The sequence below is a fragment of the Naasia sp. SYSU D00948 genome, from assembly GCF_017916515.1.
Classification (GTDB): Bacteria; Actinomycetota; Actinomycetes; order Actinomycetales; family Microbacteriaceae; genus Naasia.
Window position 1 is genome coordinate 1635234 of sequence record NZ_JAFMTA010000001.1, and the last position, 227545, is coordinate 1862778.

The 227545-nt window shown below is 71.9% G+C and carries 201 protein-coding genes, 1 pseudogene and 1 riboswitch (2 of these 203 only partly in view); of the genes and pseudogenes, 111 read left to right on the forward strand and 91 right to left on the reverse strand.

Annotated elements, in window-relative coordinates; translation table 11 throughout:
• A protein-coding gene (locus J3P30_RS07765) for a ThuA domain-containing protein (RefSeq protein ID WP_210480449.1) crosses the window boundary here: on the forward strand, positions 1 to 36 show its 3' end. It extends 666 nt beyond the left edge of the window; the window shows 36 of its 702 coding nt (coding positions 667–702); its start codon lies beyond the left edge, outside the window; it ends in the stop codon at positions 34 to 36.
• Here the strand turns inward: J3P30_RS07765 and J3P30_RS15575 are convergent.
• Positions 17 to 718 carry a CPBP family intramembrane glutamic endopeptidase gene (locus J3P30_RS15575; protein WP_210480451.1) on the reverse strand — a complete coding sequence of 234 codons (702 nt, stop codon included), beginning with the start codon at positions 716 to 718 and terminating at the stop codon, positions 17 to 19. The genes J3P30_RS07765 and J3P30_RS15575 overlap by 20 nt on opposite strands.
• A 140-nt stretch (positions 719 to 858) precedes the next feature.
• Between J3P30_RS15575 and J3P30_RS07775 the strand changes: the two genes are divergently transcribed.
• The 3 genes from J3P30_RS07775 (at position 859) to J3P30_RS07785 (ending at position 3152) form a co-directional block, all read left to right on the forward strand.
• Positions 859 to 1731, forward strand: a complete 873-nt coding sequence (locus J3P30_RS07775; protein WP_210480453.1) for a hydrolase — start codon at positions 859 to 861, stop codon at positions 1729 to 1731.
• A gap of 252 nt (positions 1732 to 1983) precedes the next feature.
• Complete coding sequence (locus J3P30_RS07780; RefSeq protein WP_210480455.1) at positions 1984 to 2394, forward strand: arsenate reductase ArsC; 411 nt, start codon at positions 1984 to 1986, stop codon at positions 2392 to 2394.
• Entirely contained in the window at positions 2391 to 3152 is a 762-nt protein-coding gene (locus tag J3P30_RS07785) for an SDR family NAD(P)-dependent oxidoreductase (protein WP_210480457.1), read from the forward strand. Before J3P30_RS07780 ends, J3P30_RS07785 begins: the two co-directional genes overlap by 4 nt.
• 21 nt (positions 3153 to 3173) lie before the next feature.
• On the opposite strand, the gene J3P30_RS07790 is transcribed toward J3P30_RS07785, so the two are convergent.
• The gene (locus tag J3P30_RS07790; RefSeq protein WP_210480459.1) at positions 3174 to 3857 is read right to left on the reverse strand and encodes a DUF6766 family protein; all 684 of its coding nucleotides are present in this window, start codon (positions 3855 to 3857) and stop codon (positions 3174 to 3176) included.
• An 81-nt stretch (positions 3858 to 3938) separates the two neighbouring features.
• Entirely contained in the window at positions 3939 to 4349 is a 411-nt protein-coding gene (locus tag J3P30_RS07795) for a hypothetical protein (RefSeq protein WP_210480461.1), read from the reverse strand.
• Between the two features lie 262 nt (positions 4350 to 4611).
• On the opposite strand from J3P30_RS07795, the gene J3P30_RS07800 reads away from it, so the two are divergent.
• Complete coding sequence (locus tag J3P30_RS07800; RefSeq protein WP_210480463.1) at positions 4612 to 5511, forward strand: NAD(P)-dependent oxidoreductase; 900 nt, start codon at positions 4612 to 4614, stop codon at positions 5509 to 5511.
• Positions 5512 to 5646: 135 nt separating this feature from the next.
• Here the strand turns inward: J3P30_RS07800 and J3P30_RS07805 are convergent, their stop codons facing one another.
• Both J3P30_RS07805 and J3P30_RS07810 read right to left on the reverse strand, forming a co-directional pair.
• A complete protein-coding gene (locus J3P30_RS07805) occupies positions 5647 to 6780 on the reverse strand; it encodes a serine hydrolase domain-containing protein (protein ID WP_210480465.1) in 1134 nt (377 codons plus the stop codon).
• Entirely contained in the window at positions 6777 to 7823 is a 1047-nt protein-coding gene (locus J3P30_RS07810) for an AraC family transcriptional regulator (protein ID WP_210480467.1), read from the reverse strand. Before J3P30_RS07810 ends, J3P30_RS07805 begins: the two co-directional genes overlap by 4 nt.
• 187 nt (positions 7824 to 8010) lie before the next feature.
• On the opposite strand from J3P30_RS07810, the gene J3P30_RS07815 reads away from it, so the two are divergent.
• The 8 genes from J3P30_RS07815 to J3P30_RS07850 are packed head-to-tail and all read left to right on the forward strand — an operon-like array spanning position 8011 to position 16256.
• Complete coding sequence (locus J3P30_RS07815; RefSeq protein WP_210480469.1) at positions 8011 to 8862, forward strand: sugar phosphate isomerase/epimerase; 852 nt, start codon at positions 8011 to 8013, stop codon at positions 8860 to 8862.
• Positions 8859 to 9986: a Gfo/Idh/MocA family protein gene (locus J3P30_RS07820; RefSeq protein WP_210480471.1), complete on the forward strand. Its 1128-nt coding sequence runs from the start codon at positions 8859 to 8861 to the stop codon at positions 9984 to 9986. Before J3P30_RS07815 ends, J3P30_RS07820 begins: the two co-directional genes overlap by 4 nt.
• On the forward strand, positions 9983 to 10906 hold the full coding sequence (locus J3P30_RS07825) for a DUF6807 family protein (RefSeq protein ID WP_210480473.1): 924 nt from the start codon (positions 9983 to 9985) through the stop codon (positions 10904 to 10906). Before J3P30_RS07820 ends, J3P30_RS07825 begins: the two co-directional genes overlap by 4 nt.
• A gap of 27 nt (positions 10907 to 10933) precedes the next feature.
• On the forward strand, positions 10934 to 12196 hold the full coding sequence (locus tag J3P30_RS07830) for an extracellular solute-binding protein (protein ID WP_210480475.1): 1263 nt from the start codon (positions 10934 to 10936) through the stop codon (positions 12194 to 12196).
• 10 nt (positions 12197 to 12206) lie between these two features.
• Positions 12207 to 13208 (forward strand): carbohydrate ABC transporter permease, encoded by a 1002-nt coding sequence (locus J3P30_RS07835; RefSeq protein ID WP_246852734.1) that lies wholly within the window; start codon positions 12207 to 12209, stop codon positions 13206 to 13208.
• Positions 13205 to 14032 carry a carbohydrate ABC transporter permease gene (locus tag J3P30_RS07840; RefSeq protein ID WP_210480480.1) on the forward strand — a complete coding sequence of 276 codons (828 nt, stop codon included), beginning with the start codon at positions 13205 to 13207 and terminating at the stop codon, positions 14030 to 14032. The genes J3P30_RS07835 and J3P30_RS07840 overlap by 4 nt, the downstream gene beginning before the upstream one ends.
• Before the next feature lie 20 nt (positions 14033 to 14052).
• On the forward strand, positions 14053 to 15228 hold the full coding sequence (locus tag J3P30_RS07845) for a Gfo/Idh/MocA family protein (RefSeq protein ID WP_210481919.1): 1176 nt from the start codon (positions 14053 to 14055) through the stop codon (positions 15226 to 15228).
• Entirely contained in the window at positions 15225 to 16256 is a 1032-nt protein-coding gene (locus J3P30_RS07850) for a sugar phosphate isomerase/epimerase (protein WP_210480482.1), read from the forward strand. The genes J3P30_RS07845 and J3P30_RS07850 overlap by 4 nt, the downstream gene beginning before the upstream one ends.
• Positions 16257 to 16408: 152 nt before the next feature.
• Here the strand turns inward: J3P30_RS07850 and J3P30_RS07855 are convergent, their stop codons facing one another.
• Complete coding sequence (locus tag J3P30_RS07855) at positions 16409 to 16555, reverse strand: hypothetical protein (protein ID WP_210480483.1); 147 nt, start codon at positions 16553 to 16555, stop codon at positions 16409 to 16411.
• A gap of 299 nt (positions 16556 to 16854) precedes the next feature.
• On the opposite strand from J3P30_RS07855, the gene J3P30_RS07860 reads away from it, so the two are divergent.
• The 4 genes from J3P30_RS07860 to J3P30_RS07875 all read left to right on the forward strand — a co-directional run bounded on the left by J3P30_RS07860 (position 16855) and on the right by J3P30_RS07875 (position 21398).
• Positions 16855 to 17865, forward strand: coding sequence for an aldo/keto reductase family protein (locus J3P30_RS07860; protein ID WP_210480485.1), 1011 nt, complete (start codon positions 16855 to 16857; stop codon positions 17863 to 17865).
• A 311-nt stretch (positions 17866 to 18176) separates the two neighbouring features.
• Positions 18177 to 18884 carry a ThuA domain-containing protein gene (locus J3P30_RS07865; RefSeq protein WP_210480487.1) on the forward strand — a complete coding sequence of 236 codons (708 nt, stop codon included), beginning with the start codon at positions 18177 to 18179 and terminating at the stop codon, positions 18882 to 18884.
• A 105-nt stretch (positions 18885 to 18989) separates the two neighbouring features.
• Positions 18990 to 19982 carry a Gfo/Idh/MocA family protein gene (locus tag J3P30_RS07870; protein WP_210480488.1) on the forward strand — a complete coding sequence of 331 codons (993 nt, stop codon included), beginning with the start codon at positions 18990 to 18992 and terminating at the stop codon, positions 19980 to 19982.
• Between the two features lie 9 nt (positions 19983 to 19991).
• Positions 19992 to 21398 carry a D-alanyl-D-alanine carboxypeptidase gene (locus tag J3P30_RS07875; RefSeq protein WP_307807439.1) on the forward strand — a complete coding sequence of 469 codons (1407 nt, stop codon included), beginning with the start codon at positions 19992 to 19994 and terminating at the stop codon, positions 21396 to 21398.
• Positions 21399 to 21415: 17 nt separating this feature from the next.
• Here the strand turns inward: J3P30_RS07875 and J3P30_RS07880 are convergent, their stop codons facing one another.
• Entirely contained in the window at positions 21416 to 22252 is an 837-nt protein-coding gene (locus tag J3P30_RS07880; RefSeq protein ID WP_210480490.1) for a PhzF family phenazine biosynthesis protein, read from the reverse strand.
• Between the two features lie 128 nt (positions 22253 to 22380).
• On the opposite strand from J3P30_RS07880, the gene J3P30_RS07885 reads away from it, so the two are divergent.
• Positions 22381 to 22959 (forward strand): isochorismatase family protein, encoded by a 579-nt coding sequence (locus tag J3P30_RS07885; RefSeq protein ID WP_210480492.1) that lies wholly within the window; start codon positions 22381 to 22383, stop codon positions 22957 to 22959.
• Between the two features lie 206 nt (positions 22960 to 23165).
• On the opposite strand, the gene J3P30_RS07890 is transcribed toward J3P30_RS07885, so the two are convergent.
• From J3P30_RS07890 to J3P30_RS07905, 4 genes are all read right to left on the reverse strand, one after another.
• Entirely contained in the window at positions 23166 to 24035 is an 870-nt protein-coding gene (locus J3P30_RS07890; RefSeq protein ID WP_210480494.1) for a DUF559 domain-containing protein, read from the reverse strand.
• Positions 24036 to 24313: 278 nt separating this feature from the next.
• Entirely contained in the window at positions 24314 to 26167 is a 1854-nt protein-coding gene (locus J3P30_RS07895; RefSeq protein WP_210480495.1) for an ABC transporter ATP-binding protein, read from the reverse strand.
• A 7-nt stretch (positions 26168 to 26174) separates the two neighbouring features.
• Positions 26175 to 26390, reverse strand: coding sequence for a hypothetical protein (locus tag J3P30_RS07900; RefSeq protein ID WP_246852736.1), 216 nt, complete (start codon positions 26388 to 26390; stop codon positions 26175 to 26177).
• A 94-nt stretch (positions 26391 to 26484) separates the two neighbouring features.
• Positions 26485 to 27873 carry an MFS transporter gene (locus J3P30_RS07905; protein WP_210480498.1) on the reverse strand — a complete coding sequence of 463 codons (1389 nt, stop codon included), beginning with the start codon at positions 27871 to 27873 and terminating at the stop codon, positions 26485 to 26487.
• 101 nt (positions 27874 to 27974) lie between these two features.
• Between J3P30_RS07905 and J3P30_RS07910 the strand changes: the two genes are divergently transcribed.
• Positions 27975 to 28790 carry a PfkB family carbohydrate kinase gene (locus J3P30_RS07910; RefSeq protein WP_210480499.1) on the forward strand — a complete coding sequence of 272 codons (816 nt, stop codon included), beginning with the start codon at positions 27975 to 27977 and terminating at the stop codon, positions 28788 to 28790.
• 112 nt (positions 28791 to 28902) lie between these two features.
• Here J3P30_RS07910 and ribH read toward each other — a convergent pair whose 3' ends face one another.
• From ribH to ribD, 4 genes are read right to left on the reverse strand one after another with little or no spacing between them, the layout of a single operon-like run.
• Positions 28903 to 29385 (reverse strand): 6,7-dimethyl-8-ribityllumazine synthase, encoded by a 483-nt coding sequence (gene ribH / locus J3P30_RS07915; RefSeq protein ID WP_210480501.1) that lies wholly within the window; start codon positions 29383 to 29385, stop codon positions 28903 to 28905.
• Positions 29382 to 30665 carry a GTP cyclohydrolase II gene (ribA, locus tag J3P30_RS07920; RefSeq protein ID WP_210480503.1) on the reverse strand — a complete coding sequence of 428 codons (1284 nt, stop codon included), beginning with the start codon at positions 30663 to 30665 and terminating at the stop codon, positions 29382 to 29384. The genes ribH and ribA overlap by 4 nt, the downstream gene beginning before the upstream one ends.
• Positions 30662 to 31306: a riboflavin synthase gene (locus tag J3P30_RS07925; RefSeq protein ID WP_210480505.1), complete on the reverse strand. Its 645-nt coding sequence runs from the start codon at positions 31304 to 31306 to the stop codon at positions 30662 to 30664. The genes ribA and J3P30_RS07925 overlap by 4 nt, the downstream gene beginning before the upstream one ends.
• Before the next feature lies 1 nt (position 31307).
• Positions 31308 to 32351 (reverse strand): bifunctional diaminohydroxyphosphoribosylaminopyrimidine deaminase/5-amino-6-(5-phosphoribosylamino)uracil reductase RibD, encoded by a 1044-nt coding sequence (ribD, locus tag J3P30_RS07930; RefSeq protein WP_246852737.1) that lies wholly within the window; start codon positions 32349 to 32351, stop codon positions 31308 to 31310.
• A gap of 61 nt (positions 32352 to 32412) precedes the next feature.
• Positions 32413 to 32550, reverse strand: a riboswitch (FMN riboswitch).
• A 444-nt stretch (positions 32551 to 32994) separates the two neighbouring features.
• Between ribD and J3P30_RS07935 the strand changes: the two genes are divergently transcribed.
• A complete protein-coding gene (locus J3P30_RS07935; protein ID WP_210480506.1) occupies positions 32995 to 33897 on the forward strand; it encodes a hypothetical protein in 903 nt (300 codons plus the stop codon).
• A 549-nt stretch (positions 33898 to 34446) separates the two neighbouring features.
• Here the strand turns inward: J3P30_RS07935 and J3P30_RS07940 are convergent.
• From J3P30_RS07940 to sdhC, 10 genes are all read right to left on the reverse strand, one after another.
• Positions 34447 to 35184 carry an HAD family hydrolase gene (locus J3P30_RS07940; protein ID WP_210480508.1) on the reverse strand — a complete coding sequence of 246 codons (738 nt, stop codon included), beginning with the start codon at positions 35182 to 35184 and terminating at the stop codon, positions 34447 to 34449.
• Entirely contained in the window at positions 35181 to 35729 is a 549-nt protein-coding gene (locus J3P30_RS07945; protein ID WP_210480510.1) for a GNAT family N-acetyltransferase, read from the reverse strand. Before J3P30_RS07945 ends, J3P30_RS07940 begins: the two co-directional genes overlap by 4 nt.
• A 2-nt stretch (positions 35730 to 35731) precedes the next feature.
• Positions 35732 to 36766, reverse strand: a complete 1035-nt coding sequence (gene trpS, locus J3P30_RS07950) for a tryptophan--tRNA ligase (protein ID WP_210480512.1) — start codon at positions 36764 to 36766, stop codon at positions 35732 to 35734.
• A 12-nt stretch (positions 36767 to 36778) separates the two neighbouring features.
• Positions 36779 to 37621, reverse strand: coding sequence for an exodeoxyribonuclease III (locus tag J3P30_RS07955; RefSeq protein ID WP_210480518.1), 843 nt, complete (start codon positions 37619 to 37621; stop codon positions 36779 to 36781).
• A 116-nt stretch (positions 37622 to 37737) separates the two neighbouring features.
• On the reverse strand, positions 37738 to 38955 hold the full coding sequence (locus J3P30_RS07960; RefSeq protein WP_210480519.1) for a YihY/virulence factor BrkB family protein: 1218 nt from the start codon (positions 38953 to 38955) through the stop codon (positions 37738 to 37740).
• A 175-nt stretch (positions 38956 to 39130) separates the two neighbouring features.
• The gene (locus tag J3P30_RS07965; protein WP_210480520.1) at positions 39131 to 39958 is read right to left on the reverse strand and encodes a hypothetical protein; all 828 of its coding nucleotides are present in this window, start codon (positions 39956 to 39958) and stop codon (positions 39131 to 39133) included.
• A gap of 224 nt (positions 39959 to 40182) precedes the next feature.
• Positions 40183 to 40980 (reverse strand): succinate dehydrogenase iron-sulfur subunit, encoded by a 798-nt coding sequence (locus J3P30_RS07970; protein ID WP_210480521.1) that lies wholly within the window; start codon positions 40978 to 40980, stop codon positions 40183 to 40185.
• Positions 40981 to 41032: 52 nt separating this feature from the next.
• On the reverse strand, positions 41033 to 42940 hold the full coding sequence (gene sdhA, locus J3P30_RS07975; protein WP_307807440.1) for a succinate dehydrogenase flavoprotein subunit: 1908 nt from the start codon (positions 42938 to 42940) through the stop codon (positions 41033 to 41035).
• Positions 42937 to 43389 carry a succinate dehydrogenase hydrophobic membrane anchor subunit gene (locus J3P30_RS07980; RefSeq protein WP_210480522.1) on the reverse strand — a complete coding sequence of 151 codons (453 nt, stop codon included), beginning with the start codon at positions 43387 to 43389 and terminating at the stop codon, positions 42937 to 42939. The genes sdhA and J3P30_RS07980 overlap by 4 nt, the downstream gene beginning before the upstream one ends.
• Entirely contained in the window at positions 43389 to 43769 is a 381-nt protein-coding gene (sdhC, locus tag J3P30_RS07985; protein WP_210481924.1) for a succinate dehydrogenase, cytochrome b556 subunit, read from the reverse strand. The genes J3P30_RS07980 and sdhC overlap by 1 nt, the downstream gene beginning before the upstream one ends.
• 262 nt (positions 43770 to 44031) lie before the next feature.
• Between sdhC and J3P30_RS07990 the strand changes: the two genes are divergently transcribed.
• From J3P30_RS07990 to J3P30_RS08030, 9 genes are all read left to right on the forward strand, one after another.
• A complete protein-coding gene (locus tag J3P30_RS07990) occupies positions 44032 to 45183 on the forward strand; it encodes a mannose-1-phosphate guanylyltransferase (RefSeq protein WP_307807441.1) in 1152 nt (383 codons plus the stop codon).
• Positions 45184 to 45413: 230 nt separating this feature from the next.
• A complete protein-coding gene (locus tag J3P30_RS07995) occupies positions 45414 to 46487 on the forward strand; it encodes a BMP family protein (RefSeq protein ID WP_210480523.1) in 1074 nt (357 codons plus the stop codon).
• Positions 46488 to 46755: 268 nt separating this feature from the next.
• Complete coding sequence (locus J3P30_RS08000) at positions 46756 to 47865, forward strand: BMP family protein (protein WP_210480524.1); 1110 nt, start codon at positions 46756 to 46758, stop codon at positions 47863 to 47865.
• A gap of 92 nt (positions 47866 to 47957) precedes the next feature.
• The gene (locus J3P30_RS08005; RefSeq protein WP_210480525.1) at positions 47958 to 49472 is read left to right on the forward strand and encodes an ABC transporter ATP-binding protein; all 1515 of its coding nucleotides are present in this window, start codon (positions 47958 to 47960) and stop codon (positions 49470 to 49472) included.
• Positions 49469 to 50737, forward strand: a complete 1269-nt coding sequence (locus J3P30_RS08010; protein WP_210480526.1) for an ABC transporter permease — start codon at positions 49469 to 49471, stop codon at positions 50735 to 50737. Before J3P30_RS08005 ends, J3P30_RS08010 begins: the two co-directional genes overlap by 4 nt.
• A complete protein-coding gene (locus tag J3P30_RS08015) occupies positions 50734 to 52011 on the forward strand; it encodes an ABC transporter permease (protein ID WP_210480527.1) in 1278 nt (425 codons plus the stop codon). The genes J3P30_RS08010 and J3P30_RS08015 overlap by 4 nt, the downstream gene beginning before the upstream one ends.
• Before the next feature lie 14 nt (positions 52012 to 52025).
• Positions 52026 to 52442, forward strand: coding sequence for a cytidine deaminase (locus J3P30_RS08020; protein WP_374058545.1), 417 nt, complete (start codon positions 52026 to 52028; stop codon positions 52440 to 52442).
• Positions 52443 to 52543: 101 nt separating this feature from the next.
• Positions 52544 to 53149, forward strand: coding sequence for a DUF4232 domain-containing protein (locus J3P30_RS08025; RefSeq protein WP_210480529.1), 606 nt, complete (start codon positions 52544 to 52546; stop codon positions 53147 to 53149).
• Between the two features lie 33 nt (positions 53150 to 53182).
• The gene (locus J3P30_RS08030; protein ID WP_210480530.1) at positions 53183 to 54466 is read left to right on the forward strand and encodes a thymidine phosphorylase; all 1284 of its coding nucleotides are present in this window, start codon (positions 53183 to 53185) and stop codon (positions 54464 to 54466) included.
• Positions 54467 to 54538: 72 nt separating this feature from the next.
• Here J3P30_RS08030 and J3P30_RS08035 read toward each other — a convergent pair whose 3' ends face one another.
• Positions 54539 to 55486 carry a nucleoside hydrolase gene (locus tag J3P30_RS08035; protein ID WP_210480531.1) on the reverse strand — a complete coding sequence of 316 codons (948 nt, stop codon included), beginning with the start codon at positions 55484 to 55486 and terminating at the stop codon, positions 54539 to 54541.
• Positions 55487 to 55548: 62 nt separating this feature from the next.
• Here J3P30_RS08035 and J3P30_RS08040 point away from each other — a divergent pair, with 62 nt between their 5' ends.
• From J3P30_RS08040 to J3P30_RS08055, 4 genes are read left to right on the forward strand one after another with little or no spacing between them, the layout of a single operon-like run.
• Positions 55549 to 56727, forward strand: a complete 1179-nt coding sequence (locus J3P30_RS08040; RefSeq protein ID WP_210480532.1) for an adenosylhomocysteinase — start codon at positions 55549 to 55551, stop codon at positions 56725 to 56727.
• On the forward strand, positions 56724 to 57473 hold the full coding sequence (locus tag J3P30_RS08045; RefSeq protein WP_210480533.1) for an IclR family transcriptional regulator: 750 nt from the start codon (positions 56724 to 56726) through the stop codon (positions 57471 to 57473). The genes J3P30_RS08040 and J3P30_RS08045 overlap by 4 nt, the downstream gene beginning before the upstream one ends.
• 4 nt (positions 57474 to 57477) lie before the next feature.
• Complete coding sequence (locus tag J3P30_RS08050; RefSeq protein ID WP_210480534.1) at positions 57478 to 58602, forward strand: adenosine deaminase; 1125 nt, start codon at positions 57478 to 57480, stop codon at positions 58600 to 58602.
• 13 nt (positions 58603 to 58615) lie between these two features.
• Positions 58616 to 58888: a PTS sugar transporter subunit IIB gene (locus tag J3P30_RS08055; RefSeq protein WP_210480535.1), complete on the forward strand. Its 273-nt coding sequence runs from the start codon at positions 58616 to 58618 to the stop codon at positions 58886 to 58888.
• A 2-nt stretch (positions 58889 to 58890) separates the two neighbouring features.
• On the opposite strand, the gene J3P30_RS08060 is transcribed toward J3P30_RS08055, so the two are convergent.
• Together J3P30_RS08060 and J3P30_RS08065 are read right to left on the reverse strand one after the other, a co-directional pair.
• Entirely contained in the window at positions 58891 to 60549 is a 1659-nt protein-coding gene (locus tag J3P30_RS08060) for a phospho-sugar mutase (RefSeq protein WP_210480536.1), read from the reverse strand.
• Positions 60546 to 61379 (reverse strand): purine-nucleoside phosphorylase, encoded by an 834-nt coding sequence (locus J3P30_RS08065; RefSeq protein WP_210480537.1) that lies wholly within the window; start codon positions 61377 to 61379, stop codon positions 60546 to 60548. Before J3P30_RS08065 ends, J3P30_RS08060 begins: the two co-directional genes overlap by 4 nt.
• A 146-nt stretch (positions 61380 to 61525) precedes the next feature.
• On the opposite strand from J3P30_RS08065, the gene J3P30_RS08070 reads away from it, so the two are divergent.
• Positions 61526 to 62956, forward strand: a complete 1431-nt coding sequence (locus J3P30_RS08070; RefSeq protein WP_210480538.1) for an NAD(P)H-quinone dehydrogenase — start codon at positions 61526 to 61528, stop codon at positions 62954 to 62956.
• A gap of 160 nt (positions 62957 to 63116) precedes the next feature.
• A complete protein-coding gene (locus tag J3P30_RS08075; protein WP_210480539.1) occupies positions 63117 to 63611 on the forward strand; it encodes a hypothetical protein in 495 nt (164 codons plus the stop codon).
• 82 nt (positions 63612 to 63693) lie between these two features.
• Here J3P30_RS08075 and J3P30_RS08080 read toward each other — a convergent pair whose 3' ends face one another.
• Together J3P30_RS08080 and J3P30_RS08085 are read right to left on the reverse strand one after the other, a co-directional pair.
• On the reverse strand, positions 63694 to 65481 hold the full coding sequence (locus tag J3P30_RS08080; RefSeq protein WP_210480540.1) for a biotin carboxylase N-terminal domain-containing protein: 1788 nt from the start codon (positions 65479 to 65481) through the stop codon (positions 63694 to 63696).
• Between the two features lie 122 nt (positions 65482 to 65603).
• Entirely contained in the window at positions 65604 to 66929 is a 1326-nt protein-coding gene (locus tag J3P30_RS08085; RefSeq protein ID WP_210480541.1) for a glycosyltransferase, read from the reverse strand.
• Positions 66930 to 67052: 123 nt separating this feature from the next.
• Between J3P30_RS08085 and J3P30_RS08090 the strand changes: the two genes are divergently transcribed.
• From J3P30_RS08090 to J3P30_RS08105, 4 genes are read left to right on the forward strand one after another with little or no spacing between them, the layout of a single operon-like run.
• Positions 67053 to 68282: a sensor histidine kinase gene (locus tag J3P30_RS08090; RefSeq protein WP_210480542.1), complete on the forward strand. Its 1230-nt coding sequence runs from the start codon at positions 67053 to 67055 to the stop codon at positions 68280 to 68282.
• Positions 68272 to 70407, forward strand: a complete 2136-nt coding sequence (locus J3P30_RS15580; RefSeq protein ID WP_210480543.1) for a histidine kinase — start codon at positions 68272 to 68274, stop codon at positions 70405 to 70407. The genes J3P30_RS08090 and J3P30_RS15580 overlap by 11 nt, the downstream gene beginning before the upstream one ends.
• Entirely contained in the window at positions 70397 to 71059 is a 663-nt protein-coding gene (locus J3P30_RS08100; RefSeq protein ID WP_210480544.1) for a response regulator transcription factor, read from the forward strand. Before J3P30_RS15580 ends, J3P30_RS08100 begins: the two co-directional genes overlap by 11 nt.
• Positions 71060 to 71108: 49 nt before the next feature.
• Complete coding sequence (locus J3P30_RS08105) at positions 71109 to 71432, forward strand: putative quinol monooxygenase (RefSeq protein ID WP_210480545.1); 324 nt, start codon at positions 71109 to 71111, stop codon at positions 71430 to 71432.
• Between the two features lie 14 nt (positions 71433 to 71446).
• Here the strand turns inward: J3P30_RS08105 and J3P30_RS08110 are convergent, their stop codons facing one another.
• The gene (locus tag J3P30_RS08110; protein ID WP_210481926.1) at positions 71447 to 72091 is read right to left on the reverse strand and encodes a nucleoside triphosphate pyrophosphatase; all 645 of its coding nucleotides are present in this window, start codon (positions 72089 to 72091) and stop codon (positions 71447 to 71449) included.
• Positions 72092 to 72136: 45 nt separating this feature from the next.
• On the opposite strand from J3P30_RS08110, the gene J3P30_RS08115 reads away from it, so the two are divergent.
• The 4 genes from J3P30_RS08115 (at position 72137) to J3P30_RS08130 (ending at position 76590) form a co-directional block, all read left to right on the forward strand.
• Entirely contained in the window at positions 72137 to 73366 is a 1230-nt protein-coding gene (locus J3P30_RS08115) for a class I SAM-dependent RNA methyltransferase (protein ID WP_210480546.1), read from the forward strand.
• Positions 73367 to 73581: 215 nt separating this feature from the next.
• The gene (locus tag J3P30_RS08120) at positions 73582 to 74295 is read left to right on the forward strand and encodes a response regulator transcription factor (RefSeq protein ID WP_210480547.1); all 714 of its coding nucleotides are present in this window, start codon (positions 73582 to 73584) and stop codon (positions 74293 to 74295) included.
• On the forward strand, positions 74285 to 75547 hold the full coding sequence (locus J3P30_RS08125; protein ID WP_210480548.1) for a sensor histidine kinase: 1263 nt from the start codon (positions 74285 to 74287) through the stop codon (positions 75545 to 75547). Before J3P30_RS08120 ends, J3P30_RS08125 begins: the two co-directional genes overlap by 11 nt.
• Entirely contained in the window at positions 75544 to 76590 is a 1047-nt protein-coding gene (locus J3P30_RS08130) for a hypothetical protein (RefSeq protein ID WP_210480549.1), read from the forward strand. Before J3P30_RS08125 ends, J3P30_RS08130 begins: the two co-directional genes overlap by 4 nt.
• A gap of 531 nt (positions 76591 to 77121) precedes the next feature.
• Here J3P30_RS08130 and J3P30_RS15155 read toward each other — a convergent pair.
• From J3P30_RS15155 to J3P30_RS08145, 3 genes are all read right to left on the reverse strand, one after another.
• Positions 77122 to 77352: an acyl-CoA carboxylase subunit epsilon gene (locus J3P30_RS15155; RefSeq protein ID WP_210480550.1), complete on the reverse strand. Its 231-nt coding sequence runs from the start codon at positions 77350 to 77352 to the stop codon at positions 77122 to 77124.
• Positions 77349 to 78965 (reverse strand): acyl-CoA carboxylase subunit beta, encoded by a 1617-nt coding sequence (locus tag J3P30_RS08140; protein ID WP_210481927.1) that lies wholly within the window; start codon positions 78963 to 78965, stop codon positions 77349 to 77351. The genes J3P30_RS15155 and J3P30_RS08140 overlap by 4 nt, the downstream gene beginning before the upstream one ends.
• A gap of 102 nt (positions 78966 to 79067) precedes the next feature.
• Entirely contained in the window at positions 79068 to 79838 is a 771-nt protein-coding gene (locus tag J3P30_RS08145; protein WP_210480551.1) for a polyprenol monophosphomannose synthase, read from the reverse strand.
• An 85-nt stretch (positions 79839 to 79923) separates the two neighbouring features.
• Between J3P30_RS08145 and J3P30_RS08150 the strand changes: the two genes are divergently transcribed.
• Together J3P30_RS08150 and J3P30_RS08155 are read left to right on the forward strand one after the other, a co-directional pair.
• Positions 79924 to 80697 carry a biotin--[acetyl-CoA-carboxylase] ligase gene (locus J3P30_RS08150; protein ID WP_210480552.1) on the forward strand — a complete coding sequence of 258 codons (774 nt, stop codon included), beginning with the start codon at positions 79924 to 79926 and terminating at the stop codon, positions 80695 to 80697.
• Between the two features lie 7 nt (positions 80698 to 80704).
• The gene (locus J3P30_RS08155; protein ID WP_210480553.1) at positions 80705 to 81313 is read left to right on the forward strand and encodes a PH domain-containing protein; all 609 of its coding nucleotides are present in this window, start codon (positions 80705 to 80707) and stop codon (positions 81311 to 81313) included.
• A 51-nt stretch (positions 81314 to 81364) separates the two neighbouring features.
• Here J3P30_RS08155 and J3P30_RS08160 read toward each other — a convergent pair whose 3' ends face one another.
• A complete protein-coding gene (locus J3P30_RS08160) occupies positions 81365 to 81943 on the reverse strand; it encodes a GtrA family protein (protein ID WP_210480554.1) in 579 nt (192 codons plus the stop codon).
• 60 nt (positions 81944 to 82003) lie between these two features.
• Here J3P30_RS08160 and J3P30_RS08165 point away from each other — a divergent pair, with 60 nt between their 5' ends.
• The 4 genes from J3P30_RS08165 to J3P30_RS08180 all read left to right on the forward strand — a co-directional run bounded on the left by J3P30_RS08165 (position 82004) and on the right by J3P30_RS08180 (position 85876).
• The gene (locus J3P30_RS08165) at positions 82004 to 83116 is read left to right on the forward strand and encodes a 5-(carboxyamino)imidazole ribonucleotide synthase (RefSeq protein WP_210480555.1); all 1113 of its coding nucleotides are present in this window, start codon (positions 82004 to 82006) and stop codon (positions 83114 to 83116) included.
• A 66-nt stretch (positions 83117 to 83182) separates the two neighbouring features.
• Positions 83183 to 83740: a 5-(carboxyamino)imidazole ribonucleotide mutase gene (gene purE / locus J3P30_RS08170; RefSeq protein ID WP_210480556.1), complete on the forward strand. Its 558-nt coding sequence runs from the start codon at positions 83183 to 83185 to the stop codon at positions 83738 to 83740.
• Positions 83737 to 85152 (forward strand): LCP family protein, encoded by a 1416-nt coding sequence (locus J3P30_RS08175; RefSeq protein ID WP_307807442.1) that lies wholly within the window; start codon positions 83737 to 83739, stop codon positions 85150 to 85152. The genes purE and J3P30_RS08175 overlap by 4 nt, the downstream gene beginning before the upstream one ends.
• Positions 85153 to 85225: 73 nt before the next feature.
• A complete protein-coding gene (locus J3P30_RS08180; RefSeq protein ID WP_210480557.1) occupies positions 85226 to 85876 on the forward strand; it encodes a GDSL-type esterase/lipase family protein in 651 nt (216 codons plus the stop codon).
• 4 nt (positions 85877 to 85880) lie between these two features.
• Here J3P30_RS08180 and J3P30_RS08185 read toward each other — a convergent pair whose 3' ends face one another.
• The 5 genes from J3P30_RS08185 to J3P30_RS08205 form a co-directional block, all read right to left on the reverse strand.
• Positions 85881 to 87005 carry a glycosyltransferase family 1 protein gene (locus tag J3P30_RS08185; RefSeq protein WP_210480558.1) on the reverse strand — a complete coding sequence of 375 codons (1125 nt, stop codon included), beginning with the start codon at positions 87003 to 87005 and terminating at the stop codon, positions 85881 to 85883.
• 31 nt (positions 87006 to 87036) lie between these two features.
• The gene (locus J3P30_RS08190; RefSeq protein WP_210480559.1) at positions 87037 to 87789 is read right to left on the reverse strand and encodes an ABC transporter ATP-binding protein; all 753 of its coding nucleotides are present in this window, start codon (positions 87787 to 87789) and stop codon (positions 87037 to 87039) included.
• Positions 87773 to 88645: an ABC transporter permease gene (locus tag J3P30_RS08195; RefSeq protein WP_210480560.1), complete on the reverse strand. Its 873-nt coding sequence runs from the start codon at positions 88643 to 88645 to the stop codon at positions 87773 to 87775. The genes J3P30_RS08190 and J3P30_RS08195 overlap by 17 nt, the downstream gene beginning before the upstream one ends.
• Positions 88646 to 88717: 72 nt before the next feature.
• A complete protein-coding gene (locus J3P30_RS08200; protein WP_210480561.1) occupies positions 88718 to 90697 on the reverse strand; it encodes a DUF6541 family protein in 1980 nt (659 codons plus the stop codon).
• Positions 90690 to 91166 carry a GtrA family protein gene (locus J3P30_RS08205; protein WP_210480562.1) on the reverse strand — a complete coding sequence of 159 codons (477 nt, stop codon included), beginning with the start codon at positions 91164 to 91166 and terminating at the stop codon, positions 90690 to 90692. The genes J3P30_RS08200 and J3P30_RS08205 overlap by 8 nt, the downstream gene beginning before the upstream one ends.
• Positions 91167 to 91248: 82 nt before the next feature.
• On the opposite strand from J3P30_RS08205, the gene J3P30_RS08210 reads away from it, so the two are divergent.
• The 3 genes from J3P30_RS08210 to J3P30_RS08220 all read left to right on the forward strand — a co-directional run bounded on the left by J3P30_RS08210 (position 91249) and on the right by J3P30_RS08220 (position 95707).
• Positions 91249 to 92028 (forward strand): glycosyltransferase, encoded by a 780-nt coding sequence (locus J3P30_RS08210; protein WP_210480563.1) that lies wholly within the window; start codon positions 91249 to 91251, stop codon positions 92026 to 92028.
• A 5-nt stretch (positions 92029 to 92033) separates the two neighbouring features.
• Entirely contained in the window at positions 92034 to 93524 is a 1491-nt protein-coding gene (locus J3P30_RS08215; protein ID WP_210480564.1) for a hypothetical protein, read from the forward strand.
• An 86-nt stretch (positions 93525 to 93610) separates the two neighbouring features.
• The gene (locus J3P30_RS08220; protein ID WP_210480565.1) at positions 93611 to 95707 is read left to right on the forward strand and encodes a hypothetical protein; all 2097 of its coding nucleotides are present in this window, start codon (positions 93611 to 93613) and stop codon (positions 95705 to 95707) included.
• 340 nt (positions 95708 to 96047) lie between these two features.
• Here the strand turns inward: J3P30_RS08220 and J3P30_RS08225 are convergent, their stop codons facing one another.
• From J3P30_RS08225 to J3P30_RS08240, 4 genes are all read right to left on the reverse strand, one after another.
• Positions 96048 to 97907, reverse strand: a complete 1860-nt coding sequence (locus J3P30_RS08225) for a glycosyltransferase (RefSeq protein WP_210480566.1) — start codon at positions 97905 to 97907, stop codon at positions 96048 to 96050.
• Positions 97904 to 99064, reverse strand: a complete 1161-nt coding sequence (glf, locus tag J3P30_RS08230) for a UDP-galactopyranose mutase (RefSeq protein ID WP_210480567.1) — start codon at positions 99062 to 99064, stop codon at positions 97904 to 97906. The genes J3P30_RS08225 and glf overlap by 4 nt, the downstream gene beginning before the upstream one ends.
• A gap of 82 nt (positions 99065 to 99146) precedes the next feature.
• Complete coding sequence (locus J3P30_RS08235) at positions 99147 to 99986, reverse strand: glycosyltransferase (protein WP_210480568.1); 840 nt, start codon at positions 99984 to 99986, stop codon at positions 99147 to 99149.
• Positions 99986 to 100930 carry a glycosyltransferase gene (locus J3P30_RS08240; RefSeq protein ID WP_210480569.1) on the reverse strand — a complete coding sequence of 315 codons (945 nt, stop codon included), beginning with the start codon at positions 100928 to 100930 and terminating at the stop codon, positions 99986 to 99988. Before J3P30_RS08240 ends, J3P30_RS08235 begins: the two co-directional genes overlap by 1 nt.
• 167 nt (positions 100931 to 101097) lie before the next feature.
• Here J3P30_RS08240 and J3P30_RS08245 point away from each other — a divergent pair, with 167 nt between their 5' ends.
• The gene (locus tag J3P30_RS08245) at positions 101098 to 102945 is read left to right on the forward strand and encodes a glycosyltransferase (RefSeq protein ID WP_210480570.1); all 1848 of its coding nucleotides are present in this window, start codon (positions 101098 to 101100) and stop codon (positions 102943 to 102945) included.
• A 137-nt stretch (positions 102946 to 103082) separates the two neighbouring features.
• On the opposite strand, the gene J3P30_RS08250 is transcribed toward J3P30_RS08245, so the two are convergent.
• Positions 103083 to 105338 (reverse strand): hypothetical protein, encoded by a 2256-nt coding sequence (locus J3P30_RS08250; protein ID WP_210480571.1) that lies wholly within the window; start codon positions 105336 to 105338, stop codon positions 103083 to 103085.
• 194 nt (positions 105339 to 105532) lie between these two features.
• Between J3P30_RS08250 and J3P30_RS08255 the strand changes: the two genes are divergently transcribed.
• Genes J3P30_RS08255 through J3P30_RS15405 form a run of 4 tightly spaced genes read left to right on the forward strand, consistent with a single transcriptional unit; the run spans position 105533 to position 109036 of the window.
• Positions 105533 to 106462 (forward strand): glycosyltransferase family 2 protein, encoded by a 930-nt coding sequence (locus J3P30_RS08255; protein ID WP_246852738.1) that lies wholly within the window; start codon positions 105533 to 105535, stop codon positions 106460 to 106462.
• A gap of 44 nt (positions 106463 to 106506) precedes the next feature.
• Positions 106507 to 107646 carry a DegT/DnrJ/EryC1/StrS aminotransferase family protein gene (locus J3P30_RS08260; RefSeq protein ID WP_210480573.1) on the forward strand — a complete coding sequence of 380 codons (1140 nt, stop codon included), beginning with the start codon at positions 106507 to 106509 and terminating at the stop codon, positions 107644 to 107646.
• Positions 107647 to 107675: 29 nt separating this feature from the next.
• Entirely contained in the window at positions 107676 to 108605 is a 930-nt protein-coding gene (locus J3P30_RS08265; protein ID WP_210480574.1) for an NAD-dependent epimerase/dehydratase family protein, read from the forward strand.
• A gap of 5 nt (positions 108606 to 108610) precedes the next feature.
• On the forward strand, positions 108611 to 109036 hold the full coding sequence (locus J3P30_RS15405) for a DapH/DapD/GlmU-related protein (RefSeq protein ID WP_210480575.1): 426 nt from the start codon (positions 108611 to 108613) through the stop codon (positions 109034 to 109036).
• A gap of 193 nt (positions 109037 to 109229) precedes the next feature.
• Here J3P30_RS15405 and J3P30_RS08275 read toward each other — a convergent pair whose 3' ends face one another.
• The gene (locus J3P30_RS08275) at positions 109230 to 110210 is read right to left on the reverse strand and encodes a Gfo/Idh/MocA family protein (protein ID WP_210480576.1); all 981 of its coding nucleotides are present in this window, start codon (positions 110208 to 110210) and stop codon (positions 109230 to 109232) included.
• Positions 110207 to 111298 (reverse strand): DegT/DnrJ/EryC1/StrS aminotransferase family protein, encoded by a 1092-nt coding sequence (locus J3P30_RS08280; protein ID WP_210480577.1) that lies wholly within the window; start codon positions 111296 to 111298, stop codon positions 110207 to 110209. The genes J3P30_RS08275 and J3P30_RS08280 overlap by 4 nt, the downstream gene beginning before the upstream one ends.
• 131 nt (positions 111299 to 111429) lie before the next feature.
• On the opposite strand from J3P30_RS08280, the gene J3P30_RS15585 reads away from it, so the two are divergent.
• From J3P30_RS15585 to lhgO, 3 genes are read left to right on the forward strand one after another with little or no spacing between them, the layout of a single operon-like run.
• Entirely contained in the window at positions 111430 to 112182 is a 753-nt protein-coding gene (locus tag J3P30_RS15585) for an acyl-ACP--UDP-N- acetylglucosamine O-acyltransferase (RefSeq protein ID WP_210480578.1), read from the forward strand.
• Complete coding sequence (locus J3P30_RS08290) at positions 112179 to 113180, forward strand: lysylphosphatidylglycerol synthase domain-containing protein (protein ID WP_307807443.1); 1002 nt, start codon at positions 112179 to 112181, stop codon at positions 113178 to 113180. Before J3P30_RS15585 ends, J3P30_RS08290 begins: the two co-directional genes overlap by 4 nt.
• Positions 113181 to 113228: 48 nt before the next feature.
• Positions 113229 to 114413: an L-2-hydroxyglutarate oxidase gene (gene lhgO / locus J3P30_RS08295; RefSeq protein ID WP_210480580.1), complete on the forward strand. Its 1185-nt coding sequence runs from the start codon at positions 113229 to 113231 to the stop codon at positions 114411 to 114413.
• Between the two features lie 21 nt (positions 114414 to 114434).
• Here lhgO and J3P30_RS08300 read toward each other — a convergent pair whose 3' ends face one another.
• Entirely contained in the window at positions 114435 to 115712 is a 1278-nt protein-coding gene (locus J3P30_RS08300; protein WP_210480581.1) for an exopolysaccharide production protein, read from the reverse strand.
• Between the two features lie 93 nt (positions 115713 to 115805).
• Here J3P30_RS08300 and J3P30_RS15590 point away from each other — a divergent pair, with 93 nt between their 5' ends.
• The 5 genes from J3P30_RS15590 (at position 115806) to J3P30_RS08325 (ending at position 122605) form a co-directional block, all read left to right on the forward strand.
• Complete coding sequence (locus J3P30_RS15590) at positions 115806 to 117623, forward strand: DUF4012 domain-containing protein (protein ID WP_210480582.1); 1818 nt, start codon at positions 115806 to 115808, stop codon at positions 117621 to 117623.
• A gap of 55 nt (positions 117624 to 117678) precedes the next feature.
• Positions 117679 to 118554 (forward strand): glucose-1-phosphate thymidylyltransferase RfbA, encoded by an 876-nt coding sequence (gene rfbA, locus J3P30_RS08310; RefSeq protein WP_210480583.1) that lies wholly within the window; start codon positions 117679 to 117681, stop codon positions 118552 to 118554.
• A complete protein-coding gene (gene rfbB / locus J3P30_RS08315) occupies positions 118554 to 119552 on the forward strand; it encodes a dTDP-glucose 4,6-dehydratase (RefSeq protein ID WP_210480584.1) in 999 nt (332 codons plus the stop codon). The genes rfbA and rfbB overlap by 1 nt, the downstream gene beginning before the upstream one ends.
• On the forward strand, positions 119552 to 120946 hold the full coding sequence (locus tag J3P30_RS08320) for a bifunctional dTDP-4-dehydrorhamnose 3,5-epimerase family protein/NAD(P)-dependent oxidoreductase (RefSeq protein ID WP_210480585.1): 1395 nt from the start codon (positions 119552 to 119554) through the stop codon (positions 120944 to 120946). Before rfbB ends, J3P30_RS08320 begins: the two co-directional genes overlap by 1 nt.
• A gap of 111 nt (positions 120947 to 121057) precedes the next feature.
• Positions 121058 to 122605 (forward strand): LicD family protein, encoded by a 1548-nt coding sequence (locus tag J3P30_RS08325; RefSeq protein WP_210480586.1) that lies wholly within the window; start codon positions 121058 to 121060, stop codon positions 122603 to 122605.
• A 36-nt stretch (positions 122606 to 122641) separates the two neighbouring features.
• Here the strand turns inward: J3P30_RS08325 and J3P30_RS08330 are convergent, their stop codons facing one another.
• The 3 genes from J3P30_RS08330 to J3P30_RS08340 are packed head-to-tail and all read right to left on the reverse strand — an operon-like array spanning position 122642 to position 124441.
• Positions 122642 to 123352, reverse strand: coding sequence for a 2-C-methyl-D-erythritol 4-phosphate cytidylyltransferase (locus J3P30_RS08330; protein ID WP_210480587.1), 711 nt, complete (start codon positions 123350 to 123352; stop codon positions 122642 to 122644).
• A complete protein-coding gene (locus J3P30_RS08335; RefSeq protein WP_210480588.1) occupies positions 123345 to 124139 on the reverse strand; it encodes an NAD-dependent epimerase/dehydratase family protein in 795 nt (264 codons plus the stop codon). Before J3P30_RS08335 ends, J3P30_RS08330 begins: the two co-directional genes overlap by 8 nt.
• Positions 124136 to 124441 (reverse strand): hypothetical protein, encoded by a 306-nt coding sequence (locus tag J3P30_RS08340; protein WP_210480589.1) that lies wholly within the window; start codon positions 124439 to 124441, stop codon positions 124136 to 124138. The genes J3P30_RS08335 and J3P30_RS08340 overlap by 4 nt, the downstream gene beginning before the upstream one ends.
• 242 nt (positions 124442 to 124683) lie before the next feature.
• On the opposite strand from J3P30_RS08340, the gene J3P30_RS08345 reads away from it, so the two are divergent.
• From J3P30_RS08345 to J3P30_RS08380, 8 genes are all read left to right on the forward strand, one after another.
• Positions 124684 to 126246, forward strand: coding sequence for a sugar transferase (locus J3P30_RS08345; RefSeq protein WP_210480590.1), 1563 nt, complete (start codon positions 124684 to 124686; stop codon positions 126244 to 126246).
• A 161-nt stretch (positions 126247 to 126407) separates the two neighbouring features.
• A complete protein-coding gene (locus J3P30_RS08350) occupies positions 126408 to 127808 on the forward strand; it encodes a polysaccharide biosynthesis tyrosine autokinase (RefSeq protein ID WP_210480591.1) in 1401 nt (466 codons plus the stop codon).
• Positions 127809 to 127862: 54 nt separating this feature from the next.
• Positions 127863 to 128816 (forward strand): hypothetical protein, encoded by a 954-nt coding sequence (locus tag J3P30_RS08355; RefSeq protein WP_210480592.1) that lies wholly within the window; start codon positions 127863 to 127865, stop codon positions 128814 to 128816.
• Complete coding sequence (locus tag J3P30_RS08360; protein WP_210480593.1) at positions 128813 to 129937, forward strand: glycosyltransferase; 1125 nt, start codon at positions 128813 to 128815, stop codon at positions 129935 to 129937. The genes J3P30_RS08355 and J3P30_RS08360 overlap by 4 nt, the downstream gene beginning before the upstream one ends.
• Positions 129934 to 131067, forward strand: a complete 1134-nt coding sequence (locus J3P30_RS15595) for a glycosyltransferase family 1 protein (RefSeq protein ID WP_210480594.1) — start codon at positions 129934 to 129936, stop codon at positions 131065 to 131067. The genes J3P30_RS08360 and J3P30_RS15595 overlap by 4 nt, the downstream gene beginning before the upstream one ends.
• Positions 131064 to 132410 carry a hypothetical protein gene (locus tag J3P30_RS08370; RefSeq protein ID WP_210480595.1) on the forward strand — a complete coding sequence of 449 codons (1347 nt, stop codon included), beginning with the start codon at positions 131064 to 131066 and terminating at the stop codon, positions 132408 to 132410. Before J3P30_RS15595 ends, J3P30_RS08370 begins: the two co-directional genes overlap by 4 nt.
• Positions 132407 to 133531 (forward strand): hypothetical protein, encoded by a 1125-nt coding sequence (locus J3P30_RS08375; protein WP_210480596.1) that lies wholly within the window; start codon positions 132407 to 132409, stop codon positions 133529 to 133531. The genes J3P30_RS08370 and J3P30_RS08375 overlap by 4 nt, the downstream gene beginning before the upstream one ends.
• Positions 133528 to 134061 carry a DapH/DapD/GlmU-related protein gene (locus J3P30_RS08380; RefSeq protein ID WP_210480597.1) on the forward strand — a complete coding sequence of 178 codons (534 nt, stop codon included), beginning with the start codon at positions 133528 to 133530 and terminating at the stop codon, positions 134059 to 134061. The genes J3P30_RS08375 and J3P30_RS08380 overlap by 4 nt, the downstream gene beginning before the upstream one ends.
• A 13-nt stretch (positions 134062 to 134074) precedes the next feature.
• Here J3P30_RS08380 and J3P30_RS08385 read toward each other — a convergent pair whose 3' ends face one another.
• Genes J3P30_RS08385 through J3P30_RS08395 form a run of 3 tightly spaced genes read right to left on the reverse strand, consistent with a single transcriptional unit; the run spans position 134075 to position 137383 of the window.
• The gene (locus J3P30_RS08385; protein ID WP_210480598.1) at positions 134075 to 135127 is read right to left on the reverse strand and encodes a glycosyltransferase family 4 protein; all 1053 of its coding nucleotides are present in this window, start codon (positions 135125 to 135127) and stop codon (positions 134075 to 134077) included.
• Positions 135102 to 136355 carry a lipopolysaccharide biosynthesis protein gene (locus J3P30_RS08390; RefSeq protein WP_210480599.1) on the reverse strand — a complete coding sequence of 418 codons (1254 nt, stop codon included), beginning with the start codon at positions 136353 to 136355 and terminating at the stop codon, positions 135102 to 135104. The genes J3P30_RS08385 and J3P30_RS08390 overlap by 26 nt, the downstream gene beginning before the upstream one ends.
• Positions 136352 to 137383, reverse strand: coding sequence for a hypothetical protein (locus J3P30_RS08395; protein ID WP_210480600.1), 1032 nt, complete (start codon positions 137381 to 137383; stop codon positions 136352 to 136354). The genes J3P30_RS08390 and J3P30_RS08395 overlap by 4 nt, the downstream gene beginning before the upstream one ends.
• Before the next feature lie 118 nt (positions 137384 to 137501).
• Between J3P30_RS08395 and J3P30_RS08400 the strand changes: the two genes are divergently transcribed.
• Entirely contained in the window at positions 137502 to 138128 is a 627-nt protein-coding gene (locus tag J3P30_RS08400) for a low molecular weight phosphatase family protein (protein WP_210481929.1), read from the forward strand.
• A 92-nt stretch (positions 138129 to 138220) separates the two neighbouring features.
• A complete protein-coding gene (locus J3P30_RS08405; protein WP_210480601.1) occupies positions 138221 to 139237 on the forward strand; it encodes a DUF6492 family protein in 1017 nt (338 codons plus the stop codon).
• A gap of 59 nt (positions 139238 to 139296) precedes the next feature.
• Here the strand turns inward: J3P30_RS08405 and J3P30_RS08410 are convergent, their stop codons facing one another.
• Positions 139297 to 140409 (reverse strand): acyltransferase, encoded by a 1113-nt coding sequence (locus tag J3P30_RS08410; protein ID WP_210480602.1) that lies wholly within the window; start codon positions 140407 to 140409, stop codon positions 139297 to 139299.
• A gap of 191 nt (positions 140410 to 140600) precedes the next feature.
• Here J3P30_RS08410 and J3P30_RS08415 point away from each other — a divergent pair, with 191 nt between their 5' ends.
• Together J3P30_RS08415 and J3P30_RS08420 are read left to right on the forward strand one after the other, a co-directional pair.
• Positions 140601 to 141443 (forward strand): CDP-alcohol phosphatidyltransferase family protein, encoded by an 843-nt coding sequence (locus tag J3P30_RS08415; protein ID WP_246852739.1) that lies wholly within the window; start codon positions 140601 to 140603, stop codon positions 141441 to 141443.
• Positions 141350 to 142999 (forward strand): lipopolysaccharide biosynthesis protein, encoded by a 1650-nt coding sequence (locus J3P30_RS08420; RefSeq protein WP_307807444.1) that lies wholly within the window; start codon positions 141350 to 141352, stop codon positions 142997 to 142999. Before J3P30_RS08415 ends, J3P30_RS08420 begins: the two co-directional genes overlap by 94 nt.
• On the opposite strand, the gene J3P30_RS08425 is transcribed toward J3P30_RS08420, so the two are convergent.
• The gene (locus tag J3P30_RS08425; protein WP_210480604.1) at positions 142896 to 144026 is read right to left on the reverse strand and encodes a polysaccharide pyruvyl transferase family protein; all 1131 of its coding nucleotides are present in this window, start codon (positions 144024 to 144026) and stop codon (positions 142896 to 142898) included. The genes J3P30_RS08420 and J3P30_RS08425 overlap by 104 nt on opposite strands.
• A gap of 71 nt (positions 144027 to 144097) precedes the next feature.
• On the opposite strand from J3P30_RS08425, the gene J3P30_RS08430 reads away from it, so the two are divergent.
• The 3 genes from J3P30_RS08430 (at position 144098) to J3P30_RS08440 (ending at position 148906) form a co-directional block, all read left to right on the forward strand.
• Positions 144098 to 145984: a glycosyltransferase gene (locus tag J3P30_RS08430; protein WP_210480605.1), complete on the forward strand. Its 1887-nt coding sequence runs from the start codon at positions 144098 to 144100 to the stop codon at positions 145982 to 145984.
• Positions 145981 to 147321 carry an O-antigen ligase family protein gene (locus tag J3P30_RS08435; protein ID WP_210480606.1) on the forward strand — a complete coding sequence of 447 codons (1341 nt, stop codon included), beginning with the start codon at positions 145981 to 145983 and terminating at the stop codon, positions 147319 to 147321. Before J3P30_RS08430 ends, J3P30_RS08435 begins: the two co-directional genes overlap by 4 nt.
• Before the next feature lie 103 nt (positions 147322 to 147424).
• Positions 147425 to 148906: a polysaccharide biosynthesis tyrosine autokinase gene (locus tag J3P30_RS08440; protein ID WP_210480607.1), complete on the forward strand. Its 1482-nt coding sequence runs from the start codon at positions 147425 to 147427 to the stop codon at positions 148904 to 148906.
• A 384-nt stretch (positions 148907 to 149290) separates the two neighbouring features.
• Here J3P30_RS08440 and J3P30_RS08445 read toward each other — a convergent pair whose 3' ends face one another.
• The 3 genes from J3P30_RS08445 to J3P30_RS08455 form a co-directional block, all read right to left on the reverse strand.
• Positions 149291 to 150919 carry a hypothetical protein gene (locus tag J3P30_RS08445; RefSeq protein ID WP_210480608.1) on the reverse strand — a complete coding sequence of 543 codons (1629 nt, stop codon included), beginning with the start codon at positions 150917 to 150919 and terminating at the stop codon, positions 149291 to 149293.
• A gap of 510 nt (positions 150920 to 151429) precedes the next feature.
• On the reverse strand, positions 151430 to 157732 hold the full coding sequence (locus tag J3P30_RS08450) for a PKD domain-containing protein (protein ID WP_210480609.1): 6303 nt from the start codon (positions 157730 to 157732) through the stop codon (positions 151430 to 151432).
• Positions 157733 to 157856: 124 nt separating this feature from the next.
• A complete protein-coding gene (locus tag J3P30_RS08455) occupies positions 157857 to 158525 on the reverse strand; it encodes a hypothetical protein (RefSeq protein ID WP_210480610.1) in 669 nt (222 codons plus the stop codon).
• Positions 158526 to 158663: 138 nt separating this feature from the next.
• Here J3P30_RS08455 and J3P30_RS15600 point away from each other — a divergent pair, with 138 nt between their 5' ends.
• A complete protein-coding gene (locus J3P30_RS15600; RefSeq protein ID WP_210480611.1) occupies positions 158664 to 160766 on the forward strand; it encodes an acyltransferase family protein in 2103 nt (700 codons plus the stop codon).
• Between the two features lie 258 nt (positions 160767 to 161024).
• Here J3P30_RS15600 and J3P30_RS08465 read toward each other — a convergent pair whose 3' ends face one another.
• The 6 genes from J3P30_RS08465 to J3P30_RS08490 form a co-directional block, all read right to left on the reverse strand.
• Positions 161025 to 164264, reverse strand: coding sequence for a LamG-like jellyroll fold domain-containing protein (locus tag J3P30_RS08465; protein WP_210480612.1), 3240 nt, complete (start codon positions 164262 to 164264; stop codon positions 161025 to 161027).
• Positions 164265 to 164351: 87 nt separating this feature from the next.
• A complete protein-coding gene (locus tag J3P30_RS08470) occupies positions 164352 to 165560 on the reverse strand; it encodes a glycosyltransferase (protein ID WP_210481931.1) in 1209 nt (402 codons plus the stop codon).
• Between the two features lie 255 nt (positions 165561 to 165815).
• Entirely contained in the window at positions 165816 to 166280 is a 465-nt protein-coding gene (locus tag J3P30_RS08475; RefSeq protein WP_210480613.1) for an adenylyltransferase/cytidyltransferase family protein, read from the reverse strand.
• A gap of 172 nt (positions 166281 to 166452) precedes the next feature.
• Positions 166453 to 167811, reverse strand: coding sequence for an O-antigen ligase (locus J3P30_RS08480; protein WP_210480614.1), 1359 nt, complete (start codon positions 167809 to 167811; stop codon positions 166453 to 166455).
• Between the two features lie 61 nt (positions 167812 to 167872).
• A complete protein-coding gene (locus J3P30_RS08485; RefSeq protein WP_210480615.1) occupies positions 167873 to 169186 on the reverse strand; it encodes a Coenzyme F420 hydrogenase/dehydrogenase, beta subunit C-terminal domain in 1314 nt (437 codons plus the stop codon).
• Entirely contained in the window at positions 169183 to 170178 is a 996-nt protein-coding gene (locus J3P30_RS08490) for a glycosyltransferase family 2 protein (protein ID WP_210480616.1), read from the reverse strand. The genes J3P30_RS08485 and J3P30_RS08490 overlap by 4 nt, the downstream gene beginning before the upstream one ends.
• A 278-nt stretch (positions 170179 to 170456) precedes the next feature.
• Between J3P30_RS08490 and J3P30_RS08495 the strand changes: the two genes are divergently transcribed.
• The 8 genes from J3P30_RS08495 to J3P30_RS08530 all read left to right on the forward strand — a co-directional run bounded on the left by J3P30_RS08495 (position 170457) and on the right by J3P30_RS08530 (position 178436).
• The gene (locus J3P30_RS08495; protein ID WP_210480617.1) at positions 170457 to 171620 is read left to right on the forward strand and encodes a glycosyltransferase; all 1164 of its coding nucleotides are present in this window, start codon (positions 170457 to 170459) and stop codon (positions 171618 to 171620) included.
• 416 nt (positions 171621 to 172036) lie between these two features.
• Positions 172037 to 172705 carry a response regulator transcription factor gene (locus J3P30_RS08500; RefSeq protein ID WP_210480618.1) on the forward strand — a complete coding sequence of 223 codons (669 nt, stop codon included), beginning with the start codon at positions 172037 to 172039 and terminating at the stop codon, positions 172703 to 172705.
• A 617-nt stretch (positions 172706 to 173322) separates the two neighbouring features.
• Positions 173323 to 174558, forward strand: coding sequence for a glycosyltransferase (locus J3P30_RS08505; RefSeq protein WP_210480619.1), 1236 nt, complete (start codon positions 173323 to 173325; stop codon positions 174556 to 174558).
• A 133-nt stretch (positions 174559 to 174691) separates the two neighbouring features.
• Positions 174692 to 175501 carry an HAD-IIB family hydrolase gene (locus J3P30_RS08510; protein WP_210480620.1) on the forward strand — a complete coding sequence of 270 codons (810 nt, stop codon included), beginning with the start codon at positions 174692 to 174694 and terminating at the stop codon, positions 175499 to 175501.
• The gene (locus J3P30_RS08515; RefSeq protein ID WP_210480621.1) at positions 175498 to 176025 is read left to right on the forward strand and encodes a VanZ family protein; all 528 of its coding nucleotides are present in this window, start codon (positions 175498 to 175500) and stop codon (positions 176023 to 176025) included. Before J3P30_RS08510 ends, J3P30_RS08515 begins: the two co-directional genes overlap by 4 nt.
• A gap of 83 nt (positions 176026 to 176108) precedes the next feature.
• Entirely contained in the window at positions 176109 to 176264 is a 156-nt protein-coding gene (locus tag J3P30_RS08520) for a hypothetical protein (RefSeq protein WP_210480622.1), read from the forward strand.
• Between the two features lie 287 nt (positions 176265 to 176551).
• Positions 176552 to 177544 carry an LLM class F420-dependent oxidoreductase gene (locus J3P30_RS08525; protein ID WP_210480623.1) on the forward strand — a complete coding sequence of 331 codons (993 nt, stop codon included), beginning with the start codon at positions 176552 to 176554 and terminating at the stop codon, positions 177542 to 177544.
• 154 nt (positions 177545 to 177698) lie between these two features.
• On the forward strand, positions 177699 to 178436 hold the full coding sequence (locus J3P30_RS08530; RefSeq protein WP_210480624.1) for a CYTH domain-containing protein: 738 nt from the start codon (positions 177699 to 177701) through the stop codon (positions 178434 to 178436).
• 36 nt (positions 178437 to 178472) lie between these two features.
• On the opposite strand, the gene J3P30_RS08535 is transcribed toward J3P30_RS08530, so the two are convergent.
• From J3P30_RS08535 to J3P30_RS08545, 3 genes are all read right to left on the reverse strand, one after another.
• Complete coding sequence (locus J3P30_RS08535; RefSeq protein ID WP_210480625.1) at positions 178473 to 179246, reverse strand: hypothetical protein; 774 nt, start codon at positions 179244 to 179246, stop codon at positions 178473 to 178475.
• A gap of 137 nt (positions 179247 to 179383) precedes the next feature.
• The gene (locus tag J3P30_RS08540; RefSeq protein WP_210480626.1) at positions 179384 to 180421 is read right to left on the reverse strand and encodes an SDR family oxidoreductase; all 1038 of its coding nucleotides are present in this window, start codon (positions 180419 to 180421) and stop codon (positions 179384 to 179386) included.
• A 109-nt stretch (positions 180422 to 180530) separates the two neighbouring features.
• Positions 180531 to 180917, reverse strand: coding sequence for a VOC family protein (locus tag J3P30_RS08545; protein ID WP_210480627.1), 387 nt, complete (start codon positions 180915 to 180917; stop codon positions 180531 to 180533).
• A gap of 70 nt (positions 180918 to 180987) precedes the next feature.
• Between J3P30_RS08545 and J3P30_RS08550 the strand changes: the two genes are divergently transcribed.
• Both J3P30_RS08550 and J3P30_RS08555 read left to right on the forward strand, forming a co-directional pair.
• Positions 180988 to 181257, forward strand: coding sequence for a hypothetical protein (locus tag J3P30_RS08550; RefSeq protein WP_210480628.1), 270 nt, complete (start codon positions 180988 to 180990; stop codon positions 181255 to 181257).
• Between the two features lie 222 nt (positions 181258 to 181479).
• Positions 181480 to 181896: an SRPBCC family protein gene (locus tag J3P30_RS08555; protein ID WP_210480629.1), complete on the forward strand. Its 417-nt coding sequence runs from the start codon at positions 181480 to 181482 to the stop codon at positions 181894 to 181896.
• Positions 181897 to 181954: 58 nt separating this feature from the next.
• On the opposite strand, the gene J3P30_RS08560 is transcribed toward J3P30_RS08555, so the two are convergent.
• The 10 genes from J3P30_RS08560 to J3P30_RS08605 form a co-directional block, all read right to left on the reverse strand.
• Positions 181955 to 183469, reverse strand: coding sequence for an alpha-N-arabinofuranosidase (locus J3P30_RS08560; RefSeq protein ID WP_210480630.1), 1515 nt, complete (start codon positions 183467 to 183469; stop codon positions 181955 to 181957).
• A 100-nt stretch (positions 183470 to 183569) separates the two neighbouring features.
• Entirely contained in the window at positions 183570 to 184430 is an 861-nt protein-coding gene (locus tag J3P30_RS08565) for a type II secretion system F family protein (protein ID WP_210480631.1), read from the reverse strand.
• An 8-nt stretch (positions 184431 to 184438) separates the two neighbouring features.
• The gene (locus J3P30_RS08570) at positions 184439 to 185395 is read right to left on the reverse strand and encodes a type II secretion system F family protein (RefSeq protein ID WP_210480632.1); all 957 of its coding nucleotides are present in this window, start codon (positions 185393 to 185395) and stop codon (positions 184439 to 184441) included.
• A complete protein-coding gene (locus J3P30_RS08575; protein ID WP_210480633.1) occupies positions 185392 to 186867 on the reverse strand; it encodes a CpaF family protein in 1476 nt (491 codons plus the stop codon). Before J3P30_RS08575 ends, J3P30_RS08570 begins: the two co-directional genes overlap by 4 nt.
• Positions 186864 to 188429 carry an AAA family ATPase gene (locus tag J3P30_RS08580; RefSeq protein ID WP_210480634.1) on the reverse strand — a complete coding sequence of 522 codons (1566 nt, stop codon included), beginning with the start codon at positions 188427 to 188429 and terminating at the stop codon, positions 186864 to 186866. The genes J3P30_RS08575 and J3P30_RS08580 overlap by 4 nt, the downstream gene beginning before the upstream one ends.
• Positions 188426 to 189145, reverse strand: a complete 720-nt coding sequence (locus J3P30_RS08585) for a Flp pilus assembly protein CpaB (RefSeq protein WP_210480635.1) — start codon at positions 189143 to 189145, stop codon at positions 188426 to 188428. Before J3P30_RS08585 ends, J3P30_RS08580 begins: the two co-directional genes overlap by 4 nt.
• Positions 189146 to 189163: 18 nt before the next feature.
• A complete protein-coding gene (locus J3P30_RS08590; protein WP_210480636.1) occupies positions 189164 to 190141 on the reverse strand; it encodes a pilus assembly protein TadG-related protein in 978 nt (325 codons plus the stop codon).
• Positions 190129 to 190521, reverse strand: coding sequence for a TadE/TadG family type IV pilus assembly protein (locus tag J3P30_RS08595; protein WP_210480637.1), 393 nt, complete (start codon positions 190519 to 190521; stop codon positions 190129 to 190131). The genes J3P30_RS08590 and J3P30_RS08595 overlap by 13 nt, the downstream gene beginning before the upstream one ends.
• 76 nt (positions 190522 to 190597) lie before the next feature.
• Positions 190598 to 190777, reverse strand: coding sequence for a Flp family type IVb pilin (locus J3P30_RS08600; RefSeq protein ID WP_210480638.1), 180 nt, complete (start codon positions 190775 to 190777; stop codon positions 190598 to 190600).
• Positions 190778 to 190959: 182 nt separating this feature from the next.
• Complete coding sequence (locus J3P30_RS08605; protein ID WP_210480639.1) at positions 190960 to 191601, reverse strand: A24 family peptidase; 642 nt, start codon at positions 191599 to 191601, stop codon at positions 190960 to 190962.
• Between the two features lie 151 nt (positions 191602 to 191752).
• On the opposite strand from J3P30_RS08605, the gene J3P30_RS08610 reads away from it, so the two are divergent.
• Complete coding sequence (locus J3P30_RS08610; protein ID WP_210480640.1) at positions 191753 to 192061, forward strand: hypothetical protein; 309 nt, start codon at positions 191753 to 191755, stop codon at positions 192059 to 192061.
• Here the strand turns inward: J3P30_RS08610 and J3P30_RS15605 are convergent.
• Together J3P30_RS15605 and J3P30_RS08620 are read right to left on the reverse strand one after the other, a co-directional pair.
• Positions 192024 to 192686, reverse strand: coding sequence for a response regulator transcription factor (locus J3P30_RS15605; RefSeq protein ID WP_210480641.1), 663 nt, complete (start codon positions 192684 to 192686; stop codon positions 192024 to 192026). The genes J3P30_RS08610 and J3P30_RS15605 overlap by 38 nt on opposite strands.
• The gene (locus J3P30_RS08620; RefSeq protein ID WP_210480642.1) at positions 192680 to 194110 is read right to left on the reverse strand and encodes an ATP-binding protein; all 1431 of its coding nucleotides are present in this window, start codon (positions 194108 to 194110) and stop codon (positions 192680 to 192682) included. Before J3P30_RS08620 ends, J3P30_RS15605 begins: the two co-directional genes overlap by 7 nt.
• 213 nt (positions 194111 to 194323) lie before the next feature.
• On the opposite strand from J3P30_RS08620, the gene manA reads away from it, so the two are divergent.
• Positions 194324 to 195571, forward strand: a complete 1248-nt coding sequence (gene manA / locus J3P30_RS08625) for a mannose-6-phosphate isomerase, class I (protein WP_210480643.1) — start codon at positions 194324 to 194326, stop codon at positions 195569 to 195571.
• A gap of 259 nt (positions 195572 to 195830) precedes the next feature.
• On the opposite strand, the gene J3P30_RS08630 is transcribed toward manA, so the two are convergent.
• Entirely contained in the window at positions 195831 to 196802 is a 972-nt protein-coding gene (locus J3P30_RS08630) for a GlxA family transcriptional regulator (RefSeq protein ID WP_210480644.1), read from the reverse strand.
• Positions 196803 to 196901: 99 nt separating this feature from the next.
• Between J3P30_RS08630 and J3P30_RS08635 the strand changes: the two genes are divergently transcribed.
• The 5 genes from J3P30_RS08635 to J3P30_RS08655 all read left to right on the forward strand — a co-directional run bounded on the left by J3P30_RS08635 (position 196902) and on the right by J3P30_RS08655 (position 203262).
• Positions 196902 to 197045, forward strand: a complete 144-nt coding sequence (locus J3P30_RS08635) for a hypothetical protein (RefSeq protein ID WP_210480645.1) — start codon at positions 196902 to 196904, stop codon at positions 197043 to 197045.
• A 44-nt stretch (positions 197046 to 197089) separates the two neighbouring features.
• Positions 197090 to 198055: a UDP-glucose 4-epimerase GalE gene (gene galE / locus J3P30_RS08640; RefSeq protein WP_210480646.1), complete on the forward strand. Its 966-nt coding sequence runs from the start codon at positions 197090 to 197092 to the stop codon at positions 198053 to 198055.
• 261 nt (positions 198056 to 198316) lie between these two features.
• The gene (locus J3P30_RS08645; RefSeq protein WP_210480647.1) at positions 198317 to 198646 is read left to right on the forward strand and encodes a WhiB family transcriptional regulator; all 330 of its coding nucleotides are present in this window, start codon (positions 198317 to 198319) and stop codon (positions 198644 to 198646) included.
• Positions 198647 to 198806: 160 nt separating this feature from the next.
• Positions 198807 to 201752 carry a glycosyltransferase family 2 protein gene (locus J3P30_RS08650; protein WP_210480648.1) on the forward strand — a complete coding sequence of 982 codons (2946 nt, stop codon included), beginning with the start codon at positions 198807 to 198809 and terminating at the stop codon, positions 201750 to 201752.
• Complete coding sequence (locus J3P30_RS08655; protein ID WP_210480649.1) at positions 201742 to 203262, forward strand: DUF5719 family protein; 1521 nt, start codon at positions 201742 to 201744, stop codon at positions 203260 to 203262. The genes J3P30_RS08650 and J3P30_RS08655 overlap by 11 nt, the downstream gene beginning before the upstream one ends.
• A gap of 59 nt (positions 203263 to 203321) precedes the next feature.
• On the opposite strand, the gene J3P30_RS08660 is transcribed toward J3P30_RS08655, so the two are convergent.
• A complete protein-coding gene (locus J3P30_RS08660) occupies positions 203322 to 203762 on the reverse strand; it encodes a metallopeptidase family protein (RefSeq protein ID WP_210480650.1) in 441 nt (146 codons plus the stop codon).
• Between the two features lie 46 nt (positions 203763 to 203808).
• On the opposite strand from J3P30_RS08660, the gene J3P30_RS08665 reads away from it, so the two are divergent.
• On the forward strand, positions 203809 to 204027 hold the full coding sequence (locus tag J3P30_RS08665; RefSeq protein WP_210480651.1) for a DUF3499 domain-containing protein: 219 nt from the start codon (positions 203809 to 203811) through the stop codon (positions 204025 to 204027).
• A 171-nt stretch (positions 204028 to 204198) separates the two neighbouring features.
• Positions 204199 to 205692, forward strand: a complete 1494-nt coding sequence (ahcY, locus tag J3P30_RS08670; protein ID WP_374058566.1) for an adenosylhomocysteinase — start codon at positions 204199 to 204201, stop codon at positions 205690 to 205692.
• A 96-nt stretch (positions 205693 to 205788) separates the two neighbouring features.
• Here ahcY and J3P30_RS08675 read toward each other — a convergent pair whose 3' ends face one another.
• Both J3P30_RS08675 and J3P30_RS08680 read right to left on the reverse strand, forming a co-directional pair.
• Positions 205789 to 207126 carry an MFS transporter gene (locus tag J3P30_RS08675; protein ID WP_210480653.1) on the reverse strand — a complete coding sequence of 446 codons (1338 nt, stop codon included), beginning with the start codon at positions 207124 to 207126 and terminating at the stop codon, positions 205789 to 205791.
• A 96-nt stretch (positions 207127 to 207222) separates the two neighbouring features.
• Positions 207223 to 208053, reverse strand: coding sequence for an RDD family protein (locus tag J3P30_RS08680; RefSeq protein WP_210480654.1), 831 nt, complete (start codon positions 208051 to 208053; stop codon positions 207223 to 207225).
• A 15-nt stretch (positions 208054 to 208068) separates the two neighbouring features.
• Here J3P30_RS08680 and J3P30_RS08685 point away from each other — a divergent pair, with 15 nt between their 5' ends.
• Entirely contained in the window at positions 208069 to 209064 is a 996-nt protein-coding gene (locus tag J3P30_RS08685) for a stage II sporulation protein M (RefSeq protein ID WP_210480655.1), read from the forward strand.
• 30 nt (positions 209065 to 209094) lie between these two features.
• On the opposite strand, the gene J3P30_RS08690 is transcribed toward J3P30_RS08685, so the two are convergent.
• The 5 genes from J3P30_RS08690 to J3P30_RS08710 are packed head-to-tail and all read right to left on the reverse strand — an operon-like array spanning position 209095 to position 214370.
• Positions 209095 to 210420: a DUF58 domain-containing protein gene (locus J3P30_RS08690; RefSeq protein ID WP_210480656.1), complete on the reverse strand. Its 1326-nt coding sequence runs from the start codon at positions 210418 to 210420 to the stop codon at positions 209095 to 209097.
• The gene (locus J3P30_RS08695) at positions 210420 to 211367 is read right to left on the reverse strand and encodes a MoxR family ATPase (protein ID WP_210480657.1); all 948 of its coding nucleotides are present in this window, start codon (positions 211365 to 211367) and stop codon (positions 210420 to 210422) included. Before J3P30_RS08695 ends, J3P30_RS08690 begins: the two co-directional genes overlap by 1 nt.
• Positions 211364 to 212590, reverse strand: coding sequence for a DUF4350 domain-containing protein (locus tag J3P30_RS08700; RefSeq protein ID WP_210480658.1), 1227 nt, complete (start codon positions 212588 to 212590; stop codon positions 211364 to 211366). The genes J3P30_RS08695 and J3P30_RS08700 overlap by 4 nt, the downstream gene beginning before the upstream one ends.
• The gene (locus J3P30_RS08705) at positions 212587 to 213240 is read right to left on the reverse strand and encodes a DUF4129 domain-containing protein (RefSeq protein WP_210480659.1); all 654 of its coding nucleotides are present in this window, start codon (positions 213238 to 213240) and stop codon (positions 212587 to 212589) included. Before J3P30_RS08705 ends, J3P30_RS08700 begins: the two co-directional genes overlap by 4 nt.
• Complete coding sequence (locus J3P30_RS08710) at positions 213237 to 214370, reverse strand: hypothetical protein (RefSeq protein ID WP_210480660.1); 1134 nt, start codon at positions 214368 to 214370, stop codon at positions 213237 to 213239. Before J3P30_RS08710 ends, J3P30_RS08705 begins: the two co-directional genes overlap by 4 nt.
• A gap of 82 nt (positions 214371 to 214452) precedes the next feature.
• Between J3P30_RS08710 and mtrA the strand changes: the two genes are divergently transcribed.
• The 7 genes and pseudogenes from mtrA to J3P30_RS08745 all read left to right on the forward strand — a co-directional run bounded on the left by mtrA (position 214453) and on the right by J3P30_RS08745 (position 224055).
• Entirely contained in the window at positions 214453 to 215148 is a 696-nt protein-coding gene (mtrA, locus tag J3P30_RS08715) for an MtrAB system response regulator MtrA (RefSeq protein WP_210480661.1), read from the forward strand.
• Positions 215149 to 215158: 10 nt separating this feature from the next.
• Positions 215159 to 216790 (forward strand): MtrAB system histidine kinase MtrB, encoded by a 1632-nt coding sequence (gene mtrB, locus J3P30_RS08720; protein WP_307807445.1) that lies wholly within the window; start codon positions 215159 to 215161, stop codon positions 216788 to 216790.
• On the forward strand, positions 216787 to 218472 hold the full coding sequence (locus J3P30_RS08725) for an LpqB family beta-propeller domain-containing protein (protein ID WP_210480662.1): 1686 nt from the start codon (positions 216787 to 216789) through the stop codon (positions 218470 to 218472). The genes mtrB and J3P30_RS08725 overlap by 4 nt, the downstream gene beginning before the upstream one ends.
• A gap of 90 nt (positions 218473 to 218562) precedes the next feature.
• Positions 218563 to 219207: pseudogene (locus J3P30_RS08730) on the forward strand (ComF family protein); the annotation flags it as partial.
• A 197-nt stretch (positions 219208 to 219404) separates the two neighbouring features.
• Positions 219405 to 220127: a ribosome hibernation-promoting factor, HPF/YfiA family gene (hpf, locus tag J3P30_RS08735; RefSeq protein WP_210480663.1), complete on the forward strand. Its 723-nt coding sequence runs from the start codon at positions 219405 to 219407 to the stop codon at positions 220125 to 220127.
• Between the two features lie 117 nt (positions 220128 to 220244).
• Positions 220245 to 223127, forward strand: a complete 2883-nt coding sequence (secA, locus tag J3P30_RS08740; protein WP_210480664.1) for a preprotein translocase subunit SecA — start codon at positions 220245 to 220247, stop codon at positions 223125 to 223127.
• Positions 223128 to 223230: 103 nt separating this feature from the next.
• Positions 223231 to 224055, forward strand: coding sequence for a polyphosphate kinase 2 family protein (locus J3P30_RS08745; RefSeq protein ID WP_210480665.1), 825 nt, complete (start codon positions 223231 to 223233; stop codon positions 224053 to 224055).
• A 9-nt stretch (positions 224056 to 224064) separates the two neighbouring features.
• Here the strand turns inward: J3P30_RS08745 and J3P30_RS08750 are convergent, their stop codons facing one another.
• Entirely contained in the window at positions 224065 to 224502 is a 438-nt protein-coding gene (locus J3P30_RS08750; RefSeq protein WP_210480666.1) for an Rv3235 family protein, read from the reverse strand.
• 217 nt (positions 224503 to 224719) lie between these two features.
• Between J3P30_RS08750 and J3P30_RS08755 the strand changes: the two genes are divergently transcribed.
• Together J3P30_RS08755 and J3P30_RS08760 are read left to right on the forward strand one after the other, a co-directional pair.
• Positions 224720 to 225307, forward strand: coding sequence for a hypothetical protein (locus J3P30_RS08755; RefSeq protein WP_210480667.1), 588 nt, complete (start codon positions 224720 to 224722; stop codon positions 225305 to 225307).
• Positions 225308 to 225356: 49 nt separating this feature from the next.
• On the forward strand, positions 225357 to 226538 hold the full coding sequence (locus J3P30_RS08760; protein WP_210480668.1) for an acyl-CoA dehydrogenase family protein: 1182 nt from the start codon (positions 225357 to 225359) through the stop codon (positions 226536 to 226538).
• Positions 226539 to 226727: 189 nt separating this feature from the next.
• Here J3P30_RS08760 and J3P30_RS08765 read toward each other — a convergent pair whose 3' ends face one another.
• Complete coding sequence (locus J3P30_RS08765; protein WP_210480669.1) at positions 226728 to 227318, reverse strand: acireductone dioxygenase; 591 nt, start codon at positions 227316 to 227318, stop codon at positions 226728 to 226730.
• 199 nt (positions 227319 to 227517) lie between these two features.
• On the opposite strand from J3P30_RS08765, the gene J3P30_RS08770 reads away from it, so the two are divergent.
• Positions 227518 to 227545, forward strand: the 5' portion of a protein-coding gene (locus J3P30_RS08770; protein ID WP_210480670.1) for a substrate-binding domain-containing protein. It continues 1064 nt past the right edge of the window; only the first 28 of its 1092 coding nucleotides appear in the window; the start codon lies at positions 227518 to 227520; its stop codon lies beyond the right edge, outside the window.

Here is a 227545-nt window from a genome sequence, read left to right on the forward strand (position 1 = left end):
CGCATCGTGCGCTGGCTCACGCGGTCATCGCACTGATCACGACCAGTGGCAGGTCGACCAGGAAGTGGGCCACGACCACCACGACGAGATTCCGCCGCCACAGGTAGAGCAGCGTGAGAGCTGCGCCGAGAGGGATCACCACGCCGACGACGTGCGCGAGTGACCAGCCGGCCGCGTGGGTCAGGGTGAACGCCGCCAGCGAGACCCCGCCGGCGACCCATCTCGAGCCGGAGAGCTCGAGAAGACGCTCGATCGCGTAGCCGCGGAAGAGCACCTCCTCGGTCACCGCCGCGGTGAGGACGGCGATCAGGAGCACGAGCCAGTGGTGCCCCGTCGCCACAGAGCCGACCGTCCCCTCGCCCTGGCGTGGAAGGACGGCCGAGGCCACCGCCGCGAGCAGGGGCACGAGCAGCGACAGCGCGATCCCGAGAACGACCGCGAGAGCCAGCCACTTCAGTCCCGGGGACCGCATCCCCAGGGAGGCCCAGGGACGGCGCTCGCCGAGGCGCACGAGTGCGAGCACCGCGATGCACAGCGCCCACATGACGGCGAGGCCGACGCCCGTGGCCAGTGGAGTCGTGCCCTCGCCGAACAGTGCCGGCCCGGCCACCAGCGCGTAGAGAGGCGGCCCGCCGAGAGCGAGGAGGAGGCCGATGATCGTGACCGCGACCGGTCGCTCCTCGACGCGGGCGTCCGCTCGATCCGTGCTCGTCGCCACTCCATCGTCCTTCCGCCGGCAGCCGTCGGTACAGCGATATACGGAGAACCTGCCGGACGGCAAGCGGCACCGGAGTCTTGCGTCCTCCGAGAGCCGGGGTGGAAGGTGGGGCGGGACGGCGTCGGATCGGAGGGCGAACGGTGAGCAGCGAGGCCCCATCCAGCGCCTGGATCTGCCGCACGTGCGCCAACCAGTATCCGCCGACGCCGGAGCCGCCGCCCGAGTGCCGGATCTGCGTCGACGACCGGCAGTACGTCCCCGCCGGCGGACAGGAGTGGACGAGCCTCGAGGAGCTCGCGGCCGAGGGGCACCGCACCGGGTGGACCGAGCTCGAGCCCGGGCTCCATCAGCTGACGGTGACGCCGTCGATCGGGATCGGGCATCGCGGGCTCCTCGTCACCACTCCGGAGGGCGGCGTCCTCTGGGATCCGCCCGGGTACCTCGACGCGGAGGCCGAGTCCCTCGTGCGGGAGACCGGCGGCCTCCTCGCCATCGCCCGCAGCCATCCGCACCTCTGCGGAGTCCTCGCCGAGTGGAGCGAGCGCTTCCCGGGAGCCGACGGACGGGGAGCGCCGATGTGGCTGCCGCGCCGCGATGCGGCCTGGGTCCTCCGCCCCGGTGAAGCCGTGCGCTGGTGGGAGGACCGCGCCGAGATCGCTCCGGGCGTCACGCTGATCCGCTGCGGCGGCCACTTCGCCGGGAGCGCCGTGCTCCACCTCGCGGACGCCGCGGAGGGGCGCGGAGCGCTGCTGGTCGGCGACACGATGATGGTGCTCCAGGGCAACCGCCGCGTCTCGTTCATGCGCAGCTACCCGATGCTGCTCCCGCTGCCCGAGCGCTACCTCGACGCGCTCCTGGCGTCCCTGGACGGCGTCCGATACGACCGGCTGTACGGCGCGTGGCCGGGACTGGTGGTGGAGGAGGGCGGCCCTCAGGTGGTCGCCCGGAGCGCCGAGCTCTACCGGGCGTGGCTCACCGGGACCGCCCGCGATCCGGACCAGGACGACGCGTGACGGTGCCGCGCGGCAGCCGCGGCTAGGGCGCCGGCAGGCCCCCTCCCGCGGGCCGGCCTGGCCATGGGTCACGACACGCTGCGCGAGATTCGACTGATTCGTCCAATGCGCGGAGAACGTCGCGCTCGTGCTGGCGGCGACCGCGGGCTCGACGGCGGCGGCCTCCGCAGCCCGCTGCTGACCGCGCCCGGCCGCCTTCCCGCGTTCCCGGCCCGTCCCTATGCTTCCGAAAGAGCCGAGAAGGAGCCGCCCGTGAGCAGCAAGCCCACCGTCCTGTTCGTCTGCGTGCACAACGCGGGCCGATCCCAGATGGCCGCCGGCTACCTGCGCGAGCTGTCGCAGGGCCGCGTCGAGGTGCTGTCCGCCGGTTCCGAGCCGAAGGACCGCATCAACCCCGTCGCGGTGCAGGCGATGGCGGAGGAGGGGATCGACATCGCCGGCAACGTGCCCAAGGTCCTCAGCACCGAGGCCGTCCAGGACGCTGATGTCGTGATCACCATGGGCTGCGGCGACGCCTGCCCGTTCTTCCCCGGCAAGCGGTACGAGGACTGGGAGCTCGTGGACCCGGCCGGCAAGGACCTGCCGATCGTGCGCGAGGTCCGGGACGACATCCGGCGCCGTGTCGAGCAGCTCCTGTCGGAGATCCTGCCGGTGCAGGCGTGACCTCCCAGGACTTCGACGGTCTCGTCGCCGTGGTGACGGGCGGGGCGTCCGGGATCGGGCTCGCGACGGCGGCCCTGCTCGCCGACCGCGGCGCGCGCGTCGCCGTGCTCGACAGGGCCATCGACCACCTCGACGAGCGCCTCCTCGGGCTGCCCGCGGACGTGTCCGACCGCGGCTCCGTCTCGGCGGGGATCGAGAGGGTCGCTGCGACGCTCGGCGGCATCGACGTGGTGATCAACAACGCGGGGATCGGCGCGATCGGCACGGTCGCCGACAACGACGACGCGGAGTGGGCGCGAGTCCTCGACGTCAACGTCACGGGGATGGCCCGCGTCAGTGCGGCGGCGCTGCCCTGGCTTCGCGCGTCCCGTGCGGCGGCGATCGTCAACACCTGCTCGGTCGCCGCCACGAACGGCCTTCCCCAGCGCGCCCTGTACTCGGCGTCCAAGGGCGCCGTGCTCGCGCTCACGCTCGCCATGGCCGCGGACCACGTGCGCGAGGGGATCCGTGTCAACTGCGTCTGTCCCGGCACGGTGTCCACCCCGTGGATCGGGCGTCTCCTCGATCAGGCGGAGGATGCGGAGGCGGAGCTCGCCGCGCTCAACGCGCGCCAGCCGATCGGCAGGCTCGTCACTCCGGAGGAGGTCGCGAATGCCATCGCGTACCTCGCGAGCCCACTGTCGGGCTCGACGACGGGCACGGCCCTCGACGTGGACGGCGGGGTGTCGAGCCTCCGGCTGCGGCCGCCCCAGCGCTGACCCGGCCGGAGACCCGCGTCCTCAGCCTTCGACGGAGGTCGCCGAGTGCGGTGCGCCGACCGGCTTCGACTGCGCGGAACCGCGCTCGCGGAGGTACACCGACAGGACGACCATGCTGCCGACCGCCAGGAACTCCGACTGCCAGTTCTGCAGCGTCCGGTTCCAGAAGTCGGACGACATGAGGTACTCGCCCAGGGAGAGCGGGTCCTGGTAGTCCGTCAGCTGCTGCTCGTTGTACGCGGCGCGCCCCGCCACCCACTGGACCGCCCAGGAGGCGAAGAAGATCAAGCCCATCACCCAGAGGAGCGAGTGGGAGTAGAGCGCGTGCCGCCAGCCGCCCGCCTTCGCCCAGGCCGGGGAGTCCTCGCGCGCGTACCGGCCCACCATCTGGTCCTCGTCGGACTCCCGGCCGACCTGATCGAGCTCCTTCGACTCGGTCGAGCCGCGGTGCACGAGCCAGACGGTGGCGGTGATGAAGAGCAGGAACTGGAGGTACTCCGACTGCCAGTTCTCGGTCACGTCGGTCGCGAAGCTCGCCGAGGTCACGTAGTCCAGCCAGCCGATCGGAACGAGGTGGGAGGCCGTCTGCTGCTCGTTGAACTCCAGCCACCCGGTGACGGACTGACCGATCACGGAGAGCAGGAAGATCACGCCGAAGAAGACGCCGAGCCCGACGGGGCGGATGCGGTCGAGGAGAGCATTCATCGTCCCAGCACCCCCACCACGCCGAAGTACACGAGTCCTGCCGCGATCGCGGCGACGTAGACCACGAAGGTCGCCTTCACGTCAGCCTCCCGTCACGATGCAGTCGTAGGGCGCCTCTGGAACAGGGGTGCATCCCGCCGCCCGCACCGCCCAAGTCTCCCCGGTCCTGGCGAGGAACAGGGTGTCCTGCTCCATCTCCGCGATCGCCGCCCGGCCCCACGCCTCGACGTGGACCACTGCGCCGCCGGCGGGCACGCCGAGGGACTCGAGCGCGCTCTCGCAGTCCTCCCCGCTGCCGGTCTCGACCTCCTGCACCGCCGCCGGCGTGAGCAGCGAGCAGGCCGTCGAGAAGTCCCCGCTGCTGATGGCGCGGTCGAAATCGCCCGCCACCACGGCCGGCGACGCGAGGCCCATCGTGCAGCCGGACAGGGCCGCGGCCAGGACGCCGGCCGCCGCACAGGGAGCGAGGCCCCGAAGAAGAGGAACCTTCATGTCTCCCATGACAGTACGTCGAGGGGGCGCGGACAACCCCCTTCCCGGGGGCGCCTCGCGCGCGCTAGGAGCGTGATTCGCCCCTTCGCTCAACAGGCGCCTTGGGCCTTCAGCAGGAAGGAAAGCGGTTCCTCGTGCTGCTGAGCGCCTCATCCGCCTGCTGACGCTTCGCGGGATGAGAACGGGGGCGAGGAGAGTGCTAGGAGGCCATGCGCCGAGCCCGAGTCGAAGCCGCCGAGGTGTCCGACGCTAGGGTGAGCCCATGGAGCGCGCAGCGAAGCGGGTCGTGATCACCGGAGGCAGCGGGAAGCTCGGGCGGGCGGTGGTCCAGCACTTCGCGGAGCACGGATACGCCGTGACGAACGTGGACCGGGTGCCGCCGCGGGAACTCCCGGCCGGCGTCCGCTTCCTTCAGGCCGACCTCAGCGACTACGGGCAGGCCGTCCAGGTGCTGACGCACGTCGACGAGCACTATGGGACCCTCCCCGTCGGCTCGGGACCGGGCGTCGACGCCCTGGTCCACCTCGCCGCGATCCCCGCGCCGGGGATGCTGCCCGACTCGGTCACGTTCGCCAACAACACGGCGATCACCTACAACATGTTCTCCGCCGCCCGGCTGGCGGGCGTGCGCCGGGTCGTCTACGCCTCGAGCGAGACGCTGCTCGGCCTGTCGTTCGACGACACCCCTCCGCCCTACTTCCCGGTGGACGAGGAGTATCCGGTCCGCCCGCAGTCGTCGTACTCCCTCGGCAAGGCCGCCGACGAGGAGCTCGCCCGGCACTTCGCCCGCTGGTGCCCGGACACCGGCTTCCTCGGCATCCGCTTCTCCAACGTGATGCACCCCTCCGACTACGCCGCGTTCCCGGACTTCGACGCGGACGCCCGCGTGCGCTCCTGGAACGCCTGGGGCTACATCGACGCCCGCGACGGGGGTCTCGCGTGCCGCCTGGCTGTCGAGAGCGACCTCGTGGGCGCGGAGAACTTCATCATCGCGGCGGCGGACACCGTGATGTCGCGTCCCTCGGCCGAGCTCGCCGCGGAGGTGTTCCCCGAGATCCCATTCCGCCGCGAGGTGCAGGGAACCGAGACGCTCCTCTCCATCGACAAGGCCCGCCGCCTCCTCGGCTACGAGCCACGGCACTCCTGGCGCGCCTCCGCCTGACTCCCGCTCTCCTCGCGCTCAACAGGCGGAATCTCGTCCAACAGGACGACATGCCGGCGGCGAGCCTGTCCGCGGCGATTCCGCCTGTTGAGCGCCAGGTGGCAGGCAGGGGGGACGGACGCGCCGGAAGCGGACTCAGACCCGCGACAGGGCGATGCGCCGCACCGCCTCCGCGAACGCGAGCGCCCGGGGATCCGCGCCGCCCGGCGAGGGGACGGTGTCGGTGACGTACCCGAAGGCGATCCCCGTCACCGGGTCCGCGAAGCCGAGCGCGCCGCCTGCGCCGTCGTGGCCGAACGCCCTCGCCGTGCCGAAGTCGAGGCCGGGCCACGGCTTCTCGAAGAGCAGGGCGAACCGCGTGTGCTTCGCCAGCACGAGGTCGTCGCCGGCCGAGTGCAGCTGCGAGATCCGCGCCACCGTCCGGTCCGAGAGCAGCGCGTCGGATCCGTCTGCGCCGATCGCGGCAGCGTAGGCGTCCGCGATCCCGCGGGCGGTGCCCACGCCGGACACCGACGAGACGCCCGCATCCAGCACCTTCGCCGAGTTGAGCCAGACCTCCTCGTCGTCCAGCCACTCGAACGGGGCCGTCGCGAGGTCGCTGAGGCTTCTCGTGAGGACGGCGTCGCCGGAGGCCCCCGAGGGGCGGATGCGGCGGAGCCGTCCGCGCTGCGCGTCGGGGATGCGCAGCCAGAAGTCGATGCCGCGCTCCCGCCGGAGTTCAGCGTCGAAGAGCTCCGCGGTGCGGGATCCGGTGATCCGCCGCACGAGCTCGTCCACGAGCGTCCCGATCGTCCAGGCGTGGTAGCCGTGCCCGGCGCCGCGCGCCCACACCGGCGTCTGCGCGGCCAGATCCGCGGGCCCCGCCTCCCCGATCGCCTCCGCCCAGGACAGCGACGGCGAGAAGCCGAGCAGCCCCGCCCGGTGCGAGAGCAGCTCGGCGATCGTCATGCCGCCCTTGCCGCCCTCGGCGAACTCGGGCCAGTACTCGGCCACCGGCAGTGCCGGGTCGAGCTGCCCCCGCTCCACGAGCAGGCCGACGACGATCCCCGCCATCCCCTTGGAGACCGAGGCGACCGGCTGGAGGAGGGTGCGGAACTCGTCGTTCGAGGCGAGGTCCGCCACCGTGCCCCGCCGATCGTGGACGACGAGGTGGAATCCCCGCTCGGGATCCGCGACCCGGATCCGCTCGGCGAGCGTCCGCAGCTCCTCGTAGCCGGAGGCGAGCGCGCCGACGGACGGCGCGGCGGCCCGCGCGGGCGAGGAGCTCACGCGCTCAGTCGCTCACGGCGCAGCTGCGCCGGCTGCATCCCGGTGGCCCGGCGGAAGCTGGTCGAGAAGTACTGGCTCGACTGGAAGCCGCAGAGCTGGGCGATGTCCGAGACGAGCAGGTCGGTGGTCGTCAGCAGGTGCTTCGCCTGCTCGAGCCGCAGCAGGCTGAGGTACTCGAGGGGCGTGAGGTTGACCATCTTCTTGCAGTAGTGAACGAACCGGGTGCGGCCGAGCCCGCACTCCTCGGCCATGCGGTCCACCGACCACTGCTCCTGCGTGCGCTCCCGCAGCCGCTCGAGGAACAGGTGGACGGTGCGCTCCGTCGAGGAGAGGTACGGATCGAGCACGGGCTCATGCTGCTCCAGCAGGTCCCGCAGCTCGATGAAGATCTCCGCGACGCTCGTCGCGATGCGCGCCATCGGCTGGCTCACCTGCCCGCGCAGCGTCCGCTCGAGGGTGTCGACCGCGGCGAGGAGGGTCTTGCTCGCCCGCCACACCGGCCGCTCGTTGAGACTCAGCAGCTCCGTGAGCCGGGCGAGGTCCGGCGCCGGCATCGGCAGCCAGGCCGGCCAGATCCATTCCTGGTTGGGACGCCGCACGTCGACGTCGAGGATGAACCAGGTCAGCGTCGACGACGAGATGTTCGGGCGCCCGACCCGGTGCAGCTGCCAGGGGCGGGTGACGGTGATGTGTCCCGCCGAGAGGTCAAAGTCCTCCCGCTCGCAGGAGAACGGCACCGACCCGGCGGACACGCAGGTGAACTCGATGCCCTCGTTGCGGTGCCAGTCGAGGCCCCACTCCTGGTCGCTCGTGATCTCCCAGGTGCCCACGCTCTTCAGCTGCGGAAGCACGTCGGCCGGCATGGGCGCCCCGGGATAGGTGCCCCGCCCGTAGGCCCACAGGTCGATCTCGCCCGCCTGTCCCGCCTCCCGCAGCGGCGCGCACGTGTCGGCGACGAAGGTCCCGAACGGCGACACGAACTCCGCCGGGTGCGGCGCAGGACGCGCGGATGCGGCGTCGAAGGCGAGCTTGTCGTCGGGCACTGGACCTCCACATCGAGTCGTTCCCGTCCCTCAGAACCCTAGGTTCGGGGTCCGGCAGCGGCAATGGCGGACGTGTGCAATATTCGTCAGTGACGAATGTTGAACGACAGGACATATGGCGTCGTCTAGCTTCGGAAAGCAGAACAAGCGGGCGCTCGGCCCCGCCTCGATGAAGAGGAGATTCTCCGTGGCTATCAAAATCGGTTGCTTCGCCCTCGTGGACCCGTTCTCGACACTGGACCACCAGCTCGACCGGATCCGCGACTGGGGATTCCAGTACGCCGACGTCACCGACACGGGTGACGGCGCCGTTCTCGGCAACCACTTCGGGTTCAGCGCCGTCGCGAGCCTCGACGCCAACCCCTTCGAGGTCAAGCGCCTCTTCGAGTCCCGCGGACTCCAGATCACCTCCTACTGCGCCCACTCCGACCTGCTCGACCCCGCTGCGCCGTGGCGATACGGCACCGTCGAGATCATCAAGGCCGTCCGCTCCGCCGGCGCCATCGGCGTCAAGCACGTCATCACCACCGAAGGCGAGCCGGTCACGCCCTTCGGGCACGGGCTGAGCCGTGAGGAGGCGATCTTCACGATCGCCGAGAAGCTGTACGAGCCGCTCCAGGTCGCGCAGGACTACGGCGTGACCATCCTGCTCGAGCCGCACGGCCCGATCACGGGCACGATCGACGGCACGTCCGCCCTCCTCGAGCGGATCGACTCCCCGGCCCTCGCGCTCAACTTCGACACCGGCAACAGCTGGCTCGCGGGCACCGACCCGGTCGAGTACGTGCGCACCTTCGGCGAGAAGATCCAGCACGTCCACTGGAAGGACCTCGGCGCGGAGTGGGAGGAGAAGCGCGGCACCATCTACGGCTGCGGCATGTCGACCATCCCGCTCGGCACCGGCGTCATCGACATCGAGGGCTCCTTCCGCGCTCTCGAGAAGGCCGGGTTCGACGGCTACTCGACCCTCGAGGTCGGCGGAGACGACGCCGTGCTCGGATCGGCGGAGTACCTGCAGACCCTGGGCGCGGTGCGATGACGCCGGACTCGGAGCTCGGCATCGGTCAGGTCGGCCTCGGCTCGATCACCGGCGCCCACCGTCAGGGGTACCGGCTGTACGGCCAGCCGGTCGTCGCGGGCTACGACCCGAACCCGGCCGCGCGCGCTCGCTTCGCCGAGGAGGAGCCGGACGCGACCGTCCACGAGACCCTCGAGAGCCTGCTGGCCGACCCCCGCGTGGGACTCGTCGACATCGCGACCCCGCACCACAGGCCGACCCGCCTCCCCGTCGTGCAGCAGATCGCCGACGCCGGCGTGCCGATGCTCATCCAGAAGCCCCTCGCCTACAGCTACGAGGACGCGCTCGAGATGGTGCAGGCGATCGAGCGCAACGGCGTGACCGCGATGGTCAACCAGAACATGTGCTTCACGCCCGGCTCGCTGCGACTCGTCGACGCCCTCATGAAGGACCGGGTCGTGGGGCGTCCCGACTTCGCGCAGGTCACGGTGCAGTACGTGTTCGATCTGCCCGACCACCCCTGGTTCGGCAAGGACGACCGCTGGTGGACGGGCGCGCTGACGGTGCACCACTTCGGTCTGCTGCAGCTCCTGTTCGGTCCCCCTGAGACGGTGTACGCCGTCACCGGGCGGGACGAGACGCAGCCGGGCGTGACCATCGACGGCTACGGGCACCTGCTCCTGCGCTACCCGAGCGGGATGTCGGTCGCGATCACGTCGACGGGCACGTACTACGGCACAGATCCCGTCCCGCACGGCAACGAGAAGCTGTGGATCCAGGGGCCGGAGGGGATCGTCGACTGGCGCCCCGAGGGCGGGCTCGCGGTGTCTCGGCGCAGCGGAGCGGAGTTCGAGGTCACCCGCGTCGACTGGGACCGCGAGCGCCGCTGGTTCCCCGACGCGTTCGGTCTCACGATGGCCCACTTCCGGCAGGCCCTGGCCGCCGGTCGGGAGCCGCTGTGCTCCGCTCAGGACAACCTGCACGTCATGGCGCTCATCGAGGCGGCCTACCGCTCCAGTGCGGAGAACCGGGTCGTTCCGCTCGCGGAGATCATGGGGGACCGCTGGAACCCCGGGTACGGGACGGGGTGGTCCCACGGCTTCGGCGAGTGGGTGGCCCCGGAGGTGCTCGAGGTGACTGCGTGACCCGTCTCTCCTGGCAGGAGACCGGTCCCGAGACCGCCGCAGTAGTGACGGAGGAGGGCCGGCGCCTCGCCGACTACTCCTGGTCGGCGGCGAAGAACCACCCCTACTTCTCGGCGGTGCGCCCGCTCCAGCACGACGGGATCCTCACGAACACCGCGCCGTGGGATCACCGGTGGCACCACGGCCTGTGGTGGTCGTGGAAGTTCCTCAACGGCGTCCTCTACTGGGAGGACCACCCGGGCTACGGCAACGGCAGCGGAGCGATGGGACGCTCGTACGTCACGGGCCACACGGTGGCGGCCGAGGACGGCGCGGTCGACATCCGGGAGGAGCTCGAGTGGCGCCCGGACGGGTCGTCCGAGCCCGTGCTCCGCGAGCGGCGGTCGGTCCGGCTGCACGCCGACCTCGACGGTGTGGAGGCCTGGGCCCTCGACTGGGACTCCACGTGGACGGCCGCGACGCCCGTGGAGCTCAGCGTCACCTCCTACCCCGAGCACTGGTGGGGCGGCTACGCCGGGCTCAACTACCGCGCGGCGCGGTCGATGGCGGCGGGCGAGACGATCCTCGCCTCCGGGGACCGGACGGGGCGCGAGGCCGTGCACTCGCACCCCGGCACGTGGGGCGCGCTCCTGGGGAACGTGGACGGGGCGGGGACCGACGAGCCGAACGAGCCGGCCTTCGGCGGGGTGGCGCTGCTCGCGCACCCGGCGAACGCGCCGCTGCCGCTGTACGTCTTCTCCGCGGCGGACGAGTTCGGCTTCCTCGCCACCGCGCCCCTCATGCACTCGACCAAGCGGCTCGCGGAGGGGGAGACCCTCCGCCTGCGGCACCGGGCGGTGGTCCTCGGCTCGGCCGTCGATCACGCAGCCCTCGACAGGCTTTCCCGCCACTACGGCGGGGAGGAACCCAGCACCAGCTGAGAAACCCGCACCGAGAAAGGTATGTCAATGTCGACTCACCGAAGGAAGAAGCTGTCGGCGCTCGCCGTCGCGGTACTCCCGATCGCGCTCCTGGCCGCCTGCGCCAGCGGCGGCGGAGGAGGAGGCGCCGGAGGGGACGCCGGAGGGGCGTCGGAGGACGAGGAGCTCACCCTCAGCGCGTTCGACTACTACACGGACGAGCCCAGCCACACGAACATGGGCAACCGCCTCAACGAGTGCGCCGCCGAGGTCAACGCCACGGTCGAGCACCGGAGCGTGCCGTCGAACCAGTACAACCAGCAGGTCCTGCAGGCGATCCAGAGCCGGGACATGCCGGACATCCTCATGGTCAACAACCCCGACCTGCCGCAGTTCGCGGAGACCGGGGCGCTCCGGCCGCTGACCGAGCTGGACATCGACACGAGCGCGTACTACGAGTCGGTGCTCAACGTCGGCACCTTCGAGGACGAGCTCTACGGCCTGGCGCCGAACGTGAACAGCCTCGTGCTCTTCTACAACGAGGCCATGCTGGCCGAGGCCGGCGTGCAGCCGCCGACCACGTGGGCCGAGCTCGAGGCCGCTGCGGCGGCGCTCACCACGCCGGACCGGTACGGCTTCGTCTACGCCGGCCAGGCCGGCACCGAGGGCACCTGGACGTTCATCCCGTTCCTCTGGTCGAACGGCGGCTCGCAGCTCGAGCTCGACGCACCGGAGGCCGTGGAGGCGCTGGAGTTCTACACCGGCCTTGCGCTCAAGGGATACGTCACCAAGGACGTCGTGAACTACACCCAGGCGGACGCCAAGGACCAGTTCGCGGCCGGACGCGCGGCGATGATGATCAACGGTCCGTGGCAGATCCCGAGCCTCAACGAGACCGAGGGTCTCGAGTGGGCGAGCGTGCCGATCCCCGTGCCCAACGCCGGTGACGACGTCGTGGCCCCGCTCGGCGGCGAGCTGTGGACCGTCCCGGTCACCGACGACGAGCGCGAGCGCCGCGCGGCCCACATCGTGGAGTGCCTCAACGCTCCCGAGACTCAGCTCGAGACCGCGCTGCAGAACAACACGGTCCCGAGCAACGAGGAGGTCGCGCAGCAGCTGATCGAGGAGATGCCCGAGATGGCGTCGATCGTCGAGACCGTCGCGACGGCCTACCCGCTCACCGGCGACTCGGGCACCAAGTGGCCGATCGTCAACGAGCAGATCTCCGTCGCGATCCAGTCCGTGATCACCGGCCAGGCCGACCCGCAGACCGCGATGGAATCGGCGCAGGCGATCGTGAGCGCGGAGTGATCCTCCGGCCATGACCAACTCGTCACTCATGGGTGACCGCACGAGCGTTCCCCGCCGCGCCGGAGGCGCGGCGGGGGACGCCCCGCGTCCGCCCGCCGACAGCGGCGCCCGGCGGCGCACGCTGCGGCCGAGAACCCGTTCCGCGCTCGTGACCTGGGCGTTCATCCTGCCCGCGGCGATCTATCTCGTCGTCTACTTCGGGTATCCCGTCGTCAGCAACCTGACGATGAGCTTCCAGGACTTCACGACGGCGACCTTCTTCACCGGCGAGGCCCCGTGGGTCGGCTTCGACAACTACACAGCGGTCATCGCCTCCGGACTGTTCGGGAAGCTCACCGCCAACACCGCGATCTTCACGATCGTCTCCCTGACCGTGACCTTCCTCATCGGGCTCGGGCTCGCGCTGTTCTTCAACAAGTACTTCCCGCTGAACGGCGTGCTCCGCTCGATGCTGCTGCTGCCGTGGCTGCTGCCGCTCATCATCTCCTCGGCCGTCTGGCGGCGGATGATGGAGGGCGAGACCGGCATCCTCAACGTCGTGCTCGAGGGGCTCGGCCTCTCCGGCGTCTCCTGGCTGACCGATCCGAACATCGCGCTGTACTCGATCATCATCGTGAACATCTGGGTCGGCATCCCGTTCGTGATGGTGATCCTCTACGGCGGCCTGCAGGAGATCCCGAAGGACTACTACGAGGCGGCCGCGCTCGACGGCGCGACCGGCTGGCGCTCGTTCTTCAGCATCACGTGGCCGCTGCTGCGTCCCGTCGTGGTCGTCGTGCTCATGCTCGGGTTCATCTACACGATCCGCGTGCTCGACATCATCCTGGCCCTCACGGGCGGCGGGCCGGCCAACGCCACGGAGACGTACGCGTCCCGGGCGTACCACCTGTCGTTCGTCAACTTCGAGTTCGGCCGCGGGGCCGCGCTCAGCAACATTCTGATCGTCGTCTCGCTGATCGTCGCGGCCTTCCAGCTGCGCGCGAACAAGCGGGCGAGCGACCTGGCGGGATGAGGAACATGCCACGCGCACTCGAGAGCTACTCGCGCACGGCGATCGGCATCGTGATCGTCGCCCTTCTGCTGTTCCCCGTCTACTGGATGCTCAACACGTCGCTGCAGGGGAGTGAGAACCTCCTCGAGACGGAGTGGTTCCCGTTCGAGCTCAGCTTCCAGGGCTACCAGCGGGCCATCGAGACGCAGCTCGGCAACCTGGGGACCAGCCTGCTCATCTCGATCGGGTCGGTGATCGTGTGCCTCGCGATCGCTGCTCCCGCCGCATACGGGCTGTCGCGCACCAACATCAGCACGCGGAGCATCGCGGTCTTCGTCATCCTGCTGCTGATCACGCAGATGATCCCCGGCATCGTCATCGCGAACGGCCTCTACCCGCTCTACAACACCCTGGGCCTCCTCAACACGGTGCCCGGGCTGATCCTCGCGGACGCCTCTCACGGCATCCCGTTCTGCATCCTGCTCATCCGCGCGTTCATGCAGAACATCCCGCACTCGCTGCTCGAGGCGGCCAGGATCGACGGGGCGAGCGAGATCCGCCTCTTCCTCTCGGTCGTGCTGCCGCTCAGCCGCAACGCGCTCGTGACGGCCGCGGTGTTCTCGTTCCTGTTCGCGTGGAGCGACTTCCTGTTCGCCCTCACGCTCACGAACGGGTCGAGCGTCGTCCCGATCACGCTCAGCATGTACGTCTTCGTCGGCGCGCACACCCAGAGCTGGGCGGCGCTCATGGCGACGGCGACACTCGCGAGCATCCCGGCCGCGGTGCTGCTCGTGGTCGCGCAGAAGTACATCGCATCCGGAGTCACGGGAGGAGCGGTCAAGTGACCGATTCGTACAACGTCGCCATGATCGGCGCGGGTTTCATGGGCGCCGTCCACTCGCAGGCCTGGTCCTCGGTCGCCCGGTTCTTCCCGGGCCCGAGGCCGGTTCTGGCGGTCCTCGGCGCCCGCAACCCCGAGTCGACGCGCGCCGCGGCGGACCGGCTGGGCTGGCGGGAGGCGTCGACGGACTGGCGCGAGATCGTCGCCCGCGACGACATCGACGTCGTGGACATCGCCACCCCGGGCGACAGCCACGCGGAGATCGCGATCGCGGCCCTCGAGGCGGGCAAGCACGTGATCTGCGAGAAGCCGCTCGCCAACACCGTCGAGGAGGCCGAAGCGATGACGGCGGCGGCGGTGGCGGCCCGGGAGCGGGGTGTCCGCTCCATGGTCGCGTTCAACTACCGTCGCGTCCCCGCCGTCGCGCTCGCCCGGCAGTACCTCGAGGAGGGCCGGCTCGGCGAGATCCGCCACGTCCGCGCCGACTACCTCCAGGACTGGATCGCGGATCCCGATTTCCCCCTCGTCTGGCGGCTGCAGAAGGAGCGGTCAGGATCCGGAGCGCTCGGCGACATCGGCGCCCACGTGCTCGACCTCGCCGAGCACCTCTCGGGTCAATCGATCGCCGAGGTCTCCGGCACCGTCAGGACCTTCGTGGAGCGCCGCCCGCTCGCCGGCGCATCCGAGGGGCTCTCCGCCACGGCCGCGGAGGAGTACGGGGAGGTGACCGTCGACGACGCGGCCGCGGTGCACGCCCGCCTGAACGGCGGTGCCATGGGCACGGTTGAGGCCACCCGGTTCGCGACCGGGCGCAAGAACGCCATGCGGATCGAGGTGAACGGCTCGCTCGGCAGCATCGCCTTCGACTTCGAGTCGATGAACGAGCTGCTCTACTACGACGGCCGGATCCCCGCTGCGGACGCGGGCTTCCGGCGCATCCTCGTGACCGAGCCCGACCACCCGTACGCCGGCGCCTGGTGGCCCCCCGGGCACGGCCTCGGCTACGAGCACGCCTTCGTGCACGAGTTCGCGGACTTCCTCGCGGCCGTCGCCGACGGGCGCGACCCGGAGCCGTCGTTCGAGCACGGCCTGCACATCCAGCGCATCCTCGACGCCGTCATCCGATCGGCGGAGGATGAGTCCCGTTGGACGTCCGTTGGCGCACCCGTCCTCACCACGATCGAAGGAGATGCACGATGACCCGTCCCATCACCCTGTTCACCGGCCAGTGGGCCGACCTGCCGTTCGAGGAGGTGGCGCGGCTCGCGGGGGAGTGGGGCTACGACGGCCTCGAGATCGCATGCTGGGGCGACCACCTGGACGTCGTCCGGGCCGCCGAGGACCCCGACTACGTGGCCGACCGCAAGGAGATCCTCGAGCGCAACGGCCTGCGCGTCTGGACGATCTCCAACCACCTGACCGGCCAGGCCGTGTGCGACGACCCGATCGACGAGCGGCACAAGGACATCCTGCGCCCCCGCGTGTGGGGTGACGGGGACCCCGAGGGCGTCCGGCAGCGCGCGGCCGAGGAGATGAAGGCGACGGCGCGTGCGGCCAAGGCGCTGGGTGTCTCCACCGTGGCCGGCTTCACGGGGTCGAGCATCTGGAAGGCCGTCGCGATGTTCCCGCCGGCGAGCGCGGAGTTCATCGCGCGGGGCTACCAGGACTTCGCCGACCGGTGGAACCCGATCCTCGACGTGTTCGACGAGGTCGGCGTCCGCTTCGCGCTCGAGGTGCACCCGTCGGAGATCGCGTACGACTACTGGACCGCGAAGGCCGCCCTCGACGCGCTCGACGGGCGGGCCGCGTTCGGGTTCAACTTCGACCCGAGCCACTTCATGTGGCAGGACCTCGACCCGCTGGTCTTCCTGCAGGACTTCGCGGACCGGATCTACCACGTCCACTGCAAGGAGTCGATCCGCCAGCTCAACGGCCGGAACGGTCGGCTCGGCTCGCACCTGCCCTGGGCGGACCCGCGCCGCGGCTGGGACTTCGTGTCGACGGGCCACGGCCACGTGCCGTGGGAGCCGATCTTCCGCAACCTGAACGCGATCGGGTACTCCGGTCCGACGAGCGTCGAGTGGGAGGACGCCGGCATGGACCGCATGATCGGCGCACCGGAGGCGCTCGAGTTCATCCGGAGGCTGGCGCAGATCCAGCCGCCCGCGGCCGCCTTCGATGCAGCCTTCTCCTCGTCTCGGGGGGAGGAGGTCCAGGCGCAAGCCTGAGTGCCTCCAGAAGGGGGTGACGCGGCAGCGGCCGCGTCACCCCCTTCTCCGTATGTCGGACCGGTCCTGACGCCACCGCTGTGCGGATCCGAGCGCAGCGGCGCGGGCGAACCGGCGAGGCGGCGCGGACCGGATCAGGCGACGAAGGACGGTCAGGCGAGGAAGATGAGGTTGCAGGACCCGCAGGACCAGTAGCCGAGCGGAGACTCGCCCTCGCTCTTCAGCGGCCCCTCGCAGGTGGGGCAGGTCGGAGCCGCGGCGTGCGCGCCGGTGGTGTCGACGGGGAGCGTGGTGGACATGGTGCCTTCCGGTGCGTTCGGGAGAACCCGACGTCGGCCGGGGTCCGGGACACGCTACGCGGCGCTTGTTCGAAGATCAAGTCGCTTGGACTGTGAGCTACTTCGGGAAGCGCGACGGCCGATCTCGTCCGGCACTCCCATCGCTCGCTTCTCGGAGCCGTCGCAGCCGCCACCACCGAGGGGGGCACACCTATGTCGCCCGGCGGCCGGTGTCAAGGTGCCCCCGGCGAGAGCTGGTCCGGGCGGGCGAGGCGGGAGCATGGGAGGGGCGCCGGGGCTCGGCGCCGGGAGGGCAGGCGATGAAGTACCGATACCTGGGCAACAGCGGCATGAGAGTGTCCGAGATCACCTACGGGAACTGGCTGACGCACGGCTCGCAGGTGGAGAACGATGCGGCCGTCGCGTGCGTCCAGGCGTCGCTGGACGCCGGGATCAGCACGTTCGACACCGCGGACGTCTACGCGAACACGGTCGCCGAGGAGGTGCTCGGCGTCGCGCTGCAGGGACAGCGCCGCGAGTCGCTGGAGATCTGCACGAAGGTGTTCGGGCCGATCGGGCCGAAGGGGCACAACGACCTGGGTCTGTCGCGGAAGCACATCTTCGAGGCGATCAACGGGTCGCTGCGCCGCCTGCAGACCGACTATGTGGACCTGTATCAGGCGCACCGGTACGACGTGGAGACTCCGCTCGAGGAGACGATGCAGGCCTTCGCGGACATCGTCCGCCAGGGCAAGGTGCTGTACATCGGGGTCAGCGAGTGGACCGCCGAGCAGATCCGGGCGGGCCACGAGCTCGCGACGCAGCTCGGCGTGCAGCTGATCTCGAACCAGCCCCAGTACTCGCTGCTGTGGCGGGTCATCGAGGGCGAGGTGGTACCGACGTCCCAGGAGCTCGGGATCTCGCAGATCGTGTGGTCGCCGCTCGCGCAGGGCGTGCTCACCGGCAAGTACCAGCCGGGTGCCGAGCCGCCGGCCGGCAGCCGGGCCACGGACGACAAGGGCGGGGCCGACATGATCGCCCGCTGGATGAAGGACGACATCCTCGAGGGCGTGCAGCGCCTCCGTCCGATCGCGGACGACCTCGGCATCTCGATGGGGCAGCTCGCCCTCGCCTGGGTGCTGAAGAACGACAACGTCGCGTCCGCGATCGTCGGCGCCTCGCGTCCGGAGCAGATCGCCGAGAACGCGGCGGCGATCGACGTCGAACTGGACGACGAGACGATGCGGCGGATCGACGAAGCGGTCGGCGACCTCGCGGAGCGCGACCCGGCCCTGACGGCCAAGTCCTCCCCGGCGAAGCGCGAGGCATAGCGGAAGCGCCGCCGACGGCGCCTCCCGCCGCCTCCGGACGCCGAGCGCGCCTCCCCACGCCGAGCGCGCCGCCCCCAGCGTGCCTCTGGCCGCCGCCGAGCGCGCCGCGGTTCGCCGAGTGCTGCTTGGCGCACCGAGCGCACCCCGTGCCTAGGGTGCGCTCGGTGTTTCGCGGCGCAGTCGGCGTGCTCGACTGCGCCGCGGCGATGGGACGGTAGCAGAGAGGGCGGTCGCCGGCTCGCGACCGCTCCTCGGCTTGCCCCCGGACCGTTCCCGATGGTGGGGTGGAGGGAGTCGACGGAAGGAGTCGCATGAGCGACGGCACGACCAAGTCCGCCCTCGTTGTCCGCGGTGGCTGGGAGGGGCACTCTCCCAAGGAGGCGACGGACCTCTTCGTGCCGTTCCTCGAGAGCAGCGGGTACGACGTCCGGATCGAGGAGGGACCGGGCGTGTACGCCGACTCCGAGTTCATGGGCGGCGTCGACCTCATCGTCCAGTGCGTCACCATGTCCTCGATCACGGCCGAGCAGTTCCAGGGGCTCGAGTCCGCCGTGCAGTCCGGCGTCGGCCTCGCGGGCTGGCACGGCGGCATCGCGGACTCGTACCGGGCGACCTCGGATTACCTGCACCTCGTCGGCGGTCAGTTCGCCACGCACCCGAGCAAGGACGACCTCGGACCCGAGGACGTGGGCGACCGGCGGAACTTCCGCCCCTACCGCGTCGAGCTGACGGACGCCGGACGGCAGCACCCGATCACGGCCGACGTGGGCGACTTCGACGTGAACTCCGAGCAGTACTGGGTGCTCTCCGACGACTACAACGACGTCCTCGCGACCACGACGCATCCGACCCGCCCCGACCGGCCGTGGTCGCGTCCCGTCACCTGCCCGGCGATCTGGACCCGCACCTGGGGGAAGGGCCGCATCTTCGTCGCCACTCCCGGGCACGATCTCGCGACCCTGCAGGTGCCGGCGGTGCGCACCGTCATCGAGCGCGGGATGCTCTGGGCGAGCCGATAGGGGAGTCGCGCGACCCCCTGTCCTCGCCGCGCAACCGGGGCGAGCGGGGCCTCCGCGCTCATCGCTAGCATGGACCGGCTGACGTCGGGGTCGAGAGGGCGGTAGATGACGGACGAGATCGGCTGGGGAATCCTGGCAGCAGGCGGCATCGCGAACGCCTTCGTGAAGGACCTCAAGGTGGCGGGTCTCCGCGTGGTCGCGGTCGGCAGCCGCTCCCAGGAGAAGGCGGACGCGTTCGGGGAGAAGCACGGGATTCCGAACCGCCACGGCAGCTACGAGGACCTCGTCGCCGACCCGGACGTCGACATCGTCTACATCGCGACCCCGCACACCGGGCACGCGGACGCCGCGCTGCTGGCCCTCGAGGCGGGCAAGCACGTGCTCGTGGAGAAGCCGTTCACGATCAACGCGCACGAGGCCCGGCAGGTCACGACGCTCGCGGCGCAGAAGAACCTCCTCGTGCTCGAGGCGATGTGGACGCGGTGGCTGCCGCACATGGTCCGCCTGCACGAGATCATCGAGGCCGGCACCCTCGGCGACGTCCGGACGGTCATCGCGGACCACGACCAGGACGTCCCGAAGGACTTCGAGGGCCGGATGTACAACCCCGAGCTCGGCGGCGGAGCGCTCCTCGACCTCGGGATCTACCCGGTGTCCTTCGCCGTCGACATCCTCGGCGCACCGACGAACGTCGCGGCCTTCGCCGCCTTCACCGAGACGGGCGTCGACCGGCAGACCGCGATCCTGCTCGAGCACGAGGACGGCCGCCAGTCGCTGCTGCACACCGCGCTCGACAGCCGGGGCGCCGGCGGCGCGAGCGTGCGCGGCACCCTCGGCCGGATCGACATCGACCCGGTCTGGTACTCGCCCACCTCGTTCACAGTGCTCGACAACACGGGCGAGGTCGTCGAGCGCTACGAGTCGTCCATCGAGGGACGCGGGATGCAGTACCAGGCCCTCGAGGCGGAGCGCCTCCTGCGCGCCGGCGAGACGGCGAGCCCGCGGCTCTCCCCGGCGGAGACCGTCCGCATCATGGAGGTCATGGACGACATCCGGGAGCGCATCGGACTGACCTACCCGGGCGAGGCGTCTGCCTAGACTGTCCCGGTGCCGCTGACCCGCCGCGCGCGGATCGCCGCCCTGGGCGGCGCCGTCGTCCTGTACGCGGCCGCCCTCGGCGGGGCGGTCGCGGCGGGGGCTGCGGTCGGAGGCCCGGAAGCCATGCCGGCGCCGCTGCCCACCGTCGCATCGACGCCGGCCCCCACCCCGCCTCCCGAGGTGCGGGCGGTTCCCGCGGCCCCGGTGGCGCCCGCTCGCGTACGCACCTGCTCCGTGGCCGCGGAGGCGTCGGATCCCCGGCTCGCCTCGTTCCAGGGCCGGGTCGTGAACGCGTCGACCGGCCAGGTGCTCTTCGACCGCGGCGGCGACGTGCCGTCCCGGACCGCGAGCGTGCTCAAGGTGCTGACGAGTGCCGCCGCCCTCGCCGTCCTCGGGCCCGACCACCGGCTCTCCACCACGGTGGTCCGCGGTGCGGAGCCGGGCACGGTCGTCCTCGTCGGCGGCGGCGACCCGACTCTGTCGCGCACGCCGTCCGGGCAGGAGACCGTGTATCCCGGGGCGCCGCACCTCGACGACCTCGCGGCGCAGGTGCGCGCCGCGTGGAACGCCGACCCCGCGACCGCCGGTACGCCGATCACCACGGTCGTGCTCGACTCCTCCTACTTCGGGGGCGAGGACTGGCACGCCAGCTGGAAGCGGTCCGAGCTGACCATGGGCTACATGCCCGAGATCACCGCGCTCATGGTCGACGGCGACCGGGACGACCCCTTCGCGACGACGTCGAGAAGGAGCGAGGACCCCGTGCAGCGTGCCGGTGACGCCTTCGCGGCCGCGCTCGGAGCGGCCGCCACGGTCCGGGGGACGGCGCCGGCGGGCGCACCGGTGCTCGGCCGGGTCGAGTCCCAGCCGGTGTCGACCCTCGTTCAGCAGACCCTGATCGTCTCGGACAACGCGATCGCGGAGGCGCTCGCGCGCGAGACCGCGATCCGCGCCGGAGCGGGCAACACGTTCGCCTCGCACCAGGCGGGCATCACGGCGGGACTGGCGGCGTACGGGCTCGACACGTCGGCCCTGCGCATCGTGGACGGCTCCGGGCTCAGCGGCGAGAACGCGGTCCCGCCCGCGTTCCTGACCTCGCTCTTCGCCAAGGTGCTGAACCGGGAGGCCTCGCTCTGGGCCGTGTACGACGGGCTCCCCGTGTCCGGGCAGAGCGGGTCCCTGCGCTACGACGACCGGTTCGCGGGCGCGAGCTCTCGGGCCGACGGGGCGGTGCGCGCCAAGACTGGATGGATCGACGACGGCTACACGCTGTCGGGACTGATCCAGGCCTCCGACGGGACCTGGCTCACCTTCGCGATCTACGCCCTCGGCGACGTGCGGGACAACGCCAAGCAGGCGATCGACGCCTTGGCCGCGGCGTTCTGGGACTGCGGCGACAATCTCTCGAACTACTAGAGCGTCACGGTCCCCTACTAGAGCGTCACGGTCCCGCTGATCACGGTCGTGCTGGGGCCGCCCACCCAGATGCGCTCGCCCTCCGGCCTCACCGTGATGCGACCGTCCCGCCCCAGCGCCGTGCCCTGCCGGACCGTGTACGGCGCGTGCACGATGTCGGCGTCGAAGAACCAGCGGGCCAGGCCGGCGTTGAGGCTGCCCGTGACCGGGTCCTCGCGGATGCCGAGCGAGGGCACGAAGGCGCGCACCTCCCAGTCGGCGGGGCCATCGCCGTCGTGGCGACCGGCGACGCCGATCTTCGCGTCGCCCATGGCGGTGAAGTCCGGCTCCAGCTTCAGGACCGTGTCCGCGCTGTCGAGGAGGACGCCGAGCCAGCCCGGCCCGTTGTCGACCCAGTGCACGCCGTGCACCTTCGACGGCTCGACCCCGAGGGCCTTGATCGCGTGCTCGGTCTCCTCCTCGGTCGCGTCGCCCGCGCGCCGCAGGTGCGGCGCGTCGAAGGCGATGCTGTCGCCCTCGACGCGGAGGTGGACCAGCCCGATGCCGCACTCCTGCACGACATCTCGGCGGTTGAGCGGCTCATTGCCGGAGCGGAGCCAGGCGTGGCAGCTGCCGAGGGTGGGATGACCGGCGAACGGCAGCTCGCCGCCCGGGGTGAAGATGCGGAGGAGGTAATCGGCCTCGGGGGCGGTCGGAGCGAGGAGGAACGTGGTCTCGGAGAGGTTCGTCCACCGTGCGAAGGCCTGCATGTCCTCGTCGGAGATGTCCTCCCCGTCGAGGACGACCGCCACGGGATTGCCGCGGAGCGGGGCGGAGGAGAAGACATCGACCTGGGCGAACTTCCGCGTGCGCATGCCCCGATCATCCCGCAGCTTGCGTCCGGCCGCACCGCCGATGTCCGGTCCCGGTCCCGCTCGGGTGGATCAGGAGGCCGAGCGGTCCCCGGCCCGGCAGCTCTGCGGGCCGCGGATAGGATTCCGGCATGAGCTCGGCGCTGTTCATCATCGACGTGCAGAACGACTTCACCGAGGGCGGCGCCCTGGGCGTCGACGGGGGAGCGGCCGTCGCGGCGGGCATCTCCCGCTACCTGGACGAGCACCCGGACCGGTACGACGTGGTCTTCGCCTCGCGCGACTGGCATGACGGCGCGAACGACAACGGCGGCCACTTCGCCACCGCGGAGGACCCCGACTACGTGACGACCTGGCCCGTCCACTGCGTCGCCGGCACCCCCGGCGCGGAGTACCACCCGGACCTCGACACCTCCGACGTCGACGTGCACATCCGGAAGGGCCAGGGGAAGCCGGCGTACTCGATCTTCGAGGGCGAGACGCCGGAGGGGGTGCCCCTGCGCGACGTCCTGGCCGAGAGGGACGTCACCGAGGTCGACGTCGTCGGGATCGCCACCGACTACTGCGTCCGCGCCTCCGCCCTCGACGCCCTGCACGAGGGCAAGCGCGTGCGCGTGCTCACGGACCTGGTCGCCGGCGTCGCGCCGACGACGAGCACGGCGGCGCTCGACGAGCTGCGCGAGGCCGGCGTGGAGATCGCCCACACCTAGCCGCGGGCTACGCGGACGCCCCGTCCCGGAGGCCCTGCACGGATCCGGCGGGCCTGCACCGATCCGGAGAGTCTGCACGGATCCGGAGAGTCTGCACGGTTCCGGCGGAGCCTGCACGGATCCGGAGGATGTGGGGACACGCCGGGGACGCGACCCTCCTCGGCGGCGTGCCGCTCAGACCTCCGGATCCGTGCAGGGCAGTGCGCTCAGGTGAGCACGTCCTCCGGCCTTCCCTGACGGTGCACGCTTCGGATGGTGTGCAGGGTGGCAGCCCACTCGTCGACCACCTGCCGGTAGGTGAACCGCAGCACCCGGTAGCCCGTTGCGTTGAGGTAGGCGTCACGACGCCGGTCCCAGGCGAACTGCTCCTCGGTCCCGTGGAACGCGCCGTCGCACTCGACGACGAGCCAGCCGTCGATCAGGAAGTCCACCCGGTACGGGCCGATCTCCACTTGCAGGTCGGGATGGATGCCGGCCGCCCGAAGCCGGACGCGCAGGACGGACTCCAGGATGCTCTCGGAGCGTCCGTCCGCCTCGGCAGCGGTGCTGGCGAGTGCGGCATCCTTCTCCAGAGCCTCGCTCCGAATCAGGCGCTTGGACAGTGCGGAGTCCAGCACTCCGACCGCCCACTCGGTGCCGAAGCAGGCGAGGACCTCCCGGACACAGGTCGGAAGCGCGACGCGGAATCGCTCGTGTGCTGTCCGAGGCGCTTGATCGCTGCGATGCCACACGACGCCGCGCTCCTCCCCGGCATGGACGCGGTGGAACGGGTCCGAGCTCGATCTGAGGCGGGTGGCGTGCGGGTCCAGGGTCACATGCAGCCGGTGGTCGACGGGCACGGCGAGCCCGAATGAGCGGGCAGCGGAGATGCACCCGAGCCGGCCGCCGACACGGACGGCGCGCATCGCCTCGGGCTCGAGCGTCGGCAGGACATACCAGCCGATCCGCACCCGGACCAGGTCGCCGGCATGGGCCATCGCGGCTACCCGGTGACGGCTGTAGCCGAGTCGGAGGAGATCCTGGATATGGGCCACACCGCCCAGCGGAACGAGGGCGGCAGCCAGCGACAGGTTCACCGGTCCAACGTGGCGCGCCCAGGGTAGCCGGACCCAGTGACCGGCTGGCTAGGGGGAAAGTGTGCGCCGCCGTGAGGTGGGGAGGGAAGCCGAGCATCTGCACGGATCCGGGGATTCCGGCGACACGCCGCCCCTGGCCCGCCCCGCGACGGCGTGTCGTCGATCCCTCCGGATCCGTGGAGGTCCTCCGGATCCGTGGAGGTCCTCCGGATCCGTGCAGGTTCTCCGGATCCGTGCAAGCGCAAACGCGGACGCGCTCCCGGACCCCGGGGGCGGGGTCAGACGAGGAGCTGGTGCTTCGCGAGCTCGCGGTAGACGGGGACCGTGCGCACGAGGTCGCTGTGCGTGCCCGCGCCGACGACGCGGCCGTGATCCAGGACGACGATCTGGTCGGAGTCCACGACCGTCGAGAGGCGGTGGGCGATCACGATCAGTGTCCGGTTCTCCGCGACGGCGTCGATCGCCTCGCGCATCCGCTGCTCGTTCACGCCGTCGAGGCTTGAGGTCGACTCGTCGAGCAGGAGGATCGGCGGCGCCGCCAGCAGCGTCCGGGCGATCGCGAGACGCTGGCGCTCGCCGCCGGAGAGCATGATGCCGTCCTCGCCGACCTGGGCGTCGAGCCCGGCCGGGTCGCGCTCGAGCACCTCGGCCAGGTTGACCCGGCGGAGGACGTCGACGCACTGCTCCTCGGTCGCCTCCGGGGCGGCGAGCAGCAGGTTGTCGCGGAGGCTGCCCGCGAGCACGGGGGCGTCCTGCTCGACGTAGCCGATCTGCGCACGCAGCGCCTCCCGGCGCAGGCCGCGGATGTCCACGCCGCCGAGGCGGATGACGCCGGAGTCGGGGTCGTAGAAGCGCTCGATGAGGGACAGGATCGTGCTCTTGCCGGCGCCGGACGGTCCGACGATCGCCGTCCGCGACCCGCGCGGCACGGCGAAGCTCACCCCGTGCAGCACCGGCTGGCGGACGATCTCCGGCCCGCCCTGGGGCGCGTCCACGCGCTCCTGATCGGCGAGGGTCACGTAGCCGAAGCGGACGTCGGCGAGCTCGATGGCGGGAGCGCCGGGATGCACCGCCTCGTTCGCCGCGCCGACGATCACGGCGATCGGGGCGATCTCCCGGTCCCGCTCGGTCTCGGTGGGGAGGGACAGCACCTCCTGGATCCGGCCGAGCGCGCCGAGCGCCTGGTTCACCGCGTTGACGGCGCCGAAGAACTGGCCGAGCGGCATGATCATCATGAACAGGAACAGGATGAACGCCACGAGGTTCGCGACACTGAGCGCTCCGCTCGCCACGCGGTAGCCGCCGACGCCCAGGACCACGAGGAACGCGACCTGCATGGCGACGCTCGCGATGGGCACGATGAGCGCCGAGATCCGCGCGACCCTGATGCCCTGGCGCCAGGCGCCCTCGGCCTCGGCGGTGATCGCGGCGACCTCGCGCTCGGTCGCGCCCGCCGCCCGTACCGTGCGGATCGCGCTGATCGCGCGCTCGACGGCGGCGGCGAGGTCGCCCACCTTCTTCTGGCCCTCCAGAACGGCGGGGCGGATGCGTGCCGAGAGCGTCACGACCGTGACGATCGCGACGGCGACGACGAGCAGGGTCAGCAGCAGGAGGACCGGGTCCAGGATCGCCATCGCGATGAGAGCGCCGACGAACGTGATGGTGCCGCCGACGGACTCGACGACGCCCTGCGTGAGGACGGCGCGCAGCAGGGTGGTGTCCGACCCCACCCGGGAGACCAGGTCGCCGACCCGCCGGGTGTCGAACTCGCCGATCGGGAGCCGGAGCAGGCGCGCGATCAGCCGCTTCCGGGAGCTGAGGACGACGCCCTCCCCGGTGCGCTGCAGCAGGTAGTGCTGGTAGCCGCCGAGGAGCCCGGAGAGGACGACGAGGACCACGAGCAGCCACACCAGGCCGCCGAGCGGCTCGCCGGCCTGGACGACGGAGATCACGCTGCTGACGAGGACGGGCTGTGCGAGGGCCGCGGCCGAGCCCAGGACGCCGAGGATCAGCACCACGACCAGCACCGTCCGGTGCTCGAAGACGTACGGGAGGAGCTCGCGCAGCGAGGCGCGAGGTCCGGACTCCGCCGATCGGCGGCCGAAGGACCGGGTGCGGGAGGGGGAGCTCATCGGGTCCTCATCTTCGTCCGTACTTCTTGTGCACTGCCTGACGGGTCACGCCGAGCGCGAGCGCGATCAGCTGCCAGGACATCCCGGCGTTCCGCGCCCGGCGCACCGTGACCGTCTCCACCCGGTCGAGTTCCCGCCGCAGCTCGGCGATCGCCTTCAGCGCCGTGTAGGGGTCGTCGGCGCCGGCGTCCCCGGTGAGGGTGCGGAGCGCGTCGATGCTCATGCTGTCAATTCTGGTTGACAACATCCCGCCATGTCAACTGCAGTTGACAGCCGCAGGCGCGCCGAAGGAGTCGGCGTCCCCGGCCGTGCCGCCGTCAGCTGACGTTGGACTCGTACTCGACGTCCCGCGTCTCCCGAGTGATCAGGAGCGCGACGAGCGTGATGACGGCCATCGCGCTGAGGTACAGCCCGACGAGCCAGGTGCTGCCCTCCGCCGCCTGCCAGAGCGCGACCGCGATGAACGGCGCCACGGCCGCCCCGAGGATGCTCGACAGGTTGTAGCTGACCGCGGAGCCGGTGTACCGGACGTTCGTGGGGAAGAGCTCCGGAAGGATCGCGGCCATCGGGCCGAAGGTCAGGCCCATGAGCGAGAAGCCGACGATCAGCAGTGCCATCACGCCGACGAACCCGCCGCCGAACAGCGGCACGAACAGCAGCCCGAACGCGATGATGCCGACGGTCGTCCAGATGAGGTGCTTGCGGCGTCCGTACCGCTCCGCGAGGGGACCCGACACCAGGGTCAGGATGCCGAAGAACACGACGCCGACGATGAGCATGATGAGGAACGCGTTGCGGGTGTAGCCGAGGCCCGGCACGAAGGCCTCCGCGGCGAACGGCCGGCCGGCCGCCTCCGCCGCGGCCTGGGCGGCCTCGACGGTGGCGGGGGTGGTGCCGTAGGTCAGCGTGAAGGTCGTCATCAGGTAGAAGAGGACGTACGTCGCGAGCATGACGAACGTCCCGAGGATGAGCGGCCGCCAGCTGGTCTTGAACGCGCGCAGCACCGGCACCTTCGCGACCTCGCCCTGCTCGAGGACCCGCTGGAAGGCGGGCGTCTCGATGAGCTTGAACCGGACGTACAGGCCCACGATCACGAGGACGGCGCTCGCGAGGAACGGGATGCGCCAGCCCCACGAGGCGAAGGCGTTGGCGGGCAGCGTCGTGGCGAGGATCAGGAAGACGCCGTTGGCGAGGATGAAGCCGATCGGCGCGCCCAGCTGCGGGAAGGTGCCGTAGATCGCGCGCTTCCCGGCCGGCGCGTTCTCGGTCGCGAGCAGCGCCGCTCCGCTCCACTCGCCGCCGAGCCCGAGGCCCTGTGCGAAGCGCATGAGCACGAGCAGGAGCGGGGCGAGGAGCTCCCAGCCCGGCGTGAGCGCCGTCGGGAGCATGCCGATCACGACGGTCGCGATGCCCATGGTGAGGAGGGTCGCGACGAGCGCACCCTTGCGGCCGATCTTGTCGCCGAAGTGGCCGAAGAGGACCGAGCCGAGCGGACGGGCGACGAACGCCGCGCCGAACGCGGCGAACGACGACAGCAGCGACGTGGTCGGGTCGGCGTTCGGGAAGAAGAGGGCCGGGAAGACCAGCACCGCGGCGGTCGCGTAGACGTAGAAGTCGTAGAACTCGATCGACGTGCCGACCAGGCTCGCGATGATCACGCGGGAGCGGGGGTTCGCCTGCGGTCGTGTCTCGGTGTTCGTCGTCATAGGTCCTGTCCGGGGTGTTCCTCTGCTGCTGACCGCCGGGCCTCCTCGACCGACCGATCTACGATACGCCTCCGCATGCGCCGCCCTGACAGGATGGGGGCGTGGGACGCGTGGTCGTGGTCGGGTCGCTCAACGTCGACTCGGTCGTGACCGTCGAGCGTCATCCGAAGCCGGGCGAGACGGTGCTCGGCGGCGACCTCCGGACCCTGTGGGGCGGCAAGGGCGCGAACCAGGCGGTCGCGGCGGCACGGGCGGGCGCCGCCGTGACCATGGTCGGGCGCGTGGGCGACGACGCGTTCGGCGGCCGTTACGTCGACCGCCTGCGGGAGCTCGGCATCGACGTCACCGGCGTCCGGGTCGACCCGGACGGCGTGACCGGCCATGCCGCGATTGCCGTGGCGGCGGACGGCGAGAACACGATCATCGTGTCGCCCGGCGCGAACGGCCGGGTGACCGTCCAGGATCTGGCGCCGGTCGACGCGCTCGGCGACGGCGACGTGCTGCTCGCGCAGCTCGAGCTCGACCTCGGCGTAGTCGCCGACGCGGCTCGCCGCGCAGCACGCGCCGGGGCTCGGGTCGTGCTCAACCTCGCCCCCTACGCGGACCTCCCGGCGGACGTCCTGGCTCTCGCGGACCCGGTCGTCGTCAACGAGCACGAGGGCGAGCTGCTCGAGCGCGCGGGACTCCGTCCCCCGTCGCTGCTGACGACGCTCGGCGGCGACGGCGCCCGCTGGGGAGACCTCTCGGTGCCCGCGGCACCCGTGGAACGCGTGGTCGACACGACGGGCGCGGGCGACGCGTTCTGCGGCGCCCTGGCTGCGGCGCTCGCCGCGGGCGCGGACCGTGAGGAGGCGCTCCGCGCGGCGGCAGCGGCGGGCGCGGAGGCGGTCGGCTGGGTCGGCGCTCAGCCCGCCTGACGTCCGCTGCGCACTCCTGCGCAACGGGAAACGGCAACGCCGGCGACGACCGGCAGCCGTGCACGGTTGCCGATCGTCGCTGCGGTTGCCGTTCTCCGCCGGCCGCTGCGCGTCAGCCGAAGCGGAGGCGGCGCAGCGCCAGGGCGGCGCGCACCGCGGCCTCCGCGGCCTCGGCGCCCTTGTCCTCCTTGGAACCCGGCAGGCCGGCACGGTCGAGGCCCTGCTGCTCGTCGTCCAGGGTCAGCACGCCGAACCCGACCGGCTTGCCCGTGAGCAGCGCGACCTGGGTGAGGCCACTCGTGGCGGCGTCGGCGACGTAGTCGAAGTGCGGGGTGCCGCCGCGGATGATCACCCCGAGGGCGACCACCGCATCCGCTCCCGCATCCAGTGCCGCCTTGCTCAGCACGGGCAGCTCGAAGCTGCCGGGGGCGTCGATCTCGGTGACGACCGCTCCGACCTTCTCGAGCGCGCGCCGGGCGCCGGCGCGGAGGCCTTCCGAGATCTCCTCGTGCCACCTCCCGGCGACGATCGTCACGCGCAGGCCGTGCGCATCGAGGTCCTCGAGGGAGACGCTGGGGGCGCCGTGTCCGCTCACTGCTGCTGTCCTTCCAGGGTGGGGAGAGTGCCGGACATCAGGGCGCCCGCGTCGATCGCGTGCCCCATCCGGTCGCGCTTGGTCTCCAGGTAGCTCTCGTTCTGCGGCGTCACGCCGACGACGAGCGGGACGCGCCCGATCACGTCCACGCCGTACTGCTCCAGCTGCCGCACCTTCTCGGGATTGTTGGTGAGCAGCCGGACCTCGGTGAGGCCGAGATCCGCGAGGATGGCGCTCGCCGCGCCGTAGTCGCGCGCGTCCGCGGGCAGCCCGAGCGCGAGGTTGGCGTCGAGCGTGTCGAGCCCCTCCTCCTGCAGCCGGTAGGCGCGCAGCTTGTTGATCAGGCCGATGCCGCGGCCCTCCTGCCCGCGCAGGTAGACCACGACGCCGCCGTCGCGCTGGATCACCTCGAGCGCGGCGTCGAGCTGCGGACCGCACTCGCATTTCAGGGATCCGAACGCCTCGCCCGTGAGGCACTCGGAGTGCACCCGGACGAGGGCGCCCGGCTCCGGGGTGCCCGAGACGATGGCGACGTGATCCGCTCCGGTCAGCCCGTCGCGGTAGGCGCGCATCCGGAACGGGCCGTGCACGGTCGGCACCGTGGTCTCGACCTCGAACCGGACCCGCGGCGAGTCGGTGACGACCGGGGCGTCGCACAGGCGCGCCTCCTCCGGACGGTCCCGCAGGTACTCGAGGAGGATCGCGATCGTCGTGACGAGGACGTCCTCCTGCTCGCCGAAGCGGATGAGCTCCGGCAGGCGCATCATCTCGCCGTCCTCGCCGACCACCTCGCCGATCGCGGCGACCGGCTGCAGCCCGGCGAGGCGCATGAGGTCGACGGCCGCCTCGGTGTGCCCCGCACGCTCGCGCACCCCGCCCTCGACCGCACGCAGCGGGAGGATGTGACCCGGCCGCAGCAGCCGCGAGGGCGTGGCGGTCGGGTCGGCGAGGGTACGCAGCGTGTGCGCGCGGTCGGCCGCGCTGATCCCGGTCGAGAGCCGGTCGGCCGCGTCGACGGTCACCGTGTAGTTCGTGCCGCGGGCGTCCTCGTTCACGGCGACCATGACCGGCAGCTCGAGGCGGTCCGCGATCTCGTCGGGCATGGGCGCGCAGATGAAGCCGGACGTGTGCCGGATGGTCCACGCCATGGTCTCCTGGGTGACGAGCTCCGCCGCCAGGATGACGTCGCCCTCGTTCTCCCGTCCCTCGTCATCGGCCACCATGACGGGCCGGCCCGCCCGCAGCGCCTCGAGGACCTCCGGGATGCTCGCGAGACTCATCTCGCGCCTCCTTCCGCGGCGCTCGGAACCCGGTCGCCGAAGGCTGCCAGGCGGCGGACATGGCGCGCGAGCACGTCCGTCTCGACGTTGACCAGGGCGCCCGGCTCGAGCGAGCCGAGCGTGGTGGCCGTCAGGGTCTCGGGGATCAGGCTGACCTCGAACCACGAGGGGTCCTCGCCAGGCTCGCTGACCGCGGACACGGTGAGGGAGACGCCGGCGACCGCGATCGACCCCTTGTCGACGACGAGCGGCGCGAGCGACGGGTCGACCGCGAAGCGCAGCACGCGCCAGTGCTCGAGGTCCGTGCGTGCGAGCAGCGTCCCCACGCCGTCGACGTGTCCCTGCACGATGTGACCGCCGAGGCGGTCGCCGACGCGCGCGGCGCGCTCGAGGTTGACCTCGTCGCCGACCCGGACCCCGGCCAGAGCGGACACGGCGAGCGTCTGCCCCATGACGTCCGCGGCGAACCAGTCCGCGCCCTGGTCGATGACGGTCAGGCACACCCCGCTGACGGCGATGGAGTCTCCGTGGCGGGCGTCGGACACCGCGAGGGGCGCGTGCACGGTGAGGCGGGCGCTGCCGTCCGGCAGCTCGTCGAACGCGGTGATGCGGCCGCGCTCCTCGATGATCCCGGTGAACATGTCAGTCCTCCTTCGGTGCGCGCCTCGGGCGAGCGATGATGCGGACGTCCTCGCCGAGGCGGTCGGCGGAGACGAGGTCGAGACGGCGCGCGTGCGCGATGTCAGGGATGCCGAGGTCGGCGATCGCGAGGCGCGTGCCTCCCAGCAGGACCGGGGCGAGGTAGACGAGGACCTCGTCGACGAGGCCTTCGCGGAGGAGTGCGGTCTCGAGCGTCGGACCGCCCTCGACGAAGACGGTGCGGACGCCCTCGTCCCAGAGCGAGTCGAGGACGGCGCGCAGGTCGGCGAGCTCGAACGACCGGAAGCCTCCGGGGTGGCGGCGGACGGCGGCGTCGTCGGGCAGCGGCCGGGAGCCGACCACGACCGCCAGCGGCTGGTGCGGCAGGAGCTCTCCGTCCTCGCTCCGGGCGGTGAGGGCGGGATCGTCGGCGAGCACGGTGCCGGTGCCGACGAGGATCGCGCCGGAGTCGGCGCGGCGCCGGTGGACGTCGGCGCGGGCGGCGGGTCCGGTGATCCACCTGCTGGAGCCGTCGGTCGCGGCGATGCGCCCGTCGAGGCTCGAGGCCCACTTGGCGATGACGTAGGGCCGGCCCTCGCGCGCGGCGGTCAGCCAGGGCAGGATCGCGGCCTCGACCTCGTCGCGGAGCACGTCCTCGACGACCTCGATGCCCGCCTCGGCGAGGCGCTGGGCCCCGCCGTCGGCGTCCGGCGTCGGGTCCGGGACGGCGAAGACGACGCGGGCGATCCCCGCCGCGATGAGCGCCTCGCTGCAGGGTCCGGTCAGGCCGGTGTGGTTGCACGGCTCGAGCGTGACGACCGCGGTGGCGCCGCGGGCGGCACCCTGGGGGAGCTTCGACAGAGCGTCGACCTCGGCGTGCGCGGTTCCGGCGCCGCGGTGCCAGCCCTCGGCGAGGACGGAGCCGTCAGGGGCGATCAGCACGCACCCGACCTGCGGGTTGCGGGTCCAGGCGGGGCCGCGGCGGGCGAGCTCGACGGCGCGCCGCATCGCCTGCTCCAGAGGAGCTCTGCCGCCCGCGTCGCCCATTCCGCCTCGTCCTGTCGGGACTCCGGGGTATGCAGGCGCTGTCGTCGCCGCGCGCGCGACGACCCGTGCTGCCTCCCATCCAGACTGTGACTGTCGGTTCCGGAGTTCCACCGGATCGGCCGGCGCTCGCCCGAGGGCGCTCGCCGGTTCGCGGACTTTGACCGCCGGTTCAGACTTCCACCGACCCCGGAGCACGTGTTTCTTGGTTCAGTTATACGGCAACGCCCCACTTCCCCGCTTATTCCCCGAGTGCCGGCCCCCCGATCGGGGGACGGGGCGCAGCAGGCAGCAGCACGGCGGGGACTGATGAGTTCGCGGCGCTCGCGATCGTGACCACCGTTTGATCACGTAGGTCCCAAGACCCGACTCCGACGGGGCCGCTCGGATTGGCGACCCCTGGGTCGCCTACCGGCTTCGACGGGCCGCTCCAGGTATCGCGAAACTGGTGGCGAGATCCAGGCATTGATCGGCCCTTGGCCAGACCAGACGACCGGCGGAGCCGAATCGACCAACTGAATGCCGTATCGCGATCTCAGAATGCCGTCTGAGCGAGATCAAGCTATCTCATATTGTGTCGCCAAGCCTGAACGTGAGTGCCGCGGGAACGGTAGCGAAGCTCAAGCAGGCGTGTACGGTATCCCGCATGAAGCCGACAACCCTTTCCGCCGAAACCGGCGAGGTACCTCACGACGATTCTCGCGACGACGATGACCCAATCACTCCGGCGGAAACCCGACAGGAGTTCCTGAAGTTGAGCCGTAGCGGGTACACGAAGGTCCGACACCGGTTCGTGCAGAAGCCGGGAACGGCCACCCGAAGCAGCCGCCCCGGCACGCTGGCGAAGCTGACGCGCAATCGCCGAGCCATCATCCTGTACCTGGCTCTGCTCACCAACTGGCCGTGGCTCAACCGGGAGGATGACCCACTCCCCGCCGCAGTGTGGGTCCGCTTCCTGAGCAGCGATCAGCCCGGCGCCCTCACGTGGACGAAGCAGTCCGTTTCGGACGCGTGGCGTCAGCTCGAAGACCTCGGTCTGATCGCTCGCACGAAGGGACGCACCCCGGCTGTCCGCCCTCGCCGCGAGGACGGCCAGACCGACTACAAGCCCCCTACGGGCGACAATGGCGACTCCTACTTCACGCTCCCCCACGCGTTCTGGCTCGAGGGGCACTTTGCCACCCTCGAACTGCCCGCCTTGATCGTTCTGCTCATTCTGCTCAAGGAGAGCGGCAAGACTCCCGAGGCCGAGCTCGCCATCGACCGCGCTCAGACGTGGTACGGCATCTCCCGAACTACTGCAGAGGAAGGGCTGACCAAGCTCCGCAAGGCGGGTCTCGTCCACTCGCGCGAGCGCAAGGTGCGGGACGCCCGCTCCGGTGAAGGACGCCGCCGAACTTCGCTCCACACGCTACTCACGCCCTACTCCACGACGGAGCGAGCAGCGCTTCGCAGCGCGGCCAAGCTCCGCGTCGATGAGCGAGCCTCCACCAAGTTCGCCGACGACGAGGAGGCGGACGGTGCCAAGCCCGAAGAAGCCGCCCTCTGAAACGAAGATCACCATGTGGTCGGTAATCGACTCGGCGGTTGGGGGCGGGTGGAGCAGCACATTCCGCGTCCTCTCCGTGCTCGCGTTGCTTTGCGTCACACTCGTCGCGCTCGCCTGGCTCTGTGGCGCTCCAGCGTTGGACGCGATCCGCGCTGCCGTCGCTTTGATACCGGGCTGACCCCGCACCGGTCCGCGCGGTGAGTCGAGCCACTCCTAAACGTGTGACGGAGAGCAAGGTCCACGACGCGTCACGCGCCTCGTCCTGGGCGCAGAACTCATTGCGGCGCACTCCCCGCGCAGAATCCCGCGGAACTCAAGCGTGCGCAAAGGTGCTGTCGGCACGGCCGCGGTTCAGATCCGAAGCGGACCAGGAACGCATCAAAGCAGTCCAGCGCCGTGGAGCGCGCCCGAGATTCCAGGCATCACAGGTGAAGACGTTCTCCCGAGAGCGAAGCAAGGTCGACGGGTCCGGTGAGCAAGCCGCTCCGAACGGACAAATGTCGGCGCACGCCGCAACGAGATTCATGATGTTTCGGTGAGGGTCCCTGCTTAGCAGCGGGTGTTCTTCAGGAGCGGCGGAAGCTCGTCCAGTCCGGAGATACGGACGACGCCCAGCGCCTCGGCCTCGGTGAGCAGCTGGGGGTCCGGAGCCTCGTGTCCGCGGTCGAGCCAGACTCCGAGAAGGCCTGCATCGGCGGCGCCGATCGCATCCGTGCGGAGCCGATCGCCGACGTACGCCGCCTCGCCGGGTGTGACCCCGAGGCGCTCGCACGCGATTTCGAAGATGCGCGGGTCGGGCTTCGTCACGCCGACGTCCGCCGAGGCGACGACCACGTCCATCCGCTCCGAGAGCCGCATCGCGTCGAGCTTGGTCGTCTGGAAGTCGAGCTCCCCGTTCGTGATGATGCCGAAGCGGATGCCGGGAACGGCAGCCGCGAGGGCGTCGAGGCAGGGGAGGGCGTCCTCGTGCAGCCGCCAGGCGTTCCGGTACTCCTGGAGGTAGGCGGTCCACCAGGCGTCCGCGGCCTCGTCGGTGAGGATCCGCCCGCCGTGCTCGGCGAGGAAGTCGCCGGCCCGCGCGCGGCGCTGCCCCAGGTAGTCGAGCTCGCCGTGCAGGTAGCGGTGGTAGTGGTGCTCCTCGAGCGCGCGCCACCGGACCAGCACGGCGGCAGGATCGGCGGCCGCGACTCCCGACGCCGCGAGGTGGGCGAGGATCGCCGCGTCGACCGCCGACCGGTGCGCGAAGAGGGTGTCGTCGAGGTCGAACAGGACCGCGCGAAGGGTCACGGCCCGGGCCACGGGCGCGGTTCGCCGTCGGGCGCGGGGAGGACGCCGTGCCAGGAGTGCGGATGGCTGCCGTCGCGGAAGGTGAGCACGCTCGGGCCCTCGCCGGTGTACCCGAAGCCCGCGCCACGGGCGACCGCGGCCGAGGCGAGGTTGCCGGCGACGCACTCCCACTCCACGCGCTCGTACCCGGAGCGGAACGCCCACCCCGTCACGGCGCGCACCGCCTCCGTCATGTAGCCGTGTCCGCGGTGGGGTGCCCCGAGCCAGTAGCCGAGGTCGGGGCGGGCGGTGCGCAGGGCGATCATGCCCACCACGTCCTGGGAGCCCGCCACGCGCAGGGCCCACGTGTACTCCGTCCCCGACGCCCAGCCGTCGGGGACGTGCCGGCTCACGAAGTACTCGGCGTCGCGGCGGGAGTACGGGACGGGCACCGTCATGAACCGCTCGAAGAGCGGGTCCTGGCAGTAGCGGGTGATGTCGTCCACGTCCGCCGCGACCGGCTGGTCGAGCAGCAGCCGCTCGGTGCGGAGCTCGAACGGGGCCACGGTCAGCGCCGGGGGAGAAGGCCGATGCGGTCGTAGACGGTCGCGAGGGTGCGGTCGGCGATCTCCTCGGCCCGGCCGGCGGCGCCCGCGAGGAGGCGGTCGAGCTCGGCGGGATCCGCGAGCAGCTCGAGGGTGCGGGAGCGGATGGGCTCGAAGACCGCGACCACGGCGTCCGCGACGTCCTTCTTCAGGTCCCCGTAACCGCGTCCGCCGTACTGCTCCTCGAGGGTGGGGATCGGCGTGCCGGTGAAGGCGGCGAGCAGGGTCAGGAGGTTGGAGACGCCCGGCTTGTTCTCCCGGTCGTACACGATCTCGCGGCCCGTGTCCGTCACCGCGGAGCGGATCTTCTTCGCGGTTCGCGACGGCTCGTCGAGGAGCCGGATCAGGCCGGCGTCGCTCTCCGCCGACTTGCTCATCTTCGCCGTCGGGTTCTGCAGGTCGTAGATCCGGGCGCCCTCCTCGAGCGTGAGCGTCTCCGGGATGGGGAAGGTGTCGCCGAAGCGCGAGTTGAAGCGCTGCGCGAGGTCGCGGGTCAGCTCGACGTGCTGCCGCTGGTCGTCGCCGACCGGGACCACCGCCGTCCCGTAGAGCAGGATGTCGGCCGCCATGAGCATCGGGTAGGTGAAGAGCCCGACGGACGCCGACTCCGTCCCCTGCTTCGCGGACTTGTCCTTGAACTGGGTCATGCGGCTCGCCTCGCCGAACCCGGCGAGCGTGTTGAGCACCCACGCGAGCTCGGTGTGAGCCGGGACGTGGGACTGCACGAAGAGCACCGACTGCTCCGGATCGATGCCCGCCGCGATGTACTGGGCTGCCGTCCGGCGGGTCTGCTCGCGCAGCGCCGCCGGGTCCTGGGGCACCGTGAGGGCGTGCAGGTCGACGACGCAGAAGATGGCGTCGTGCGTCGCCTGCAGCTCCTTCCACTGCAGGAGCGCCCCCACGTAGTTGCCGGCGTGGAGGGAGTCGGCGCTCGGCTGCATGCCCGAGAAGAGGCGGGGCTTGCCGGACGTGCGCTGGGCGGGGGTGGAGTCGGTCATCGGGGTCCTGGCTCAGATGTCGTAGTCGGCGACCACGGGCGTGTGGTCGGAGAAGCGGGTGTCGTACGAGGGGGCGCGGTCGACGGTGCAGGCGGCGAGGCGATCGGCGAGCGGCTTGGTCGCAAGCTGGTAGTCGATGCGCCAGCCGGCGTCGTTGTCGAACGCCTTCCCGCGCCAGGACCACCAGGTGTAGGGCCCGGCGACCTCGCCGGCGGCCTTCCTGCCGATGTCGACCCAGCCGAGGCCCGCGCCGTCGTTGTAGCGGTCGTCGTCCTCGGCGCCGACGATGCGGTCGAAGTACGCCCGCTCGTCGGGCAGGAACCCGGCCCGCTTCACGTTGCCCTTCCAGTTCTTGATGTCGAGGGTGCGGTGCCCGACGTTGAGGTCGCCCATGACGACCGCGAGCTCGCTGTGCCGGGCGAGCTCGGGCAGGCGCGCCTCCATCGCGTCCAGGAAGCGGTACTTCTCCACCTGCTTGTCGGTGTCCGCCTCGCCCGAGTGCACGTAGGCGCTCACGACGGTGAGGATCGTGCCCTCGAACTCGTAGTCGGCCTCGAGCCAGCGTCCGGCGGTGTCGAAGTCCTCCTCGCCGATCGCGACGCGGTGGATGTGCGCCTTGTCGCGGCTCGCGATGGCTACGCCCGCCCGGCCCTTCGCCTGGGCGGCGTCGTGCAGGATGCTCCACTCGGGTCCGAGCAGCTCCTCGATGTCCTCGGTGGAGGCGCGGACCTCCTGCATGGCGAGGATGTCCACGTCTCGGCCGGCGAGCCAGTCGCCCATGCCGCGGCGGAAGGCCGCGCGGATGCCGTTGACGTTGACCGTGGCGACGCGGAGAGGCTTGCTGCGGACGGCCATCGCTCCATCCTAGGAGCGGCATCCGACGCTCCTCGCCGGGGCGCTGCGCCCTCTCCGGGTCGGGAGACGGACGCCTCAGCCGCCGATCCCCGACGCGGTGCAGCTGCGGCGATCGGTCAGGGACGCTTCGTGGTCGCCCTCTCCGCGATCTCCTTGCCGAAGAGCTCCTCGGTGGTCGGCACCGACGCGCGGCGGCGCGCCTCCGTCCGGACGTCCCGGCGGATCCGGCGGGCGAGCAGCAGCTTGCGGAGGCCCCGCGCGCTCCGGTACTCCTCCTCCGCCTTCCTGTGGTTCGCGTCGGCGACCAGCCGGCGGGCCTCCTCGAGGCGCAGCGCCTCCTCGGCCTCCGCCTGCTGGGGGCTGAGCGAGCGCGCCTCGATGCCGGCCTCCTCCATCCCGACCTGGATCCACGACGCCGCGATCAGGAGGACCTGGCAGAAGAAGTTGAAGAAGATCAGCAGACCGATGAAGACCGCGAAGCCCGCCAGGAGCGGGTTGTTGCCGGCGCCCCCGATGAGGCCGAGACCGAACGCCGCCTTGAGGATGTCGATCGCGACCGCGCCGATCGCGGCGCCGACGAGGAGGCGGCGCAGCGGGATCTTCACGGCCGAGAGGATCCGGAACGCGGCCGCGACAGTGACGAAGTCGACGAGGAAGACCAGCGCGTTGCCGAGCACGGTGGCGACGACGACCGCGAAGAGCGAGCGGTTGTCGATGCCGAGGACGTTGAACACCGCGTCGAGGGCCGCGTTGGTGAAGATCTGGAGCCCTGCCGACACGATGATCAGCACGCCGAAGCAGAGCGCGAGCCCGAAGTCCCGCAGCTTCTGCAGCACAGGGTTGGTGGTGTCGGCGGGAAGGTCGAAGATCCGGCGGATGGCGTCGCGCATGGAGGCGAGGAAGCCGAGCGCGGTGAAGAGCAGGGCGACGACGGCGACGGCGCTCGTCCAGCTCAGGGCGCCGACGCTGCCGAGCAGGTCCTCGGGATCGATGACGCCGTCCTCGGCGACGAGTCCCGGGACGACGCCGTTGATCGCGTTGAACAGCGCCGTCTGCAGCTCGGGCGATCCGGCGACGATGAACCCGGCGACCGAGAAGGAGAGCCACAGCGAGGCGAACGTCGCGAACACGGCGTTGTACGTCATGCCGGCCGCGAGGAGGGGGCCGCCCGCCTCGTTGTAGTGGATGACGGTGCGGACCGGGCGCGACTTCACGACCTTGTCGATGACCGCCGCGATCCCGGTCTTCGGCTTGTCCGGCGTGGGCTTCGCGCTCGGCGCGGTCGCGACGGTCTCGCCGTCCCTGACGGCCAGGGTCTCGGCGTCACTGGCCATGCCGGAAGCCTAGAGCGCCGCCCCCGCCCCCATCCCGCCGTTGCCCTGGCGCTCAACAGGCACTATTGCGGCGAACAGGCTGGGCCGCGGCGTGTCTTGCTGTTGCAGCCGGTGTGTGCCTGTTGAGGGCGGGTCGCTGTCGGTACAAGGGTCGCGAGGTGCACCGAGAGCGCCGTCAGTGATGGCGGAGGACCGCCCGCACGGTGTCGAGGACGAGGGGCCAGTCGTAGACGACGTGCGGGTAGCTGAAGTGGAGAACGGTCAGGCCGGCCTGATGCAGCAGTGCCGTTCGGCGCCGGTCCCGGGAGAAGGCGGCCTCCTGGGCGTGGGTCTCGCGCCCATCCAGCTCCAGGGCAAGCCATCCGTCGATCAGGAGGTCCACTCGGCCGACCCCCGCAACGACGACCTGCGGCAAGGCCGAGATCCCCGCTTCGGCCAAGCGATAGCGGGTTATCGACTCGATCCCCTCCTCGCTCCTGCCGTCGAGGAAGCGGCTCAACTGCTGGAAGGACGACGGCATGGCCCCAAGCATCGCCAGCACGCTGCGCGCGGACGCGAGCCGGCGGTGGAGGAGCGAGTCGAGCACTGCAACCGTGATGTGCGGAGGCTGGCACTGCACAGCGTGAGCGGCTGCGGTGAGAACAGGGCTCATCCCAGCGGTCCACTCCTGCCGATCGACCTTCGAGCGCCAGTGCACCACCACGCGATCGGCGGTCTCGCGCTTCAGTCGGCGCCCGTCGGCGGAGTAGGGCATGGCGACGTGAAGACCTGCATCAGGCGGGCACCACGCGCCGTGCACCCGGAGCGCCGAGACACATCCGAGCCGCGCGCCCAGCCGCAGTGCCCTGATGACCTCCGGGTCGGTGCCCGGTGCGGCGTACCAGCCGCGCACGACGCGCCACAGCGATCCCGCCTCGACCGCGCGCTCGATGGCGGCGGCCGTCCACCCGTGCTCTCGCAGCGTGGCGGTGCGTACGAGGGGAGCTGGGGACGGGAGAGTCATGCCCAGAGCGTCCGGCGCTGCGCGCGGCGAAAGGGGTGCCCAGCCTCAACCGGTGGTCAACCAGCGCGCCGCAACGCCTGTGCAGGATCGAGGTGCACGCCTGCGCGCCCGGCCTCCAACAGGCAGAATCAGCGTCAACAGCACCGGGGCCGGCATGTCCTGCTGTTGACGGAGATTCCGCCTGTTGAGCGCAAGGAAGAGAGAGAGGAGAGGACGGGGAGGGGTCAGGGCTTCCCTGTGAGGATCGCCTGCTTCACTTCCTTGATCGCCTTCGTGATCTCGATGCCGCGCGGGCACGCCTCCGAGCAGTTGAAGGTCGTGCGGCAGCGCCACACGCCCTCCTTGTCGTTGAGGATGTCGAGGCGGACCTGGGCGCCCTCGTCGCGGTCGTCGAAGATGAACCGGTGCGCGTTCACGATCGCGGCCGGACCGAAGTACTGGCCGTCGGTCCAGAAGACGGGGCACGACGAGGTGCATGCCGCGCAGAGGATGCACTTGGTCGTGTCGTCGAACCGCTCGCGCGCGACCGGGTTCTGCACGCGCTCCCGGCCCGCCGGCGGCGTGCTGTTCGCAATGAGGAACGGCTGGATCTGCTTGTACGACTCGTAGAAGGGCTCCATGTCGACGACGAGGTCCTTCTCGAGCGGAAGGCCCTTGATCGCCTCGACGTAGATCGGCTGCGACGGGTCCAGGTCCTTGATCAGCGTCTTGCAGGCCAGCCGGTTGCGGCCGTTGATCCGCATCGCGTCCGACCCGCAGATGCCGTGCGCGCACGAGCGGCGGAACGTGAGCGACCCGTCCTGCTCCCACTTGATCTTGTGCAGCGCGTCGAGGACGCGGTCCGTGGGGAGGACGCGCACGTCGAAGTCCTGCCAGCGCGGCTCGTCGTCGATCTCGGGGATGTACCGCCGGATGATGAGCGTGACGACGAACGACCCGGGAGGCGCGTCCTCGACGCTCGTCGGCTCGGTGGTCCGCTCCGGGATGCGGGTCTGGGCGGCTTCGATGGTGACCGTCGACATGGTCAGGCCCTCCGTTCGGTCCGGTCGCTGGATGCTGCGGTTGGCGCGGACATCAGTACTTCCGCTCCATCGGCTGGTAGTTGGTGATGACGACGGGCTTCCAGTCGAGCTCGATGTGCTCGTCCGCGTGCGACTCGAGGTCGCCCGTGAGGTACGCCATCGTGTGCTGCATGTAGTTCGCGTCGTCGCGCGCCGGGAAGTCGTCGCGCATGTGGCCGCCGCGGCTCTCCTTGCGGTTGCGGGCCGAGTAGACGACCACCTCCGCGAGGTCGAGGAGGAAGCCGAGCTCGATCGCCTCGAGCAGGTCGGTGTTGAACCGCTTGCCCTTGTCCTGCACGGCGATGTTCCGGTACCGCTCGCGCAGGCGCTGGATGATGACCATCATCTCGCCCAGAGACTCCTCGGTGCGGAACACCTGCGCCTTGCGGTCCATCTCGTCCTGGAGCTCCTTGCGGATCGCGTGGATCCGCTCGGTGCCCGTGGAGGACTGCAGCTGCTCGATCATGTTCCGCACCGCACGTGCGGGGTCGTGGGGGAGCGGGACGAACTCCGCGGTCCGCGCGTACTCGACCGCGTTGTTGCCGGCCCTCTTGCCGAACACGTTGATGTCGAGGAGGGAGTTCGTGCCGAGCCGGTTGGACCCGTGCACGGACACGCACGCGCACTCCCCGGCGGCGTAGAGCCCCGGGACCACGGTGTCGTTGTCGGCGAGCACCTCGGCCTTGACGTTGGTCGGGATGCCGCCCATCGCGTAGTGCGCGGTCGGCATGACCGGCACCGGCTCCACGACCGGGTCGACACCGAGGTAGGTGCGGGCGAACTCGGTGATGTCCGGCAGCTTCGTCTCGAGCACCTCGGCACCCAGGTGGGTGCAGTCGAGGAGCACGTAGTCCTTCAGCGGACCGGCGCCGCGCCCCTCGGCGACCTCCTGGACCATGCACCGCGACACGATGTCGCGCGGAGCGAGGTCCTTGATCGTGGGCGCATAGCGCTCCATGAAGCGCTCGCCGTCCGCGTTGCGGAGGATGGCCCCCTCGCCTCGCGCGCCCTCGGTGAGGAGGATGCCGAGACCGGCGAGCCCCGTCGGGTGGAACTGGAAGAACTCCATGTCCTCGAGGGGCAGGCCCTTGCGCCAGATGATGCCGACGCCGTCACCGGTGAGGGTGTGCGCGTTCGAGGTCGTCTTGTAGATCTTGCCGAAGCCGCCCGTGGCGAAGACGACCGACTTCGCGTGGAAGACGTGCAGCTCGCCCGTGGCGAGCTCGTAGGCCACGACCCCCGCGGGGCGCCGGTCCTTGTTCTTGCCCTTGCCGACGTCCGTCATGATCAGGTCGAGCACGTAGAACTCGTTGAAGAAGTTGATGCCGAGCTTCACGCAGTTCTGGTACAGCGTCTGCAGGATCATGTGGCCCGTGCGGTCGGCCGCGTAGCAGGCGCGGCGCACCGGGCTCTTCCCGTGCTCGGCCGTGTGCCCGCCGAAGCGCCGCTGGTCGATCTTGCCGTCCGGCGTGCGGTTGAACGGCAGGCCCATGTTCTCGAGGTCGATGACGGCGTCGATCGCCTCCCGAGCGAGGATCTCGGCCGCGTCCTGGTCGACGAGGTAGTCGCCGCCCTTGACCGTGTCGAAGGTGTGCCATTCCCAGCTGTCCTCCTCCACGTTCGCGAGCGCGGCGGCCATGCCGCCCTGCGCGGCGCCCGTGTGGGAGCGGGTCGGGTACAGCTTCGAGATGACGGCCGTCTTCGCCTTCGGGCCCGCCTCGATCGCGGCGCGCATCCCGGCGCCGCCGGCGCCGACGATGACGACGTCGAACTGGTGGTAGTGGACCCCGTCGTAGACGGGACCCTCGCCCTCGGGGGTGTAGGAGAACCGGTTCTCCGGGTCGCGCTCGTGACCCTTCTCCGGGTCGTTGCGGTTGTGCAGGATCCGCCGGATGAGGCCGGGCTGGTCGCCGACGCTCACGAGACGGCTGCGCAGAAGCTCGGCAGGAGCTCCGGGTCGGAGGCGGCGGGGCAGGGGTCGAAGGTGAAGATCACGAGGGTCCCGAGGAGGAGGAGCGCGACGGTGGCACCGCCGAGAGACAGCTTGAGGATCCGGTTCATGTACCGGCCGGTCGAGTAGTCGTTGATGAGAGTGCGCATGCCGTTCGCGCCATGGATCAGGGAGAGCCACAGCAGCAGGAGGTCGTACCACTGCCAGAACGGGTTCGCCCACTTGCCGGCGACGAAGCCGAAGTCGAGGGCGGACACGCCCTCGCCGGCGTAGAGGTTCACGAAGAGGTGGCCGAACAGCAGCACGACGAGCACGAGGCCCGAGGCGCGCATGAAGATCCAGCCCCACTTCTCGAGGTTCTTGCCCCGGCGGCTGCGGACGACGGGAGCGCTGCGCGGGGTGTCGATCGTCGTGGCCATCACGCACCTCCGAACACGTGCATCAGGTGCCGCGGCGCGAACCCGAGCATGAGGACGCCCCAGAGGACCATCGCGATCCAGAACATCAGGCGGTGGTACCGGGCCCCGACGCTCCAGAAGTCGATGAGGATGATCCGCAGTCCGTTGAGCGCGTGGAAGCCGATCGCGGCGACGAGCGCCAGCTCGCCGAGCCCCATGATCGGGTTCTTGTAGGTCGCGACGACCGCGTTGTAGGCCTCGGGACTCACCCGCACGAGCGCGGTGTCGAGGATGTGCACGAGGAGGAAGAAGAAGATCGCCACCCCGGTGATTCTGTGCAGGACCCACGACCACATGCCCTCGCGACCGCGGTACACCGTCCCCGCCGGCCTCTTCGGCAGCGAGAACCGGCCGGCCAGGAGACTGGTCGGCCCGAGTGTGCGGGACTTCGAGGGTGTGGGCGTGGGGAGCTGCGTGCTCTTCAGCGACACGACGTCTTCCCACCTTCCCGGGGCTGGGCTCGGATGCGTCTCCCAGTCTACGCGGGGCTCCGACCCCTCCAGCCCGGTTCCGGGCCGGACTGCCGGGGTACGCCCACGGCGTACTCGGGGCCGCGCCCGAAGGTGCAGGTCTGCTGCGGGGGACACGTCCTAGTCTGTCGGCGTGAGCGACAGCGGAATCGTCTGGAAGGGCCGCGGCACCGAGCCCGAGGCGGTCGACCGTTTCTACAGCGTCATCCCCGCGGGCGGGATCGGCTCCCGGCTGTGGCCGCTGTCCCGCGCGGCCGCCCCGAAGTTCCTGCACGACCTGACCGGGTCGGGCCAGACGCTGCTGCGGGACACCTGGAACCGGCTCGCTCCCATCTCCGGTCCGCAGCGGATCATGGTCGTCACGGGACGCGCGCACCGGGCCGCCGTCGAGGAGCAGCTCCCCGAGCTGCGCGACGAGAACGTCGTCCTCGAGAGCGAGGGCAAGGACTCCTCCGCGGCGATCGGGCTCGCGGCGGCGATCCTCGAGCACCGGGAGCCGGGCGTCATCATCGGCTCGTTCGCCGCGGACCACGTCATCAGCGACAACCGCCGCTTCCGCCAGTCCGTCGTCGAGGCGATCGCCGTCGCGGACGCGGGCTGGATCGCCACCATCGGCATCCAGCCGACGGAGCCCGCGATCGGCTTCGGCTACATCCGGGCCGGTGACCCGATCGAGGTGCCGGGCGCGCCGAACGCCCTGGCGGCCCAGGGCTTCGTCGAGAAGCCGGACCTCGCCACCGCCCGGGAGTACGTGAGCTCCGGCCGCTACCTCTGGAACGCCGGCATGTTCATCTCCCGCGCGGACCGCCTCCTCGAGCAGCTGGGCAAGACCCAGCCCGAGCTCCTCGCCGGACTGCTCGAGCTCGCCGAGGGCTGGGACACCCCGCGCCGCGGCGCCGTCGTCGACAAGGTGTGGCCGACGCTCACCAAGATCGCGATCGACTACTCGGTGGCGGAGCCGGCCGCCCAGGAGGGCGTGCTCGCCGTCGTCCCGGGGGACTTCGCGTGGGACGACGTCGGAGACTTCGGCTCGCTGGCGAAGCTGCAGTCGGGCGGCCGCAAGTCCGATCTCGCGATCCTCGGCGAGAACGCCCGCGTGCTCTCCGACTCCTCGAGCGGCATCGTCGTGAGCGAGACCGGACGGCTCATCAGCCTGATCGGCGTCGACAACATCGTCGTCGTCGACACCCCGGACGCGCTGCTCGTGACGACGAGCGAGCACGCCCAGCGGGTGAAGGCCGTCGTCGACGCGCTCAAGGTGTCGGGCCGCACCGAGGTCCTCTGACCCTCGGCCTCCCTCGCCCTCGAGAGGCGGGACGCGGCCCACAGCATCGGCGGCGGTGCGTCGCCCTGTCGGCGGGGGAACCGCCTGTCGAGCGCGAGCCGGACGCCGCCGACCGGCGGCGTGAGGATTCGTCACGAGTCCGTAACTAAGGGTCGTGCGGACGTCTCGGGCGGTGCCCGGGGCGGCACTATGGGACCGAAGATCCTCCCGCCTCCCAGAGGAAGCACCCCATGCGCCGCAGCTTCGCCCTCCGCCTCGTCCCCGTGCTCGGGGTCGCGTCCCTCCTCCTCGCGGCCTGCGCGCCCGCTCCCGAGCAGGGCGGCGCGGCCGGCGGCGGCGAGGAGAACGCGGACTACTGCGCCCGGATGGTGACCAACTCGGGCGGACTCGAGGACAGGTCGTTCAACCAGGCCAGCTGGGCCGGGCTCGAGCAGGCGGCCGAGGAGTTCGGCATCGAGGCCGACGTCCTCGTCTCGACCAGCGAGACCGACCTCGAGCCGAACGTCGACCAGGCGGTGGGCTCCGGCTGCCAGTTCGTGCTCACCGTCGGCTTCGAGCTCGCGGACGCCACGCTCGCCGCCGCCGAGGCGAACCCCGAGATCCACTTCTCGATCGTCGACGAGGTCGTCGACGCGGAGAACGTCAAGCCGATCGTCTTCGACACCGCCCAGGCGTCCTACCTCGCCGGGTACCTCGCCGCCGGCGTCTCCAAGACCGGGGTGGTCGGGACCTTCGGCGGCGGCAATCAGCCGCCCGTGACCCTGTTCATGGACGGCTTCGTCGACGGCGTCGCCCGCTACAACGAGATGCACGGCGCCGCGGTGCGCGTGCTCGGCTGGGACAAGGCGGCCCAGGACGGCGTCTTCACCGGCGACTTCGAGAACGTGAACCTCGGCAAGACGACCGCACAGGGGCTCATCGACCAGGGCGCCGACGTGATCCTCCCGGTCGCCGGGCAGGTCGGGGAGGGCGCCGCGGCCGCCGCCCTCGAGGCGGGCGACGTGTCGCTCATCTGGGTCGACAGCGACGGCTACGAGACGCTCCCGGAGGAGTACCGGCCGATCCTGCTGACCAGCGTGATCAAGAACACCACCGACGCGGTCGTCGAGATCGTCGGCGACGACATCGACGGGACGTTCTCGAGCGACCCGTTCATCGGCACGCTCGAGAACGGCGGGGTCGGCATCGCGCCGTTCCACGACCTCGAGTCTCTGGTTCCCGCGGAGCTCGCGGACGAGCTCACGCAGCTGCAGGAGGACATCATCAGCGGCGCCATCACGGTGGAGTCCCCGTCCGCGCCGTGACCGGGCGACGCCGCGCCTGAGATCCCGCGCGGACGGCCCTCGCGGGCGGATCGAACGGGACGGTCGCCGAGACGCCGCGTGCCCGCGAACGTCTCGGTTGGGTCACGGCAGAGTCGCATCTTCATAACGTCTCGCCCCGCCGTGTGCGCGCGCCAGAACGGGGGCGCCAACGCTGTGTAACGTGGGGCCGTCCGGGCCCTGCGCACCCGCGGGACGGGCACTTCTGCACCAGACGCGGCCGACCGCCGCGGAAGAACCTGGAGGACACGTGACCACCATTCCCCGCAGAGGCTTCGCCGCGATCGCATCGCTCGGCGCCGCAGCTCTGCTCCTCGCCGGCTGTGCCCCGGCTCCCGAAGAGGGCGGCGCGACGAGCGGTGGCGGCGACGCCGCCGGCACCGACGTCGTCCCCTGCATGGTCTCCGACACCGGAGGCTTCGACGACAAGTCGTTCAACCAGCTCGGCTCCGAGGGTCTCGAGGAGGGCGCCGAGCAGATCGGCGTCGAGGCGCGGAAGGTGCAGTCCGACACCGACGCCGACTACCAGCCGAACATCGACGGGCTCATCAACGAGGGCTGCACGCTGATCTTCACGGTCGGCTTCGCGCTCTCGCAGGCGACCGTCGAGGCGGCGACCGCCAACCCGGACATCGACTTCGCGATCATCGACGACGCCGCGGACAACGACTTCGACGGCGAGACCGACGCCGAGAACATCAAGCCGATCCTGTTCGACACCGCCCAGGCGGCGTTCCTCGCCGGCTACGCGGCGGCCGCGACCTCGAAGACGGGCATCGTCGGCACCTACGGCGGCATGAACTTCCCGACGGTCTCGATCTTCATGGACGGCTTCGCCCAGGGCGTCGAGTACTACAACAGCGAGAAGGGCGCCACGGTCCAGGTCCTCGGCTGGGACCGCGCCGCTCAGGACGGCACGTTCATCGGCGGCTTCGAGGCGGGCACCGACTCGCTCAACGCCGCGCAGAACCTGATCGACCAGGGCGCCGACGTGCTCCTGCCGGTCGGCGGCCCGATCTACCAGAGCGCGGCTCAGGCGATCCGCGACTCGGGCAAGGACATCGCGCTGATCGGCTGCGACGCCGACCTGTTCGAGACCGACCCGCAGTACGCCGACATCTACCTGACCTCCATCCTCAAGGGCATGAAGGTCGCGACGACGGACGTCATCGTGGAGGCCGCCGAGAGCGGCTTCGACACGACCCCGTACCTCGGCACGCTCGAGAACGAGGGTGTCGGCATCGCGCCGTTCCACGAGTACGAGGACAAGGTGCCGGCCGAGCTGCAGGGCGAGATCGACGCGATCCGCGAGCAGATCGTGAGCGGCGAGCTGGCGGTCGAGTCGTACCTGGCCGCCTAGGCGGAGCGGACACAGGGCCGGGGGAGCGCGATGCTTCCCCGGCCTTCCGCATTCTCGGAACCGGCGGGCCTCGCGCCCGTAGATTGGATCCCATGAAGCTCGAACTCCGCGGCATCACGAAGCGCTTCGGAGCGCTGACCGCGAACGATGCGATCTCCCTCACCGTGGAGCCGGGCGAGATCCACGCCCTCCTGGGCGAGAACGGCGCCGGCAAGTCCACGCTGATGAACGTCCTGTACGGCCTGTACCAGGCCGACGAGGGCTCGATCCTCCTCGACGGCGTGGAGCAGCACTTCTCCGGACCCGGTGACGCGATGCGTGCCGGCATCGGCATGGTGCACCAGCACTTCATGCTGGTCCCCGTATTCACGGTCGCCGAGAACGTGATGCTGGGCCACGAGGAGACGAAGGCGGGCGGCCGGCTCGACATCGCCGCCGCCCGTGCCCGGGTCCAGGAGATCTCCGACCGCTTCGGGTTCAACGTCGACCCCGATGCCGTCGTCGAGGACCTCCCCGTCGGCGTCCAGCAGCGCGTCGAGATCATCAAGGCGCTGTCCCGGGACGCGCGGGTCCTCGTCCTCGACGAGCCCACCGCGGTCCTCACCCCTCAGGAGACCGACGAGCTCATCGGGATCATGCGCCAGCTGAAGGCCGCAGGCACGTCCATCGTCTTCATCACCCACAAGCTCCGCGAGGTGCGCGAGGTGGCCGATCGGGTGACCGTGATCCGGCTCGGCAAGGTCGTGGGGGAGGCGTCCCCGCAGTCCACCAATGCCGAGCTCGCCTCGCTCATGGTCGGGCGGGCGGTCGAGCTCACCGTGCAGAAGGCGCCCGCGAAGCCCGGGGAGCCGGCGCTCGTGCTGCGGAACGTGTCCGTGCTGGACCCGCTCGGGCACCGCGTCGTCAACAGCGTGAGCTTCGAGGTGCGCCGGGGCGAGATCCTCGCGATCGCCGGCGTGCAGGGCAACGGGCAGACGGAGCTCACCGAGGCGCTGCTCGGGCTGCAGCCGCACGTGACCGGCGAGATCCTCCTCGACGGGAAGCCGCTGACAGGGCTGCCTCCCCGGAAGGTGCTCGACGCCGGCGTCGGCTTCGTGCCCGAGGACCGCAAGGAGGACGGGCTCGTCGCCGAGTTCACGATCGCCGAGAACCTGATGCTCGACCGCAGCACGAGCCAGCCGTTCGTCAAGGGCGGGACGCTGCAGCTCGGCTATCTGAACGAGTTCGCGGAGCAGAAGCGGCGCGAGTTCGACATCCGCACGCAGAGCATCCAGACCCACGTCGGCCGCCTCTCCGGCGGCAACCAGCAGAAGGTGGTGCTCGCCCGCGAGCTCAGCCGCGACCTCCGGCTGTTCGTCGCCGCGCAGCCCACGCGGGGTCTCGACGTCGGGTCCATCGAGTTCGTCCACACCCGCATCGTCGAGACGCGCGACGCCGGCGTCCCGGTCATCGTCGTCTCCACCGAGCTCGACGAGGTCGTCGCCCTCGCCGACCGCATCGCGGTCATGTACCGCGGCGGGATCGTCGGCATCGTCCCCGGCGACACCCCGCGCGACGTGCTCGGGCTCATGATGGCGGGCGAGCACCCGGAGGAGGTCGCCGCGTGACCGATCAGCAGCTCCCATCGCCGACCGACGCGGCGCCGATCGTCCCGGACGTCCCCGAGAAGGAGCCGGGCGAGTCCCGCTGGCACCTCTTCGTCCGCGAGCTGACCACCGGCAGCGTGGCCATCTCGATCCTCGCGGTCGTGCTCGCGCTGCTCGCGGGCGGCGTCCTCATCGCGGTCACCAACGAGGAGGTGCAGGCGGCCGCGGGCTACTTCTTCTCCCGGCCGACCGACACGCTGCGCGCGATCTGGGATTCCGTCGCGGGCGCCTACTCGGCGCTGTTCCAGGGCTCGGTCTACAACTTCCGCAGGCCGGGCTTCGCGGCCGGGATCCGGCCGCTCACCGAGACGCTCACCTTCGCGACTCCGCTCATCGCGGCGGGACTCGGGGTCGCCCTCGCCTTCCGGGTCGGCATGTTCAACATCGGCGGCCGGGGCCAGATGCTCGTCGCCGCGGCCGCGGCGGGCTGGGTCGGCTTCTCCCTCGACCTGCCGTGGGGCATCCACCTCCTCGTCGCGGTGGCGGCCGGCATCGTCGTCGGCGGTCTCTGGGGAGGCCTCGCCGGGCTCCTCAAGGCGCGGACGGGCGCCCACGAGGTCATCACGACGATCATGCTGAACTACGTCGCGTTCTACCTCCTCGCGTTCCTGCTGCGGACGCCCGTGCTCCAGGCGCCCGGCAGCAACAACCCGAAGACGCCGCCCATGAAGGAGACCGCGGTGTTCCCGGATCTGTTCGGTCCCGGCTACAACCTGCACGCGGGCTTCCTGTTCGCGATCGCCGCGACGGTGCTCGTCTGGTGGCTGCTCAACCGCTCCAGCCTCGGCTTCCAGTTCCGCGCGGTCGGCGAGAACCCCCACGCGGCCCGCGTCGCCGGCATCAACGTCAAGAACGTCTACGTGTGGGCGATGCTCATCTCGGGCGGCCTCGTCGGCCTGGCCGGCACCGCCCAGGCGCTCGGCACCATCAAGACCGGGTTCGGGTCCGGCATCGACGCGGGCATCGGCTTCGACGCCATCACGGTCGCCCTCCTCGGCCGGTCGCGGCCCTGGGGCGTGTTCGCGGCCGGGATCCTGTTCGGCGCATTCAAGGCCGGCGGCTTCTCGATGCAGGCGGCCGAGGGCATCCCGGTCGACATCGTGCTCGTCGTCCAGTCGCTCATCGTGCTCTTCATCGCCGCGCCTCCCCTCGTGCGCAGCATCTTCCGTCTCCCGACCCCCGGCGTCGGCAGACCCTCCCGTCGGCGAGAGGCGGTGGCCAAGTGACGGTCGCAGCGGTTCCGGCCCCCGAGGCCGTGCTCGAGCGCGAAGCGGTGCGCAGCTGGAAGGTCCCCATCGCGCTCGGGATCTTCACGGCGGTCGCGCTGATCCTGTTCGTCCTCCTCGGGAGGGACGGGGAGTCGACGTTCCGGCTCTCGACGGAGACGGACGCCTTCCGGCTCCCGGATCTCACCATCCCGACCCGTCCGGGCGGCATCCTGGTCACGGTCCTCCTGGCGGCCATCACCGCGTTCAGCGTGCTGCGGGCGCGCAGCGCGCAGCGCACTCCGCTCTGGCTCGTGGCCCTGTTCGGCGTGCTCTTCGTGCTCGGCTTCCTCACCTGGGCCTCGGCCGGGGCCGCGGTTCCCATGTCGGGCCTCCTCGCGGGCACGCTCGGACTCAGCGTGCCGCTCATCTTCGGCGCCCTCGGCGGCGTGATCGGCGAGCGCGTGGGCGTGGTGAACGTCGCGATCGAGGGGCAGCTGCTCGCCGGCGCATTCGCCTCCGCCGTCGTCGCGTCCATCACGCAGCAGCCGCTGGTCGGCCTCCTCGGCGCGATGGTCGCGGGCGTCCTGGTCTCGTTCGTGCTCGCCGCGTTCTCGATCAAGTACATCGTCGACCAGGTCATCGTCGGCGTCGTCCTCAACGTGCTCGTGACCGGCCTCACGAGCTTCTTCTTCTCCATCGTGCTCACCCCCAACGCGGCGCTCCTCAACTCGCCGCCGAAGTTCGAGCGCATCCGGATCCCGTTCCTCGCCGACATCCCGGTGCTCGGGCCCGCCCTGTTCCGGCAGACGATCATCGTCTACGTCATGTACCTGGCCGTCCCGCTCGTCTGGTACTGCCTGTTCAAGACGCGCTGGGGCCTCCGGCTGCGCGCCGTCGGAGAGCACCCGCAGGCCGCGGACACCGTGGGCATCAACGTGGCGCGCACCCGCTTCTGGAACGTCTCGCTCGCGGGCGCCATCGCGGGGTTCGGCGGCGCCTACCTGACGCTCGGCGCGGTCGGCGCGTTCAACAAGGAGATGACCGCGGGCGCCGGATTCATCGCGCTGGCGGCCGTCATCTTCGGCCGATGGGATCCGATACGGGCGACGCTCGCGGCACTGCTGTTCGGGTTCGCCCAGAACCTGCAGAACGTCCTCAGCATCATCGGGGCGCCGGTGCCGAGCGAGTTCATGCTGATGCTGCCCTACGTCGTCACGATCGTCGCGGTCGCGGGACTCGTGGGTCAGGTGCGGGCTCCCGCGGCCTCCGGCAAGCCGTACATCAAGTCATGACCGGGGGAGAGCGCGTGGGGGATATCGACTGGGACGGGCTCCGCGAGGTCGCCGTGGAGGCGATGCGGAAGGCGTACGTGCCCTACTCCCGGTTCCCGGTAGGGGTGGCGGCGATCGTCGACGACGGCCGCGTCATCAGCGGCTGCAACGTCGAGAACGCGTCCTACGGGCTCACGCTCTGCGCCGAGTGCACGCTCGTGTCGACGCTCGTCATGACGGGTGGCGGCAAGCTGGTCGCCTTCACCTGTGTGGACGGCGACGGCGGCGCGCTCATGCCGTGCGGCCGGTGCCGGCAGCTGCTGTACGAGCACTCCGCCGAGGGGATGCTGCTCGAGACGGTGAGCGGCATCCGGACGATCGACGAGGTGATCCCGGACGCGTTCGGCCCCCGCACGCTCGCGGTCTACCACGAGGAGCGCGAGCCGGCCTGAGCCGGGCGCCGTGACGGACGCCGTCCGGGGCCGCTCCAGCGTCTCCACAGGGGACGGATTACCTCCCGCGCGCACCCGCCCGAGGGCGTACGGTCACGGGTATGCGCGGGAGCAGGGGTGCGGCGGCGGTTCTCGGCCTGGCGGGAGCGCTCCTCCTCGCCGGATGCGCGGCGGGCGGCGGCGGAACGCCCACCACGAGCCCGACGACCTCGCCGACGAGTCCGCCGACCTCCGCTCCGCCCAGCACCCCGACCCCGAGCCCGACCGAGACGGGACCGGCCGACCAGTGCCCCGACGACGCGCTCCAGATCACGGTCGGTGAGGGAGACCCGGGCGCCGGCAACATCGGCTACGACATCACCTTCACGAACACGGGGTCCGCGCCCTGCACGCTTCGCGGCTTCCCCGGTGTCTCCGTGGTCGGGGACGGCAACGGCACGCAGCTCGGCCAGCCCGCCGACCGCACGGATGCCCGGGTGGAGGATGTGCGCATCGCCCCCGGCGGCACCGCTGTCGCGCCGCTGCAGGCGGTCGACATCGGGTCCGACGGGGGGCCGCTCGGCGACGAGTGCCCGACGACCACCGGCGACGGCTGGCGGATCTACCCGCCGCACTCGTTCCGGGCCTTCTTCGTCGAGTCGCCCGGCATCGCCGCGTGCACCGGCTCGAGGCCGTGGCTCACGGTGGGGCCGGTCCGCGCCGGCTGACAGTGCTCGTGCTCCGGCCGCTAGCGTGGAGCCGTGACTGAGGCCTTCGACGCCGTCGACCTGATCCGGGCCAAGCGGGACGGGCGCGAGCTCAGCACCGCCGAGATCGGCTGGCTCGTCGACGCGTTCACCCGCGGCTACGTCGCCGACGAGCAGATGTCGGCGTGGGCCATGGCGGTGCTGCTGAACGGGATGACCCGCCGGGAGATCCGCGACCTCACGCTCGCGATGATCGCGAGCGGCGAGCGGATGAGCTTCGCGGACCTCGGCAAGGCGACGGTCGACAAGCACTCGACCGGCGGCGTCGGCGACAAGATCACGCTGCCGCTCGCGCCGCTCGTCGCGTCGTTCGGCGTCGCGGTGCCGCAGCTCTCGGGCCGCGGCCTCGGCCACACGGGCGGCACGCTCGACAAGCTCGAGGCGGTCCGCGGCTGGCAGGCGTACCTCTCGCCCGAGGCGATGCTCGCTCAGCTGCGGGACGTGGGCGCGGTGATCTGCGCGGCAGGACCGGGCCTCGCCCCCGCCGACAAGAAGCTCTACGCGCTCCGGGACACGACGGGCGCCGTCGAGGCGATTCCGCTCATCGCCTCCTCGATCATGTCCAAGAAGATCGCGGAGGGGACCGGCGCCCTCGTGCTCGACGTGAAGTTCGGCGAGGGCGCGTTTATGAAGGACCTCGACCTCGCTCGTGAGCTCGCGCGCACGATGGTCGACCTCGGCACGGACGCGGGCGTCGCGACGAGCGCGCTGCTCACCGACATGTCGGTGCCGCTCGGACTCACGATCGGCAACGCCCTCGAGGTGCGCGAGTCGGTCGAGGTGCTGTCCGGCGGCGGTCCCGACGACGTGGTGGAGCTCACGGTCGAGCTCGCCCGCGCCATGCTCGCCGCGGTCGGGCTTCCCGACGCGGACCCGGCGGCGGCCCTCGCGGACGGGCGTGCGATGGACGTCTGGCGGCGGATGATCGCCGCCCAGGGGGGCGACCCCGACGCCCCCCTGCCGACCGGCCGCGAGACGGAGACGGTGACCGCGCCGACCTCCGGCGTGCTCGCCGAGCAGCACGCGCTGCCCTTCGGCATCGCGGCGTGGCGCCTGGGGGCCGGGCGGGCACGGCAGCAGGACCCCGTGTCCGCAGGGGCGGGCATCGAGCTGCACGCCAAGCCCGGCGACCGGGTCGAGGCCGGGCAGCCGCTGTTCACGCTGCACGCCGACGAGGCCGCCCGCATCCCGCGTGCCCTGGATGCCCTGAACGGGGCCTGGTCGATCGGCGACACGCCCCCGGAGCCGCGCCCGCTCATCGTCGACCGCATCGGCTGACCCTCGAGATGCCACCTGGTGCGCTCAAACCGGGGTTTTGGGAGCACCAAGTGGCATCTCGAGAGGCAGGCGTCAGCGCGGGGGCTCCCCGATGCGGCGCAGGGCGTCGACGACGAGGCCCCAGAACCGTTCGGTGTCGAGATCGACGGCCACCTGCGTCGTCACCCCCGGCCCGGGAGCGGCCCGGAAGTCCGCGACCGTCATGCCGAGCGTGTGGGTGCCCGTCAGCTCGACGGTCAGCGGCGCGCGCCGGGTCGTCATCACGTCGGGGTCGATGACGTACGCGACCGCGCAGGGGTCGTGGACCGGAGGGTGCTCGAAGCCCTGCGCGTGCCGGTAGCTCTCCCGGAAGAAGTCCATCAGCTCGACCACGAAGCGGGCGGGGGAGGTGCCGACCTCGGCGATCGCCCGCTCGACCTCGGGGGTCGCGAGGGCCTGGTGCGTGAGGTCGAGTCCGACCATCGTGACGGGCCACTTCTCGCTGAAGACGATGTGCGCGGCCTCCGGATCGATCACGATGTTGAACTCGGCGACGGCGCTCCAGTTGCCGACCGAGTACCCGCCGCCCATCAGGACCACCTCGCGCACGCGCTCGACGACGCGCGGCTCCTTGCGCGCCGCCAGCGCGATGTTGGTGAGGGCACCCGTCGGGACCAGGGTGATCTCACCCGGCTCGGCCGCCATCACGGTGTCGATGATGAGGTCGACCGCGTGCCGGGGGTCGAGCTCGAACGCCGGCTCCGGGAGGACGGGACCGTCGAGCCCTGAGTCGCCGTGGATGTCCGGCGCCGTCTCGACGTCGCGTACGAGGGGGCGCGCGCATCCCGCCGCGAAGGGCACCCCGATGATGCCCGCCACCGTGGCCACGGCGAGGGCGTTCCGTGTGACCTTCTCGAGCGTCTGGTTGCCGGCGACGGTCGTGACGCCGACGAGCTCGATCTCCGGGCTGCCCCAGGCGAGGAGGAGGGCGACCGCGTCGTCGTGGCCGGGATCGCAGTCGAGGAGGATCTTGCGGGGCATGAGGCGACTCTAACAACACCGCCACATACGCAACGTCGTTTCATATATGCAAGACTCGGCGCATGAGCCCCGATTCGGCCGCGACCGGAGGGGCGCGCATCGCCTGGATCCGGTCCCGGATGCCGCTCCTCGCCGAGACCCGCCGCCGCTTCGCCGAGAAGCGGCCCTTCGCCGGCCTCCGCATCGGCATGTCCCTGCACCTCGAGCCCAAGACCGCCGTCCTGCTCGAGACGCTCGCCGCGGGCGGCGCCGAGATCGTGGGCACGGGCAACCACGGCTCGACCCAGGACGACGTGGTGGCCGCCCTGCGCGCGCGGGGCCTCACTCTGCACGGGCGGCGCGACGACACCCTCGAGCAGCACGCGGCGAACCTCGAGGCGGTCCTGGATGCGCGGCCGGACATCCTGCTCGACAACGGAGCGGACCTCGCCGCCGGCGTCGTGCGCCGGGGGATGGCGGGGCGGATCCGCGGCGGGACCGAGGAGACGACCTCGGGCGCCTTCCGCCTCCGGGACGAGCTCGCGGGGTCGGTCCCCTTCCCGGTGCTCGTCATCAACGACAGCCCCCTCAAGGCGATCGGCGAGAACCTGCATGCCGTTGGCCAGTCCGCAGTCGAGAGCTTCCAGCGGATCACGAACCTGATGATCCCCGGCCGGCGCTTCGTGGTGATCGGCTACGGCTGGTGCGGCCGCGGCGTCGCCCGGTACCTGCGGGCCCTCGGCGGGCAGGTCGCGGTCGCCGAGGTCGACGAGATCAAGGCGTTCGAGGCCGCCCTCGACGGCTACCTCGTGGACGACCTGCCCGAGCTGCTCCCGTGGGCCCAGGCCGTGATCACCGCGACGGGCGCCCCCGGCGTGCTTCCGGGCTCGCTCCTCCCGCTGCTGCGCACCGGGACGGTCCTCGGGAACATCGGGCACTTCCCCTTCGAGATCGACACCGCGGCGCTCGCGGAGCAGGCGGTGTCGCGCCAGCAGCTCGACGAGGGGCTCGAGAGCTTCACGATGCCCGACGGGCGCGAGCTCGTGCTCATCGCCGAGGGCCGGATGTTCAACCTCGCGGGACGGGCGCCCAAGGGCAACTCGATCGCCTCGATGGACCTCGGCTTCCTGCTCCAGGCGCGCTCGCTCGAGCGGGTCGCCCTCGCTCCCGAGAGCCTGCCGGCCGGGGCGCAGCCGGTTCCCGACGACATCAACCGGCAGATCGCCCGGCGGATGGTCGAGGTCCTCCGGACCGGGGAATGAGCCCCGGCGGCTCGCCGCCGCCGGGGTACTCGGCCCCGGCGCTGGAGAAGGGGCTCGACGTCCTGGAGCTGCTCGCGGACGCCGCAGGCCCCCTCGCCCAGCGGGAGGTCGCCGCGGCGCTCGGGCGCAGCGTCGGCGAGCTGTTCCGGGTGCTCCTCACCCTCGAGCGCCGCGGCTTCGCCGTCCGGACGGAGGAGGGCGGGTACCTCCTGTCGCACCGGCTGTTCGAGCTGGCGCACCGCCACGCCCCGCGCCGGGGCCTGCTGGCGGCAGCGGCGCCGCCGATGCGGCGGCTGGCGGAGGCCGTCGGCCAGTCCTGCAACCTGGGCGTGCCCGAGGGGGACGTGGTCCGCGTCATCGCGCAGGCCGAGAGCCCCTCCCCGTTCGGCTTCTCGGTGCGGGTGGGTGCGGCCTTCCCCCTCGCCGGGACGCTGACCGGCGACGTGCTCCGCGCGTGGGCCGCGGAGGCGGAGCCGGCCGACCCGGAGCTCCGCGAACTACGTCGCAGGGGTCACGGAGAGCGGGCCGACAGTCTGCACGCCGGCGTCACCGACGTCGCCTACCCGGTGCTCGGCGCGGGCGGCGCCGCGGTCGCCGCGATCACCGTGCCCTACGTGTCCACGTCGTACAGCTCGGCCGGCATCCGGGCGGTCCGCTCCGCGGTCTCCGGCGCCGCGGCCGAGATCGGCGAGGCGCTGGGGCGCCGCACCGATCCTGAGCCGGAGCGGGCCCCGGGGCTAGATTGAGTGCATGACCGACGGCCCCGAGTACCTGATGGAGAGCGGGGTGGACATCGCCTCGCTGCCCAAGGTGAGCCTGCACGACCACCTCGACGGGGGCCTCCGCCCCCAGACGATCGTCGAGCTCGCCGACGAGGTGGGGCTCGCCCTCCCCGAGACGGACGCCGACCTGCTGGGCGAGTGGTTCCGCGCCCAGTCGGACTCCGGATCGCTGCCCCGGTACCTGGAGACGTTCGCGATCACGACGGGCGTCATGCAGACCGCGCCCGCCCTGACACGCGTCGCGCGCGAGTTCGTGCAGGACCTCGGGGCGGACGGCGTGCTCTACGGCGAGGTGCGCTGGGCGCCGGAGCAGCACCTCGAGCGCGACCTCACGCTCGACGAGGCGGTGGAGGCCGTGCAGGCCGGCATCGAGGCCGGCATCGAGGACGTGCGGCGCACGATCGGCCTCGACCTGCGGGTCGGGCAGCTCGTCACCGCGATGCGGCAGAACGATCGCGGCCTCGAGCTCGCCGAGCTGGCGCTGCGCCACCGCGCCCGTGGTGTGGTCGGGTTCGACCTGGCCGGGCCCGAGGCCGGCTTCCCGCCCAGCCGCTTCGCCGAGGCCTTCGACCTGCTCGCCGAGAACTGGTTCCCCGTCACCGTGCACGCCGGGGAGGCCGCCGATCTCGACAGCATCACGAGCGCGCTCCTCGACGGCCGCGCGCTGCGGCTCGGACATGGCGTCCGGCTCGCGCTCGACATCGAGATCGAGGGCGAGGACGACAGCAGCACCTGGGTGAGCCTCGGCCACCTCGCGCACTGGGTCAAGGACCGCGAGATCCCGCTCGAGCTGTGCCCGACGTCGAACCTGCAGACGGGCGCGATCGAGGAGTGGGGCGACGAGCTCGCCGATCACCCGTTCGACCTCCTCTACCAGCTAGGGTTCCGGGTCACGGTGAACACCGACAACCGGCTCATGAGCGGCACGTCCCTGACCCGGGAACTCGCGCTGCTCGTGGAGACGTTCGGCTACGACCTCGCCGACCTCGAGGTCCTCCAGCTCAACGCAGCCGCTGGAGCGTTCCTCTCGGTCGAGGACCGCGAGGAGCTCGCGGACCGGATCTCCGCGGGATTCGACGAGGCGGGCGCGTGATGAGGGGGCGGCGATGAAGATCGTGGCGATCTGCGGTGCCGGCATCGGCACGTCGGCGATCCTCAAGGTGAGCGCCGAGCGCGCCCTGCAGAAGCTCGGGCTCGAGGCGGACGTGACGGCGACGGATGTGGCGAGCCTCGCGCAGGACAGCGAGGAGGCGCAGATCATCCTCACGACCCGCGACCACGTGAAGGACATCGGCCGGACGTTCGCCGACGTGATCGTCGTGGAGAACATCCTCGACCAGGAGGAGCTCACGACGAAGCTGGAGCAGGCGCTGGGCTGAGCTCAGCCGACGAGGCTGCGTGCGCCCTCGGTGAGCCGCTCCAGGACGGCCGCCGCCCTGCTCCGGCGCTCGTCGGCGTCGCCGCTCGTCGCCGCGACGTCGAGGTAGAGCTTCAGCTTGGGCTCGGTGCCGCTCGGCCGGGCGATGAGGCGCGCCCCCTCGGCGAGCCGGAAGCGCAGCACGTCGCTCGGCGGGAGCTCGCCGCCTCGGCTCAGGTCGTCCACCTGCTCGACCGCCAGGTCGCCGATGGTGACCGGCGGCCGGGACCGGAGGCGGGACATCGCCTCCGCGATCTCCTCGAGTCTGCTGACCCGAAGCGAGATCTGCCGGGACGCGTACGCGCCGAAGGTCTCGTCGAACTCGCGCAGGTGCTCGTCCAGGGTGCGGCCGTCCGCCTTGAGGTCCAGCAGCTGTCCCAGGAAGGCGACAGCGGCGGAGATGCCGTCCTTGTCCCGCACCTTCTCCGGGTCGACGAGGAAGCCGAGGGCCTCCTCGAAGCCGTAGATCAGCCCGGGCACCCGCGAGATCCACTTGAACCCGGTCAGCGTCTCCCGGTACCCGAGGCCGTAGCGCTCGGCCACGGCGCGGAGCCCCGGCGTCGACACCAGTGAGCACGCGAGCGTGCCGGAGGCGCCCTCCCGGGCCGCGCGCTCGGCGATGCGCCAGCCGAGCAGCAGCCCGAGGTCGTTCCCGGAGAGGGTGCGCCAGCCCCCGGACGGGTCCCGCACCGCCGCCGCCATGCGGTCGGCGTCCGGGTCATTCGCGACGACGGCCTCGGCGCCGGTCTCCTCCGCCGCGGCGAGGGCGAGATCGAGCGCGCCCTCCTCCTCCGGGTTGGGGAAGGCGACCGTGGGGAAGGTGGGGTCGGGGTCGCGCTGGGCCTCCACGACGGAGGGGGCGGGGATGCCGGCGTGCTCGAACACCCGCTCGGCGGTCGCCCAGCCGACGCCGTGCATCGGCGTGTAGACCCAGCGCAGGTCGGCGGACGGGGCGGGCAGGGCGGTCGCGACGACGTACGCGTCGACGACGCTCTCGTCGGCCGTCTGGTAGTCGCGCGAGCGCGGCAGCCGGTCGGCGGGTCCCTCGGCGACGACCCGGCCGATCAGCTCCAGCACCTCGCGATCCGCCGGGGGCACGATCTGCGATCCTTCGCTGTCCCCGCCGAGGTAGAGCTTGTACCCGTTGTCCTGGGCGGGGTTGTGCGACGCGGTCACCATCACGCCCGCGGAGGCGCGCAGGTGCCGCACGGCGAAGGCGAGCACCGGGGTCGGCAGCATCCGGGGGAGCAGCACCGCGCGGACGTCCGCGCCGGACAGGATCTCCGCCACGTCGCGTGCGAAGACGGCCGAGTTCTTCCGCCCGTCGTACCCGATGACGACCGACGGACGCTGCTCCCGGGCGAGCAGGAACCGGGCCAGAGCCGCCGAGGTCTGCGCGACGACGACGCGGTTCATCCGGTTGGGGCCGGCCCCCAGGCGGCCGCGGAGGCCGGCGGTGCCGAACACGAGGCGCATGCCGAACCGGTCCTGCAGCTCGGCCGCCGCGTGCCCGTCTCCCCGCCGCACGCCCTCGAGCAGCTCGGCGAGCTCCGCGCGGGTCTCCTCGTCCGGGTCCTGGGCAAGCCACTCCTCCGCGGCCGCGACGAGCTCCGCCTGGCTCACAGCCGGCCCACGATCTCGGACAGCAGGCCTGCCAGCCTCTCCTCCGCCGCCCGGCCCGCCGCGAGGACCTCCTCGTGGCTGAGGGGCTCCGGGGAGATCCCGGCGGCGAGGTTGGTGATCAGCGACATCCCGAGCACCTCCATCCCGGCGTGACGGGCCGCGATGGCCTCGAGCGCCGTCGACATGCCGACGATGTGGCCGCCGAGGGTCTCCGCCATGCGGACCTCCGCGGGCGTCTCGTAGTGGGGTCCGCGGAACTGGACGTAGACGCCCTCGTCGAGGCCCGGATCCACCTCGCGGGCGACCGCCCGGAGCCGCGTCGAGTAGAGATCGGTGAGATCGACGAAGGTGGCGCCCTCGAGGGGCGAGGCGGCGGTGAGGTTGATGTGGTCGCTGATGAGGACGGGGGTGCCGGCCGTCCACGAGCGCTTGATCCCTCCGGCGCCGTTCGTCAGCACCATGATCGAGGCGCCCGCCGCGGCGGCCGTCCGGACGCTGTGGACCACCCGCCGAACGCCGCGGCCCTCGTAGAAGTGGGTGCGCGCTCCGATGACGAGGGCGTGCCGGCCGTCGGGAAGGCGGAAGGAGCGCAGCGTGCCGCTGTGCCCGACGACACCGGATGCGGTGAAGCCCTCGATGGCCTCCGCCGGGACCGAGGCGACCTCCTCGCCGAGGAGGTCGGCCGCCTTGCCCCAGCCGCTGCCCAGGGTCAGGGCCACGTCGTGCCGGGGCACGCCCGTGGCCTCGGCGAGCTGCCGGGCCGCGCGCGCGGCGACGTCGAAGGGATCGGCGCCCGGGTCGTCGAGCGGGGAGGTCGCGGATGCTGCCATGCGCCTCAGCCTAGAACGGCAGGCGCGGGCCGCCGCGGCCCTTCCACCGGCTGTCTCAGAGCCCTCCTGCCGGAGCCCGTCGAGCGCCAGGAGAGGCTCGGCCCGTGCATCGGATCCGCTCAGCCCGCATACGGAAGAATGGCGGGATGGTCTATGAGTTCGAGCGCAAGCACCGGATCGGCGTGCTGGGCGGCGGTCCCGGCGGGTACGAGGCGGCGATCGCGGGCGCCCAGCTCGGCGCCGAGGTGACGCTGATCGAGCGGGCGGGAGTGGGCGGCTCCGCGGTCCTCACCGACGTGGTGCCCTCGAAGACGCTCATCGCCACGGCCGAGGCCACGACGTCGATCGACGAGTCGACCGACCTCGGCGTGCAGTTCTTCGCCCGCGGCGAGACCGGGCGCCCCAGCCGCCCGGAGATCGCGATCAACCTGAGCGCGATCAACAAGCGCCTCACCGGTCTCGCCCGCCAGCAGTCCGAGGACATGCGCGGCAACCTGAAGCGCGCCGGCGTTCGCGTGATCAGCGGCGAGGGCCGGCTCGAGGGGCCGAACAAGCTCGTCGCGTCGACGGGGCGGGGCGGCCGCGACTTCGACGAGGTCGAGGTGGACACCATCGTCGTGTCCGTGGGTGCCAGCCCCCGCGTCCTGCCCTCGGCCGTGCCCGACGGCGAGCGGATCCTCACCTGGAAGGAGCTGTACAACCTCGAGGAGGTGCCCGAGCACCTCATCGTCGTCGGCTCCGGGGTGACGGGCGCCGAGTTCGCCTCCGCGTACAACGCCCTCGGGGCGAAGGTCACGCTCATCTCCAGTCGCGACCAGGTGCTCCCCGGTGAGGATGCGGACGCCGCCGGCGTGATCGAGGACGTCTTCACCCGCAACGGCATGACCGTCCTGTCCCGCAGCCGCGCCCAGAGCGTCGAGCGCACGGCGGACGGCGTCGTCGCGACGCTCGCGGACGGCCGGACCGTCGAGGGCAGTCACTGCCTCGTCGCCGTCGGTGCCATCCCGAACACCGCGGGCATCGGCCTGGAGGAGGCGGGCGTCCAGCTGACCGACTCCGGTCACATCCGGGTCAACCGCGTCGCGCGGACCAGCATGCCGTCCATCTACGCCGCCGGGGACTGCAGCACGTCGCTGCCGCTCGCCTCGGTCGCCTCGATGCAGGGCCGCACCGCCGTGTTCCACGCGATGGGGGACGCCGTGACGCCAGTCGAGCTGCGCAACGTGGCGAGCAACATCTTCACCCAGCCCGAGATCGCGACGGTCGGGTGGTCGCAGAAGCAGATCGAGGAGGGCATCGCGCAGGGCGAGATCTACAAGCTGCCGCTCTCCAGCAACCCGCGGGCCAAGATGCAGGGCGTGAAGGACGGATTCGTGAAGCTGTTCGCGCGGACCGGATCCGGGACGGTGATCGGCGGGGTCATCGTCGCACCGCGCGCGTCGGAGCTGGTCCTGCCGATCGCGCTCGCCGTGGAGCACCGCCTGACCGTCGATCAGCTGGCCCGCGCGTTCAGCGTCTACCCGTCGCTCTCGGGCGCGATCACCGACGCGGCCCGGGCGATGCACATCGTCCAGTAGCGGAGCCGCCGGGACCTGGCCTGCGGGTCGTCGGGCAGCGGAAGTCTGACCCTCCGGGTGAGAGTGGTGCGCCGATAGTTCGCCGCTGTCTAGCATCGGCAGTGCCGGGGAACCCGATCCCCCGGCTCGTCATCGTCGACGTTCGAAGGAGCATCAACCCGTGAGAATCAGAACCCGCCTCGCCGCAGCAGTCCTCGTCGCGTCCGCCGGCGTGCTCGCCGCAGGGGCCCCGGCCCTCGCCGCGCCGCAGAAGACCACGACCGCCGAGCTGGTCGGCGTGGTCAAGCAGACCGGCCCGACGACTGCGGAGGTCACGGCGCGGTACACGTGTACCTGGCCGAGCACGGCCGAGACCCCCGTCCACCTCTGGGCCTCGGTGAAGCAGAGCGCCGACCGCACCGCCGACCCGGACCTCACCCAGCCCGAGTCCGGCTTCGAGCAGGTGGCCGCCGCGTGGAGCCAGACCCACGCCGGCGAGATCGTCTGCGACGGCCGGACCCACGTGATCACCGTGACGGTCGACCAGACCGAGGTCATCCCGGGAGTCGGGCCGATCGGCTACGGCACCCTCGGCAAGGGCGAGGCCTACGTGCAGTTCTGCATCACCTTCGGTGAGGACATCGTCTGGGACATGGAGTTCCTCCACGTCCGGTAGTCCTGCAGGTCCGGCGAAGCCCCGCTCCGGCTCCGCCGGGCGGGGCTTCCGCTGTCCTGGGCCCTCCTGGAACGGACCCGGCTCAGTCGGCGATCTCGACGAGGACCGTGCCCGAGGAGACCGTCTCGCCGACGGAGGCGCCCAGCCGGGCGATCGTGCCGTCGCGGTGCGCCGTGAGCGGCTGCTCCATCTTCATCGCCTCGAGGACCACGACCAGGTCGCCCTTGACGACCCGGTCTCCCGCGCCGACCGCGAGCTTCACGACCGTGGCCTGCATCGGCGCCTTGATGGCGTCCCCCGTCGTGGTGACCACGCCGCCCGACGCGCGACCGCGTCGCTTCGGGGCGGCGGGGCGCGGGGCCGGCGCAGCGGAGCCCGCCAGGAGCCGTCCCGGGAGGCTCACCTCGATGCGCTTGCCGCCCACCTCGACGACCACGTTCTGCCGCGGCGGCTCCACCGGAGAGTCGGCCGGGTCGGAGAGCGAGCCCGTCCACGGCTCCAGGTCGTTCGCGAACTCGGTCTCGATCCAGCGGGTGTAGACGGAGAAGGGCTGACCGTTCGTCGGCGCGAAGGCCTCGTCCCGCACGATCGCGCGGTGGAACGGGAGCACGGTCGGCAAGCCGGCGACCTCGAACTCGTCGAGCGCGCGCCGGGCGCGCTCGAGCGCGTCCTTCCGGTCGGAGCCCGTGACGATCAGCTTCGCGAGCAGCGAGTCGAAGGCGCCGGACACGACGTCCCCGGCCTGCACGCCCGAGTCCACCCGGACACCGGGACCGCCGGCCGCCTTGAAGACCTCGACCGGGCCGGGGGAGGGGAAGAAGCCGCGCCCCGGGTCCTCGCCGTTGATGCGGAACTCGATGGAGTGTCCGCGCGGGGCGGGGTCGTGGTAGTCGAGGGTGCCGCCCTCGGCGATGCGGAACTGCTCGCGCACGAGGTCGATCCCGGTGACCTCCTCGGTCACCGGGTGCTCGACCTGGAGCCGCGTGTTGACCTCGAGGAAGGAGACGGTGCCGTCGCGGCCGATGAGGAACTCGCAGGTGCCGGCCCCGACGTAGCCCACCTCGCGGAGGATGGCCTTCGACGCGGAGTACAGCTGCGCGACCTGCTCGTCGGTCAGGAACGGCGCGGGCGCCTCCTCGACGAGCTTCTGATGGCGGCGCTGCAGGGAGCAGTCGCGGGTGGAGACCACGACGACGTTGCCCTCGGCGTCCGCGAGGCACTGGGTCTCGACGTGCCGTGGCTGGTCGAGGTACTTCTCGACGAAGCACTCCCCGCGGCCGAAGGCGGCCACGGCCTCCCGGGTCGCCGAATCGAACAGCTCGCCGATCTCGCCGCGCTCGCGGGCGACCTTGAGCCCGCGTCCGCCGCCGCCGTAGGCCGCCTTGATCGCGACGGGCAGCCCGTGCTGGTCGACGAAGTCGAGGACCTCGGACGCGTCCTTCACCGGCTCCAGCGTGCCGGGGGCGAGCGGCGCGCCGACGCGCTCCGCCACGTGGCGGGCGGTGACCTTGTCGCCGAGCTGCTCGATCGCATGCGGGGGAGGGCCGATCCAGACGAGGCCGGCGTCCTCGACGGCGCGGGCGAAGTCGGCGTTCTCGGCGAGGAAGCCGTAGCCGGGGTGGATCGCGTCCGCGCCCGACCGCCGCGCGATCGAGAGGATCTTGTCGATGACGAGATACGTCTCCGCGCTCGTGCTGCCGCCCAGCGCCCACGCCTCGTCGGCGAGCTTGACGTGCAGGGCGTCACGGTCCTGGTCGGCGTAGATCGCGACGGACCCCTTGCCGGCGTCCCGGGCGGCTCGGATCACGCGGACGGCGATCTCGCCCCGGTTGGCGACGAGGACCTTGGTGATCGTTCGGGCGCGAGACATGCAGTTCAGCCTACGGACCCTCGAGGTCCCTCCTTTGGTAGTCGCCCACCAGAAAGCGCGCGTTTCGCGCGGAGGGTCTCTACAAGCGACGCTCGGCGGGAGCCGGGCCTCGCCGAGCCGCCTCAGCCGACGCGGGCCGGCGTCCCCTGCGCGGCGCGGCGGGCGGCCACCTGGTCCAGCACGATGCGCTCGAGGGCGGCCGCGCCGCCGGAGCGGCCGATTGCGGCGCCGACGCGCGCACTCGCGGCGGCGTAGGAGTCGTCCGACAGCACCGCCCGGACCGCGCGGGCCACGCGCCGGGCGCTCGGCCGCGCCGTCCGCAGGTCCAGGCCGACCCCGGACCACCGGACCCGCGCCGCGACCTCCGGCTTGTCCTCCGTCACGCCGGCCACGATGACCGGGATGCCGCGCTCGAGAGCCAGGTGCACGCCGCCGTATCCGCCGTTGGTCACGAAGACGTCGACGAGCGGGAGGAGGCGGTCGTAGGGCAGGAACTCGGCGGCACGCACGTTCGCCGGCAGCGGTCCGAGGTCCTCGACGGGGCGTCCGCCGGTGGTCACGACGACGAGTGTGCCCTCGTCCCCGGCCAGCCCGTCGATGGTGGGCCGGATCAGCTCGGTGAAGTCGGTGTTGGCGATCGTGCCCTGCGTGACGTGGACCACCCGCTTCGCCCCGGCGAGCTCCGGCCACCAGGCCGGGAGGGGGCCGTCCGTGGCCTGCCGACGGGTGACAGGTCCGACGAAGGACACGTTGCCGGGAAGGTCGGACCGCTCGTACTCGAACTCCGCGACCGTCGTCTGCACGATCGCGTCCATGAGCCGGACCCCGTCCATCACCTGGGCCGGCATCGGCCGGCCGATGAGCCGGGTGAACAGGGCGCGCGCCTCCCGCTCGATGCCGGCGAACACGATCCTCTCGGCCGCCAGGGAGAGCATCCGGTTGCGCAGCCGGCCCACCGGGCCGGGCAGCGGGGTCATGCCGAGGCCGAACGGAGCGGTGTCGACGCTCGGCATGGCGAGCGGGATCACGCCGACGCTGATGAGCGCCGGTCCCGGGCCGTCGCCGCGGAGCAGCGCGAGCGCGGGCATCGCGGTGAACATCGTCTCTGCGAGGACCGCGTCCGTGTGCTGCGCGGCGAGCGCGTCCTGGACGGCCCGCAGCTGCGCGGCGACGGGACGCAGGAAGATCGAGCGCACCTCGGAGAGGATCCGGTCGATGCCGTGCCGGCCGACGCGGTCCGGGAAGGCGGCGTCGAGGTCGCGGTCGTCGAAGTCGGCCTCGGCAGGCAGCGGCAGGAACCGCGCGCCCGTCTTCTCGACCGCCTGCTGCCAGCGGGCGCCGGTGAGGAACCGGACGTCGTGGCCGGACTCGACGAGGTGCCGGGCGATGTTCAGCATGGGCGTGATGTGGCCGTGGATGGGGGTGCTGGCGAGGAGGAGCGAGGTCATGGGGATGAGGCAACCGGGCGCGGCGTCCCCCTCCCCAGAGCGGGACGTCACCACGGATGTCCCGCCCGGATCGGGACACCGGTCCCGTGCGGTGCCCGCCACCCGCCTGCCACGATGAGGGCCATGACCTCGCCCCGCGCCGCCGTGCCGCCCCGGTGGCAGGCCGGCGACCGCTGGCTCCCGGGCCTCCTCGTGACCCTCGGCATGGTGCTCGCCGTCGTCCTCGTCGACCTCCTCCTCATGGGGCTCTGGGGCGCGCAGCTCGGCGAGCGCAACGCCGCCATCCTGGCGGCGATCGCCGTGACGCTCGTGGTGGCCCCCCTGCACGACCGTCTCTCGCGCGGCGTCCGGCGTCTCCTGACCGGCCGGCGGGACACCTTCGAGGTCGTCTCGCGGCTCGCGGCGCGCATGGAGCGCGCAGCCGACGCCAAGGGCCGGCTCGACGACCTCGTGGCGGTCGTCGCCGAGTGCTTCTCCGCCTCCTACGTCGAGGTCCGCCTCGAGGGACGCCTCCGAACCGCGGAGGTCGCGCACACCGGCACGCCTTCCGGCGAGCCCCAGCGCTTTCCGCTCGAGTATCGCGGGGAGACGCTCGGCCACCTCCTCCTCGCCGGCGCCCGCCGCCTCAGCGCCCGCGATCGCGCGGTGCTCGCGGACCTCGTCCGGCTGGCGGCGGCGGCGATCGTGACCGCGGAGACGAGCGACGAGCTGCAGCGCATCCGCACGCGCCTCGTCGTCGCCCGTGAGGACGAGCGCGCCCGCCTGCACGGCGACCTGCACGACAACCTCGTGCCCCTGCTCGAGGGACTGCGGACGCGCTCGGCGGCGGCCCGGGACGGCGTCCGCCGCCGCGACCCCGCCGCCCGCGACGACATCGCTGCCGCGGTCTCGGCCGCCTCCTCGGCGGTCGACGACATCCGGCGCGTCGCCCAGGACCTGCGCCCGCCCGCGCTGGACGACCTCGGCCTGGCCCGCGCCCTCGATCAGCTCGCCGACCGCTACCGCGCACGGATCCCGCAGCTGACGCTGCACGCCGACCTGCCCGGATCCCGGCCCCCGGCGATCGAGGTCGCGGTCTACCGGATCGTGGCCGACGCCCTCGAGACGGTGTCCCGGCGGGGACCCGCCGGGCCGGTCAGCGTGCGGGTCGAGGCCGACGGGGGAGTGCTCCGCGTGACGGCCCACGCGGCCGGCGTCGCCGACCTCGAGGGCGGACGCGGCCGCGCCGACGTCGATGCCCAGCGGGAGCGCGCCGAGGAGCTCGGCGGGACGTGGACCGTGAGCGAGGACGGGCAGGGCGCCGCCATCAGCGCCGTGCTGCCCGTGGACGAGGAGGTGGCCCGTGGCGCCTGACACCGCTCCTGCGATCGCGGCGCCCGCCGAAGCGCAGGCGCCCGCCACCGCTCCGGCACCCGCCACGCGGCTCGTCCGCGTCCTGAGCCTCACCGGGCTCGTCCTCACGCTCGTGAGCAGCGGCTTCGCGATCTTCTCCGACGTCGTCGTCGCGCGGGAGGGAGCGGCCTATGCGATGAGCCCCGGCTGGTCGGGCGCGCTCCCGGGACTCGCGCTCGCGATCCCGGGAGCCCTGCTCTTCTGGCGCCTGCCCTGGCATCCCATCGCGAGCACGTTCCTCCTCTTCGGCGTGCTCTGGGCGATGGACGGCGCCGCGAGCGCGTGGGTGAACCTGTCGTTCGCGCTGGACGCGGACCTGCCCGGCCTCGAGTTCGCCGTCTGGTTCTACACCCGGCTCGGCGCGATTCTGATCCTCCCGTTCGTCCTCCTGCTCGTGCTCTTCCCCGACGGCCGCCTGCCGGAGCGCCCGTTCTGGCGCCTGCTCGGCTGGGTGGCCATCGTCGCTGCGCTGCTCCCGCCCGTCTACGCGATGTTCGTCCCGCCGAACGCCGGCCCGGCCTTCGAGAACGCGGACGCCCCGCCGCCCGAGCTCGTCGCGCTCGACGTGCTCTGGATCCGGACCCCGATCCCGGTCGAGGTCTGGACCGCGCTCGGGAAGGTCCTCGCTCCGGCGCTCGTGGTGGGCGGGGTCTCGGCGTTCCTCGTCCTGCTCAGCCGGTGGATCCGTGCCGACGCCGTCCGGCGCTCGCAGCTGCGCTGGCTCATCTGGGCCGGCTTCCTGCTCCTCGTCGTGGGCTTCATCGCCGAGAGCATGCTCAGGGGCTGGGTCGCCGAGGGGCTCCTCACGGCCTCGCTCTGCCTGCTCTGCTTCGCGGTCGTGATCGCGGTGACGCGCTACCGGCTCTACGCGATCGACAGCCTGTTCAGCTGGACGCTCGTCTACGGCGCCCTGGTCGCCGGCATCCTCGTCCTCGACGTCGGGATCGTCACGGTCGCGGGCAGCGTCCTCGGGGAGCAGAGCAGCGCGCTGCTGGCCGTCGTCCTCGTCGGCCTCGCCTTCGCGCCGATGCGCAACGCCCTCTTCCGCCTCGCGAACCGGCTCGTCTCCGGCCGCCGCTCCGACCCCTACGGCGTGGTGACCCGGCTCGCCGCCCGGCTCGAGGTGGCGCGCGGTCTCCCGGCCCAGCTCGAGGCCATCGCCGAGGCGGTGGCCGATGCGTTCGCGTCGCCGTCGGTCGAGCTGCGCGTGGAGCGAGGCGGACTCGTCGCGGTCGCGGCCCTGCACGGCTCGGACGCCGCCCGCACGGTGGAGCTCCCGCTCGAGTACCGGGGGACGGCGATCGGCCGGATCCTTCTGGCTCCGGGGCGTCGCCCCCGCCTCAGCGAGCGGGACCAGCGCCTCCTCGACGCGGTGATCCGGCAGGCCGCGGCGGCGGCCACGGAGGCGGAGGCGAGCGTCGAGCTGCGGCGCATCCGGCGCGAGCTCGTCCTCTCCCGCGAGGCGGAGCGGCTGCGCCTGCGCCGCGACCTGCACGACGGCCTGGGGCCGCTCGTGGCGAGCATCCGGCTCCGTGTCGAGACCGCGGCGAATCTGCTCGACTCGGCTCCCGACTCCGCCGAGGCGCTCCTCGCGGGCGCCGCGGACGACGCGGCCGAGGCGGTGCGCGAGGTGCGCCGCATCGTCGACGGCCTGCGGCCGCCGGCGCTCGACGACCTCGGGGTCGCCGGCGCGATCCGCGCTCAGGCGAACCGGTTCTCGGGTGAGCGGGGCCGGGTCCGGACGAGCATCGAGCTCTCGGGTGCGATGCCGGCCGCCGTCGAGATCGCCGCCTATCGGATCGTGTCCGAGGCGCTCGCGAACGCCGCCCGGCACGCCGGGGCGTCGCGGGTCGAGGTCGAGGTCGTCGGCACGTCGGAGGGCGTCTCGCTGCGGATCGCCGACGACGGCGTCGGCATCGGCGACGCACCCCGCCTGGGCACCGGGCTCGCCTCCCAGCGGGAGCGCGCCGAGGAGCTGGGCGGCACATGGCGCGTGGCGCGGCGCCCGGACGGCGGCACGGAGGTCGTAGCGTGGCTTCCCGTCGCGGAGCAGCGCGAGGAACAGGAGATGGCGCATGTCGGATGACGAGGTGCTCCGGGTGGTGCTGGTCGACGACCACCCGATCTACCGCCAGGGGCTCGCCGCCCTGCTCGGCTCGCTCGGCGGCGTCACCGTGGTGGGCACGGCCGCCGACGGAGCCGAGGCGGTCGAGGTCGCGCGCGCCGAGCAGCCCGACGTCATCGTGATGGACGTGCAGATGCCCGGCATGGACGGCATCGAGGCCACCCGGCGGATCACCGCCGAGAGCCCCCACATCGGCGTCGTCGTCCTCACGATGTCCGAGGACGACGAGACCGTCTTCCAGGCGATGCGGGCCGGAGCGCGTGGCTACCTCCTCAAGGGAGCGGGCCAGGAGGAGATCCTCCGCGCCATGCGGTCGGTCGCGGCCGGCGAGGCCGTGTTCGGCCAGGCGCTCGCGCGGCGCGTCGCGGACTTCTTCGCCGGCACCGCGTCCGCGCCATCCGCGGCGGCGAGCCCGTTCCCGCAGCTGACCGCCCGCGAGCAGGAGATCCTCGACCTGCTGGCCGCGGGACGGAGCAACCCGCAGATCGCGCAGGCCCTGTTCCTGTCGCCGAAGACCGTGCGCAACAACGTGTCGAACATCTTCGCGAAGCTCCACGTCGCCGATCGAGCGGAGGCGATCATCCGCGCCCGGGACGCGGGTCTCGGCCGCTAGCCGGAATGCCGAGGAGCGCGTCCCGCGACCAGGCGGGAGAATCGTCCGCATGGCCTCTTCCGACCCCATCGTCGTCACCGCCGTCTTCACGCCCGCCGAGGGGCGGCGTGACGAGCTCGTCCGCCGCCTCCGCCCCGCCATCGCGGAGGTCCACGAGGAGGAGGGGTGCCGGCTGTACGCGATCCATGACGCCCCGGACGGCACCATCGTCATGATCGAGAAGTGGGACTCCGAGGAGCTGCTCGACGCCCACGGCGCGGGCGAGCCCGTCAAGCGGCTGGGCGCCGCGATCGCCGACGTCATCGCGGCCCCGGTCGTCGTGACGCGCCTGCGTCCCATCCCGGCCGGGACGGAGCACCAGGGCGCGCTCTGACGGCGTCCCGCCCCTCAGCCGGCGGATGCGGAGCGGTTCCAGAGCTCCGGCAGCGTGACCCCGAGCCGGTGCAGCATCCGCCGCAGCGTCGGCAGCGACAGCCCCACGACGGTGGACGGGTCGCCCTCGATGCGGTCGATGAACGGCCCGCCGAGGCTGTCGATCGTGAAGGCGCCGGCGACCGCCAGCGGCTCGCCGGTCGCGATGTACGCGTCGATCTCGTCGTCCCGGATGTCCTGCGCGAAGGTGACCGACGCGGTCGCGACCTCGCCCACCGCCTCGCCCGTGCCGCCGTCCCGGGCGTCGATGAGCCAGTGCCCGGAGTGCAGCAGACCGGTCCGCCCGCGCTGGCGCAGCCAGCGCTCACGGGCGATGTCCGGGCGGTGCGGCTTCCCGTACACGGAGCCGTCCAGCTCGAAGGCCGAGTCGCCGCCGAGCACCAGGCCGTCGAGGCCCTCGGTGCCGGCCGCCACCGCCTCCGCCTTGGCGCGGGCCAGCAGCAGGACCATGCCGGTGGGCGAGATCGGGCCGTGCTGCCGCTCCGCCTCGGCGACCGCGGCCGGCTCGTCCACGGACGACGGCAGGACGACCGGCTCGATCCCCGCCGAGCGGAGGAGGGTGAGCCGGGCGGGGGACGTGGAGGCGAGGTAGAGGCGCATGGCTGCTCCCGGACCGGCCCTGCTGGCCTGTGTCATGCTCGACGGGTGGCGGAATCGGAGGGCACCGAGCTCGAGCTCGAGATCACCAACGTAGCCCACGGCGGTGTCTTCGTGGCCCGGCACGAGGGCCGCGTGGTCTTCGTCGCCGACACGCTTCCCGGGGAGCGGGTCCTCGCCCGCGTGGTCGACGATCGCCACGACCGGTACTGGCGCGCCGACACGGTCCGGGTGCTGCAGCCCTCGCCGGACCGGAGGCCCCACGTCTGGGCGGAGGCCGAGGTGACCCGGGACCCGGACGAGCGGCCGGGCGGCGCGGAGTTCGGACACATCGCCCCCGTCCGTCAGCGGGAGCTCAAGCGGCAGGTGCTCGAGGAGAACCTGCGGCGCATGGCGGACGTCGACACGGAGGTCCCGGTCGCCGCGCTTCCCGGGCCGGAGGACGGGACGGGCTGGCGCTCCCGCGTCCGCCTCCACGTGGACGCGGACGGACGGATCGGACCCTACGCGGCCAGGTCCCATCGGGTCATCGAGGTCGCCGACCTCCCTCTCGCGGCCCCGCCCCTGCAGGAGGCGGCGCCGCTCGGGCAGCGCCGTCCCGGCGGCAGGTCCGTCGACCTCGTGCTTCCCTCGGACGGAGCGGCGCGGGTCGTCGCCGACGGTGACGCCGGCGGGCAGACCATTCTCGAGCGGGTCGGCGAGCGCTCGTTCCGCCTAGACCTCCTCGGCTTCTGGCAGGTGCACGTCGCCGCGGCCGCCACCCTGAGCGACGCCGTGCGCCGCGCGGTCGACGACCAGCTCTTCGACCCCTCGGCGGCGAACCTCGACCTCTACGGCGGCGTGGGCCTGCTCGCGGCGGCGGTCGGTGACCGCTTCGGCGCGGGGACGCGGATCACGAGCGTCGAGTCCGACGAGCGCGCCACCGCGCACGCGCAGGAGAACCTCGCCGACTGGGTGGGGGCGAGCGCCGTCACGGCACGGGTCGACCGGTACCTCGGCCGGCTCGAGCGGGAGGCGAGCCGGGCCCAGCGATCGCGCCTCCAGCGGTCGACCGTCGTGCTCGATCCGCCGCGGTCCGGGGCCGGCAAGGACGTCGTCCGCGCGCTCGGCGCCCTGCGCCCCGCGCAGATCGTCTACGTCGCCTGCGATCCCGTCGCCCTCGCTCGGGACGTGGGCTCGCTGCGGCGCCTGGGGTACGAATTGCGGGGCGTCGCGGGCTTCGACCTGTTCCCCAGCACTCACCACGTCGAGGCGGTCGCGAGCCTGACACGCGCGTGAGCCCGCCCTGATCCGGTCGCCGAGTAGGTAGAAAGGTACGTACACCGGATCTGCTCGGGGGCCGATCCGGGCTCCAGTTCCGCATCAGCGCGCGGGAGATCCACGCGCCGCGAACTGGGGACGTGCGGATGGGGTACAGGATGGGGGTCCGCACTCTACGATGTTTGCGCGGGGCGAACAGCGCTCCGGGGGAAAGGGTGGCGGTGGTGCGCACGATGGAACGACTCGGCGTCGACTCGGACGTGAGCGCTCCGGTCGAGGATCGCGTTCAGCACGTCCGCGTCGCGGCAGTGGATGACCACGAGTCGGTGCGGCTGGGGCTACGCGCCGCCTGCATCGACGCCGGCTACGAATTCATCGAGGAGGCGGCGAACGTCGACGACCTGGTCGCGGCGCTGCGCGGCCGGGAGTGCGACGTCGTCGTGCTCGACCTCTCGCTCGGCGACGGCTCGACCGTCACCGAGAACGTGAAGAAGATCCAGGCGACGGGCGCCGGCGTCCTGGTCCACAGCATCGCGGACCGCGTCGCGAGCGTCCGGGAGGCGCTGGCCGCCGGTGCGGCGGGCGTCATCCCCAAGTCGGCGGCGACGCAGACCGTGATGGCCGCGATCAGCACCGTCGCGCGCGGCGAGGTTCTGAACAACCTCGAGTGGGCGAGCGCGATCGACGCGGACGCCGACTTCGCGAAGGCGCAGCTGGGCCGTCGAGAGCGCGACGTGCTGCACCTCTACGCCTCCGGTCTGCCGCTCAAGATGGTCGCGGCGCAGCTCGGGATCGCCGCCTCGACGGCCCGCGAGTATCTGGACCGCATCCGCGTGAAGTACGTGGAGGTGGGCCGCCCGGCGCCGACCAAGGTGGACCTGCTGCGGCGCGCGGTGGAGGACGGGATCCTGCCGGGACTGGATCCGGACTCCGGCGATGAGCGGTAGCCCTTCCGGCACCGCTGCTCCCCCCGAGGTCCGCGCCCCCGCGAACCCGATCACCTCCGGGCAGCTGGAGGTGGCGCTCACTCGCGTGGCGAGCATCTTCGGCGTGCTCGTCGCGCTGCAGACCGTGCCGGCGCTGCTCAGCCAGATCGGCGCGATGAACTCCGCCGCGGGACTCGCGACGGTCGTCGTGCTCTTCGGATGCCTCGCTCTCGCCGGGCTCGCGGCCTTCTTCCGCCAATGGACCGCGCGGACGTTCGCGCTCTTCGCGGTCGTCTACCTCCTCGCCCTGCTGTTCTGGCAGCCGATCGTCGCGGGGCCGCTGCCGGGCGACGACGCTCCCTGGATCTACTACCTCTGCAACGTGGCGACCGGCTTCGTCGCCATCGCCGCCCGCCGCGCCTGGTGGGTCGCGGCCGCCTATACGGTCGCCGTGCCGGGAGTCATCACCTGGGTCCGCACCCTGCCGAGCGGCGGCGGCGTGAGCATCGACAAGGCGGTGCTCGACGGGCTGTACTGCTTCTTCCTCGGCTCCGTCGTGCTCGTGATCGCCGTCGCCCTCCGCCAGGCGGCCGCGAGCGTCGACAAGGCTCAGGGGGATGCGCTCGCGAGCTACAGCGAGGCGGTCCGCCACAACGCCACGGAGTCCGAGCGGGTGCGAGTCGACGCGCTCGTCCATGACAGCGTGCTCACGACGCTGCTGAGCGCGGCCCGTGCCCGGACCGCCGAGTCGCAGGCCCTCACGGCTCGCATGGCGCGCAACGCGATGCGGCACCTGAGCGAGGCCGAGACGAGCTTCCCGACCGGGCCGGCCGACATCCCGCTCACCGTCCTCGCCGGGCGCCTCCGGCTCGAGGTCGCCGAGCTCCCGGCCGCCTTCGACGTCCACATGCGCGGCCTCGGCGAGGGCTCCGTTCCGGAGCCGGTGGCCGAGGCGATCGTCGCCGCGGCGACTCAGGCGATGGTGAACAGTGTCAACCACGCGGGCGGCGGCTCGCACGTCGTCCGCTCGCTCAAGGTGACGGCGGTGCCGGGCGGCGTCTGCGTGCGCGTCCACGACACCGGGCACGGGTTCGACCCGCAGTCCATCCCGGTGGAGCGACTGGGTGTGCGGACCTCGATCATCCGGCGGATGGAGGACGTGGGCGGCACCGCGACCGTCACCTCCCGCCCTGGCCACGGGACCACGGTCGACCTCGAGTGGACGGCGCCCGAGGGCGCGGACGCGGCCGGCCCGGGGGAGTGGACGGCATGATCTCGCTGCCCCGCGGTCTCGTCCTCGCGCTCGGCGCGCTGTTCTCGGCCTACCACCTCGTCCTCGCCGTGTACGACCTCGGCGAGTCCGCGAGCGTGGGCCCCGTCATCGCGGCGATGGTCCTGTACGCCGCGGCCACCACGATCAGCCTGTGGCCCACCAGTCCCGTGTCGATGCCCTACTGGCTGGCGTCGTTCAACGTCGGCGTGACGGCCGCGATGTGCTTCCTCGTCACCAGCCAGCTGGACCCCGAGGTCGAGAACAGCTACGGGACCTGGCACGTGGCGGCGATCGGCACGCTGATGACGATCACCGCCGTCCGCCGCCGGTTCGTCTTCGCCTGGGCCGGGATCGCGGTGCTGACGCTGCAGACGCTGGTGTGGGCGGGGCCGGACGCCCTCGCCCGCACCGGGGTCATCGGCGACATCGTCTGGGTGGCGATGTCGCACATGATCGCCAACGCCCTCGCGAAGGCGACGCGGGACGCCCGGCAGTTCGCCCTCGCCGAGCAGGAGGCGGCCGACTGGCGGGCCGCGCAGGAGGCCCACCTCAGCGAGCGGCAGATCCGACTGGGCCGGATGAGTCGCGTCTCGCTGCCGATGCTGCAGCGGATCGCGCTGTCCGGCGGCGATCTGACCGAGGAGGAGCGCCGCGAGTGCTTCGCGCTCGAGGGCGCCCTGCGAGACGAGATCCGGGGCCGCCGGCTCCTCAACGACGCGGTCCGCGAGCAGATCATGATCGCTCGGCGCAACGGCACCAGCGTCCAGCTCCTCGATGAGGGCGGCCTCGACGACCTCGGCGACGCGGAGCTCGACCGCGTGCTCAACCGTCTGGCCGAGGTGCTGCGCGGGGTTCGGACCGACCGGCTCATCATCCGCGCGGTGCCGGCGGGATCGAGCACCGCGGTCACCGTCGTGGGGCTCACGACGGTGGACGACGGCAGCGCCAGCGCTCTGTCCCACGACCACGACGACGAGGTCGACCTGTGGGCGGAGATCCCGCGCGAAGGAGCCCTCGAGGCATCCCCGGCCGGTCGCGGCTGACCGCCTGCCGGTTTCGTCCCCCGTTCGAGGGACTGTACCCCGGTAGACCCCCCAGTATGGTTACAAATCCTCACGTTTCACGGGGGCTGGCGGCGCAAAGAGGACCTCGGTGTCCCCCCAAATGCCGACTTTGACGACTTATGAGGACCCGGCAATATAGATGTTGTCAGGTGCTCCTCTTCGTGAGCACCACCGGGCACTCGCCGACTAAGGGTAAGCGGGCGAGTGATCTGGGGGCGAGTCAGGGTGATATTCGGGTTGTCACCCTGACTCGGGTCTTGGGGAAGGGCCGGTCCGGAAGGACCGGCCCTCTTCTCGTTCCGCCGGTTCCCCCGATGCCGTCTCCTGAACCCCGTCGTGCACCCGGCTCGCCGGTGGTCACCGGGCCGCACTCTGGCGCTCAACAGGCAGGAATGCGGTCAACAGCAGGACACGCCGCCGCGGAGCCTGTGCGTCGCGGAAATGCCTGTTGAGGGGGATGCCGCACCGGGAATGCCGGTCGAGCGCGAGTGCGCGACAGGAGGGCGAGGGTCAGCGCCAGGGATGGCGCAGCGGCGCCGTGCGGAGAGCCCGCTGGCTCCGCTGCCAGTCCGACGGAGTGGCCGACGGGGGAGCGGGGCGGTGCGCCGGAGGCGCCGGGAGCGCGTGCAGGACCGCGAGCACGGCCGCGAGCTCCTCCGGAGTGGGCGAGCCGCGGACGATGCGCACGCCGAGGTCCGCGGCCTCCGCGTCGCCGTCCTGGGGTGCGGGATCCGGGGTCACAGCGGGATGTTGCCGTGCTTCTTGGGCGGCAGGCTCGCGCGCTTGGTGCGCAGGGCACGGAGCGCCTTCACGACGACGATGCGGGTCGCGGCCGGCTCGATGACGCCGTCCAGCTCGCCGCGCTCGGCGGCGAGGAACGGGCTCGCGACGTTGTACGTGTACTCGTTGGCGAGGCGCGTGCGGACGGCCGCGACGTCCTCGCCCGCCTCCTCGGCGCGGCGGATTTCGCCCCGGTACAGGATGTTCACGGCGCCCTGGCCGCCCATGACGGCGATCTCCGCGGTGGGCCAGGCGTAGTTGAGGTCCGCGCCGAGCTGCTTCGACCCCATGACGATGTAGGCGCCGCCGTATGCCTTGCGGGTGATGACGGTGACGAGCGGCACGGTGGCCTCGGCGTACGCGTAGAGGAGCTTCGCGCCGCGCCGGATGACGCCGGTCCACTCCTGGTCCGTGCCGGGCAGGTAGCCGGGCACGTCCACGAGCGTGAGGATCGGGATCGAGAACGCGTCGCAGAACCGAACGAAGCGCGCGGCCTTCTCGCCCGCGTCGATGTTCAGCGTGCCCGCCATGGCGCTCGGCTGGTTCGCGATGATCCCGACCGAGCGGCCCTCGATGCGGCCGAAGCCGACGACGATGTTCGGCGCGTACAGCGGCTGCGTCTCCAGGAACTCGCCGTCGTCCACGATGTGCTCGATCACCGTGTGCACGTCGTAGGGCTGATTCGGGCTGTCCGGGATGATCGTGTTCAGATGGCGGTCCGCGTCGGTGATCTCGAGCGGCGCCTCCGCCTCGTAGACCGGCGGGTCCGCCAGGTTGTTGTCCGGCAGGTAGGCGAGCAGGGTGCGCGCGTAGTCGAGCGCGTCGTCCTCGTCGGAGGCGAGGTAGTGGGCCACCCCGGAGCGGGTGTTGTGGGTGAGCGCGCCGCCCAGCTCCTCCATGCCGACGTCCTCGCCGGTGACCGTCTTGATGACGTCGGGGCCCGTGACGAACATCTGGCTCGTCTTGTCGACCATGATCACGAAATCGGTGAGGGCGGGGGAGTACACCGCGCCGCCCGCCGCGGGCCCCATCACGATCGAGATCTGCGGGATCACTCCGGAGGCGGCGGTGTTGCGGCGGAAGATCTCGCCGTACTTGCCCAGCGCGACGACACCCTCCTGGATGCGGGCGCCGCCGGAGTCGAGGATGCCGATGATCGGCACGCCCGTCTTCAGGGCGTGCTCCATGACCTTGATGATCTTCTCGCCGGCGACCTCGCCGAGCGAGCCGCCGAAGATCGTGAAGTCCTGCGAGTAGACGGCGACCTGGCGGCCGTGGATGGTGCCGAGCCCCGTGACGACGGCGTCGCCGTAGGGCCGCTTCTTCTCCATGCCGAAGGCGTGCGTGCGGTGTCGGACGAACTCGTCGAGCTCGACGAAGGAGCCGTGGTCGAGGAGCTGCTCGATGCGCTCCCGGGCCGTCTTCTTGCCCTTCGCGTGCTGCTTCTGGATCGCCGCCTCGCCGCTCGCGGTGACGGCCTCGTGGTAGCGCTGACGGAGATCGTGCAGCTTGCCCGCGGTGGTCGACAGGTCGGGAGCGACAGGTCCCTCCGCCGCCTCGCCGAGGGCCTTCACCTGCTCGTCGCTGAGCCTTGCCAGGTTGGTCTCCGTCACGCGGTTCACCCTACCGGCCCCCCGGAAGGCACCCTCGTTGAGGATTCGCACAAAGCCGGGGCGTCAGAGCGCGGGGCGGCGGAGGGCGCGCGCCATCCGGCGCCGCATACCCCACACGGTGACCCGGGCCATGGCCTCGGCGACGATCGCGCGGCTCATCTTCGACGCCCCCGCACGGCGCTCGCGGAACTCGATCGGCACCTCCCGGATGCCGTATCCGGCATCCAGCATCCGGATGGTCATGTCGATCTGGAAGCAGTAGCCGCGGGAGTTCACGTCCTCGAGGTGCATCGCCGCCAGGGCGGACGCGCGGTACGCGCGGAATCCGGCGGTGGAGTCGCGGACGGGGATCGCGAGCATCCGACGCGCGTAGGCGTTGCCCGCCCTGCTGAGCAGCCGGCGGAATCCGGACCAGTCGGCCACGCTCCCACCCGGCACGTACCGGGAGCCGATCACCGCACCCAGTGCGGGATCGGCCTCGAGGGCCGCGACCATCCCCGGCAGGGCCGAGGTGGGGTGCGATCCGTCCGCGTCCATCTCCACGACGGCGGGGTACCCGAGACCGATCGCCTGCGCGAAGCCCGACAGGTAGGCGCGCCCGAGACCCTCCTTGCCCTGGCGGTGCAGGACCGCGACGCGCGGCTCCGCGGCGGCGAGGCGGTCGGCCAGCCGGCCCGTGCCGTCGGGACTCGCGTCGTCCACGACGAGGAGGTCGAGGTCCGCATCGAGCGCGAGGACCTCCCGGACGACCCCCTCGAGACTCTCGATCTCGTTGTACGTCGGGATGACGACGAGGGCACGACCCCGGGTGGGAGGGTTCGCCGATCGGGGCACGCGTCGATCCTAGGCGCGCCCCCGCATGTGACGTTTCATCGAGCGGGCCGCGCCGGGCGCCGCGTCGCGCCGCTACCGTCGAGTCATGGAGCTGCCCCGATCCGCCGCCCTCGCCGCCCGTCTCGAGGTGCTGCCGAGCACCGGCTCGACCAACGACGAGCTGATCGCCCGCGCCACGGGACCGGATCCCTGGCCGCACCTGTCCGTGGTCGCCACCGACACCCAGACGCGCGGCCGCGGCCGGCTCGGACGGACCTGGACGGCGCCCGCGGGCCGCTCCCTCGCCGTCTCGGTCCTCCTCCGCCCGGGACTGCCCCTCGGGACGCTCGGGTGGCTGCCCCTGCTCACCGGGCTGGCGGTCGCCCGCACGCTCGCCGCGCTGGGCGGCGCCGCCCGGCTCAAGTGGCCGAACGACGTGCTGATCGGCGAGCGGAAGGCGTGCGGCATCCTCGCCGAGCTCCTGCCGGACGGCTCCGGTGTCGTCGTCGGCGTCGGGGTCAACCTGACCCTCGACGAGGGCGAGCTCCCCGTGCCCACCGCGACCTCGCTCGCGCTCGAGGGCCTCGACCCCGATCCTGACGCCCTCCTCGCGGGCGTGCTCGGCGAGCTCGGGAGCCTCGTGGACCGCCTCGCCGCCGCGGGCGGGGACGCGATCGCGGCGGGGCTGCGGGACGACGTGGTGTCCGCGTGCGACACCATCGGCCGTGCCGTGCGGGTCGAGCTGCCGTCGGGGGAGGTCGTGCACGGCGCCGCCACCGGCATCGACGGGACCGGGCGGCTCGAGGTGCTCCCGGACGGAGCGGATGCCGGAAACGCCCTGCACGTCGCCGCGGGGGACGTCACCCACCTGAGGTATTAATGAGGGCATGGCGAGCGGTGCCGGCGTGACCGACGCCGCGTCCCGGCACTCCAGGCGCGGCCGGTCGTCCGCGCCCGTCGAGCCGATCCCGGCGCCGAAGCGCGGCTCCACCGAGGAGCACCCGGTGGCCCGGATGCACTCCTCCGCCCGGCGGCTCGTCCTGCCCGCCCTCGTCCTCGTCGCGGCCAGCGCGGCCGGGGGATTCCTGGCCGGGCGCCTGCCCGAGCCGTGGCAGAACCAGGCGCTGCCGTTCGTGCTCGTGGCGGCCGTGCTGCTGCTCGCGGTCGTGCCGTTCCTGGTCTGGCTGACCCGGGTCTACACGATCACGACCCGCCGGCTGATCGTGCAGTCCGGGGTCGTCGTCCGGCGACGGCAGGAGCTCGTGCTCTCCCGCGACTTCGACGTCACCATGCGGCGCGGACCGCTCCAGGCCATGGCCGGCAGCGGCGATGTCTTCGTCGACACCGGCACCGATCGGCCCGTCGTGCTGAAGGACGTGCCGGATGCCGCGCTCGTGCAGGCGGCCCTCGCCGACCTCATGGAGCTCAGCACCCGGGCGCCGGGGACCCCTCGTCAGCAGGCCATCGCCGCAACCCGCCGCCCCTTCGACCCCTAGGCCCGCCGGGCCCCCAGACAGGCGACCTCCGGGCGCGGCTCCCGCTGCCAGTCAGTCGACCGACGCGACCTCGGGGGCCTGCCGCACCTCGGGACGACGCGCGAGGCGCCGGCTCGAGACGGACTCCCTCCGCCGGGCGGTCTCGGCGCTCGCCGCGGCCCGCTCCGGGTGGTACACCCAATGCCGGTACAGCCCGAAGCGGACGATCGAGCCGAGCAGGAGGCCGATGACGTTCGAGGAGATGTTGTCGGCGAGCAGCGAGGTGAAGCCGAGCACGTAGTGGGACACCCAGAGGCAGGCGAGCCCGACGCCCATGCCGAGCAGGCTCACGCCGAGGAACTCGAGGGCCTCGACCGCGCTGTCCGTGCGCCGGTGCGGCCCGAACGTCCAGTAGCGGTTGCCGATCCAGTTCGCCGCGATCGCGACGCCCGTCGAGATGACCTTCGCGACCATCGGGCCCTCGTGCATGCTCTCCGGCGAGAGCAGCGTGAGGCGCAGCACGTTGAACACGGCGAGGTCCAGGACGAACCCGACCCCGCCCACGAGCGCGAACGCGAGGAGCTGACGGGCCAGCGCTCCTGCTCGTCCTCGGGAGGGGGCCCCGGTGCGAGCGGGAGAGGGTTCAGCCATGCAGCGGTCCGGTTCGTGAGACAAGATGGGCGGGGTGCAGTCTAGGGCAGTGGGGTGAGCATGAAGCTGAGGGTTGGCGTCATCGGTGGCGGTCAGCTCGCCAGGATGATGATCCCTCCCGCCATCGAGCTGGGGATCGAGCTCTGCGTCCTCGCGGAGGCGGAGGGCTCCTCCGCGCGCCTTGCCGCGACGACCGTGGGCGACTACCGCGACGCCGACACGGTCCTCGCGTTCGCCGAGACCGTCGACGTCGTCACGTTCGACCACGAGCACGTCCCGCAGTCCGTGCTGCGGAAGCTCGTGGCGCACGGCGTCGCGGTGCGTCCCGGCCCGCACGCGCTGCTGTACGCCCAGGACAAGATCCTGATGCGCGAGCGCCTGAGCGAGCTCGGCCTGCCCCTGCCCGACTGGCAGTCGGTCCGCACCGCCGAGGAGATCGAGCACTTCCTGGCCGACCACGACGGCCGCATCATCGTGAAGACGCCTCGGGGAGGCTACGACGGCAAGGGCGTGCGCGTCGTCACGAGCGTCGCCGACGTGCGCGACTGGCTGGACGGCAACGACCTGCTCGTCGAGGAGGTCGTGCCCTTCCAGCGCGAGCTGGCGCAGCTCGTGGCCCGACGGCCCTCGGGGGAGACCGCCGTCTGGCCCGTGGTCGAGACCGTGCAGCGGAAGGGGGTCTGCGCCGAGGTCGTCGCGCCCGCTCCGCGCTCCGCGGGACTCGTCGCCGACGTGGCAGGGGACATCGCCCTCCAGGTCGCCGAGGGCCTCGATGTCACCGGGGTCCTCGCCGTCGAGCTCTTCGAGACGGTCGACGACCGCGTGCTCGTCAACGAGCTCGCGATGCGGCCCCACAACTCCGGGCACTGGACGATCGACGGCTCCACGACGAGCCAGTTCGAGCAGCACCTGCGGGCGGTCCTCGACCTGCCGCTCGGCGCCACCGGCCTGGATCAGCCGTGGAGCGTGATGGTCAACATCCTCGGCGGACCGGCCGAGGGCAGCCTCGCGGACCGCTACGCGCGAGCTCTCGCCGCGGAGCCGGTCGCGAAGATCCACAACTACGGCAAGGACCCGCGTCCCGGCCGGAAGGTCGGGCATGTGACCGTGACGGGAGACGAGCTCGACGACGTCGCGTACCGCGCCCGCGCGGCAGCGGCGTTCTTCGAGTAGACCGGGAAGAGGGGCACGCGGCGGGGACGCCGGGAACCTCGGGCAGCCGCGCTTACCATTGCCACCATGTCCGACGAGATCCCGGCGGGGGACAGCCCCGCGACGCCGTCCATCGGAGGCCCCCTCGTCGGCGTCGTGATGGGCTCCGACTCCGACTGGCCCGTCATGAGCGCCGCCGCCGGGGTGCTGGCGGAGTTCGCCATCCCGCACGAGGTGTCCGTGCTGAGTGCGCACCGGACCCCGGGACGCATGCTCGACTACGGGCGGGCCGCGTCCTCGCGCGGCCTGCGGGTCCTCATCGCGGGCGCCGGCGGCGCGGCGCACCTGCCCGGGATGCTTGCGAGCGTCACGACCCTGCCCGTCATCGGCGTCCCGGTCCCGCTCGCGAAGCTCGACGGGCTGGACTCCCTGCTGTCGATCGTGCAGATGCCCGCCGGCGTCCCCGTCGCGACCGTCTCCATCGGCGGAGCGACCAACGCGGGCCTGCTCGCCGCGAAGATCCTCGCGACGGCCGACGAGGCCCTCACCGCGCGCCTCGAGGCGCACATGCAGAACCTCGCCGCGATCGTAGAGCAGAAGGACGCGGCCCTGCGGGCGAGCCTGACGAGCCCCGACACGCCGTGACCAGGGTCTCCCAGCCGCTCCCGTACCAGGCGGCGCTGCCCGGCCGGACGGCGGGCGCGACGGCGCTCGGCGCGGGAAGCACGCTGCGCACGCCGAACCCGCCGACCGAGCCCGTCATGACCCGGCGCGCCTGGTTCCTCGTCGTCCTCAACCTGCTGATCCCGGGATCCGCGCAGGTGCTCGCGGGCAGCCGCCGGCTCGGGCGGTTCGGCCTTGCCGCCACCCTCGTCCTCTGGGCCCTCGTCGCGCTCGCCGTCGTGCTGTTCTTCGCCGCGCGGGGACTCGTGCTCTCGGTCGCCACCAACCCGTTCGCGCTGTGGGTGCTGCAGGCGCTCCTCGTCGGCTACGTTGTGCTCTGGGTGGTGCTGACCCTCGACACCCTGCGGCTCGTCCGGCTCGTGAGGGTGCGCAGCGCCGCCCGCCCGCTCCTCGCCGCGTTCTCGGTCCTCACCCTCGCCGCTCTCGCGGGAGCGGGAGGCTACGGCGCGGTGCTCGCGGGCGTGACGCGCGAGACGATCTCCGACGTCTTCTTCGCCGGCCCGCCGGAGCCGCCCATCGACGGCCGCTACAACGTGCTGCTCCTCGGCGGCGACGCCGGGCCGGATCGGGAGGGCATGCGGCCCGACAGCGTCTCGGTCGTGAGCGTCGACGACGCGACCGGCAGCGTCGCGATGTTCGGCCTGCCGCGCGACCTGACGGACATCCCCTTCTCCGAGGGGTCGCCGATGCAGGCGCTGTACCCGGACGGCTACGGCCACCGCAACACCTGCAACGTCGACGTCTGCCAGCTCAACTCGATCTACACCGAGGTGACGCTCAAGAACCCGGACCTCTACCCGGACGCGGTGTCAGAGGGCAGCGATCCCGGCATCGAGGCGATGCGGGACGCGGTCGAGGGGGCCCTCGGCATCCAGATCCAGTACTACGTGCTCATCGACATGCAGGGCTTCAGCGACCTCATCGACGCGCTCGGCGGCATCACGATCGACGTCAAGGAGCGGCTCCCGATCGGCAGCGGGGTCGACGAGAACGGCAACCCGGCCTATCTGGAGCCCGGCGTGCAGCACATGGACGGCAACCACGCCCTCTGGTACGCCCGCTCGCGCCACGGCACGAGCGACTACGACCGGATGGCGCGACAGCGCGAGGTGCAGCAGGCGATGCTGCAGCAGATGGACCCGACCAACGTGCTGCTGCGGTTCCAGGACGTCGCCAAGGCCGGGGCGGAGGTCGTGAAGACCGACATCCCGCAGGGCACGCTCGGCCACTTCGTCGACCTCGCCCTCAAGGCCAAGGGGCAGCCGATCACCGACATCGAGTTCGTCCCGGACCTCATCGACCCGGCCGACCCCGATTACGAGTTCATCCACGCCAGGGTGCAGGAGGCGGTCGCTCCGGCGCCCGCCGAGTGACGGCCCGCCTCAGCACGGCTTCCGGTTCACAGGGGCGGGGCGTCCGCGCAGGCGGCCGCGGTAGCCTCGGCGCGTGCGCACGGCGGTCCTGCTCGCCCTCGCGGCCGTCCTCACGCTGACGGGCTGCGACTCCCCGGCGCCGCCGGGCCCGACCTCGGCGGTCCCCGGCCGCTCGACCGCCGGCGAGGTGCGGGTCGCGATCGTCGGCGACTCGATCACCGACGTGCAGAGCCCGGACTTCTCGGCCGGCCGGATCGACCCCGAGTCGTGGGCGAGCGAGGTCCTCGACGAGGGGCGCGTGTTCGCGGGCGGCTACGCCGTGTGGGGCGCGACGACCGAGCAGATGGCGGCCGCCGTGCAGCCCCTCGACGCGGACGTCCTCATCGTCCTCGCGGGCACGAACGACATGGCGCTCGGCGTCCCGTTCGCCGAGACGGCCGCGAACCTGGAGGCGATCGCCGAGACCGTCGGCGCTCCCCGGGTCGTGCTGTCCGCGATCCCGCCGATCGACTGGACGCCGGGCGCGAGCGACGACTTCAACGCCCAGCTCGAGCGGCTCGCGCGCGACGAGGGCTGGGAGTGGGTCGACCCGATGGGCCGGATCGAGTCCGGCGGGGAGTTCCGCGAGGGGATGAGCGACGACGGGGTGCATCCCTCGGCGCGGGCGTCGCGGCTGATCGGCGAGGCGATCGAGTCGGCCGTGTGGCCGGAGGACGGGGCATGAGCCGTCAGAGGTCGGCGTGCAGCTGCCAGACCTTCTCGGCGGAGTCCCGCCAGTGGAACGCCTTCGCGCGGTCGCGGCCGCGGACGCGCAGTCGTTCGAGGAGCACGGGGTCGACGACCGTCGCGCTGATGGCGTCCGCCAGGCGCTCGGGATAGGACGCGCGCGGCTCCCGCGACACGGCCACGCCGGCTCCGTCCGTGACCTCGAGGAGGGCCGGGACGTCGGAGTGGAGGACCGGGGTGCCGAGGGAGAACGCCTCGAGCACGCTGAGCCCGAAGCCCTCGGCGACGCTCGGCTGGACGAAGGCGACCGCGCCCGCCATGGCGACCGCGAGCTCCTCGTCGGTGAGCAGGCCGAGGCTCAGCACGCGCCCGTCGGGGACGCCGGCCTCGGCGAGGACGGCCCCGAGGGGCCGCGGTCCGGTGGGGACACCGGCGAGCACGAGCGGGATGTCGGGGACGCCGGGCAGGGCGAGCGCGGCGAGCAGGGCGTCGAGCGCCTTGTGCGGCTGCAGTCCCGCCATGGCGAGCAGGTACGCCGACGGCAGGCCGAGCCGCCGGGCGACCGCCTCGCGGTTCGCCGGCAGGCGCAGCGACGGCGCACCGCCGATGACGCGGACGCGGTGGCCGAGATCGAGGTGCGGCTCCAGCTCCTCAGCGACCGCGTGGGTGGGCACGACGATCGCGTCCGCATGCTTGGCGGCCCGCTTCGCCATCGCTCGCTGCCACGACGACCGGTCGGCGGAGTCGGGCGAGGTCCACGGCGTCGCGTCGTGGATCGTGACCACCACCTGGTCACCCGGGCGGGCCTCGCGGTCGTGGGCCCGCAGGGGCGCGAGCAGGGTCGGGGAGTGGATCATGCCGCGCAGCGGGACCGTGGTCAGTCCGTGCTGCCAGGCGGCGTAGAGCTCGCGCCGGGCGAGGGCGCTCTTGTGGAGCCCGGCCAGCCCCGGGAGGCGCCGCCGCAGCTCGCCGTACTCGGCGTCGGTGGAGGCGGCGACGATCCCCTCGACGTCGCAGTCCTGCGGAGCCGTCGCGATGAGCGCGCGCGTGATCTCCTCGGTGTAGCGCGCCACACCGCGCGGCGAGCCCTCGAGCACGCTGTCGACGATCACGCGGAGGGTCACCATGTCGGGCGGGACTCCGGGAAGGAGACGCTCATCAGCCGCGCATGTGTGCGACGGCGTCCTTGCTCGGCCCGTCGAACTCGAGTCGGCCGTCCCGGATCAGGATGCCCCGGTCGCAGATGCTCGACACCATGTCGAGGTCGTGGCTCACGACCACCAGGGTCTTCCCGCGCTCGTGCAGCTCGCGGATCTTCGCGAGGCACTTGTGCTGGAACGGCTCGTCGCCGACGGAGAGGATCTCGTCGACGAGCAGGATGTCCACCTCGGTGTGGATCGCGACCGAGAACGCGAGCCGGAGGAACATCCCGGACGAGTAGTGCTTCACCTCGGTGTCGATGAACTTCTCGATCTCGCTGAAGGCGACGATCTCGTCGAAGCGGTCGTCGATCTCCTTCTGGCTCATGCCGAGGATCGCGGCGTTGAGGTAGATGTTCTCGCGGCCGGAGAGGTCCGGGTGGAATCCGGCCCCCACCTCGATGAGGCCCGCGACGCGGCCCCGCGTGAGGATCTCGCCGCGGTCGGGCTGGTACACGCCCGAGATGAGCTTCAGAAGGGTGGACTTGCCGGACCCGTTGAACCCGAGGAGGGCGACCGATTCGCCCGCGTTGATGACGAAGTCGACGCCGTCGAGCGCCTCGAACGTGCTCGCGATCTTCTTGCGCCGGATCGCGGCGATGAACGTCTCCTTGAGGGAGTGGGTGTGCCGCAGCAGGAAGCGCTTCCCGACGCCCGAGACGATGATCGCCGCGCCGTCGATGCCCTGCACGGTCTCAGAGGTCCTGGGCAAAGCGGCTCTCCAGTCTGCGGAAGACGAACTGGCCGAGAAGGAGCGTCACGGCGGCGATGCCGAAGGCGGCCAGGCTGTACTCGGTGAGGTTCGGCGGAGCGTCGAATGCGTTGTTCGTGGTGGGAGCCCAGAAGCCCGCGTGGAAGAGCTCCACGGCCGCGGTCAGCGGATTGAGCTGGTAGAGCACCATCACCCACTCCGGCACGATGTCCCGGACCATCGTCCACTGGTAGAGGACCGGCGAGATCCACGTGGCGACGAGGATGATGAGCTCGACGAAGTTCTGCGCGTCCCGGAAGGACACGTTGACCGAGCCGAAGAGCATGCTGAGGCCGATGGCGAAGGCGAGGATGATCGCCATCCCGAGCAGGATGCCGAGCACGTCCGGAACCGACGGGCGCCACCCGACGAGCAGGCAGACGAAGAGGAGCACGACGGCCTGCGGGAGGAAGTTGACGAACGCGACGAAGGTGGACGCGACCGGGAACATCTCCCGCGGCAGGTAGATCTTCTTGATGAGGGCGGCGTTGTCGACGAGCGACCTCGTGCCGTTGGAGAACGCCTCGCTGAAGAGGTTGATCGTGATCAGGCCGGAGAACAGGTAGATCGGGTAGTTCTCGATCGTCGAGTTCAGGCGGAGGAACACACCGAGGGCCAGGAAGAAGACCAGGAACTGGGTCACCGGCTTCACATAGGACCAGAGCCAGCCGAGGGCGGATCCGCGGTAGCGGACCCGGACCTCCTTCCGGACGAGGAGCGCGAGGAGGTAGCGCCGGCGCACGACATCGATGAGTCCGGCCCCACGGCCGGGTCGGACGAAGTCGCGAGTGTCGGCGGGGGCCACCGTGTTGGTCAAGAGCGAGGTTCCCCAGTCGGAGTCGAGTCGAACGGCGGATGGCCGGTTCGATTGTAGACGGCGGCCTCGGTCTCAGCCGCAGGCGGTGATGCGGTGCAGGGTCGCGTCGCCGGAGCGGGCCACCTCCGGGCCGAGGGCGGCGGGATCCGTGCGGTCGATGCCCGCGAACAGCTCCGCCTGCGGATCGCCGTTCCACAGCAGGCCGGGGGAGACGAGGACGTGAGTGGCTCCCAGGCGGTCGAGGGCCTCGCAGACGCGGGCGTCGGCGGAGACGAGGTCGAGTCCGGAGGCGACGAGGAGCCGGTCCGGATCCCAGTCGCCCGTCAGGTGCGGGAAGAGCGGCTCCCGGTCCCCGATCGCCCAGGTCAGCGCCGAGCCGTTCCACGGGTTGCCGACGATGACGGCGTCGGCGGGGGTGAGCTCCGGCAGCTGCTCGAGGAGCGCCGCCGTTCCGGTGTCGAGGAGCCGGCCGTCCTTGTCCTCCGCGATCCGGAACTGATCGCCGATCTCGCCGGCGATGGTGCGCAGGGACGCGCCGGGCCACGACGTGAGGAGGACGACCGCCGCGAGCGCCGCGGCCAGCAGCGGCCGGAGGCGGGGGCGGAGCCGCTCCGCGACCGCGCGCGCCAGCGCGTGCACCCCGAGCGCCGCCAGGGCGGGGACGACCATGGCGAGCGTCGCGTACAGCCGGAACTTGTCCTTGTACCAGACGCCCGTCGCGAGCTTCGCGAGATCGCTGTTGGAGCCCGCCGAGAGCGTGTAGAGGATCCCGGCGAGGAGGAACGCGACCGGCACCCAGCGGGTGCCGGGGTGCAGGAGGCACGCGATGAGGCCGGCGATCGTCGCGACCACGAGCGCCCAGGGGACCGGGAGGGCGCTCTCACCCGGTCCCGCGGGCGGGGTCAGCAGCAGCACCTGGAGGAACGACTCCCCGAGGCTCTGCCGTGCGATCGCGGGCCCGCCGTTCAGCCGGTCGGAGATCGGCCGGTCCGACACGGCGTAGTGCTCGAGCACGAGGTAGGCGGCGGCTGCTCCCGCGAGGAGCACCGCGAGCACACCGGCGGCCAGCCAGAGAAGGGTCCGTCGCCGCGTGCCCGGGTCCCTCAGCCGGGGGCGCAGCCGGGCGAGCCCGAACGCGGCGACGGCCGGCACCGCGAACACGGCGAAGCTGAACAGGGCCCGCGGGTGCGCGAACGCCTCCGCGACCAGCCACAGCCCGACGAGCAGCGCGCCGGCACGCCTGCCCAGGTCGCCGCGCATCGTCTCGACGAGCAGGGCGAGCCCGGCCGGCATCAGCGCCATGGCGAGGCCGGTGGGATAGAGGACGCCCCACTCGAGCAGCAGGTACGGGAAGCCCGCCGACGCCGACGCGGCCAGGGCCGCCACGGCGGCCACGATCCGCCGGTCCGCGGAAGCCGGAGCGAGGACCGCTGCGAGGAAGGCGGACCCGGCGGCGAAGACCGCGCCGGCCGTGACGATCCAGACGGCGTTCGTGGCGACGGGGATCGAGACGCCGGGCAGGTCGGCGACGAGCGAGACGGCCGCGTGCCAGGCCGCGGGGTAGAACTCGAGTCCCGTGCCCGGATGGGTCATCCGGTACAGCGTGAACGAGGAGGCGTCACCGGTCGCCTGGATCCAGGCGACGGCGTTCAGGTGGAAGACGCCGTCGTAGGACTGACTGACGAGGCCGGGGGAGGGCACGGCCTGGAACGCGATCCAGCCGGTCAGGACGGTCGCGGCGACGACGCAGGCGGCGACGATCGCGGTCGTCCCCGCCGCCGGCTGCGGGGGCCGGGACCGGCGGCGGCGCACCAGCAGCGCGAGGACGGCGGCGGGGACCGTGAGCGCGGCGGGCGCACACCAGCCGAACGGAACCGACAGGAGCGAGGCGAGGACGGCGGAGGTGCCGATCAGGGCGACGGAGAGCGCTCCGGACAGGGCGAGGAGCCGCAGTCCCCGCAGTCCGAGCGCCCAGGCGAGCAGGCCGCCGGGTACGAGGATCCACAGCGCGGCGGCCAGGACCGCCGGCGCGGCCCCGAGCCAGTCAGGCAACGGTCGACCGCTCCCCGGCTCTGCTGCCGGCTGCCGCCGCGCCGACGGTCTCCGACGCCGCCGTCACCGCGGGTGCGCGGAACACCACGAAGTGGTACAGCGCGAACCGCACCAGCACGACGACGCCGATGCTCACGATGTTCACGAGGTTCAGCAGGAGGGCCGACAGGTAGCCGAACGATTCGAGCGTGACGGCTCCCGCCGCGACGATGCCGGCGCCGATCGCCGTGCAGAGCGCGTTGACGGCGAGGAACAGCATGAGCTCGAGCATCCGGCCCCGGCCCTGGCGGTGCCGGAACGCCCATTCGCGGTTGCCGAGGTACGCGTTCACGAGCGCGATCAGCGACGAGACGACCTTCGCCGAGACGGCGTCCCATCCGAAGACGAGGAGGAAGAGGTTGAAGGTGGCGAGCTCGAGAACGGTGCTCGTCGCCCCGACGATGAGGAAGCGTCCTCCCGATCGGAGCATGTCCCGCATCCGCTCTGCCCCCAATCCGGCCTCGACTACGCTACTACGGGCGACCGCGGGGACGGCGGAGGAGGGGGACGACGTGACCCACGTCGCCGTCGTGATGCCCGCCTTCAACGAGGCGGACGCGCTCCGCGAGTTCGTTCCGGAGGTGGTCCGGGCGGTCCGCCGCGTCGCCGATCGCGTCTCGGTCGTCGTCGTGGACGACGCCTCGGCCGACGGCACGGCGGACGCCGTGCGCGAGCTCGACCTGCCGGCAGGCGTCACCGTCGCCGCGATCCGCAACGACGAGAACCTCGGCCACGGGCCGTCCGCCCTGCGCGCCTACGCCGCCGGCTACAGCACGGGCGCGGAGTGGATCGTGCACGTCGACGGCGACGGGCAGTTCCTGGGCGAGGACGTCGCCGCGGTCGTCGCGCAGCTCGCCTTCGAGCCCGCCGCGCGCGGAGTGCGCCGGCATCGCCGCGACCCCTGGTATCGCAAGGCGGCGACCCTCGTCGTCATGCTGGGGGCCTCCGCTCTCGCCGGCGGGCGCATCCCGGACGTCAACACGCCGCTGCGGGCCTATCGCCGCCCCGTGCTCGGCCGACTGCTCGCCGCCACCGACGCGATGGCGCTCGTCCCGCACGTCCACTTCTCGATCCTCGAGCGCACGTGGCGGCTCGGGGTGGGCAAGGTCCGCGTGCGTCACGTGGCGAGGAGGGGGCGGTCCGCCGAGGGCTCGATGTGGGGCGGAGGCGCGGTCGCCCCGAAGCTGCCGCCCCGGCGGCTGCTGGTGTTCATCGGGCGCGCGGCCGTCGAGGTCTGGCACTTCCGCGTCCGGCGTGCCGCTCCCCGTCCGGTGCCCCTTCCCGAAGACTGATCGGCATGGTGCGGCGACCGGCCGGGGCCGGCCGGGCTCCCTTCCTCGCAGCGGCGGCGCTGCTCGCGATCGCGCACGTCGTCGTGGCCGTGCCGGGCTTCACCCTGACGCGCTTCTGGGAGGACGAGGCCTACAACCTCACCGTGCCGCTGCACCTGATCGCGGGCGAGGGGTACAGCAGCGCCGGGTTCCTGACGACGCTCGACGCCGACCCCTTCGACGTCCGGATCTCCACGGGACCGGTGGTGCTGCTGCCCATCGCGGGCGTCCTCGCGACCGGCGTCGACCCGGTGATCGGCGCGCGGGCGGTCATGCTCGTCTTCTACGCCGCGCTCGTGGGCGCCCTCTTCCTGGCCGGCAGGCGCATCGCGGGACCGTGGGGCGGGCTCCTCGCCGCCTCCGGTCCGCTGATGCTCGACGCGACCGACTCCTTCTCGCCCCTGCAGGGTCCCACCGACGTGCTGGGCGAGGTGCCGAGCGCGTTCCTCCTGGTCGCCGCGATGCTGACGCTGCGGCGGCCGGCGTGGTCGGGCCTGCTGTTCGGGCTCGCGCTGCAGGCCAAGACGCTGTCGGTGCTCTCGGGGCCCGCGCTGGTTGTCGCTGTGGCGCTCGCCGCGGGCGCCGGGGCCGCGAGCACCGCGCGCCTCCGGCGGGTCCTCGTCTTCGCGCTGGCGGCCGCGGTCCCCACGGTCGTCTACGAGCTCGCGAAGCTCCTCGCCCTCGGGCCGGGCGCCTACGTCGTCTCCACCCGGCAGTGGCTCCGCTTCCTGCTGACGGGCGGTCAGGAGGGCTTCTCCGTCTCCCCGGGGGAGAAGGTCGTGGCCCTCATCACGGGATGGCATGTGCCCTGGCCCCTGGTCCTGGTCCTGCTCGCCGCCGGAGCCGCCCTCGCCGTCTCGACTCTGCTGCGCGTGCTGCGAGGGCACCGCCTGCGCGCGGAGCTCGTCCCGCTCGCCGCCGCCGTCGCGGGCGTCCTCCTCACCTGGTGCGCGTGGTGGGTGCTGTCGACGAAGGACCCGCTGTGGCTGCGCCACCCCGCACCGGGCCTCCTCGCGACGGTGCCGCTCGTGCTCGCGTTCGTGCTCCGCGCCGCTCGAGCGCGCACCGGCTCCGGGGTTCCGCGGGTCATCGCGACCGGGGTGCCGGCGCTGCTCACCCTCGCCGCGGTGCTCGCCGCCGTGCTCCACGGGATCGCCGCGTACCAGCAGGGCGTCGAGACGCTGCCCGACCAGCGGAGGGCCGCCGCCGCGGCGGAGGACTTCCCCGGGGACGCCCTGCTCGCCCGATGGGGACCGGCGATCAGCATCGTCGTGCTGTCCGGCAAGGAGATCGCGCATCCCGACGAGCCCGTCGAGAGCGCGTGGGTCATCGAGATGCTCGACCGCACACCCCGCGGGATGGCGCTGCAGGAGCGCCGCGTCGAGGCGCTCTGCGGCGCCGACCGGGAGGCCGTCGCCGGCTACATGCTGTGCGAGCCCGGGCAGCGGCGACCCTAGGTTTGGGGGTCCCCGTCCGGGATCTTTAGGGGCCCGAGCCCGCAGGCCCCGTAATAGCATCGCCGGGAGCCGCAAAGGGGGTTGTCATGCTCGAACGAGGGTGGAGGCGCTTGCTCGCCGCCGTGAGCGGGGTGGCGATCCTGGCGAGCGGGCTGGTCGCGGTCTCCGCGCCGCAGTCCGCCGAGGCGGCGAACGCGTGGGACTTCCGTCCCGGCAACATCATCAGCGACGCCGTGTTCTTCAACAACACGACGATGACCGCGCAGCAGGTGCAGGACTTCCTCAACGCGAAGGTGCCCAACTGCCGCGGCACGACGCTGCCCTGCCTCAAGAACTACACCGAGACCACCTGGACCCGCGCCGCGGACCCCATGTGCGGCGGCTACAACGGCGCCGCCAACGAGAGCGCCGCGATGATCATCTGGCGCGTCGGACAGGCGTGCGGCATCAACCCGCAGGTGCTCATCGTCCTGCTTGAGAAGGAGCAGGGCCTCGTCACCGACTCGGCGCCCACCGCTCGCAAGTACCGGTCGGCGACCGGCTACGGCTGCCCCGACACCGCGCCCTGCGACGCCGAGTTCTACGGCTTCTACAACCAGGTCTTCAAGGCCGCGTGGGCGTTCAAGCGCTACGCGATGCCTCCGGGCACCGGCCCCGGAACGCCCTGGAACACCGTCTACAGCCGCTACCGCCCGGGCGCCACCGCGCAGGTGCAGTACCACCCGAACACCGCGTGCGGCTCCTCCGCGGTCTTCATCGAGAACCAGGCGACGGCGAGCCTCTACTTCTACACGCCCTACCAGCCCAACAACGCGGCCCTCGCGGCCGGCTACGGTCTCGGCGACTCGTGCTCCGCGTACGGCAACCGCAACTTCTTCATGTTCTTCACCGACTGGTTCGGGACGTCGCGCTACCCGGTCCTCGGCGCGCTCCGCGAGTACTACGACGCGAACGGCGGCCGCTTCGGCTGGCTCGGCGAGCCCACGGCGCCCGAGGTCGCGGCCTTCGGCGGATGGCGGCAGACGTTCGAGGGCGGCTCCCTGTTCGTCCAGCCGGGTCAGCCCGTCATCCCCGTGCGCGGCAGCTTCTCGGCGGAGTACGCGCGCCTCGGCTTCCAGGGCAGCGCTCTCGGCTGGCCGCTCTCCCCGGCGGTGCCCGCGATCAACGGCGGGTCGCTGCAGGAGTTCCAGGGCGGCGCGATCTACCACGACGGCGTCGCGGCCTACGGGCTGTACGGCGCCATCGGCACCTACTACCGCTCGATCGGCGCGTACCGCAGCGCACTCGGCTGGCCGATCGGCCGGCAGGTGGCCGGCGCGGCGGGCGACGCGACGCAGAGCTTCCAGGGCGGCACGGTGCGCGCTGAGGCGGACGGGTCGGTCAGCCGTCCCGGCGGCCGCGACCAGCGCGCGGGCACGGCCTTCGTGGACGTGGACGGCGACGGCGTGACCGACATGTTCGGCCGCACGTCCGACGGCCGCCTCATCTTCTACCGGGGTGGCGCGAACGGCGCGCTGCTCGCCGGCCGCGAGGTCGGGTCCGGCTGGAACATCCACTCCTGGATCGGATCCTTCGGCGACGGCAACGCGGACGGCGTCCCCGACCTGTGGGGTCGCGAGGCCCGGACCGGTGCCCTCTGGTTCTACCCGCTCACCAAGACGGGAGCGGCCGCGAGCCGCGCGAACGTGGGCATCGGCTGGAACACGCTCGACGCGCTCGTCACCCCCGGCGACGTGACGGGCGACGGCATCGGCGACGCGTACGGCCGGGACATCGTCTCCGGCGCGCTCTACGTCTACGTGGGCGACGGCGCGGGCGGGTTCTCGAGCAGGAGCCGGGTCAACGAGGGCTGGGGCACGTTCAACGCGATCGTCCCCGTCGGCGACGTGACCGGCGACGGCGCCCCCGACCTGCTCGGCCGCGTCGCGGTGAACGGCAACCTGATGCTGTACCGCACGGGTGCGGGCGGCGCGATCGTCTCGGGCGAGCTCATCAACCGGGGCTGGGGCGGGTTCGACATCCTCCTCGGCGGCAACCTCCCGGGCGCCGTCGGCCAGGGGCTGATCGTGCGCGACCCGAGCCGCGGCAACGGCACGCTGCGCCGCTACCTCATCTCCGGCACGACCATCGCTCCCGGCCAGGACTTCAACGTCGGCTGGAACATCTACGGCGTCCTCTTCTGAGTCCCGCTGACTCCCGCTGACGCCGCCCTTGCGCGACGTCAGCGGGACCGGCGGATGCCGTTCCTCTCCGCCTTCCCTGCCCTCCGTCTCCTGGCGCTCAACAGGCACTCCGGTCGCTGACAGGCTTCCAGGCGGCGTGTCGTGCTGTTGACGGCGTTTCTGCCTGTTGAGCGCGAGCAGCCGGCGGCCGGCTGCTGCCCGTCACCAGTGCGGTCCGGCGTGACCGGACCGGCGCTCAACAGGCACGCGGGCGTTCGACAGGCTCCGAGGCGGCGTGTCGTGCTGTTGGCGGCGTTTCTGCCTGTTCAGGGCCAGGAGCCGGCCGGCCGGCAGGCGGGGGTCAGTCGGCGCGGTCGAGCCCGACGAGGCGGCGCCAGGTGTCGGCGCTCGTGAGCCGAGGGAGGGCCTCCCGGTAGTCCCGCCGGAGCGAGGGCCAGCGGCGCCACATCGTGACGAAGCTCGAGACGGTCTCGCGGAGGCCGGTGCGGAAGGCGCCGAGGTCCCGCGTGTGGTGGGTGTACGAGCGGCGGTCGCCCGCCTCCACGTACACGCGGTCCAGCGCGGACACGGCCCACCAGCGCGCCTCGCGAGCCGACACGGCGACGTCGCCGCGGGCCCGGGGCGGCACGAGCAGGTGGCGGCCGAAGCGCCGGGCGGCCAGGAGCAGCGCGCGGGCAGCGCCCGGCTCCGCGCCCTCCGCACCCTCCGCGCCGCGCAGCGTGAGCCGCCGGACGCCGGCGGGCAGTGAGTCGACCGCCCGGCCGTCCTCGTAGCCGCTGCGCAGCGCCCGCAGGGCGGGAAGCCGCTCGCCGAGCTCCGCCGCGAGGCGGTCGGGGCCCGCGAGGATGCTGCGGTACGCCTCCTGGCGCAGGGCGAACGTCGAGTAGTCCATCGTGAGCAGGAAGCGGACGTCGATCGCCAGATTCTGCAGCAGCAGGCGTCCGCCCCGGCGTGCGCCGGAGTGCAGCACCGCGGCGAGCAGCCGATTCCGGGCGTGGTAGAACGCCTGCCAGTCCCGCGAGTCGTTCTTGTCGATCCAGGCGACGTGCCAGATCGCGCAGCCGGGAAGGGTCACGGTAGGGATTCCGGCGGCCCGCGCGCGGACTCCGAACTCGGCGTCGTCCCACTTGATGAACGCGGGCAGCGACAGGCCGATCTCGCGCAGCACCGAGGTCGGGATGAGGCACATCCACCAGCCGTTGTAGCCGGCGTCCCAGCGCCGGTGGAGGAACGCGGTGGAGCGGAGCGAGCCGGTCGCGAAGTCGTGGCGCAGGGGAGTGAGGGAGCGCCACATGAAGTCGCGGAGGGTGACCGCCTCCGCACCGGAGTGCAGGACGGTCGGCGCGTTGAGGTCGAGCATCTGCGCGCCGACGATCGTGGGATCCGAGCACCGGGCCGCGAACGCGATCGCCCGGCGGATCGACTCCGGCTCCACCTCGACGTCGTCGTCGAGCAGCAGGACGCTGTCCGATCCCGCCTGGAGCGCCTCCAGCATCCCGCGGGCGAAGCCGCCGGAGCCGCCGAGGTTGGCCTGACGCAGCAGGCGGATGCGCGGGTCGGCCGCCGCGAGGGCCGCGGCCTCCGGCACATCCGCGAGCGGGCGCGCTCCCTGGTCGACGACCGCGATCTGGTGCACGAGGTCGTGCAGCTCGGCGCTCCCGGTGAGGGCGCGCAGGAGCGGGACGGTGAACGCCGGCCGGTCCATGGTCGTGATCGCGATGGTGGTGCGGGTGGCGGCGACGGCGTCGGGCGCGTTCCAGTCGGCCCGCCGCAGCAGCACCGGCGCGTCGCCCGCGGTGACGTCGGCCCAGTACAGCCCGCCGTCCTCGAAGCCGTCGAGCGGGAGGTCGACCGTGACGCTGCCGTCCTCGGCGAGCGCGACGGTCCGCACCGCTTCGGCGCGGGCGTCCGCGTCCGACCGCCACACCGTCAGAGTGCCGCCGCCCGACGACACGACGGTGAGGGACACCCGCGTCAGCGGTGTCCAGCGGCGCCAGTACGCCGCGGGGAACGCGTTGAAGTAGGTCGCGAGCGACGCGGTCGCGCCCTGACCGACCACGAGGACCGGGGCGTCCTGCCGCTGCTCGACCGCACCCCCCTCTGTGTAGAGGGCGGTGCGGTCGGCGCGCTCCGCCGACGGCAGGAGCAGCGACTGCAGCAGCGTCGAGGCGTCCCCGACCGGTCCGCGGGGAGAGGTCATGCCGCCGAGAAGAGGGGCTTCACCTTGTTCTCGAACATGCTGAGCGCCGATCCGATCGCCATGTGCATGTCGAGGTACTTGTACGTGCCGAGGCGGCCGCCGAAGAGCACGTTGGGCTCGCCGGCCTGCAGCTCGCGGTAGGCGAGGAGCGCCTCCCGGTCCTGCGGCGTGTTCACCGGGTAGTACGGCTCGTCCTCACGCGACGCGAACCGCGAGAACTCCCGCATGATGATCGTCTTGTCCGTGGGGTACCAGTCCCGCTCCGGGTGGAAGTGCCGGAACTCGTGGATGCGGGTGTACGGGACGTCCGCGTCGGCGTAGTTCATGACCGGGGTGCCCTGGTAGTCGCCGACCGGGACGACCTCCTCCTCGAAGTCGAGGGTGCGCCACGACAGCTCGCCGCCCTCGTAGTCGAAGTAGCGGTCGACGGGACCCGTGTAGACGACCGGGAGGGATCCGACCGCGGCGGCCTTCGACCAGGGCTGCGCCGGGTCGAAGAAGTCCACGCCCAGCTGCACCTCGATGTTCGGGTGGTCCGCCATGCGCTCGAGCCATGCGGTGTACCCGTCGACGGGGAGGCCCTCGTAGGTGTCGTTGAAGTAGCGGTTGTCGTAGTTGTAGCGGACCGGGAGCCGGCTGATCACCTCGGCGGGCAGGTCGGTCGGCGGCGTCTGCCACTGCTTCGCGGTGTAGTCGCGGATGAACGCCTCGTAGAGCGGGCGCCCGATCAGCGAGATCGCCTTCTCCTCGAGGTTCGACACCTCGCCCGTCGAGATCTCGGACGCCTGGGAGGCGACGAGGGCGCGTGCGTCGTCCGGCGAGTACGCCGCCTTGAAGAACTGGTTGATGGTGCCGAGGTTGATCGGCATCGGGTACACGACGCCGGCGTGGTTCGTGTACACGCGGTGGGTGTAGTTCGTGAACCGGGTGAAGCGGTTGACGTACTCCCACACCGGCTTGTTCGACGTGTGGAACAGGTGCGCGCCGTACCGGTGCACCTCGATCCCGGTCTCCGGGTCCGGCTCGCTGTAGGCGTTGCCGCCGATGTGGTTGCGGCGGTCGATCACGACGACCTTGCGGTCGAGCTCGGTGGCGACGCGCTCGGCGACGGTGAGGCCGAAGAATCCGGCGCCTACGACGAGGAGGTCAGCGGTCACGTATGCGGTTCCTTAACTGTTGACGGAGGGTGGCGTCGTTTCGGGCGCCCTCAACCCTAGTTGAGCGGGACGAACGGCCCGGTCAGGCCGAGCGCATGACATAGCGCCGGTACAGCTGCCGGCGCGCCGCCTCGGGGATGAGGCGGTAGGCGCCGCGGATGCCCACGTTCCGCGCGAACTGCATCGGCGACACGAAGCCGATGGAGAGGAACGCCCGCTGGAGGGCGAGCTCGCTCGCCAGCAGCTCGCGTCCCCCGCGGCGGCTGTACGCCCCGGAGCTCACCCGGTAGTGCAGGAGCGGGAGCGGGACGTTGGCGGCCCGGACCCCGACGGACAGCATCCGGGCGAACAGCCAGTAGTCCTCCATCTTGCCCATCGGCAGGTACCCGCCGGCGCGGGCGACCGCGGCCTTCGTGTACACGACCGTCGGGTGGTTGAACGGGTCGTGGAACCGTGCGAACCGCGAGATCTCCTCCTGACCGGCGGGCGGAAGGCGGAGGGCACCGAGGACCGGCGAGCCGTCCGGCCCCTCGCTGAACTCGAGCATCCCGGTGCCGACGAGCTCGTAGCCCTCCCCGATGCGCTGCAGCTGGACCGCGAACCGCTCCGGTGTCGAGAGGTCGTCCGCGTCCATCCGGGCCACGACCTCGTGGCTGCAGGCCTCGAGGCCGGCGGTGAGGGCATGCGCGAGCCCGCGGTTGACGGGGAGCGGCAGGTGGACGACGGGGACGGTCGCCCGCTCGACGAACGCCTCGATCTCGGCGCGCAGCTCGGGGCTGATCGGGCCGTCCTCGACCACCACGACCTCGTCGGGGGGCAGGGTCTGCTCGTCGACGCTCGTGCGGATCGCCGCGCGGAGGAAGTCGGCGCGGTCGCCGCGGTAGACCGGCAGCAGAAGGGAGAACGGCGGACGCTCGGCCATCAGCTGCCGGACGCGGCCACCGCCGCGAGGTCGCGCACGACATCGTCCCCGAGGTCCGCGAGGGCGGTCGAATTGGGGCGCGGGGGAGTGCGCAGCCCGTCGCGCACTCCGCGCCGGAGGCCGTCCCAGAGGGTCCGCCGTCCGCTCGACTTCGCGAACGTCCGCGCCCAGCGCAGCACGGTCGACACGCCATAGAGGGCGGCGTCCCGCGGGCCGAAGGGGCGGGAGTGGCGGAAGAGCCAGATCTTGTTGCGCACCTCGAAGTAGAACCGGTCGCCCGGGTCCGCGTCCGTGCTCGCGAGGGCCTTCGTCTTGTGCACCACGATGCTGCGGGGGCAGTACAGCCCGGTCGTGCGCCGCAGGAGCTTCGCCGTGAACTCGAAGTCGTCGTTCCAGATGAAGTAGTCCGCCGTGGGCAGGCCGGACTCCCGCACGGCCAGTGTGTCCACCAGGCAGGAGACGAAGGAGGCGCTGCGGACGCTGACCGCCTCCGCGTGTCGCGCCCGGTCCCGGTCGGCTCGGCGCAGAAGGGGCCGGGGGCGGGGCGTGTTCATGGGGTGATCCGCGCCGTTGACCCAGACCACGCGGGACGCGAGCAGCGCCACGTCCTGCCCGTACCGCTGCCGGGCCGCGAGCAGCTCCTCGAGCGCCGTCGGGGTCGGCACGGTGTCGTCGTCCATGAGCCAGACGAGATCCGCGCCGTGCCGGTTCATCGCCCGGCTGAGGCCCACCGCGAAGCCGCCGGCGCCTCCCGTGTTCCGCGCCAGCTCGACCAGATCCGCCTCGGGCGCCAGCTCGCGCGCGACGGCGACGGAATCGTCGGTCGAGGCGTTGTCAACGATGACGATGGCGTCGAGGGGACGCGTCTGCGCCTCGAGCGCGGCGAGAGCCTCCCGCAGCAGCGCGCTTCTGTTGTAGGAGACGACCACGGCCGCGATTCGCATGGGACGTGTCCACCTCGTGGGTCGGGGGCGGGAAGGGATCGGTGCTGTGGCATAGTCGAATGACGCGCCAGCCGGACCGGAAGATCCTACCTTCCGTCGATTCCCCACGACGTTGAGGGAGGATGCCAGGGGCACCGGTGTGGGCTTCGCGCGGGAGGATGGGATCGATGACGGTTGACGTTGCGTCTGAGGTGACCGGAGCGGTGACGACGAGGCGGCTCCAGACGGCGTACTTCGCGCCGCTGGCTGCGGTGTGCTCCGAGGACCTGTACCTCGCGGTGGATGCGGGCCTCGCCCTGCGCCGGCGCGAGCGGGTGGAGCTGGAGCCGTACACGCGGGTCTCCTCCCGCACCTACTTCGGCCGGTTCCCGGCCGCGCACTACCAGCGCTGGACCACGGTGTCGTCCGTGGACGTCGAGGTGACGGTCTCCGGCAAGGGCCGCGTCCAGGTCTTCGCGTCCGACAGCCAAGACCTCGAGCGTCTGGTCGCGAGTGCCGAGTTCGACTCGTCCGAGGACGTCGACCTCTCCTTCCCGGTGGCCATCGACAAGTTCCTCGACGGCGGCTTCCTCTGGGTGGAGACGGAGTCCTACGACGCCTCCGCCGCCATGTGGCCCATCCGCTACTCGACGAGCTCGAAGGTCTCGGAGACCGTCGCGAGCGTCGTCGTCTGCACGTTCAACCGCGCCCCCGAGTGCCTCGCGACGCTCGAGGCGCTCACGACGGTCGCCGGCGCGCCCGGCCAGATCCGGGACGTCTTCGTCGTCGACCAGGGGACGGACCTCGTCGAGAACCAGCCCGGGTTCCCCGCCGTGACGCAGAAGCTCGGCAGCGCGCTGCATTACGTGCGCCAGCCGAACCTCGGCGGCGCGGGCGGCTTCACGCGCGGGCTCTACGAGTCGATGGGCATGACGAGCCGTCCCGACTACGTCATCTTCATGGACGACGACATCGTGCTCGAGCCGGAGACGGCGAACCGGATGGTCGCCTTCGCCGACCACTCGATCGAGCCGCTCCTGGTCGGCGGTCAGATGCTGTACCTGTACCACCCGAACATGCTTCACACGAGCGCCGAGTACGCGCGGCTCGACCAGCTGAAGGCCGGGATCCCCGCCCACGAGGACGAGGCGGGCCTCGACCTCACCGAGGAGCTCCCGGTCGAGTGGGTCGACGCCCAGTACAACGCGTGGTGGGCCTGCCTCATCCCGACGAAGGTCGTCGAGACGATCGGCTACCCGCTGCCGGTGTTCTTCCAGTGGGACGACATCGAGTTCGGCATCCGGGCGGGGGAGCGCGGGATCCCCACGGTCACCCTGCCGGGTGCCGCGGTGTGGCATGCCGACTTCAGCATGAAGGACGGCGACGACTGGGCGCGGTACTTCTCGCACCGGAACTCGCTGATCGTGGCCGCGCTGCACAGCGATCTCGTCCCGAAGGTCGTGACGAAGACGCTGTTCAAGGAGGTGCTGCGCTTCATCCTGAGCATGCAGTACGCCCGCGCGGCGATGCAGCTCAGCGCGGTGGACGCGTTCCTCACGGGACCGAGCCATCTCGAGGACGGCGGCGCGGAGATCGCGGCCTGGGTCCGGAAGATGCGCGCCGACTACCCCGACACGATCCGGCACAGCCCCGCGGACATCGCGAAGCGCAACCTGCACGGGGTGCCCAAGCACCGCGACAGGGGGACGCCGTCCCAGCCGGCCGCCGTCTTCCTCAAGCGCGTGGTGCACCAGGTGCTCGGGATGAACCGCGTGACGGCGAAGATCTCGGCCGCCGACAACATCTGGTGGCACGTCTCGCTGTTCAAGTCGGTCATCGTGACGGACGCCGCCCAGGACGCCTTCCGCATCCGGTCGCTCGACCCGCAGCTGTCCTGGAAGACCGCCCGTCGGGCACTGCGGACGCTGGCGCGCCTCCGCCTGCACGGCGCGGCGGCGACGGAGCAGTGGCGCCAGGCGTTCCCGGAGCTCACGAGCCGCGAGAACTGGGCGCGCCTCTACGGCCACTCCGACTGACCCGTCCGGCCGTGTGCCGGGACGGCGTGCTTCAGCGTTCCGCGTGCACACCTCCCGGTCGAGATGCCACTTGGTGCCCTCAAACGGCGCGTTTGGGGACACCGAGTGGCATCTCGGCGGTCTAGTGCCGCCCGGGGTCAGCGGGTCGGGACCAGCTCGCCCTCCGCGACGGGCACCGCCGCCGCGCGGGACGTGTCCTCGGCCGCGGGCGTGTTCCCGCCCCGTCGGCGGCGCCACACGAGCCCCAGGACCGCGGCCGCCAGCAGCGCGGCGACCGTCGCGGCGCCGCCGACGAGCACGCCGGGCGTCGCGTAGGTCAGCTCGAGGCGCTGCGCGCCCGCCGGGACCTCGATCTGCACGAGGCCCTCGTCCGTGCGCTCGACGTCGACCGGCGAGCCGTCGACGCGCGCCGTGTAGCCGGGCCAGGCGAGGCGGGCGAAGGTGACGGTGCCGCCCGAGGGCGCCTGCAGGTCCACCCGCTCCGACGTCTCGGTGGCGGCGGAGCCGGTCACCGTGAGCCCGTCCGTCACAGCCGACACGCGACCGGGGAAGGGCAGCGGTGCATCGCGACGCCAGATCTCCCGCACCTCGTCCTCGCCGACGACGGACCAGCCCTCGGGAGGACCGGAGCGGATGACCGGAGCGAAGTTGTCCTTCTCGACGACGATGGTCGAGATGCGGAGGGCGTCCAGCAGCAGGGTGCGGTCCGTCCCGTCGACGGGCTCGAGGAGGCGGTCCATCACCTCGGGGCACGTCTGGCCCTTGTAGTCCATGCAGAGCGCGTTGCTGAAGTCGCGGAAGCTGATGCCCGAGTAGCGGGTGATGCTCTCGAATCCGACGGCCGCCGGCAGATTGCCCCAGAGGATGAGGCTCTCGGGGTCGGGGTTCTGCCGCGGCACGAACGAGCCCTGGCTGGCGATCTGCAGCACCGTCCCGCTGTAGTCCGCGGTGTTGGCCCTCATGGCCGGGATGTCGTGGGCGGGCCGAGCGGTCGGGTCGGCGAGCGACGGGAAGAAGGCCACCTGCATCACCACCACGACGAGCGTTCCCGCCGCCATCGTGGCCGCGACCGCGCTTGCCGAGGCCTTGCGGGCGACGGCCAGGAGCGCCCCGATGAGGACCGCTGTGACGAGGGCGCCGACCATCTGCTTCTCGGAGGACTCCGGGCGAACCGCGAGCCCGAGGTAGACGCCCACCGCGATGATCGCGGCCGATGCCCCGAACCGCATGCGCCTCCGCGTGCGCGCGATCCCGCACGACAGGGCCACCGCGAGGAGGACGAGCGCCGCGAGGTAGGTGTACTCGATGAGCCGCAGCGGCCAGCGGAAGAGCCACAGGTTCGAGGGTCCGAGGGTCGCGAGCGCGTAGAGGCCGCCGATGACCGCGAGGCTGACGGCGCCGCGCAGTCGGCGGGCGGCGGCCTTCCAGCGGATCCAGGGCAGCAGCGGCAGCGCGAACCAGGCCAGGTACACGGACGGCAGCGCCTCGACGAGCTGGCCGCCCCAGTTGGTGATCGAGGGGAGGTACGTGGGGTTGCTCGAGGCGGCCAGGTCGCCGAGGTCCGGCACCATGAAGGTGTCGTTGACGATGGCCGCGAGCTCCTGCCGGTTGGTGACCGACTGCACCCCGAGCAGCGGAAGGAACACGAGGAGCACGGAGCCGCCGACGAGCGCGCCCGTGACCACGAGCCGCAGCGCCGAGGCGACGCGCCGGTGCACGAGCTCCTCGACGAAGACGCCCAGCAGGACGATGAGGACGCCGAGCGTCGCGTACGGGTTCCCGGTGGTGATCGCGAGCATGCCGATCACGACGGTCACGAAGAGGTTCTGCCTGCCGCGCATCTGCCGCTTGAGGCCCCACCAGAACCAGGTCACGCCGACGAACGCGGCGAGGCCCGCGGGCCAGCCGGCCGCCTCGTAGAACAGCGTGAAGCCGCTGAAGGGGATGGCGAGGGCGGACGCGGCGGCCGCGTACTCGCGGCGGGCGCCGTACTCGCGGGCGAGCAGGTAGGACCCGACCGCGAGGAGCGCCAGCATCTCGATCATCACGAAGGCCGACGCCCACGCGAGGTCGTCGAACAGCGACACCAGCACGTAGTCGGCCAGCAGGATCGGGTTGAACTGCGCGTAGGCGGCCTCGCCGGCGTAGTTGCCGCCCATCCAGCCGCTCGCCTCCATGAGCGGCCACTGGCCGGCCAGGAGCTGGCGCCCGAAGTGCGACCACAGGGGGACGAAGGACTCCGGCGCGTCGCCCACGTAGAAGAAGAACGGTCCCCGGAAGGTGGCGGCGAGGCCGATCAGCGCGGCCCCGACGGCGACGCCGAGGACCATGGCCCACTCGGGTGCGCGCCGGATGCGCGCGGACACGCTCCGCCACTTCGTTCCTCGGGCCACTGACACTCCTCACCACCTGCGGGGCTGGACGCGGCCCCCTCAGTAGGCTAACCGGACTCGGCTCCGCGACCGCGGAGCGCGCGCACGGGCCTCCCGCGGACGAACTGATATCGTTTCCTGGGTTTCGGGGCGGCTGGGGACGGCAACCCATGCGCGGTGGGATGCGAAGGTAATCGATGCGGCAATCACGGGCCATGCTGAGCTTGGTCGTGCCGGCGTACAACGAGCGCGAGAACGCCGCGGAGATCGTCGAGTTCGTCCGCGCCATCCGCGAGCGGCACCCCGCCTACGACTTCGAGCTCGTGGTCGTGGACGACGGGTCCGAGGACGGCACGCACGAGGCCCTCGCGCAGGTGCTGCAGCCTGCCGACCACGCGACGATCGTGCGGCTCTCGCGCAACTTCGGCTCGCACGCCGCCATCACGGCGGGCTTCGCGCACGCCAAGGGCGACGCCGCCCTCACGCTGAGCGCGGACCGGCAGGAGCCGATGGAGGCGGTCGACGACTTCATCCGCACCTGGGAGGACGGCGCCGACATCGTCTGGGGCCTCCGGATCACGCGCACCGCCAAGCCGGGACCCTCGGAGTGGATGGCGCGCGGCTTCTCGAAGATCTACCAGAGCAACTCGGACGTGCCGACCTACCCGCGCGAGGGCCCGTCGCAGATCCTGGTGTCCCGCGGCGTCATCGACGCGCTGAACTCGATGCCGGAGCTGAACCGGAACATCCTCGCCATGGCGGCCTGGACCGGCTTCCGGCAGGAGCGGATCTTCTTCCACCAGCTGCCGCGCCCGCACGGCACGAGCAAGTGGACCACCAAGAAGAAGGTCAAGCTCGTCCTCGACTCGTTCGTCGAGTTCTCGGCGGCGCCCATCCAGTGGCTCGCGATCCTCGGGATGGTGCTCGGGGCGACCGGGCTCGTCGCGCTCCTCACGGGAGTGGGGCTGCTCGTCGGCGGTCTCGCCCTGGCGGGCGCCGCGACCCTCGTGAGCGGCGTGGTCCTGCTGGTGGGCGGGCTGATCCTCTTCGGGCTCGGCCTCGTGGGGGAGTACGTGTGGCGCGCCGGGGATGACGCCCGCCGTCGCCCCCTGTACCTCGTGCGGTCCGTCTCGACCCACGAGTGATGTCGGCGCCCCTGTGCGGCGCGCAAGAGAATGCGGAGTAGAGGATGACAGTGGAATACGCCCTCGGACAGCCGACGGTCGGCCAGGAGGAGCTCGACGCGATCAGCGAGGTGTTCGCCTCCGGCTGGCTCTCCGGCGCGGGTCCCGCGTGCCTCGCCTTCGAGAAGGAGTTCGCCGCGGTCGCCGGCGTGGACAACGTCCTCACCACGAGCAACTGCGGCGCCGCGCTCCACCTCGCGCAGCTCGTCCTCGGCACTCAGCCGGGCGACGAGGTCATCGTGGGCGACTACACGTTCCCGGCGACGGGGCACTCGATCCTCTGGGCGGGCGCGAAGCCCGTCTTCGTCGACGTCCGTCCCGACATCTGGTCGATCGACCCGCAGGCGGTCGAGGCGGCGATCACCCCGCGCACCGTCGGCATCGTCGCCGTCGACCCGTTCGGGCAGCCGGCCGACTACGACGAGCTGCGCGCCATCGCCGACCGGCACGGCCTCTGGCTCATCGAGGACGCGGCGTGCTCGTCCGGCGCCACCTACAAGGGGCGCCAGGCCGGCAGCCTCGCCGACATCGCGACGTTCAGCTTCCACGGCCGCAAGGGCATCACGGCGGGCGAGGGCGGGGCCCTCACCTCCCCGAGGGCCGACCTCGTGGCGCACGCCCGCAAGCTGCACACGTACGGCATCGCGCCCGCGATCAGCCGCGAGGGCAGCAGCACCCTGCCCATCCCCTCCTTCGACGAGGCCGGCTTCAACTACCGCCTCTCGGACGTGCAGGCGGCGATCATGCGCGTGCAGGTCCGGCGCCTGCCCCAGCTCATGGCCGCCCGCACGCGCGCGGCGAACACCTACGCCGAGGCCCTCGGCGACCTCGACCTCATCGAGCTGCCGACCGCGCTCCCCGACCGGACGCACCCGTGGCAGTCCTACGTGATCGGGGTCGACCCGTCGCTCGACCGCGGCAAGGTCGCGCTCGGCCTCCGCGCCCGCGGCGTGGGCTGCAACTTCGGCACCTACGCGAGCCACAAGCAGCCGGTCTACGGCTTCGAGGGCACCCTGCCCGTCTCGGCGTCCCTCTTCGAGCGGCATGTCGCGATCCCGATGCACGCGAACCTGACGGAGGATGACGCGGTTCAGATCGCCGGCATCGTCCGCGAGGTCGTGACGTCGGCCGACGTGCGCCGCTGAACCCGCAACACGACACAAGGAGCATCAACTTGCCGCAGAAAGAGACCGTCTTCGTCACCGGGGGTGCCGGCTTCATCGGCCTGCACGTCGTGGACCAGCTGCTGGAGAAGGGCTACAAGGTCCGGATCTTCGACAACATGTTCCGCGGTGACCGCGAGCGCGTGAACGAGCTCGTGAAGACGGGAAACGTCGAGCTGATCGACCAGGACATCCGCTACGGCGGAGCCGTCCACGCCGCCATGAAGGGCTGCGACTCGGTCATCCACCTCGCCGCCGTCTCCATCAACAAGAGCGTCGCGGACAGCTACGAGTCGGTGGACATCAACATCGCGGGCGCTCACAACGTCTTCGCGGCGGCCGCCGACCACGGCGTCCGCCGCGTCGTGTTCGCCTCGAGCGCGTCGGTGTACGGCGACCCCGAGAAGCTGCCGATGCACGAGGACGACCGCCTCCACCCGCTCACCCCGTACTGCATCGCCAAGCGCACGGGCGAGGACCTCCTCGACTACTACCAGCGCAAGTCGGGCCTGTCCTGGATCGCCCTGCGCTTCTTCAACGTGTACGGCCCCGGCCAGAAGACGACCGCGTACTACACGTCGGTCATCAACCACTTCGTGAACCGGCTCCGCAACGGCCAGCCGCCCGTCATCGACGGCGCCGGCGAGCAGTCCATGGACTTCATCCACGTGAAGGACATCGCCCGCTCGGTCGTGCTGTCGCTCGAGTCGGAGAAGGACAACGTCGCTCTCAACGTCGGCACCGGCATCGACACGAGCATCGCCGACCTCGCCCGCATCCTGATCAAGGCCGTCGGCGCGGACATCGAGCCGATCTTCAACCCGCGCGACGTGCTCGTCAGCCGCCGAGCGGCGGACATCCGCCGCGCGCAGGAGACCATCGGCTTCACGTACGAGATCCCGGTCGAGCAGGGCATGGCCGAGCTGGTCGCCCAGGCCTGATCCGCATGTCGTCCCTTCCCGAGAACCCGTACAACCCGCTCGCCTGGATCGTCGGCGAGCCGAAGATCGGCGCGGGCACCTGGATCGGTGCCTTCACCGTGATCGACGGGTCCGGGGGACTCACGATCGGGGAGGGCTGCGACATCTCCTCGGGAGTGCAGATCTACACGCACTCCTCCGCCCGCCGATGCGTGTCGGGCCGCCGGTATCCCACCGTGGACCGGCAGCCCGTCACCATCGGCGACCGCGTCTTCCTCGGCGCGAACGCGGTCGTCATGATGGGCGTGACGATCGGCGACGAGGCGGTCATCGGCGCCGGGGCCGTCGTGACCAAGGACGTCCCGCCGCGGACGGTGGTCGCGGGCGTCCCGGCGGCGCCGATCGCCTCGGTGGACCTCGACGGGGACGAGCCCCGGTTCGTCTCCCGCTAGGGCGTCTGTAGAGCCGTTTGCGGACGCCTACTGCCGCCCGGGTCGTGCCGGGCGCCGGCGCTCAACAGGCAGGATCGCCGTAAACAGGGCGGCCGTCGGCGTGTCGTGCTGTTGAACGCGCTTCTGCCTGTTGAGCGCCAGAAGAACGCCGTCCGGGTCGGGCCGGGCTGGGTCAGCCGGGCCAGCGCCGGCGTCAGGCGCCCAGGACGGCGTTCGCCGGCTGCGAGCTGCTGAGCGCCGCCGCGAGGATGCGGTGCGGAGGCAGGATCGAGCGCCGCTCGGCGTCCATGTCCTCGACGCCCGACACGATGCGGACGAAGCGGGCCAGCTGCGCGGCGAGCGGCTCCGCGCCGTCGACCTCCGGGACCTCCATCTCGAGCGACTGGCGGAAGCCGCCGGCCTCCGTCGCCTCCACGAAGCTGCGCCGGTAGGCGGTGACGCTGCGGCGCAGCAGGTCGATCTCGACCGCGCGCTCGAGCATCTGCACCGAGATCGACCGGGTCTTCCGCTGCCCGATGCGGCTGGCGGATGCGGAGGCGATCGGCCCGCTCGCGTACTGGAACGAGATTTCGCCGACGTCCTCAGCCCCCGGGAGGGAGCTCGGGTGGAAGTAGCCGAGCGACGCGGTGATGCGGTCCGACTCGGTCGGCTCGCCGACGAGGCGGGCGATCAGGTCGACGTCGTGCACGAGCAGGTCCCAGCCGACGCCGGTCCGGATGCGGGGCGCGTAGGGGGAGTGCCGGTCGGCGCGGACGTACAGCGGATCCTCGATGAGCCGGGCCGCGGCGAGGACGGCCGGGTTGTAGCGCTCGAGGAAGCCGCACATGAGGGGCAGGCCCTTGGCCGCCGTCAGGGCGACGATCTCCTCGGTCTGCTCGAGGGACGGCGTCACGGGCTTCTCGATGAGCATCGGGAGCCCGAGGTGCGCCACCTGCAGCGCGATGTCGTAGTGGTACTCGGTGGAGGCGGCGATGACGACGGCGTCCACGCCGCTGACGGAGTCGAGGTCCGGAGCCCACGAGCTGCCGTGCGCGTCCGCCACCGCCCGGCCCGCGTCGGGGAACGGGTCGACGACGACCGCGAGGCGCGTGGCGGAGGACTCGGAGATGGTGCGGGCGTGGTTGCGCCCCATCGAGCCCGCGCCGACGAGGGCGATGTTCAGCAGACCGCTCATGCGACGGCCTTCCGCAGCGCGGCAGCGATCGTCTCCAGGTCGCCGTCCGTCAGGTGCGGGTGCACGGGCAGCGAGAGGCAGCGCGCCGCGACGCTCTTCGCGACAGGTGTCGGATCGATGATGACGTCCTCCCGGTCCTGGTACGGCGCGTAGTCGTGCACCAGTCGTGGATAGTAGACGCCCGTCGAGACGCCGGCCTCCGACATGCGGGAGACCACCTCATCCCGGGACGCGCCCTCGGGCAGCAGCACGGTGTACTGGTGCCACACGTGGGTGCGCCCGTCCTGCACGCTCGGCACGGTGATCCCGTCGACGTCCGCGAGGAGAGCCGACAGGGCCGCGGCGTTCTCGCCACGCTTCTCGACGAGGGCCGCGTAGCGGTCCAGCTGCGGCAGGGCCAGAGCGGCCTGCAGGTCGGTGAGGCGGTAGTTGTTGCCCGCCATGACGTACTCGTACCGCTGCCGCATGCCCTGGTTGCGGAGGATGCGCAGCTTCGCGGCGATGTCGTCGTCGTCCGTCGTGATGATGCCGCCCTCACCCGTGGTGAGGTTCTTGGTGGCGTAGAGCGAGAAGCAGCCGATCCCGTGGCTGCCTGCCATGCGGCCGTCGACCTTCGCGCCGTGCGCCTGGGCGGCGTCCTCGACGATCGCCAGCGAGTTCTCCTCGGCGATGCGGCCGAGCGCCGTCATCGGCGCGGCCTGCCCGTAGAGGTGCACGGGCATGAGGACCTTCGTGCGCGGACCCACGAGCGAGCGGACGGAGTCGGGGTCGACGCAGAAGTCCCCCTCCGAGATGTCCGCGAAGCGCGCCGTCGCGCCGGCGTCGAGGATCGCGTTCAGCGTCGCGGCGAACGTGAAGGGGCTCGTGATGACCTCGTCACCCGGCTCCAGGTCCAGGACGGCGAGCGAGGCGATGAGGGCGGTGGTCCCGTTGTTCACGGCCACGGCGTGCCGCACGCCCACGAGGTCGGCGAACCGCTCCTCCAGCTCGGCCACGACCGGCCCCTGGGCGATGACGCCCGAGCGGATGACCCGAAGTACCCTCTCCTCTTCCTCGCTGCCGAGCTGGACGACGGAAATGGGAATCACGAGTAGGCACCGTCCGGGGTGTTGCGTGAGCGGAGTCAGGAACGAGTGAACATCATAGTTCGGCGCCGCCGCGCTTAGGATCTTCGATGGCTCTCCAGGCAGGTGGGCCGAACCCCTGAGGAATCTCTTCTGTGACTAGCACCGCCTCCCCGGAAATCCACCCCACCGCCGTCGTCGGACCCGGCGTGGAGATCGGCGAGAGGGTCTCGATCGGTCCCCACGCGACCGTTCTCGGACCGTGCCGGATCGGCGACGACGTATTCATCGGCTCGAGCGCCTCGATCGGCGGACCGCCCGAGGTGTCGAGCCTGCGGCAGAACCGCGCCTGGACCGGCGACCTCGACCATGCGGGCGTGATCATCGAGTCGGGTGCGGTCATCAGGGACCTCGTCGTGATCCACCAGGGCTCCGTGCGGCCCACCCGCGTCGGCGCGGGGGCGTGGCTGCTCAACATGTCCTACCTCGCGCACGACGTGTCGGTCGGCGCCGGCGCCGTGATCTCGGCCGGCGTCCGCCTCGGCGGCCACAGCTTCGTGGGGGACGGCGCCAACCTCGGCATGAACGTCGCGGTGCACCAGCGCCGGTCCGTCGGCCACGGCGCGATGGTGGGGATGGGGACTCCGGTGTCCCGCGACGTCCCGCCGTTCGCGCTCGTGTACGGGACGCCGCCGCGCCTGCGGGGGGTGAACGCGGTCGCGCTGAAGCGCCTGGGCGTCGACGAGGGCGTGGCCGGGGAGCTCGCTGCGGAGTACTCGGCGGGCGACCTGTCGCTCGACGCGCTGGAGGGGGTCGACGTGGATCTGGTGCTGGCGGCACGGCGATGGTGGAGCGAGCTGCCCGACCTCCGGGCGGTCCGGGTCGGGGCGGCCGAGGTGGCGCAGTGACCGCGGCATCGGAGGAGTCGGCGGAGGTCGGCGTGCGTCCGGCGCGGACGCGCAAGGCCGTCCTGATCGACATCGCGCGGTACGCGGCGGTCGTCATCGTGGTGATCGCGGCGATCTACGCGCTGTGGATGAACTGGTCCGCGGTGACCCGGACCCTCACCGCGATCCCCGTGGACCGGGCCATCCTGTCGGCCCTCGCCGTGCTGGGCGGCATCTGCGCCGCCACCATGAGCTGGCAGGTCCTCGTCGACGACTTCGGTGCGCCGATCGGCGTGGGCCGTGGCGCGCAGATCTTCCTCGTCGGGCAGCTCGGCAAGTACATCCCCGGCTCGGTCTGGGCGTATCTCCTGCAGATCGAGCTCGGCAACAAGGCCGGCCTGTCGCGGGCCCGGGTGTTCGCGGCGACCTTCTTCTCGATCTGCGTCGCGATGGTCGCCGCCCTGCTCGCGGGAGCCCTCGCGCTCAACGAGCTCATCACCGAGAACCCGGCGCTCCAGCCGCTCGCGTGGGCGTACCTCCTGCTGCCGGTCGCGCTCGTGCTGCTGTACCCGAAGATCCTGACGAGGATCGTGCTGCTCGCGTTCCGCATCCTGCGCCGCCCGCGGCCAGATCACCCGGTGCGGCTGGTGACCGTGGCGACCGCCCTGGCCTGGGCCGTCGGCTCGTACCTGCTCTACGGCCTGCACCTGTGGCTGCTGATCGTCCCGGAGGACATGCCGCCGCTCAACGCGCTCGCGCTCTGCATCGGCACCATGGCGATCGCGCTGATCTCGGGCATCTTCGTGTTCTTCCTGCCCTCGGGCATCGGGGTGCGGGAGCTCATCATCGTGACCGGCGTGAGCGTCATCGCGGGCGTCGGCCCCGCGGTCGCCTACGCCACGCTCTCGCGGGCGCTGTTCACCGTCGCGGACCTCGTCTCCGCCGGAGCGGCCGCCCTCGTGGCGGTGATCGCCCGCCGCAAGCTCGGCCGGTACGAGGGCGAGTCGACCGCACCCTGACCGCTCGCGGTCCTGCTCTTTTCCGTTTCTCGTGCTGGGGAGGCACAGATGAAGGTTGTCGTCGTCGGCGCGGGGATCGTCGGACTGGCCGTGGCGCGCGCGCTCGCGGAGCGCGGCGACGAGGTGACGGTGCTCGAGAAGGAGACCGCGCCCGCCCGGCACCAGACCGGCCGCAACTCCGGCGTCATCCACTCCGGGATCTACTACAAGCCGGGCAGCGCCAAGGCCGAGATGTGCGTCGCCGGGGCCCGCAGCATGTACGCGTTCGCCGAGGAGCACGGCATCGCCGTCGAGCGCACGGGCAAGCTCATCGTCGCGACGGATGCGGCCCAGATCCCGCAGCTCGAGGTCCTCGAGGAGCGGGGCAGGGCGAACGGAGTCACGACCCGCCTCCTGTCGCCCGAGGAGGCCGCCGAGTACGAGCCGCACGTGCGCTGCGTGGCGGCCCTCCGGGTGGAGGAGACGGGCATCGTCGACTACGTCGGCGTCTCGAGAACCCTGGCTGAGCTCACCAGGGCGGCGGGCGGCAGCGTCCGGCTCGGCGCCGAGTTCGTGTCCGCCCGGGAGCGGAACGGCGGCATCGTCGTCCGGACCGCGACCGACGAGATCGCGGCGGACGCGCTGGTCAACTGCGCAGGGCTGCACAGCGACCGGGTGGCGGCCGCGTCGGGCCTCCGCCCTCGGGTGCGGATCGTGCCGTTCCGGGGCGAGTACTTCGAGCTCGCGAAGGAGCGGGAGGACCTCGTCAAGGGACTGATCTACCCGGTGCCGGATCCGCGGTTCCCGTTCCTGGGCGTGCACCTGACGAAGATGATCGGCGGCGGCGTCCACGCCGGCCCCAACGCGGTGTTCGCGTTCTCCCGCGAGGGCTACCGCTGGCGGGACATCAGCCCGAAGGATCTGCTCTCCGCGGGCACCTGGCCGGGCCTCTGGAAGCTCGGGCTCGCGAACCTCTCGCCGGCGGCCATGGAGGTGCGGCGTTCGCTCAGCGCACGGCTGTTCGCCGCGGACCTGTCGCGGCTGGTGCCCGGCATCTCGGCCGGCGACCTGCACCGGGCTCCGGCCGGCGTGCGGGCTCAGGCCATCAACCGGGACGGCTCGCTCGTCGACGACTTCGCCTTCCAGACCGCGAAGCGGCAGGTGCACGTGCTGAACGCCCCGTCGCCCGCGGCGACGAGCGCCCTCGTCATCGCGGACTCGGTCGTGCGCAAGCTCGACGACACGCTCGCCTGAGCCCGTCCGCGCTGCGGCCGGTCAGCGCAGACCGCGACGCCAGCTGAGCTCCTGAGCGGCCTTCACCGCGCACACGACCAGGAGGAACCAGCCGTACTCGATCAGGACCGTGCTCTCCGCGACCGACAGCAGGGCGAGCACGACCAGGACGAGGGCCGGCCACACGTGGATGACGCTGCGGCGGCTGGACGCGACGAACCAGGCACGGACGAGGGCGAGACCGAGCAGCACGGAGAACAGGGCGAGCCCCACGAGACCGACCTGGAACCAGACGTCGAGGAACGCGTTGAGCGCCGAGGTGGGGATCCGTCCGTTCGGCGTCGTGATGGCGAAGAACGGGGCGAGCTCGGAACGCCACACGCCGACCCAGCCGAAGCCCTCGAGCGGGTGGATCCCGGACAGGATCTGCACCGTCTGCCAGAGCCCCTGGCGAACGCTGACCTCCCCGGCGATCTCCCCGACGGCGACGAGGCGTGCGCGGAAGAGGTAGCCGAGCACGATCGCCCCGGCGGCGAGGCTCAGCGTGAGGGCCTGGAGAGCGGGCCGGCGGTCCGCGGGCGCCCGCCGGATCCCGAGGAGGGCGAGGGCGATGAGGCCCGCCGCGACCGCGATGCCGAGGGACACGGGCGAGCGCGTGAGCAGCAGCGTCAGCGCGGCGAGCACGAGCGAGCCGACGGCGACGGGCCGGGGGACCGAGCGGGTCGCCCACTCCACCGCGAACGTGAGGATCGCGAGGAGGGCGATCAGGCCGAGCTGATTGCGGGAGCCGGCGACGCCCTGGATCGGTCCGCCCAGGGCGAGGTTGCCCTCGATCCCGAGGAACCGGAACGGCACGTCGAGGAGCAGCCCGGACAGGATCTCCAGCCCGATCGACAGGATGAGCAGGACCCGGAGGACGTCCCCGAACGCCCGGACCACCTGGATGAGGTCACGGGTGATCGCGACGAACACCGCGAGGAACGCGATCCCCAGCTGGTAGACGACCCCGCTGACGGTCGCCCACTGGTACTCGCTCCAGAACACGCTGAGGGAGCACCATCCGACGAACAGCAGGATCGAGACCGGCAGGATGCCGTGCCAGTCGAGGACGCGATGCCGGGTGAGGAGCGCGCCGACCGAGAGGACGGCGAGGGCCCAGAGGACCGCGATGTAGCCGGGCCAGCCGATCAGGGTCCGCGTCAGATGCGGGAGCAGCACCGCGGCCACGGTCGCCGTCGCGAGCGCCGCGCCGAACGGGGCGGAGCCGATGAGGTCGCGGACGTGCGCGGGGAGGGTGCGGCGACCGGGGGCTGAGGCCATGGTGGGATCAACGCTAGAGGCTCGGGACGCGGAGGCCGCGGAGCGGCGGCCTGTCCCGGCGGTCCGGAAGATGCGATCGGCTAAATTACCGGGGTGACGGCGACCCTCCCTCGAACGCCCGCGCCTCCCGGCGGACGCTCCGACGCTCGCCGGCGCGCGCGCCGGACGCGGCTGGTCGTGACCCTGGTGCTCCTCGGCGTGGTCCTGCTCCTCCTCGCCGCCGTCGCCTGGATCGGCGTGCGCGCCCTCCTGGCCAAGGAGGCGCTCGAGCGGGCGCAGGCTCTGGTGGGCCAGCTGCAGGCGCAGGCCGTCGCGGATCCCGCCGGCGCGCTCCAGCTCGTGGGGGACATCCGGCGCGAGACGGGGGAGGCCAAGTCCCTGACGAGCGACCCGGTGTGGGTCGCCGCAGAGATCACTCCCGTGCTGGGGACGAACCTCACCGCGGTCCGCGAGCTCGCCGCGGCCGTGGACCTGGTCTCGGTCGAGGCCCTCGACCCTCTCGCCCGGGTGGCGTCGACGCTCGACGTATCGAGCCTCAAGCCCGTGGACGGGCGCATCGACCTCCAGCCGCTCCTCGCTGCCACCGACTCGGTCGCGAGCGCCGACACCGCGGTCAGGGCCGCCGAGAGCAGGGTGGCCGACATCGACACGTCGGGCACGCTCGGCTTCGTGACCGAGGCGCACGCCCGCCTGGCGGACCTTCTCGCCGAGGCGTCGGTGCTCACGGGGACCGCGCGGACGGTCACGCAGCTGCTCCCGCCGATGCTCGGCGCCGAGGGCCCCCGCAACTACATCCTCATGTTCCAGAACAACGCGGAGGCACGTCCCCTCGGCGGCAACCCCGCCGCGCTCGTGCTGGTGAACGTGGACAGCGGGGCGATCAGCATCGCCCAGCAGGCCTCAAGCCGTGACTTCTCCCGGGCGCACGGGACGCCCGACGACATCGCGCCGGGACTCGAGGGGCTCTACTACCCCTTCACGAACTACGTCATGGACATCACGGTCCGGCCCGACTTCCCGACCGCGGCGACGCTCGCGCAGACCTTCTGGGAGCGCGAGTTCGGCCTGCACGTCGACGGAGTCGTGTCGTTCGACCCGGTCGCGCTCGCCGCGCTCCTCGAGGCGACGGGCCCGGTGGTCCTCCCCACGGGCGACGAGCTGAACTCGGGCAACGCCGTGCAGCTGCTGCTCTCCGAGGTCTACGAGCGGTACGAGGACCCCCGGATGCAGGACGTCTTCTTCGCGGAGGCGGCGCGGTCCATCTTCTCGGCTCTGACCGGCGGCGGCTTCGACCCGGAGGCGCTGCTGCCCGCCCTCACGACGTCGGCGGAGTCCGGCCGGCTGATGGTGTGGAGCGACCGTCCCGAGGAGCAGGACGTGATCCTCACCACCCCGCTGAGCGGCGTCCTCCCTCCCACGAACGACGAGACGACCACGATGGGCGTCTACTTCATGGACCAGTCGTCATCGAAGATCGACTACTGGATGGGCACGAGCGTGGCCGCCTCCGCCGACCGGTGCTCGGCGCCGTCGGCCCCGGTGTTCACCGCGACCGCCCGGGTCACGTCCCTCCTGACGCAGGAGCAGGCCGAGGAGCTGCCCGACTACGTGGTCAGCACGTGGTGGGGCGCCGAGAAGTTCGCGACCGCCGTGTACGTGCTGGGCCCTCCCGGCACGACCTTCCTCGACGCCACCTGGGGCGACACGGGGATCGAGCAGGAGATCGTCGCCGTCGGGCAGGACCTGGGCCGCCCGGTCGTCCGGCTCCTCACCACCATCGCCCCGGGGCAGACGAGCAGCGTGGCGGTGCGGTTCCAGGGCGGCGAGGGCGAGTACGGGCCCCTCGCGGTGCGGACGACCCCGATGGTCCACCCCACCGAGGTGACCGTGGCGGACAACGCCTGCGGCTAGCGTCACCACAACGCGGGAATTGCGGCGGATCAGGGCCGCAGTCATGCTTTTCGGCATGCGTGGCATCATCCTGGCCGGGGGAACCGGCTCGCGACTGCACCCCATCACGCTGGGAGTGTCGAAGCAGCTGGTCCCCATCTACGACAAGCCGATGGTGTACTACCCGCTGTCGACGCTGATCGCGGCGGGCGTGCGCGACGTCCTCGTGATCACCACTCCGCACGACGCGAACCACTTCCACCGGCTGCTCGGCGACGGGTCCCAGTTCGGGATCTCCATCTCGTTCGCCGTGCAGGAGCAGCCGAACGGCCTTGCGCAGGCGTTCGTCATCGGCGCCGACTTCATCGGCGACCACGAGGTGGCCCTCGTGCTCGGCGACAACATCTTCTTCGGGCAGGGCATGGGCACCCGCCTGCGCCGCTTCCACGGGATCCGCGGCGGAGCGATCTTCGCCTACTGGGTGGCCGACCCGAGCGCCTATGGCGTGGTGGAGTTCGACCGCAACGGCCGCGCGCTGAGCCTCGAGGAGAAGCCGGCGAACCCCAAGAGCAACTACGCCGTCCCCGGTCTGTACTTCTACGACAACGACGTGGTGGAGATCGCGAAGGGGCTGACCCCGTCCGCTCGCGGAGAGTACGAGATCACCGACGTCAACAAGGCGTACCTCGAGCGCGGCATGCTGCAGGTCGAGGTCCTGCCGCGGGGCACCGCCTGGCTCGACACCGGCACCTTCGACTCCATGGTGGACGCGAGCGACTACGTGCGGACCATCGAGCGCCGGCAGGGCCTCAAGATCGGTGCGCCCGAGGAGGTGGCCTGGCGCCAGGGCTTCCTCACCGACGACCAGCTGCGGGAGCGGGCCGAGCACCTCGTGAAGTCGGGCTACGGGCAGTACCTGCTCGGCCTGCTCGAGCGCGGCAAGGACAACTGATGGCGCGCCTCCTCGTCACGGGCGGCGCCGGCTTCATCGGCTCGAACTTCGTCCACCACGTCCTCGGCAGCACCGTCCACAGCGTCACCGTGCTCGACAAGCTGACGTACGCGGGGAACCGCGCGTCGCTCGACGGGCTGCCGGAGGACCGCTTCCGGTTCGTGCAGGGCGACATCGCGGATCCCGACCTCGTCGACGGGCTCTTCTCGGAGGCGGACGCGGTCGTGCACTTCGCGGCCGAGTCCCACAACGACAACTCGCTCGCGGATCCGCGGCCGTTCCTCGACACCAACATCGTGGGCACCTACACGCTTCTCGAGGCGGCGCGCAGGCACGGGACCCGGTTCCACCACATCTCGACGGACGAGGTGTACGGGGATCTCGAGCTCGACGACCCGGCCCGCTTCACCGAGTCGACGCCCTACAACCCGTCGAGCCCCTACTCGTCGACGAAGGCCGGCAGCGACCTCCTCGTCCGGGCCTGGGTCCGGTCGTTCGGCGTCCAGGCGACCATCTCGAACTGCTCGAACAACTACGGGCCTTACCAGCACGTCGAGAAGTTCATCCCGAGGCAGATCACGAACGTGCTCCGCGGGGAGCGGCCCAAGCTCTACGGCGCGGGGCTCAACGTCCGGGACTGGATCCACGCGAACGACCACTCCTCGGCGGTGCTGACCATCCTGGACCGGGGCGCGATCGGCGAGACCTATCTGATCGGCGCGGACGGCGAGAGAAACAACCGCGAGGTGGTCGAGCTGATCCTCACGATCCTGGGGCAGCCCGCGGACGCGTACGACCACGTCAACGACCGCCCGGGACACGACCTGCGCTACGCCATCGACTCGACCAAGCTGCGCACCGAGCTCGGCTGGGAGCCGCAGTACCGCGACTTCGAGGCCGGCCTGCGCGCGACCATCGACTGGTATCGCGAGCACGAGGACTGGTGGGCGCCCGCGAAGGACGCGACCGAGGCGTTCTATGCCTCGAAGGGCCAGTAGTGACGCTCGAGTACGGCAAGCCGCTCGGCGTGCGCGGCACCGCCATCCCCGGGCTGCTCGTTCTCGACCTGCCCGTGCACGGCGACGCCCGTGGCTGGTTCAAGGAGAACTGGCAGCGCGCCAAGATGGTCGCGGCTGGCCTGCCCGACTTCGCGCCGGTGCAGAACAACGTCTCCTTCAACGGCAAGGTCGGCACGACGCGCGGGATCCACGCGGAGCCCTGGGACAAGCTCGTCTCGGTCGGCTCGGGACGGGTGTTCGGCGCGTGGGTCGACCTCCGCCAGGGCGACAGCTTCGGGACGCTGGTCACCGCGGTGCTCGACCCGTCGGTGTCCGTGTTCGTGCCCCGCGGGGTCGGCAACGCGTTCCAGACCCTCGAGCCCGACACCGTCTACAGCTACCTCGTCAACGACCACTGGAGCGCCGACGCGGAGTACACCTTCCTCAATCTCGCGGACGAGACGGTCCGCGTGCCCTGGCCGGTGCCGCTCCAGGAGGCCGAGCAGTCGGACAAGGACCGCGCCCACCCGCGTCTCGCCGGCGTCGTCCCGATGGCGCCGCGGAGGACCCTCGTGCTCGGCGCCGGCGGTCAGCTCGGGACCGCGCTGCGGTCGGTGCTGCCGGACGCCGACTTCCGCACGCGAGCCGAGTTCGACCTGGCCGATCCCGCCGCCTACTCCGGGATCCGCTGGAAGGACTACGGCGTCGTCGTCAACGCGGCGGCCTACACCAAGGTCGACGCGGCGGAGACGCCGGAGGGACGTGTGGCCGCGTGGTCGGCCAACGTCACGGGCGTCGGGCTCCTCGCCCGCGCCGCCGCCGAGAACGGCGTCACCCTCGTGCACGTCTCGAGCGACTACGTCTTCGACGGCACAGCCGAGAGCCACCCGGAGGACGAGCCGTTCAGCCCGCTCGGGGTCTACGGGCAGACCAAGGCGGCGGGGGATGCGCTGGTGGCGACCGTGCCGCGGCACTACATCGTCCGCACGAGCTGGGTGATCGGCGAGGGCCCGAACTTCGTGCGCACCATGGCGTCCCTCGCCGAGCGCGGTGTCGCCCCCTCCGTGGTCGACGACCAGGTCGGGCGGCTCACCTTCGCCGACGACATCGCGGCCGGCATCGCCCACCTGGTGGACAGCGGTGCGCCCTATGGCACTTACAACCTGTCCAACGAGGGACCGGTTCGATCCTGGGCGGACATCGCGGCGCGGGTCTTCGAGCTCACCGGCCACGATCCGGCCGCCGTCACCGGCGTGAGCACCGCCGACTACTTCGCCGGCAGGCAGGCCGCCCCGCGGCCGCTCAACAGCGTCCTGCCCCTCGGCAAGCTGCGGGCGACCGGCTTCGTCCCCCGGGACGCGGACGCGGCCCTGCGGGCCTACCTGTCCGCCTAACGGCTCCGGGGCTCCGGCACCAGGGTCTGGACGCCGCCGCTCCGCACTGATTCGCTAGGCCCAGGGGGGCCTGGACCTCTGGTCCCCCGTCGATCCTCCCTGGAGTGTGCCGTGACCCCACCCGATTCCCGAGCAGCGACCGTGGAGGCCGGGCAGGCGGGAGACCACCGGGTCACCGTCGCCGAGCTGACGGTCGAGCTGCCCGACGGGGTCGCCGGTCCGCTCGACGTGCTCTTCGACGGGCGGCGCATCTGGTCGGTGGGGGAGGACCAGTGCGGGCCGGGCCTCGCCGTGCTCGCCTGGCCGGCGGCACTGCTGCCGTACCTGCAGGGCGAAACCCAGATCGCGCTCCGTGTCCCGGCCACCGGCGAGGTCGTCGCGGTCCGCGATGTGCGGTTCGGGGAGTCGGCGGGCCGCGTGGCCGTGGTCGACGCGGACGGCGTGTTCCTCGTCGTCAACAAGTGGGGCCGGCTGTCGCGGTCCCTCGAGGGGCGGGACCTCGCCCTCACCCGGCTGCTCGACGACTCCTCGCGCGTGCTGGGCCTCCTGGGCGAGCTGGGTGTCGACGCCTACCTCGTGGGCGGATCCCTGCTGGGCGCGATGCGGTCCGGCGACTTCCTCGCCCATGACGACGACGTCGACATCGCCTACCTGAGCTCCTACTCGAGCCCCGCCGACCTCTCCCTCGAGAGCTACCGCATCCAGCGCCACCTCGAGGCGGCGGGCCACGTCGTGATCCGGCACAGCTCCGCTCACATCCAGGTCCTCTTCTACGGGCCGGGGTCCGCGGTCGAGCACTACGTCGACATCTTCACCGCCTTCTACAAGGACGGTGTGTATTGCCAGCCGTTCGCGCTGCGGGGCCGCCTCGACGTCGAGAAGGTGCTGCCGACGTCCACCGTCACGCTCCGCGGGCGCGAGCTTCCCGCCCCCGCCGTCCCCTCGGCCTGGCTCGAGCTCGCCTACGGCAGATGGGAGACGCCCGACCCGTCGTTCCGCTTCGTCACCCCCGAGGCGACGACCCGGCGCTTCCACGCGTGGTTCGGCGCCTACCAGGCGGGCCGGGAGTTCTGGAGCGACTGGCTCGGCGACCGCGTCGCCACCTCGGCCCGGGAGTCGGACGAGGCCCGCGAGCTCGCCGGTCGCGTCGGGGAGCACGACCTGGTCCTCGAGCTCGGTGCGGGAACGGGAGCGGACGCGCGGTTCCTCGCGGATCTCGGACACGAGGTGTGGGCGGTCGACTACGCCGTGCAGTACGGACGCCCGCCGTTCCCGGGCGTTCCGGGGCTGCGCTACCGGATGGGCAACCTCGCGGAGACCCGTGACTTGCTGCGGCTGGCCGTCGAGGCCCGCGCGCACGGAGCGCCCACGGTGGTCTACGGCCGAGACGTCCTGGCCGGGCTCGTTCCGCCGGCACGGGCGAACGTGCTCCTGCTGATGGCCTCCCTGCCGACCTTCCGGGCCGGCTGGTTCACCTTCGACACAGACCTGCCGCCCTGGTACCTCCACGAGGACCCCACCACGTGGCACCTTCCGCTCGAGGTGTTCGAGGCGGAGTGCGCGGCAGCCGGCCTGCGCTCGCGGGCGGTGCGGCAGTTCGAGCGGTCCACGCCCGCGGGGCCGCGCGGGCACGCCGTCGTCGAGGTGCGGCGCCCCTAGAGGGCGGCGCCCCTGCGTCGTGCCAGCGCGGCGCCTCTAGAACGAGGCGTCCGGCCCCCGCTCGGTCAGCTGACGGGCGATGTCGCGGGCGATGATCATGTCGAGCGGCGTCGTGATCTTGATGTTGAACTCGTGCCCCTGCAGGATGCGCGGAGGACAGCCCGCGTAGCGGGCGACGAGGTCGGCATCGTCGCTCACGATGAAGTACTCGTCCGCGATGGCCTTCTCGTAGGCCTCCTCGAGAAGCTCGCGGCGGAACGCCTGCGGCGTCTGCCCGTACCAGGACGCCGACCGGTCGAGCGAGTCCTTCACGAAGCCGTCCTCCGAGACGAGCTTGATCTGGACCGTGCTGGGCAGGCCCAGCATGGCCGCGCCGTGGTCGATCGCGGCGTCGAGCACCTGGGTGATCATGCGGTGCGAGACGAAGGGGCGGACGCCGTCGTGCACCAGCACGATGTCGCCGGTCGTCGCGCGCAGTCCGTTGCGCGCGGACAGGAAGCGCTCGCGGTCCCCGAGGACGATGCGCGCGTCGATGCCGCCCTTCTCCACGAGGATCTCCCGGTAGAGCGGCTCGTTGTCCGGGCTCACGGTGACGATCAGCTCGTCGATCTCGGGAGCGATGATGGTGCGGACGGTCCGTTCGAGCACGGTGCTGCCGTCGATCTCCTGGAGCAGCTTGTTCGAGCCGAACCGCGTCGCCTTGCCGGATGAGGTGACGATCGCGCTGACCTTGAATCCCCTATGCATGGACATCCCTCCTGCTGGTCACGAAGCGCCGGAGCGAGTCCAGCTCCTCCTCCTCGGTGCACAGGTACGGCGCGGTTCCGCCCAGCTGCTCCGCGTGGACGGTGCGCATGTCCCTGCTGTACATGGTCGCGAACGGGGACGGCGGCTCGACCGGCGTCGGCCTCAGCCGGCGGCCGAAGACCTCCGCGGCGAGCCGCGCGTTCTCGATCGGCGGCGTCGCGAGGTTCAGCGCCGGGAGGCCCAGCTCGAGGGCGGACGAGGTGTCCGACCAGATCCGGCCGAGGTCGTAGTGCTGCATCCGGTCGGCGGCGTTGATGTAGTCGACCCGGTGGTCGGCGATGAGGTCGTGGACCACGCCCTTCTTGATGCCCTGCCCGTACAGCTGCGGGAGCCGCAGCACGAGGGTGTCGACGCGGCGGCTCAGCTCCTGCTCGAACCAGAGCCGGTTCTGCCCGTAGGGCGTCAGTCCCTCGGGGCTCAGCGGCGTCGTCTCGTCCGGGGTGGTCTCGCCCGGATAGACGCACACCGTCGAGACGATGACGAGCTTCGCGATCCGCACGCGTCCCAGGAGCTCGGCCAGCGCGCGCACCTCGGCGAGGTCCTGCTCCTGCTGCTGGTTGATGCGGTAGGAGTCCGCCCGGTTGGCTGCGCACACCACCAGCTCGTAGCCGCGGCCCTCGATGTCGGCGATGTTCGACGTGTTGTAGAGGTCGTCGAACGAGTGGTGGGCGGCGAAGTTCTGCCCGACGAATCCGGTGTGGCCGATCAGCGCGGACCGGCCCGTCATGCGGCGCCCGGCGCTCCGAGCCGCTCGACCGTGAGGTCGTAGAGCTCCGCGATTCGCAGGTTGTCCCGCCGGCACTCGTCGATCTCGCTCCTCAACCCCGCGAGGACCGACCGGAGCTGCTCGTCGCCGCCTGCGGAGGCCGGCGCCGCCTGCTCGAGGCGCTGCAGCCGTTCCTCGACCGAGCGGAGCCTCTCCACCTCGGCGCGGAGCTCGCGCACCTCCGCTTCCAGCGCCGCGAGGGCCGTCGAGGCGCCGCCGACCGGGCGAATACGCCTGCGAAGCCTGCCGAAGATCGCGCCCATGAGGTCTCCTTCGCGACGTGGGTGGGACTGGGCCCAGGATAGGGCGTCCCCGAGAACGGATCCGCGCCCTCGCCCCCGCCCCCGATGTGCTGCCGGCGCCGCCCGGCGAGGGTGCCGCTAGCCGCGAAACGAGATGTTCACCTGCGCCCCGCCCTCGGATGCGGGGTCGAGCGCCGGCCGCAGGTAAAGTTGCCCTCCGCCAACCAATCGCCCTGCCGCATTCAACCTCTAGACGATTCGACATGACTGCTCCTACACTCCGCCCGGACGACCCGTCCAGCGAACAGCTGTGGACGGTCGTCGACGATCTGGCGGTGGAGCCGCCGCGCCGACGGCGGGCGCTCGCGATCGGCCCGACCGGCGTGCGCCGCGCCAACCCGTCCTGGGTCGCCGCGTACAAGCTGCGCCTGGTCGTCACCGACACGCTCCTCATCGCCTTCGCCGTCGGCGGATCGCAGCTGCTGTGGTTCGGCCTCGACAACGAGCAGGTGCAGGTCAGCGACGGCTCGATCCCCTGGCTCAGCTACAGCGTCACGTCCGTGCTGCTCGTGGCCGGCTGGCTCGCCGCCCTGCACTTCTACGGCTCGCGGGATCAGCGGCTGCTCGGCGCCGGACTGGACGAGTACGCCCGGGTGGCCGACGCGAGCTTCCGGCTGTTCGGGCTCGTCGCGATCGTCGCCCTGCTGGTGCACGCGGACCTCGCCCGCGGCTACATCATCACGGCCTTCCCGCTCGGTGTGGCGCTGCTGACCCTCTCGCGCTGGCTCTGGCGGCAGTGGCTGCGCCGCGAGCGCCGCCGCACCGGCCGCTTCCTGATCCGGGTGCTGCTCGTCGGGTCCGCGCACTCCGTCGAGCACCTCGTCGGCGAGATCGACCGCCGCCCCTACCTCGGCTTCGACCTCGTGGGCGCCTGCTACACGGGCCCCGCGCCGGAGCACGGCAGAGCCGCCGAGCTCGAGGTGCTCGGAGACCTCGACGACGTCTCCGTCGTGGCCAAGGAGCGCGACCTCCACGCCGTCGCCCTGGCGGGCTCGGAGGGGCTGCCGGCGGGGCAGGTGCGCCGCCTGGCGTGGGAGCTCGAGTCCACCGGAGTCGACATCATGGTCGCCCCCGCCATCACCGACGTCGCGGGTCCGCGCATCCACTCCCGCCCGGTCGGCGGGCTGCCGCTCATCTACGTCGAGTCCCCGTCCTACGAGGCGGGCGCCAAGATCGCGAAGAACGTCTTCGACTTCGCCGCGTCCTTCGTCCTCCTCGTGCTGGCCTCGCCCGTCCTGCTCGCGGCGGCGCTCGCGATCAAGGCCACCTCGCCGGGCCCGGTCCTGTTCCGGCAGGAGCGGATCGGGCTGAACGGCAAGGTCTTCAGCATCCTCAAGTTCCGCTCGATGCGCGTGGGCGCGGACGACGAGCTCGCCCGTCTGCTCGCCGACCAGGGCACCGACGACCGCCCGCTGTTCAAGGTCGACAACGACCCGCGGATCACCCGCGTCGGGCGCTTCATGCGCAAGTACTCGATCGACGAGCTGCCCCAGCTCCTCAACGTGCTGAAGGGCGACATGAGCCTCGTCGGCCCGCGCCCCCAGCGGGCGGAGGAGGTCGCGCTCTACGACCCGGCGGCCAGCAGGCGCCTCCTCGTGAAGCCCGGCATCACCGGGCTGTGGCAGATCTCGGGCAGATCCGACCTCTCCTGGGAGGACGCGATCCGCTGGGACCTGTACTACGTGGAGAACTGGTCGCTGATCGACGATCTGCTGACGCTGATCCGGACGGTCGGGGTCGTCCTGAGGTCCCGTGGTGCGCGCTAGCGCCCGCGCCGCGTCCGCCTCGGCGGCGGTCGTCAGCCGATGTGCGAACGAGCGGAACCGGAACCGAGCGCGGCGAAGCGCGTGTGACATCATGTTGAAGCCGGCCCGGGGGAGGGCCGATCGATGAGGCGCGCCCTGGTGGCTGCCTGTGGGGGGTCTTTGTGGAGCTGCGCGACTATCTGAGGACGCTGCGGAAGAACTGGGTGGTCGTCGTAGCGCTCGCGCTGCTCGGCGTGGCAGCCGCAGCGACCTACTCGCTCCTCGTCACGCCGCGCTACCAGGCGACGACCGAGCTCTACGTCTCCGTGCAGACCTCCCAGAACGCGACGACGGGCGACCTGGTCCAGGGAAGCAGCTTCGCCCAGCAGAAGGTCCGCTCCTACGTGGACGTCATCGACAGCCCGAGCGTGCTCGCTCCCGTGATCGAGGACCTCGGCCTCGACCTCACCCCGTCCGAGCTGGCCGGGCGGGTGCAGGCGAGCTCGCCGCTCAACACGGTCCTCGTCGACATCGTTGTCGAGGACGAGGACGCGCAGCAGGCCGCCGCGATCGCCGATGCGATCGGCGCGAGCTTCCAGGACGTCGTGGTCAACAGGCTCGAGGCCCCGTCGGAGGGCGGCCCCAGCCTCGTTCGGATCGAGACGATCACCCCCGCCGCGCCGGCCGCCGCGCCCTTCTTCCCCAACACCCCGCTGAACCTCGTGCTGGGACTCGTGCTCGGGCTGGGAGCCGGGGTCGGAGCCGCGATGCTGCGGAGCCTCCTCGACACCCGGATCCACGGCACGCACGACGTCGAGGCGCTGACGGACCACCCCATCGTGGGAGGCATCAGCCTCGACCCGGGCGCGAAGAAGCGGCCGCTCATCGTGCACGCCGACCCGCGCAACCCGCGTGCCGAGTCCTTCCGTGCGCTTCGCACGAACCTCCAGTTCGTGAGCATCGAGGGGCGCCCCCGGAGCATCGTGGTCACGAGCTCGCTGCCCGGCGAGGGGAAGAGCACGACGACGGCCAACCTCGCGATCGCCATGGCGGAGACCGGCGCGAAGGTCGTCATCATCGACGGCGACCTCCGACTGCCCCGCCTGGCCGAGTACATGGGGCTCGAGGGAGCGGTCGGGCTCACGGACGTCCTCATCGGCAGGGCGCAGGTCGCCGACGTCCTCCAGCGCTGGGGCAAGGGCTACCTCTTCGTCCTCCCCGCCGGCCGCGTCCCCCCGAACCCGAGCGAGCTGCTCGGGTCGCGGGCGATGGTGCAGCTGCTCCAGCAGCTCACCGAGCAGTTCGACTTCGTCCTCATCGATGCGCCCCCGCTGCTGCCCGTGACCGATGCCGCTGTGCTGAGCAGGTTCACCGGTGGCGCTCTCGTGATCACCGCCGCGGGACGCACGCGCAAGAACGAGCTGTCCGCTGCACTGCGCTCGCTCGAGCACCTTGGGAGCCGCGTCCTGGGCGTGGTGATGACGATGCTGCCGACGAAGGGACCGGACGCGTACGGCTACGGCAACTACGGCCAGTACTACGGCAGCAGCGACGAGGCCGACGAGCTGCTGAATGCCCGCTGACATGCGAGCGGACTGGTCCGCAGCCGCTCGCGCGACGTGCCGGGCAGGGCTGGCATGAGACGGCCCGCCCCGGCCTCGGTATCCCGGCGCCGGTCGATCGCGGCGCTGCTCGCTCTCGCGGCCGGCGCGGCCGTCACGGCTGTCCTCGTCATCGCGGCGCTGCTGCGCACCGAGGTGCCGCACGAGCCGGCGTACGCGCAGGTGATCCCGGAGTCCGTGGCGAGTTCCTCGCCGGAGCCGGCTCCGTCCGCGCCTCCGGTCCTGCCCGCGTCTCCGGCGTCGCCGATCGGCACCCGGGTCCTCTCCGCGACGGACGGGACGACCGCCTGGCGCAGCGGCGGAGGAGCCTGCCCGGGCGACGCCGCGGTGCTCGAGGTCACCCGGGACGGAGGACGGACCTGGGAGAGTCATGACGTGGGGACCGCGACCGGGTCCTCGGGAGTGCTCCGCCTCGAGGCGTCGAGCGAGGACCTGACGTATCTCGTCGCCGGCTCCGCCGGCGATGGCTGCGCCCCGCAGTACGTCGCGACCTACACGAGCGGGCAGGAGTTCGAGGTCTTCACGGACCGCACGGTCTCGACCTGGTTCGTGGACCCCGCGGACCCCCTGGTCCTGCACACGAGCGCCGGCGCGAAGCCGGCCCCCTGCTCCGCGGTCGCGGTGGCACCGCGTAACGCCGCCGACGCGGCGGTGCTGTGCGCCGACTCCACGGTGTGGAGGACGTCGGACGCGGGCAGCACGTGGGACGGAGGGATCGCCGTCGAGGGGGCCGTGTCGATCGATGACAGCGGCCCCGGCTACGTGCTGGGCGCCACGGGACGGGCGGATTGCGCCGGGGTGCAGGTGCTCGCCCTCGATCCCGCGGCGGGTGCCGGCCCCGCCGTGTCCGGGTGCCTGCCGTCCGACGCGCCCGTCGGTGAGGTGGCGATCGCGGCGGTCGGCGACTGGGTCTGGCTGTGGGCGGGCGACGCCGTGACGGTCTCGGCCTACGGAGGCAGGACCTGGTGAGCCCGGACGGCAGGGGACTGCTCGTCCACGAGTGGCTGTCGAAGCACGGGGGGTCAGAGAACGTCTTCGGCCGGCTCGCGTCGGCGTTCCCGGAGGCCGACCTGCTCTGCCTGTGGAGCGACCGGGAGCCGAGGCTCGAGGGGCGGCCCGTGCGGCAGACCTGGCTGGCCCGGACCCCGCTGCGGAAGCACAAGGCGGCCGCCCTGCCTCTCATGCCGGCCACCTGGAGGAATCTGCGGGGCGGCGAGTACAGCTGGATGCTCGCGAGCAGCCACTTGTTCGCCCACCACGCCCGCCTGAGGGCGAACCGCCACGCGGTGACGAAGCTCGCCTACGTCCACACGCCAGCGCGCTACATCTGGTCGCCGGAGCTGGACCTCCGCGGAAGCGGACGGGCGGCTCGTGCGGCAGCGCCGGTCTTCAAGGGGATCGACCGGCGCCGCGCCCGCGAGCTGGCGGATGTCGCCGCCAACAGCGACTACGTGCGCAGGCGGATCCAGCGCTACTGGGAGCGCGACGCCGACGTCATCCACCCTCCCGTGGACGTCGAGCGCATCCAGTCGGTGAAGGACTGGGGCACGCGGCTCGATTCCTCGGAGGCCGGTCTCGTCGATGCGCTCCCCTCCCAGTTCCTCCTGGGAGCGTCGCGCTTCATCCCGTACAAGAGGCTCGATCTCGTCATCGACACGGCGGAGGAGCTCGACGTGCCGGCTGTGATCGCCGGATCCGGGCCGCTCGAGGGCGCCCTCCGGCGTCGCGCGGACGCGAGCTCCGTGCCCGTCCAGATCATCTCCCACCCCTCCGACGAGCTGCTCTTCTGTCTGTATCAGCGGGCGATGGCCTTCGTCTTCCCGGCGGTCGAGGACTTCGGGATCATGCCGGTGGAGGCGATGGCGACCGGAACGCCGGTGGTCGTGAACGCAGCCGGCGGCGCAGTCGAGAGTCTCGGGGACGGCCGCGCCGGGCGCGCCTTCGACGAGGCATCTCCGCGGGAGATCGCGGAGCGGGTGCGATCCGTGGTCGCCCTGGACCGTGCGGCCGTTCGCGAGCACGCGCGCCGCTTCAGCAACGAGAATTTCGATGACGCCATCCGCGGATTCGTCATGAGGCACGTCGCGTGAGCGCCACGGGCAGCGCGCCGGTCGACGCGGGCGCCGCGAGGAGCGGCCGGGCCTTCCGCGGCGTCGTGCTGAACGGCGCCTTCCGCGCGCAGCGGCTCACGGGGCAGCAGCGCTACGCGACCGAGCTGGCGGCACGGCTGCGCGAGCGCGTCGCCGCTTCGGGCGAGGGCGTCCGTGAGATCGGTCCGCCGCCGTCGTGGCGCACCTCCCGCTGGCTCTCGTGGCTGTGGGTGCTCACCGCGGGACTCCGCACGCGCTCCGCGGAGGCTCTCGTGACGCTGACGAGCCGGGGACCGCTCGTCGCACCGCGCCACGTGGTCGTCGTGCACGACCTCTTCGTGCTGGAGCATCCGGAGTGGTACTCCCGGCTCTACGCCTGGACGCACGCTCCCGTGCTCCGGCTCCAGCTGAGGTCCGCGGCCGCGCTCGTGGCCGTGAGCGAGCCGGTCGCGCGCCAGGTCGCGGACGTCGTCGGCGGGGACCGTCCCGTCCTGGTCGCCCCGAACGCCGCTGCCGACTGCTTCCGCGTCGACGGCGAGTCGGTGGGCGTGCTGGAGCGGTTCGGGCTGACCGAGGGCCGGTTCCTGCTCGCGGTCGGCAGTGCCGACCCGCGGAAGGGTGAGGACGTCCTCCTCGAGGCCTACCACCGGCTCGAGCCGTCGCTCCGGGAGCGGATCCCCCTCGTGCTCGCGGGCGGAGGCAGCGACATCTTCCGAAGGGCTGGAGGCGTCGCCCCGGCGGGCTCCGGGGTCCGGCGGCTGGGCTACGTCAGCGACCCCGAGCTCGCTGCGCTGTACCGGAGCGCGGCGCTCGTCGTGTTCCCCACCCTCGCCGAGGGATTCGGCCTCCCCGCAGTCGAGGCGATCGCCTCCGGGGCGAGGCTCCTCACGTCGGATCTGGAGGTTCTGCGGTGGGTCTGCGGCGACCTCGCGACCTACTTCCGCCCGGGGGACGCCACCAGCCTCGCCGCCGAGCTCGACGCTCTCCTCCCCGCCGGCCCGCTTCCCGCTGCCGACCGCGCCGCGCGAGCCGCCGAGATCCGCCGGCGATTCGACTGGGACTCGAGCGCGGCAGTGGTCCAGGAGGCGGCGCGCGCAGCACTCGGCGCGCGGCAGGGAGCGCTCCGGTGACCGGACGGCGGAGAGGCCCGGTCGAGAACGTGCCCGACGTGGCGCTCGTCGGCAGCGTCCGGCGCGCGTGGACGCCCCTCGGGCTCCTGCTCGCGATCCCGGCGCCCGCGCTGTTCGCGACGATGCTGATCCCCGCGGACACCTTCGCGACGCTGTGGGGTCAGGCGCACTTCTTCCGGGCCCCCTACGACGGCTACGCGATCCTCAACCTGACGCTCGTCCTGTTCGTCGCGTTCGTCCTCCAGGGCCTCCTGCGCCGAACCTTCGCCGTGTCCGTCTCTCCCGACCTCGCGCGACGAATCAGCCGCGCGACCACCGTCCTCGCGGTTCTGACCTTCGCGGCGTACGCGGCCTGGATCCTGATCGCGCTCATCCGCGGGCTCACCCTGGACGTCGTCATCGCCATGCTCCAGGGGCAGCCGGCGGCCATGTACGTGTTCAAGCAGGACCTCCTCGTTCCGGTCAGCGGCGTGACGACCTGGACCCAGCTCGGGCCGGTCCTGCTGTCGCTCCTCATCATCGAGGGGAAGGTGCGGGGGAGCTACCGCCGCCGGGTGATCCTGGCCCTGCTCGTCCTCGTGGTCCTCCGCTCCTACTTCAACTCCGAGCGGCTGGCCCTTGTGGAGGTCGTGGTCGCGGGACTCATCACCCTCGCCACCCTCGCCCCGACCCGCACTGCGAACTTCGACCGGGTGAGCGTCGCCGCCGGCGCCTACGCGACGGGCTGGGCGGGCCTCGCCGTGTTCTTCGGCGCCTGGGAGGCGTCGCGATCCTGGGCGTACCACGCCTCGTCCTACCAGGGCACCCTCGTCGACTTCTCCCTCCAGCGGATGTTCGGGTACTACGCGACGGCGTTCAACAACGGCGCCCTGATGACGTCGGTCTCCGCTCCTCCCGACCTGCTCGCCGTGTTCCCCGTGCTGGGCCTCGTTCCGCAGCTGGGCGAGCGACTGCAGTCGTCGTCGTCCATCAGCTACCTCGAGGCGCTCACGCAGCAGTCGAACCCGGAGTTCAACAATCCCTCGGGGCTGCTCGTCGCCGACGCCGCCTTCGGCCCGATCGGGGGAGCGGCCCTCGTCTCCCTGACGGTCCTCGGGGTGATGCTCATCACGGTGCTCGCGTCGTCGGGCAGCGTGGCCGGCCTGGTCGCCTACTCCTCGACAGCGGTCGGCGTGCTCGAGCTGGCCCGGATCTACTACTTCGGCGACTCGCGCTTCCTGCCCGTCGTGATCGCCCTCGTCGTGCTGGCGCTGTACCTCCGCCGCGAGAAGCCCGCGAAGCGGGCGCGACCGACACCGAGGACCGGACGGCTGCCGGTCCTGGGCGGCGCCTCACGGACGTGACCATGAGGATCCTGTTCGCGAGCCACACGTTCGACGGCGGTCCCTTCAAGGTCGGCAGCCACCACCTCGCGGCCGGGCTCGCCGCGCTCGGTCACCACGTCGTTCACATCAGCACCCCCGTCTCGCCTCTGCACGCCCTCGGCGCCGGCTCCTTCCCGGATCGAGCCCGGCTGGCGGTCCGCGGCCTCCGGGTGACCTCGGACCGGCTCGCGCACCTCGTGCCCGCCCAGCTGCTTCCGCTGACCAGCACGCGAGCCGATGCGCTCGCCATCCGCAGCGCGGCCCGTCCCTGGTGGGGATCGGTGACGCGCTTCCTCGGCGGCGAGCCGGACGTGCTCCTCATCGACCAGCCCAAGCTGCTCGCGCTCGCCGCGCTGTTCCCCCGAGCCGCCGTCATCACCCGGGCCACCGACCTGCCCGCGTCGGATCGGGAGGCCGAGGCGTTCCGACGGTGCGCCGTGATCTCCCGCGGACTCGTCGCCACCTCGGCGCTCGTGGGGGAACGACTGCGGACGTGGGCGACGGGTGTGCCGTCCCTGGTGCTGCGCAACGGCGTCGACCTCGAGCACATCGAGTCCGCCCCTGCGAGGGACTGGAGCGCGCGGCGTGGTGTCGTCTACGTCGGGGCGCTCGACGAGCGCTTCGACTGGGAGAAGGTGGCGGCGAGCGCGGAGCTGCTGCCCACGGTGCCGTTCGACCTCTGGGGCCCGGCGACGTCGGCGCCGATCGCGCTGCCCCCGAACGTCGGGCTGCGCGGTCCCCTCGACTACGCCCTCCTTCCCCGGGCTCTGGCAGGCGCGCGCGTCGGACTCCTCCCGCTCACGGCGGCCCCGTCCAACGAGGGCAGGAGCCCGATGAAGCTTTTCGAGTATCTGGCGGGGGGCCTCCGCGTCGTCGCGTCCAGCACCGCGACCCTGCGAGGGATCGGGTGCGCCGACGTCTCCCTCACGACGTCGGCCGCGGGGTTCGCCTCGGCGGTCCGAGCCGCGCACGACCTCCTGCCGACGGGTGACGGGGCAGCCCTGGCGCGATCCTTCTCCTGGTCCGGCAGAGCGGCGGCCCTCGACGAGTTCGTGAGGAGCGTCGTGCCGGCGCCCGAGGCCCAGGCGGCCCGCTCGTGAGCAGGAGACGGCTGTGGAAGGGGCTCGTCCAGGACCTGTGGGCCAACGGCGTGGTGGCCTCACCGCTGGTGCCCTACCCCGCGAAGTTCCTCCTGTTGCGGCTGCTTCCCGGCTTCCACCTGGAGCGGGCGAACATCCACCACGGGGTCCGCTGGTGGGGGAGCGGGCGCGTGGTCCTCGGTGCGCGCGCCTTCATCAACCGGTACTGCACGATCAACCACAGCGCCGAGGTCCGGATCGGCCGCAACGCGACACTCGGTCCGGAGGTCCTGCTGATCACCGCGTCCCACGACGTCGGGGATGCGGCCAAGCGCAGCGGGCGCGACTACAGCGCGCCCATCCGCATCGGTGAAGGGGCCTGGCTCGGTGCCCGCGTGACCGTGCTCCCTGGCGTCGCGATCGGCGAGGGGGCGGTCATCGCCGCCGGTGCGCTTGTCCGCTCCGACGTCCCGCCTCACGAGCTCTGGGGCGGCGTGCCCGCCCGGAGGATCCGGACGCTGTCGCCCGAGCAGACGCCGGCGGCCGGCTGACGGAAAGAGCGGGTCAGCGAGTCTCCGCCGCCGCCCGGCACGCCCCGACGAACGTCTCGACGTTCGCGTGGACCGTGAAGAGCTCGAGCGCCCGGCGGTGCGCCGCGGCTCCCAGCCGGGATCGCTCTGCGGGATCGGTCAGGCGCGTGAGCGCGGCCGCCAGCTGCGGCACGCTCCCGGGCTCCACGAGGAGACCGCCCGCGCCGACCGCCCAGCCGAGCGGCTCCACATCGGACACCACGACCGCGGCACCCGCCATCATGCCGTCGACGAGCTTCGCGGGCAGCTGCCCGATGGACCACGTGGTGCGCAGGGAGGGGATGACGACGATGTCGGCGGACTCCACCAGGCGGAGGCCTTCCGCGAACGAGGTCTGGCCGACCCACCGCTCCCACGGCCGCGCGTCCGCGGGCGCCCGATCGGTGACCGTCAACATGACCCCGGCGCCGGCCGCTGCCGCGACGGCCGCGCGGAGCACGTCGACCCCCTTGTGCGCCCGGTTCGTGCCCACGAACACGACCGAGGGCTCGGCGGATGTGTGCACATGCGGGGCCGCGCTCGGCTCCCGCACGTGTGGAATGACGGCCCCGCCGTAGATCCTCTGCAGGTAGGGGTTGCTCACGATCCGCGGCACCCGCAGGGCATGGCGGTGCAGCCTGGCTGCCTGGGCCATCGTGCGGGGCTTCAGCATCCACTTCGCCGCCCGCTTGACCGGGGTGCGGCGGGCGCGGACCGCCTCGAGGTCGGGGTCGTCGATGTCCACCATGACCGGGACCCCCGCCCGGTCCGCCGCCTTCCGAGCGAGGCCGAACGACGGCGGGAGCGGCTTCACCGCGATGACCAGGTCGGTGCCCGGAAGCAGCTTCGCGAGAGCGGGAGCGGCGGGCTCCGGAAGAGCCGAGCAGACGGCTGCGAAGGGGGTGCCGTCCAGCGGCGCCCAGATGCGGGCGCCGCGAGGTGCGACGACGCGAGCATCCCACCCTGCGGCCTGCGCGAGCAGCCACAGGCAGTACGTCCGCCCCAGGGAGTTGTGATCGAGGTCAGGGGTGACCAGCAGCAGCCTCACGCGACGCCTCCTCCTCCTGTTCTCCGGTCCGCCGAGTCCGCACGCGCAGCAGGATGGCGCCGGCCTGCACGAGGACCACGGCCGCCTCCCCGACCGCGAGTCCCGCCGCCGCTCCGGACTCGCCGAACATCGCCGACAGCGACAGGATGGCGACCACCCCTGTCGCGGCCCCGGCGAGTGTGCTCAACAGCACGTGCCGGGTCAGGCCGAGCGGGACGAGGATCAGCCGGCCGGTCGCGGTGTTCGCGGCGACGGCGAGGTAGGCGAGCCCCAGGTAGACCATGGTCGCAGGCTCCGGTGCGAGATCGGGACCGAACAGCAGGGCGGCGACCGGTGGCCCCACGAGCGCGAGGCCCGCGAGGCCCGACGCCCCGAGCGCGACATGGGCGGCGAGGGCGTAGAGCATCCGGCGGGTGAGCCCCTGCGGGCGCTGCTCGGCTACCCAGGCCTGCAGGGAGTTGCTGAGCGCCTGCACCGCGAGCAGGCCCAGTCGGTAGATCTTCTCGCCGGAGGAGTAGCCGGCGACCGCCGAGGCGGGCGAGGTGACGCCGAGCAGCGCGACCGAGGTGCTGGAGTAGGCGCTCGCGGCGACCACCGTCGAGGCGGACACCCAGTCGCTTCTCAGGGCGGCGAACGCGTTGCGCCGGAGCAGCCGCCGCGACAGCCGCCCGATGCGGTGGCTGTAGGCGATCACCCCGCCGACGGTCGCGAGGGCGAGCAGCAGGGGGTAGAGCAGCAGCTCGCCCGTCAGCGGGATGAGGACGAGGAGCGCGGCGACCGCGATCGTGCGTGGCAGCACCTCGTAGCGGGCGATGTAGGAGGGCCGCCCCAGCCCGATCGAGTACCAGGCGGGAGAGAGGCCGCCGAGGGTGAACGCGACCGCGACGGCCATCGCGAGCCCGTCCTCGCGGGCGGTGAGGGCGCCCGACACCCAGGCGGCGATCGGCGAGACGACGATCAGCAGCAGGAGGCGCGAGAGGACGCTGTCCGCGTAGAGCGCGGGCCGGTCCTCGAAGGCAGCGCGCGCGAGGCGCGAGGGGCCGCTGAGGGTCCACCCGTACGACACCACCACGCCGGCGGTCATCCCGACGCTCTGGCCGATCGAGACGGCCGTCCACCCGTCGACGCCGCCGGTGCGCGCGACGAGCGGCAGGAGCACGAAGGGCGCGAGAGCGGAGAGCAGCGGAAGGCCGGCGAACCCGGCCAGCCGGCGCAGGACGCGTCTCAAGCGATCGGATCGATCGAGTCGAACCCTCGCCGGCCGTGCACGAAGATCGCCTCGGCCTCCCGCCGGAACGTCTCCCGCTCGAGCGAGATCTGCCTGCGGTAGGGGTCCTGACGCGCCTGGCTGCCTGCGGGGTCCTCGAAGACCCACTCCAGGGCACGGATGCTGGACTCGAGGATCCGCTCGTCGGGCTCGATCTTGTGCGCCATGGGGATGGGGACGTCCGCGTAGTAGGCGCCGGAGCCGCGGCGCGCCACAAGCGTCACGGCCCCCGAGAGCGCGGCCTCCCGCGGCATCCGGTCCTTGCCGGGGTGGTAGCCCAGGTCGAGGTAGACCGCGCTCCGGCTGAGCGCCTGCCGCACCTCGCCCGGGCTCATGCCCTGCAGCGGCACGTAGGTCGGCTCCCGGAACCGGGCCTGAAGGGCGCTCGTCACCGCTGCGGCCTTCTTGGGGTTGAAGGCCACCGTCATGCCGCGATCGAGGATCGGGACCGCGGCCTGCGGAAGCGGCGCCACCGTCGTGTAGTCGCTCAGCGCGGAGGGCCGGATGCCGAGCGTCGAGTAGAGGAACGCCCACGCGTAGTGCGACTGCGCGAGGTTGCCGATCGACCGGACCAGGCGGAGATCGCCGGCGAGGCGTCGCTTGAGTCCGCGAGCGGCGGTCTCGAGCCGTCGCGACAGGGGAGTCCGCTGGTTGAGGCCCGCAGGAGGAGCGATCCGGGAGCGGAAGAGCGGCGAGTTGTCGATGCTCAGCCACCAGCAGAAGCGGTCGGCGCGCGTGTAGGCGTGCAGGTGCTTCAGCGCGTACTCGGAGGCCACGACGGCGCTGCCGGGAGCGTCCTCCGCGCGCGGCCGCTCCGGAGCCCCGTAGCTCGCGAACTCGGGGACGCGCTCGAGGTGCTCGGTGCCCGGCCGCGGCACCAGGTACGCGTCCTGGCCCAGCTCCCGCAGAGTCGACACCAGCTGATGCAGCGCCTCGGGTCCTCCCGTTCGGACCCCTCGGGGGTAGAGGACGTAGATCTCCCGAAACATGCCTTCTCCGCGCTCGTCGGCCGACCGGAAGAGCTTAGCCGCGCGAATGATCACCGACGGACCGGCGGGCCGCGGGGGAGCGGGTCGGTCCGGGCCCGGTCGATAGGCTCTTCCGGTGATGAATCGCGACGAGCCGGACCCCCGACAGCGGAGCGAGTTCTCCATTCTCACCGTCTGCTCCGGCAACCTCTGCCGGTCGCCGCTCGCGGAGCAGCTGCTTCGCGCACGGCTCGCCGACGTGCCGGGCGTGGTCGTCGCGAGTGCGGGCACGGTCGCCCGGGACGGGGACGCGATGACCCCCCAGGCCCAGGCGCTGAGCCGCCGCTTCGGCGGCGACCCGAGCGCCCACGCGGCGCGGTACCTCGTCGAGCCGCACGTCGCCCAGGCCGGGCTCGTCCTCGCCATGGCGCGGGAGCACCGCGCGCAGGCCGTCACCCTCCATCCGCGCGCCTCCCGACGCACCTTCTCCCTGCGGGAGTTCGCCCGGCTCACGCACGGCCTGACCGCGGACGACCTCGCGCGCATCGACGCCCTGCCCGGTCCGGCGGCGCGCCTGGCCGCGCTGGTCGACGCCGTGGCGGCCAAGCGCGGCTTCGTGGAGATGCCCGAGGACCCGGCCGACGACGACATCGTCGATCCCTACCGTCGCTCGGACGCCACCTACGAGCGCTCCGCGCAGCAGCTCGTTCCGGCGGTGGAGCGCGCGGCCGCCGTGCTGCGCCGTGCTGCCGTCGGCGCGGCGTGAGCTGACGGCACACGACGCCCACTCCGACGACTGGCGAGGCCGGGGCCGCGAAGCCCTGTGGTACGTTCGCGAGCAGCTTCGAAGGGACCGGAATGCCTGACCAGCCGCTGACCCTCGTGAGCGTGGGCTTCGAGGCCGAGTACCCGCTGCTGCGGCTGCAGGCGCGGTCCCTGGCGCGGTACCTGGAGCCCGCGGACGTCCGGGACATCCTGCTGATCGACAACGGCGCCTCGCCGATGCCGCAGAGGGTCCGCGACGAGATCCTCGCCGAGTACGGGCCGCTCGCATCCCTCGTCACGATCCTGCGCCCTGACGAGATCACGGCGGGCACGCGAGGGGTGGGGTGGAGCACCCAGCAGGTGCTGAAGCTGGCCGTCGCCCACCGCGTGAGCACCGACTTCTACGTCGTCCTCGACGCCAAGAACCACCTCGTGGGTCCACTCTCGCCGGAGCATTTCCGCACGCCGGACGGACGGCTGCGCGTCCCGTCGTACAGCTTCGCGACGCATCCGCTGCGGAAGGACCTCGAGCACGTCCTCCGCTACCTCTCCCTCGATCCTGCGGGCTACGTCCCCCGCTTCACGGCGACCGTCACGCCGTTCGCGCTGCGCACCGATCTCGTGCGGGCTCTGATCGCCGACATCGAGCGGAGGACCGGCCGCCCCTTCGCCAAGGAGTTCCTGAGGAACGAGCTCACCGAGTTCTTCCTCTACTCGGGGTGGATCATCGCTCGGGGGCCCGGGCTCGAGCAGGTCTACGACCTCGACATGCCCGCATCGCCCGCGCTGTGGCCGAAGGCCGCGAACGAGGCAGGAGTCCGAGCCGCGATCGGCACGGTCGAGGAGCGGTCGGCGCCGTTCTTCGCGGTCCATCGGCGGGCGCTGGCGGGACTGCCCGATGATGGTGCCGCGCTGCTCGCGCAGTTCTGGGCCTCGCGGGCGCTGTTCCCGTCCGTCTCCGAGGCGCAGGAGTTCATCTCGGCGTTCCGGGTCGCCTTCGACGAGCAGGCGCGCCGCCAGAGGCGGCGGGATCTGCCGAAGAAGCTGCTCGCGGCGCCCCGGAAGATCCGCCGCAGGGTCCAGGAGCGGCTGGCCGGGCTGCGCGGGTGACCACGGGCACGCGCGTCCGCCCTCGTCGCTGAGTGCGGCCGACGAGTGCCGGAACTGGGCTACCCCAGCTGCTCGCCGGCCGGCTGCACCGCAGGCGCGGGGCGTGGCTGCCGCCTCGGCTGGGCGAGCCGCTTCGCCGGCTTCTCGACGAGGAACCAGCTCGCGATCGCGAGCGGGATCGTGAGAACGACGCTGATCACGCCGAAGAGCAGCGGCGACCACGCGACCAGTGCGGTGCCCGCGAGGATCTGCTGCACCGGGAACGCGTACACATAGGTGCCGTAGGAGATGTCGTTGCGCATGCGGAGGCGCTCGTCCTTGATGAGTGCGCCGCACGCGAGCAGCACGTACGCCAGCGGGATCGCCGCGACGAGGCGGTAGTTCGGCAGGAAGGTCGACGCCAGGACGACGACCGCCGCGACTCCGATGATCCAGCCCCGGACCGGGATCCGGTGCTGGAAGCGGTACAGAACGGCGCCCGCGGCGAACATGAGAGCGAAGCGACCGGCGAGGCCGACGTAGTGGTTCTCGATGCCGGACACGGATGCGACAGCCGCGGCCAGAGCGAGCAGGAAGACGACCGGGATGGTCCAGCGCCGCTTGAGCAGCTGGAGCACTCCGAGCGCGAGGACGCCCAGGTAGCACAGGAACTCCCAGAAGAGCGTCCAGAGCGAGCCGTTCCAGACGCCTTCATAGGGCACGAGCGCCGGTGTCCCGGCGATGTCCCACTGGTTCATGTAGAGGAGCGAGTTCCGGAAGAAGTAGGCGATCGCGTCCGGCCCGTACGCTCCCGGCAGGGAGCCGCCGGACAGCCACACCCCGAGCGGCGCGAGCAGCAGCGCGGTCACCACCAGGCAGACCCAGAATCCGGGCAGGATGCGCGCGATCCGGGCGGTGAGGAACCGGCCGACCCGAGGTTTCGACACCCAGCTCCCGACGATCAGGAACCCCGAGATCGCGAAGAACCCGTCCACCCAGATCTCGCCGAGGAGCTGCCGCGCCGGCCAGAAGCCGATCTCACGGCCGGTGAGCGGGAATGCGTGCCAGAAGATCACCCCCGCCGCGAGGATCAGCCGCAGCAGGTTGAGGCCGTTGAGCCGCGGGTCGAACACGCGCCCCAGCGCCCCGACCGGACCGCCGTCGGAATGTGCGACGGATCCGGTCCTGTTCATCAAGAATCCGCCTCGTGGGGAATGTCGGGTGTATCGGCCGCGCCGCCCTCAGTCTAAGGAGACCCATTTCCGCGGGCGATTGCGGCCTTCCCCCCAATGCGAGGGCGATTTCGGGTTCGAGGGGCAGGGGAAACGCTAGCCTCGATTCCGAACTTCCGTCCATCCGTTCACCCGAGACGAGAGGAAAGGCCATGGGAGACGATGTCGCTGCGGCGACGATGCGCTCTCCGTCTGCCTCGCCCGGGCGCTACTCGTTCAGGACGGCCCTCCGGCGACTCGCCGAGGCTCAGAAGCCGGCGGCTCGCGGCGCCCCCGCCTACTCCGTCTACGTCAACCGCCGACTCGGCAGAGTCCTCGCCGCGGTGAGCTACGTCGCCCGGCTCTCACCGAACGGCGTGACGGCGATCAGCGCCCTCTTCACCTTCTCGGCCATCGCCGCCGTGGCGCTCCTTCCGCCCTCGCTCCCGCTGGCGATCGCCGTGGTCCTCGGGCTCGTCCTGGGCTACGCCTTCGACTCGGCCGACGGGCAGCTCGCGCGGCTCACCGGGACCGGCGGTCCGGCCGGCGAGTGGCTCGACCACGTCGTGGACTGCGCCAAGACGTCGAGCCTGCACCTTGCCGTGCTCATCTCGATGTACCGCTTCTTCGACCTGCCCTCGACCGCGCTGCTCCTCATCCCCCTGCTCTATGCGATCGTCGCCGCCCTCAACTTCTTCGCGGTGATCCTCAACGATCAGCTCAAGGCGGTGTACTCGGGAAGCCGCCATTCCGTCTACTCCTCCGGCGGCGGGACGCTCAAGCGCTCCCTGCTCGTTCTGCCCACCGACTACGGATTCCTCTGCCTGGCCTTCCTGCTGCTCGCCGTTCCGTCGGTGTTCCTCGTCGTGTACTCGCTGTTCTTCCTGGCGAACCTGCTGCACACGGCGCTGGCCCTGCCGAAGTGGTTCCGGGACATGAAGGCGATCGCCCCCCGAGCCGCCGGTGCCCCGGCGGCTTCCGGCACGACTCCGGGGATGGGCGAGCAGCCGAGTTGACGCGCCGAGCTCAGGCGGGGTCCACAGGCTCCTCAGCACCCGCCGACAATCTGGCGCATTCGGCCTCCCGCAGCGCCGTCGTCACCATGGCCGGGCAGCTGGGACGCGTCCTCGTGCAGGTGGCGGGAGTGGTGGTCCTCGCCCGGCTGCTGGATCCGCAGGACTACGGGCTCCTCGCCATGGTGATGGTGATCATCGGCATCGGAGAGGTGTTCCGCGACTTCGGCCTCTCCACGGCGTCGGTTCAGGCGAAGACGCTCTCGGACCAGGAGAGGAGCAACCTCTTCTGGATCAACTCGGGGATCGGTCTGCTGCTGGCCGGCGCCGTCGCGGCCTGCTCGCCCCTGGTCGCCCTCCTCTTCTCCGACGAGCGTCTCGTCGGCCTGACCCTGGTGCTGTCGGCGACCTTCCTGTTCAACGGCGTCGGCACCCAGTTCCGGGCCGACCTCAACCGGGGACTGCGCTTCGGGCGCCTCGTCGTCGCGGACATGGCCGCTCATCTCCTCGGGCTCCTGGCCGGCGTGGTGATGGCCCTGGCGGGCTTCGGCTACTGGGCGCTCGCGGGGCAGCAGATCGTCCTGTCCGTCGTGACGCTCGTCGCCGTCGCCGCTCTGACGGGCTGGCGGCCCGGACGCTACCGGCGTGACGTCCCGATCCGGAAGTTCGTGAGCTTCGGCGCCGACGTCGTCGGAGCGCAGCTCCTCGGCTATGCCAGCAAGAACGTCGACACGATGGTCATCGGCGTCACGCTCGGCGCCACCCCTCTGGGGCTCTACAACCGGGCGTACCAGCTCCTCGCCCTTCCGCTGAGTCAGGTCAATGCGCCCGCCACCCGGGTCGCCCTGCCGGTGCTGTCCCGGCTCCAGGACGATCGCGAGCGCTTCGCCGCCTACCTGCTCGCCGGGCAGACCGCGATGCTGCACGTGGTGGTGACGATCTTCTCGCTGTCGGCGGCTCTCGCCGTCCCGCTCGTCGAGCTCGTGCTCGGGACCAAGTGGGCGGCGGCCGCTCCGCTCTTCCAGATCCTCGCGGTCGCGGGCGTCTTCCAGACCGCGGGGTACGCCACCTACTGGACGTTCCTGGCGAAGGGACTCACACGCTCGCAGCTGCTCTGGCAGCTGGCGTCCCGGCCGCTCGTCATCGGCGCGGTCATCGCCGGCAGCTTCTGGGGGCTCGCCGGCATCGCGACGGCCTATGCGGGGGCGAGCGTCGCCACCTGGGCGTTGGGCCTGCTCTGGATCGGCCGGGCGTCGGACGCCCCCACCGGTCGCATGGCGATCAACGTGCTCCGGGTGATCGCCGGCTACCTCGTCTGCGCCGCAGCCGCCTACGCGGTCTTCCGGCTCCTCGGCGACGCCCCGGCGGTGCTGGTCGTCCTGGCCGGTGCCGGAGCGTGGCTCGCCGCGTGGGCCCTCGTCGTCGCCGTGTGGCCGTCCTTCCGCGCGGACGTCGTCACGATGCTGCGGATGGCGCGTCTTCTCCGCGGAGGGCGGGGGCGAGCGCAGGACGCAGCCGGGCCAGGCCGTCGATCGCCTGCCGAAGTCGGGAAGTCGTGATGGCGAGGGTGTCGTGGACCTGACGACGGAGCTCGTCCTCAGGCGTCCCGTCGAGGAGGGCGAGCGTCCGCTCGGCCGGCGCGCTCTCGCTGCGGAGGTCGAGCGTGTGCCGCCAGCCGAGGTCGCCCAGCAGGGGAGCGAACTTGCGGGAGTACGCCCAGGCGATCGCCGGGGTGCCCGTGGAGATGGCGTTGAGGCACGCGTGCATGCGGGACCCGATCACGAGGCGGGCGGAGGACACGGCGGACCGCACCTCGTCGAGGGAGGCGGGGACGACCGCCTCCAGTCCGAGCTCCTCGGCGAGCTCCCGGACCACCGGGACGTCGTTGTCGGCCGTCGGGTTGTCGATCACGTGGGCGAGCAGCGCCACCTCGCGTCCGCGATCGCGGAGACCGGTGATCAAGGCACGGATCTGCGTGCGGTAGTGCTCGGGGTCCGCGTGAGCGGAGGAGTTCCAGAGCAGTCCCGACACGTTGAGGAGCACGTCCCTGGCAGGGCCCGGAGCGGGCTGGGGAAGCGCGAAGACCACGTCCGTCGCGACGACGTCCACCGGCCTGCGCAGCGACGCGGCGTAGGCGGCGCTCGCCGAGTCGCGTGCGGCGACGAAGGCGGCCCGCTTCAGCACCATGCGGGCGCCGAGGCGGAAGCGGCGCGTGCGGAAGGGGCCGACCGTCTGAGGGGTGAGGACGAGCGGGATGCGCAGTCGCCGTGCGGCCAGCTGCACGTAGAGCATCCGCGTGATGCGGCGGGGGCCGTAGATGTCGGCGAAGCTGTCGCCGGCGCCCGTGTCGAGGACGAGATCGAAGCGCGAGAGCCACTCGCGGATCGGGCCGCGCGGTTTGATCAGATCGCGCTTGATCAGCCCCATCGAGGGGGAGAATCCGTCGGCGTTCTTGGCGAGGTCCTGGAACTCGATCTCGATGTCCGGGCCGAGCGCCTGGCGGGCCAGCGATTCTGCGCCTCGGGCGAGCGCCCGCACTCCGAGGTTGGCGGAGCGGTCGTCAGCCCACAGAACCAGTACCCGCATGTCTTCCTCTCGCGTGGGGAGGCCTGCCCGGCCGAGGCCCGGAGAAGCCTACCGGACGGGGTGGGACGGGTATGAGCGACGCTGCGCGGACCGCCGTGATCGTGGTCAACTTCGGCATGCCGACCCTCCTCGAGCGGAACTTCGCCGCACTCGACCTCGAGGCGGCCGGTGCACGCCTCATCGTGGTCGACAATCGGCGCACCCCGGAGGAGTCGGCCGCGGTGGCGCGCCTCGGTGCGCGGCACGGCTGGACGGTGCTCCTCAACGAGGACAACGCCGGGTTCGGCGCCGGCGTGAATCGGGGAGCCGCGGCCGCCATCGGCCTCGGCTGCGATGTGCTCGTGCTCGCGAACCCGGATCTCGCGCTGCCCGCGGACGTCCTCCGCGAACTGGCCGCGGACTGCCGCCGCGATCCCGTCGTGGTGGTCAGCCCGCGCATCCTCCGGGAGGACGGCTCCACCTGGTTCTCCGGGGGCACGATCCTGGTGGACGAGGGGCGCGCGTCCACCGCCCCGAGCAGGCGCAGCGAGGACGCGCGCGGCTGGCTGTCCGGGGCATGCCTCGCCGTCCATGCCGACCTCTGGCGGAAGGCCGGGGGATTCGACGAGCGCTACTTCCTGTACTGGGAGGACGTCGACCTGTCGTGGCGCCTGGTGGCGGCGGGTGGGAGGCTCCGGGTCCGTCGAGACCTCGAGGTCGTGCATTCGGTCGGCGGCACCCAGGAGGGGAGCGGCAAGTCGCCCACCTACGTGTACTGGAACTGCCGGAATCGCCTGCTCTTCGCGGCAGCCCACCTTAGCGAGGCGGAGCGGAGGCGGTGGGAGCGGCAGAGCATCCGGTACGCGCGCTCGGTCCTCCTGCGCGGCGGCCGCCGGCAGCTGCTGCGGCGCTTCGTGCCGCTGACCTCCGCAGCCCTGCGCGGCACGCTCGCCGGGCTCCGGATCTCGCGAGCGAGCCGAGGGGCCCCCTCGCCTGAGCGTCCCCTGACGGTGCTCCAGTCCCTTCCCGTGGGATCGCGCGAGACCAATCCCTACCTGCTGCAGCTCCTCGACTCCCTCTCGGACTCGGCCCGAGTCCTCCGTTTCAGCTGGCGCCGCGCCCTCGTGGGGAAGTACGACGTGTTCCACGTCCACTGGCCCGAGCGACTGATCCGAGGGCACAGTCGGCTCAAGACGGCGGCGCGCCGAGCGCTGTTCCTCGCCCTCCTGATCCGGCTTCGCCTCGCCCGGACGGCCGTCGTGCGGACGGTGCACAACCTCCGCAGCCACGAGGAGGGCGGCAGGGTCGAGCAGTGGCTCCTCCGCGCCCTCGAGCGGCGCACGTCCGCCTTCATCCGCCTCAACCCCTACACCCCGGTCCCGCCGGGGGCGCTGGCCCGGACCATCAAGCACGGGGACTACCGCCAGTGGTACTCGTCCTACCCGCGTCCCGAGCGGGTGCCCGGACGGCTCCTGTTCTTCGGGCTCGTGCGCCCCTACAAGGGCGTGACCGAGCTCCTCGGTGCTTTCGGCGACCTCCGGGACAGCGCCCTCCGCCTGCACGTCGTGGGCAAGCCGGGCACGTCGGCCGACGAGGCGGCGGTCCGCTCGGCCACCTCCGACGACCGCGTCGACCTGCGGCTCGGGTACGCGGACGACGCCGACCTCGCCCGCGAGGTGGGGGAGGCCGAGCTCGTCGTCCTGCCCTACCGCAACGTGCACAACTCGGGTGCGGCGATCCTCGCGCTGTCGCTCGACCGTCCGGTCCTGATGCCGCGCGCCGACGTGGTCGATTGGCTGCGCGACGAGGTGGGGTCGTCGTGGGTGCTCACGTACGACCCTCCGCTCACGTCCGAGGCGCTGGCCCAGGCGCTGTCCGAGGTCCGCCGGGCCGGCGCGGTACGGTGCGTCCTGCAGGACCGGGACTGGCCGATGATCGGGCGGGAGCATGTCGACCTGTACAGAGAGGTGCGCCGATGAGCGAGCGCGGAGTGGTGACAGGAAGCGGAAGCGGGCTCGCCGAGCCGCTCGCCGCTGACCGTGAGGAGGAGCGGGGCTGGCGGCCGTGGCGGACCGTGGGCATCGCGGCCCTGGCCGCGCTCGTGTTCGTCATGCTCTTCCCGGCCGTCGTCTCCCGGTACGTCGCCGTGCCGTACGTGGTCTTCACCCTGCTCTGGGTGTACGCCGTCACCGCGCTGATGCGCCGGGAGGGCCTCGGCGCGCGACTCGCGGTCGTCATCGCCGCTCCGGCCCTGGTCTTCGCCGCCACCTACTACGTGTTCTCGCTCCCGCCCGTGCTGGTGGAGCCGCTCGGGGTGCTGCCCGCGGTCATCCGGGCGTACCTCCTCGTGCCGCCGCTCGCGATCGTCGCCGGTGCCCTGCTCCTGCGCGACCCTGTCCTGCCGCTCTTCCTGCGGATGCTGCGCATCGGCGCGGCCGTGCTCGCGGTCCTCGCTCTCGTCGAGCACATCCGGGGCTCGTTCCTTTTCCCGGGCGGCATCTCCGAGATCGGTCTCGAGAAGTTCACGAGCGTCAACGGCGACAGCTTCCTCGGCGGCGGTGTCCGCGCCGTCGTGGCGACCGAGCACCCGCTCGTGCTCGCCGCGATCCTCGCGACGACGCTCCCGATCACCCTGGCGCGGGTCACGGCGCTGCGGCTCGCCGAAGCGCTGCTGCTGCTCCTCGGCATCGCGGCGACGGACAGCGCGGGGCCCTTCGGGCTGGGGATCATCGCCGTTCTCATCGTCCTCCTGGTCCCGCGCTCCATCCGGTCCTCCGCGCTGGTGCGGCCCTCGACGGCCGCCATCGCGTTCACGGGCATGGTCGTGCTCTGCGCGCTGCTCGCCACGTTCGTGTGGGAGCCGGCGGTGGACGAGCGCGCCGGCGTCGACGCCAGCACCCAGTACCGGTTCGCCCTGTACGCGCTGGCGCCGGACATCCTGGCCGACTACCCGCTGGGCTACGGCATCGGGGAGAAGCCGGCGGGGGTGCTCCTGCTCGAGCACAACGGCATCCCGCTCGATGTCAGCAAGACCGTCGACTCGGAGCTCGTGCTCCTGATGATCCAGTTCGGGATCGTGGGCGCGCTGGCATTCCTCACAGTCCTCTGGCTGGGCGTGCGCCGCCTGGCCGCCGGAGGTGAGGGTCGCCTGCTCTCCGCGATGCTCGTCATGCTGACCGCGTGCGGGCTGTTCCTCGCCCTTCACACGTGGTCCGGCCTCGCTCCGCTATGGGAAATCCTGATCGGAGCCGTCATAGCGACGCACAGGAGTCCCCGAAAGGGGGATCCGGCTGTCAGCCCGAGCGAGGGACAATGAGGGCGAGTGCGTGAGACGCACTCCTCATCGTCGTCGACCCGAGGCGTCCTTGAGGAAGCAGCCCGAGCGGCGTACCCGACGTCGCTGAAGGAAGGAACACCCAGTGCGAGCCAGTGACTACCTGCGAATCCTACGTCGCAACTGGATGATCATCGTCGCGCTCGCCGTTCTCGGCGCGTCGGCCGGCGCGTGGTTCTCCTCGAACCAGAAGCCGCTCTACCAGTCCACCGCCTCGGTCTTCGTGACGACGCAGTCCGCGACGACCGTGTCCGAGCTCAACCAGGGCAGCACCTACACGCAGCAGCTCGTCCAGAGCTACGCCGACGTCGTGCGGAAGTCCATCGTGCTCGAGCCGGTCATCGATGAGCTGGGTCTCGACATGACCCCCGGGGCGCTCGCCTCGAAGATCACGGCGAACGCTCCGCTCAACACGGTGCTGCTCGAGATCTCGGCCACCAACGGCTCGCCGGAGACGGCGGCGGCGATCGCGAACGCGGTGACCACCAGTCTCGTCACCGTCGTGCCCGAGCTCAGCCCGGCCGGCAAGGACAGCGTGCCCCCTGTCAAGGTGACTCTCCTGCAGCCCGCGGTGCCGTCGTCGACGCCCGTCGCTCCGAGGACGAGCCTGAACATCCTGCTCGGACTGCTCGCCGGCCTCGCGCTGGCGCTCGGCACCGCGGTCGCCCGGACGGTCGCCGACACCCGCATCCGCAGCATCGAGGATGTCGAGGGCCTGACGGATCTGCCCATCCTCGGCGGGATCGCCTTCGACAAGGACGCGAAGAAGCGGCCGCTGATCGTGCAGTGGGACCCCCGCGGGCCTCGCGCGGAGTCGTTCCGGTCCCTGCGCGCCAACCTGAGATTCCTCGACGGCGGCCGCGGCGTCCGCAGCGTCGTCGTGACCTCCTCGATCGAGAACGAGGGCAAGACGACCTCGTCGGCCAATCTGGCGATCGCCGTGGCGGATGCCGGGCTCTCGACGGTCATCGTCGAGGCCGACCTCCGCAAGCCCCGCCTCGCGAAGACCCTCGGCCTCGAGGGGAGCGTCGGCTTGACCAACGTGCTCATCGGTGCGGCCGACCTCGACGACGTTCTGCAGCCCTGGGGCGACGGGAAGCTCGTCGTCCTCGCCTCCGGGCCGATCCCGCCGAACCCCAGCGAGCTGCTGCAGTCGGACAACATGGCGGAGGTGGTCGAAGAGCTGACCTCGCGCTTCGACATGGTCATCTTCGATGCCCCGCCGCTCCTCCCGGTGAGCGACGCCGCGGTCCTGGCGCGCCTGACGAGCGGGGCGATCGTCGTGGCCGCGGCGATGAAGACGCATCGGAGGATGCTCAAGTCCGCGCTCTCGGTCCTCGCCGCGGTGGAGGCGCGCACGCTCGGTGTTGTGCTGACCATGCTGCCCACGCGGGGTCCAGATTCGGACAACTTCAACCGCTACGGGTACAGCTACCGCTACAGCGACGAGCCGAAGCCCGCCCGCAGCCCGCTCCGGTGGCCGCGCCGGCGCTCCGCGGATGCGCTGCCCCTCGCCCCCGCGTCCCTGCCTCGGGAGAGCGCGGAAGGCGCGATCAGCGCCGGTTGACGCAGCCGGTCGCCGAGGCCCCGGCCCGCTGACGCGGTCGGCGGGGCCTCTCCGCCGTCGGGCCCGCCCCGTCGATCGATGCGGTGCACCGGCCGGGATCCGATCTCGGGGTCGGGCTTCCCGGCGGTCGCCCCGGAGACCCCGTGGGTGTCGCTCTGCGCGCTCAAAAGCTTCGCAACAGGAGCGCGGAGGGTCCGCACCGGTCGCTCAGCGACCTGAGCGGATCGCCCCCCATGAGACGCAGGGCCTTTCCGGCAGCGCGCCGGGTGCCGCCGGCCGGAAAGCGCGTATGCCGAACGGCGGCGTGATCCAGAGGACCACGCCGCCGTTCGGCATACGGTGAGCGTTTCGGAGCCCCTCAGGTGGAGGGCTCCGAACGCCGGGTCAGCGCCGAGTGATGGTGATGTTCGTCCCGTCGGTGAACTTGTTGTTCGACATGTAGGGCTTCGTCCCGGAACCCTGGATGATCATCGCGCACCGCTTGTGCAGCATGGTGAGTCCGTAGGTGTTGTCGATGAAGGACAAGCCGTAGAGCGGGCCGCGCCCGTTCTCCGAGATGTTGACCTGGCAGCCGCCGTTGTCGAGCCGGTTGCGCTCGAAGCGGAGGTTGGAGACCTTGCTCATCCCCTGCGTGATCATCAGGACGGAGGTGTGAGCGCCGCTGAACCTGTTGTTCACGATGGTGATGTTGCTGCCACCCTGGATCTGGATGTTGTCGTCGTGGCTCTTGCCGTCCGAGTGGTTCGGGTCCGGCTCGAAGTGCAGGTTGTTGTGGAACCAGGAGTCCGCGATGATCACGTTGCCGCCGGTGAGGTGGACCTGATCGATGACGCCGTGGATGTTCACCCGGCGGAGCTCGAAGTTGTACCCCATGATGCCGTTGACGTAGTAGTTCGGCTTCGTGGCGACGATCTCCGTGTCGATGACCCGCAGACCGGGGTGTCCCTGGATGGCCTCGATGAGCCCGTTCCGGCTTCCGCCGTCCAGGCCGCGCACGATCGAGTTGCTGATCGTGACGTTGGCGGCCTGCACGATGACGCGCCCGTGGATGTCGAGGTTGTTCAGCACGGTGCCTGCCGTCTTCACGACGATGTCGCCGTAGACGACCTTGCGGGTCGTGGTGGCGGTCGTCGTCGTGGTCATCGCGGTGCTGGCCACCGCGAGGCTTGCGGCGGGAGCCATTGCCGGAGCCGGGGCGGGTGCAGCCGTGGGAGCCGGCTCAGGAGCGGGAGCCGGAGCAGGCTCGACGACAGGAGCCGGAGCGGCCGGAGCCGTGACGGGAGCCGGAGCCGGAGCCGTGACGGGAGCCGGAGCCGTGACGGGAGCCGGAGCGGCGGTGGGAGCCGGAGCCGGAGCGGCGGCCGGAGCGGCGGTGGGAGCCGGAGCCGGAGCGGCGGCCGGAGCCTCCGTCGCGGTGCTCTCGTCCTCGGCGACCGGGGCGTCGGTCGAGTCGTCCGAGGACTCGGTCGCCTTGGCGTCGTGGAGGATCTCGTCGACGACCCCGTCGATCTCCTCGTCGGAGGCCGGGGTGCCGGGCGCGGCAGGGGCCGTCTCGATGGCCTCACGCACCTGGCCCTCGTCGAGGGCCTCGGCCGAGGTGGAGACAGACACGGTTCCCGCGTCGCTCTCGTCGCTGCGGATCTGCACGAGCACCGCTGCTGCACCGGCAGGGGCGCCGGGGAGGTCGACGAGCGCACTCCCGTCCTCCGCCAGGTCCACGAGCATGTCGAAGGTGATGGGGGCCCGCTCGTAGTCCTCGAACTCGCCGCTCTCCGGGTTCACGGTGAAGAACCCGACGACATCGAGCACCGCGGAGTCCTCCGCGTTCTGGGTGGTGAGGCGGAGGGCCTGCCGCGATTCGTCGGTCAGGGGCACGACCGCGACGGTCGGCTCGTTGCCCGGCTGGTCGTTGACCTCGACGGGAATGGAGGCGCAGCTCGTCGCGTCGGCCGAGCAGACGGCGACGAACTGAGGCTCGGCGGCGACGGCCCCGGCGACGAGAAGCGATCCCACGACTGCTGCTGCAGTCGTCGCTCCGGCCACGACCAGACCGCGGTGCAGCCTGCCCCGCCTGGTCCTCGAACTCGCTTGTTCTCCTGAAGAGCGCATAAGCAAAAAAAAATCCCTGTTAGTCAGGCGTCGAGGCGGCGTTCCGCCGGTCGCGAAGGAGCCACCCAGTCGACGCGAGAAGTGAGGGCCATCCACCCAAGAGGGGGTTGACGGCCGCACGAACGGCAACGACACTAACACCCCTCGAACGGGGGGCAAGGGGCTCTTCGGGCCCCCGCGGAGCCTCCGGCCGACCGGTTCCCGCTTCAACGCCCGTGCCGGATGGGACTAAATGCCCTGGTGGGTCGGCGCTTCGCGTACGCCTCGGCGGTACGCCGGAATTGGGGCTTGGCGAATCATAAATTGCCTCGCACATGCAACCTCCTCTCGGCGTGTCGTTGTCGTTTCGTGTCCTCCCAGGGGGGATATGCGACGATGCCGCACCCACCGACGTGGGTGCGGCATCGCGGCGGGTCACGGAACCGCCGTCACGACCAGGTCGTCGAACGAGATCACGCTCGGAAGAGACGTGATGCCGCCGCCGAAGTACGCGGCGAGGCCGACGCCTCCTGGTGCCTGCAGGGCGGCGGTGCTGTCGGTCGCGACCACCTGCCAGTCCACCGGCTGTGTGGCGCCCGTCTTCCAGGCCATGGCACGCAGCGTCGTGTCACCGGTTCCCGTCACCTGCAGCCGGAGCTGCAGGGTCTCGCCCGCGGCGAGCGTCAGGCCCGGCACGACGAGGGCGCGGAGCGTGGTCCCCGCACGCTGCAGCTGCAGCGTGATTCCGCCGGAGGGCGCGACGACGACACGCACCCGGTAGTCGGCGGTGCCGACCCGGCGTCCGACGACCGACGCGTACACGCTGCCGCCCACGGGGAGCGAGCTGAGCCCGACGACCGTGCGGACCTCGGTGGCGGTCGAGGACACGCCGTTCAGGTAGGCCTCGACCGTCTTGCCGCCCGCGGCGGTCGTGATCCTGCCGGTTCCGTCCACCGAGTAGTACGACGCAGGGGCCGGGGTGGTCCAGGCGCCGCCCGTGGCGGCGGTTCCCCAGCCGCCGCTGGCCGTGCGGTTGAAGTCGTCCGCGGCGAGCACCCCGGTCGGCGGCGGAGTCGGTGCGGTCACGGTGACGGGCTGCGTCATGGAGTGCGTCGCACCGGCGTTGTCGGTCACCGTCAACTTCACCTGGTAGGTTCCGGCCGCGGCATACGGGTGCTGAGCCTGCGCCGTCGTCGCCGACGCTCCGTCGCCGAAGTCCCAGAGGTAGCCGGTGATCGTGCCGTCGCTGTCGGAGGATCCGGCGCCGTCGACGCTCACGGTGAGGTCGCTCGTGGAGGCCGTGAAGGAGGCCGTCGGAGCGACGTTCTGCGGCGGGGGCGGCGGTGTCGGGGTCGACCCGGTCGGTCCGGCCCAGAGGTCGTCGAAGGTGGTGGTCACCGCGGTGGTCGCCGACGCGTTGAGGTACGTCGCGATGCCGACACCGCCCGGCACCTGGTAGCCGGCGGTGCTGTCCGTGGTGGTCAGGCGCCAGTTCGCCGGCTCGGTCGTGCCCACCTTCCAGGCCTTGGCCCGGATCGTGGTCGGCGAAGTGCCGGTGACCTGGAGCCGCACCCGGATCTGGTCGCCGGTCGCGTAGGTCACGCCCGTGAGGACACCGCTCGTCAGAGTCGTCCCGTTGCGCTGCAGCTGGAGCGTCACGGCCCCGTTCGTGCCGATGACCAGCCGGGCCCGGTAGTCGTCGGTGCCGATGCGGCGGCCGATGACCGACACGTAGTGGGAACCGCCCGTGATCGCCTGGGCCGTGGACACCGTCACCTGCACCTCGGTGTCCGCCGAGGAGACCGACTCGAGGGTCGCCCTCATCGTGCTCCCGGCGTTGGACGTGATCCGGCCGGTTCCGCCGCTGACGGAGTAGCGGGTCGCCGGTCCCACGAGGGTCCACGCGCCGCCGACCTCTGCCGACCCGAGGCCCGAGGCCAGCGTCCGCTCGAACGCGTCGCGCGCGAGCTCCGCGGTCGCCGGCGGCGCCGTGACGGTCACCGCCTTCGTCAGCGCGGTCGTCGCGCCGTCGTCGTCCGTCACCGTGAGCGTGATGTCGTAGGTGCCGGCGGCGGCGTAGGTGTGCGCCGTGGTGGCGCCCGTCCCGCTGTTGCCGTCCCCGAAGGTCCAGGTGTGCGAGGCGATGCTGCCGTCGGAGTCGGACGACGTGCTGCCGTTCACCGTCACGCCGAGGTTGGAGGCGGTGACCGAGAAGTCCGCGACCGGAGCCGCGTTCGGGGCGGTGACCGTCACCGACTTGGTCGTCGACGAGCGGCTCCCGTCGTCGTCGGTGACCGTCAGGGTCACCTCGAACGTTCCGCCGGCGGCGTACGTGTGCGTGGCGGTCGCGCCCGTGGCCGTGCTGTCGTCTCCGAAGGCCCACTCATAGGAGGCGATGCTGCCGTCGCTGTCGCTCGATGCGCTGCCGTCCACCGTCACGGTGAGCCCGGTCGCGGACGAGGTGAACGAGGCGGTCGGAGCCACGTTGGCCGGGGTGATCGTGACCTGCTTGGTCAGCTTCCCCGTGGCGCCGTCATCGTCCGTGACCGTGAGGACCACGTCGTAGGTGCCGGCGGTTGCATACGTGTGGTTCTCCGTGGCTCCGGATCCCGTCGCGCCGTCACCGAAGTCCCACTCGTACTTCGCGATCTGGCCGTCGGGGTCGGTGGAGTTGCTCCCGTCGACCGTCACCGAGAAGCCCGTGGCGGACGCCTCGAACGCCGCGGTCGGGGCTTCGTTGGCCGGCGCGTTCGAGTCGGCCAGGTCGTAGTGCGTCGCCACCGCCTCGGCGCTGAGCGCCGTGCCGTAGACCGCCGCCTCGTCGAGGTCGCCGTTGAACCACGGGCTCGACGAGCCCCACGTCCAGTCGCCGCCGATCCTCCAGTAGCCGTCGTAGGGCTGGGCGTTCGCCTCGCCGTTGGAGCCCACGAGGGCGCCGTCGACGTAGAGCCGCTGACCCGCGCTCGACTGGGTGGCGACCACGTGGTGCCACTGGCCGTCGTTGTAGGAGGCCGGCGAGACGACGGTTGCGGCGAACCCGACCCACGTCCCGAACACGAGCTGCCCGTTGTCCTGCATGTAGATGTGCCGGTCGTAGCCGCTCGACGTGCCGGTCTGGCTGTTTCCGAACCCGATCAGCTTGCCGCCGCTCGTGCTGCTGGTCCGGAACCAGACCTCGACCGAGTAGGTCGTGGGGTTGCTGAACGCGCGGTCGCTGGAAACGAGGTCCTCCCAGCCGTCAAAGCGGGCAGCGGTGTTCCCGGTTGCGGCGATCGCGCCCTCGACGGGCTTGGTCACATTGCCGCGGTAGGTGCCGGGGTTGCCGCTGCCGCTCGAGTCGGCGGCGGTGCTGTCACCCGACTGCTCGCCGAGGCGCCAGTAGAGGAGCGGAGCGTCCGCGACCACCGCTGCGCCGTAGGCGTCGGCCGGCCCCGCGGGAGCGGTCACGGTCACGAGGCGCGCCGTCTCGTTGGTCGCGCCGCGGTTGTCCGTGACGGTCAGCTTGACACTGTAGGTCCCGGCCTTGGCGTAGGTGTGCGATGGCGTCGCACCCGTTCCCGTGCTTCCGTCGCCGAACGACCAGGCGTACGACGTGATCGAGCCGTCGGCGTCCGCCGAGGCCGACGCGTCGAAGCTCGCGCTCCTGTCGGTGCTCGAGAAGGAGAAGGACGCGGTGGGAGCGGTGTTCGCGGGCAGCGCCTTGTCGTAGTGGCTCTGCACCTCCGTCGCCGTGAGAGCCCGGCTGTACACCGCGACCTCGTCGATCACCGAGCGGATGTACGCGCTGTTGGTGCCACCCCACGTCGTGTCACCGCCGATGCGCCAGTAGTTGGTCGTCGCCTCGGCGCCGGTCTGAGGATTGGTGCCGGCGAGTGCGCCGTCGACGTAGAGCCGCATGCCCTCCGACGACTGGGTGGCCACGACGTAGTGCCACCGGTTGTCGTTGTAGGCCGACGACGTGGTGATCCGGTTCTCGAAGCCCGTCCAGGTGCCGAAGACGATCCGCCCATCGGACTGCAGGAACACGGAGCGGTCGTGGCTCTGCGACAAGCCGGTCTGGTTGCCGCCGAACCCGATGAGCTTTCCGCCGGACGTCGAGTCCGACTTGAACCAGAGCTCGAGGGAGTAGGTCGTCGGGTTGCTGAACCGGGCGTTGCTGTACGCCCCGTCGTCGCTGCCGTCGAAGGAGGCGGCGGTGCTCGGGTTGCCGGTGAGGGCTCCCGCCACCGGCTTGGTGACGCCGCCCGCGTAGGTGCCCCCGTTCCCGTTGCCCGAGTAGTCGATCACCGCGGTCGCCGAGCTGCTCTCGTCGAGCCGCCAGTACAGCTCGGGCTGCGAGTTGTAGATCGCCGCTCCGTACGCGTCCGTGGGCACGGGGACGGAGCTGGTGCTCCGTCCGGAGAGGGTGTAGTGGTCGCGGACCTGGTCGCGGGTGAGGGGCTGGTCGTAGATGGCGACGTCGTCGATCTTGCCGTCGAAGTAGTTGTCGCCCGCCCACGTGCTGTCGCCGCCCACTCGCCAGTAGCCGGAGTAGCTCTGGGCTGTGGTGACGTCGGTGCGCCGGGCGACTCGGACACCGTCGATGTAGAGCTCCATGCCCGCGCTGCTGAGGCTGGCGGCGACATGGTGCCACTGGCCGTCGTTCAGTCCGCTGACGCTCTGCACCGTCTGGGTCGAGCCCGGGTACACGCCGAAGTAGACCCGCCCGCTGCCGTCCATGAAGATGTGGCGGTCGTAGTTCGAGGAGTTGCCGGTGTTGCTGTTGCCGAAGCCGACGATCTTGCCGCCGGACGTGCTGGTGGTGTTGAACCACGCCTCGAGTCCGAACGTGTTCGTGCCCTGGACGAGCCCGGTGGTGGCGACGAGCCCGTTGCCGTCGCCGGAGAAGGCCGCGGCGGTGTTGGCGTCGCCGTTGATGGCGCCGCTCTGGCCGAACCCGACTCCGGTGCCCGCCCTGCCGTCGTTGAAGCCGGCCCAGTCGATCGCCGTCGTGGAGCCGGCGGCGTCGCCGAGGCGCCAGAAGGTGTTCGCGCCGTCGTCGAGCACCGCGTTCGCGTAGTCGCTGACGGAGCCGTCCGAGGCGACGGTCACGCTCACCGGCGCGCTGAGCCGCTGGTTGCCGTACGGGTCCTTGGCCCGCACCTGGTAGGTCAGCGAGGCGCCCGGCGTGAGCCCGGTGTCCAGGTAGCCGAGCTGTGGCCGGAACCACCAGGCCTTCGAGCCCGCCTGGGTCGTGTGGACCACCTGACCGTCGCGGAGGAGCTCATAGGTGAGGAACTCGTTGTCCCGGTCGTGGTTGGCGAGCCAGCCCACGCGCACCGTTCCGGTGACGTACGAGCTCACCGACGGAGTCCAGTTCGCTCCCGAGAGACGGGGCGCGTCCTTGTTGGGGGCGATCGACTTGACGGCGAACCGGACCAGGCCCTGCTGAGCGGCCTGGTTGACGCCGGGGAACTCCCCGCCGAACACGACGTACTGCGAGTTGGACTCGACGCTCCACGCCGCCTGACCCGAGCCGGACACCCGGCCCGTGTAGAAGTCGGGGTACCAGGTCAGGAGAGTGGGGATGGGCTCGCCCTCCCAGCTCGGGTAGCCGAGCGTGTCACCGTTCGCGACCTGGCCCGACGGCGCCTTGGTCCATGCGAGTGCGCGCTGCGTGGTCCACGGCTCGGTCTGGGGGAATCCGCCCGAGGTGCCGCAGTAGTGCGGGTGGCCGGCGATGTAGACGACGCCGTTGGTGACCGTGGAGTCGTAGGTGTCGCCGTGGCAGTCCTCGACCCAGACGAGGTTGCCGGTCGACCAGTCGGCTCGGAAGGTGCCCTCGAGGTTGCCGACGTCGCCGAAGTGGTATCCGGTGCCGTAGAAGCTGTCGGAGTCGGAGTCGAGGCTCCAGATGGCGGAGTCGGGAGTCGCGTTCTTCACGCGCTTGCCGACGTTCAGAGGGAGGTAGGCGCCGGAGACCGCGTCGACAGCACCCAGGCCGAAGCCGGCGTCGTCGCCGACGTTCGGGCCGCCCAATCCGTTCAGCGTCGTGAAGTGCCCGCCGAAGACGACCTTGGAGCCGTCCGGGCTGACGACGACCGCGCGGGCGCGCGCGTCCATCGAGGCCGCGAACGGAAGGACGGCGCCGTTGGAGGCCGCGAGAGCCGCCCCGCGGAGCCGGCTGGTGCTCCCGACGGCCGTGAAGTTGCCGGCCGCGTAGACCGTGCCGCCGGACACGGCGATGTCGTGGACCGTGTTGTTCATGACCGGACGGAAGCTCGGATTGAGGGCACCGGTCGTCACGTCCACCGCGGCGATGCGGCTGCGGCTCTGCCCGTTCACCACGGTGAAGTCGCCGCCGACGTAGAGCTGGGTTCCGTCGGGGGAGACCTCGAGCGCGCGGACCACCCCGTTGAACGTGGGCGCGAACGAGGTGATCAGGGCGCCCGTGCGGATGTCGTAGGCGAGGAGGTTCGCCCGCGGCGTCTGGTTGGTCCCCGCTGCGGCGCCGGCCGGTCGCGCATTGGCGAACGAGCCTCCGGCGAAGACGGTGTTGCCGACGATCTTCTGCGTCCAGACGATGCCGTCGATCTGCACCGTGGGAAGCATGTCCGAGGACACGGTCTCGGGCGTGCCGGGCTGGGGCTGAGTGTCAGCGGCAGCCGCGGGAGCGAAGACCAGGCCGCCTGCCAGGACTGCTGAGGCGGTGAGAAGTGCGGTCAGTGCGCGGGCAGGCGCAGCGAAGGGAATGGCCACGGGTAAGCCTTCGGGTGGGTAGCGGCGATCTTCGGGTGTAGCGCCGGGTATCGGAAGTATAGGGGCACGCCCGACACCCCGGAACAGTCCCTTGTCCGGGGGGATCACCGCCCCGACCGAGGCCTCAGCGCGGCGCGGAGCCCTCGAACGCGACGATGGGGGCGTCGACGCTCGTGAAGACGATCAGGCGAACCAGTCCCCGCTCGTCCGGCGGCACGTTGAAGACGTAGGAGCCGCGAACGGTCTCGCCGGCTCCGGCCTGCGCCGGCACCTGCACGGTCTCCTCCTGCTCCAGCTCGAGAGCGGGCGTGCGGTCCGGCCCGTAGTCCGCGGTGACGGAGACCTGATCGAGTGCGACGGGCTGGTCGCCGGAGTTCCTGAACTCGATGACGAACTGCAGCGCCGGTCCGGCGATTTCGCCGGGCGCATTCGCCGTGCCCTCGACGGGGTTCACCTCCGTGACGACGACGGCGAGCCCGGGCTCCACCGTCGCGGGCGCGTCGATGTCGGAGGTCACCTCCTCACCCGGCTCGCCCACGACCTCTCCCGGCTCGACGGGAGCGGGGGCGGCGGTCGGGGATGCCGAGGGATCGGGCGAGGCGGTGGGGGAGTCGGGCGTGGCCGAGGCCGAGGCCGAGGCGGACGCTGTGGTCCGGACCGGCGTGGGGGCCGCTCCTCGGGACGCGAACCCGAGGATGATCGCTGCGGCGATGCCGAGCGCGGCCACGGCGGCGACGGCCGCGATGATCCAGGTGCGGCGTCGCGTCGCGGTCTCGTCGGTCTCGTCGGTCACGGCAGGCTCTCGCAGTTCTCCACAGGTGGCGGTGCGCGCTCAATATAGCGATTCCGGCTGGCGCGCAGTGGGAGAAGACCGCTACTTCCCCGTTAAGTGGGGGGAGGCCCCGGGACCGGCTGTCCTTATGCTTGCGGCGTGACCCGAACACTTTCCGTACCCCGGCGCGCGCCGAGCGGAAAGCAGGCGGCCGGGTTCCGCTACGAGATCCAGGCGCTGCGGGCCGTCGCGGTGGTCCTCGTCGTCGTCTATCACCTGTGGCCGGCGTACCTGCGGGGCGGCTACGTCGGCGTCGATGTCTTCTTCGTCATCTCGGGCTACCTCATCAGCTCCCACGTCATCAAGTCGATCGAGCTCGGTCGCTTCGGGCTCCTCGACTTCTATGCGCGCCGCATCCGGCGTCTCCTGCCCGCCTCCCTCGTGGTGCTGCTCGTGACCGGCCTCGCCACGCTCGTGTGGGCGCCGCAGCTCCACTGGATCGAGACGGGTAAGCACCTGATCGCGAGTGCGCTCTACGTGGAGAACTGGGCGCTCCTCTTCAATGCGGTGGACTACCTCGGGGCGTCCTCCGACGTCATCCCGTCCCAGCACTTCTGGTCGCTGTCGGTGGAGGAGCAGTTCTACCTCGTCTGGCCCCTGCTGCTGATCGGCGTCTTCGCTGTGGCCCGCGCTCGCCGGTGGGCCCCGCGTGACACGGCACTCGCCCTGGTCGGGGGGATCGTGGCGGCGTCACTCGCCTACTCGATCGTCATGACCGCGATCGACCAGCCGAGCGCGTACTTTCACACCGGCACCCGCGTCTGGGAGTTCGGAACGGGCACCCTGCTCGCCCTCCTGCTGCCGCGCCTCGCTCTCGCCTCCTGGATCCAGCGCGCCGTGACCTGGCTGGGCCTCGCCGCGATCCTCCTGGCGAGCATCTTCTACGCCGACGACTCGCCGTTCCCGGGCTACATCGCGCTGCTCCCCGTGGCGGGTACCGCGCTGGTGATCGCCGGGCAGGGCGCCGGCGGCCGAGGCTCGGTCGCTCCTCTCCTGAGGCTCCGCCCCGTGCAGTTCCTCGGCGACATCTCCTACTCCATCTATCTGTGGCACTGGCCGCTGATCGTCCTGCTCCCCGTCGCGCTCGACGTCCGCGCCACTCTGCCCCTCAAGCTCCTGATCCTCGTGGCGACCCTGGTGCTCGCGTACCTGAGCAAGCGCTTCATCGAGGACCCGTTCCGTGTGGACCGGCCGGGGACGGCTGACAAGCCCCGCCGGCCGACGTCCCGGCGCCGCGTGTTCGCGCTCACCGCCGCGGGCATGGCCGTCGTCTCCCTGCTCGGCGGCGGACTGTGGGCCGTCAGCTCGGCGAGAGCGAGCGCCGCCCAGGAGGCTCTCGACAGCCTCCCCGACCCGCTGACGATCCCCTGCTTCGGAGCCGCGGCGCTCGCCGACGGAGCGAACTGCCCGGAGGTCGCCCCCGACGGGACCATCTACCCCGACCCCATCGTGGCTCCGGCTGACACCGGCGACCACGGCTCGCCGCCCTGCCAGCAGGGGTCGTCGACCGCCGTCATCGTCTGCTCGTACGGCAGCGACGACGCCTCCGCGCCCCGCTACGCCCTGGCCGGCGACTCGCACGCCGCCCAGTGGATGGTCGCGATGGCCGAGCTCGCGGAGAGCGAAGGGTGGCACCTCGACACCTACCTCCGCTCCGGGTGCGGTCTCTCGACTGTCGCCGCCGAAGGCCTCGGCAGCGCGGCCCGGTGCGCCGAGTGGAACGCGAACGCTCTCGAGCGCATCGTCGAGGGCCGCTACGACGTGGTCGTCGTCTCGACGCGGAGCAGTCTGCTGGGCGGCGGCGAGAAGCCCGCGGAGCAGATCGAGCGGAACGCCGCGGAGATGCAGGCGTCCTGGTCGGCGATCGAGGCGTCCGGCGCGCGTGTCGTCGTCCTCCGGGACACGCCGCAGCCGGTCAACGCCGGGATCAGGGACATGCCCGGCTGCGTCGTCGCGGAAGGGCTGGAGGAGTGCTCCTTCCCTGTCGAGGACGGACTCGTCACCGACCCGCAAGTGGTCGCGGCGCGCGAGGCGGGCGTCCCGGTGGTGGACCTCTCGGACTACTTCTGCCGGGAGATCTGCTCGCCGGTCGTCGGCGGCGTCCTGGTGTACCGGGACGGAAGCCACGTCAGCGCTCTCTACATCAAGACCCTGACGCCCTTCCTCGGCGAGGCGCTCCGCGAGGAGCTCGCAGCGCCCTGAACCGGCGGGTTCGCGCGCATGGTCTCCAGCGCCGCGCCGGCCGCGCTGCGCGAGAGGACCTCGAGCACGGACCCCGCGTCCGGTCTTGTCGCCGACGGGCCCCGTCCGCCGGAAAGTGCGGCAGGGTCGCCCTTCGGTCCTGCTGCCGAAGCTCGTTGCGCGGCCCGTTCGGTTGCGGGGCCCCGTTCGCAGGTCTGCGGGCACAGAAGAAGGGACGTGACCGGTCTCCCGGCCGCGTCCCTTCCTCTTCTCGTGCCCTTACGGGATCGTCTGGGCTCGGACGTCGTCCCAGCGGACGACATACGGGAGATTCGTCACCGAGCCGCCGATGTAGGCGCCCACCCCGATGTGCCCGGCCTGCTGGAGCCCGGCCGTGCTGTCGGTGGCGGTCGTCAGCCAGGCAGTGGGTTCCGGCGTCCCGTCGGCCCAGATCTTCGCCCTCACCGTCGTGGTGCCGGTCCCGGCCGCCTGGACGCGGATGTGCAGGACCTGGTTGTCCACGTAGGTGATGCCGGTCGGAACCGCCGCGACGAGACCGGTGCCTCCGCGCATGACCTGCAGGGTCACGGCCCCGTTGGTGTACGAGACCACGGCACGAGCGCGGTAGTCGCTGCCGGCCGCCACGCGCCGCGCCATCACCCAGGCCTGCACGTTGCTGCCCTGGGGACGCGGACCGAAGGTGACCGTCGCGTGCACGTCGCTCGACTCCGAGGAGGCGCCCGTGAGGAAGGCCTCCATCGTCCGCCCCGCCGTCGTCGTCGTCATGACCCCGTCGCCGTCGGTGGAGTAGACGGACGAGCTCGCGCCCAGGGTCCACGCGCCACCGGTGGAGGCCGTGCCCCACCCGCTCGAGGTCGTGCGCTCGAAGGCGTCGGCGGCGAAGATCCCGTCAGCCGGCGGAGAGATGGTGACGTCGCGAGTGGCCTGTCCGGTCGCGCCGTCATCGTCGGTCACGGTGAGCGTGATCCTGTAGGTGCCCGCCTGCGAGTAGGTGTGCGACGCGGTCGCCCCGGTGGCCGTCGCGCCGTCGCCGAAGTCCCAGCGGTATCCGGCGATCGTCCCGTCGGCGTCCGTCGAACCGGATCCGTTGGTCGTCACGGTGGACCCTGACACGCTGGCCGTGAAGGAGGCCGTCGGGGCCTGATTCGGGGCAGGGGCCGCGCCCTTCCCCGTCTGGTAGTGGGCACTGACGGTGGAGGCCGAGAGCGCCTTGCCGTAGATCGCCACCTCGTCGATGGAGCCGAGCAGGTACTTGGACCCGGCCCAGGTCGAGTCGCCGCCGATCTTCCAGTAGCCGGTCAGCGACATCCCGGCGACCATGTCACTGCGTGCTGCCACCTGGACGCCGTCGAGGTACAGGCGGGCGCCGTTCGGCGTGAGCGTCGCGACGACGTGGTGCCACCTGCCGTCGTTGTAGCCGGTGCCGCTCTGGATCGTGACGCGCTGGCCGTTGTAGGCCCCGAAGTAGACGCGCCCGTTGCCGTCGAGGTAGACGTGGCGGTCGTAGTTCGACGAGTCCCCGGTCCGGTTGTTGCCGAGCCCGACGATCTTGCCGCCCGTGCGGCTCGTGGTCTGGAACCAGGCCTCGACGGTGAGATTGTCGGAGCCGACGACCGTGGCCTGCGACGCGGCGACCCCGGTGCTCGTTCCCGAGAACGTCGCCGCCCTGTCGCTGTCGCCACTGAGCGCCCCGGGCTGGTTGAGCAGCACTCCCGCTCCGGCCGTCGCGTTGTTGCCGCCGGCGATGTCGCGGAGCGTCGTTCCGCTGGTCTCGCCCAGGCGCCAGTAGTTCACCGCGCCGTCGGTCAGAACGGCTTTGGAGTACGTGCTGAGCGATCCGCTTCCGGCGGCCGTGACGCTCACCGTGTTGCCGGTGACGCTGTTGCCGAAGGGGTCGGTGGCGCGCAGTTGATAGGTGTAGGACTGCCCGGGCGTCAGCCCCTGGTCGAGGAAGCTCATCGACGGACGGTCCCACCAGATCCGCGAGCCCTGGGTCGCCGTGTGGATGACTGTCCCGTTGCGCAGGAGCTGGTAGGTCAGGAACTGGTTGTCCCGGTCGTAGTTGGTGAGCCATGTGACCTGCACGGTGCCGGCGGCGGGGGAGACCGCCTTCGGCACGAAGTTCGCGCCCGTGAGGCGCGGCCGGTCGTCGTTCGGGGCGATGGACTTCACCGCGAACCGGACGAGCCCCTGCTGCGCGCGCTGGTTCACGCCCGGGAACTCGCCGCCGAAGACGACGTACTGCGAGTTCGCCGCGACGCTCCAGGAGGCCTGGCCGTTCACCTGGCCGGTGTAGAAGTCCGGCCACCAGTTGAGGAGGCCGGGGAGAGGCTCGCCCTCCCAGCTCGGGTAGCCGAGGGTGATCCCGGTCGCGCGCGCGCCGGACGGCGCCTTCGTCCATGCCATGGCCCGCTGGACTGTCCAGGTCGGCGTCGTCTGCGGGAAGCCTCCGGAGGTGGAGCAGTAGTGCGGGTGACCGGCGATGTAGACGACGCCGTTGGCGACCGCCGAGTCGTAGGTGTCGCCGTGGCAGTCCTCGACCCACACGAGGTTCCCGGTGGCCCAGTCGGCGCGGAAGGTGCCCTCGAGGTTGCCGCCCGGACCGAAGTGGTAGGCGGTGCCGTAGAGGCTGTCGGAGTCGGAGTCGAGGCTCCAGATCGCGGCGTCCGGGCCGGCGTTCTTCACCCGCTTCGCGACGTTCCACACGAGGTAGTTGCCCGCGGAATCCACCGCGCCGAGGCCGTAGCCGGCGTCGCCGCCGACGGCGCTGCTTCCCCTCCCGTTGAGGGTGGTGAAGTGCCCGCCGAAGACGATCTTGGATCCGTCCGGGCTCGCCACGACGGCTCGGGCGCGAGCGTCCATGGAAGGCGCGAACGGGAGGACAGCGCCGTTCGACGCCGCGACCGCGGCGCCCCGGAGGCGGGTGCTGCTGCCGATGGCGGTGAAGTTGCCGGCGAGGTAGACGGTGCTGCCGGATACGGCGATGTCGTGCACCGAATTGTTCACGACCGGGCGGAAGTTCGCGTTGAGGGCCCCGTTCGCGACGCTGACAGCGGCGACCCGGCTGCGGGACTGACCGTTCACGGTGGTGAAGTCGCCGCCGACGAAGAGCTGAGTCCCGTCGGCGGACACGTCGAGCGTGCGGACGACGCCGTTGAAGCTGGGCGCGAAGGTGGTGATCAGCGCGCCGGTGCGGATGTCGTAGGCGAGGAGGTTCGCCCGCGGCGTCTGATTGGTTCCCGCTGCGGCGCCGGCGGGACGGGCGTTGCTGAAGGAGCCGCCCGCGAACACGGTGTTGCCGACGATCTTCTGGGTCCAGACGATCCCGTCGATCTGCACGGTGGGGAGGGCATCGGTTGAGACGGTCTCCAGCGTCCCGGCGGGGGGCGCGGTGTCCGCGAGCGCCGGCTGCGCGACGACGAGCGAGCCGATGAGGGAAGCGGTGGTGGCGAGGACTGCGAGCAGGCGACGGCGCCTGCCCTTCCTGGTGGTAGGCATGGGCGGGTAGCCCTTTCGGGTAAAGGGTCGGGTAGGGGGAGTGTAGGCGCGGAGGGGCCTATTGCGCCACGGGGAATTCGCCCCCGATCACTTCGGGGCGGCGCTCATCGCCGGAGCCGAGGACCTCACGCTCGCGGAGGTGGTCTCCCAGCCTCTCGAGCGCCGACGGCCGCGCACCGTGCCGCGGATGGTCTCCCCGGTCGCCAGCCGCCGAGCGAGCCCTTCGTACCCGCTCGTCACCCTGTCCCAGTCGTAGAGCTCGGCCGCCCGCCGCTGCATCTCCCCGCCCTCGGCGACGTGGTCCCAGTCCGGGGACTCGGTGCCCTCGAGGATGGGGGCGAGCTGCTCCGCTCGTGAGAAGTACTGCCCCGTGGGACCTGCCACCTCCCGGTTGAAGGTGACGTCGTAGCCGATGACGGCGGTCCCGGCGCCCATCGCCCTGAGCAGGGAGGGGTTCGTGCCGCCGACGGAGTGGCCGTGCACGTAGGTGCGCGCGTGCGCGTACAGCTGGTTGAGCTCGTCCTGGTCCCAGACCGAGCCGAGCATCTTCACCCGCGGATCCGACGCCGCCGTCCGGGCGATCCGGTCCGTGTACTCGGCGGCGTAGGGGGCCCCGCCGACGACGACGAGCGGGTACCGTGCGCCGGAGCGCACGTACCCGTCGACGATGACGTCGACGTGGTTCTCGGGCTCGAACCGCGCCACGACCAGGTGGAACTGGCCCGGCGTCAGACCGTGCCGTGCGAGCTTGTCCTGGGGGACATCGACGAGTCGGGGAGACCCGTAGGTGAGGAGCTCGGTGTGCACTCCGAACTCCGCCGTGTAGTACTCCGCGATGCCGCGCGCGTCGCTGATGAGCGCGTCGGCCTTGCGCACCGACTGCTCCTCCGCGATCCGGTAGTACCGCCGACCGAGCCGGCCCCACTTGCCGCGCTTCCACTCCAGGCCGTCCACGTGCACGGCGACGGGGATGCCGCGAGCCCGGATCAGGGGTACGAACGGTGCGTTGGCGGCGTTGAACACGAAGGCCGCGTCGTGGCGGCGGTGGAGCAGGACGTGCAGCGCCGAGAGCGCCGTGTGACTGAGGGTCTCGAGCGCCTTGGTGCGCAGCGCAGGCAGGTGGACGAGCCGCATCCCGAGGTGCGTCCGCGGGCGGTCGCCCGGGTTGCTCGTCCTGCAGTAGACCGTCACCTCGTGGCCCCGGTCGGCGAGACGTCGCCCGATCTCCTCGATGGCCGTCTCGAAGCCGCCGTAGGCGGCGGGGACGCCGCGGGTGCCGATCATCGCGATGCGCATCCGCCGGGAGGACCCGGCACCGGCCGCCGTGCTGGCGGCGGCGTCCGCGAGCAGCTGCTCGAACGGGTCGACGGCACCGAGCCGGCGGAGTGCCCTGCGCGGGGTGGTGGGGACGTGGGAGTGACTGGGGTCGGGCTGGATGCTCATTCGCTGCTCTGCGTCGGGAATGTCGGGTGAAGCGCCATCGGGTGGGGGACGTCCGCGTCGGTGGTGCGCCGGAGGGGACGGGTCGCGGGGAAGGGGTCGCGAGGGGTGTCAGGCTCTGTGCAGGGTGCGTTCGGGCGCGGCGAGGTGACCGTCGCCGGCCACGATCGCGTCGAGGGCGGCGCGGAGCTTCGTGCTCGAGGTCGCCACCGTGTAGGGGAAGTAGACGACCTCGACACCGACGGCCGCGAACTCGCGCTCGAGCTTCATGCCCTTCTCGGTGCCGCGCCAGTCGTCGCCCTTGAAGAACACGTCGAACCCGATCTCGCGCCAGGTGTCGAGCTTGTCGGGCAGGACCTCGGCACGCGCCTCGTCGACGTAGGAGATGTTCCGGACGATCTCGAGCCGCTCGGCGAGCGGGACGACCGGCACGATCCCCTTCGTCTCCTTGAGCATCTCGTCGCTCACGACGCCGGCGATGAGGTAGTCGCAGTTGCTCTTGGCGTGGCGCAGGAGGTTGAGGTGACCGATATGGAAGAGGTCGAATGCGCCGGCGGCATATCCGATTCGGGTCATCGGGTGGACCACAGCTTTCACTATGGCTGCATACGCCGTGTCTCGTGGGGTGGACGAGGGTCTCGGGTGACCGGGCGTCCGGCTCCTGTAGCAGCGGGTAAGTCAGCAGGGAACCGTGAGGCCAGGTTAGCGGGAGTAGACCTTCCTGTATGTGCCCACAAGGGGGGCGTGCTCACACGCGGGTGAACTGTCGGTGTCGGGCGACGGCGAACGACAGGGCGCCCAGGAGCGCCCAGTTCCCCTCGACGAGCAGCCTGCTCTCCCCGAGCGCCTGTGTCAGCAGAGCCGCCAGCAGCAGCGAGGGCAGCAGCGTGCCGAGCACCCAGGCGGGGGAGGGGCCGGACCGGGCGGGCGAGGATCCGGTCGCTCGCGCCGAAACCCGGAAGGTCTCGCCCGCAGGGGTGCGAGCGACAGCGATCCCCGTGGCGGCGAGGAACCCCGCGAACAGCAGGAGCCCGACCGCGCCGAGCTGGAAGGCGACGTCGAGGAACGCGTTGTGCGCCTGCAGGTACTCGACGCCGTTGCGGACCGCGAGCTCCTGGAACAGCGGCACCCAGGGCTGCCAATAGCTCGTCCATCCCCAGCCGAGGACCGGGCGCTCGAGGAACAGCCCCCAGACCGTCGCCCAGATGTCGGCTCTGCCGGTGAGGTCCTCGCTCTTGCCGAGGAGGTCCAGGATCAGCGGGGCGGCGGGCACCGCCAGGAGGGCGCCGGCGGCGAGGATCCCTGCGAGGCCGGCGAGTGCCGCGGCCCTGCTGCGGCGGGCCACGACCACGGCGACCGCGACGATCGTCACAGCGACGGCGGTGGCGACGACGGTCGTCGACCGGGTGAGCGCCAGTCCGACCACGCCGACGGCGACGGCGATAGATGCCCGGGGTGCGGACATGCTCCCGGCCAGGCGCCGGCAGGCTGCGACGATCACGAGCAGCAGGGAGACGAACCCGAGGAGGTTCGCGTTGCCGAGGATGCCCTGGATGCGACCCCCGGTGAACAGCTCGGCGCGGCTCCAGTAGAACGCGTCCGGCACTCGCTCCCCGGGCTCGACGCGGATCGGGAAGACCGGGAGGACCGGGTGCCCGATCAGTCCCACGACGATCTCGAAGAGGAGGGAGAGGAGGACGATCGCGAGCAGGGCCCGCGTGAGGGCTCTCAGCACTCCCGCCCAGCCGAGCGCCACGACCAGGGTCGCGGAGACGAGCGTCGTGACGAGCAGCACGACGACCGCGAGCAGCGTGGCGAGGCGGTAGTCGGACCAGAGGAGGGAGGCGGTGGCCCAGGCGAGGAAGGCCGTGAGCAGGAGGAGGTGGACCGGCAGCGTGCGCGGCCGGGCCTGTACGGGGAACGCCTGGAGCCAGCCCGCATGCCGGATCCCGGCGAGGCACAGGGCGATCGTGACCACCAGGAGGGCCGCGGCCCAGGCTGCGAAGCCGTACCAGCTCAGGGTGTTGCGGAGGGCCTCACCGGCGAACAGGGTGAACAGCGCGACCACGCCGAACCCGTGCAGGACGGCGGGGCGCAGCAGGATCACGGTCCCAGGCTAGGGCCGCGTTCCGGGCGCGGCGCCGAGGAGAGCTCCGGCGGCGAGCGCGTCAGGAGTCGGCGCGGACGCGCGCGACCGCGTCCGCCGCGCCCTCCGTCCGCCGCGGGGCAAGCGATCGCTTCCTGGTGCCCCGAGCGGCACGCAGATTCGCGGACAGGTGCCGGGCGGCGAGCGCCAGCAGGCCGTAGCCGCGGTACCGGGGGATCCGCCGTCCTGCCGCAAGCCGACCCGCGAGGCGACCCAGAAGGGTCTCGCGCCGCGTGCGCTGCAGGGGCTGGATCGCCTCCACGGCGTCGAGGGACACCGGCCTCGCGACGAGGACCCCCGCCGCGATCGCCGCCTCGACCAGGGCCCGGCCGCGCTCCGTCCTCGCGATGACGACCGAGGAGCCGTCCGCGTCGTCGAAGACCGGGTAGCCGTTCTCGTCCGCGCGCCAGAAGTCCCCGACGGAGATGTCGCCGTCTCCGCCGGTGCCGTCCGGGCAGATCTTGCAGCGCCACTGCAGGTTCCGGCCCAGGTGCCTGCCCCAGGACTCCTCGTAGCTCGCCGCTCCCGCCGTACCGTCGCGGCCGACGACCCGGAACTCTCCGGGCCAGCCGTTCCCGCGGTAGCGGAGGCTGACGGCCTGGTCGGCGGGCACCCCGAGCGCCGCCGCGAGCGACTCGGTGGCGCGCTGGCTCGGCGTGCCGGCGCAGAAGAACGTGAGCCTGATGGGGGACGCGGCGTCCGGCACCCCGAGCGCCTCGTTCAGCTGGCGGGCCGCCGACACCTCGCAGGGCTTGCCGACGAGCGGGGCGGGGCCGGAGGGGTCGTACCCCGCGACGGTCCCCACCGGGGCGTAGCGGGATCCTGCTGCGGCCAGGGCCTCCTGCCGAGAGGTGATGCGGACGGGAACGGTTCGTGCCGGGCGTTCCGCGTCGGAGGCGGCGCCGACGACGGAAGGAGCGCGGCCGCTCTCGACGAGCCACGTGGACAGGGCGGTGAGCGCACCGGCGCTGCTTCCCGCGAAGCGGACCTCGGGATCCGCGGCCCACGCCTCCCAGGCCTGCACGTACCGGCCGAAGGTCGCGGAGTCGTGAGGACGGGGATCGCGGGGAGCGGCGAGGCGGTCGCCGGGACAGGTGCGCCGGAAGAGCCGCGCCTCCCGGCGATCGGTGGCCGCGTCCACCGCGCAGTCGGCGGCGACGGACGGCCGCAGGAAGCCGTCCTCGTCGAGGTCGAGACTCACGCGCGACGATACGAGCGCGCAGGCGCCGCAGCCCGAGCAGTTGCCGTTGCGCACGACGCGGGCGACGGCGCCCGCCAAGCGCTCGTTCGTCGCGCTCGGGCCCGGATGGCCGTCGCGGCCGGATGAGGTGCTCACGGTCCTCCTTGTATGCCCGAGCCGCGGCGGTACTCCACCTGGGTGTGCCCGACGACCGCCAGGAGCATTCCGCCGCCGCGCGCCGCGGTGCGCACTCCGCGCGCCTGGTGCGCCAGATCGCCCGTGAGATATCCCCAGCCCGCGCGGAGGCCGCCTCCGCCGGCGCGGGCTAGCCCGCCGCCCAGTGCCCGCAGGCGCACCTGCAGCCGCTCGGGCGCGTTCTCCGCCACCGTCAGGCTGGTCCTCGCCCAGTGGTTGCCGCTGCGCATGGCTCGCCTGAGCACCCACCGAGGAGTGGTCCTGGCAGCGGGCACGACATCGACGACGACCGCCTCGTCGCACCACACCATCGTGCCGCCCTCCCGCATGAGCTGAAGAGTGAAGAGCGTATCTCCACCTCCGCTGATGCCGAATTCGGGGTCGAATCGGACACCGAGGCGGCGCACGGCGTGGACGTCGAGGAGGAGGTTGTTGGTGGCGGCGACCGTGACCCGAGACCCGGTGGGCATCCGGCGTCGCTCGAAGAAGCGGCCGGCTGCCACCCAGCGGCTCGGCTCCTGCTCGTGCTCGGAGATCACCGGTCCGACGACCGCGGTGCTCCCGCACCGCTCGAAGGTGGTGAGCAGGTGCACCAGCCACCTCTCGCTCGGCCGCTCGTCGTCGTCGATGAAGACCAGGACGTCGTCGGAGGACGCCTCCTGGAGCGCCCGATTCCGCCCCGCCGAGATCCCGGGCGTCGGCTCATGCACGTAGGTGACGTCGGTGCCGCGAGCGTCCCTGGAGCGGGCGAACCGGACGACGAGCTCGCGGGCGCCGGCGTCCGGGTCGTTGTCCACCACGATGATGCGCGAGCGCCACCTGCCGGGGTCGACGGAGCGGGCCTGGACGGCCAGCTCCGGCAGTGCGGCGGCGATGTCGCCCGGCCGGCGATACGTGAGAACGGCGGCGGCGACGGTTCGGGGATCAGGGCGATGAGGAAAGCGCTGTGGCAAATCCGGCCTTTCGGGTCAGGCTGCGACCCTCCGATTATCGTGAGCTTCCGACGCCGGCCCGTCGGCCCAGAACGGGGGGTGCCTCCGTTTCGCCCCGGTGCCTCGAACGAACGGCACGCGGAACGCCCCCGGAAGAATGAGCGTCGCGGAAACCGCCGGAGTTGAATCGATTGCCCCGCCTTCGCCTCGAGAACACGCGCTCATATAGTGTCGATTCCTGCGATCACGTCGGTTCGGAAGATTCGACGTCTCGTTCAGTCGGGGGGGATTTCGAGAGCATGGCGAGAGCGCGAAGAAGGACCGACAGACGGGTTCTCGTCGCGCATCCGGCGGCGGACCTCTACGGCTCCGACCGGGTCATGCTCGAGACCGTGTCGGCGCTGACCGAGCGGGGATGGAGCGTGACGGTCACCACGCCCGTGCAGGGTCCTCTGCTTCCGGAGATCGCACATCGGAAGGCGAAGAGCCTTCTGCTGCCGGTGCCCGTGCTGCGCAAGAGCCTGCTGAGTCCCGTGGGCCTCCTCCGCCTCGCCGCCGGATCGATGGTCGCCGTCGCGAGATCGGTCGTGCTTCTCCGCCGGCTCCGGCCGGACGCCGTCTACGTGAGCACGGTCACGATCCCGACCTGGCTGGTGGCCGCCCGCCTGTGCCGCGTGCCGGCGATCGTCCACGTGCACGAGGCGGAGACCGCCGTGTCGAGGGTCGTCCAGACCGGCCTCACGCTGCCGCTGCTGCTCGCGCGCCGGATCCTGGCCAACAGCGAGTTCACTCTCCGCACCATCTCGTCCGCCGTCCGCAGGCTGAGATCCAAGGCCGCGGTGATCTACAACGGGGTCCCGGGCCCGGAGCGTGTCGTCCCTCCGCGTGAGTTCCTCGAGCTTCCCCTTCGGATCGGCTACTTCGGTCGGGTCTCCGAGCGCAAGGGCGTGGACGTCGCGGTGGCCGCGGTGGCCCGGCTCAATGACGAGGGCATCACGGCTCGCCTCGACATCGTGGGATCCGTGTTCCCGGGCTACGAGGACTTCGAGGCGCGGCTGCGCGAGACGGTGAGCACCCGCGGACTCACCGATCTCGTCGTCTTCCGGGGATTCCAGTCCGCGGTGTGGTCCGCCATGAGAGGTGTCGACATCGTCGTCGTCCCCTCCCGTCTCGAGGAGCCCTTCGGCAACGTCGCGATCGAAGCCGTGCTGTCCGCCCGGCCGGTCATCGTCGCTGGCATCGGCGGGCTTCCGGAGGCTGTCCGGCCCTTCCCGTCGGCCGCCACCGTCCCTTCCGCCGACGTCGATGCGCTCGTCACGGCGATCAAGGGCGCCGCTGCCGACTGGGAGGAGCGCCGGCTGCAGGCGCTCCGGGACGCCGAGCGGGCGGTCGAGCTCTTCGGCGTCGCCCCCTATCGGTCGGCGATCATCAGAGAGTTCGAGGGGCTCGACTTCCGCGGCTGATGTGGCATTCGCCGGCGCCTCGGGTCCGGCGAGTGGGCATGAGGTTCGCTCATTCCCGATCCTCGCGTTATCCGCGCTGATGGCAGAGCATCTCCGGTGGAGAACGCCGGGTCCAGTAAGTCGCAGGTGTCCGTTCACTCGGCCATTCCGGCGGGTGCTCTGAGGTTGCACTGACAATCCGTCCGAAGAGCGACAGGTGCACTGTTCGGTCTACCTCTTTTCTGGTTAACCTCCGATTAGGATCGGCCGGCCGAAAGCGGATGAGCATCGACGAGTCAAGGCGCTTCCATGTGGAGTAGGGCTGCGAAGCAGGTTGCTGGCCCTGCTTCCGTCGCGCCGGATCAGCCCCTCACTCCGCCTCCAGACCCTCACCGGCTGGGCCTCCACCGGTGTGGTGGAGAGGGGAGGGGTCTCGGATGACGAGAGCGAGCCGAGCATGCGTCGTGCTGGGCGAGGGTGATGCTGAGCTGGGAGCTCGCCTGCGGTCTGCTCTGGAGGGGATCGGCTGCCAGGTCGTCGCAGAGGCGAGGACAGCGGACGACGTCGTCGCCGTGACCCGGGAATTCGAGCCTGAGGTGGTCGTCCTCGATGTGCGGCTGGAGGGCGACGGGATCCTCGCGGCCGAGCGCATCACCCACGAGGTTCCAAGCTCCCGGCTGATCATGGTGACCTCCTCCTGGAACGACGAGGAGCTCTACGGGTGCGTGCGTGCGGGCGCGCTGGGCTACCTGACCGAGGACTCCCTCCCGGCCGCGTTGCCTTCCGCGGTGCTCCGGGTCCTACGAGGAGAGCCGGCAGCTGCGCCGGCCCTCGTCGCACGCATCATCGCCATGTTCCGCGCGGCCGTGAACCGACTGCACCACCGATCGAGCCCATGGGATGAGCTGAGCGACCGTGAGCGCGCGGTGATGGAGCTGCTGAGCGTCGGCAAGACCACCGGGGAGGTGGCTGAGCGGCTGTCCCTGTCGCCCACGACGGTGCGGGTGCACGTCCGGTCCGTCCTGGGGAAGCTCGGAGTCGAGAACCGCGAGAAGGCCGTGACCATTCTGGGTAATCCTTCCGTGGCCGAGCCGTCCGAGGAGTAGCGCCTTGCGCTCGCGAGGGGCGTTGTCTGGGGCGTGAAGTCCACTATTCCGTCTACCCGGTCGCGCGGTTATCATCCGCGAACGAACACCTCGAACCGAGGAGCGTGAGCGGGTCCTATGCGCCGGATAGCAGTGACATCTCGCCGTATTCCGCCCATGTCGGGCTGAGGCGAATTCCCGAGCCCTCCACGCCGCGAGCGCTGCGCTCGCTCCCTGGACGGCCGGCATCCGGTTCGACCGTCTCCGTCGATTGCGCGGGGACGACCACCCCGACGAACCGCTGTCGGCCCCCGGTGCGGCGGCCGTCATTCCCCCCATCCGAACGGCCGCCGCCCGGGACCTTTTCCCCCGCGCATAGGGCGCGAAGTAGAACAACCGGTTCACGTATAACGATCGTTCCATCTGCCTGAGCGTTCGATATCGCATTCCCTGCGGTCCACTATTCGGTCTACCCGGTCCCGGTTATACGATGCCGCGGGCCAAGAGACCGACTCCGGGGAAGTGCAGATGCGGACGATGACGTTCGCCGCCGCCGTCACGGGCGCCGCGGCAGGGGCTGAGCGGGAACGGGAGCGCACCGCGGCCGTGAGCCTGCGCCGCCTTCCGGACTCGGCGGCGTGAGCTCCGGCGGACGAGTGGAGGTCCCGACGGGCTCCCTCGGATCCCGTGCGGAGCGACGACCGCCCCTGCTCGTCGTCTCGTGGCGTTCCCCGGACACACCGTCGCAGCTGAGGCTGCGCGCGCTGTGCGAGGAGCTCTCCTACAGCTGGGCGGTCCACCTCGCCTTCTTCAGCGGCGGGCGGAGCGACGGGGACTCCGTCTGGATCGCCCACCCGGCGCCCCCCGTCGTCGCGCGGCCGCCCCGGTACACGCGCGCGGATCGGATGCTCGCTGCCGCGACGCTGCGCTCCCCGCACACTGTCGCGCTGGGCGGTGCCGTCCGCCGCGCATGGCTCGAGAAGCTGATCCGGGAGATCGATCCCGCGGTCGTCGTGCTGAACGGGCTCCCCGCGGCAGGGGCGCTGCCCCCCGCGGAGTGGCGCCGCGCGGTGCTGGACAGCCAGCAGGCCGAGTACCCTCGGCTGCGCCGCCTGGCCGGTCGCGCCGGGAGCGGCCGGGCGAGCACCGGCCTCCTGGTGCGCGCCGCGCTGGCGCGCCGCTTGGAGGGCCGGCTCGCCCGAGCATGCGCCGGCGTCTGGGCGGCGACCGAGGGCGACGCCGCCTACTTCCGCTCCCTGGGAGCGCAGCGGGTGTGGACCATCCACAACGGGACTCGGCTGCCGGAGGCCGAGATCCTCCCGCACGTCGACCGCCGCCGGGAGGACCCGGTGCGGCTCCTCCACGTCCTCCCGCCTGGGTCCGCGGCTGCCCGGGCCGGGCTGCGCGAGTTCCTCGAGGAGTGGGCTCCGCTGCTTCCGGAGCCGTGGACCCTCGACGTCGTCGGCGCCACCATGGAACCGGGATCGGCGATCGATCCGCGCGTCCATCTCGTGGGCCGGGTGGGCAACCTCGCGCTCGAGTACGCGAGCCACGACGCCCTCGTCGTGCCGTTCCGGCAGGCCGAGGCCGCGAGGGGCGAGGTGCTCGAGGCCTGCGCCATGGGGCTCCCCGTGCTCGCCACGGCGGCCGTCGCTGAGGGCATCGGACTGGTCGACGGCCGGACCTACCTCCGCGCCGAGTCGGCCCGCGAGGCGGCGGAGCGCGTCCGCTGGCTCCGGGACCACCCCGAGGCGCTCGCGGGACTCGCCGCGCGCGCCCGGGAGCACATCCGGACCTTCGACTGGGCGGTCATCGGCAGGATCGCGGACGCCGCGCTGCAGTCCGTCGCGGAGAACCGCGCGCGGAACCGGTAGAGCCGGCCTCGGCGCCGCTTGCCCGCCAGGACCGCCGCACGGACCCCGTGTTCCGGGGACAAGCGAGCCACCGTGGCTCCGCCCCGGCTGAATCTCGGCCAGAATCGATGGACCCCCAGCCGAGAGGACCCGGATGACCGACCCCACCACCGTGCCGTCGGCCGACGTATGGACGGCGGACTGGCTGCCGCGCCTCGTCGCATTCGACCTCGACGACACGCTGGCGCCGTCCAAGTCGGCGCTCGACCCGCGCATGGTGGAGCTGCTGCACGACCTCCTCGAGGTGAGCGAGGTGTGCATCATCTCCGGCGGCCAGATCGCCCAGTTCCGCGCGCAGGTCATCGATCGCCTCGCGAATGCCTCGCCCGGCCGGCTCGAGCGCCTCCACCTCATGCCCACGTGCGGCACCCAGTACTGGCGCCACCGGGACGGCGAGTGGGTGCAGGTCTACGCCCAGAACCTCAGCGCGGAGCAGATCGAGCGCGCGTTCCGGTCGCTCGAGGCGCGGGCCAAGGAGCTGGGGTTCTGGGAGAGCGAGACCTGGGGGCCGATCCTCGAGGACCGCGGATCTCAGGTGACGTTCTCAGCCCTCGGTCAGCTCGCGCCGGTCGACGTCAAGAGGCGGTGGGACCCGACGGGGGAGAAGAAGAACGCGCTCCGGGCCGCCGTCCAGGCGGACCTCGCGGACCTCGAGGTCCGCTCCGGGGGCTCGACCTCCGTGGACATCACGCGCCGCGGCATCGACAAGGCGTACGGGATGCGGCGGCTCGAGGAGGTCAGCGGCATCCCCATCGCCGAGATGCTCTTCGTGGGCGACCGGCTCGATCCGGACGGCAACGACTTCCCGGTGAAGACCACCGGAGTCGCGTGCCACGCCGTCGACGGGTGGGAGGACACCGCCGGCGTGGTGGCGGCGATCCTCGACTACGCGCGGCTGGGATGACGGCCGCGGACCGGGCGGCGCAGGGAGCAGGACGGACCGCGCCGGCGTCCCTCGCCGACCGGTTCCGCATCGGGATCGCGGCCTTGCTGCTGGTCGCGTACCTCGTCGAGATCCTCGTCGTGACTCTGACGCCCTCGCCCGTCGACCGGCCCTATCGCGCCTCGCTCGCCCGGTTCATCGCCGAGCTGCACGAGCGCGGCGTGCCCGAGTGGGTCGGGTACGCCCAGATCGAGTTCGCCGGCAATGTCCTGCTCTTCCTGCCGGCCGGGTTCCTCGCCGCGCTGATGCTGCGGCGGCGCGACTGGTGGCTGGTCGCGGTGCTCGCCCCCGCCTTCTCCGCGCTGCTCGAGTGCAACCAGGCCCTCTTCCTCCGTGACCGCGTGCCGAGCGCGATGGACGTCGTGGCCAACGGCCTCGGAGCCGCGCTCGGCGCGGCGATCTCCCTGCTCGTGCGCCTGATCGTGCATCGCCGCGACCGGCTGCTGGCCGCCGACCTCCGGCGGGGGAGCCGAACCCTGCAGTAGAGCTTGAGGTCGATTCAGCCGTCGAGCCGCGCGAGGCGGTGTGTCGATGTGACCCTGATCGCCGGTGCGGGTAGGAATACCCGGTGAGTTCTCTCGGAGTCGTCGCCCTGATCGCAGCCGTCCTCGTCACGTGGCTGCTCGGTGCGCTCCTGATCGGACTGGCGGTCGGCCGCATCCTCGGCTCGACGCCGCCGCGCACGCCGCGCCCCTCGCGCCGCGACTACGAGCGGGCGGCGTAGGCGCACAGCCTTCCCGCAGTCTCCTCCGGGGAGATTCCGGGTGGATTCGATGCCCCAATACCACGCGAGCCGTTGGCCGCACCGCATTTCCGCCGTACCGTGTCAGCGGGTGGATATGAGGGTCCCTCGGACTTCGGGTGTCCGAGCTGCCTGGCCCCATCCGATCGGGTAATCAAAAGAGCCCCCCCGGTTCCCTTGGACGCAAGGGACCGAGGGGGCTCGTCTTTTCCGCCGTCGGGGCCGGTCGCTCCGAGAGGCCGGGACGGCGGACTCCCTAGGCTCGATCCATGCGATTCGGAATCTTCGTCCCTCAGGGGTGGCGGCACGACCTGCTCGGCATCGAGCCCGCTCGTCAGTGGGAGGTGATGCGCACTCTGGCCGAGGCCGCGGACGCCGGCCCCTGGGAGTCGCTCTGGGTCTACGACCACTTCCACACGGTCCCGGTGCCGAGCGAGGAGGCGACGCACGAGGCCTGGACGCTCATGTCGGCGTTCGCCGCCGCGACCTCGCGCATCCGCCTGGGGCAGATGTGCACCTGCATGAGCTATCGCAATCCCGCCTACCTGGCCAAGGTGGCCGCGACCGTCGACGTCATCTCCGGCGGACGGACCGAGATGGGCATCGGCGGCGGCTGGTACAAGCAGGAGTGGCTCGCGTACGGCTACGGCTTCCCGCCGGCGCGGGACCGGCTGGCCCGGCTCGACGAGGGCGTGCAGATCATGAGACAGGCGTGGACGACGGGCTACGCCACCCTGCAGGGTCAGCACTACCAGGTCGAGAACGCGCGTGTCTTCCCGCTGCCTCTGCAGGAGGGCGGCCTGCCGATGTGGATCGCCGGCGGCGGCGAGAAGGTGACCCTCCGCATCGCGGCGAAGTACGCGGACTACACCAACTTCGCGGGGCACCCGGAGGAGTTCGCCCACAAGAGCGAGCTGCTGCGCCGGCACACGCTCGAGGTCGGCACCGATTTCGACCGGATCGTGCGGAGCGCGAACTACAACACGATCGTCGCGCCGACGGAGGCCGAGGTGGCCGAGCGCATCGATGCGCTGGAGGCGCGCGTCACTCCGTATCTGGGCGAGCAGGAGGCGGCCCACTTCGTGCACGAGTACAAGACCGGGCACGCGCTGGCCGTCGGGACTCCCGAGCAGGTCGTGGAGCGCCTCCGCGAGGTGCAGAAGCTCGGGCTCGCCTACTCGATCCACTACTTCCCCGAGGCGGCCTACGACCGGTCCTCGATCGAGCTGTTCGAGCGCGAGATCATGCCGGCCCTCCGATAGCCCGGGACCGGAAGGCGCGGGCACGGAAGCCGTACCACCCGAGCCGGAACGCGCAACCCCGAGGCCGTCCGTCGCACGTGCGTGCGCGGTGGCGGATCATGGGTCCGGGGAGGGCGTGCCCGCTCCCCGCCCCGGGTGCCGGAAGGAGAGCGCGATGGCCGAGGACGAGGTCACCTCGATGACGGAGACCGAGCGGAAGTACGACGTCCGCGAGGACGCGCCCGCGCCGGAGCTGAGCGGCTTCTCAGTGCGCCGCCCGGAACGGCCCGACCTGCTCCAGGCCACCTACTACGACACCGAGGACGGCGCGCTCGCCGCGAATCGGCTGACGCTGCGCCGGCGCTCCGGCGGGCACGACGAGGGCTGGCACCTGAAGCGGCCGGCGGGCGACGGGCGCACCGAGCACCACGCTCCGCTCGCCGACGAGGTGCCGCCCGCCCTGCTCGAGCTGATCCGCGAGGAGGTGGGCGACAGGCGGCTGATCCCGGCTGCCGAGCTCCGGACGGAGCGGTCGCCGATCATCGTGCTCGACGAGGAGGGGCGGGAGCTCGCGGAGGTCGCCGACGACCGCGTGTCCGCGACGGACCTCCGCAGCGGCGTCGAGCGGACGTGGCGGGAGTGGGAGGTGGAGCTCCTCGAGGGCGCCCCGTCGGCCGTCGCGGAGCGGCAGCTGCTGCTCGACCGGCTCGAGGCGACCCTGCTCGAGGAGGGCGCGGAGCCGGCGGCCGCCATGTCGAAGTTCGCCCGTGCCACGGGACGGACCGCTCTCGGCCCGGAGGGCGAGGAGGACGACGTGCTCGCCCCCATCGACCCGGCCTCGGGAGCCTCGCTCCAGCACGAGGGCGAGCCGCGCAGCTCGGCCCAGGCCGCGGCCACCGACGCGCCGGACTGATCCGACCCGCGTCCGGGCGCTGCCCGCCGCCGGAGGTCAGGACGCTTCGGTGAGTGACCTCGGGCGTGCGGGGCCTCCGTCGGCGGTCGCGGACCCGTCCCTGCGCTCCACTCGCAGCCCGGAACCGCCCACCGCGATGACGAGAGCCGACAGAACCGCCCACAGCGCCACCCACACCCCGAGCACCTCCAGCCCCTCCTCGAGCAGGAGCCCCAGCGTGTAGGCCAGGGAGGTGTGCTCGAGGTCGGGGAGCCCTGCGGCGGAGCCGACCGCGAACTGCACCGCTTCCACACCGACCGCGCCACTCAGGTAGAGAACCCCGGCGAGGACGAGCCTCCGTCTCAGCAGAGGGTCGAATCGCCGCCCCAGCAGGTATGCGGCAGCACCTCCCACGACGGCGATGGATGCCTGGATGACCAGCCATCCGCCGCTCGCGGGATCGTCCCCGGGCAGCGTGAGCTTCTCGTGCAGCACCGCGGCCTCGTCGACCGAGAGGCAGAGCGCCAGAACCGCGAGGACGACGAAGGGACGCGCGGCCCGGCGAGGCCTGAGCCCCGCGTGGACGAGGAGCGGGACCGACAGCGCCGCGAGGAGCAGGGAGGAGTACCAGGACCACGCGTTGGCCTCCCCGTTCGGATCGAGGACCGTGGCACCGGGGATGTCCGCGCCCGTGAGCAGAGAGAGGAGCCGGATCCCCGTGCCCAGGACGACCAGGAGCGCCCCGGGGATCGCGACGACGAGGACGAGGCTCAGCGAACGCAGCTCGCGCGCAGGGGCGTCGGCCGACGGACGGAGCCGGGAACCGGACAAGGACAGCCCTTCGGGTCGCGACGGAGGTGGGCCCGACCCTGTTCCGCCCGTGCACCTTGCCGCGGGGTGACGGCAAGGTGGATTCCAGGTAACCTACACGGCCGTCGATGGCCGGCCAACCGCCCGGCGATCGGGTGCTACAGGGGGCGCGGGCGGTACGCGTCGACCAGGAGGTCGAACTTGCGGTCCGTCTCCCCGTCGACGAGCCGCCGTCCCTCGTCCGCGTCGTACCACGCGACGATCTGCCGGGCTCCGTGCTCGAACGGGATCCGCGCCCGCCAACCCGGAACCGCCGCCTTGACCTTGGAGTTGTCGAAGACCATCGAGTGGGTCTTGTCGCCGAGCAGGCTCGCGCCCCAGGCGGGATCGAGCGCCGCGATCGCGTCGGACGGCACGTGGACCAGCCGAGGGTCCCCCACACCGGCGGCGCGGGCGAGCGCGCGATACACCGCGTCCCACGCTGGCGCCTCGTCGGAGGTGATGTGGAAGGCCTCGCCGAGCACGTCCGTCCGGCCGAGAAGCCCCGTGAACGCCCGGGCGAAGTCGTCCACGTGGGTCAGCGTCCAGAGCGAGCTGCCGTCGCCGTGCACCACGACCTCCAGCCCCCGGCGCATCCGGTCGATGGTCGTCCAGCCGCCGAGCAGGGGGATGCTCGTCTCGTCGTAGGTGTGCGACGGGCGCACGATCGTGACCGGGAACCCGTCGCGCCGGTAGGCGGCGACGAGCAGGTCCTCGCAGGCCGCCTTCTGGCGCGAGTACTCCCAGAACGGGTTCCGCAGGGGAGTCGACTCCGTCACGGGGAGCCGGGACGGCGGGGTCTGGTAGGCCGACGCGGAGCTGATGAAGACGTACTGACGGGCGCGCCCGGAGAACACGTCGATGTCCGCCTGCACGTGCTCCGGTGTGAAGGCGATGAAGTCGACCACCACGTCGAACGTCCGGTCGCCCAGCGCGGCCTCGAGCGAGGCGCGGTCGCGGACATCGCCGGTCAGCGAGGTGACGCCCTCCGGCACCGGCCGCTTGTCCGTCTGCGACCGGTTGAGGTGGACCACCTCGAAGCCCGCCTCGACGGCCGCCCGGGTGCAGGCCGTGCTGATCGTGCCGGTGCCGCCGAGGAACAGGGCGGTGAGCGGCACTCCGCCGAGGTCGGCGGTGCGGGCAACGGTGTCGGTCATGGGGCCTCCTCGCCTGAGAGCGGCATCGGCCGCCGGCTCCAGTATTCCGCGACCGCCTGCCGCGCCACGCCCGATCGGTGCAGTGCGGGGATCGCCGCCTCGGCGCGCGTCAGGCCTGGTAGAGCTCGAGAGGCTGGCCGTCGGGGTCGAAGAAGAACGCCATCCGCTTCCCGGTGTGCGGGTCGGTCCGGAGCTCCTCGCACCGCACGCCCTTGCCCGCGAGCTCGTCGAGCGCCGCGGCGACGTCGTCCACCTCGAAGGCGAGATGCCGCAGGCCCGTGGACTCGGGACCCGTGGGCCGCGGGGGCGGCGACGGGAAGGAGAACAGCTCCAGCAGGTACACCCCGTGAAGCGCGAGGTCGCCCATCCACGAGTCGCGCTCCTCGCGGTAGACCTCCGACAGCAGGGTGAAGCCGAGGACCTCCGTGTAGAACGCCTTCGACCGCTCGTAGTCCGTCGCGATCACCGCGATGTGGTGCACCCTGTTGATCCGCATACGGTCATCATCCGACACCCCCCCCGCACAGGGGACTGTGGCGCCCTGCGCCCTCTGGGAGCATGGCGTCATGCCGCTATGGGGGATAGTGCTGCTGGGCCTTGCCGCCTGGATGCTCGTCAGTGTGGTGCTCGGGCTGATCATCGGCCGGGCCGTCAGGGTCGCGGACGCGCATCGCCGCGATCAGGAGTTCGTGCGCCGGCTGTCCCGCCCGTCCGAGGCGCACGTGCAGCACGACGACGCGCCGACCGGCCTCGTTCGCACCGCTCCGTCTCCCTCGCCCGCACGGGCCCTCGCCGGCGACGTCCTTCCCGCCGGTCCCCGTCTCGCGCACCGCTAGCCGCGTGCCGGCGAGGCATGGAGCGCGCAACCGCCTCCCGGCGGCGTCCCTTCTCGCCTAGGCTCGCCTCCCATGAGTAGGGGTGCCGTGCCCGATCCCGGAGCCCAGAGCGGCGAGGAGCTCGACGCGACCCAACCGATGTGCGCCAAGCACTGGTGGGCGACTCTGGCGCCGGACGGGACCTGCCCGGTGTGCGCAGGGCAGCCGGGGCGGCGCTAGCGGGTGGTCCGGGAGACCCGGCACCTGGGCGTCCGCATCCAGCGGGACGCCGCCGACGTCTACGCCTTCTGCGCGGAGCCGGCCAACCTGCCGCGCTGGGCGGCGGGCCTCTCCGGCTCGATCGCGCAGGTGGACGGGCGATGGCTGGCCGACTCGCCGATGGGGCGCGTCGAGGTGGAGTTCGCGCCCCGGAATCCGTTCGGGGTGCTCGATCACCTCGTCCGCCTGCCCGGTGGCGACACGGTCGAGAATCCGATGCGCGTCCTCCGCGACGGCGAGGGCGCTGAAGTGGTGTTCACGCTCCGGCGGCGCGACGGCGTGACCGAGGAGGAGTTCGAGGCCGACGCGGATGCCGTGCTCGCGGACCTCGAGGCGCTCAAGCGGCTGCTCGAGAGTCACGAGGACGCGCGGAGGGGGTAGACCCGCTGCGTCCGCCCGCCGGGGGCGGGGCGGACCGCCGCTCCACCCCCCGCCGTGCTCACGCCAGGGAGAGCGCCGTCCAGGAGACCGGAGGCAGGGTGACGGTGAGCTCGCCGTCGGCGATGGTCGCGGTCTCGTTGACGCGGAGCCCGACGCGCTCCCGCTGCTCGAGCGTGTTCTTCGCGTGGGCGTCGTCGTCCGTCAGGGTCTGAGCGGAGCGCACCGCGACCTCGCCGAGAGCGCGGATGTCGACGGTGACCGTCGTCTCCTCGGAGAGCGCGCGGTTGACGAGGAAGACCGCGGTCCGGCCGGTCTCGGCATCGTGCGTGGCCGCCACGTCGACGACCGGCACGGTCCCGTGCAGGGCCGTGTCGTACTCGTCGGACTGGAGCTTCACCTTGAGGGCCTCGCCGACGGCCAGCTGCGACGTCACCGCGAACGGGAAGAACGTCGTCTGGCGCCAGGCCGGCCCGCCCGGCTCCGTCATGATCGGCGCGATCACGTTGACGAGCTGCGCGAGGGAGGCGCTCGTCACGCGGTCGGCGTGCCGGAGCAGCGAGATCAGGAGGTTGCCGACGACGACCCCGTCGGCCACCGTGTACACGTCCTCGAGCAGGCGCGGGGCGACCGGCCAGTTGCCGATGCCGGTGACCTTGTCCTCGACCTGGTAGCGCTCGATGTCCCAGACGTTCCACTCGTCGAAGGAGACGTGGATGGTCTTCTTCGAGCCGAGCACCGCCTTGACGTGGTCGGCCGTCGCGACCACCGAGTCGATGAAGTGGTCCATGTTGACGGCCGAGGCGAGGAAGCTGCCCAGGTCGCCGTCCTTCTCGGCGTAGTAGGCGTGGCACGAGATGTAGTCCACGTCGTCGTAGGTGTGGGTGAGGACGACGCGCTCCCAGGTCCCGAAGGTCGGCATCGCCGCGCTCGAGGATCCGCACGCGACGAGCTCGAGGTCGGGGTCCAGTTGGCGCATGGCCTTGGCGGTCCTCGACGCCAGCTTGCCGTAGTCCTCGGCGGACCGGTGACCCAGCTGCCAGGGGCCGTCCATCTCGTTGCCGAGGCACCACATGCGCACGTTGAACGGCGTCGGGCGGCCGTTCGCCGCGCGCTCCTCGGACAGATCCGTGCCGGCCGGCACGTTCGCGTACTCGAGGAGCTCGATCGCCTCCTGGGTGCCGCGGGTGCCGAGGTTGACCGCAAGCATCAGCTCGCTGCCGCCGATCTTCTCGAGCCAGCTCGAGAACTCGTGCAGTCCGACCTGGTTGGGCTCGAGGGAGTGCCAGGCGAGGTCCAGCCGCCGCGGCCGCGACTCCTTCGGGCCGACGCTGTCCTCCCACTTGAAGCCGGAGACGAAGTTCCCGCCGGGGTACCGGATCGTCGTCACCCCGAGCTCCTTCACGAGGTCGATGACGTCCTGCCGGAAGCCCTCCTCGTCGGCCGTCGGGTGACCGGGCTCGTACAGCCCGTCATAGACGCTGCGCCCGAGGTGCTCGACGAACGAGCCGAACATCCGGCGCTGGACGACGCCGACGGTGGAGTTGGGGTCGATGATCACTCTTGCGCGGGGCATGGTCCTCTTTCCGGTCCGGGGGTCTCCCTCCGTTCTACCGTGAGGAGGGCCGATGCCCCGACCGCGGGCCCCCGCCGGCGGCCGCAGGTCGCCGGCGCGTTCAGTTGAAGGTCGTGAGCGCGTTGAGGGCCGCGGGAGTGAGCAGCACGATGAACAGCACCGGCAGGATGCAGAACATCAGCGGGAAGAGCACCTTCACCGGGACCTTCATGGCCTGCTCCTCGGCGCGCTGGCGCCGCTTGAGCCGCATCTCGCCCGCCTGCACCTTGAGCACGTCCGCGATCGCGATGCCGTACTGGTCGGCCTGGACGACCGCCCGCGTGAAGCGGCGCAGGTCGGGGGACTTCGTCCGGTCGGTGAGGGCCTGGTACGCGTCCCGGCGGGGACGCCCGATGCTCATGTCCTGCAGCGTGCGCACGAGCTCGTCGGCGAGCGGGCCGTGGCCGTTGGTGGCCGCCTTCGACATCGCGCTCTCGAAGCCGAGGCCCGCCTCCACGGAGATCGTCATCTGGTCGAGGGTGTCGGGCAGGGCGAGGTCGATCTCCTGCTGCCGCTTGACCGCCCGGTTGTAGACGAGCAGCTCGGGAACGAAGAACGCGATGGTCACGAAGAGGATCGTGACGAGGATGCGCCAGGGAGCGGGGTCGAGCATGACCCAGAACCAGCCGAGGAGCGCGATGGGGAGCGCGGTGAACGGCTTGGCGAGGAGCGTCCGCCCCACGCTCCACCCGGCGGGGCGGCCGGCGAGGACGATGTTGCGGGCGATCCAGCCGGTGTAGCCGGCGGGCACCCGCCCGGCGACGCGCTCGCCGACCGGCCGGCGCTGAGGGGCCGGCGCGGAGACGGGGACCTCGTCGGCGCCCGCGGTCTTCGGGCGGAAGCCGGAGATCAGGATGAACGCCAGCGCGCCGACACCGCCCGCGGCAGCGACCGCGGCGAGGAGGGGGACGTAGAACTGCATGATCTGCCTCAGAACTTGACCCGCACGACGGCCAGCATCCAGATCGATCCGAGGACGAGCAGGACGACGGCGACGACGATCGCGAGGATGCCGAAGATGTTGGAGAAGAAGTTGGCGAAGTAGCCGGGCTGGATCACGAGCAGGAAGCCCGTGACCACGATCGGCAGCAGGATGAGGATGATCGCGGACAGGCGTCCCTCGGCGCTCAGCGCCTTGACCTGGCGGCGGATCTGGTTCCGCTCGCGGATGGTGTTCGCGGTCTGCTCGAGAACGTTCGACAGGTTGCCGCCGACCTCCCGGTTGATCGCGATCGCCTGGGCGACCCAGCGGAAGTCGTCGTTGCGCATCCGGGCGGCCACGCTGTCGAGCGCGGCGTCCGGGTCGCGGCCGATGCGGGCCTCGTTGACGACCCGGGCGAGCTCCTCGCTCATCGGCGCCTCCATCTCGGCGGAGGCGCCGTCGAGGGCCCGGAGGAAGCCGTGGCCGGCGCGGATGCTGCCCGCGATGAGCGTGAGGCAGTCGTCGAGCTGCGTCGCGAACTTGGACCGGCGCGACCCGGCCCGGACGCCGAGCACGATCTTCGCTCCGAGCGGGGCGAGGGCCGCGAAGACGGGCACGAGGAGGATGGTCCAGAGCGTGAAGCCGCCGAGCAGGACGCCGACGCCGCCGAGCACGACCGCGGTGCAGCTGACCATGAGGACGAACGCGGACGGCGTCATCTTGACGCTCGCGAGCTCGAGCTCGACCTCGCCGAACATGCCGGACTTCCGCCGCTTGAGCACGCCGTCGATGACGGCGATCGTGCGGTCGGTGATCTTCGTGAGGGCGGACACGTGCGTGGTTCCCGGCGCCACCCGGCGCTCGAGCGGGACCCGGGGCGCGGGCGGGGCGATGACGAGGAACACCACGACGAAGAGGGCGATGAGCGCGAGTCCCACACCCGCGTAGAAGAGGATCGGGCTCATCGCGCGGCTCGCATCGGGATCGGGGGCTGGAAGACGGTCGGGGACAGCGGGATGCCGATCTCGGCGAAGTGGTCCGCGAAGCGCGGGCGGACCCCCGTCGGCACCGCGCGGCCGAGGAACCGGCCCTGGCTGTCCACGCCCGCCGAGTAGTCGAAGACGAAGGCGTCCTGGAGGGTGACGATGTCGCCCTCCATGCCCTGGACCTCGGTGATGTGGGTGATCCGGCGGCTGCCGTCCTTGAGCCGGCCGATCTGCACGATCAGGTCGACCGCGGAGGCGATCTGCTCGCGGACCGCGCGGAGCGGGAGGTCCATGCCGGCCATGAGCACGAGCGTCTCGAGACGCGAGATGGCGTCCCGGGGGGAGTTCGCGTGCACCGTCGAGATGGAGCCCTCGTGACCGGTGTTCATGGCCTGCAGCATGTCCAGGGTCTCCCCGCCGCGGCACTCGCCGATGACGATGCGGTCGGGGCGCATCCGCAGGGCGTTCCGAACGAGGTCGCGGATGGTGATCTCGCCCTTGCCCTCGATGTTGGAGGGGCGCGACTCGAGCCGGACGACGTGGTCCTGCTGCAGCTGCAGCTCGACGGCGTCCTCGATCGTGACGATGCGCTCCGTCTCGGGGATGAACGAGCTCAGCACGTTGAGCAGCGTCGTCTTCCCCGTGCCGGTGCCGCCCGAGACGATGACGTTGAGCCGCGCCTGGACGCAGGCCTGGAGGAGCGCCGCCATGTTCTGGTCGAGGGTGCCGAAGCCCACGAGGTCGCTCACGGTGAGCGGCTCGCGGGAGAACTTCCGGATCGTCAGTGCGGACCCGTTCACCGCGAGCGGCGGGATGACCGCGTTCACTCGGGAGCCGTCGGCGAGGCGCGCGTCGACGAGGGGGGAGGACTCGTCGATGCGACGACCGACCTTGCCCACGATCCGCTCGATCACCCGGCGGAGCTGCGCCTCGCTCGTGAAGGTGGTCTCGCTGACGGTGAGACGCCCCGACCGCTCGACGTAGATCTGGTCCGGGCCGTTCACCATGATCTCGGTGATGTCCGGGTCCTCGAGCAGGCGCTCGAGGGGGCCGAGCCCCAGCACGTCCGCACCGATCTCGCGGATGAGCGTGGAGCGCTCCTCGGAGTTGAGCGGGACCTGCTCCTCGGAGACGATCTGGAGGAGCTCCGACCGGGCGAGGTCGTGGAGCGCGTGCTCCGTGAGGGACGGGTCGTTGATCTTGCTGCCGATCCGCTCGAAGAGCTGCTCGGCTGCGCGCCCCTTAAACTCGGCGAGCGGATCGCGGGGGCGCGCCGCGGCGACGGTCGCGGCGGGGCGCGGCGCGGGCTGACGCACCGGCGTGGGAGCGGCGGGCGCCGGGCCCGGCACGGCCGTGTGGGGAGCGGGCGCCGGTGCCGAGGGGACGGGGCGGGTGGGAGCGACGCCGAGCGGGGTCCTGCGTGCGGCGTCGACGCGATCGGTCAGCTTCATGCGGCCACCTTCTTCCGGTCGGGACGGAGCAGCCGACGGTCGCCGGCGCCGAAGACGCGGCCCAGCAGCTCGACGAGGGCGCGGGCCGCCGGGTCCTTGGACCCGGACTCGAGGAGCGGGACTCCCCGGTTGATCGAGAACGGGACGGCGTCGCTGCGGGGGATGAGCGCGTCCATGCGCGCGCCCGTGATGTTCTCCGCATCCTGGCGGCGGAGTCCCCACTTGCGGTCCACCATGTTGAGCACCACGTGCCGCCCCGCCGGCATCGATCCGATGCTCTCGAGCAGCGCGAGCTCGGTGCGCACCGCGCGGAGGGCGGGGACCGTCAGGCCGCTCACGACGACCGCGTCGGTCGCCTGGTCGAGAGCGGTGAGCGCGTGCTCGCCGAGACCGGGACTCGTGTCGATGATCACGTAGCGGAAGACGCTGGAGAGCTGGCCGATGAGGTGGGCGAACTGCTCCGCCGTCACGCGCTCGCCGTCAGCCGGGGAGCTGGAGCCGCAGACGACGAAGAGACCCGTGGGATGCGGCGTCAGCAGCGTCTTCAGCACGACGGAGTCGCGGGTCGCGAGGCCCGTCACCATGTCGGGGAGGGTGTGGGACGGCGTCAGGTTGAGGACGGCCGCGACGTCGCCGAACTGCAAGTCGCCGTCGACGAGGACGACCGAGTCCGGGGCGACACGAGCGAGGCCCACCGCGAGGTTCGTCGCGATCGTGGTCTTGCCGAGGCCGCCCTTGGGCGAGACGACGGCGATGACCTGCGAAGCGCCGGTGGGGGCCGGGAGGTCGAAGGGCGCCGGCGGAGCGGTCTCCTCCTCGCCCTGGCCGTCGATCGGGGACCAGGACGCGTCGGGGGCCTCGCCGGGCTCCCCGCCGACGGCCTCCGCGGACAGGGCCACGCTGCCCTCGTCCGCGGAGGCCGTGCCGGAGGGCCCGTCGGGTTCGGGCGCATCCGGCTCCTCCTCCCCGGGAGGCGGGGTCTCGACGGCCGCCGGGGAGGCCGGGGCGTCCACGGGCGTGAGCGGTGCGGGGGCGTCCTCCTGCCGTGGCGCGGCCGGGGCGTCCTCCTGCCGTGGCGCGGCCGGGGCGTCCTCGTGCCGAGGCGCGGCCGGAGCGTGCTTCGCCGGCGCCGGCTCCACCTCGAGGTGCTCGTAGCCCCACTGCCCGCTCCAGGGCTCGGGGAGCGCCGTCTCGGGGGGCAGGGCGCCGCTGCGCAGCAGGTCGACGAGCCCGGCGATCTCGGCGTCGGAGGCGTCGGGGCGGAGGGCGGCGTCGGCCCCCATGGAGCGGGCCCAGGTCCCGGCCACCGCGTTCTCGTGCACCAGCACGATCGGCACCCGGGGGAAGCGGCGGCGGAGGACGGAGATCGCCGTGGTGGGGCGCTCGGCGGCGGAGACCGGGGCGACGAAGGCCGCGTCGAGGCGGCTGCCGTCGAGGCCGTCCAGGCCGGAGTCGTTCCCGGTCTCGAGCGAGCTCCCGGCGACGGTGATCACACTGCCGCCGAGCGCGCCGTCCAGACGCGAGGCGTACGAGGAGCTGCGGCTCACCAGGAGGATGCTCACTGGTACACGACCTCTCCGTTGACGGTGCGGCCACCGGTCTCGTCGGCCGTCTGCGGCTCGAGGGTGAGCCACACTCCGCCGAACTCCTGGCCCCAGACCACGACCTCGACGTCGGGCGTGCGGAGCGCAAGCGTCACCATGACCATGTCGACCATCTCCTCGCCGGCGCCGTCGGTGATGGCGAGGGACGAGCCGGGCTTCACGTCGAGCACGAGCACCTTGTGCATCGTCTGGCGCGTGTTGGCCGGCGGCACGTACGGCGAGTCCGCCGACACGACGACACCCACGGTGTCGCCCGCCTTGATGGCACCGCCCACCGCCCGCTCGACCTCGAGGGCGACCGTGACGGCCTGCGTGCCCTCGGGGAGGGAGGCGCCCGCCGTGGCGGCGAGCTCGGCCGGGTTCGCGAACCGAGAGGTGATGAGCTGCTCACCGACCTCGAGTTCGACGGTCGTGACCATGCCCTCGAGATCCTCGAGGCTGCGCACGCTGTCCTCCACGACGGCGGACGCGGGAAGCTTCGACACCGCCAGGTACTTGCCGATCTCCGAGGCGGCCGTCTTCGCGGGGACCTCCTCCTTGACGACGTAGGCGTTGACGAGCGCCGCGCCGCGGGCCGCGCGGACATCCGCGGCGCCGACGTAGACGAGGAGCACCACCGTGCCGACGGCGGCGAGGACGACGGCGACGATCGCGCCGATGATTCGGGTCTTCATGGGGGTCCTAGGTTCGGGTCAGTTGGAGAGGCGGACGATGGAGGCGCCGAGGTTCGGGGCGGTCGGGCTCAGCTCCGAGCCGGCCGCGTCGAGCGACACCCAGTGCGAGAAGAAGCCCTGGATGCCACGGCAGTTGCCGGTGCACTTCGGGGCGGCGGGATCGAGGTTGACCTGCGGCATGGAGTTGCCGCCGGAGAACTTCCAGCCGGTCACGGTGAAGGCCGCGAAGCCGTAGATGTGGTACGACTTCGCCGTTCCGGTCGTGGTGAGGGCGCGATCGAAGATGGGGACGAGCACGGTCCTGCCCTCGAGATCCGACATCACGCTGTCGCACGCCCCGGGGTAGGAGTTGCCGGCCTCGCTCCCTGCGCTGCTCGTGTCGAGGTCGACGAACGCGTCGCAGGTGCCGTTGGACGAGCGCTTCAGCCAGCCGAACCCGCCGGGGATGGGCTCCCCGGCCGCGTTGTTGCACGTCTTGTTCTCGTCGTAGCGGATGAGCTGGAGCGTGCCGTCGAGCGCAGGGCGGAAGTCGCAGTAGGACATCGCGATCGGCAGCACGACCGAGCTCGCGGCGGGCGAGCCCCACTCGGCGGTCGCCGTCGCGTGCACGGTGGTCGAGTCGACGCCGATGAGCCGGGCGAACGGGTGCTCGATGGCGTTGCCGCCGCCCGCCACCTGCGTGCTCGTGCTCACGACCACGGTGTGGCTGTTGGGGAACGACGGGGCGAGATTGTTGGCGAGGCCGTCGTTCGCGTTGCTGTCGCTGAAGGTGTTCGCGAGGGCGCCGGGCGAGTTGCACACCCCGTCCTCGGCGCACTCCTGGGCGATGGCGAGTGCTGCGGCGTCGGCGCCGTTCTGCAGCTGTGCGCGCTCGACGTAGAGGGCTCCGACGTCGAGGGAGATCGCGAGGCAGCCGATCAGCGGGATGAGCAGGATGCCGACCATTACCGCGCTGGCGCCCTGCTCCTCGCGCAGACGGGAGATCAACCGCCGCATCGCATGGCTCCTGTCGCAGAGAGGGGGATGGAGGTCCCGAAATAGCCGGTGAGAAGGGTGACGGTGTAGCTCACCGTCGCGGTCGCCGTCTGGCCGGCGCCGCAGGTCGCGGGGGAGATGGCCACCGCTCCGGTGGACAGCGCCGGGTTGAGGGACGGGGCGGCGGCGGCGGCCGCCGACCGGGCGGCGGCGGCGTCGTTCTCGATCGCCATCGTCCTGGCGCCCTCGCGGGCGGCGTTGGAGAGCGAGATCTGGATGTTGTAGATGCGGCCGAACTCGAGGATGCCGAGGATCAGCAGCAGGAGGAGAGGCAGGACGAGCGCGAACTCGATGGCTGCAGCACCCCGGTCATCGGCGGCGCGGCGGCGGAGGCGGTTCATGCGCGATGTCCTTCCTGACGCGAGTCGCGTGGTGGCCGGTCGTGCCGGCCACCACGCGATCGTCGGGCTCTTCGGATCAGAGGCTGCCGGCGACGCCGGTGAAGGTGCCGTTCAGGGTCGTGCCGATGAGCGTGACGCCGGCGACGATGACGACGGCGATCAGCGAGACGAGCAGGCCGTACTCGACGGCGCTGGCGCCGTCCTCCTCCGCGCGGAGGCTGTTGATGCGGGCCTGGATGTCGGTGACGAACTTCATTTCGGGTCTTCCAATCGGGGACGTGGAGTGTTTTCGGTGATCCGGGCGGGTTGCCCGACAGGAAAGGACGTTAGGAGCCGGCGCGAGCGGCGTAAGGGGATCGTTCAGCGCTCTGAACGGTGCGTTCAGGTTCTTGAACTTCCGGGCGGCAGGCGGGCGCCGCGGCGCGAGGAGCAGGCCGCTCAGCCCAGCACGATCGCGAGGAGGGCGCCCACGAGCATCGAGGGGCCGAAGGGGAGGAGGCTCGTCCGGGTGACGCGTCGCAGGGCGAGGGCGATGAGGGAGACGACTGCGCCGGCCAGGAACCCGGCGACGAGACCGATCAGCCAGGTGTCCCAGCCGAACCAGCCGAGGACCAGCCCGAGCAGGGCCGAGAGCTTGACGTCGCCCATCCCGAGCCCCCGGGGCGAGAGGAGCGCGAGCACGAAGTAGATCGCGAAGAGGGCGACCGCGCCGAGCGCGGCCGGCAGGAGCCGGCCCCAGTCGCCCTCGACGACGACCGCGACGAGGAGGCCGGCCCCGACGACGATCGCGGCGACGCCGAGCACCCGGTTCGGGAGGCGCTTCTCGGCGAGGTCGACGAGGCTGAGCACGACGCCCGCGGCGACGAGCAGGAGGACGGGCAGTGCGGACGGCTCTGCTTCGAGACGCCACGCGACGACCGCGAAGAGGGCCGCCGCGACGACGGCTGCGAGAAGGCGGATGGCCCGGCCGAAGCGGACGGGACCCTTGACCGCGTGCTGCGCCGGCGTCACCAGGAAGGCGCCGGCGATCCCGCCGACGGCGAGGGCGGCCAGCGGGAACGCGAGGCCGACCGGGAGCACCCCGCCAGTATGGGGCAGGCCTCCCCTTGGGAGCGGCCAGGCGCGTCAGCGGGGACGGCGGAGGCGACCGTTCGAGAATCTGAACGTCGGCTGTCCTCCGGGCATCCGAACGCTCTAGCGTCTCGGAGAACGAACATGCGAAAGGAGCGCCGTGCCCGATGCCAGCGCCCGCGTCCCCGAAGGGGCGCCCCCTCGCATGTCCGCGTGCCCGGACTGGTGCGTCGTGCGACACGGGATGATCCTCGGTGAGGAGGATCTGGTGCACCAGGGACGCATGCTCGACATCGCCGAGGGCGTCGTCGCCCAGCTCGTGATGTCCTACGACCCGGAGACCGGCCAGAGCGACGGCCCGTACGTCTTGATCGGCGGGCGCGAGTACACGCTGGATGCCGCCGAGGAGCTCGCCCAGACGCTCCTCGCGATCATCGAGAGCGGCCGGAGTCCCCTCGCAGGAGGCTGAACGCGCTCTCGCGGTCCTTCACGGCGAGCTTCTTGAGCACCGTCGACACGTGCACGCGGACCGTGGTGGGGGAGAGGAAGAGCTCCTTCGCGACCTCCTCTGTCGACTTGCCCTGGCTGAGCATCTCCATCACCTCGTACTCGCGCGGGCTCAGCTTCTCCGTCTGCGGGGAGCGCAGCGCGAAGCGACGGCGGCTCGGGCCACGGAACTCCTGCAGCACCCGGGCGACGAGCGAGGGCGGCATCGCCGCCTCGCCGGCGAGCACGGACCGCAGGGCCACCGGCAGGGCGGCGGGGCTGGTGTCCTTGAGCAGGTAGCCCACGGCGCCCGCGCGCAGGGAGTCGAAGAGGTCCTCGTCCTCCTTTGACTGGGTGAGCATCACGACCGCGGTGCCCGGCGCCTCCTTGCCGATCCTCAGGGCGGCGCGGATGCCGTTGCCCGGCATGTGGACGTCGAGCAGGGCGACGTCCGGCTCGTGCTCGAGGGTCAGCTGGACGGCCTGCTCGGCGGTGCCGGCTTCGGCCACGACCTCGATGCCGCCCGCTTCCAGCGCGGCACGGATCCGCCCCCGCAGAGGCACGTGATCGTCCGCGATCACGGCTCGGATAGCGTCCCTCTCTACCACGTGACGGTCACCACACTTCCTCTGCTCGGCTCCGACGCGATCGCGAAATCCCCGGGAAGCGCGTGGGCTCGTTCCCGCATGCTGATCAGACCATATCCACCGCGGCGCTCCGACGCGATGGAGATGTCGAACCCGTCGCCGTCGTCCGAGATCACGAGCGTGCGCCGAGCGCCGTCCTGGAACATGCGCACGCGGACATGTCGGGCGTGACCGTGGCGAGCGGCGTTCGAGATCGCCTCACGCGTTATGCGCGCGAGGGCATGCTGCTGGGCGGGCTCGGCCTCGATCGAGTCGTCGAGGTCCACCTCGAGCTCCACGCCGAAGCGCTGCGCCGCCTCGCGCGCTGCGCTGTAGATGACGAGGCCCAGCTCCTCGTCGCCCGCCTGCTCGAGGGCGATGAGGGCGGCCCGCGCCTCGTCGAGCGCACGGTCCGTGGATCGGATGATCTGCTCCTTGGCGGGGGCGGCGTCGGGCAGCGCGTGACTCTCGGAACGGATGAACGCGAGCTCCTGGATGACGCCGTCGTGCAGCTCTCGCGCGACCCGCCGCCGGTCGGCGAGCACCGCCTCGTAGGCGCGCGCGCCCCAGTACCGCTGGATCTCCTTGGCCGCTCCGATGAGCAGGAGCACGTAGAAGCCCGTCCGCAGCAGGTCTCCCGTGTGCAGCCAGTCCGGGGTCTCGGCGGGGAAGAGGAGGTAGTTGATGCGGGCGAAGCCGGCCAGGGCGCACGCCGGGCCGAGCCAGAACAGGAGGTGATCGCGGATCCGCAGGGCGCGTGTGGCGAAGGCGATCGACGCCACGAGGAAGCAGGCCCCCGAGAACGCCAGCGAGAGCGTGTAGAGGGGGTGGCCCGACGCGAGACCGTCGGCGAGGAAGCCGCCGTTGCGCTGCGAGGGGAGCGAGTCCCGGAAGATCCAGAAGAGGCCGGCCACCATGAGCACGACGATCAGGAGGGTGGTCCACCCGAGCGCGGCCGCCGGGCGGGACACCATGCGGCGGGCGAGATGCTGGGGAAGCAGGGCCGCCACGACGATGAGGATCGCGCCGATCTGGCGGACCGCGAGCGGGAGCCACACCTCGACGAACCCCGAGTCCGGCAGGACCGCGTCGGAGAGGAAGCGCAGGACGAACCCGCCGAGCGGCAGCATCGCGAGACCCTGCGCGAGGAGCAGGTTCCGCAGGCCCCGGTCCCGGAGGAAGCGGCCGATGAGCAGGTAGACGACGAGGACCGCCACGCACGCGTCCGCGGTCTCGAGGATGAGGTGCAGCGACGGGCTCGAGAAGCCGGGGAGGAGGAAGGGAGAGCCGAGGATCAGCGACGTGACCGCCGCGCCGCCGGCCCAAGCGAAGACCGTGAGCGCGGTCAGCCTGAAGGCGTGGTCGTTCTCCCGCCAGTGCAGGAGGGAGGTCAGCAGCGTTCTCAACGCCTGGTGTTCGGAGACGCGCGTGTCTTCGCTTGCCGTCTCAGGGAGGGGGTTCCCCATGACTTGTGCCTCGGGTTGGCAGGGCGGCTGCGGGTTCAGCCGATATTCGGATCTTAGTTAGGCGTTCATATCTCTGAATACTCCCTTGATCGGGGGGCCGTCGTTCCCCGGCCAGCGCCATTGGTAGGTTGATCCGGGCAGAAGGGGCGGACCGTGTTCGTAGCGATCACCAACACCCCCCGGGACTACGCGTGGGGGTCGAGGCGCGCTCTGGCGGAGCTCCTCGGCCGGAAGCCGTCCGGAGGGCCCGAGGCGGAGCTGTGGCTGGGCGCGCACCCGCTCGCCCCGAGTCGCATCGTCGACCCCGGTGCCGCCGACGGGCACGCCACGCTCGACAGGTGGATCGCCGCGGACCCGGAGCGCGCGCTCGGCCCCGACCGCAGCGGCGACACGCTGCCCTTCCTGCTCAAGGTGCTCGCGGCCGACGAGCCGCTGTCCATCCAGGCGCACCCCTCACCGGAGCAGGCCCGGGAGGGCTTCGAGCGGGAGACGTCGGCGGGCGTGCCGAGCGATGCCGATCGCCGCGTGTACCGCGACGATCGGCACAAGCCGGAGCTCGTCGTCGCCCTCGGCGAGGCCTTCGAGGTGCTGGCCGGGTTCCGCGACCCGTTCCTCACCCGGCAGCTCCTCGAGGAGCTGGAGGGCATCGCGCGGGATGCCGGCGCCGCGGAGGACGCGGATCGGCTGAGCCGGCTCGCGGGGGCGCTCGACGAGGACGACGAAGCCGTTCTGCGGCGCATGGTGGCGCTGGCGTTCGAGGGGTCCGAGGAGGCGGAGGCGACGATCGGGGCTGTGGCTCGGGCGGCCCGCCGCGCGCCGCGGACGTCGCCTCACCGGCTCGAGTTCGAGACGCTGGCCGAGCTGCAGGACCGGCACCCGGGCGACCCGGGCATCCTCGTCGCGCTGCTCATGAACAGGGTGAGCCTGCCCGAGGGGCAGGGGCTCTACCTGCCCTCCGGCAACATCCACGCGTACCTGCGCGGACTCGCCGTCGAGATCATGGCGGCGTCGGACAACGTCGTGCGCGGGGGACTGACCTCGAAGCACATCGACACGCGTGAGCTGCAGAAGGTGGTCCGCTTCTCACCCGTGCCTCCTCCGTTCCTGGAGGCCGAGGAGGCGGGACCGGGGGTCCGGCTGTTCCGGCCGGACGTGCCCGACTTCCTTCTCGCGCGGGTGGACCTTCGGCGGAACGGCGAGGAGCGATCCGCCACGTCCCCGGCCTCGGTCCTCCTTCCCGGCCCGGGCATCGTGCTCGCGATCGGCGGCACCACGACCGTGACCGGCGGGAGGTCCTCCGCGGTGATCGGACCGGGACAGGCGGCATTCGTCACGCCCGACGAGGCGGAGCTGCGGCTCGAGGGCACCGGGACCGTGTTCGTGGCTACCGTGAACCGCTGACGCTGCGGTGTCCGACGGCGGAAGCGCTCGAGGCGGGAAGGCGGGAGCGCTCGAGGCGGGGAGGACGGGGACCGGAATCTCAGTCGGCGGGCCTCCCGCCCCGCCGACTGAGGGTCTCGGCGTCCGCGGCCGTCGCCCCCTCGGACCGGGTGTACCCGGCACCGTACCTCCCGGCCGTCCGGGGCACTACGGCGGCCTCCGCCGAGTGCGCTTCCCGGATAGTCCCCCGGCAGCGGCTGGACTCTCCGCTGGTGCCCTGCTAGGCGGTCTGGAGCTCGTCGGTCAGGTGCGCGGCTCCGAAGGTGCGCCGATACGCCAGCGGACTGGTCTGCAGGACCTTGACGAAGTGGTGCCGCATGACCGCGGCCGACCCGAAGCCGGTCTGCTGCGCGATCTGCTCCAGCCCGAGAGAGGTCTCCTCGAGGAGCTCCTGGGCGCGGATCACCCGCTGGCGATTCAGCCAGGCCGCCGGGGTCGTGCCGGTCTCCGCCCGGAACCGCCGCGCGAAGGTGCGGGTCGACATGAGCGCCTTGCGCGACAGCTGCTCGATCGTCAGCTCCTCCTGCAGGTTCTCGAGCATCCAGTCGAGGACCTCGGCGAAGGAGTCCGTGCGGCATTCGGGGACCGGGGTGTCGATGTACTGGGCCTGGCCCCCGTCGCGCTGGGGCGGGACGACCATCCGCCGGGCGATGATGTTGGCGGCGGCGGCGCCCAGCTCCTTGCGGACGATGTGCAGCGCGGCGTCGATCCCTGCCGCGGTCCCGGCCCCGGTGACGATGTTGCCCTGCTCGACGAAGAGCACGTTCTGATCGACCTCGACCGAGGGATACCGCTCGGCGAGCAGGCCGGTGTACATCCAGTGGGTCGTCGCCCGCCGCCCGTCCAGCACTCCCGCCTCGGCGAGGTAGAACGCGCCGCTGCAGACGCTGAGCACCCACGCGCCCCGGGCCGCGGCACGCCGGATCACGTCGAGGACGCGCTCGTCGAATCCCTTCCAGAGGTAGGCGGGGATGGCGATGAGGTCGGCGTCCTCGGCCGCGCCGAGGTCGTCGGGGACGACGATGCTGAGGCCGTGCTTGGTTGGCACCGGACCCGGATCGGCGGCGACGACACGGAAGTCGAACCGGGGACCGCCCATGTCGCTGCGGTCGATGCCGAAGACCTCGCAGATGGTCCCGAACTCGAAGTGCGCCATCCCGGGGAGCGCGATGCAGACGATCTTCTGGAGCACGGCGAGCCTTCCGACTGGTGCGGCTAGTGGCAGGAACTGCACGGACGACGGCAATCCTGCCACTCGTGGCTGAAACAGCGCAACCGTAGCGTTCCCGCCATGATCGTGCTCATCCTCCTTCTGGTCCTCGCCGTCGCGGCCGCCGTCGAGACGGTCGTCGCCCTGCGCACCGACGGCTACGGCCGTCGGCTCTCGCTTCCCCGCAGCCACGGCTGGGAGCAGGGGAGCGGGTCGCTCTCCTGATGGCCCGGCGCGGGCCCTCCCGGTGCCGTCGATAGGCTGGCCGCATGGCATGGCTGGTCACCGGCGGCGCCGGGTACATCGGAGCGCACGTGGTGCGGGCGTTCAGCGAGGCGGGCATCGCGACCGTCGTGGTCGACGACCTCTCGAGCGGCGTCCGCTCCTTCGTGAGGGACGACGCGACGTTCGTGCGCGCCAGCATCCTCGACGGTGTCCGGCTCGAGTCGGTCTTCGAGGACCACGAGATCATCGGCGTCGTGCATCTGGCGGGGTTCAAGTACGCCGGGGTCTCGGTGCAGCGGCCGCTGCACACGTATCAGCAGAACGTGACCGGGACGGCGACCCTGCTCGGCGTCATGGCGGACAAGGGCGTCGACCGGATCGTGTTCTCCTCCAGCGCCGCCGTGTACGGGACGCCGGACGTCGACCTCGTGACCGAGGAGACGCCCACGCGGCCGGAATCCCCCTACGGCGAGTCCAAGCTCATCGGCGAGTGGCTGATGCGCGACCAGGAGCGCGCCATCGGCCTGCGGCACACGTCGCTCCGCTACTTCAACGTCGTCGGCTCCGGGTATCCCGACATCTACGACGCCAGTCCGCACAACCTGTTCCCCCTGGTGTTCGACGCGCTCCTCGACGGCCGGCGGCCGAAGGTCTTCGGCGACGACTACGCGACGCCCGACGGGACGTGCGTCCGCGACTACATCCATGTGGCGGACCTCGCCGCGGCGCACGTGGAGGCCGCGAAGCGGCTCGAGCAGGGACAGCCCGTCGAGCCCGTCTACAACCTCGGCTCAGGGGATGGCGTCTCGGTGCAGGAGATCATGACCGCGATGGCCAAGGGCACCGGCATCGACTTCGAGCCGGAGGTGGCCCCTCGCCGCCCCGGCGACCCCGCCAGGATCGTGGCCGACGGCGAGCTCGCAGCACGGGATCTCGGGTGGGCGATGCGGCACAGCCTCGACGACATGGTCGCGAGCGCGTGGGAAGCCCGCCGCGCCGCGGACGCCTGAGGCACACATCGTCGCGGAACGGCAGGCCGCCACGCCGGGGAGTCGCTCCTTTTCCTGCGCGATCCCCTCGTCCTCGCTGTGCGGCGCCTGAAAGCAGCTCGACTTGCGGCTGTATTTCGTGTCTGTTACCGGCGCGTCGCAACCCTTGAGCGTTGGTTGAGGCTCTATGGTCTGCGCCTTGACGCGGGTGTAATTCCACGGTTGTAATTACTCCAGAAGCACACGAGCACCCAGCTCAGCGTGCAACATGGGGAGATTTCAATGGCCATCACTGACATCCGGGCGGGGGTCCCGGGGGACTGGTTCGTAGACCCGGTTCGCCTGGGGGTTCCCGGGGTCCGCAAGCAGGCGCTGCCGGACGAGGACGACGACGCTCTCGCCTGGCAGGCGGATGCGCTTTGCGCCCAGACCGACCCGGAGGCGTTCTTCCCGGAGAAGGGCGGCTCGACCCGTGAGGCCAAGAAGATCTGCACGAGCTGCGAGGTGCGTGCCCAGTGCCTCGAGTACGCGCTGCAGAACGACGAGCGGTTCGGCATCTGGGGCGGACTCAGCGAGCGCGAGCGCCGCAAGCTCCGCAAGCAGGCCAGCTGAGCCGGCGATCACACAGCATCAGGGGCGCCCTTCGGGGCGCCCCTTTCTGTTCGTGCGGCCCCCTGTGGTTCCTGATCGGCAGGCCCCGGCTCGCCTCGGTTCTCCGCCCTGGCGGGGTGTCCTGGTCGACGGACGGCGCGGAGCCGCCTAGCGTGTCAGCGTGCGGCCGAAAGTGACAGCGATCCTCGTCGCGCATGACGGGGGCGCCTACCTCGACCGCACCCTCGAGGCGCTCGCCGAGCAGACCCGGCAGCCGGACCAGCTCGTGATCGTCGACATCGGCGCGAAGCACCGCGTGACGGAGCATCCCGCGACGCTCCGCGACGTGCAGCACGTCGCGGCGCCGGCGTCCCTGTCCTTCGGCGAGGCCGTCAAGGCCGGCGTCCGGGTCGTCGCTCCCGCGTCCTCCGACGACGAGTGGCTGTGGCTGCTCTCGGCCGACAACGCCCCCGAGCCGGACGCCCTGCGAGCCCTGCTCGCCGCTCTCGAGATCTCGCCCTCCGTGTCGGTGGCCGGTCCGAAGCTCATGCAGTGGGCGGACCCGGACTACCTCTACTCCTTCGGCGACAGCATCACCCGCTTCGGCACCGCCGTCGAGCTCGCCGAGCCGCTGCTCGACCAGGCACAGTACGACAAGGAGAGCGACGTGCTCGCCGTCGCCGCGGCCGGCATGCTCGTCCGCCACCGCCTCTGGGACCGCCTCGAAGGATTCGATCCCGGGCTGCCCGCCTTCGACGATGCCCTCGACTTCTGCATCCGCGCCCGGCTCGCGGGGTCCCGGGTGAGCGTCGTCCCCGACGCGAAGGTGCTCTCGGCCGGGCGACGTGCGCCCGGCACGGCCGTGCTCGGACCGCGCACCTCCCGCGCGCGACGTTCGTACCTCGCGCGTGCGGCGCAGCTGCACCGCCGCCTCGTCTACGCGCCCCCGCTGGCGCTTCCCATCCACTGGCTGTCGCTGCTCCCGCTCGCCATCCTCCGCGCGCTCGGCCAGCTGCTGAAGAAGCAGCCGGGCAGCGTCCTCAGCGAGATCGGCGCCGCGCTCGCCGTCGCCTTCGGGCACGCGCGCTGCATCCCGGCCGCACGGCGGCGGCTCCGGCGGGAGCGCACCCTCGGCTGGTCGGCCATCGCGTCGCTCCGCCTGCCATGGGTCGAGGTGCGGCGACGACGCGCCCTCGCCCTCGAGGATGCCGTCTCCGCGCGCAGGGCAGGGAGAGGCGAGGTGCACTTCTTCACCGGTGGAGGGGCCTGGACCGTCCTCGCGGCAGCGGTGGTCGGGGTCGCGATCCACCTTCCCCTTCTCGGGGCCTCCACCGTCGCCGCTCCCGGTCTGCTGCCGCTCGCCGACCTCGGCGCCCTGTGGGGCGAGGTCGGCTATGCGTGGCGGAGCCTCGGCGCGGGCTTCACCGGGGCGGCGGACCCCTTCGCGTGGGTGCTCGCGCTCCTCGGCAGCGTCACGTTCTGGGCGCCCTCGCTCTCGATCGTCCTGCTCTACCTCGGCGCTCTGCCGCTCGCCGCCCTCGCGGCCTGGCTCGCCGCCGCGCGCCTCACCCGGAGCGCATGGCTCCGGATCGTCGCCGCGGCCGGCTGGACCCTCGCGCCGACCTTCCTGGTGGCGCTCGACCAGGGCCGGATCGGCGCGGTCGTCGCCCACCTCCTGCTGCCCTGGCTCGTGTTCGCCCTGACGACGGCCCGCCGCTCCTGGGCCGCCGCCGCGACCGCGTCGCTCCTCGCGGCGGGCGTGCTGGCGGGCGCGCCGTCGCTCGCGCTGCCGCTGCTCGCCGTCTGGCTCCTCGGCACGGTCGCGCTCGCCTGCGCCGGCCGCCGAGGACGCGGCTGGCACCGGCTCCTCGCGCTCCCCCTCCCCGCTGCTGTGCTGTTCCTGCCGCTCGCCGTCCAGCACGCCCTGCGCGGCACACCGCTCGGGGTGCTCGCCGACCCGGGGGTCCCGCTGCCCTCGTCCGCGTCCGGGGACACGGTCCTCTCCGCACTGGGGATGCTCGTCGCCCTGCCCGGCACGGACTCCACCGGGTGGACGTCGCTCGGACTGCTCGAGCCGGAGGCGGCGCAGCTCCTCGCCGTGCTCGTCCTGACGCCGGTGCTCGCGCTCGCCCTGGCGTCGGTCTTCCTGCCGGGCGCGGCCCGCTCCGGGCTCGCGCTGGCCGTGGCGGCGCTCGGCTTCGGAACCGCCGTGCTCTGCTCACGTCTCCCGGTCGCCTCGGCCGGCGAGGCCGCCGTGACCCCGTGGCCCGGGTCGGCCCTGAGCCTCACCTGGCTCGGGCTGCTCGGGGCCGCCGTGATCGGGCTCTCCGCCGGCGAGGGCACCGCGACGCGCGTGCTGCGGGCCGCGCTCGGCGGCGTCGCCGTCGTCGGCGTCGCCGCCTCGGTCCTCCCGCTCCTCGGGGCGGCCGCGGTCGGGACGGGAGGCGCCGTGCCGGGCTCGTCCCGGACGCTTCCGGCGCTGGTCGCGGCGGAGGCGAGCACGGACCCGACGGTGGGGACACTCGTGCTCGACGCCGAGCGCGGCGACGGGCTGGCGGTCGCGATCGAGCGCGGAGCAGGGACGACGCTCGACGAGCAGAGCTCTCTGTACTCGGCGGCGCCGGCATCCGCAGCACTCGGCTCGACGCTCACGGAACTTGCGGCGAACCTCGCCTCCCGCAGCGGCTACGACCCGGTGCCGGTGCTCGAGGCGCAGCGCATCGGCTACGTGCTGCTGCAGCCCGGCGACATCGCGAGCCGGGCGGTGCACGACCGCACCGTGGCCGCCCTCGACGCGAACCCCCTGTTCACCCACGTCACGGACACGACCCAGGGCACCCTCTGGCGCTACACGGGGCTCGACGATGGTCTGTCCGCTCCCGCCCCGACCGGACCCGGCAATCTCGACACCGCCCTCGGCACCGCGATCCTCACGACGCAGCTCCTCGTGCTGCTGCTGACGCTGCTGCTCGCCCTGCCCACGAGCGGCCTCGCCGACTGGGTGCGGCCGGAACGGGAGGCGCGGCGCGGCTCCGGGCTTTCCCAGCGGGGGGCGAGGACCGAGGCCCCGGCTCGGCCGGTCCCGGACACGGCATCCCTCGCGGTCGGAGGACGCCATGGCGAGTAGTGCGATCCGCGCGAGCGGCCGAGTGCTGGGGGCCGTCGTCGCGATCGGCGGGGCCGGCGCGCTCGTCCTCGGCGCCACCCTGCTGCCCGCCACGGCGTCGAGCGCGCCGGGCACGGTGGTCGCGCCTGCCGGTGTCGACCAGCAGCGGGTGTGCCCGGGACCGCTGCTCCAGCTCGGCGACTTCGAGTCCGCGACGAGGATCACCTCGTACGGGGTTCCGGCCGTGACGGCGGCGACGATCGCGGGAGCGCCCGCGACGGTCGCGGCGCTCACGGACAGCGACGTCGAGACCGCCGCGGACGGCGCGGCCTCGGCGGTCCTCACGGCGCCGAGCGCCGCCGACGACAGCGGTCTCCTGTCGGCGGCGCAGGCGCAGGTCGTGCGGTCGGGCGATGCGGCAGGGCTCGCCGTGGTCGGCTGCACCGAGGGCACGGCCTCGAGCTGGATCGTCGCGGGCGCCACCGACACGGGACGCTCCAGCCTGCTGCTGCTGGCGAATCCCAACGGGGTCGCGGCGACCGTCGACCTCGCGCTCTACACCGGGCAGGGGCCGGTCGAGGCCCCGGGTCTGCAGGACCTCGTCATCGCACCCCTCAGCCAGCGCGCGATCTCCCTCGCGGGCTACGCGCCCGGTCAGGCGCAGCTCGCGGTCGAGGTGCGCAGCCGAGGCGGCCTGGTGTCGGCGACGCTGCAGCACACGGTCGTCCGCGGACTCGAGCCGGGCGGCGTCGACCTCGCGGGCCGCACGGGCGCGCCGGCGACCGAGCAGGTCGTGCCCGGTCTCCGGATCACGACCGCCGCGGCCGCGGAGGCGCGCGCGCACGTCGGCGGCTCGCAGGACGTCGAGACGGCCCTGCGCATCCTCGCCCCGCGCGCGGACGCGGACGTGACGATCGGTGTCGTGCCCGAGACGGCGGGCGGGGTCGGCACGTCGCTCGAGGTCGAGGCGAAGGCCGGTCGGGTGGTCGAGGTGCCCTTCGAGGGGCTCGCGGACGGCACGTACACCGTGACCCTGACGGCGACAGAGCCCGTCGTGGCCGCAGCGCGCGCGTCGACCGTCGCGCCCCCGGATCCGGCGCAGAGCGGGGACGAGGAACTCCCCGCCGAGGACGCCGCGGAGGAGGGCATCGGGTTCGACGTCGTCGGGCCGGTCACGGACGTCGCCGTGCAGGCGGGCGAGCGGATCGACCTCGCCTGGTTCCCCTCGGCGGGCGCACTGACCCGCCCTGCCGCCTTCGCCGTCGCCGACGCCCCCGCGCCGCGGCTGTCCGTCGCCAACACCGGCGAGGACGCCGTGACGGTCACCGTGGAGGGCGGCGGTGTCACCCAGACGCTCGACCTGCCCGCCCGCTCCACCGGCGTCCTCGACGTGGCGCCGAACACCGTGCACCTGCTCACGAGCACCGGTGCCGTCGCGGCGTCGGTGAGCTACGCGGGGGAGGGGCTGCTGGCCGCCCAGCCGGTGCGCGCCGCCAACCCGCTCGCGACGCCCCTCACCATCTACCGCTGACGCCGTCCGGGCGAGCAGCGGCCGGGGAGCCGCTCACCGGCGACAGGGCGACGGCGGCGTCAGGGGTGGCGGTAGCGATCCGGCGCGAGGTCCCAGGGGTCCCGGCCGAGGAGCTCGCCGACGGCGCGGAGGACGCAGCCCTCGATCAGCATGCGCACGTGCGCCTCGTCGTTGACGTGGAGCTTCGACATGCGCTCGATCGGCAGCCGGTAGAGGATGATCCGGCCCTCGCGCGGCAGCACCGTCCAGCGGTCCACGCCGGGGCCGCTCACCGCGCGCGGCAGGCCCGCGACCTCGAAGCTCACGTGCTCGAGCTCGGGCCACAGGCCGCGCAGATACTCGGCGGTGTCCGCGACCGTCGTCTCGAAGACGTCGATGCGTCCCCGCAGGATCGGCAGGTGCGGTCCGGTCACGGACGACCGCAGTCCTCGGCCGTGGCGGTCCCGTCCACGAGCCCGAGGGGCCCGGATCCGTCCCGCCGCGGATCGTGAGCGAGGCATGGCGCCATGCTACTCGCGCCGGGTCCGCAGATTATCCTGAACCGCGATGACCAGAAGGCCGTGCTCCCGGACGGGGTGCCAGAACCAGGCGGTGGCGACGCTCACCTACGTCTACGCCGACTCCATGGCGGTGCTCGGTCCCCTGAGCCAGAAGGCCGAGCCGCACAGCTACGACCTCTGCGACCGGCACGCGGAGCGCCTGTCCGCCCCTCAGGGCTGGCAGATCGTCCGCCACATGTCCCTCGCCCCCGACGTCGACTTCTGATCCCTGGCGACGCTTGCGCTCGACAGGCGATCCGGCGCCCGACAGCACGACACGCCGTCCGTGGGCCTGTCGACGGCACGTATGCCTGTCGAGCGCGAGGACCCGGAGGGAATACGGCGGAGGGCGGGACGGTCACACCTTGGACGCCGATGGGAGAATGACGCAATGAGCATGACGGCCACCGCCACGACCGAGAGCGGCCTGCAGTACCGGATCGCGGACATCACGCTGGCCGAGTCCGGCCGGCACCAGATCCGCCTCGCCGAGAACGAGATGCCGGGGCTCATGGCGCTCCGCGCCGAGTACGGGGATGCGCAGCCGCTCAAGGGCGCGCGTATCGCGGGCTCGCTGCACATGACGGTCCAGACCGCCGTGCTCATCGAGACCCTCGTCGCGCTGGGCGCCCAGGTCCGCTGGGCGAGCTGCAACATCTTCTCCACGCAGGACGAGGCCGCCGCGGCCGTCGTGGTCGGCCCCTCCGGCACGCCGGACGCGCCCGCCGGTGTCCCGGTGTTCGCCTGGAAGGGCGAGACCCTCACCGAGTACTGGGAGGCCGCCGAGGAGATCTTCGACTGGAGCGCCGAGGCAGCCGCGGCCGGGGAGACCTGGACCGGGCCGAACATGATCCTCGACGACGGCGGCGACGCCACCCTGCTCGTGCACAAGGGCGTCGAGTTCGAGCGGGCGGGCCGGGTCGCCTCCGCATCCGACGGCGACAGCGCCGAGTTCGGCATCGTCCTCGACCTCCTGCGCCGCTCCCTCGACCGCGACCCGCAGCGCTGGACCCGCATCGCCGCCGACATCCGGGGCGTCAGCGAGGAGACCACGACGGGTGTGCACCGCCTCTACGAGCTGGCTCGCGATGGCAAGCTGCTGTTCCCCGCGATCAACGTCAACGACGCCGTCACGAAGAGCAAGTTCGACAACCGCTACGGCATCCGGCACTCCCTGCCCGACGGCCTCAACCGCGCCACCGACGTCCTCATCGGCGGCAAGGTCGCCTTCGTCGTCGGCTACGGCGACGTCGGCAAGGGCGCGGCCGAGGCGCTCCGCGGCCAGGGCGCCCGCGTCATCGTCAGCGAGGTGGACCCCATCAACGCCCTGCAGGCGGCGATGGACGGCTACCAGGTCGCGCGCCTGGAGTCCGTGCTGAAGCAGGTCGACATCCTCATCACCGCGACCGGCAACTCGAACGTCGTGACCGTGGACCACATCCTCGGTCTCAAGCACCTCGCGATCGTCGCGAACGTGGGGCACTTCGACAACGAGATTGACATGGCGGGCCTCGAGGCGCTCGCGGCGGACGGCCGGGCCGAGAAAGTCGAGATCAAGGCGCAGGTGCACGAGTGGCGGCTGCCGACCGGACGGAGCGTCCTCGTGCTCTCCGAGGGGCGCCTGATGAACCTCGGCAACGCGACCGGGCATCCCTCCTTCGTCATGAGCACCTCGTTCAGCAACCAGGTGCTCGCACAGCTCGAGCTGTACGGCCGCCCGGAGGAGTACCCGACGGGCGTGCACATCATGCCGAAGCGGCTCGACGAGCAGGTCGCCCGCCTGCACCTCGACGCCCTCGGCGTCGAGCTCACGGAGCTGACGCCGGAGCAGGCCCGCTACATCGGCGTGGACCCCTCGGGTCCCTACAAGGTCGAGCACTACCGGTACTGACTCCCGCCGGCGCGCCGGTCCCGCCGCAGCCTCCGCGGCGGCTTCGTCGGCCATCCCGCGGAAGCCTGCGGGACCGGGGAAGTCGGCCGAGGGCGCTCAGGCCGCGTCGGGTGCGCTTCGCGGCGCCCGCTCCCGCGCGACCGGCACCGCCCGCGGTGCTTCGAGTCCCGCGGAGGGGCCCTGCGCGCCCTCGGAACGGCCGCCCTTGGAGTCCTCCGCCGACCGCAGTCGCGCCCGGCGGGACGCGAGCAGCCAGGCGAGTCCGACCAGCGCGGCGAGCACCCCCGACAGCGCGCCCACGCCCAGCGCCCAGCGCGGGCCGAGGAGCCCGGCGACCCAGCCGACGATCGGGGCGCCGATCAAGGTCGTGCCGGCGAACAGCGCCATGTACAGCGACATGACGCGGCCCCGCATGGTGGGCTCCGTCGTGGTCTGCACGTAGGCGTTCGCGCTCGTCGTCATGATCATCGAGCAGAGCCCGATCGGGACGAGCGCGATCGCGAAGGCGACGTAGGTGGGCATGAGCGCCGCGATGGTGCAGAACACCCCGAAGCCCGCGGCGGACAGGCCGATCACCGTCACGCGCGGCTGGTTCCGGTGCGCCGCGCCCAGGGCGCCGACGACGGAGCCGATCGCGAGCACCGACGAGAGGAGGCCGAACTCGCTGGCGCCCATCCCGAACTCGATGCGGGCCATGGTGCTCGTGAAGATCGGGAAGTTGAGGCCGAACGTGCCGACGAGGAAGACCATCGCGAGGATCGCGACGAGGTCGGGCCTCCCGCGCACGTAGCGGAGACCCTCGCGGAGGCCGCCGCTGCCGCGCGGCGCCTTCTCCACCTCCTGGAGCTCGGAGCGCCGCAGGGCGGCGAGTGCGGCGAGCACCGCGGTATAGGTCGCCGCGTTGACCAGGAACACCCAGCCGGAGCCGATGGCGGCCGTCGTGACGCCGGCGACGGCGGGGCCGATGAGGCGGGCCCCGTTGAAGCTCGCGGCGTTCAGGGCGACCGCGTTCGGCAGGTCCGGGGCGGGCACGAGCTCGCCGACGAAGGTCTGCCGGGCGGGGTTGTCGACGGCGGTCACGATGCCGAGGAGGAGCGCGAAGCCGTACACCATCCACAGCTGCGCCGTGCCGGTGAGGAGCAGCACGCCGAGGGCCAGCGCGAGGACCGCCTGCGCGATCTGGGTGAGGACGAGCAGCCGGCGGCCGGGGATGCGGTCCACGAGCGGACCCGCGAAGGGACCGAGCACGAGCAGGGGCCCGAACTGGAGCGCCATCGTGATGCCGACCGCGACGGGGTCCTGGTCGGTGAGCTCGGTGAGGACGATCCAGTCCTGCGCCGTCCGCTGCATCCACGCGCCGATGTTCGACACGAGCGCGCCGGCGAACCAGAGCCGGTAGTTCAGCCAGCTGAACGAGCGGAAGGTGGCCCTCATGACCCCGCCTCGAGCCGCTCGTTCGCATCCATACGGGTGGGACAACCCTTTAGCGGGGCTAAGCATTCCCGCCGGCAGCAGGACGGGCCGGCGTCGTCAGTCGCGGGACGGGAAGGCGTGCGGAAGCCCCGTGAGCACCGGGTCCAGGCGGCCCAGGCGCTCCTCCTCCAGGAGGTGCGCCCGGTACTCCCGGTCGCGCCGGAGGGCCGCCACCGCGGCGAGGAAGAACTCGGGATCGGCGTTCTGCGGCAGCGGGGACACGTACGGCGCCGCCTCCGCCGCGAGCTCCGCGGCGAGGCGCTGACGGGCGGGGACGGTCATGCGCGACGCCTGCTTGAGGAACGCGGCGATCCTCCGCCCCAGCCGGTCCGGGAGACGCCCGACGTCCGCCGTGGCCGCCCAGGCGGCGAGCACGTCCGGGACGCCGTACACCGGCTCCACGATGCGCGGCACGCGCTCGTGCTGCGCGTACGTCCCCGCCAGGAGGTCGCCGAGCCGCTTGGCCCGCGGATTGAGCAGCCCGACGAGCGCGGCGAGGCCGCCGGCGGTGAAGTAGATCTCGAGGACACCGGTGAGGGCGCGGATCAGGGCGTGCCGGAACCCGATGGCGCCGCCGTCGTCGCGCACGATCCTCGCCCCGATGGCGAGCTTGCCGAGCGAGCGCCCCCGCGTCGCCGTCTCGACGACGACGGGCACGATGACGAGGACCGTGACGAGCATCGCGATGCTGATGGCGGCCAGCAGGGCGGAGTCCGCGACGTCGGCGAGCAGGAAGGTCAGGCCCAGCAGGAACGCGATCAGGACCGCGACCGACACCGTGAAGTCGATGGCGGCGCTCGCCGCGCGCAGGATGAAGCTCGCGGGCCGGACGTCGAGGGCGACCGCCTCCCCGACGATCAGCTCCTCGTCGGGTGCGGGATCCGCCATGCCATCATCGTATTCGTGGACCTCGACGCCTACGCGGCCGCTCACCGCGAGGAGTGGGACCGTCTCGAGGCGCTCGCCCGCAAGCCGCGGCTCACGGGCGCGGACGCCGACGAGCTCATCGACCGGTACCAGACGGCCGCGACCCACCTGTCCGCGATCAAGACGACGGCGGGCTCCACCGTCGAGGGCGACCGGCTGTCGGTCATCCTGTCCCGGGCACGCCTGCGGTTCACCGGTGCCGGCACGGGTCTGCTGCGCCAGCTGCCCGTCTTCTTCGCGGTGCAGCTCCCCGCGGCCCTGTACCGCATCCGCTGGCTCACCCTCGCCGTGGCCGCGGCGACCGCGATCATCGGGACGCTGTACGGGGTCTGGGTCGCGCAGGACCCGCGGGTCCTCGCCACGTTCGGCAGCGACGCCGAGCTGCGGCAGTTCGTCGACAACGACTTCGTGGACTACTACAGCAGCAACCCCGCCGCGTCCTTCGCCGGGCAGGTCTGGACCAACAACGCCTGGATCGCGGCGCAGTGCGTCGCGTTCGGGATCACCGGGGTCTGGGTCCCCTACATCGTGCTGCTCAACGCCCAGAACGTCGGCGTCGCGGGCGGCGTCATGTTCGCCTACGGGCGGGGCGACGTCTTCTTCCAGTACATCCTTCCCCACGGCATGCTCGAGCTGACCGCGGTCTTCGTCGCCGCGGCGGCCGGCCTCCGGATCTTCTGGGCGTGGATCGCGCCGGGCCCGCGCCGGCGGCTGGAGGCGCTGGCCCAGGACGCGCGCGCCCTGTTCACGGTCGCGATCGGCCTCGTCCTCGTCCTGTTCGTGGCGGGCCTCATCGAGGGCTTCGTGACCCCCGCTCCGTGGCCGTGGCCGATCAAGATCGGCATCGGAGCGCTCGCGCTCGGCGCGTTCCTGGCCTACATGCTCGTCCTCGGCCGGCGCGCGGTGCGCGCGGGCGAGACGGGCGACCTCGGCGAGTTCGAGTCCGGCGCTCGCCGCATCATCGCCGGCTGATCCTCGTCCGGCTCGGCGGCCGGGAGCGGGTCAGAGCCGGCCCGCCGCCTTGAGTGCGAGGTAGCGGTCCGCCAGAGCGGGAGGCAGGTCGGCGGGAGCCCCGGTGACGACCTCGGCGCCGAGCCGGCGGATCGCGGCCGACACCCGCGCGCCGTCGAGCAGTGCGCGCTCGGCGGCGGCCGCGCGGTAGACGCTCTCCCGGTCGTGCCGGTCGAGCGTCGCCGCCAGCACGCCGGGATCCGTGACCGAGGCGACGACCACCATGTGGTGCTTGGTCAGCTGCGGCAGCACCGAGAGGAGGCCGCGGGAGGATCCGGTCGCCTCGATCGAGGTGAGGAGCACGACGAGCGAGCGCTGAGTGGTGATGGAGCGCGCCTGCCCCGGGATCGCCGTCCAGTCGGTCTCGATGAGGTCCGGCTCGAGCACGGCGAGGGCGTCGACCATCCGGGACAGCAGCTCGGACCCGGTCTCGCCCTGCACTCGGGCGCGGACGCGCCGGTCGTAGGCGAGCAGGTCGACGCGGTCGCCGGCGCGGCTCGCGAGCGCCGCGAGCAGCAGGGACGCCTCGAAGGCGGTGTCGAGGCGGGGCTCGTTCTGCACGCGCGCCGCGGAGGTGCGGCCGGAGTCGAGGACGAGCACGACCCGCCGGTCCCGCTCGGGGCGCCAGGTGCGGACCATCACCTGCTGGCCGGCTCGCGCTCCGCTGCGCCGGGCGGTGGCGCGCCAGTCGATGGACCGGACGTCGTCGCCGCGCACGTACTCCCGCAGCGAATCGAACTCGGTGCCCTGGCCGCGGATCATGACGCTCGTGCGTCCGTCCAGCTCGCGGAGCCGCGCGAGACGGGAGGGGAGGTGGCGGCGGGACGTGAAGGGCGGCAGCACGCGGATCGCGCCGGGTGCGGTGTGGGTCGCCTGCCGGGCCCACAGCCCGAGCGGACCGACGGAGCGCAGGGTGACGTGCTCCGTGCGGCGCTCGCCGCGGCGGAACGGGCGGAGGGTGAGGTCGGCGGCTCGGCGCTCGCCGGGGGGCACGGTCAGGCGGACCCGGGCGGGCGAGGCGCCCGCGGACGGCTGCCAGCCGTCCCTCGCCACCGCCCGCAGGGTGCGGGTGCCCGTGTTGCTCACGAGGAGACGGACCTGGGCCGTCTCGCCGAGGCGGATCCGCGCCGGGAGGTCGCGCGCGACCGCGACCTTCCGCGGCGACGCGGCGGCGGCGAGATCGACGATCCCGAGGGCCACGGACAGGGCGACCCAGCCGAGCAGCGCCCATCCACCGGCACCGGCGGCGGCGCCGAGCCACACCACGGGGACGACCCCCGCGAGCAGGAGGAGGACGAACCGCCCGGTCACCGCCATCAGATGGGCACCTGGACCTGGGCGAGGATCGACCGCAGGATCGCGTCCACCGAGACGCCCTCGAGCTCGGCCTCGGGGCGGAGCTGGATGCGGTGCCGCAGCACGGGCAGGGCCATGTCCTGCACGTGGTCCGGGGTGACGCTGTCGAACCCCTGCAGCCAGGCCCACGCCTTGGCCGCCGCGAGGAGCGCAGTGGAGCCGCGCGGCGAGACGCCGAGCTTGACGGAGGGGGAGCTGCGCGTGGCGCGCGCGAGGTCGACCGTGTAGCCGATCACGTCGTCGGAGGCGCCGACGCGGGACACCGACGCCTGCGCCTCGGCGAGGTGGGCCTGGCCGAGCACCGGGCGGACGCCCGCCGCCGTGAGGTCGCGCGGGTTGAAGCCGGCCGCGTGGCGCCGCAGCACCTCGAACTCCGTGTCGCGCGGCGGCACGTCGAGCACGAGCTTCAGCAGGAAGCGGTCGAGCTGCGCCTCGGGCAGCGTGTAGGTGCCCTCGTACTCGATGGGGTTCATCGTCGCCGCGACGAGGAACGGGGCCGGTAGGCGCCGGGTCTGGCCGTCGACCGAGACCTGCCGCTCCTCCATCGCCTCGAGCAGCGCGGACTGCGTCTTCGGAGGCGTCCTGTTGATCTCGTCGGCGAGCAGGATGTTGGTGAAGACCGGGCCCTCCCGGAACACGAACGACCCGCCCTCGTAGATCATCGAGCCCGTTACGTCGCCCGGCATGAGGTCCGGCGTGAACTGCACGCGCTTGGTGTCGAGCTCGAGCGCGTGGCTCAGGGTGCGCACCAGCAGCGTCTTCGCGACGCCGGGGACGCCCTCGAGGAGCACGTGCCCGCGCGCGAGCAGGGCGATGATGAGCCCCGTCACGGCGCCGTCCTGGCCGACGACCGCCTTCCCGACCTCTGTTCGCACGGCGCGGAGTCTCTGGCGGAGTTCGTCGGTCATCGGTCCATTCTTCCGGGGGCTGTGGTGCGGGGATCGGTGGCGGCGCGCACGTCGCGCTCGAGCCGGAGGAGCGCGTCGCTCAGCCGGACGAGGTCGGCGTCGGTGGCGGGGACGGCGTCGAGGAGGACGGAGCGGAGCTCGTCCGCCGGGCGCCCGAGGGTGCGGGAGGCGCTGAAGACGACCTCGTCGACGGTCGCCGTCCGCGGCAGGCCGAGGCTCGTCGCGATCCTGCCGACGGCGCCGACGCGCAGCGCATCGAGGGCGCGCCCTCGCGCGGCGGAGCGCTGATACAGGCGGGCGCGGCCCTCCATCGTCTCGCCCGCCGGCACGACGACGGGCAGGTTCTCGACGACGAGCGGACCGAACCGGCGGCCCCGCCACACCGCCGCGCCGAGGAACACGACGAGCAGGAGTGTGAGGACCGGGGTGACCCACTCCGGGGTCAGGTCGGCGAGCGTCGGCTCCTCGCCCGCGTCGGAAACGTCCAAGAGGCCGGGGAGGTACCAGACCAGGTTCGGCTCAGCGCCGAGGAGGTTGAGGGCGAGCGCCGCGTTCCCCGCGCCGGCGACGTGGTCGTTGTCGAACGGCGTCGGATCCGGCAGCAGCGTGACGGTCGCGCCGGACGCCGCGCTCCGGGCGAGCAGGAAGGCGCCCTCTCCTGCGGGATAGCAGTACACGTCCCCGGCGTCGCCGTCCGCCGGCTGGAACGAGGAGTCGCCGGCCGTGACCGCCCCCGCACGCGTCGCCTCGGGCAGGTCGCACGCGGGCTCGACGGCGTCGTCCGTCGCCGGGAATCCCGCGAACGCGACGTCGGGGGCGAGCGCCGACAGCGCCGATCCGGTGGGACCGACGAGGACGATCCGCTCCGCGAGCCCCGCCAGCCGGCGGTACTGGTCCTCGTCGAGGAAGAATCCCGAGTCGTACACGAGGAGCGTCGTGTCCGCCGGGTCGCCGAGCGCCTCCTCGGCGGCGGCCAGCGAGTCCGCGGCGGTCACCTCGACCCCCTGCTGGCGCAGCACCTCGGCCAGGGCCATGCCGCCGCTCGGTCCCGGGTTGTCCGCGGCGAACGGGGTTCCGTTGCGGACGCCGGCCGACACGAACGTCCAGATCGTCGCCACGACGAGGAGCGCGATCCCGCCGACGAGCCAGACGCGGGCGCGGCGCAGCCACTGCCGCACGGTCGGGGTCGCGGCCTGAGCCGCGACCGGAGCGGCGTCGCTCACCGGGCGGGGGTCAGGAGGGCGGGACGGGCGGTCCGCAGCTCCTGCTCCAGGTCCGCGACGCGGCGGTACTGCTCCTCGGTGCCGACGCGTCCGAGGTAGCGGACGGCATCGAAGTCGGCCGCCACGGCGGCGAGCCGCTCAGCGGCGTCCGGGAACGGGGTCGCCGCCTCCCGCGCGACGCCGCGCGCGGTCATCCCGGGGTACAGGTCGAGGAGGGTCCGCTCCGCGAGGCCCCGGGCGAGGGCCCGGAAGCTCTCCTCGACGGCGGTCGTGAAGTCACCGCGCGCGGCCGCCTGGGCCGCGGACGTCCGCAGCTCCGCGGCGGTGCGCCGGTCGTCGTCGCCGAACACCGCGTCGCCGGCCCGGCTCCGGCGGTTCAGCCGGGGGCGGCCGAACACGAGGAACGCGCCGACGATCAGCGCGGCGACGAGGAGGACGACGACGGCGAGCGCGAAGGCCTGCGATCCGCGGCCCGCGCCCGAGAGCAGCTCGCCGAGCCAGTCGAGGATCGCCTGCGAGACGAGATCGAACCACGTCGGCCTGGCGGACTGGTAGACGGGCTTCGCGAGCTCCTCGAGCAGCCACTGCCGCGCCTCGTCGCCGCCCGGCTCGACCGGGACGTCCCGTGCGAGCGTGGACAGCGGTGTCATCCGGCTCCGCGCCGGAAGGGGTCGACGTCCTTCCGGCCGCTCTCGACGTGCCGCTGCAGCACGAGGTCCAGGCCCTCCTTGCGCATCCGCAGGTCGAGGTAGATGAGGGCGATGAGCGTCGAGGTCACGAGGGTGGTGACGGCGCCGCCCAGCAGCCCGATGGCCACGGCGATGATCTGCACGATGACCGCGACCGTCACGCCCGTGCCGGTGTCGTTGGGATCGATGAGGACGCCGACGAACTGGAGCAGGCCCAGCGGAGTGGTGATCAGCTGGAGCGCGACCGTCACCATGATCGTCACGAGCGCCTGCGCTCCGAAGGTGCGCCAGAAGTAGCCGTCGGTCAGGCGCCAGGAGCGGACGATCGCGCGCCGGATCGTCGCGTGCTCGAGCACGATGAGACTCGGCACGAGGGAGGTCTTCGTGTACAGCCAGATCCAGAGGGCGACGGCGCCGAGGCCGAGCAGCAGGGCGATGCCGATGCTGATCGCCGCGCCCACCGCGCCGCCGAGCGTGACCCCGAGGACCACGATCCCCGTGAGGAGGAGGACCGTGAGGAGGATCGCGCTGCCGAGCAGCAGCGTCCACCCGATCAGCGGACCGAGGTTGCCGCGCAGGCGCTGCCACACCTGGCCCACCGTCGTGGACTCGCCGAGGATCGCCCGGGCCGCGGCCCCGACCACGATGCCCTGGAGCAGGGCGGACACGACGAAGCTGAGGGCGAAGACGCCGAGCGCGCCGAGGATCGCGCCCACGACGGATCCCGCGATGAGCGGCTGCTGGGCCGGGTCGGTCCAGTCGGTGATGCGCGCGAAGCCCGCGAACACGACGACCGCGACGAGGGCGCCCTGCACGAGCAGCAGCACGAACTGGAGCAGCAGCGAGATGCCGAGGATGCCGACCGCGCGCCGGAGCATCGAGAACGGCGCGAGCAGCAGGGTTCCGAAGCCCAGGGGGCGCAGCGGAACGATCCCCGGCTTGGGCGGCGGCGTCCACCCCTGCCCGCCGGCTCCGGGCGCGTCGTAGATCGACGGCGCGGGCGCGGCAGGGCCCGGCGAGCGCTCGCCGTACCGGGGACGCTGCGGCGCGCCGCCCGGCGACTGCCAGTCGGAGCTTCCCGGATCGGTCACGGGAACATGGTGGCACACCCATGCCGCCGCCTGTTCGCGTTCCGGGGCATGTGTGCGCGCGGCGGAATACACTGTGGGCACCATGACCGACACGCCGTCCGGCACCCCGCGCGTCCTCGTCGTCGACGACGACACGGCGCTCGCCGAGATGATCGGGATCGTGCTCCGCAACGAGGGCATCGACCCCGTCTTCTGCGCGGACGGCGGCGAGGCGCTCCCGGTCTTCCGGGAGGCGCGGCCCGACCTCGTCCTCCTCGACCTGATGCTGCCCACCCTGGACGGCATCCAGGTGTGCGAGCGCATCCGTGCCGAGTCCGGCACGCCGATCATCATGCTCACCGCGAAGTCGGACACGACGGACGTCGTGCGCGGGCTCGAGTCCGGCGCGGACGACTACGTGGTGAAGCCGTTCAACCCGAAGGAGCTCGTCGCTCGCATCCGGGCGCGGCTGCGGCCGATCACGCCCGACAACGGGCTCCTGCAGATCGGGGACCTCACGGTCGACGCCGCCGGGCACGAGGTGCGCCGGGGCGGGGAGCGCATCAGCCTGACCCCTCTCGAGTTCGACCTCCTCCGCACGCTGGCGAGCAAGCCGCAGCAGGTGTTCACGCGGGAGATGCTGCTCGAGCAGGTGTGGGGCTACCACTACAAGGCGGACACCCGGCTGGTGAACGTCCACGTCCAGCGCCTGCGCGCGAAGGTCGAGGAGGATCCGGAGAACCCCCGGATCGTGACGACCGTCCGCGGCGTGGGCTACCGCGCCGGCGCTCCCAGCTGATCGGAGAGCCGTGACGTCGGGACCGCGCGCGGCCGATCTGCGCCACATCCCGCTCGGCATCCGCCTCGCGGGCCTGACGCGCGCGCCGCGCACGATCTACGAGGCGGTCGTCCGCTCCTTCCGCCGGTCCCTCGAGGTGCGGATCGTCGCCGTCACGGTCCTGCTGTCGGCGATCGCCATGCTCGGCACGGGCACGTACATGACGTACACGATCGGCAACGGCCTCTACGACGCGCGCGTCGAGCAGGTCACCGAGCAGTCCGCCCGGGCGACCCAGCTCGCGCAGTCCACGTTCGACACGACGACCGCGTCCGACGACAGCGCGCTGAGCCTGCTGCAGCTGTCGGTCATCGACCGGATCGGCTCGGTCGCGACCAACTACTCGGGCATCGCGTTCCTGCGGGCGCGCGGCACCCAGACGAACTTCGCCCTGCCCGACGTCGTGCGCGGCGAGGCCGACGACTACGTGAGCGACGACCTGAGGGCCAAGGTGACGTCGGGCCAGGCGGACCAGTACTGGCAGGCGGTGCGCGTGACCGGACCGGGCGACACGCAGCGGCCCGGCGTGGTCGTCGGCTCGGCCGTCCAGGTGCCCGGGGCAGGGCTCTACGAGCTGTACCTCCTCTACGACCTCTCCGAGGTGCAGCAGACGCTCACGTTCGTGCAGGGCACCATCGGGGTCGGGGGACTGGCGCTCATCCTGCTCATCGGGGCGGTCACGTGGATCGTCGTGCAGCTCGTCATCGCGCCGATCCGGATCGCGGCCGAGACGAGCAGCAAGCTGGCCGAGGGGCAGCTGGAGGAGCGGATCCCGGTGCGCGGCGAGGACGTCATCGCGACCCTCGCGCACTCCTTCAACGAGATGGCGGACGGGCTGCAGCGGCAGATCACCGAGCTCGCCGCGCTGTCCCGCGTGCAGCAGCGGTTCGTCTCCGACGTGTCGCACGAGCTGCGGACCCCGCTGACCACCATCCGGCTGGCGGGCGACGTGCTCTACGACGAGCGGGACAAGTTCGAGCCGACGACGGCCCGGACGGCCGAGCTCCTGCACACGCAGGTGGAGCGGTTCGAGTCCCTTCTCAGCGACCTGCTGGAGATCAGCCGGTACGACGCGGGCGCGGTCGAGCTCGAGCGCGAGCCGGTCAACCCGGTGCGCCTCGCGGAAGATGCCATCGACGGCATGCAGTCGCTCGCGGAGCGCAAAGGCAGCGAGCTGCGGCTCGTCGCCCCGGGCGGCTACTTCGAGGCCGAGCTGGACGCGCGGCGCATCCGCCGGATCCTCCGCAACCTGCTGGCGAACGCCATCGAGCACGGTGAGGGGAACCCGATCGACGTCATCGTCGACAGCAACGAGACCGCCGTCGCGATCGCGGTCCGCGACCACGGCGTCGGCATGAACCGCGTGGACGCACAGCGCGTGTTCGACCGGTTCTGGCGGGCCGACCCCTCGCGCAAGCGCACGACCGGCGGGACCGGGCTCGGCCTCGCGATCTCGCTCGAGGACGCGGCGCTGCACGGCGGAGTCCTCGACGTCTGGTCGGAGCCGGGACAGGGGTCCTGCTTCCGGCTGACCCTTCCGCGCCATCCCGGCACACCCGTCGAGTCGTCCCCGGTCGCGTTCCCGTCCGAGGAGGAGCGATGAGGGCGGCCCGGGCTCTGCGGTCGGCCCTCGCGGCCGCGGTCGTCGCGCTGCTCGCGGCCTGCGCGTCGATCCCGTCCAGCGGCCCGGTGCACGAGGGGAATCCCGTCGACACGGGCGACGACCTCGGCTTCGACTTCCGACCGCAGGGACCGGAGGAGGGGGACACCCCGATCGACATCCTGTCCGGCTTCATCGCGGCGGGCGCCGGCCCCCAGGACAACTACGGCGTCGCGCGGCAGTTCCTGACCCGGGAGCTGGCCCGCGAGTGGGATCCCGGGGCGGGCGTCCTCATCCACTCCCGCGCGGTGACGACGCTGCAGGACAGCGACACCGCGCTGCGCCTGCTCGTGCCCGCGACCGGATCGGTGGACGCGACCGGGAGGTACGACGAGTTCGCGAACCCGGTGCCCCTGGAGCTGCCCTTCGGGTTCGTCCAGGAGGGCGGCGAGTGGCGGATCAGCCAGGCGCCGGACGGCACGGTCCTCGCGACCGCGATCTTCGACCGGCTCTTCGCCCAGCGCTCCCTCTACTTCTACGACCCCACGTTCACCTACCTCGTCCCCGACCTGCGCTGGTTCCCGACGACGGCGGACGCCATGACCCGGATCGTCGAGGCGCTGCTCGCGGGGCCGTCCGAGCCGCTCGCGCCGCCCGTCCTGGCCACGGCCTTCCCGGAAGGGGTGCGGCTGGAGCAGCAGTCGGTGACGGAGACGGGCGGCACCGCGACGGTCGAGCTGAACAACGCGGTCGTCCAGGCGGACGGCCAGACCCGGCAGTGGATGCTCTACCAGCTGGAGCGGACCCTCGTCGGCGGCTCCATCCTGTCGGTCCGGATCAGCGTGGACGACACGCCTCTCGAGGTGCCCGACTTCCCCTCCGGCAGCGAGCCCGTCGTGCAGCCGGTCGTGAACCCGAGCGCCCTCGTCGGCCGCAGCGGCTCCTTCGGGTTCCTGTCCGGCAACGACCTCACCCCGCTCAACGGGTTCAGCGAGACCGTGTCGGCCCTGGCGCCTACTGCCGGGGTCTACTCGGCCGAGCTGGACCTCGCCGCCGTGCTCGCCGGCGACGGCAAGGTGTACGCGGTTCCCCGCGGCGAGCCGGCCGTCGCGCTGGACAGCAGGCAGGGCCTTCTCGCGCCGGCGCTCGACGCGGAGGGCTTCGTCTGGACGGTGCCCGGCGGGTCGCCGGGCGAGCTCGCGGTGTCGCGGCTCGGCGGCGACTCGGGCCTCGTCGCCGCGCAGTGGGGCGACGCGACCCGCATCGTCTCGATCGCGGTGTCGCGGGACTCCACCCGTCTCCTCACGCTGCTGGAGACGCCCGCCGGACCCGCGCTCCGGGTCTACGGCATCGTGCGGGACTCGGGGCTGCCGACCGCGCTCTCGGCGACGTGGTTCGACCTCGTCCCGCCGGGACCCACGGCGGTCACCGCGACCTGGGTGAGCGACACCACGGTCGCGAGCCTGGGCCGCTCTGCGGACGGGGCGCCCCTCGTCACGACTCAGCAGATCGGCGGTCGACGCCTCGACAGCACGTCCGCGGTCAGCGACGCGGTCGCCCTGGTGGGCGGCAACGGGCTGAGCGGCCTGCGCATCCTGGAGTCCGACGGCGACCTCCTCGTGCTGCGCGGCACGGCGTGGCAGCCCACGGCGACCGAGGTCGGCTTCCTCGCGACCCAGCAGTAGGTCGCCCTCCCCGACCCCGGGCCGCTGCCCGCGGTCCACTGATCGCGCAGCGCCCGATCTCGCGGCCGCGCGCGGCGGCAGACTTCCGCCATGCCGCCGATCGGCTCCCTCTCCGCCGCCCTCGCCGCCGCCCTCGCCCTCGTCCTGCCGCTGCAGTGCGCCGGGTGCGGAACGCCCGACCTCGCGCTGTGCCCCGCCTGCCGCGCGGAGCTGGAGCAGCCCGTCGGGGTGCGCGACCTCGGCGGCGGACTCAGGGTCTGGAGCGCGGCGAGGTACGAGGGAGCGGTGGCGCGGACGCTCGCCGCCTTCAAGGACGGGGGAGCGACCGCACCGGCTCCCGTGCTCGCGGCCGCGCTCCGGCGAGCGCTGGTCGCCGCGGTCGCCGGACTTCCGGAGGACCAGGGGCGGATCCTCCTCGTGCCGGTGCCGAGCTGGGGTCGCGCCACCCGCCGCCGCGGCTACCTCCCGCTCGACGTGATCGCCCGCGCGGGCGCGCTCCCGCTGTCACGCTCGCTCCGGCACGTGCGCGAGGTCCGCGACCAGGCCGGGCTGCCCGCGTCAGAGCGCGGCGCCAACCTCGCCGGCAGCATGACGGCCCTCCCCTCCGTCCGGGGCGGCGAGGCGCTCCTCCTCGACGACGTCGTGACGACCGGGAGCACGCTTCGGGAGGCTGCGCGGGCGCTGGGCGACGCGGGCGCCCGCGTGCTCGGCGCCGCCACGATCGCCTCGACCCCCAGTTCCCGGAACGCACGGCCGCCGCCGTGGACGAGGGCGAACATCGCGGGGGCAACCCCGGTGACAGGAGCGGGTGGCGGGGTTATGGTCGGGTCCAAGGCGTTCCAGTTCGCCCGCCCTCGACGCGAAGCGACTCCGGACCCTTCGGGTCGGGGAACTCCCCTAGGGGCGACGCGCCGCGATCCCGGGAGGTCAGTATGGACATCACCGTCATCGGTCGCAATTGCGGAATCACGGATCGATTCCGCGCCCACGTCGACGAGAAGGTCGAGAAGATCACTCAGCTCGCCGACCGTGCCCAGTCGTTCGAGGTGCGCCTGTGCCGCCACCACGAGACCAACGGCAACGCCGGCGATGACCGGGTGGAGCTCACGCTCATCGGGCCGGGCCCGATCGTGCGGGCCGAGGCGGGAGCCCCCGACAAGTACGCGGCCTTCGATTTGGCCTTCGACAAGCTCCTCGAACGGCTCCGCCGAGCGCGGGACAAGAGGAAGGTCCATCGAGGGCAGCATCGGCCGCCGACCGTCCGCGCGGTCGATCACCACGACTTCCGGCTCGCCGACGTCGTGCCGACCGACGCCGAGACGCTGCGCCGCATCGACCCGAAGACCGGGTCGATCGACTCCGCCCCGGAGAGCACGCCGGCTGCCGAGTCCGAGGACGAGCCGCTCGGCTACGACGGCTACTCGCCGGTCGTGATCCGGCGCAAGGTGTTCGCCTCCACGCCCATGACGGTGGACGACGCCCTCTACTACATGGAGCTCGTCGGCCACGACTTCTACCTGTTCATGGACGCCGAGACCGGGCGGCCGAGCGTGGTGTACCGGCGCAAGGGCTGGGACTACGGGCTCATCGGCCTGGACGAGTCCGCCCAGGAGGTCCAGGAGGCGGTGACAGCCGCGCGCGCCTTCCGCCGCTGATTCCCGAGGACGGGCGGGAACGCTTCCCGCCCGTCCTGGGTAACGACCGAATAACGTTGCTACCATGGGCGGCTGCGCGGCGGACAGCCGTGCAGCCAACGCATTGGAGACGACTCGGTGGTATCCGTACTGGAGAAGGTGCTTCGCGTCGGCGAGGGCCGCGTCCTCCGTCGGCTCGAGAACTACGCACGGCAGGTCAACGAGCTCGAGGACGACTTCACCTCCCTCACCGACGAGGAGCTGAAGAACGAGACCGCAGTGCTCCGGGAGCGCTACGCGAACGGCGAGTCCCTGGACGACCTCCTTCCCGAGGCGTTCGCCGCCGTCCGCGAGGCGTCCAAGCGCACCCTGGGTCTCCGCCACTTCGATGTCCAGCTGATGGGCGGCGCTGCCCTGCACCTGGGCAACATCGCGGAGATGCGGACCGGTGAGGGCAAGACCCTCGTCGCGACGCTGCCCGCCTACCTCAACGCCATCACGTCGCGGGGTGTGCACGTCGTCACGGTCAACGACTACCTCGCGAGCTACCAGTCCGAGCTCATGGGACGCGTCTACCGCGCGCTCGGCATGACGACCGGCGTCATCCTCGCCGGGCAGACGCCGGCCGAGCGGCGCGAGCAGTACGCCGCGGACATCACCTACGGCACCAACAACGAGTTCGGCTTCGACTACCTGCGCGACAACATGGCGTGGCAGCCGCAGGACCTCGTCCAGCGCGGCCACTACTTCGCGATCGTCGACGAGGTGGACTCGATCCTCATCGACGAGGCGCGCACCCCCCTGATCATCTCCGGGCAGGCCTCCGGCGAGGCGAACCGCTGGTTCACCGAGTTCGCGAACATCGCCAAGCGCCTCGTCGCCGGCGAGGACTACGAGGTCGACGAGAAGAAGCGCACCGTCGGTGTCCTCGAGCCCGGCATCGAGAAGGTCGAGGACTACCTCGGCATCGACAACCTCTACGAGTCGGCGAACACCCCGCTCATCTCCTTCCTCAACAACGCGATCAAGGCGCGCGCCCTGTTCAAGAAGGACAAGGACTACGTCGTCATGAACGGCGAGGTGCTGATCGTCGACGAGCACACGGGCCGCATCCTGACCGGCCGCCGCTACAACGAGGGCATCCACCAGGCGATCGAGGCGAAGGAGGGCGTCGAGGTCAAGGCGGAGAACCAGACCTTCGCGACCGTCACCCTCCAGAACTACTTCCGCCTGTACACCAAGCTCTCGGGCATGACCGGCACGGCCGAGACCGAGGCCGCCGAGTTCATGTCGACCTACAAGCTCGGCGTGGTCCCCATCCCGACCAACAAGCCGATGGTCCGCATCGACCAGCCGGACCTCGTCTACAAGAACGAGCAGGCGAAGTTCGCCCAGGTCGTCGAGGACATCGCCAAGCGTCACGCCACCGGCCAGCCGGTCCTCGTCGGCACGACGAGCGTCGAGAAGAGCGAGTACCTCTCCCGGCTGCTGGCCAAGCGCGGCATCAAGCACGAGGTCCTCAACGCGAAGAACCACGCCCGCGAGGCCGCCATCGTCGCCCAGGCCGGCCGGCTCGGGGCCGTCACGGTCGCGACCAACATGGCCGGCCGCGGAACGGACATCATGCTCGGCGGGAACGCCGAGTTCCTCGCCGTGGCCGCGATGCACGCGAAGGGCCTGTCGCCGGTCGACACCCCCGACGAGTACGAGGCCGAGTGGGACGACGTCTTCGAGAGCGTCAAGGCCGAGGTGGCGACGGAGGCCGAGAAGGTCATCGCCGCCGGCGGGCTCTACGTCCTCGGCACCGAGCGGCACGAGTCCCGCCGCATCGACAACCAGCTGCGCGGACGCTCGGGCCGTCAGGGCGACCCGGGCGAGAGCCGCTTCTACCTCTCGCTCACCGACGACCTGATGCGCCTGTTCAACTCGGGCGCCGCCGAGGCGATCATGGGCCGCGGCAGCGTCCCCGACGACCTGGCCATCGAGTCCAAGGTCGTGAGCCGCGCGATCCGCTCCGCCCAGGCGCAGGTCGAGGCGCGCAACGCGGAGATCCGCAAGAACGTCCTCAAGTACGACGACGTCCTCAACCGTCAGCGCGAGGCGATCTACGCGGACCGCCGGCGCATCCTCGAGGGCGGCGACCTGCACGAGCGCACCCAGGCCTTCCTGGAGACCGTGATCGACGAGGTCATCGACTCGCACACGGGCGAGGGCGCGAGCGAGGACTGGGACTTCGACGCGCTCTGGGCGGAGCTCAAGACGCTCTACCCGATCGGCATCACGATCGATGAGGTCCTCTCCGAGGCCGGGTCGAAGGGGCGGATCAGCCGCGACTTCATCCGGCGCGAGATCATGTCGGACGCCAAGCTCGCCTACGAGCGGCGCGAGGCCCAGCTCGGCTCGCCCGCCATGCGCGAGCTCGAGCGGCGCGTGCTGCTCTCGGTCATCGACCGCCGCTGGCGTGACCACCTGTACGAGATGGACTACCTCAAGGACGGCATCGGCCTGCGCGCCATGGCGCAGCGCGACCCGCTCGTCGAGTACCAGCGCGAGGGCTTCGCCCTGTTCCAGACGATGATGGGGCAGATCCGCGAGGAGACCATCGGCTACCTGTTCAACCTCGAGGTCGAGGTGACGTCGAACGCCACGACGCCGGCCGGCGCCGTCGCCCCGACCGTCGCCGCGAAGGGCCTGGGCGGCTCTGCCGCGCCGGTTCAGGACCTCAGCTACTCGGCGCCGAGCGACGCCGGCGGGGTCGAGGTGCGCAACCAGCGCGGGCAGATCCAGCGTGCCGCCACCGCTCGCGCCCAGCAGCGTGAGGCCGAGCAGACGCTCGCTCCCGCCGGTGCGCGCGTCCAGCCCGCTCCCGCTCCGACGCCCGCAGGACGCCCCGGCCCGCAGCGCACGGGTCAGCCGCGCGCGGCCGCCCAGCGCGGCGCGTTCGGTCAGTCCGGCGCAGGTGCGACGCCGCCGCCCGCCAACCGCGCTGCCCGGCGGGCCTCGGAGAAGAAGAAGGGCTGACCCCGGCAGGACCGCTCCCACGGCGCGGCGCGCGCTCTGACAGGATCGGCGCGTCCGTGTCGAGGGGTGGTCGCGTGGCGGCGCACCGTGCTTCGGTGTGCCCATGACCCTCGTCGCCCCCGTCCGATCCGGCATCTCCCTCGACTCCGTCGATCCCGACTCGACGCCCGGCTTCACGGGCGCGAAGGCCGAGGGGCGCCGCGCGCTCGCCGAGGGCGGGCTCGTGCTCGCGGAGCTCCAGGAGCGCCTCTGGGCGGCGAGCCGCGCCGGCGACACCCGCCGGGTCCTGCTGCTGCTGCAGGCGATGGACACGGCCGGCAAGGGCGGCATCATCCGGCACGTCGTCGGTCAGGTGGACCCGCAGGGCGTCACGCTGCACGCCTTCAAGGCGCCGACGGAGGAGGAGCGCGCGCACCACTTCCTCTGGCGGGTCCGGCGGCACCTGCCGACTCCCGGCCGCATCGGCGTCTTCGACCGCTCGCACTACGAGGACGTCCTCATCGCCCGGGTGCGCAGCCTGGTGACGCCGGACGTCCTCGAGCAGCGCTATCGCGAGATCCTCGAGTTCGAGCGCGAGATCACCGAGAGCGGGACCACCCTGCTCAAGGTCATGCTCCACATCTCGCCCGAGGAGCAGAAGGTCCGCCTGCAGGAGCGGCTCGACCGGCCCGACAAGCACTGGAAGTACAACCCGGGCGACGTCGACGAGCGCCGGCTGTGGCCGCACTACATGGAGGCGTACGAGATCGCGCTGAACCGCACCTCGACGCCGGAGGCGCCCTGGCACGTGGTGCCCGCGAACAAGAAGTGGTTCGCGCGGCTGGCCGTCCAGGATCTGCTCCTCGACGCGCTCCGGCGCATCGACCCCCAGTGGCCGAAGGCCGACTTCGACGTCGAGGCGGAGAAGGCGCGTCTCGCCGCCACCTGAGGCGGCGAGTCAGAGCACGTGGATCGCGGTCGCCCGCCAGCGGGAGTCGAGGCCCTCGAGGCGGAGCGCGACGGCGCGCGAGCGGGCGCGTCCGCGCACCGTGACCGTGGCCTCGATGACGCCGTCCCGGGGCGAGCAGACGTGGGTCGACCCGATCGTGAAGACCGGCCGAGCGACCGCCTGGTTCTTGACGGAGCGGGCGCGGCTCGCGAGGACCACGCGCTTCAGCAGGTGCCGGTACACGTCCTCGTCGACCCACCGTCCGATCTGCTCCAGCTCGCGGGCGCCCGCGAGGATCTCGATGACGCACCGCGTGAGGTTCTCGAGGAGCGGCACCGGATCGGGCAGGGCCGACGCGGAGGTCGGCTGCGGTCCGAAGTAGTCGTCGGGAACGAGCGTCCGGGGCGCGCGCTGCGCTGGGGGGACGACAGGGACGGGTGAGCTCATGGCGACTCCATCAGGGCGGACGGATCGGGTGTGTCGCCGTTGTCTCGGGGGTCGGGTACCCCCCGAACGGGTGTCAACGGTGCGCGTTACTCAACCAGTCGCCGGCCGCCGATGTCCATGGACCGCGCGATTTGTGGATAAGTGTGCGAGAGGGCGCTCGGTGGGCCCGGTGTGGACAAGCACGGACCCGTCCGGCACCGGCGACTACCCTGCGCGCATGAGGTGGGACAGCCTGTTCGACGACCTCGAAGGTCAGCTCGAGCAGGAGCTCACCGCGGAGGGCGACGAGCTGCGGGCCGAGGAGGAGCGGCTCCGCATCGGGCGGCTGGCCCTGCGCGACCGGATCTGCGCACTGCTCGCCGCGCGCCCGCTCGACCCGCTGCGGCTCCGCCTCGTGACCGGAGAGCAGCTCTCGGTGCGCGCGCTCACCGTCGGGCGGGACTGGCTGAGCGGCGAGACGGGCGAGGGCGGACGCAGCGGGGTGATCGTCCCGCTCACCGCGGTCGCGGCCCTGGTGCTCCGGCCCGACGTCGTCGCCCTCTCGCTCGAGCCCGGCCAAGGCGTCGAGCGGGCCCTGCCCGCGCGACTCGGCCTGCCCTTCGTGCTCCGCGACCTCGCTCGGCGCCGGGTGCCGGTCAGCATCCAGCTCGCCGCGGGCTCCGTCGAGGGCACCATCGACCGGGTGGGCCGTGACACGCTCGACCTGGCCGTCCACGACCTGGACCTGCCCCGGCGGAGCAACGCCGTCCGCGCCGTCGAGGTGCTCGCGCTGCCCGCGGTGCTCGCCGTCCGCCTCCGCGGCTAGGACGCGCCCACGTCGTGATCCGCTGGCATCCTGGCTAGCCTTTCCCTTCGTGATCAGAACCGAGGAAGAGGCGCTCGCCGCCGCACAGTCCATCGCCGGCCGCCTCGCGTCCGACGCGGCCGCGCGCGATCAGGCGAACCAGAACCCGGTGGCGGAGGTGGCGCTGATCCGCGAGGCCGGACTGCTGCCGATCCTGGTCCCCGCCGAGCTCGGCGGCGGAGGGCTGGACTGGGCGGCCGTGCTGCGGGTCGTCCGGCCGATCCTCCGGGCGGACGCCTCCATCGGGCACCTGCTCGCGTACCACTACGTGAACTCGTGGCGCACCGTCCTCAATCCCGAGACGGAGCGGGTGCACGCCCTGTGGGCCGACACCGCTCGCCACCAGTGGTTCTGGGGAGGGGCCGGGAATCCGCGGGACGAGGGGCTCGTGCTCACGCGCGACGGGGACGGCTTCCGCGTCTCGGGGCGCAAGTTCTTCGCCACGGGCTCCTCCGTCGCCGACCGGATCACCGCGAGCGGGATCCGGGAGGACACGGGGGAGCGGCTCGCGATCGTCGTCGACGCGCACGCGGAGGGCGTCACGCACCCCCTCGACTGGCAGAACATGGGCCAGCGGCTCTCCGCGAGCGGATCCGTCGTCTTCGAGAACACGCCCGTGCCGATCGAGCACGTCCTCGGCTCCTCCGACCAGGAGGGCGCCGGGTACCGGCCCTTCGCGTCGCTCTCGATCCTCTTCTTCCAGCTGCTGCTCTCGCACATCCACGTCGGCATCGCCGAGGGGGCGGTCGAGGCCGCGGCCGGCTACGCCCGGAGCTCGACCAAGCCCTGGCCGACCTCGGGTGTCGACACCGCCCTGAAGGACCCGTACATCCTCGGCACCCTCGGCGAGCTGATCGCCGCCACCCGCGCCTCGGACGCGCTCGTCTGGCGCGCCACCGAGCGGGCGGTGGCCGCGGCCGATCGGGGCTGGGACCTGACGGACGAGGAGCGCGGGGAGCTCGCGATCGAGATCACGGCCGCGAAGGTCGATTCGACGCGGACCGTCCTCGACGTCACCTCGCGCGCCTTCGAGCTCACGGGCGCTCGCGCGACGACGACCTCGCACGGCTTCGACCGGTTCTGGCGCAACGCGCGCACCATCACGCTGCACGACCCCGTCGTCTACAAGTCGAAGGAGCTGGGGGAGTGGGCGCTCACGGGCGCCTACCCGACCCCGAGCCGCTACAGCTGACCCCGACCCCGTCGACGGGGTGTGCGCGGATCAGGAGTCCTCCGCGCGCACCCGGCGTGTCCGTCCTGATCCGCGCGCGCAGGCGGCCGTCCGTCCTGATCCGCGCGCGATCTCCTGATCCGCGCAGGAACGGGATCGGGAACGGGGAAGAGAGAAGGGGCCCGCCGTCCGGCGAGCGGTGCGGGTCGGTCAGGCGCCGACGAGCTGGTTGCGGCGCTCGGCCAGCTGGTCGTACGTCGCGAAGTTCTCGGCGATCGGGCTGCCGGTGAAGTGGCCCACCCAGCCCTCGTCGTCGTGGAAGAAGCGCACCGAGACGTACTCGGGGTTGGTGCCCATGTCGAACCAGTGCGTGGTGTTCGCGGGCACCGAGATCAGGTCGCCGGCCTCGCAGAACACCGCGTGCACCTTGCCGTTCGCGTGCAGGTAGAACACGCCGCTGCCGCTCGCGAAGTAGCGGTCCTCGTCGTCGTCGTGGCGGTGCTCGCTGAGGAACTTGCCGCGCGCCGTGCGCACGGTCTCCTCCCACTCGGGTCCCTCGCCGCGCTGCAGCTGCACGACGTCCACGAGCGTGTAGCCCTCCGCGGCCAGGACGTCGTCGATCTCGGCGCGGTACGTGTCGAGGACCTGGTCCTGCGACGGGTTCTCGGGCAGCGGCTTGACCTCCCAGCGGGAGAAGCGGGCGCCCAGGCCGGCAAGGGTCTCCCGGATGCGCTCCGGGTCCGTCGTCTCGAGCACGGGGGTGCCGGGGTCGGTCTCGTTCCACACGGTGAGCAGCGTCATCTCGTCTCCTTCTTGTGTCCCCCTCGATTCTGCCGCGCTCCGCGGGGCCGCGCACACGCGAGCCCGCGCAGCAGCCCCGCGCCCGTAACACGGCGTCACGGCGGTTCGACCGCCGCAGGCGCCGCTGTCTAGGGTCGCTACCGCGCCGGGCCCGCAGCACTCCCGGCGGCTGCACCGACGTCCGAGAACAGAGGCATCCATGACCCGACGACCGCTCCTCCTGCTCG

Excerpts from the sequence above, each read along its gene's own strand:
- J3P30_RS07845 (WP_210481919.1), top strand. The coding sequence starts at position 14,053 with ATGATCGGCGCGGGTTTCATGGGCGCCGTCCACTCGCAGGCCTGGTCC.
- J3P30_RS08435 (WP_210480606.1), top strand. The coding sequence starts at position 145,981 with ATGAGCGAGCGCGGAGTGGTGACAGGAAGCGGAAGCGGGCTCGCCGAG.
- J3P30_RS08090 (WP_210480542.1), top strand. The coding sequence starts at position 67,053 with ATGACCTCGCCCCGCGCCGCCGTGCCGCCCCGGTGGCAGGCCGGCGAC.
- J3P30_RS08065 (WP_210480537.1), bottom strand. The coding sequence starts at position 61,379 with ATGGCAGCATCCGCGACCTCCCCGCTCGACGACCCGGGCGCCGATCCC.
- J3P30_RS08510 (WP_210480620.1), top strand. The coding sequence starts at position 174,692 with ATGACCGACCCCACCACCGTGCCGTCGGCCGACGTATGGACGGCGGAC.
- ribD (WP_246852737.1), bottom strand. The coding sequence starts at position 32,351 with ATGGGCGACGCGGGCGGCAGAGCTCCTCTGGAGCAGGCGATGCGGCGC.
- J3P30_RS08465 (WP_210480612.1), bottom strand. The coding sequence starts at position 164,264 with ATGCCTACCACCAGGAAGGGCAGGCGCCGTCGCCTGCTCGCAGTCCTC.
- J3P30_RS07820 (WP_210480471.1), top strand. The coding sequence starts at position 8,859 with ATGACGCCGGACTCGGAGCTCGGCATCGGTCAGGTCGGCCTCGGCTCG.
- J3P30_RS08330 (WP_210480587.1), bottom strand. The coding sequence starts at position 123,352 with ATGCATAGGGGATTCAAGGTCAGCGCGATCGTCACCTCATCCGGCAAG.
- J3P30_RS08600 (WP_210480638.1), bottom strand. The coding sequence starts at position 190,777 with ATGAAGTTCGTCACCGACATCCAGGCCCGCATCAACAGCCTCCGCGCG.
- J3P30_RS08690 (WP_210480656.1), bottom strand. The coding sequence starts at position 210,420 with ATGGCGGTGACCGGGCGGTTCGTCCTCCTCCTGCTCGCGGGGGTCGTC.
- J3P30_RS08635 (WP_210480645.1), top strand. The coding sequence starts at position 196,902 with ATGATCGTGCTCATCCTCCTTCTGGTCCTCGCCGTCGCGGCCGCCGTC.
- purE (WP_210480556.1), top strand. The coding sequence starts at position 83,183 with ATGTCCGACGAGATCCCGGCGGGGGACAGCCCCGCGACGCCGTCCATC.
- J3P30_RS08725 (WP_210480662.1), top strand. The coding sequence starts at position 216,787 with ATGAGGGCGGCCCGGGCTCTGCGGTCGGCCCTCGCGGCCGCGGTCGTC.
- J3P30_RS08550 (WP_210480628.1), top strand. The coding sequence starts at position 180,988 with ATGCCGCTATGGGGGATAGTGCTGCTGGGCCTTGCCGCCTGGATGCTC.
- trpS (WP_210480512.1), bottom strand. The coding sequence starts at position 36,766 with ATGACCGACTCCACCCCCGCCCAGCGCACGTCCGGCAAGCCCCGCCTC.
- J3P30_RS08570 (WP_210480632.1), bottom strand. The coding sequence starts at position 185,395 with ATGAGCCCGATCCTCTTCTACGCGGGTGTGGGACTCGCGCTCATCGCC.
- J3P30_RS07905 (WP_210480498.1), bottom strand. The coding sequence starts at position 27,873 with ATGACGACGAACACCGAGACACGACCGCAGGCGAACCCCCGCTCCCGC.
- J3P30_RS08565 (WP_210480631.1), bottom strand. The coding sequence starts at position 184,430 with ATGCAGTTCTACGTCCCCCTCCTCGCCGCGGTCGCTGCCGCGGGCGGT.
- J3P30_RS15405 (WP_210480575.1), top strand. The coding sequence starts at position 108,611 with ATGTCGTCCCTTCCCGAGAACCCGTACAACCCGCTCGCCTGGATCGTC.
- J3P30_RS07960 (WP_210480519.1), bottom strand. The coding sequence starts at position 38,955 with ATGGCCAGTGACGCCGAGACCCTGGCCGTCAGGGACGGCGAGACCGTC.
- J3P30_RS08590 (WP_210480636.1), bottom strand. The coding sequence starts at position 190,141 with ATGCGGCGGTTGATCTCCCGTCTGCGCGAGGAGCAGGGCGCCAGCGCG.
- J3P30_RS08400 (WP_210481929.1), top strand. The coding sequence starts at position 137,502 with ATGAATCGCGACGAGCCGGACCCCCGACAGCGGAGCGAGTTCTCCATT.
- J3P30_RS08705 (WP_210480659.1), bottom strand. The coding sequence starts at position 213,240 with ATGACACCGCTGTCCACGCTCGCACGGGACGTCCCGGTCGAGCCGGGC.
- J3P30_RS08255 (WP_246852738.1), top strand. The coding sequence starts at position 105,533 with ATGCTGAGCTTGGTCGTGCCGGCGTACAACGAGCGCGAGAACGCCGCG.
- J3P30_RS07850 (WP_210480482.1), top strand. The coding sequence starts at position 15,225 with ATGACCCGTCCCATCACCCTGTTCACCGGCCAGTGGGCCGACCTGCCG.
- J3P30_RS08475 (WP_210480613.1), bottom strand. The coding sequence starts at position 166,280 with ATGACCCGAATCGGATATGCCGCCGGCGCATTCGACCTCTTCCATATC.
- J3P30_RS08675 (WP_210480653.1), bottom strand. The coding sequence starts at position 207,126 with ATGAGGGCCACCTTCCGCTCGTTCAGCTGGCTGAACTACCGGCTCTGG.
- J3P30_RS08585 (WP_210480635.1), bottom strand. The coding sequence starts at position 189,145 with ATGAAGACCCGAATCATCGGCGCGATCGTCGCCGTCGTCCTCGCCGCC.
- J3P30_RS08335 (WP_210480588.1), bottom strand. The coding sequence starts at position 124,139 with ATGACGGGCCGGTCCGCGCTGATCGGCCACACCGGATTCGTCGGGCAG.
- J3P30_RS07830 (WP_210480475.1), top strand. The coding sequence starts at position 10,934 with ATGTCGACTCACCGAAGGAAGAAGCTGTCGGCGCTCGCCGTCGCGGTA.
- J3P30_RS07925 (WP_210480505.1), bottom strand. The coding sequence starts at position 31,306 with ATGTTCACCGGGATCATCGAGGAGCGCGGCCGCATCACCGCGTTCGAC.
- J3P30_RS08500 (WP_210480618.1), top strand. The coding sequence starts at position 172,037 with ATGACGAGAGCGAGCCGAGCATGCGTCGTGCTGGGCGAGGGTGATGCT.
- J3P30_RS08515 (WP_210480621.1), top strand. The coding sequence starts at position 175,498 with ATGACGGCCGCGGACCGGGCGGCGCAGGGAGCAGGACGGACCGCGCCG.
- J3P30_RS08430 (WP_210480605.1), top strand. The coding sequence starts at position 144,098 with ATGAGCGACGCTGCGCGGACCGCCGTGATCGTGGTCAACTTCGGCATG.
- J3P30_RS08120 (WP_210480547.1), top strand. The coding sequence starts at position 73,582 with ATGGAACGACTCGGCGTCGACTCGGACGTGAGCGCTCCGGTCGAGGAT.
- J3P30_RS08205 (WP_210480562.1), bottom strand. The coding sequence starts at position 91,166 with ATGCTCCGATCGGGAGGACGCTTCCTCATCGTCGGGGCGACGAGCACC.
- J3P30_RS08225 (WP_210480566.1), bottom strand. The coding sequence starts at position 97,907 with ATGACCTCTCCCCGCGGACCGGTCGGGGACGCCTCGACGCTGCTGCAG.
- J3P30_RS08645 (WP_210480647.1), top strand. The coding sequence starts at position 198,317 with ATGGCCATCACTGACATCCGGGCGGGGGTCCCGGGGGACTGGTTCGTA.
- J3P30_RS07955 (WP_210480518.1), bottom strand. The coding sequence starts at position 37,621 with ATGGCCGTCCGCAGCAAGCCTCTCCGCGTCGCCACGGTCAACGTCAAC.
- J3P30_RS08560 (WP_210480630.1), bottom strand. The coding sequence starts at position 183,469 with ATGCCCCGCGCAAGAGTGATCATCGACCCCAACTCCACCGTCGGCGTC.
- J3P30_RS08695 (WP_210480657.1), bottom strand. The coding sequence starts at position 211,367 with ATGACCGACGAACTCCGCCAGAGACTCCGCGCCGTGCGAACAGAGGTC.
- J3P30_RS07935 (WP_210480506.1), top strand. The coding sequence starts at position 32,995 with ATGAAGCCGACAACCCTTTCCGCCGAAACCGGCGAGGTACCTCACGAC.
- mtrA (WP_210480661.1), top strand. The coding sequence starts at position 214,453 with ATGACCGACACGCCGTCCGGCACCCCGCGCGTCCTCGTCGTCGACGAC.
- J3P30_RS08235 (WP_210480568.1), bottom strand. The coding sequence starts at position 99,986 with ATGGCCGAGCGTCCGCCGTTCTCCCTTCTGCTGCCGGTCTACCGCGGC.
- J3P30_RS08240 (WP_210480569.1), bottom strand. The coding sequence starts at position 100,930 with ATGCGAATCGCGGCCGTGGTCGTCTCCTACAACAGAAGCGCGCTGCTG.
- J3P30_RS08110 (WP_210481926.1), bottom strand. The coding sequence starts at position 72,091 with ATGCGCCTCTACCTCGCCTCCACGTCCCCCGCCCGGCTCACCCTCCTC.
- J3P30_RS08185 (WP_210480558.1), bottom strand. The coding sequence starts at position 87,005 with ATGGTGACCCTCCGCGTGATCGTCGACAGCGTGCTCGAGGGCTCGCCG.
- J3P30_RS08425 (WP_210480604.1), bottom strand. The coding sequence starts at position 144,026 with ATGCGGGTACTGGTTCTGTGGGCTGACGACCGCTCCGCCAACCTCGGA.
- J3P30_RS08220 (WP_210480565.1), top strand. The coding sequence starts at position 93,611 with ATGCTCGAACGAGGGTGGAGGCGCTTGCTCGCCGCCGTGAGCGGGGTG.
- J3P30_RS08660 (WP_210480650.1), bottom strand. The coding sequence starts at position 203,762 with ATGCCTCGCTCACGATCCGCGGCGGGACGGATCCGGGCCCCTCGGGCT.
- J3P30_RS08470 (WP_210481931.1), bottom strand. The coding sequence starts at position 165,560 with ATGCGCATCGCGATGATCGGCACCCGCGGCGTCCCCGCCGCCTACGGC.
- J3P30_RS08525 (WP_210480623.1), top strand. The coding sequence starts at position 176,552 with ATGCGATTCGGAATCTTCGTCCCTCAGGGGTGGCGGCACGACCTGCTC.
- J3P30_RS08340 (WP_210480589.1), bottom strand. The coding sequence starts at position 124,441 with ATGGGCGCGATCTTCGGCAGGCTTCGCAGGCGTATTCGCCCGGTCGGC.
- J3P30_RS07965 (WP_210480520.1), bottom strand. The coding sequence starts at position 39,958 with ATGACTCTCCCGTCCCCAGCTCCCCTCGTACGCACCGCCACGCTGCGA.
- hpf (WP_210480663.1), top strand. The coding sequence starts at position 219,405 with ATGGACATCACCGTCATCGGTCGCAATTGCGGAATCACGGATCGATTC.
- J3P30_RS07790 (WP_210480459.1), bottom strand. The coding sequence starts at position 3,857 with ATGAATGCTCTCCTCGACCGCATCCGCCCCGTCGGGCTCGGCGTCTTC.
- J3P30_RS08405 (WP_210480601.1), top strand. The coding sequence starts at position 138,221 with ATGCCTGACCAGCCGCTGACCCTCGTGAGCGTGGGCTTCGAGGCCGAG.
- J3P30_RS08080 (WP_210480540.1), bottom strand. The coding sequence starts at position 65,481 with ATGTCTCGCGCCCGAACGATCACCAAGGTCCTCGTCGCCAACCGGGGC.
- J3P30_RS08050 (WP_210480534.1), top strand. The coding sequence starts at position 57,478 with ATGACCGACGGCCCCGAGTACCTGATGGAGAGCGGGGTGGACATCGCC.
- J3P30_RS07895 (WP_210480495.1), bottom strand. The coding sequence starts at position 26,167 with ATGAGCTCCCCCTCCCGCACCCGGTCCTTCGGCCGCCGATCGGCGGAG.
- J3P30_RS08415 (WP_246852739.1), top strand. The coding sequence starts at position 140,601 with ATGGGAGACGATGTCGCTGCGGCGACGATGCGCTCTCCGTCTGCCTCG.
- J3P30_RS08055 (WP_210480535.1), top strand. The coding sequence starts at position 58,616 with ATGAAGATCGTGGCGATCTGCGGTGCCGGCATCGGCACGTCGGCGATC.
- J3P30_RS08160 (WP_210480554.1), bottom strand. The coding sequence starts at position 81,943 with ATGGCTGAACCCTCTCCCGCTCGCACCGGGGCCCCCTCCCGAGGACGA.
- J3P30_RS08045 (WP_210480533.1), top strand. The coding sequence starts at position 56,724 with ATGAGCCCCGGCGGCTCGCCGCCGCCGGGGTACTCGGCCCCGGCGCTG.
- J3P30_RS08100 (WP_210480544.1), top strand. The coding sequence starts at position 70,397 with ATGTCGGATGACGAGGTGCTCCGGGTGGTGCTGGTCGACGACCACCCG.
- J3P30_RS08395 (WP_210480600.1), bottom strand. The coding sequence starts at position 137,383 with ATGTTTCGGGAGATCTACGTCCTCTACCCCCGAGGGGTCCGAACGGGA.
- J3P30_RS08070 (WP_210480538.1), top strand. The coding sequence starts at position 61,526 with ATGGTCTATGAGTTCGAGCGCAAGCACCGGATCGGCGTGCTGGGCGGC.
- J3P30_RS08655 (WP_210480649.1), top strand. The coding sequence starts at position 201,742 with ATGGCGAGTAGTGCGATCCGCGCGAGCGGCCGAGTGCTGGGGGCCGTC.
- J3P30_RS08105 (WP_210480545.1), top strand. The coding sequence starts at position 71,109 with ATGGCCTCTTCCGACCCCATCGTCGTCACCGCCGTCTTCACGCCCGCC.
- J3P30_RS08750 (WP_210480666.1), bottom strand. The coding sequence starts at position 224,502 with ATGAGCTCACCCGTCCCTGTCGTCCCCCCAGCGCAGCGCGCGCCCCGG.
- ribA (WP_210480503.1), bottom strand. The coding sequence starts at position 30,665 with ATGAGTCTCGCGAGCATCCCGGAGGTCCTCGAGGCGCTGCGGGCGGGC.
- J3P30_RS08495 (WP_210480617.1), top strand. The coding sequence starts at position 170,457 with ATGGCGAGAGCGCGAAGAAGGACCGACAGACGGGTTCTCGTCGCGCAT.
- J3P30_RS07860 (WP_210480485.1), top strand. The coding sequence starts at position 16,855 with ATGAAGTACCGATACCTGGGCAACAGCGGCATGAGAGTGTCCGAGATC.
- rfbB (WP_210480584.1), top strand. The coding sequence starts at position 118,554 with ATGGCGCGCCTCCTCGTCACGGGCGGCGCCGGCTTCATCGGCTCGAAC.
- J3P30_RS07800 (WP_210480463.1), top strand. The coding sequence starts at position 4,612 with ATGGAGCGCGCAGCGAAGCGGGTCGTGATCACCGGAGGCAGCGGGAAG.
- J3P30_RS08575 (WP_210480633.1), bottom strand. The coding sequence starts at position 186,867 with ATGAAGCTGACCGATCGCGTCGACGCCGCACGCAGGACCCCGCTCGGC.
- J3P30_RS08215 (WP_210480564.1), top strand. The coding sequence starts at position 92,034 with ATGGTGCGGCGACCGGCCGGGGCCGGCCGGGCTCCCTTCCTCGCAGCG.
- ahcY (WP_374058566.1), top strand. The coding sequence starts at position 204,199 with ATGACGGCCACCGCCACGACCGAGAGCGGCCTGCAGTACCGGATCGCG.
- lhgO (WP_210480580.1), top strand. The coding sequence starts at position 113,229 with ATGAAGGTTGTCGTCGTCGGCGCGGGGATCGTCGGACTGGCCGTGGCG.
- J3P30_RS07900 (WP_246852736.1), bottom strand. The coding sequence starts at position 26,390 with ATGAGCATCGACGCGCTCCGCACCCTCACCGGGGACGCCGGCGCCGAC.
- J3P30_RS08035 (WP_210480531.1), bottom strand. The coding sequence starts at position 55,486 with ATGCCCCGCAAGATCCTCCTCGACTGCGATCCCGGCCACGACGACGCG.
- J3P30_RS08755 (WP_210480667.1), top strand. The coding sequence starts at position 224,720 with ATGAGGTGGGACAGCCTGTTCGACGACCTCGAAGGTCAGCTCGAGCAG.
- J3P30_RS07855 (WP_210480483.1), bottom strand. The coding sequence starts at position 16,555 with ATGTCCACCACGCTCCCCGTCGACACCACCGGCGCGCACGCCGCGGCT.
- J3P30_RS08665 (WP_210480651.1), top strand. The coding sequence starts at position 203,809 with ATGACCAGAAGGCCGTGCTCCCGGACGGGGTGCCAGAACCAGGCGGTG.
- J3P30_RS08260 (WP_210480573.1), top strand. The coding sequence starts at position 106,507 with ATGACAGTGGAATACGCCCTCGGACAGCCGACGGTCGGCCAGGAGGAG.
- J3P30_RS08680 (WP_210480654.1), bottom strand. The coding sequence starts at position 208,053 with ATGGCGGATCCCGCACCCGACGAGGAGCTGATCGTCGGGGAGGCGGTC.
- J3P30_RS07795 (WP_210480461.1), bottom strand. The coding sequence starts at position 4,349 with ATGAAGGTTCCTCTTCTTCGGGGCCTCGCTCCCTGTGCGGCGGCCGGC.
- J3P30_RS08300 (WP_210480581.1), bottom strand. The coding sequence starts at position 115,712 with ATGGCCTCAGCCCCCGGTCGCCGCACCCTCCCCGCGCACGTCCGCGAC.
- J3P30_RS08345 (WP_210480590.1), top strand. The coding sequence starts at position 124,684 with ATGACTGCTCCTACACTCCGCCCGGACGACCCGTCCAGCGAACAGCTG.
- J3P30_RS07840 (WP_210480480.1), top strand. The coding sequence starts at position 13,205 with ATGAGGAACATGCCACGCGCACTCGAGAGCTACTCGCGCACGGCGATC.
- J3P30_RS08165 (WP_210480555.1), top strand. The coding sequence starts at position 82,004 with ATGAAGCTGAGGGTTGGCGTCATCGGTGGCGGTCAGCTCGCCAGGATG.
- J3P30_RS07885 (WP_210480492.1), top strand. The coding sequence starts at position 22,381 with ATGAGCTCGGCGCTGTTCATCATCGACGTGCAGAACGACTTCACCGAG.
- J3P30_RS08530 (WP_210480624.1), top strand. The coding sequence starts at position 177,699 with ATGGCCGAGGACGAGGTCACCTCGATGACGGAGACCGAGCGGAAGTAC.
- J3P30_RS07870 (WP_210480488.1), top strand. The coding sequence starts at position 18,990 with ATGACGGACGAGATCGGCTGGGGAATCCTGGCAGCAGGCGGCATCGCG.
- J3P30_RS07995 (WP_210480523.1), top strand. The coding sequence starts at position 45,414 with ATGCGCCGCAGCTTCGCCCTCCGCCTCGTCCCCGTGCTCGGGGTCGCG.
- J3P30_RS08245 (WP_210480570.1), top strand. The coding sequence starts at position 101,098 with ATGACGGTTGACGTTGCGTCTGAGGTGACCGGAGCGGTGACGACGAGG.
- J3P30_RS07970 (WP_210480521.1), bottom strand. The coding sequence starts at position 40,980 with ATGTCGACGGTCACCATCGAAGCCGCCCAGACCCGCATCCCGGAGCGG.
- J3P30_RS08005 (WP_210480525.1), top strand. The coding sequence starts at position 47,958 with ATGAAGCTCGAACTCCGCGGCATCACGAAGCGCTTCGGAGCGCTGACC.
- J3P30_RS07865 (WP_210480487.1), top strand. The coding sequence starts at position 18,177 with ATGAGCGACGGCACGACCAAGTCCGCCCTCGTTGTCCGCGGTGGCTGG.
- J3P30_RS08595 (WP_210480637.1), bottom strand. The coding sequence starts at position 190,521 with ATGAACCGCCTCCGCCGCCGCGCCGCCGATGACCGGGGTGCTGCAGCC.
- J3P30_RS08745 (WP_210480665.1), top strand. The coding sequence starts at position 223,231 with ATGACCCTCGTCGCCCCCGTCCGATCCGGCATCTCCCTCGACTCCGTC.
- galE (WP_210480646.1), top strand. The coding sequence starts at position 197,090 with ATGGCATGGCTGGTCACCGGCGGCGCCGGGTACATCGGAGCGCACGTG.
- J3P30_RS07880 (WP_210480490.1), bottom strand. The coding sequence starts at position 22,252 with ATGCGCACGCGGAAGTTCGCCCAGGTCGATGTCTTCTCCTCCGCCCCG.
- J3P30_RS08355 (WP_210480592.1), top strand. The coding sequence starts at position 127,863 with ATGAGACGGCCCGCCCCGGCCTCGGTATCCCGGCGCCGGTCGATCGCG.
- rfbA (WP_210480583.1), top strand. The coding sequence starts at position 117,679 with ATGCGTGGCATCATCCTGGCCGGGGGAACCGGCTCGCGACTGCACCCC.
- J3P30_RS08545 (WP_210480627.1), bottom strand. The coding sequence starts at position 180,917 with ATGCGGATCAACAGGGTGCACCACATCGCGGTGATCGCGACGGACTAC.
- J3P30_RS08085 (WP_210480541.1), bottom strand. The coding sequence starts at position 66,929 with ATGACCTCGCTCCTCCTCGCCAGCACCCCCATCCACGGCCACATCACG.
- J3P30_RS08125 (WP_210480548.1), top strand. The coding sequence starts at position 74,285 with ATGAGCGGTAGCCCTTCCGGCACCGCTGCTCCCCCCGAGGTCCGCGCC.
- J3P30_RS08025 (WP_210480529.1), top strand. The coding sequence starts at position 52,544 with ATGCGCGGGAGCAGGGGTGCGGCGGCGGTTCTCGGCCTGGCGGGAGCG.
- J3P30_RS08155 (WP_210480553.1), top strand. The coding sequence starts at position 80,705 with ATGGCGAGCGGTGCCGGCGTGACCGACGCCGCGTCCCGGCACTCCAGG.
- J3P30_RS08540 (WP_210480626.1), bottom strand. The coding sequence starts at position 180,421 with ATGACCGACACCGTTGCCCGCACCGCCGACCTCGGCGGAGTGCCGCTC.
- J3P30_RS07980 (WP_210480522.1), bottom strand. The coding sequence starts at position 43,389 with ATGGCCACGACGATCGACACCCCGCGCAGCGCTCCCGTCGTCCGCAGC.
- J3P30_RS08150 (WP_210480552.1), top strand. The coding sequence starts at position 79,924 with ATGGAGCTGCCCCGATCCGCCGCCCTCGCCGCCCGTCTCGAGGTGCTG.
- J3P30_RS08275 (WP_210480576.1), bottom strand. The coding sequence starts at position 110,210 with ATGAGCGGTCTGCTGAACATCGCCCTCGTCGGCGCGGGCTCGATGGGG.
- J3P30_RS08765 (WP_210480669.1), bottom strand. The coding sequence starts at position 227,318 with ATGACGCTGCTCACCGTGTGGAACGAGACCGACCCCGGCACCCCCGTG.
- J3P30_RS08410 (WP_210480602.1), bottom strand. The coding sequence starts at position 140,409 with ATGAACAGGACCGGATCCGTCGCACATTCCGACGGCGGTCCGGTCGGG.
- J3P30_RS07835 (WP_246852734.1), top strand. The coding sequence starts at position 12,207 with ATGACCAACTCGTCACTCATGGGTGACCGCACGAGCGTTCCCCGCCGC.
- J3P30_RS08040 (WP_210480532.1), top strand. The coding sequence starts at position 55,549 with ATGAGCCCCGATTCGGCCGCGACCGGAGGGGCGCGCATCGCCTGGATC.
- J3P30_RS08130 (WP_210480549.1), top strand. The coding sequence starts at position 75,544 with ATGATCTCGCTGCCCCGCGGTCTCGTCCTCGCGCTCGGCGCGCTGTTC.